Origin of the sequence: Methylovorus glucosotrophus (assembly GCF_009858335.1) — a bacterium.
GTDB lineage: Bacteria > Pseudomonadota > Gammaproteobacteria > Burkholderiales > Methylophilaceae > Methylovorus > Methylovorus glucosotrophus.
In genome coordinates this window covers 1,268,774-1,499,459 of sequence record NZ_VMSE01000001.1, presented here as the reverse complement: position 1 = coordinate 1,499,459, position 230,686 = coordinate 1,268,774, and the positions used below count along the sequence as shown (strand labels likewise).

The 230,686-nt window shown below is 54.7% G+C and carries 228 protein-coding genes and 4 tRNA genes (2 of these 232 cut by a window edge); 68 read left to right on the top strand and 164 right to left on the bottom strand.

Annotation, left to right across the window (positions count from 1 at the left end; genetic code table 11):
• From FNL37_RS07070 to FNL37_RS07045, 6 genes are all read right to left on the bottom strand, one after another.
• Positions 1-3, bottom strand: partial view of a KGG domain-containing protein gene (locus tag FNL37_RS07070; protein WP_013442205.1) — the 5' portion only. Its footprint begins 234 nt before the window's first position; only the first 3 of its 237 coding nucleotides appear in the window; the start codon lies at positions 1-3; the stop codon falls past the left edge of the window.
• A gap of 155 nt (positions 4-158) precedes the next feature.
• Entirely contained in the window at positions 159-821 is a 663-nt protein-coding gene (locus FNL37_RS07065; protein WP_013442206.1) for a DUF1345 domain-containing protein, read from the bottom strand.
• Between the two features lie 146 nt (positions 822-967).
• The gene (locus tag FNL37_RS07060) at positions 968-1,573 is read right to left on the bottom strand and encodes a YceI family protein (protein WP_159355633.1); all 606 of its coding nucleotides are present in this window, start codon (positions 1,571-1,573) and stop codon (positions 968-970) included.
• 55 nt (positions 1,574-1,628) lie between these two features.
• The gene (locus FNL37_RS07055) at positions 1,629-2,576 is read right to left on the bottom strand and encodes a M14 family metallopeptidase (protein WP_159355632.1); all 948 of its coding nucleotides are present in this window, start codon (positions 2,574-2,576) and stop codon (positions 1,629-1,631) included.
• An 18-nt stretch (positions 2,577-2,594) separates the two neighbouring features.
• A complete protein-coding gene (locus tag FNL37_RS07050) occupies positions 2,595-4,799 on the bottom strand; it encodes a heavy metal translocating P-type ATPase (RefSeq protein ID WP_159355631.1) in 2,205 nt (734 codons plus the stop codon).
• Positions 4,800-5,027: 228 nt separating this feature from the next.
• Complete coding sequence (locus tag FNL37_RS07045; protein ID WP_013442210.1) at positions 5,028-5,231, bottom strand: cold-shock protein; 204 nt, start codon at positions 5,229-5,231, stop codon at positions 5,028-5,030.
• 286 nt (positions 5,232-5,517) lie between these two features.
• On the opposite strand from FNL37_RS07045, the gene FNL37_RS07040 reads away from it, so the two are divergent.
• Both FNL37_RS07040 and FNL37_RS07035 read left to right on the top strand, forming a co-directional pair.
• Positions 5,518-5,712 carry a CsbD family protein gene (locus FNL37_RS07040; RefSeq protein WP_013442211.1) on the top strand — a complete coding sequence of 65 codons (195 nt, stop codon included), beginning with the start codon at positions 5,518-5,520 and terminating at the stop codon, positions 5,710-5,712.
• A gap of 33 nt (positions 5,713-5,745) precedes the next feature.
• The gene (locus tag FNL37_RS07035; protein ID WP_049757284.1) at positions 5,746-6,294 is read left to right on the top strand and encodes a hypothetical protein; all 549 of its coding nucleotides are present in this window, start codon (positions 5,746-5,748) and stop codon (positions 6,292-6,294) included.
• An 81-nt stretch (positions 6,295-6,375) separates the two neighbouring features.
• Here FNL37_RS07035 and FNL37_RS07030 read toward each other — a convergent pair whose 3' ends face one another.
• A complete protein-coding gene (locus FNL37_RS07030) occupies positions 6,376-7,422 on the bottom strand; it encodes a helix-turn-helix transcriptional regulator (protein WP_159355630.1) in 1,047 nt (348 codons plus the stop codon).
• 220 nt (positions 7,423-7,642) lie between these two features.
• On the opposite strand from FNL37_RS07030, the gene FNL37_RS07025 reads away from it, so the two are divergent.
• Both FNL37_RS07025 and FNL37_RS07020 read left to right on the top strand, forming a co-directional pair.
• Positions 7,643-7,870 (top strand): hypothetical protein, encoded by a 228-nt coding sequence (locus tag FNL37_RS07025; RefSeq protein WP_013442214.1) that lies wholly within the window; start codon positions 7,643-7,645, stop codon positions 7,868-7,870.
• Complete coding sequence (locus FNL37_RS07020; RefSeq protein ID WP_159355629.1) at positions 7,867-9,420, top strand: sodium:solute symporter family protein; 1,554 nt, start codon at positions 7,867-7,869, stop codon at positions 9,418-9,420. Before FNL37_RS07025 ends, FNL37_RS07020 begins: the two co-directional genes overlap by 4 nt.
• Before the next feature lie 46 nt (positions 9,421-9,466).
• Here the strand turns inward: FNL37_RS07020 and FNL37_RS07015 are convergent, their stop codons facing one another.
• The 7 genes from FNL37_RS07015 to FNL37_RS06985 form a co-directional block, all read right to left on the bottom strand.
• The gene (locus FNL37_RS07015; protein WP_159355628.1) at positions 9,467-10,129 is read right to left on the bottom strand and encodes a hypothetical protein; all 663 of its coding nucleotides are present in this window, start codon (positions 10,127-10,129) and stop codon (positions 9,467-9,469) included.
• A gap of 238 nt (positions 10,130-10,367) precedes the next feature.
• Positions 10,368-10,805, bottom strand: coding sequence for a hypothetical protein (locus FNL37_RS07010; protein ID WP_148211159.1), 438 nt, complete (start codon positions 10,803-10,805; stop codon positions 10,368-10,370).
• Positions 10,806-11,022: 217 nt separating this feature from the next.
• Entirely contained in the window at positions 11,023-11,676 is a 654-nt protein-coding gene (locus tag FNL37_RS07005; RefSeq protein ID WP_159355627.1) for a hypothetical protein, read from the bottom strand.
• A 1-nt stretch (position 11,677) separates the two neighbouring features.
• Complete coding sequence (locus tag FNL37_RS07000; protein WP_015830074.1) at positions 11,678-14,038, bottom strand: M23 family metallopeptidase; 2,361 nt, start codon at positions 14,036-14,038, stop codon at positions 11,678-11,680.
• Between the two features lie 15 nt (positions 14,039-14,053).
• Positions 14,054-16,711: a type VI secretion system Vgr family protein gene (locus tag FNL37_RS06995; protein WP_159355626.1), complete on the bottom strand. Its 2,658-nt coding sequence runs from the start codon at positions 16,709-16,711 to the stop codon at positions 14,054-14,056.
• A gap of 106 nt (positions 16,712-16,817) precedes the next feature.
• On the bottom strand, positions 16,818-17,435 hold the full coding sequence (locus FNL37_RS06990; protein ID WP_159355625.1) for a response regulator transcription factor: 618 nt from the start codon (positions 17,433-17,435) through the stop codon (positions 16,818-16,820).
• 142 nt (positions 17,436-17,577) lie between these two features.
• Positions 17,578-18,321 (bottom strand): ferredoxin--NADP reductase, encoded by a 744-nt coding sequence (locus FNL37_RS06985; protein WP_159355624.1) that lies wholly within the window; start codon positions 18,319-18,321, stop codon positions 17,578-17,580.
• Between the two features lie 147 nt (positions 18,322-18,468).
• Here FNL37_RS06985 and FNL37_RS06980 point away from each other — a divergent pair, with 147 nt between their 5' ends.
• Complete coding sequence (locus FNL37_RS06980; protein ID WP_015830078.1) at positions 18,469-18,891, top strand: hypothetical protein; 423 nt, start codon at positions 18,469-18,471, stop codon at positions 18,889-18,891.
• 52 nt (positions 18,892-18,943) lie between these two features.
• Here the strand turns inward: FNL37_RS06980 and FNL37_RS06975 are convergent, their stop codons facing one another.
• The 7 genes from FNL37_RS06975 to FNL37_RS06945 all read right to left on the bottom strand — a co-directional run bounded on the left by FNL37_RS06975 (position 18,944) and on the right by FNL37_RS06945 (position 26,150).
• Positions 18,944-19,081 carry a DUF2474 domain-containing protein gene (locus FNL37_RS06975; RefSeq protein WP_013442223.1) on the bottom strand — a complete coding sequence of 46 codons (138 nt, stop codon included), beginning with the start codon at positions 19,079-19,081 and terminating at the stop codon, positions 18,944-18,946.
• Positions 19,081-20,085: a cytochrome d ubiquinol oxidase subunit II gene (gene cydB / locus FNL37_RS06970; RefSeq protein ID WP_015830079.1), complete on the bottom strand. Its 1,005-nt coding sequence runs from the start codon at positions 20,083-20,085 to the stop codon at positions 19,081-19,083. The genes FNL37_RS06975 and cydB overlap by 1 nt, the downstream gene beginning before the upstream one ends.
• Positions 20,086-20,087: 2 nt before the next feature.
• Positions 20,088-21,506: a cytochrome ubiquinol oxidase subunit I gene (locus FNL37_RS06965; protein ID WP_159355623.1), complete on the bottom strand. Its 1,419-nt coding sequence runs from the start codon at positions 21,504-21,506 to the stop codon at positions 20,088-20,090.
• Positions 21,507-21,800: 294 nt separating this feature from the next.
• Positions 21,801-23,996, bottom strand: coding sequence for a xanthine dehydrogenase family protein molybdopterin-binding subunit (locus FNL37_RS06960; protein WP_159355622.1), 2,196 nt, complete (start codon positions 23,994-23,996; stop codon positions 21,801-21,803).
• Position 23,997: 1 nt separating this feature from the next.
• On the bottom strand, positions 23,998-24,468 hold the full coding sequence (locus FNL37_RS06955) for a (2Fe-2S)-binding protein (protein ID WP_159355621.1): 471 nt from the start codon (positions 24,466-24,468) through the stop codon (positions 23,998-24,000).
• A gap of 70 nt (positions 24,469-24,538) precedes the next feature.
• Positions 24,539-25,168 carry a nucleotidyltransferase family protein gene (locus tag FNL37_RS06950; protein WP_159355620.1) on the bottom strand — a complete coding sequence of 210 codons (630 nt, stop codon included), beginning with the start codon at positions 25,166-25,168 and terminating at the stop codon, positions 24,539-24,541.
• Positions 25,161-26,150, bottom strand: coding sequence for an XdhC family protein (locus tag FNL37_RS06945; RefSeq protein WP_159355619.1), 990 nt, complete (start codon positions 26,148-26,150; stop codon positions 25,161-25,163). Before FNL37_RS06945 ends, FNL37_RS06950 begins: the two co-directional genes overlap by 8 nt.
• A 164-nt stretch (positions 26,151-26,314) precedes the next feature.
• On the opposite strand from FNL37_RS06945, the gene FNL37_RS06940 reads away from it, so the two are divergent.
• Positions 26,315-27,232, top strand: a complete 918-nt coding sequence (locus tag FNL37_RS06940) for a LysR family transcriptional regulator (RefSeq protein WP_159355618.1) — start codon at positions 26,315-26,317, stop codon at positions 27,230-27,232.
• 62 nt (positions 27,233-27,294) lie between these two features.
• Here the strand turns inward: FNL37_RS06940 and FNL37_RS06935 are convergent, their stop codons facing one another.
• The 16 genes from FNL37_RS06935 to FNL37_RS06860 all read right to left on the bottom strand — a co-directional run bounded on the left by FNL37_RS06935 (position 27,295) and on the right by FNL37_RS06860 (position 39,696).
• Positions 27,295-27,708, bottom strand: a complete 414-nt coding sequence (locus FNL37_RS06935; RefSeq protein ID WP_013442231.1) for a hypothetical protein — start codon at positions 27,706-27,708, stop codon at positions 27,295-27,297.
• Between the two features lie 80 nt (positions 27,709-27,788).
• On the bottom strand, positions 27,789-28,553 hold the full coding sequence (locus FNL37_RS06930) for an MBL fold metallo-hydrolase (RefSeq protein WP_013442232.1): 765 nt from the start codon (positions 28,551-28,553) through the stop codon (positions 27,789-27,791).
• Entirely contained in the window at positions 28,544-29,320 is a 777-nt protein-coding gene (locus FNL37_RS06925) for a TatD family hydrolase (RefSeq protein ID WP_159355617.1), read from the bottom strand. The genes FNL37_RS06930 and FNL37_RS06925 overlap by 10 nt, the downstream gene beginning before the upstream one ends.
• Before the next feature lie 120 nt (positions 29,321-29,440).
• Positions 29,441-29,821 (bottom strand): PilZ domain-containing protein, encoded by a 381-nt coding sequence (locus FNL37_RS06920; RefSeq protein ID WP_159355616.1) that lies wholly within the window; start codon positions 29,819-29,821, stop codon positions 29,441-29,443.
• Positions 29,818-30,840, bottom strand: a complete 1,023-nt coding sequence (gene holB, locus FNL37_RS06915) for a DNA polymerase III subunit delta' (protein ID WP_159355615.1) — start codon at positions 30,838-30,840, stop codon at positions 29,818-29,820. The genes FNL37_RS06920 and holB overlap by 4 nt, the downstream gene beginning before the upstream one ends.
• Complete coding sequence (gene tmk, locus FNL37_RS06910) at positions 30,837-31,442, bottom strand: dTMP kinase (protein WP_211371946.1); 606 nt, start codon at positions 31,440-31,442, stop codon at positions 30,837-30,839. The genes holB and tmk overlap by 4 nt, the downstream gene beginning before the upstream one ends.
• Complete coding sequence (gene mltG, locus FNL37_RS06905; RefSeq protein WP_159355614.1) at positions 31,432-32,436, bottom strand: endolytic transglycosylase MltG; 1,005 nt, start codon at positions 32,434-32,436, stop codon at positions 31,432-31,434. The genes tmk and mltG overlap by 11 nt, the downstream gene beginning before the upstream one ends.
• A complete protein-coding gene (gene pabC / locus FNL37_RS06900; RefSeq protein ID WP_159355613.1) occupies positions 32,423-33,256 on the bottom strand; it encodes an aminodeoxychorismate lyase in 834 nt (277 codons plus the stop codon). The genes mltG and pabC overlap by 14 nt, the downstream gene beginning before the upstream one ends.
• Before the next feature lie 321 nt (positions 33,257-33,577).
• Entirely contained in the window at positions 33,578-34,810 is a 1,233-nt protein-coding gene (gene fabF, locus FNL37_RS06895) for a beta-ketoacyl-ACP synthase II (RefSeq protein ID WP_159356169.1), read from the bottom strand.
• Positions 34,811-34,860: 50 nt separating this feature from the next.
• A complete protein-coding gene (acpP, locus tag FNL37_RS06890; RefSeq protein WP_013442241.1) occupies positions 34,861-35,097 on the bottom strand; it encodes an acyl carrier protein in 237 nt (78 codons plus the stop codon).
• Positions 35,098-35,199: 102 nt separating this feature from the next.
• The gene (gene fabG, locus FNL37_RS06885) at positions 35,200-35,940 is read right to left on the bottom strand and encodes a 3-oxoacyl-ACP reductase FabG (RefSeq protein WP_159355612.1); all 741 of its coding nucleotides are present in this window, start codon (positions 35,938-35,940) and stop codon (positions 35,200-35,202) included.
• A gap of 18 nt (positions 35,941-35,958) precedes the next feature.
• The gene (fabD, locus tag FNL37_RS06880; RefSeq protein ID WP_159355611.1) at positions 35,959-36,888 is read right to left on the bottom strand and encodes an ACP S-malonyltransferase; all 930 of its coding nucleotides are present in this window, start codon (positions 36,886-36,888) and stop codon (positions 35,959-35,961) included.
• Positions 36,889-36,910: 22 nt separating this feature from the next.
• Positions 36,911-37,864 (bottom strand): beta-ketoacyl-ACP synthase III, encoded by a 954-nt coding sequence (locus FNL37_RS06875; RefSeq protein WP_159355610.1) that lies wholly within the window; start codon positions 37,862-37,864, stop codon positions 36,911-36,913.
• On the bottom strand, positions 37,861-38,919 hold the full coding sequence (gene plsX, locus FNL37_RS06870) for a phosphate acyltransferase PlsX (protein ID WP_013442245.1): 1,059 nt from the start codon (positions 38,917-38,919) through the stop codon (positions 37,861-37,863). The genes FNL37_RS06875 and plsX overlap by 4 nt, the downstream gene beginning before the upstream one ends.
• A 73-nt stretch (positions 38,920-38,992) precedes the next feature.
• Complete coding sequence (gene rpmF / locus FNL37_RS06865; protein WP_015830096.1) at positions 38,993-39,172, bottom strand: 50S ribosomal protein L32; 180 nt, start codon at positions 39,170-39,172, stop codon at positions 38,993-38,995.
• A 20-nt stretch (positions 39,173-39,192) separates the two neighbouring features.
• A complete protein-coding gene (locus tag FNL37_RS06860; RefSeq protein WP_013442246.1) occupies positions 39,193-39,696 on the bottom strand; it encodes a YceD family protein in 504 nt (167 codons plus the stop codon).
• Between the two features lie 54 nt (positions 39,697-39,750).
• Between FNL37_RS06860 and FNL37_RS06855 the strand changes: the two genes are divergently transcribed.
• The 5 genes from FNL37_RS06855 (at position 39,751) to FNL37_RS06835 (ending at position 45,932) form a co-directional block, all read left to right on the top strand.
• Positions 39,751-41,169 carry an acetyl-CoA carboxylase biotin carboxylase subunit gene (locus tag FNL37_RS06855; protein ID WP_015830097.1) on the top strand — a complete coding sequence of 473 codons (1,419 nt, stop codon included), beginning with the start codon at positions 39,751-39,753 and terminating at the stop codon, positions 41,167-41,169.
• A 39-nt stretch (positions 41,170-41,208) separates the two neighbouring features.
• On the top strand, positions 41,209-43,059 hold the full coding sequence (oadA, locus tag FNL37_RS06850) for a sodium-extruding oxaloacetate decarboxylase subunit alpha (RefSeq protein ID WP_159355609.1): 1,851 nt from the start codon (positions 41,209-41,211) through the stop codon (positions 43,057-43,059).
• 68 nt (positions 43,060-43,127) lie between these two features.
• Positions 43,128-43,709 carry a Maf family nucleotide pyrophosphatase gene (locus tag FNL37_RS06845; RefSeq protein WP_159355608.1) on the top strand — a complete coding sequence of 194 codons (582 nt, stop codon included), beginning with the start codon at positions 43,128-43,130 and terminating at the stop codon, positions 43,707-43,709.
• 26 nt (positions 43,710-43,735) lie between these two features.
• The gene (locus FNL37_RS06840; RefSeq protein WP_159355607.1) at positions 43,736-45,172 is read left to right on the top strand and encodes a DUF4139 domain-containing protein; all 1,437 of its coding nucleotides are present in this window, start codon (positions 43,736-43,738) and stop codon (positions 45,170-45,172) included.
• Positions 45,173-45,176: 4 nt separating this feature from the next.
• Positions 45,177-45,932 carry an SAM-dependent methyltransferase gene (locus tag FNL37_RS06835; RefSeq protein WP_159355606.1) on the top strand — a complete coding sequence of 252 codons (756 nt, stop codon included), beginning with the start codon at positions 45,177-45,179 and terminating at the stop codon, positions 45,930-45,932.
• Here the strand turns inward: FNL37_RS06835 and rnhB are convergent.
• From rnhB to rpsB, 15 genes are all read right to left on the bottom strand, one after another.
• Positions 45,929-46,495 (bottom strand): ribonuclease HII, encoded by a 567-nt coding sequence (rnhB, locus tag FNL37_RS06830; protein WP_159355605.1) that lies wholly within the window; start codon positions 46,493-46,495, stop codon positions 45,929-45,931. The genes FNL37_RS06835 and rnhB overlap by 4 nt on opposite strands.
• Positions 46,492-47,628, bottom strand: a complete 1,137-nt coding sequence (gene lpxB / locus FNL37_RS06825; protein ID WP_015830103.1) for a lipid-A-disaccharide synthase — start codon at positions 47,626-47,628, stop codon at positions 46,492-46,494. Before lpxB ends, rnhB begins: the two co-directional genes overlap by 4 nt.
• A gap of 14 nt (positions 47,629-47,642) precedes the next feature.
• On the bottom strand, positions 47,643-48,428 hold the full coding sequence (gene lpxA / locus FNL37_RS06820) for an acyl-ACP--UDP-N-acetylglucosamine O-acyltransferase (protein WP_159355604.1): 786 nt from the start codon (positions 48,426-48,428) through the stop codon (positions 47,643-47,645).
• A 5-nt stretch (positions 48,429-48,433) separates the two neighbouring features.
• Positions 48,434-48,895, bottom strand: coding sequence for a 3-hydroxyacyl-ACP dehydratase FabZ (fabZ, locus tag FNL37_RS06815; RefSeq protein WP_013442255.1), 462 nt, complete (start codon positions 48,893-48,895; stop codon positions 48,434-48,436).
• 9 nt (positions 48,896-48,904) lie between these two features.
• Positions 48,905-49,960: a UDP-3-O-(3-hydroxymyristoyl)glucosamine N-acyltransferase gene (gene lpxD, locus FNL37_RS06810; RefSeq protein WP_159355603.1), complete on the bottom strand. Its 1,056-nt coding sequence runs from the start codon at positions 49,958-49,960 to the stop codon at positions 48,905-48,907.
• 29 nt (positions 49,961-49,989) lie between these two features.
• Positions 49,990-50,493, bottom strand: a complete 504-nt coding sequence (locus tag FNL37_RS06805) for an OmpH/Skp family outer membrane protein (protein ID WP_015830106.1) — start codon at positions 50,491-50,493, stop codon at positions 49,990-49,992.
• Positions 50,494-50,532: 39 nt separating this feature from the next.
• Positions 50,533-52,881, bottom strand: coding sequence for an outer membrane protein assembly factor BamA (gene bamA / locus FNL37_RS06800; protein WP_159355602.1), 2,349 nt, complete (start codon positions 52,879-52,881; stop codon positions 50,533-50,535).
• Between the two features lie 5 nt (positions 52,882-52,886).
• Positions 52,887-54,239, bottom strand: coding sequence for an RIP metalloprotease RseP (rseP, locus tag FNL37_RS06795; protein WP_159355601.1), 1,353 nt, complete (start codon positions 54,237-54,239; stop codon positions 52,887-52,889).
• The gene (gene ispC / locus FNL37_RS06790; protein WP_159355600.1) at positions 54,236-55,429 is read right to left on the bottom strand and encodes a 1-deoxy-D-xylulose-5-phosphate reductoisomerase; all 1,194 of its coding nucleotides are present in this window, start codon (positions 55,427-55,429) and stop codon (positions 54,236-54,238) included. Before ispC ends, rseP begins: the two co-directional genes overlap by 4 nt.
• A 15-nt stretch (positions 55,430-55,444) precedes the next feature.
• Entirely contained in the window at positions 55,445-56,284 is an 840-nt protein-coding gene (locus FNL37_RS06785) for a phosphatidate cytidylyltransferase (RefSeq protein WP_159355599.1), read from the bottom strand.
• Positions 56,285-56,287: 3 nt separating this feature from the next.
• Positions 56,288-57,037 (bottom strand): undecaprenyl pyrophosphate synthase, encoded by a 750-nt coding sequence (locus FNL37_RS06780; RefSeq protein ID WP_013442262.1) that lies wholly within the window; start codon positions 57,035-57,037, stop codon positions 56,288-56,290.
• Between the two features lie 39 nt (positions 57,038-57,076).
• Complete coding sequence (gene frr / locus FNL37_RS06775; RefSeq protein ID WP_013442263.1) at positions 57,077-57,634, bottom strand: ribosome recycling factor; 558 nt, start codon at positions 57,632-57,634, stop codon at positions 57,077-57,079.
• A 27-nt stretch (positions 57,635-57,661) separates the two neighbouring features.
• Positions 57,662-58,378: a UMP kinase gene (gene pyrH / locus FNL37_RS06770; protein WP_013442264.1), complete on the bottom strand. Its 717-nt coding sequence runs from the start codon at positions 58,376-58,378 to the stop codon at positions 57,662-57,664.
• Between the two features lie 127 nt (positions 58,379-58,505).
• Positions 58,506-59,381, bottom strand: coding sequence for a translation elongation factor Ts (gene tsf / locus FNL37_RS06765; RefSeq protein WP_013442265.1), 876 nt, complete (start codon positions 59,379-59,381; stop codon positions 58,506-58,508).
• An 87-nt stretch (positions 59,382-59,468) separates the two neighbouring features.
• Positions 59,469-60,218 (bottom strand): 30S ribosomal protein S2, encoded by a 750-nt coding sequence (rpsB, locus tag FNL37_RS06760; protein WP_015830110.1) that lies wholly within the window; start codon positions 60,216-60,218, stop codon positions 59,469-59,471.
• A 222-nt stretch (positions 60,219-60,440) separates the two neighbouring features.
• Here rpsB and map point away from each other — a divergent pair, with 222 nt between their 5' ends.
• From map to dinB, 3 genes are read left to right on the top strand one after another with little or no spacing between them, the layout of a single operon-like run.
• Positions 60,441-61,244 (top strand): type I methionyl aminopeptidase, encoded by an 804-nt coding sequence (gene map / locus FNL37_RS06755; RefSeq protein WP_280526110.1) that lies wholly within the window; start codon positions 60,441-60,443, stop codon positions 61,242-61,244.
• Positions 61,245-61,249: 5 nt separating this feature from the next.
• Positions 61,250-63,838, top strand: a complete 2,589-nt coding sequence (locus FNL37_RS06750) for a [protein-PII] uridylyltransferase (protein WP_159355598.1) — start codon at positions 61,250-61,252, stop codon at positions 63,836-63,838.
• Positions 63,839-63,855: 17 nt separating this feature from the next.
• Positions 63,856-65,031, top strand: a complete 1,176-nt coding sequence (dinB, locus tag FNL37_RS06745) for a DNA polymerase IV (RefSeq protein WP_159355597.1) — start codon at positions 63,856-63,858, stop codon at positions 65,029-65,031.
• Between the two features lie 29 nt (positions 65,032-65,060).
• On the opposite strand, the gene FNL37_RS06740 is transcribed toward dinB, so the two are convergent.
• The 5 genes from FNL37_RS06740 to FNL37_RS06720 all read right to left on the bottom strand — a co-directional run bounded on the left by FNL37_RS06740 (position 65,061) and on the right by FNL37_RS06720 (position 67,792).
• A complete protein-coding gene (locus FNL37_RS06740) occupies positions 65,061-65,849 on the bottom strand; it encodes an SDR family NAD(P)-dependent oxidoreductase (protein ID WP_159355596.1) in 789 nt (262 codons plus the stop codon).
• 176 nt (positions 65,850-66,025) lie between these two features.
• On the bottom strand, positions 66,026-66,301 hold the full coding sequence (locus tag FNL37_RS06735; protein WP_013442271.1) for a cupin domain-containing protein: 276 nt from the start codon (positions 66,299-66,301) through the stop codon (positions 66,026-66,028).
• 62 nt (positions 66,302-66,363) lie between these two features.
• Positions 66,364-66,453 (bottom strand) — tRNA-Ser (locus tag FNL37_RS06730).
• 69 nt (positions 66,454-66,522) lie between these two features.
• Positions 66,523-67,056, bottom strand: coding sequence for a peptide deformylase (gene def / locus FNL37_RS06725; protein ID WP_015830115.1), 534 nt, complete (start codon positions 67,054-67,056; stop codon positions 66,523-66,525).
• Entirely contained in the window at positions 67,046-67,792 is a 747-nt protein-coding gene (locus FNL37_RS06720; RefSeq protein ID WP_013442273.1) for an S-methyl-5'-thioinosine phosphorylase, read from the bottom strand. Before FNL37_RS06720 ends, def begins: the two co-directional genes overlap by 11 nt.
• A gap of 131 nt (positions 67,793-67,923) precedes the next feature.
• On the opposite strand from FNL37_RS06720, the gene hpnC reads away from it, so the two are divergent.
• From hpnC to FNL37_RS06695, 5 genes are read left to right on the top strand one after another with little or no spacing between them, the layout of a single operon-like run.
• Positions 67,924-68,775 (top strand): squalene synthase HpnC, encoded by an 852-nt coding sequence (hpnC, locus tag FNL37_RS06715; RefSeq protein ID WP_013442274.1) that lies wholly within the window; start codon positions 67,924-67,926, stop codon positions 68,773-68,775.
• Between the two features lie 16 nt (positions 68,776-68,791).
• Entirely contained in the window at positions 68,792-69,628 is an 837-nt protein-coding gene (hpnD, locus tag FNL37_RS06710) for a presqualene diphosphate synthase HpnD (RefSeq protein WP_159355595.1), read from the top strand.
• A 46-nt stretch (positions 69,629-69,674) separates the two neighbouring features.
• Complete coding sequence (hpnE, locus tag FNL37_RS06705; protein ID WP_159355594.1) at positions 69,675-71,024, top strand: hydroxysqualene dehydroxylase HpnE; 1,350 nt, start codon at positions 69,675-69,677, stop codon at positions 71,022-71,024.
• Positions 71,021-71,416 carry a phage holin family protein gene (locus FNL37_RS06700; RefSeq protein ID WP_015830119.1) on the top strand — a complete coding sequence of 132 codons (396 nt, stop codon included), beginning with the start codon at positions 71,021-71,023 and terminating at the stop codon, positions 71,414-71,416. The genes hpnE and FNL37_RS06700 overlap by 4 nt, the downstream gene beginning before the upstream one ends.
• 11 nt (positions 71,417-71,427) lie before the next feature.
• Complete coding sequence (locus tag FNL37_RS06695) at positions 71,428-72,174, top strand: YciK family oxidoreductase (protein WP_159355593.1); 747 nt, start codon at positions 71,428-71,430, stop codon at positions 72,172-72,174.
• 34 nt (positions 72,175-72,208) lie between these two features.
• Here the strand turns inward: FNL37_RS06695 and FNL37_RS06690 are convergent, their stop codons facing one another.
• A complete protein-coding gene (locus FNL37_RS06690) occupies positions 72,209-72,451 on the bottom strand; it encodes a hypothetical protein (protein WP_013442279.1) in 243 nt (80 codons plus the stop codon).
• A 182-nt stretch (positions 72,452-72,633) separates the two neighbouring features.
• Between FNL37_RS06690 and FNL37_RS06685 the strand changes: the two genes are divergently transcribed.
• Positions 72,634-73,263: a DUF2238 domain-containing protein gene (locus tag FNL37_RS06685; protein WP_159355592.1), complete on the top strand. Its 630-nt coding sequence runs from the start codon at positions 72,634-72,636 to the stop codon at positions 73,261-73,263.
• A 28-nt stretch (positions 73,264-73,291) separates the two neighbouring features.
• Here FNL37_RS06685 and FNL37_RS06680 read toward each other — a convergent pair whose 3' ends face one another.
• The 10 genes from FNL37_RS06680 to ppc form a co-directional block, all read right to left on the bottom strand.
• Positions 73,292-73,936 carry an HAD family hydrolase gene (locus FNL37_RS06680; protein WP_159355591.1) on the bottom strand — a complete coding sequence of 215 codons (645 nt, stop codon included), beginning with the start codon at positions 73,934-73,936 and terminating at the stop codon, positions 73,292-73,294.
• 20 nt (positions 73,937-73,956) lie between these two features.
• Entirely contained in the window at positions 73,957-75,315 is a 1,359-nt protein-coding gene (radA, locus tag FNL37_RS06675) for a DNA repair protein RadA (RefSeq protein WP_041362159.1), read from the bottom strand.
• Complete coding sequence (gene alr, locus FNL37_RS06670) at positions 75,308-76,378, bottom strand: alanine racemase (protein ID WP_159355590.1); 1,071 nt, start codon at positions 76,376-76,378, stop codon at positions 75,308-75,310. The genes radA and alr overlap by 8 nt, the downstream gene beginning before the upstream one ends.
• Positions 76,379-76,390: 12 nt before the next feature.
• Positions 76,391-77,773 (bottom strand): replicative DNA helicase, encoded by a 1,383-nt coding sequence (dnaB, locus tag FNL37_RS06665; RefSeq protein ID WP_013442284.1) that lies wholly within the window; start codon positions 77,771-77,773, stop codon positions 76,391-76,393.
• A 52-nt stretch (positions 77,774-77,825) separates the two neighbouring features.
• Positions 77,826-78,995 carry a cystathionine beta-lyase gene (locus FNL37_RS06660; RefSeq protein ID WP_159355589.1) on the bottom strand — a complete coding sequence of 390 codons (1,170 nt, stop codon included), beginning with the start codon at positions 78,993-78,995 and terminating at the stop codon, positions 77,826-77,828.
• Positions 78,996-79,110: 115 nt separating this feature from the next.
• Positions 79,111-79,560, bottom strand: coding sequence for a 50S ribosomal protein L9 (rplI, locus tag FNL37_RS06655; protein ID WP_013442286.1), 450 nt, complete (start codon positions 79,558-79,560; stop codon positions 79,111-79,113).
• 11 nt (positions 79,561-79,571) lie between these two features.
• Positions 79,572-79,799, bottom strand: coding sequence for a 30S ribosomal protein S18 (gene rpsR, locus FNL37_RS06650; RefSeq protein ID WP_013442287.1), 228 nt, complete (start codon positions 79,797-79,799; stop codon positions 79,572-79,574).
• Positions 79,800-79,818: 19 nt separating this feature from the next.
• Positions 79,819-80,130: a primosomal replication protein N gene (gene priB, locus FNL37_RS06645; protein WP_159355588.1), complete on the bottom strand. Its 312-nt coding sequence runs from the start codon at positions 80,128-80,130 to the stop codon at positions 79,819-79,821.
• Positions 80,131-80,508, bottom strand: coding sequence for a 30S ribosomal protein S6 (gene rpsF / locus FNL37_RS06640; RefSeq protein WP_013442289.1), 378 nt, complete (start codon positions 80,506-80,508; stop codon positions 80,131-80,133).
• A 139-nt stretch (positions 80,509-80,647) separates the two neighbouring features.
• The gene (gene ppc / locus FNL37_RS06635) at positions 80,648-83,449 is read right to left on the bottom strand and encodes a phosphoenolpyruvate carboxylase (RefSeq protein ID WP_159356168.1); all 2,802 of its coding nucleotides are present in this window, start codon (positions 83,447-83,449) and stop codon (positions 80,648-80,650) included.
• Positions 83,450-83,591: 142 nt separating this feature from the next.
• Here ppc and FNL37_RS06630 point away from each other — a divergent pair, with 142 nt between their 5' ends.
• Together FNL37_RS06630 and glgA are read left to right on the top strand one after the other, a co-directional pair.
• A complete protein-coding gene (locus tag FNL37_RS06630; protein ID WP_159355587.1) occupies positions 83,592-84,848 on the top strand; it encodes a putative Na+/H+ antiporter in 1,257 nt (418 codons plus the stop codon).
• 141 nt (positions 84,849-84,989) lie between these two features.
• The gene (glgA, locus tag FNL37_RS06625) at positions 84,990-86,471 is read left to right on the top strand and encodes a glycogen synthase GlgA (protein ID WP_159355586.1); all 1,482 of its coding nucleotides are present in this window, start codon (positions 84,990-84,992) and stop codon (positions 86,469-86,471) included.
• 244 nt (positions 86,472-86,715) lie between these two features.
• Here glgA and orn read toward each other — a convergent pair whose 3' ends face one another.
• On the bottom strand, positions 86,716-87,264 hold the full coding sequence (gene orn, locus FNL37_RS06620) for an oligoribonuclease (protein ID WP_013442294.1): 549 nt from the start codon (positions 87,262-87,264) through the stop codon (positions 86,716-86,718).
• 108 nt (positions 87,265-87,372) lie between these two features.
• Here orn and FNL37_RS06615 point away from each other — a divergent pair, with 108 nt between their 5' ends.
• The 5 genes from FNL37_RS06615 (at position 87,373) to queD (ending at position 91,449) form a co-directional block, all read left to right on the top strand.
• Positions 87,373-88,617 carry a M48 family metallopeptidase gene (locus FNL37_RS06615; protein WP_159355585.1) on the top strand — a complete coding sequence of 415 codons (1,245 nt, stop codon included), beginning with the start codon at positions 87,373-87,375 and terminating at the stop codon, positions 88,615-88,617.
• A 16-nt stretch (positions 88,618-88,633) separates the two neighbouring features.
• Positions 88,634-88,942, top strand: a complete 309-nt coding sequence (locus FNL37_RS06610; protein WP_159355584.1) for a cytochrome c — start codon at positions 88,634-88,636, stop codon at positions 88,940-88,942.
• A 48-nt stretch (positions 88,943-88,990) separates the two neighbouring features.
• Positions 88,991-89,869, top strand: coding sequence for a ribosome small subunit-dependent GTPase A (rsgA, locus tag FNL37_RS06605; RefSeq protein ID WP_244948221.1), 879 nt, complete (start codon positions 88,991-88,993; stop codon positions 89,867-89,869).
• Positions 89,870-89,995: 126 nt separating this feature from the next.
• Positions 89,996-90,913, top strand: a complete 918-nt coding sequence (locus FNL37_RS06600) for a histone deacetylase family protein (protein ID WP_159355583.1) — start codon at positions 89,996-89,998, stop codon at positions 90,911-90,913.
• A 95-nt stretch (positions 90,914-91,008) separates the two neighbouring features.
• Positions 91,009-91,449: a 6-carboxytetrahydropterin synthase QueD gene (gene queD, locus FNL37_RS06595; protein WP_013442299.1), complete on the top strand. Its 441-nt coding sequence runs from the start codon at positions 91,009-91,011 to the stop codon at positions 91,447-91,449.
• A gap of 52 nt (positions 91,450-91,501) precedes the next feature.
• Here the strand turns inward: queD and rfbD are convergent, their stop codons facing one another.
• Genes rfbD through FNL37_RS06560 form a run of 7 tightly spaced genes read right to left on the bottom strand, consistent with a single transcriptional unit; the run spans position 91,502 to position 96,829 of the window.
• On the bottom strand, positions 91,502-92,407 hold the full coding sequence (gene rfbD / locus FNL37_RS06590) for a dTDP-4-dehydrorhamnose reductase (RefSeq protein ID WP_159355582.1): 906 nt from the start codon (positions 92,405-92,407) through the stop codon (positions 91,502-91,504).
• A gap of 21 nt (positions 92,408-92,428) precedes the next feature.
• Entirely contained in the window at positions 92,429-92,974 is a 546-nt protein-coding gene (gene rfbC, locus FNL37_RS06585) for a dTDP-4-dehydrorhamnose 3,5-epimerase (RefSeq protein WP_015830136.1), read from the bottom strand.
• Positions 92,974-93,852, bottom strand: coding sequence for a glucose-1-phosphate thymidylyltransferase RfbA (rfbA, locus tag FNL37_RS06580; RefSeq protein ID WP_015830137.1), 879 nt, complete (start codon positions 93,850-93,852; stop codon positions 92,974-92,976). The genes rfbC and rfbA overlap by 1 nt, the downstream gene beginning before the upstream one ends.
• On the bottom strand, positions 93,849-94,925 hold the full coding sequence (gene rfbB / locus FNL37_RS06575; RefSeq protein ID WP_015830138.1) for a dTDP-glucose 4,6-dehydratase: 1,077 nt from the start codon (positions 94,923-94,925) through the stop codon (positions 93,849-93,851). Before rfbB ends, rfbA begins: the two co-directional genes overlap by 4 nt.
• Positions 94,926-94,941: 16 nt before the next feature.
• Positions 94,942-95,646, bottom strand: a complete 705-nt coding sequence (gene dnaQ, locus FNL37_RS06570) for a DNA polymerase III subunit epsilon (RefSeq protein ID WP_015830139.1) — start codon at positions 95,644-95,646, stop codon at positions 94,942-94,944.
• The gene (gene rnhA, locus FNL37_RS06565; RefSeq protein WP_015830140.1) at positions 95,643-96,107 is read right to left on the bottom strand and encodes a ribonuclease HI; all 465 of its coding nucleotides are present in this window, start codon (positions 96,105-96,107) and stop codon (positions 95,643-95,645) included. The genes dnaQ and rnhA overlap by 4 nt, the downstream gene beginning before the upstream one ends.
• Before the next feature lie 2 nt (positions 96,108-96,109).
• Entirely contained in the window at positions 96,110-96,829 is a 720-nt protein-coding gene (locus FNL37_RS06560) for a class I SAM-dependent methyltransferase (protein WP_015830141.1), read from the bottom strand.
• A gap of 28 nt (positions 96,830-96,857) precedes the next feature.
• Here FNL37_RS06560 and gloB point away from each other — a divergent pair, with 28 nt between their 5' ends.
• From gloB to FNL37_RS06530, 6 genes are all read left to right on the top strand, one after another.
• Positions 96,858-97,610, top strand: a complete 753-nt coding sequence (gene gloB / locus FNL37_RS06555) for a hydroxyacylglutathione hydrolase (protein ID WP_015830142.1) — start codon at positions 96,858-96,860, stop codon at positions 97,608-97,610.
• Positions 97,611-97,628: 18 nt separating this feature from the next.
• Positions 97,629-99,392: a lytic transglycosylase gene (locus FNL37_RS06550; protein WP_015830143.1), complete on the top strand. Its 1,764-nt coding sequence runs from the start codon at positions 97,629-97,631 to the stop codon at positions 99,390-99,392.
• Positions 99,393-99,453: 61 nt separating this feature from the next.
• Positions 99,454-101,079, top strand: coding sequence for a peptide-binding protein (locus FNL37_RS06545; protein ID WP_041370038.1), 1,626 nt, complete (start codon positions 99,454-99,456; stop codon positions 101,077-101,079).
• A gap of 9 nt (positions 101,080-101,088) precedes the next feature.
• Positions 101,089-102,105 (top strand): ABC transporter permease, encoded by a 1,017-nt coding sequence (locus tag FNL37_RS06540; protein ID WP_015830145.1) that lies wholly within the window; start codon positions 101,089-101,091, stop codon positions 102,103-102,105.
• Positions 102,106-102,107: 2 nt separating this feature from the next.
• Positions 102,108-102,944, top strand: coding sequence for an ABC transporter permease (locus FNL37_RS06535; protein WP_013442311.1), 837 nt, complete (start codon positions 102,108-102,110; stop codon positions 102,942-102,944).
• Between the two features lie 104 nt (positions 102,945-103,048).
• Positions 103,049-103,834 carry an enoyl-ACP reductase FabI gene (locus tag FNL37_RS06530; protein WP_013442312.1) on the top strand — a complete coding sequence of 262 codons (786 nt, stop codon included), beginning with the start codon at positions 103,049-103,051 and terminating at the stop codon, positions 103,832-103,834.
• Between the two features lie 168 nt (positions 103,835-104,002).
• Here FNL37_RS06530 and FNL37_RS06525 read toward each other — a convergent pair whose 3' ends face one another.
• From FNL37_RS06525 to FNL37_RS06485, 9 genes are all read right to left on the bottom strand, one after another.
• Positions 104,003-105,901: a SurA N-terminal domain-containing protein gene (locus FNL37_RS06525; RefSeq protein WP_159355581.1), complete on the bottom strand. Its 1,899-nt coding sequence runs from the start codon at positions 105,899-105,901 to the stop codon at positions 104,003-104,005.
• A 210-nt stretch (positions 105,902-106,111) separates the two neighbouring features.
• A tRNA-Asp gene (locus FNL37_RS06520) sits at positions 106,112-106,188 on the bottom strand.
• A gap of 56 nt (positions 106,189-106,244) precedes the next feature.
• Positions 106,245-106,320: transfer RNA gene (locus FNL37_RS06515), tRNA-Val, on the bottom strand.
• Positions 106,321-106,343: 23 nt separating this feature from the next.
• Positions 106,344-106,616: an HU family DNA-binding protein gene (locus tag FNL37_RS06510; protein ID WP_013442314.1), complete on the bottom strand. Its 273-nt coding sequence runs from the start codon at positions 106,614-106,616 to the stop codon at positions 106,344-106,346.
• A 103-nt stretch (positions 106,617-106,719) separates the two neighbouring features.
• A complete protein-coding gene (gene lon / locus FNL37_RS06505; RefSeq protein WP_013442315.1) occupies positions 106,720-109,155 on the bottom strand; it encodes an endopeptidase La in 2,436 nt (811 codons plus the stop codon).
• A gap of 169 nt (positions 109,156-109,324) precedes the next feature.
• The gene (gene clpX, locus FNL37_RS06500; RefSeq protein WP_015830147.1) at positions 109,325-110,596 is read right to left on the bottom strand and encodes an ATP-dependent Clp protease ATP-binding subunit ClpX; all 1,272 of its coding nucleotides are present in this window, start codon (positions 110,594-110,596) and stop codon (positions 109,325-109,327) included.
• Positions 110,597-110,630: 34 nt separating this feature from the next.
• The gene (gene clpP / locus FNL37_RS06495) at positions 110,631-111,257 is read right to left on the bottom strand and encodes an ATP-dependent Clp endopeptidase proteolytic subunit ClpP (RefSeq protein WP_013442317.1); all 627 of its coding nucleotides are present in this window, start codon (positions 111,255-111,257) and stop codon (positions 110,631-110,633) included.
• Entirely contained in the window at positions 111,257-112,558 is a 1,302-nt protein-coding gene (gene tig, locus FNL37_RS06490; protein ID WP_013442318.1) for a trigger factor, read from the bottom strand. The genes clpP and tig overlap by 1 nt, the downstream gene beginning before the upstream one ends.
• Positions 112,559-112,589: 31 nt before the next feature.
• A tRNA-Leu gene (locus FNL37_RS06485) sits at positions 112,590-112,674 on the bottom strand.
• Positions 112,675-112,969: 295 nt separating this feature from the next.
• On the opposite strand from FNL37_RS06485, the gene FNL37_RS06480 reads away from it, so the two are divergent.
• The 5 genes from FNL37_RS06480 to FNL37_RS06460 all read left to right on the top strand — a co-directional run bounded on the left by FNL37_RS06480 (position 112,970) and on the right by FNL37_RS06460 (position 120,536).
• Complete coding sequence (locus FNL37_RS06480; RefSeq protein WP_015830169.1) at positions 112,970-113,218, top strand: hypothetical protein; 249 nt, start codon at positions 112,970-112,972, stop codon at positions 113,216-113,218.
• 122 nt (positions 113,219-113,340) lie between these two features.
• Positions 113,341-114,732 carry a TolC family protein gene (locus FNL37_RS06475; protein ID WP_244948220.1) on the top strand — a complete coding sequence of 464 codons (1,392 nt, stop codon included), beginning with the start codon at positions 113,341-113,343 and terminating at the stop codon, positions 114,730-114,732.
• A gap of 18 nt (positions 114,733-114,750) precedes the next feature.
• A complete protein-coding gene (locus tag FNL37_RS06470) occupies positions 114,751-115,809 on the top strand; it encodes an efflux RND transporter periplasmic adaptor subunit (RefSeq protein ID WP_159355579.1) in 1,059 nt (352 codons plus the stop codon).
• 82 nt (positions 115,810-115,891) lie between these two features.
• Complete coding sequence (locus FNL37_RS06465) at positions 115,892-119,011, top strand: efflux RND transporter permease subunit (protein ID WP_159355578.1); 3,120 nt, start codon at positions 115,892-115,894, stop codon at positions 119,009-119,011.
• 28 nt (positions 119,012-119,039) lie between these two features.
• Complete coding sequence (locus FNL37_RS06460; protein WP_159355576.1) at positions 119,040-120,536, top strand: diguanylate cyclase domain-containing protein; 1,497 nt, start codon at positions 119,040-119,042, stop codon at positions 120,534-120,536.
• A gap of 3 nt (positions 120,537-120,539) precedes the next feature.
• Here FNL37_RS06460 and FNL37_RS06455 read toward each other — a convergent pair whose 3' ends face one another.
• The 5 genes from FNL37_RS06455 to FNL37_RS06435 are packed head-to-tail and all read right to left on the bottom strand — an operon-like array spanning position 120,540 to position 124,934.
• On the bottom strand, positions 120,540-120,935 hold the full coding sequence (locus tag FNL37_RS06455) for a 4a-hydroxytetrahydrobiopterin dehydratase (protein WP_013442330.1): 396 nt from the start codon (positions 120,933-120,935) through the stop codon (positions 120,540-120,542).
• Between the two features lie 51 nt (positions 120,936-120,986).
• On the bottom strand, positions 120,987-121,613 hold the full coding sequence (locus FNL37_RS06450; protein ID WP_015830174.1) for an amino acid kinase family protein: 627 nt from the start codon (positions 121,611-121,613) through the stop codon (positions 120,987-120,989).
• A gap of 1 nt (position 121,614) precedes the next feature.
• Positions 121,615-122,985 (bottom strand): aminodeoxychorismate synthase component I, encoded by a 1,371-nt coding sequence (gene pabB / locus FNL37_RS06445; protein ID WP_159355575.1) that lies wholly within the window; start codon positions 122,983-122,985, stop codon positions 121,615-121,617.
• Positions 122,978-124,036, bottom strand: coding sequence for a hydantoinase/oxoprolinase family protein (locus FNL37_RS06440; protein WP_159355574.1), 1,059 nt, complete (start codon positions 124,034-124,036; stop codon positions 122,978-122,980). The genes pabB and FNL37_RS06440 overlap by 8 nt, the downstream gene beginning before the upstream one ends.
• Entirely contained in the window at positions 124,029-124,934 is a 906-nt protein-coding gene (locus FNL37_RS06435; protein ID WP_244948219.1) for an ATP-grasp domain-containing protein, read from the bottom strand. Before FNL37_RS06435 ends, FNL37_RS06440 begins: the two co-directional genes overlap by 8 nt.
• A gap of 102 nt (positions 124,935-125,036) precedes the next feature.
• Here FNL37_RS06435 and FNL37_RS06430 point away from each other — a divergent pair, with 102 nt between their 5' ends.
• Positions 125,037-125,735, top strand: coding sequence for a HisA/HisF-related TIM barrel protein (locus tag FNL37_RS06430; protein ID WP_159355572.1), 699 nt, complete (start codon positions 125,037-125,039; stop codon positions 125,733-125,735).
• A gap of 71 nt (positions 125,736-125,806) precedes the next feature.
• On the opposite strand, the gene fae (FNL37_RS06425) is transcribed toward FNL37_RS06430, so the two are convergent.
• The 11 genes from fae (FNL37_RS06425) to FNL37_RS06375 all read right to left on the bottom strand — a co-directional run bounded on the left by fae (FNL37_RS06425) (position 125,807) and on the right by FNL37_RS06375 (position 136,027).
• On the bottom strand, positions 125,807-126,388 hold the full coding sequence (fae, locus tag FNL37_RS06425; RefSeq protein WP_013442336.1) for a formaldehyde-activating enzyme: 582 nt from the start codon (positions 126,386-126,388) through the stop codon (positions 125,807-125,809).
• Positions 126,389-126,488: 100 nt separating this feature from the next.
• A complete protein-coding gene (gene fae, locus FNL37_RS06420) occupies positions 126,489-127,025 on the bottom strand; it encodes a formaldehyde-activating enzyme (RefSeq protein WP_015830180.1) in 537 nt (178 codons plus the stop codon).
• Between the two features lie 264 nt (positions 127,026-127,289).
• Positions 127,290-127,826 carry a 6-phospho-3-hexuloisomerase gene (gene hxlB / locus FNL37_RS06415; protein WP_013442338.1) on the bottom strand — a complete coding sequence of 179 codons (537 nt, stop codon included), beginning with the start codon at positions 127,824-127,826 and terminating at the stop codon, positions 127,290-127,292.
• A 121-nt stretch (positions 127,827-127,947) separates the two neighbouring features.
• Entirely contained in the window at positions 127,948-128,577 is a 630-nt protein-coding gene (gene hxlA / locus FNL37_RS06410) for a 3-hexulose-6-phosphate synthase (protein ID WP_013442339.1), read from the bottom strand.
• Positions 128,578-128,758: 181 nt separating this feature from the next.
• Entirely contained in the window at positions 128,759-129,712 is a 954-nt protein-coding gene (gene tal / locus FNL37_RS06405; protein WP_013442340.1) for a transaldolase, read from the bottom strand.
• A gap of 354 nt (positions 129,713-130,066) precedes the next feature.
• The gene (locus FNL37_RS06400) at positions 130,067-130,909 is read right to left on the bottom strand and encodes a triphosphoribosyl-dephospho-CoA synthase (protein WP_159355571.1); all 843 of its coding nucleotides are present in this window, start codon (positions 130,907-130,909) and stop codon (positions 130,067-130,069) included.
• Positions 130,910-131,830, bottom strand: a complete 921-nt coding sequence (locus FNL37_RS06395) for an ATP-grasp domain-containing protein (protein ID WP_159355570.1) — start codon at positions 131,828-131,830, stop codon at positions 130,910-130,912. It abuts the gene before it with no gap.
• A gap of 21 nt (positions 131,831-131,851) precedes the next feature.
• Positions 131,852-132,835 carry a methenyltetrahydromethanopterin cyclohydrolase gene (gene mch / locus FNL37_RS06390; RefSeq protein ID WP_013442343.1) on the bottom strand — a complete coding sequence of 328 codons (984 nt, stop codon included), beginning with the start codon at positions 132,833-132,835 and terminating at the stop codon, positions 131,852-131,854.
• Entirely contained in the window at positions 132,798-133,964 is a 1,167-nt protein-coding gene (locus FNL37_RS06385; protein ID WP_159355568.1) for an ATP-grasp domain-containing protein, read from the bottom strand. The genes mch and FNL37_RS06385 overlap by 38 nt, the downstream gene beginning before the upstream one ends.
• A 27-nt stretch (positions 133,965-133,991) precedes the next feature.
• Entirely contained in the window at positions 133,992-134,903 is a 912-nt protein-coding gene (locus FNL37_RS06380; RefSeq protein ID WP_193373532.1) for an NAD(P)-dependent methylenetetrahydromethanopterin dehydrogenase, read from the bottom strand.
• A gap of 113 nt (positions 134,904-135,016) precedes the next feature.
• Positions 135,017-136,027: a beta-ribofuranosylaminobenzene 5'-phosphate synthase family protein gene (locus tag FNL37_RS06375; protein WP_159355567.1), complete on the bottom strand. Its 1,011-nt coding sequence runs from the start codon at positions 136,025-136,027 to the stop codon at positions 135,017-135,019.
• A 353-nt stretch (positions 136,028-136,380) separates the two neighbouring features.
• Between FNL37_RS06375 and FNL37_RS06370 the strand changes: the two genes are divergently transcribed.
• From FNL37_RS06370 to FNL37_RS06350, 5 genes are all read left to right on the top strand, one after another.
• Positions 136,381-137,679, top strand: coding sequence for a formylmethanofuran dehydrogenase subunit B (locus FNL37_RS06370; protein ID WP_159355566.1), 1,299 nt, complete (start codon positions 136,381-136,383; stop codon positions 137,677-137,679).
• Positions 137,680-137,705: 26 nt separating this feature from the next.
• Positions 137,706-139,385, top strand: a complete 1,680-nt coding sequence (locus FNL37_RS06365) for a formylmethanofuran dehydrogenase subunit A (RefSeq protein WP_013442348.1) — start codon at positions 137,706-137,708, stop codon at positions 139,383-139,385.
• Positions 139,382-140,290 (top strand): formylmethanofuran--tetrahydromethanopterin N-formyltransferase, encoded by a 909-nt coding sequence (gene fhcD, locus FNL37_RS06360; RefSeq protein ID WP_013442349.1) that lies wholly within the window; start codon positions 139,382-139,384, stop codon positions 140,288-140,290. The genes FNL37_RS06365 and fhcD overlap by 4 nt, the downstream gene beginning before the upstream one ends.
• Positions 140,287-141,093, top strand: a complete 807-nt coding sequence (locus tag FNL37_RS06355) for a formylmethanofuran dehydrogenase subunit C (protein WP_159355564.1) — start codon at positions 140,287-140,289, stop codon at positions 141,091-141,093. Before fhcD ends, FNL37_RS06355 begins: the two co-directional genes overlap by 4 nt.
• 145 nt (positions 141,094-141,238) lie before the next feature.
• Entirely contained in the window at positions 141,239-141,907 is a 669-nt protein-coding gene (locus tag FNL37_RS06350; RefSeq protein ID WP_159355562.1) for a YiaD family glycine zipper/OmpA-like lipoprotein, read from the top strand.
• Between the two features lie 78 nt (positions 141,908-141,985).
• Here the strand turns inward: FNL37_RS06350 and FNL37_RS06345 are convergent, their stop codons facing one another.
• The gene (locus FNL37_RS06345; protein WP_159355560.1) at positions 141,986-142,552 is read right to left on the bottom strand and encodes an IMPACT family protein; all 567 of its coding nucleotides are present in this window, start codon (positions 142,550-142,552) and stop codon (positions 141,986-141,988) included.
• A 103-nt stretch (positions 142,553-142,655) separates the two neighbouring features.
• Here FNL37_RS06345 and FNL37_RS06340 point away from each other — a divergent pair, with 103 nt between their 5' ends.
• Positions 142,656-143,276: a DUF4124 domain-containing protein gene (locus tag FNL37_RS06340; protein ID WP_159355559.1), complete on the top strand. Its 621-nt coding sequence runs from the start codon at positions 142,656-142,658 to the stop codon at positions 143,274-143,276.
• Positions 143,277-143,301: 25 nt separating this feature from the next.
• Here the strand turns inward: FNL37_RS06340 and FNL37_RS06335 are convergent, their stop codons facing one another.
• From FNL37_RS06335 to FNL37_RS06325, 3 genes are read right to left on the bottom strand one after another with little or no spacing between them, the layout of a single operon-like run.
• Positions 143,302-144,798 (bottom strand): helicase HerA-like domain-containing protein, encoded by a 1,497-nt coding sequence (locus FNL37_RS06335; RefSeq protein WP_159355557.1) that lies wholly within the window; start codon positions 144,796-144,798, stop codon positions 143,302-143,304.
• An 11-nt stretch (positions 144,799-144,809) separates the two neighbouring features.
• Entirely contained in the window at positions 144,810-145,358 is a 549-nt protein-coding gene (locus FNL37_RS06330) for a DUF302 domain-containing protein (RefSeq protein ID WP_159355555.1), read from the bottom strand.
• Positions 145,324-146,259 carry a CysB family HTH-type transcriptional regulator gene (locus FNL37_RS06325; RefSeq protein ID WP_159355553.1) on the bottom strand — a complete coding sequence of 312 codons (936 nt, stop codon included), beginning with the start codon at positions 146,257-146,259 and terminating at the stop codon, positions 145,324-145,326. The genes FNL37_RS06330 and FNL37_RS06325 overlap by 35 nt, the downstream gene beginning before the upstream one ends.
• 147 nt (positions 146,260-146,406) lie before the next feature.
• Between FNL37_RS06325 and FNL37_RS06320 the strand changes: the two genes are divergently transcribed.
• From FNL37_RS06320 to recQ, 8 genes are all read left to right on the top strand, one after another.
• On the top strand, positions 146,407-147,201 hold the full coding sequence (locus FNL37_RS06320) for a sulfite exporter TauE/SafE family protein (RefSeq protein ID WP_159355552.1): 795 nt from the start codon (positions 146,407-146,409) through the stop codon (positions 147,199-147,201).
• Between the two features lie 16 nt (positions 147,202-147,217).
• Positions 147,218-148,888, top strand: a complete 1,671-nt coding sequence (locus tag FNL37_RS06315; RefSeq protein ID WP_159355550.1) for a nitrite/sulfite reductase — start codon at positions 147,218-147,220, stop codon at positions 148,886-148,888.
• Entirely contained in the window at positions 148,881-149,501 is a 621-nt protein-coding gene (locus FNL37_RS06310) for a DUF934 domain-containing protein (RefSeq protein ID WP_015830197.1), read from the top strand. Before FNL37_RS06315 ends, FNL37_RS06310 begins: the two co-directional genes overlap by 8 nt.
• On the top strand, positions 149,498-150,268 hold the full coding sequence (locus tag FNL37_RS06305) for a phosphoadenylyl-sulfate reductase (protein WP_015830198.1): 771 nt from the start codon (positions 149,498-149,500) through the stop codon (positions 150,266-150,268). The genes FNL37_RS06310 and FNL37_RS06305 overlap by 4 nt, the downstream gene beginning before the upstream one ends.
• A 17-nt stretch (positions 150,269-150,285) precedes the next feature.
• The gene (gene cysD / locus FNL37_RS06300) at positions 150,286-151,221 is read left to right on the top strand and encodes a sulfate adenylyltransferase subunit CysD (RefSeq protein ID WP_159355548.1); all 936 of its coding nucleotides are present in this window, start codon (positions 150,286-150,288) and stop codon (positions 151,219-151,221) included.
• A 72-nt stretch (positions 151,222-151,293) separates the two neighbouring features.
• Positions 151,294-152,592 carry a sulfate adenylyltransferase subunit CysN gene (gene cysN, locus FNL37_RS06295; protein WP_013442363.1) on the top strand — a complete coding sequence of 433 codons (1,299 nt, stop codon included), beginning with the start codon at positions 151,294-151,296 and terminating at the stop codon, positions 152,590-152,592.
• Between the two features lie 111 nt (positions 152,593-152,703).
• A complete protein-coding gene (gene fdxA / locus FNL37_RS06290; RefSeq protein WP_013442364.1) occupies positions 152,704-153,027 on the top strand; it encodes a ferredoxin FdxA in 324 nt (107 codons plus the stop codon).
• A 175-nt stretch (positions 153,028-153,202) separates the two neighbouring features.
• A complete protein-coding gene (gene recQ / locus FNL37_RS06285; RefSeq protein ID WP_159355546.1) occupies positions 153,203-155,032 on the top strand; it encodes a DNA helicase RecQ in 1,830 nt (609 codons plus the stop codon).
• Positions 155,033-155,109: 77 nt separating this feature from the next.
• Here the strand turns inward: recQ and FNL37_RS06280 are convergent, their stop codons facing one another.
• The 12 genes from FNL37_RS06280 to gyrA form a co-directional block, all read right to left on the bottom strand.
• On the bottom strand, positions 155,110-156,315 hold the full coding sequence (locus FNL37_RS06280) for a multidrug effflux MFS transporter (RefSeq protein ID WP_041370431.1): 1,206 nt from the start codon (positions 156,313-156,315) through the stop codon (positions 155,110-155,112).
• A 135-nt stretch (positions 156,316-156,450) separates the two neighbouring features.
• Entirely contained in the window at positions 156,451-157,638 is a 1,188-nt protein-coding gene (gene pqqE, locus FNL37_RS06275) for a pyrroloquinoline quinone biosynthesis protein PqqE (RefSeq protein WP_015830203.1), read from the bottom strand.
• Positions 157,639-157,686: 48 nt separating this feature from the next.
• Positions 157,687-157,971: a pyrroloquinoline quinone biosynthesis peptide chaperone PqqD gene (pqqD, locus tag FNL37_RS06270; RefSeq protein ID WP_015830204.1), complete on the bottom strand. Its 285-nt coding sequence runs from the start codon at positions 157,969-157,971 to the stop codon at positions 157,687-157,689.
• Positions 157,946-158,677 carry a pyrroloquinoline-quinone synthase PqqC gene (gene pqqC / locus FNL37_RS06265; protein WP_013442369.1) on the bottom strand — a complete coding sequence of 244 codons (732 nt, stop codon included), beginning with the start codon at positions 158,675-158,677 and terminating at the stop codon, positions 157,946-157,948. The genes pqqD and pqqC overlap by 26 nt, the downstream gene beginning before the upstream one ends.
• Positions 158,678-158,717: 40 nt before the next feature.
• Positions 158,718-159,635: a pyrroloquinoline quinone biosynthesis protein PqqB gene (gene pqqB / locus FNL37_RS06260; RefSeq protein ID WP_015830205.1), complete on the bottom strand. Its 918-nt coding sequence runs from the start codon at positions 159,633-159,635 to the stop codon at positions 158,718-158,720.
• Between the two features lie 162 nt (positions 159,636-159,797).
• Positions 159,798-159,869, bottom strand: coding sequence for a pyrroloquinoline quinone precursor peptide PqqA (gene pqqA / locus FNL37_RS06255; protein WP_013440845.1), 72 nt, complete (start codon positions 159,867-159,869; stop codon positions 159,798-159,800).
• Between the two features lie 186 nt (positions 159,870-160,055).
• Complete coding sequence (gene aroF / locus FNL37_RS06250) at positions 160,056-161,075, bottom strand: 3-deoxy-7-phosphoheptulonate synthase (protein ID WP_015830206.1); 1,020 nt, start codon at positions 161,073-161,075, stop codon at positions 160,056-160,058.
• 32 nt (positions 161,076-161,107) lie between these two features.
• Entirely contained in the window at positions 161,108-162,202 is a 1,095-nt protein-coding gene (gene hisC, locus FNL37_RS06245) for a histidinol-phosphate transaminase (protein WP_041370053.1), read from the bottom strand.
• Between the two features lie 86 nt (positions 162,203-162,288).
• Positions 162,289-163,356, bottom strand: a complete 1,068-nt coding sequence (locus FNL37_RS06240; protein ID WP_148211163.1) for a GGDEF domain-containing protein — start codon at positions 163,354-163,356, stop codon at positions 162,289-162,291.
• Between the two features lie 131 nt (positions 163,357-163,487).
• The gene (gene pheA, locus FNL37_RS06235) at positions 163,488-164,564 is read right to left on the bottom strand and encodes a prephenate dehydratase (RefSeq protein WP_015830209.1); all 1,077 of its coding nucleotides are present in this window, start codon (positions 164,562-164,564) and stop codon (positions 163,488-163,490) included.
• Between the two features lie 9 nt (positions 164,565-164,573).
• Positions 164,574-165,656, bottom strand: a complete 1,083-nt coding sequence (gene serC, locus FNL37_RS06230) for a 3-phosphoserine/phosphohydroxythreonine transaminase (protein ID WP_159355545.1) — start codon at positions 165,654-165,656, stop codon at positions 164,574-164,576.
• Positions 165,657-165,677: 21 nt separating this feature from the next.
• Positions 165,678-168,224, bottom strand: a complete 2,547-nt coding sequence (gene gyrA / locus FNL37_RS06225) for a DNA gyrase subunit A (protein ID WP_013442377.1) — start codon at positions 168,222-168,224, stop codon at positions 165,678-165,680.
• A gap of 199 nt (positions 168,225-168,423) precedes the next feature.
• Here gyrA and FNL37_RS06220 point away from each other — a divergent pair, with 199 nt between their 5' ends.
• Positions 168,424-169,026 (top strand): peroxiredoxin, encoded by a 603-nt coding sequence (locus FNL37_RS06220; RefSeq protein ID WP_013442378.1) that lies wholly within the window; start codon positions 168,424-168,426, stop codon positions 169,024-169,026.
• A 104-nt stretch (positions 169,027-169,130) separates the two neighbouring features.
• Here the strand turns inward: FNL37_RS06220 and FNL37_RS06215 are convergent, their stop codons facing one another.
• From FNL37_RS06215 to FNL37_RS13980, 27 genes are all read right to left on the bottom strand, one after another.
• Positions 169,131-169,352 carry a hypothetical protein gene (locus FNL37_RS06215; protein ID WP_015830210.1) on the bottom strand — a complete coding sequence of 74 codons (222 nt, stop codon included), beginning with the start codon at positions 169,350-169,352 and terminating at the stop codon, positions 169,131-169,133.
• Between the two features lie 40 nt (positions 169,353-169,392).
• Complete coding sequence (locus FNL37_RS06210) at positions 169,393-169,677, bottom strand: sll1863 family stress response protein (RefSeq protein ID WP_015830211.1); 285 nt, start codon at positions 169,675-169,677, stop codon at positions 169,393-169,395.
• Positions 169,678-169,783: 106 nt separating this feature from the next.
• Positions 169,784-170,953 (bottom strand): O-succinylhomoserine sulfhydrylase, encoded by a 1,170-nt coding sequence (locus tag FNL37_RS06205; RefSeq protein ID WP_159355544.1) that lies wholly within the window; start codon positions 170,951-170,953, stop codon positions 169,784-169,786.
• 211 nt (positions 170,954-171,164) lie between these two features.
• Positions 171,165-172,703, bottom strand: coding sequence for an amidophosphoribosyltransferase (purF, locus tag FNL37_RS06200; RefSeq protein ID WP_013442382.1), 1,539 nt, complete (start codon positions 172,701-172,703; stop codon positions 171,165-171,167).
• A gap of 70 nt (positions 172,704-172,773) precedes the next feature.
• Positions 172,774-173,265 carry a CvpA family protein gene (locus FNL37_RS06195; protein WP_013442383.1) on the bottom strand — a complete coding sequence of 164 codons (492 nt, stop codon included), beginning with the start codon at positions 173,263-173,265 and terminating at the stop codon, positions 172,774-172,776.
• A gap of 13 nt (positions 173,266-173,278) precedes the next feature.
• Positions 173,279-174,022, bottom strand: a complete 744-nt coding sequence (locus FNL37_RS06190; RefSeq protein WP_159355542.1) for an SPOR domain-containing protein — start codon at positions 174,020-174,022, stop codon at positions 173,279-173,281.
• A 12-nt stretch (positions 174,023-174,034) separates the two neighbouring features.
• Positions 174,035-175,327, bottom strand: a complete 1,293-nt coding sequence (gene folC, locus FNL37_RS06185) for a bifunctional tetrahydrofolate synthase/dihydrofolate synthase (RefSeq protein WP_159355540.1) — start codon at positions 175,325-175,327, stop codon at positions 174,035-174,037.
• A 12-nt stretch (positions 175,328-175,339) separates the two neighbouring features.
• Positions 175,340-176,206: an acetyl-CoA carboxylase, carboxyltransferase subunit beta gene (gene accD / locus FNL37_RS06180; protein WP_013442386.1), complete on the bottom strand. Its 867-nt coding sequence runs from the start codon at positions 176,204-176,206 to the stop codon at positions 175,340-175,342.
• 12 nt (positions 176,207-176,218) lie between these two features.
• Positions 176,219-177,019, bottom strand: coding sequence for a tryptophan synthase subunit alpha (trpA, locus tag FNL37_RS06175; RefSeq protein ID WP_013442387.1), 801 nt, complete (start codon positions 177,017-177,019; stop codon positions 176,219-176,221).
• 25 nt (positions 177,020-177,044) lie between these two features.
• Positions 177,045-178,247, bottom strand: a complete 1,203-nt coding sequence (gene trpB / locus FNL37_RS06170) for a tryptophan synthase subunit beta (RefSeq protein ID WP_013442388.1) — start codon at positions 178,245-178,247, stop codon at positions 177,045-177,047.
• Complete coding sequence (locus tag FNL37_RS06165) at positions 178,234-178,857, bottom strand: phosphoribosylanthranilate isomerase (RefSeq protein WP_159355539.1); 624 nt, start codon at positions 178,855-178,857, stop codon at positions 178,234-178,236. The genes trpB and FNL37_RS06165 overlap by 14 nt, the downstream gene beginning before the upstream one ends.
• A gap of 93 nt (positions 178,858-178,950) precedes the next feature.
• A complete protein-coding gene (truA, locus tag FNL37_RS06160) occupies positions 178,951-179,736 on the bottom strand; it encodes a tRNA pseudouridine(38-40) synthase TruA (RefSeq protein ID WP_159355538.1) in 786 nt (261 codons plus the stop codon).
• Positions 179,737-179,848: 112 nt separating this feature from the next.
• Positions 179,849-183,049 (bottom strand): motility hub landmark protein FimV, encoded by a 3,201-nt coding sequence (locus FNL37_RS06155; protein ID WP_483403613.1) that lies wholly within the window; start codon positions 183,047-183,049, stop codon positions 179,849-179,851.
• 144 nt (positions 183,050-183,193) lie between these two features.
• The gene (gene asd / locus FNL37_RS06150; protein ID WP_159355537.1) at positions 183,194-184,306 is read right to left on the bottom strand and encodes an aspartate-semialdehyde dehydrogenase; all 1,113 of its coding nucleotides are present in this window, start codon (positions 184,304-184,306) and stop codon (positions 183,194-183,196) included.
• A gap of 60 nt (positions 184,307-184,366) precedes the next feature.
• The gene (leuB, locus tag FNL37_RS06145; RefSeq protein WP_159355536.1) at positions 184,367-185,422 is read right to left on the bottom strand and encodes a 3-isopropylmalate dehydrogenase; all 1,056 of its coding nucleotides are present in this window, start codon (positions 185,420-185,422) and stop codon (positions 184,367-184,369) included.
• A 35-nt stretch (positions 185,423-185,457) separates the two neighbouring features.
• A complete protein-coding gene (gene leuD, locus FNL37_RS06140; protein ID WP_159355535.1) occupies positions 185,458-186,096 on the bottom strand; it encodes a 3-isopropylmalate dehydratase small subunit in 639 nt (212 codons plus the stop codon).
• Positions 186,096-186,218: an entericidin A/B family lipoprotein gene (locus FNL37_RS06135; RefSeq protein WP_013442395.1), complete on the bottom strand. Its 123-nt coding sequence runs from the start codon at positions 186,216-186,218 to the stop codon at positions 186,096-186,098. Before FNL37_RS06135 ends, leuD begins: the two co-directional genes overlap by 1 nt.
• Before the next feature lie 94 nt (positions 186,219-186,312).
• Positions 186,313-187,713 carry a 3-isopropylmalate dehydratase large subunit gene (leuC, locus tag FNL37_RS06130; protein ID WP_013442396.1) on the bottom strand — a complete coding sequence of 467 codons (1,401 nt, stop codon included), beginning with the start codon at positions 187,711-187,713 and terminating at the stop codon, positions 186,313-186,315.
• Positions 187,714-187,808: 95 nt separating this feature from the next.
• On the bottom strand, positions 187,809-188,303 hold the full coding sequence (locus FNL37_RS06125) for a YajQ family cyclic di-GMP-binding protein (protein WP_159355534.1): 495 nt from the start codon (positions 188,301-188,303) through the stop codon (positions 187,809-187,811).
• A gap of 18 nt (positions 188,304-188,321) precedes the next feature.
• Positions 188,322-188,789: a DinB family protein gene (locus FNL37_RS06120; RefSeq protein WP_244948217.1), complete on the bottom strand. Its 468-nt coding sequence runs from the start codon at positions 188,787-188,789 to the stop codon at positions 188,322-188,324.
• A gap of 30 nt (positions 188,790-188,819) precedes the next feature.
• Positions 188,820-189,131, bottom strand: a complete 312-nt coding sequence (ppnP, locus tag FNL37_RS06115; protein WP_013442399.1) for a pyrimidine/purine nucleoside phosphorylase — start codon at positions 189,129-189,131, stop codon at positions 188,820-188,822.
• Between the two features lie 13 nt (positions 189,132-189,144).
• Positions 189,145-190,368 carry an argininosuccinate synthase gene (locus FNL37_RS06110; RefSeq protein WP_159355532.1) on the bottom strand — a complete coding sequence of 408 codons (1,224 nt, stop codon included), beginning with the start codon at positions 190,366-190,368 and terminating at the stop codon, positions 189,145-189,147.
• Positions 190,369-190,413: 45 nt separating this feature from the next.
• Entirely contained in the window at positions 190,414-190,722 is a 309-nt protein-coding gene (locus tag FNL37_RS06105; RefSeq protein ID WP_015830227.1) for a hypothetical protein, read from the bottom strand.
• Between the two features lie 12 nt (positions 190,723-190,734).
• Positions 190,735-191,652 (bottom strand): ornithine carbamoyltransferase, encoded by a 918-nt coding sequence (argF, locus tag FNL37_RS06100; protein WP_013442402.1) that lies wholly within the window; start codon positions 191,650-191,652, stop codon positions 190,735-190,737.
• An 18-nt stretch (positions 191,653-191,670) separates the two neighbouring features.
• A complete protein-coding gene (locus FNL37_RS06095; RefSeq protein WP_159355531.1) occupies positions 191,671-192,852 on the bottom strand; it encodes an aspartate aminotransferase family protein in 1,182 nt (393 codons plus the stop codon).
• Positions 192,853-192,918: 66 nt separating this feature from the next.
• On the bottom strand, positions 192,919-193,410 hold the full coding sequence (locus tag FNL37_RS06090; RefSeq protein ID WP_041362185.1) for a urate hydroxylase PuuD: 492 nt from the start codon (positions 193,408-193,410) through the stop codon (positions 192,919-192,921).
• A gap of 2 nt (positions 193,411-193,412) precedes the next feature.
• Complete coding sequence (locus tag FNL37_RS13980; protein WP_244948216.1) at positions 193,413-193,730, bottom strand: hypothetical protein; 318 nt, start codon at positions 193,728-193,730, stop codon at positions 193,413-193,415.
• A gap of 41 nt (positions 193,731-193,771) precedes the next feature.
• Here FNL37_RS13980 and FNL37_RS06080 point away from each other — a divergent pair, with 41 nt between their 5' ends.
• The 3 genes from FNL37_RS06080 to FNL37_RS06070 all read left to right on the top strand — a co-directional run bounded on the left by FNL37_RS06080 (position 193,772) and on the right by FNL37_RS06070 (position 196,507).
• Positions 193,772-194,875, top strand: coding sequence for an aromatic ring-hydroxylating oxygenase subunit alpha (locus tag FNL37_RS06080; RefSeq protein WP_159355530.1), 1,104 nt, complete (start codon positions 193,772-193,774; stop codon positions 194,873-194,875).
• Positions 194,872-195,753 carry a DMT family transporter gene (locus tag FNL37_RS06075; protein ID WP_159355529.1) on the top strand — a complete coding sequence of 294 codons (882 nt, stop codon included), beginning with the start codon at positions 194,872-194,874 and terminating at the stop codon, positions 195,751-195,753. The genes FNL37_RS06080 and FNL37_RS06075 overlap by 4 nt, the downstream gene beginning before the upstream one ends.
• A gap of 76 nt (positions 195,754-195,829) precedes the next feature.
• Positions 195,830-196,507: a hypothetical protein gene (locus FNL37_RS06070; RefSeq protein WP_159355528.1), complete on the top strand. Its 678-nt coding sequence runs from the start codon at positions 195,830-195,832 to the stop codon at positions 196,505-196,507.
• Between the two features lie 4 nt (positions 196,508-196,511).
• Here the strand turns inward: FNL37_RS06070 and FNL37_RS06065 are convergent, their stop codons facing one another.
• The 5 genes from FNL37_RS06065 to FNL37_RS06045 all read right to left on the bottom strand — a co-directional run bounded on the left by FNL37_RS06065 (position 196,512) and on the right by FNL37_RS06045 (position 200,553).
• Positions 196,512-197,153, bottom strand: a complete 642-nt coding sequence (locus tag FNL37_RS06065) for a response regulator (protein WP_015830233.1) — start codon at positions 197,151-197,153, stop codon at positions 196,512-196,514.
• Positions 197,150-198,868 carry a PAS domain S-box protein gene (locus tag FNL37_RS06060; protein ID WP_159355527.1) on the bottom strand — a complete coding sequence of 573 codons (1,719 nt, stop codon included), beginning with the start codon at positions 198,866-198,868 and terminating at the stop codon, positions 197,150-197,152. The genes FNL37_RS06065 and FNL37_RS06060 overlap by 4 nt, the downstream gene beginning before the upstream one ends.
• Positions 198,869-199,339: 471 nt before the next feature.
• Entirely contained in the window at positions 199,340-199,609 is a 270-nt protein-coding gene (locus FNL37_RS06055) for a hypothetical protein (RefSeq protein ID WP_159355526.1), read from the bottom strand.
• Positions 199,610-199,985: 376 nt separating this feature from the next.
• Entirely contained in the window at positions 199,986-200,282 is a 297-nt protein-coding gene (locus tag FNL37_RS06050) for a hypothetical protein (RefSeq protein WP_013442413.1), read from the bottom strand.
• A gap of 61 nt (positions 200,283-200,343) precedes the next feature.
• Positions 200,344-200,553, bottom strand: coding sequence for a hypothetical protein (locus FNL37_RS06045; protein ID WP_013442414.1), 210 nt, complete (start codon positions 200,551-200,553; stop codon positions 200,344-200,346).
• Between the two features lie 601 nt (positions 200,554-201,154).
• Here FNL37_RS06045 and FNL37_RS14075 point away from each other — a divergent pair.
• The 4 genes from FNL37_RS14075 to FNL37_RS06025 all read left to right on the top strand — a co-directional run bounded on the left by FNL37_RS14075 (position 201,155) and on the right by FNL37_RS06025 (position 206,084).
• Entirely contained in the window at positions 201,155-204,190 is a 3,036-nt protein-coding gene (locus tag FNL37_RS14075; RefSeq protein ID WP_159355525.1) for a methyl-accepting chemotaxis protein, read from the top strand.
• A gap of 52 nt (positions 204,191-204,242) precedes the next feature.
• Entirely contained in the window at positions 204,243-204,695 is a 453-nt protein-coding gene (locus tag FNL37_RS06035; RefSeq protein ID WP_159355524.1) for a hypothetical protein, read from the top strand.
• A 45-nt stretch (positions 204,696-204,740) separates the two neighbouring features.
• Positions 204,741-205,250 (top strand): HPP family protein, encoded by a 510-nt coding sequence (locus FNL37_RS06030; RefSeq protein WP_159355522.1) that lies wholly within the window; start codon positions 204,741-204,743, stop codon positions 205,248-205,250.
• Between the two features lie 87 nt (positions 205,251-205,337).
• On the top strand, positions 205,338-206,084 hold the full coding sequence (locus tag FNL37_RS06025) for a TerC family protein (RefSeq protein WP_015830239.1): 747 nt from the start codon (positions 205,338-205,340) through the stop codon (positions 206,082-206,084).
• A 64-nt stretch (positions 206,085-206,148) separates the two neighbouring features.
• Here FNL37_RS06025 and glnE read toward each other — a convergent pair whose 3' ends face one another.
• Positions 206,149-208,884 carry a bifunctional [glutamate--ammonia ligase]-adenylyl-L-tyrosine phosphorylase/[glutamate--ammonia-ligase] adenylyltransferase gene (glnE, locus tag FNL37_RS06020; RefSeq protein WP_159355520.1) on the bottom strand — a complete coding sequence of 912 codons (2,736 nt, stop codon included), beginning with the start codon at positions 208,882-208,884 and terminating at the stop codon, positions 206,149-206,151.
• A 174-nt stretch (positions 208,885-209,058) separates the two neighbouring features.
• On the opposite strand from glnE, the gene acs reads away from it, so the two are divergent.
• Positions 209,059-211,020, top strand: coding sequence for an acetate--CoA ligase (gene acs, locus FNL37_RS06015; protein ID WP_159355518.1), 1,962 nt, complete (start codon positions 209,059-209,061; stop codon positions 211,018-211,020).
• A 128-nt stretch (positions 211,021-211,148) separates the two neighbouring features.
• Here acs and FNL37_RS06010 read toward each other — a convergent pair whose 3' ends face one another.
• The 6 genes from FNL37_RS06010 to FNL37_RS05985 all read right to left on the bottom strand — a co-directional run bounded on the left by FNL37_RS06010 (position 211,149) and on the right by FNL37_RS05985 (position 217,508).
• Entirely contained in the window at positions 211,149-212,360 is a 1,212-nt protein-coding gene (locus tag FNL37_RS06010; RefSeq protein WP_159355516.1) for a PepSY-associated TM helix domain-containing protein, read from the bottom strand.
• Positions 212,360-214,846 carry a TonB-dependent siderophore receptor gene (locus FNL37_RS06005; protein ID WP_159355515.1) on the bottom strand — a complete coding sequence of 829 codons (2,487 nt, stop codon included), beginning with the start codon at positions 214,844-214,846 and terminating at the stop codon, positions 212,360-212,362. Before FNL37_RS06005 ends, FNL37_RS06010 begins: the two co-directional genes overlap by 1 nt.
• A 102-nt stretch (positions 214,847-214,948) precedes the next feature.
• Entirely contained in the window at positions 214,949-215,950 is a 1,002-nt protein-coding gene (locus FNL37_RS06000) for a FecR domain-containing protein (RefSeq protein ID WP_159355513.1), read from the bottom strand.
• The gene (locus tag FNL37_RS05995) at positions 215,950-216,456 is read right to left on the bottom strand and encodes a sigma-70 family RNA polymerase sigma factor (RefSeq protein ID WP_159355511.1); all 507 of its coding nucleotides are present in this window, start codon (positions 216,454-216,456) and stop codon (positions 215,950-215,952) included. The genes FNL37_RS06000 and FNL37_RS05995 overlap by 1 nt, the downstream gene beginning before the upstream one ends.
• A gap of 262 nt (positions 216,457-216,718) precedes the next feature.
• Positions 216,719-217,147: a protein tyrosine phosphatase family protein gene (locus tag FNL37_RS05990; protein WP_159355509.1), complete on the bottom strand. Its 429-nt coding sequence runs from the start codon at positions 217,145-217,147 to the stop codon at positions 216,719-216,721.
• 46 nt (positions 217,148-217,193) lie between these two features.
• Positions 217,194-217,508 carry an ArsR/SmtB family transcription factor gene (locus FNL37_RS05985; protein WP_159355507.1) on the bottom strand — a complete coding sequence of 105 codons (315 nt, stop codon included), beginning with the start codon at positions 217,506-217,508 and terminating at the stop codon, positions 217,194-217,196.
• Between the two features lie 103 nt (positions 217,509-217,611).
• Between FNL37_RS05985 and FNL37_RS05980 the strand changes: the two genes are divergently transcribed.
• The 3 genes from FNL37_RS05980 (at position 217,612) to FNL37_RS05970 (ending at position 220,744) form a co-directional block, all read left to right on the top strand.
• On the top strand, positions 217,612-218,307 hold the full coding sequence (locus tag FNL37_RS05980; RefSeq protein ID WP_159355505.1) for an MBL fold metallo-hydrolase: 696 nt from the start codon (positions 217,612-217,614) through the stop codon (positions 218,305-218,307).
• Between the two features lie 52 nt (positions 218,308-218,359).
• Positions 218,360-219,928 carry a peptide chain release factor 3 gene (locus tag FNL37_RS05975; RefSeq protein WP_159355503.1) on the top strand — a complete coding sequence of 523 codons (1,569 nt, stop codon included), beginning with the start codon at positions 218,360-218,362 and terminating at the stop codon, positions 219,926-219,928.
• Between the two features lie 90 nt (positions 219,929-220,018).
• Positions 220,019-220,744 (top strand): Crp/Fnr family transcriptional regulator, encoded by a 726-nt coding sequence (locus FNL37_RS05970; RefSeq protein ID WP_159355501.1) that lies wholly within the window; start codon positions 220,019-220,021, stop codon positions 220,742-220,744.
• A 49-nt stretch (positions 220,745-220,793) separates the two neighbouring features.
• On the opposite strand, the gene FNL37_RS05965 is transcribed toward FNL37_RS05970, so the two are convergent.
• The 5 genes from FNL37_RS05965 to FNL37_RS05945 form a co-directional block, all read right to left on the bottom strand.
• A complete protein-coding gene (locus tag FNL37_RS05965; protein ID WP_159355500.1) occupies positions 220,794-221,474 on the bottom strand; it encodes a hypothetical protein in 681 nt (226 codons plus the stop codon).
• A 29-nt stretch (positions 221,475-221,503) separates the two neighbouring features.
• On the bottom strand, positions 221,504-221,866 hold the full coding sequence (locus FNL37_RS05960; protein ID WP_015830250.1) for a response regulator: 363 nt from the start codon (positions 221,864-221,866) through the stop codon (positions 221,504-221,506).
• 72 nt (positions 221,867-221,938) lie between these two features.
• A complete protein-coding gene (locus tag FNL37_RS05955) occupies positions 221,939-224,131 on the bottom strand; it encodes an ATP-binding protein (RefSeq protein WP_159355498.1) in 2,193 nt (730 codons plus the stop codon).
• Positions 224,121-224,702: a biliverdin-producing heme oxygenase gene (locus FNL37_RS05950; RefSeq protein WP_159355496.1), complete on the bottom strand. Its 582-nt coding sequence runs from the start codon at positions 224,700-224,702 to the stop codon at positions 224,121-224,123. Before FNL37_RS05950 ends, FNL37_RS05955 begins: the two co-directional genes overlap by 11 nt.
• A gap of 184 nt (positions 224,703-224,886) precedes the next feature.
• Positions 224,887-225,660, bottom strand: a complete 774-nt coding sequence (locus FNL37_RS05945) for an alpha/beta hydrolase (protein ID WP_244948215.1) — start codon at positions 225,658-225,660, stop codon at positions 224,887-224,889.
• Positions 225,661-225,751: 91 nt separating this feature from the next.
• Here FNL37_RS05945 and FNL37_RS13895 point away from each other — a divergent pair, with 91 nt between their 5' ends.
• Entirely contained in the window at positions 225,752-225,910 is a 159-nt protein-coding gene (locus FNL37_RS13895; protein WP_170291270.1) for a hypothetical protein, read from the top strand.
• Between the two features lie 46 nt (positions 225,911-225,956).
• The gene (locus FNL37_RS14070; RefSeq protein WP_280526109.1) at positions 225,957-226,088 is read left to right on the top strand and encodes a hypothetical protein; all 132 of its coding nucleotides are present in this window, start codon (positions 225,957-225,959) and stop codon (positions 226,086-226,088) included.
• Here FNL37_RS14070 and FNL37_RS05940 read toward each other — a convergent pair.
• From FNL37_RS05940 to FNL37_RS05930, 3 genes are all read right to left on the bottom strand, one after another.
• Positions 226,072-226,488 carry a hypothetical protein gene (locus tag FNL37_RS05940; RefSeq protein WP_159355493.1) on the bottom strand — a complete coding sequence of 139 codons (417 nt, stop codon included), beginning with the start codon at positions 226,486-226,488 and terminating at the stop codon, positions 226,072-226,074. The two genes, FNL37_RS14070 and FNL37_RS05940, sit on opposite strands and share 17 nt — an antisense overlap.
• Positions 226,489-226,742: 254 nt before the next feature.
• Positions 226,743-226,886 (bottom strand): DUF3096 domain-containing protein, encoded by a 144-nt coding sequence (locus FNL37_RS14065; protein WP_013442439.1) that lies wholly within the window; start codon positions 226,884-226,886, stop codon positions 226,743-226,745.
• Between the two features lie 46 nt (positions 226,887-226,932).
• Positions 226,933-228,270, bottom strand: coding sequence for a PQQ-dependent sugar dehydrogenase (locus FNL37_RS05930; protein WP_159355491.1), 1,338 nt, complete (start codon positions 228,268-228,270; stop codon positions 226,933-226,935).
• A 491-nt stretch (positions 228,271-228,761) separates the two neighbouring features.
• Between FNL37_RS05930 and FNL37_RS05925 the strand changes: the two genes are divergently transcribed.
• Positions 228,762-230,686, top strand: partial view of a bifunctional diguanylate cyclase/phosphodiesterase gene (locus tag FNL37_RS05925; RefSeq protein WP_244948214.1) — the 5' portion only. 697 nt of this gene lie beyond the right edge of the window; the window shows 1,925 of its 2,622 coding nt (coding positions 1-1,925); it begins with the start codon at positions 228,762-228,764; its stop codon lies beyond the right edge, outside the window.

Below are 230,686 nucleotides of genomic sequence, written 5' to 3'. Positions count from 1 at the left end.
CATGATGTGTCTCCTTTAAGCGATGATTGAAAAACACTCTTCAACAAGAGCGTTCGTTCAGCTTAGGGAGTCAGGCGGGATACCGGCATAAGCGCATGTCCGAATCGGGGGTCAGACATTGTAAATAGGCTTGCGCCGCGCTACGCCAGCGCCAATCGTTAATTCCCGCCTATCATGCTTCCGGCGAGGTTGATCAGCAGGCCGATAAACGCCACATTGAAAATGAAACTGAGGATGGACTGAGCAGTAACGGCCTTGCGTGTGCTGGTGTTCATCACGGCCACATCCGAGGTCTGCGCCGCCACGGCAATTGTGCTGGCGAAATAAAGAAAATCCCAGTAACTCAGCTCCACGGCATCGTCGGGGAATTTCAGCGGGCGATGCTTTTTGTCAGAAAGATAATACGAGTGGGCGTAATGGAGGGTGAATACCATGCCAACCAGCAGCCAGGAGCCGAAAATGGTAATCGCCGTGAGCGCATAATGCAGCACGCGCGCCGCACGGGTCACATCTTCCAGCGATGCCAGCTCAAAGCCTATCGCCACCAGGCTGAGTATGGAGCCCAGACAGAGCACGGCCAGCACGGCCATGGCGCCTTTGTCTTCCTGTTCGGCAATCCGGCGGATGTCGGCATGGCTGGTGTGAGATATGAGCCAGATGATGAGGATAAGGTAAAACCACACCACGCCATTCCATGTGACCAGCAGGCGCGTGACCAGATCCCAGTCATAAGGCAGCAACAGCCCCATGGCAAGGCCGGCGATGAGCGCCATCAACAGGCGGGGACGACGTTTTAACGGTTCAGGTATCACCATGCTCATGGAAGCTCGCTCGTGAAGTTGCGATCAGAGGGGCCGGTGCGCCTAATCCATATCGGCAGAGTCACACTAGGTCAATGACGGCTCATCGGTTTGCACGCATGCAAACTTACTGCCTTATTCACCGCACCGGCAGGGCATTCTACTCGTTATTGCCGATCAAACACCAGATTGAGGGTAACGGGCACCGCGGTGCTGATCGCAGGCAGCTGAGCGACTTCGCGCAGCTTTTCGATGCCGGCCACCAGCTCAAAATTCGCCGCGTCCACAATCACCGGCTGAATGGTACTGATCAGCAGCTTGTTGTTGCTCAGGCTGGTGACGCGCACCTTGCTATTGAGCTCCACGTTCTTGCCATGCAAATCGAGTGTAAATTTCAGGCTCTCAATGCGGCTGGTGCCTGCGGGCAGGCTGCTGTAATCATTGGCGGGCGTTTTGCCGCTGACCGAGGCGCTGGGGAACATGGCGGTATCAAACAGCATGTTGCGCATGCGTTCATCCCGCACGGCGATGCCGGTATCCACACTGGCGAGCTTGATGCTTAGGCTAAAGGCACCGGCATCGCTGATGCTGCCGCTCAGCTCCTTGAAGTGGTGGATTTCGGCGATGCTGTTCTTTTTGATGGAAACGAAACTGAGGTCCGAGGCCTGTGGGTTGAGTATCCAATCCGCCTGCGCTGGAAGTGAAAATGCGGCAAGGGAAAACAAGGCAAGGGGTAAAAGCGCAGACCTAAAGCGGGTGTGAACAACTGACATGAAAGGCTCCGATCACCAGATAAATAGGGTAATGCTTGCGATCGGATACCGTGCTTCAGATACGCTTCACCGCCTTGGCCAGATAAAACCACTCTTGCCCGCTAGCCGCATCAGGATTGGGGAACAGGATATAGCCCCCCTCCTCTGCATACACGTCTTCGCCACTGCCGCGCGTACCAATCAGCTCGCCCGCCTGCACAGCATCAAAGCTGCGCCAGACCTTGACGAAAGTATCCTGATCACTGGCACGATCTACGACCTCGTAAATGCGCAATGATTCCGCCTGGGCTACGGCAGCCGGTGCTGCTTCCCCCGATATTCCCAGATAAGCGAGCGTATTGAGAATCGCGCGGTAGGCTACCTCCGGCGCGGCGGGGTCGTCATGCTGCCCGCATTCCAGGGTCAGGCCGTAGCCGCCCACCGTGCGCATGTATTCCGTGGTGCCTACCCCATAGCGCAAATCACTCTCGGCGGCCGGGGTGGCTTCCGGGTTCATGGCCTGCCGCCGTGCAACACCACGCGCATAGGTATCCAGCCAGCCATCGACAAAACGCTGCACGCCCAGATGCCGGGCCAGGCCTTCTTCTTTTGCTGCATGGGAGAAAGGCTCGAGCGGGCCGTTGTTATCCAGCGGGCCAATCAGCGCAAATGGCTCGCCATCAGTATGAAACGAATGCAGGTCGAGCAACACCTCATGCTGGGCGAGCAAGGGGCACAGCCAGTTGGCGATGTGGTCTTCAAACTCCACCGGCTGGGCATTCGGGAATAAATTGCGATTGAGATTGCGGTCACCACTGCGGCGGTGATGCTGGTATGCCAGAGGATTGGTGATCGGCACAAAGGTTACGGAGCCACGCAGTATGGAAATACTGCCCGCTGCGATTTCATCCAGCACGCGCAGAATCGCCTGCGTGCCGCAGGTTTCATTGCCATGCACTGCGCCCAGCACAATCAGCCGGGGGCCGTCTGCCGGTGCTTTAAAAGTTTGCGAATGAAAATACATGCCCGAAGCTTCCAATGGTTAATGGTCTGGCGTTGTTGGTGGCCGCCAGCGGCGCAACAACAAGGCATTGCTGACAACGCTCACCGAGCTGAATGCCATGGCAGCCCCTGCTATCACCGGGTTCAGCAGGCCAAAAGCTGCCAGCGGAATGCCTATCACGTTATAGATAAATGCCCAGAACAGGTTTTGCCTGATTTTGCCATAGGTGCGGCGCGAAATGTCGATGGTATCGGCCACCAGCGCGGGATCCGAGCGCATCAAGGTCACGCCTGCCGCATGCATGGCGACATCGGTGCCGGTGGACATGGCAAAACTGATATCCGCCGCTGCCAGCGCAGGCGCATCGTTGATGCCATCGCCCACCATGGCTACTACGGCATGGCGTTTTTTAAGGTCCGCAATGCAGGCCGCCTTGGTCTCCGGCGTCTGCTCGGCCAATACGGTTTGAATGCCCACGCGGTCGGCCACGTAATGGGCGCTGCGCGGGTTATCACCGGTGAGCATCACACTGGCGACATTCAGGCGGTGCAGGCTGGCAATGGCCTGGGCGCTGATAGCCTTGATCTGGTCACCAAACGCGACCAGCCCGAGCAATACCACCCGCCCCACATTGCCGGTTGCCAGCCACGATACAGTATGACCTTGCGCCTGCAAGGCATCCGCAGCCGCCTGCAATGGCGCGAGATCCACACCCAGTGCCTGCATCCAGCGGCCATGGCCGAGATACACCGTGCGGCCTTCCACTTCACCCTGCAAGCCCTGGCCGACTTTTTCCTGAAGTTGCGTGACCATTGGCAGGGTAATCTGCTGTTCCTCAGCCGCCGTCAGCAAAGCCACCCCGAGCGGATGCCGGCTCCCCTGCTCCAGGCTGGCGGCCAGCCTGACCAGCGCTTGCGTGTGCTGAGGGTCGTCACCATCGACCGCCCTGGCTGCCATCAAGCGCGGCTTGCCTTCGGTCAGGGTGCCGGTTTTATCAAACACCACAGCATTGATCTGATGTGCAAGCTCCAGCACCTGGGCATCCTTGATCAGAATGCCATGTTTGGCGGCAATGCCCGTCCCCACCATGATGGTGGTAGGCGTCGCCAGGCCAAGCGCACATGGGCAGGCAATCACCAGCACCGCCACGGCATTGAGAATAGCCTGCTCGCCACTCGCGCCTGCCAGCAGCCAGCCGAGCAAGGTAACAAGCGCGATCACCAGCACCACGGGCACAAATACGGCGCTGACCTTGTCCACCAGGCGTTGAATATCAGGTTTGGCAACTTGGGCATCTTCCACCAGCCGGATAATCCGCGCCAGGGTGGATTCGGCGCCTATGGCTGTAGTTTTAACGCACAGCAGGCCATCCAGGTTATAAGCGCCACCGGTCACATGGTCGCCCACCCGCTTGTGCAAGGGCATGCTCTCCCCGGTGATCAGGGCTTCATCCACTTGGCCCTCGCCTTCCTGCACCACGCCATCCACCGCAATGCGTTCACCTGGCCGCACAATCACCAAGTCACCCAGGCGAACCTGCGCCAGTGGCAAGCTGAGCTCTTTGCCATCACGCCGCACAATGGCGGTATCCGGACGCAAGGCCTGCAAGGCTCGTATGGCTTCAGTGGTCTGGCGCTTGGCGCGGCTTTCCAGCCATTTGCCAAGCAATACCAGCGTGATCACCGCGCTGGCGGCTTCAAAATAAAGATGCTCATGCCCCATCAGCAGCATATAGACCGACAAGCCATAGGCTGCGGTGGTGCCCAGTGCCACCAGCAGATCCATATTGCCGCTGCGATGCAGCACTGCCTGCCATGCCGAACGGTAGAACGATGCTCCCAGCCAGAGCTGCACCGGCGTGGCGAGCAGCCATTGCAGCCAGCCCGGGAGATTGAAATGAATGCCGACCACCATCAGCAACATGGGCAGTATCAAAGGCACGGTAAACGCGGCGGCCGTGGCGACTTTCCAGCCGCTATGGATTTCTGGCGGCGCAGAAAAGGCTGTTTCGGCTTTAAGTGGCGTGGCTGCATAGCCCGCCTTGCTGACCGCTTGCACCACGCGCTCAGCACTGGCCGGGGAGGAAAATTGGATATGGGCACGCTCTGTTGCCAGGTTCACACTGGCCGCGCTCACGCCCTCCACTTTCAGAATGGCTTTTTCCACACGCGCGACGCATGAGGCGCAGGTCATGCCACTGATGGCAACATCAAGCTCGGTTAAAGGGGTATTCGCTTCCGACATGGTACTTTCCAAACAAAGGGAGACGGCGTGACGCCTGCCTTAAGGATACACCCAGGCATCGCCGCTGACGACTTTTGCCGCCGTGCGTTTGGGAATGATGAGAGATTGCCGGGATTGGATGACGAGGAAAAGAGAATGGTCACCTCAGCCATGCATGACGTGCATATGCGATGTGGAGGCCTATAAATGCAAAACGGCCCCTGAGGGCCGTTTCTCAATTCAGGGCTATTACGCCTTCTGAATGTTCGATGCCTGCTTGCCCTTAGGACCAGTCGTGATGTCGAAACTCACGCGCTCGTTTTCCTTCAGACTCTTGAAGCCATTGCTGGCAATGGCCGAGAAGTGCGCAAACAAGTCTTCGCCTCCATCGTCCGGGGTAATAAAGCCAAAACCTTTTGCATCGTTAAACCACTTCACGGTACCTGTTGCCATTTGCTGTCTCCTGCACTTGATAAAAACATCGCCAAACGATGACGATGGGATGAAATAAAACGTACTACACCGCCAGTGTAGGCCATATTGCCCCTTCTGCCATACAGATTTTTCTGAATCGCCTGTAGGAGAAATCTTTCAAAGGGGGCTTTTTTTCGCTGACAGCCCATTCTGACGGCACTTTCAGCCATTTGACGACAGCCTGCGCCAGCCCTGCTAGCTACTATGGCCCGGTGATCAGTTGATCCAAAACAGCAAAAAAATCAAATAAACGAAAGGAAGCACCATGAATTGGGACCAAATCGAAGGTAACTGGAAACAACTGACCGGCAAAGTCCGTCAGCAATGGGGAAAACTGACCGATGATCATCTAGAGGAGATCAAAGGCAACAAGGACATGCTCGCAGGCAAGCTACAGGAACTCTATGGCATCTCGAAAGAAGAAGCCGAAGCCCAGATCGAAAAGTTTCGCAACAACTAACGATTGCGTTACCCCCTTAATCACTGGAGCAACATGATGAATATCGCACATAAAATGGCATTGGGTGGCCTGCTGGCCATGCTGATGAGTAGCCAAGCCTGGTCACAAGTCATCACCAAGGCTGAATATGAAGATGGCAAGAATCGCGTAAACGCCGTTTACGACCAGGAGAAAAAAGCCTGTGGCAAGCTTTCAGGCAACCAGGAAGATGTTTGCAAGGCCGAAGCAAAAGCCAAGCGTGAAGCTGGCCTGGCTGATCTCGATGCCAACCTGAAAGGCACACTCGATGCCCGTATCTCGGCAGAAGAAGAAAAGGTCAAAGGCACCTATGAAGTAGCCAAGGAAAGATGCGACGATTACAACGGCGATGCCAAGGACCTGTGCCTGACCAAAGCCAAGGCAGATCGCAGCACCGGCATGGCCAATGTAGATGCAACGCGCAAGACGCTGGAAGCCCGTCAGGAAGCCGCAGAAAAGAAAATGGAATCTGACTACGAAGTGGCCCTGAAAAAATGCGATAGCTACGCAGGCGATGTGAAGTCCAGCTGCAAGGACAAAGCCAAAGCGGATTACCGTCAGTAAGCTTCAGCCTTCTCAAGCTTTTTATAGTTAAAAAAACCGGCATTTGCCGGTTTTTTTATGCGCTATTTAATTGCGCAATCCCTACCCATTTCCCAAGTAATCCATATCAAGCCCATAGCTGTACGCGCCCTTCATCGCTATTGGGACTTCAAGTTCCAGTTCATGCCTGGTCACCAACCTGACCAGCTCAGCCTTATCGTTGATGGCAAGCTTGGCGTAGATACCCCGCAAATAATGGCGCACGGTGGCAGGAGACAAGCCGGTCTCAACCGCAATCTCCTTATATGAATGCGCTTGTGCAAAGCCACGTGCCACCTCGCGCTCGCGCCTGGTCAGTTTATCCAGCGGCGATGGTCGCCCGATATCCAGCCGTGTCAACCCGCCAGCCTGGTGCTGGTTTACGTAAATGCCGACGGGTAGCTGAATGGACGATGCCCGCTTGCCAGCCAGCATATCCACCAGAGCATGGGGCAAGCGGCCGCCACGCCAGGCAGGCCATGCCTGGCTCACAAACTCGGCAAAGGCACTGTCGGCATAAACAATGCTGCCGCGGCGATCAACATAGGCACTCGCCTTATCCTGCCATTTGTTCGGCAGGCGCGTGCGCTCGATATCTGCCAGCAGATTGGTGCGCCAGCAGGAATACAAATGCGGCGTGAGCCACTGTTTGAGCCGGATATCGCCAGCCTCAAAGGCGTGGGCGTGACTCCCGGAACGAAACAGTGAAATAAACAGAAAGGAGGTGCAGTCTGGCAGGAATACCGAAGTACACAAAGCTTGACTGAGATCATGCCCGGTATTGAGATCGGCGAGCCCAGGGGTTGAGTGCAGAGCCTGCCGGTTGAAATGCACCGTGGTTCGGGGCTGAATATGGACATCGTGTGCGAGCGCATCGTCATTCTTGACCGCATTCCAGTGCTCCTCGAACGCCAAGGGTAGCTCATAGCGGTAGGAGCTAAGCAAATCGAACCCGGCCTTGCCAGGCGACATGATGCCCCACCAGGCCCGATCAAACCCGATCACGCGCTCCAGATGCTTGAGCGCTTCTTGCTGAAAGACACGCGGACTCGCGGTCACGGCCGTCTGATACAAATCCGTCAACAGCGCATTGCCAGGTGTGAAATCCATTTTCAAACACTCCCCTTCTGCAGGTGGTGAAAGCCTTCTCTTCTCGCAGATCATCCTTTAATCCACGCCCTTAATCAATTATGTGGACCTGCGGGCGAAGCGGCACCTGCCCCCCCTGCATTTGCAGGATGTTCACGTAGCATCCTCACCGCCATACTCCTGTCTGGAGTTGACTTTAGTCATCCTCAAACGCGCAGGCAACTGATAAAAGGGAGAAAAAATGCCGACCAAAAAATCCATGCAAGTTTATGTGGTCAGGACCTGGTTCCTGCTGAATGTATTCGTGGCGCTCTACCCGCCCTTATACTGGGCAGCCAGCGAGCATCGCGAACTGATCCTGGGTCTGCCTGCGACCTTTGTCTACTTCACCGCCGTCAGCCTCTCCATTACCCTGAGTATCCTCTATGCCTTCTGGCAGGATGCCGCAAACGGAGAGCTGACATCATGATCATAACGTTCGGGATGATGCTGGTGTTCTTTGCAGGCCTGATTGTCATACTTCAGCGCATCAGGCTGGACGATAGCTCGTTTTCCAACTACGCCGTTGGCGACCGATCGTTTGGCGCACGTTATCAGGCTATGTCGTTTCTCAATACCTGGTACCCGGGCGCCATGTTCACGGCCTTCGGCGGCATGGCAGCAGCGAGCGGCATTATTTCATTCTACGTGCTGAGCTATAGCCTTTTGACGGTGATGCTGATGTACATGATGGCCAAGCCAGTATGGATGTGGGGCAAAGCCTTTGACCTGAAGACGCAGCCTGATCTTTTTTCCTTGCGTTACAACTCGCGCCACATCCGCACCATTGCCGCTGTCATTGGCATCATCTCAGGCATTCCGTGGCTGATTCTCGGCATGCAGGCACTGGGTGAAATGTTCCACTTCCTCTCTTTGGGCACGTTGACGTTTTCGCAGGCCGTGATATTGGGGGTGGTTGTAATCGCCTTCCGGCAGATATGGACTGTGCGTATTGGCATGCGTGGCGTCGTGATTTCCGATTTCTACCAAGGCATGGTGGCTTACCTGATAGGCACCGCCATGCTGATCGGGCTAATCGCCTGGCTGATCATGGCCAAAGGCATCCATTTCTCTAGCCTCGATGCAGCCCGATTCACGCTCCCTGGCCCCGGCTCTCAAGAAGGCCCGTTGTTTCTGTTCAGCCTGGTATTGACTGGCGCCCTGGGCGGATGGTGCTGGCCCTATATTTTTGTACGTTTGTTTACCGCTAACGGGGTGGCCAGCCTGAAAAAATCGGCGGCGCTGGCGATCCCTCTATCCTTCATTTTTTGTCTTGCCTTGCTGATTTTTGGCATGCTGGCTGGCATGCTGCCTTCTGCCAGCGGCCACCCAGATGATGTCTGGTTCATCGCATCGCAAGATGCTGGTGGATTAATACTGCTGGGTTTGGCAGGCACGGTCCTCCTGGCCGCCTCCATGGGCCATATTGATGGCAACATTCAGGCCACGGGCGCACAGATCGCAAACGATCTGCTGGGCAATTACTTCACACTAAGCACCCGGCAACTGATTGTCACCTCCAAGACTGGCATGCTGCTCCTCACCCTGCTGGCATCCTGGCTTTCATGCATGGCACTGCCCGCCCTATTCTCGCTCGCCGTTCTGGCTTACCAAGGGATTATCCAGCTAGCAGTCCCGCAATTCCTGGGAATATTCTGGAAACGCGGCAACAAATATGGCGCCATGGCCAGTATGTCCATCGGTTTTGCCGTAGCTGTCACGCTGGAGCTGATGTATCACGGCAAACTCCCTTGGGCATACGGCCTGACGTCCGGCGCGGTCGCGCTTATCGTGAATGTCATGGTCTATGTGGTAATGGCCTACCTTATTCCACAAAGCCCCAACGAAAAAAACCGTATCGCAGCCCTATTCCAGATGGTTGCCGGGCATAACACCATGCAAAACCCGCATGACCATGCAGAAAAAACTAGCCCAGGTCCGCTCAATGATTCACTAACTGGGGGTGAAACGCGTAACTGAAGAGGAAGATGCCTGCAGCGATGAGGTTGATGCATATTTTAATTTCTCATTGTTTAACTGGCTCAACGGCTGGCACATCGGGTAAAAACTCAATGGTGCGAAGGATTTCAATAGCATGCTGCGTAAGATCGCCCTGCGGCTCATTCACGTATGCCACCTTGCCATTCCCACACAACGCTTTTGAATCATGAAAAATACAAAAACTCATGGAACGCTGACGATATTGTTCATCGCCGATTAAATAGACATAGGTATCAGCCCACCCATGGCCATTCACGGCTTTAATATCGTAAACCTGCGTAGTTTCTATAATTTCCTCGGCTTTGTTACGCTCATAGGCTTCTGTGGAGGTGGTCAGATAGCTGCGCATGTAGTCAGGGTCTTTTCCCCACGTGTTCGTGGTGGAGTTAAGAACTCCAGAAGGTTGCATGAGATTGGGGTCGTTCTTATTCATGCACTCAAGAGAAAAATACATCCGCCCCATGTTCGACTTCCAGCTGGCAGGCAGGGGGTTAACTTCCATTCCTCCTTCTTGGGAATCAGGGTCTCCTCCATTACCAATACCACCATGGCGCGTGTGAGGTAGCGTTACTGCAATATTGCAGCCTTTGCCAAATACGACACTCACTCGCTCATTGGTCGGCGCTGCGAATGCAGCTTGATGTCCCAAGGCAAAAATAAGAGTAGAACAAACGATTAGTGATCGCATGAGTTAAGGTCTCCTTGGCGTATAGCCTTCAGGATATTCAATGCTTAGCTTGCCCTCAGCATTCGGAAGTCGCATTTCGGTGAGTACGGCAAGTGCTACGCCATAGGCGGAGCAGCGGGAGTCGAAGCCATTCATTCGGGAGTAATCGGTGCGGGTGGCAATTGCTGGCAGGTTAACTTTTGCGCATGCCCGCCAGAGGGCTTGGCTGCGGTAGCAAATGTATTTTTAAGGTGAAAAATTATTCAGGATATCTACGATAGGATTTCCCAAAAAAATCCGGACAATCTTCAAAGTCGGAGGGTTCTGCTTCATATCCTTTTTTTTCCAAGAATGACCCATCTGTTAAATTTACTAATAGTTCCTCCATTCCAGATTCTATGTAAACAATAGGTTTATTTTTGAGATAGAAAACATCAAATACACCTCCCATAATGCCTATTTCTTTTTTGATCGAAGGTTGATTTATTTTCAGTATGGTAACGTTTGAACTTTGAGGGCTAGCCGGATTAAATAATTTTGGCCTTCCCCAAATTACCATGTTTTTTTTATCACAGTCTATGTTGTATCCATCAATACTATGATCCACCTTAACCGTGTATATTTTTTTTATATAATTTATTTCAATTTTATAATTTGATAATATTTTTATTGATATATTACTAGCATAATCGGCCATGCAATTTGTCGTTAAAAACAAACTTATAAGGTAAATATTAATATACTTATACATTTACTTTACCCATCAAGTTATTTGATGACATCCAGTATCATGGAGTGCTCCAGCATCACCATGCTCTTGTCCGTCCACAATCAGCCGCATCGGGTATTCCACCATTTTCATGGTGATCGCATACCCGCCAGCGCTTGAGCTGAAAACTTGACGGCTCAAGGCTTCACTGGCCCACGGCTGGCACATCGGGTAAAAACTCAATGGTGCGGATGATCTCCAGCGCACGCTTGGTGAGGTCGCTTTTGGGATCAATCAAATACCCTGTAACCCCGTCCCCACATAAAGCTTTGGGTGGACGGACCAAACAAAACATTAAGGAGTGACGACGTCCATTTTCTTCCCCGGTAATATCTTTTTGGGTCATGACCCAACCTTTTGAATTAACAGCATTCACCTCAAAAGCGTCTCTGGCATTGATGTCGGCAAGTTCAAACTCTCGATCGTATTTGTCTGGTAACTGCTTAGCTTTGGCTATCCACTCACTCATATCCTTTACCCAATGATCAGAAACCGGGTCATACTTAATCGGTACTCTTGGGCCAGATACGTCTGGATCGTTAACATCTAGGCACCGCAGAGAAAAATACATTTCCCCCATGTTCGACTTCCAGCTGGCAGGCAGTGGCTCAACACGAAACCCACCTAGACGCTGTTGCAGCAACCCTCCCATACGGCTTCGCTCACCTTTAGGGAGAGTTGCCGCAATATGGCAGCCCTCTCCCAGGTTGGTCTCAACTCGAATAGTAGGGATGTAGTCGTTTGCTATTGCAGGAAACGAAACACTCAGCAAAGTGAGCAAATAAAGAAGTTTTTTCAAGTTAAGGTCTCCTTGGCTTATAGCCTTCAGGGTATTCAATGCTTAGCTTGCCCTCAGAATCCGGGAGTCTCATTTCGCTGAGCACAGCAAGAGCCACGCCATAAGCGGAACAACGGGAATCGAAGCCATTCATTCCAGAGTAGTCAGAATGGTTCCTTACCGCAGGACGGTTAACGGATGCAGACACCTGCCAGAAGCTGTTGCTTCGGTAATAAAGATGCCTGCCAGTGGGGTTGCCTTTCAGGTCGGTGGTATTCACGACGATGCGTTCCAGTATGTGAGGAGCATCGGCATATTCTTGAAGCTGATTTTTAACGGCATACCAACCAGCGCTGTCAGAGGGTGCGTTCATAGAGTCCAGTCTGGAATTATCGGGTGAGCCCAAGAGATCATCCCGCCAGTCTTTCATCTGCTGAGGAATTTCCGGGAAATTCTCATCTTTCAGCAGTTTGAGCGCTTGCTTCTCCTTGTGCTTGTACATGTCATTAAAGGCTGCCTGTAGCCTTGTCCCCAGCGCCGCATCCACCTTGCGCCCGCGGAAGCGCCAGTAATCAAAATAGTTGGCCGGGTTCGTTAACTGCAAAAAGCCGCGCCCATGCCAGGGGGTGTAATACTTGTTGGAGGCACCTATCTCAGAAAACGAGTTAAGCCATGAGGTCTCCTGTACCGCATTGCCAAAGAAAGCCGCCATTCTTAGTGGGCTATTCAGACCGTATTTGCGCAGGGTGCGGTTGAGTGGGATACGATGGGCGAGCGAAGTAGTCCTGCCTGTGGAAACCTTATCCCAACCAGCAACCCCCTCCCAAAGCAGTCGGTTCTGAACTATCCCATTCGCATCCGTCACCGTGCCAGAGCGTATGGCATGGCTGGGCAACAGCTGCTTGAATTCTTCCACCCCCAGCCACATGCATTTGCGCATGTGCTGGATAAAGGCGATGGGATGGAAATGCCATTGGGCATGTTTATACGCCTCGGGCAAATCGGTGCGGGTCAAGGCCTTGATATGCGCCTCAAGTGCCTCCCAGCTCTTGTCGGTTTTATCGTTTCTGTAATGCGGCAAATCCTTGATATGGCCGTAGCGGGCTTCGAAAGTACCCTGGTCAAACTCGCTGGGGAACTTGCAGATCAGGTGCTTGAGTTTGTCGGCCAGGCTGTCTGAAGGGGTGAGTATCGGGCTTGCCAGCTTGCGCAAGCCTTCGTCGGTGCGCTCTAGTGCCCGCTTGCGGTCTTCCATGCGGACATGCTGGCGGGCAAAGAGCTCGCGCAGGGTCTTGCTATCGCAGCGCTGGTCCAGGGGATTGTCGTCATCCTGTATGCATTGCCAGCCCATGATGGCGGGGAAATCGGCATCGCTAAACTGAAACGTACCCGGCGCATTCAGATTCGCCCACAACAGCCCCTGCGACGTATGAATGCAGCGCCAGTGCTCTGCCCCCGCTGGCAGCGGGTCTGACCCCAGCACCCGCCCAAAGCGCAGCAACTCATACCAGCCACTGGGGCTGCTTTGCGCCTGCTGGCTTTCGGCAAGGCTCTTATGCCGCTTGTCGGCTTCCTTATGCAGCGCATACTCGCCCCGGCGCTCCGCCACCTTGGTGCCAATCACCTCCCCGGCATGCTCGCCTGTGGCGTGGTATGTGGTGAGGTGGGCATCGCCTTCGTAATCCAGCTTCACCCACAGCGGTGCGGGTAGCGTGGCCCCGCTGGGGGTCGCCATATGGGTCGTGGGCTGGCGTGCATGCACCGGTGTGCCTGCAGGCAAATACACATAAGTGCTGCCAAACACCACATCGGTGCGCCCACTCCGGGTGGGCGCCTGACCCAGGGCAGGCAGCGCATCCGGCGCTTGCCCCAGCAGCGTCGTCAGGTTGGCCTCATCCATGCAGATTTCAACATGCACATGCGCCAGCTGGCTGTATATCTGCCCGGCTTCGCCCAGCTTGTCCTTGCGGTAGACGCGCTGCCCCTGCTTTACCGCCAGTGACTTCAGATGCATATACACGCTGTAAAAGGTAAAGCTCACGGGGGTATCACCATTCGCCCCGATCTCGGCCATGTGCTCCAGTATCACCATGCCCTTGTCTGTCCACTCGGCATGCCCCTCGCAGTAAGCCGCGTAGTTTTGTGGGTGGTCGGGGTTGTCACTGGGGCTGGGATCCGGCTCTACGGTGTAGATCACCTTGCCATCGGCAATCGCGCGCAGTGGCGCATAGCCTTTGTCGCCATCCACAGGTGCGTTCAGGTGGATGCCATTGTGCCACTCCATGAAACTGTTAACAGGATAGTGTCCGCCAAAGGCATAGCGGATGGTCTCGCTATGGTCGGCATGCGTGGAATCGATGATGAATGGGTAGCTGATCAGCATGAAATGACTCTAGGGTTATTTTGAAAAAGACCTGCTTGCGTTAGGCGTACCGGTGAGTATCGGGGGCATCACCACCGGCAATGTTTTGGGGCCATCCATCCCATGCTGGTTGGCATGGACTTTCCAGATACCTGCTGTGCCGCTCTCAATGCCGCTGGCGCTCCAGCGGGTGTAGCTGCCGCCCGCGTTCACCACAATTTCCTGTTTGGCGGTGAAGGTGATGTTTTCTGCGGTGTGGCGAATGTCCAGATTGGCGACCATGTCGATGCTGTGTTTGAGGGCTTGGATATCGATGCTCTCTTGTGCCGAAATGAGCTTGATGCCCGCCTTGTACGCAAACAGCCGTATCGCCTCACGCACACTGGCGATGAGGCTGCGATTGGCACTCAAGCTGACATGGCTGCCCGTGGCAATGGCATGGTCTTCGCCACTGTGCTGATGGGTACTGCCGGGGGTGGTGCTGGCAATGCCAGCGGGGCTTGCCATGACCAGATGCGGTTGCTGCAGTTCGGGGAAGGCGGTGTCGTTGGAGTTTGTATTGCTGCTGTTGTTGCCGGTAATACCGTCATTCTGCCCCTGCAGCCGTTCGCTCACCCTGGGCTGGTCGTCGTTGTCCTGTGCCTGGTGCTGGCTGGCGAGCTGACCCAGGTCGGCATGCTGGGCTTGTGCCTGTGCTAATCTTGCCGTGGTCTCGCTGAGGTCGGTGAGGTGGTTCTGCGCTTCTCGTCTCGCTTCGGTGGTGAGGATAAGGCCTTGTCTGGCGCGGATCGCCCCATGCCCATCGGTGCGGAGTTCCAGGCCTTCACCCCGGTAATCCAGCCGTCCGGCATTGCCGTCTATACGGGTGATATGCCCCAGGCTTAAGGAAGAGCTGTCATGGTCGCTCTTGAGCTGTAGCTGGATCTTGCCATCGGTGTCATCGAGGATGAGGTGATTGCTGCGGCCGGCAGCGCCATTGCCTCCACCGGGGATGAGCTCACGGGAGCGGATACCGCTCAAGGCCTGCTGGGCCGGGAGCTGCCAGGGCGGCAGGTTGAGCTGGTTGTAGAGACGGCCAGTACAGATGGGCAGGTCAGGATCCCCACCGAGGAAATCAATCAGCACTTCTTCGCCTATGCGTGGCAGGTGCATGGCCCCCAGCTGGTTGCCTGCCCAGGCTTGCGATACCCGTACCCAGCAACTGCTGTGCTGGTTCTTCAGCCCATAGCGGTCCCAGGGGAACTGCACCTTGATGCGGCCATACTGGTCGGTGTAGAGATTGCTCTCGGCGGTGTCGCCGGTGGGGCCGGTGACGAGGGCGGTCTCCGGGCCATGGGTACGTGGCTTGTGGCCGGGCGCATGCGGCAGCAGCACATCGGGGCGCAGCACTTCGCGGGTGGGCTGGCCGCTGAAGTGGGTCTCCATGCGCCAGGTGCCGGTGAGGTCGCCTGTCAGCGCGCCACTGATGCTATCGACGATGGCGGCACGCACCGTTGAAGCTGAAGAGGACACGGTCTCTTCGCTTACATTCTCAATCAGCAAGGTGGTGCTGAGGATGAGGTACTCCTGATTGGCCTTTGCTCTGGGATGTTCCTTGAGGGTAAAGGTATGGCCAGGCACCACACCCCGGATATGGCCTTCGCCTGCCACCCGGTGACCGGGCTGGCGCAGGGCTTCCATGCGCAGCCGGGCCAAGAGCTCACCTTGCGGCTCGGTCTGGTTGGCTTCGCGGTCCATGCCGGCATTGGGCTGGCTGTAGTCACTGCCATGGTCGGTGCGCCATTGGTAGACCTCGCTCTCGCCATGGGCGGTGTTGCGCGGCTGGGCGTTGCGGGCGGCGAGCTCGGCCCGGGGGCGGGTGTAGTCGTAATCGCGGCTGGCATAGACGCCTGAGGTCAGTTGCTCGGCATCGCTGAAGTGGTGCAGGTACTCTGCATCGGTCTTATGGTCTGGTGGGTAATAGGCAATGGTGTGATAGCCACTGGCCGGGTCATCGGGCTGGAATGGCGTATAGGCGCCATTGTGATCGGCCAGTACCAGGGTATGGCGCCCGTCGTCATGGCGGAAATGAAAGCTGATGCCCCACTCCCGCCACAACCGGGTGAGGAAGGCAAAGTCGGATTCGTTGTATTGCACGCTGTAATCCCGGGCGGGATAGGTCTCGATCAGCCGCTTCTCCAGCGCATAGGGGTAGTCCGCCAGTACGGCTTCGGTGATCTCGACCACGGTCTGGTCCTGGAACACCTTGCAGTCGGTGGTGAGGGTGGCGAGGTGGAGCCAGGGGCGTAGCGTGATGACATAGAGCGCATGGCGGCTGTCTTCCGCCACATGGCGTATGTCGGTAATGAGTCCACTGACATACCGTGTGCCTGCCCCCTGATTCGCCATGCCGAGATCGCCCAGCGCACCGGGCAGGAACTGGCCGTGGCCTTCGAGGCTGATGCCGCAGGTCAATACTTGACCCATCAGCGGACCGAAGTCGAGATCACTGCCGACTTCCCCCAGACGGCTACGTACCGTGAGCTGGTAGTCAAACAGGGTGTTGATACCCTCTCCCCCGGCAAGACGGACAGGCTCCAGCCCATCGGGCAGGATCTGATGCAGCGCGGGACATTGCAGGGTAAGCAGGCGACGGGAGGATAACAGCGAGGGCAGCATGACAGGGAATCCGTGGCTAAAGGCGGGTTCGATCATGCACAGGATTGCGAAATCAGGAAATTGCCCTTAAGGGCGAACCACGGTCAGTGGCGCATCAAAAAAAAAGATTATGTGCGTAAAAACATAACCTTGAAGGTGAGTATCAGGTATTTAGAAGGCGATGACGAAAGGCATAGCTGATCAGTTCGGCATTATTACTGCAGTGCATCTTGCGCAGAATCTTGCAGCGAAAAACGCTGACCGAGCTGGCGCTGATCAGGAGTTCACGCGCGACGGAGGGTATGGATTTGCCCGAGGTGAGTTTGAAGAACACCTGTAGCTCACGCGCGGAGAGATCGATGTGGGGCAGATGGACGGCGTCTGGGGTATTGCGCCCCGAAGGTTGTGCGGCAGGTTTGCTGGAGAGGAGCGCAGAAGCGGCCTGCAAGATGGCATGTTTGCTGGCATCGCGGGGGATGTAGGCGCGACACCCCAAGCGCACATAGTGATTGCGCAATGTGGCATCCTCCGGGCCGCCTACGATCAGGCATGGCAAATCAGGGAAGTCGTGCATGAGGTCGCACAGGGTTTCCAGGCCGTTCTTGGCCGGGTCGGAGATATCAATCAGCAACAAGTCTGGGGGAATGACAGCATGCGCGGCGGCTACTGCGCTAGTGGCAGATTCAGTGACTCTGAATTCACCTGTGGCTTCTAGCAGTTGTCTCAGGGCGTATCGGCTGACGCGATATCCATTCACCAACATGACATTGTGTATGCGCATTGAGGCTCCTTTTGCCGCATTTGCGAGGGGATGCATTCAATACCAGCATACGCCGCGAGCTCGGCTGTGGCTGTAGGCGTAATGCCATTCTGTTGTAGGAAATGGCCTTCGGATTGCTGTGACGGCGGATGGCCGCGAGCGATTACCAGTAGGTCTCGGTGGTGATGTGGCCGGGTTCGCGCCTTCTATGCTTCTTGAGTCCACGCGTGGCGAGCAGGCTTTGCATGTCTTCCACCATTTGCGGATTGCCACACAGGATGACTTGGCTATGTTCGGGGCTTAGCGTGGTTTGGGCATGCTGTTCCAGACGGCCATCTTGCAGCGCCTGCTGGATGCGGCATGGCAAGCCGATGTCGGAGGCTTCCCGCGTTACCAGGGGCACAAAATGCAAACGGCCCGGATGCGCAGCCATGAGCGCCTGTATGCGCTCCAGATAGGCGAGATCGTGCTGATAGCGCACCGAGTACACCAGCACGGCATGCTCGTATTGCTGCCACAAACGTTCCGTGCCGAGCATGGAAAGAAACGGCCCTATGCCGGTGCCACTCGCGATCAGCCACAGATCGCGGGCGGCGGGAATCTCATCCAGCGTCATGAAGCCATGGGCGGTGGGCGACAGCTGAACAACATCGCCGGGTTTCAATGGCACCAGATGCGGACTGAGCTTGCCCTCTGGCACTTCAATATAAAAAATCTCTAGCGGCCGCTGCTGCGGTGGGTTCACCAGCGAATAAGGATGCGCCACTACTTGGCCCTCTATTTCCAGCCCCAGTTTCACAAACTGCCCGGCGGCAAAAGGTGCCAGATCAGCCTCAATATAGAGCGTATGCAGATAGGCATTCCAGTGTTTATGCTCCACTACCCTGCCTTGTATCCATGTCGCCATTGCTAATCCTTAAATGAAAATGGTGATGCAGAGATGCGCAACACCTTCAATTATTCCTACTTTTCTTACGGACTATTCCCTATAAAAAACAATGCATAATCGATGCATTCTGACACTTCACCTTACGATAAGGAAAGGAGTTACATCATGCCTAGAGGCGCATCTCCCAAGCGGGAACACGAGTTTGAAAAGCTCAAGCACCAGTTTCAGCATGATCATCGCTACCCCGGGCGCGAAGAGGAAGTGGCAGCCCGCATTGTGAATAAACAGCGTAGCGAGGCAGGCGAAACCAAATCTTCCAGCGGCAAATCCGCCAAGCCAGCAGGTTCCAGTCGCGCTTCTATGCGCAAAACTTCGCGCACCAGCGTAGCCTCCCGCAAATCAGCCAATGTCCATACGGGTAACCCGCGACTGTCGGTCAAAGAATATGCTGGGCTTACCATCCCGGAAGTGACCTCGCGACTGGCTACGCTGAGCTTGTCGCAAATTCGTCGCTTGCGCGATTATGAGCTGGCCCACAAGCACCGCAAAGGCATGCTGGAAAAGCTTAACCGCAAGCTGGTGCATTAACGCGCACGTCGGGCAACTGCTCAGACGCTAATCCGGCAGGTGCCCGACTCTATTAGGTGGTCAGCCCCACTGCCCGCATGATGAGGCGCAGCAGCAGGCTGACCGCGCCCAATGCCAGCACACTGCCCAGCCAGATCAAAAACAGCCAGCCCAGGCGCTGTCCCCAGCGTTTTTCAGATTTATCCGCCATTAATGGTAGCCCTCCCCGGCTTGCACCTTGCCACGGAATACGTAATAGCCCCACGCGGTATAGATCAGGATGATAGGGATAATGATCACCGCGCCTACCAAAGCAAAGCCCTGGCTCTGGGGTGGTGCCGAGGCCGCCTGAATGCTGATGTCAGGCGGTACGATATTCGGCCACACGCTGATGCCCAGTCCTACGTATCCCAGAAACACCAACCCCAGCGTAAAGACAAAAGGCCATACCTCGGCCTTGCGCGCCAACGCTCTTTGCAGCTGATAGAAACAGAACAGCACCAGCAGCGGGATCGGCAGCAACATCCACATATCAGGCCCGAACCAGCGGGAGGCGATGCGGCTATCGATAAATGGTGTCCACAGGCTGATGACGGCAATAATCGCCAGCAACACCAGGCCGAGCACACGCGACAGCCGATAACACGTCGCCTGCAGCTCGCCTGAGGTTTTCATGACCAGCCAGGTGCTGCCCAGCAAGGCATAGGTCGCCAGCAGGCCAACACCGGTAAACAGCGAAAATGGCGTCAGCCAATCCAGTGCACCCCCTGTATAAACGCCATTTACCGCAGGAATACCACGGATATAGGCACCCAGAGTCACGCCCTGGAAAAAGGTCGCGGCCATGGAACCGCCTATAAAGGCCTTATCCCAGAAATGGCGCTCGTGATCGCGCGCCTTGAAGCGAAACTCGAAGGCCACGCCCCGGAAAATCAGCGCCATCAGCATGAAGATCAGCGGCAGATACAAGGCGCTGAGGATGATGGAATAGGCTTGCGGAAATGCCGCCAGCAAGCCTGCGCCGCCCAGTACCAGCCAGGTTTCATTGCCATCCCACACCGGTGCTACCGTATTCATCATCACATCGCGGTCATGCCGGTCGCTGAAAAAGGGATAGAGAATGCCGATGCCAAGATCGAATCCATCCATGATGATGTACATCATGATGCCGAACAGGATAATGCCGGCCCAGATCAGGGGTAGATTGGCTTCCATGACTAGCGTCCTCCTTCGGTTGAGCCGGGCTTGTCGGCACTGAACTCCGGTGCCAGGGTAAAGACATGGTCTTCTTCCAGGTCTGGCGTGCTGGCTGGGGTTTCGTCAGGCTGCGGCGCAACGCGCATGAGTCTCAGCAGATAAGCCACACCGGCGCCAAATACCAGCAGGTAGATCAGCACAAACAGCACCAGCGTGAGTCCGACTTCTGCGGCACTATGCGGCGTGACGGCATCCGCCGTGCGCAGCATGCCATACACCACCCAGGGCTGGCGGCCTATCTCGGTGGTATACCAGCCTGCGAGGATAGCCAGCACCCCGGCAGGCCCCATACAGAGGGCAAAGCGCAGAAAGGGCCTGGTGTCGTACAAACGACCGCGCCAGCGCAGCCAGGCAGAAATGACACCGAGCAAAATCATCAGCATGCCCAGCCCCACCATGATGCGGAACGACCAGAACACAATGGTGGCATTGGGGCGGTCTTCCGGTGCAAACTCTTTCAGCGCGGGAATGGGTGCATCCCAGGAGTGGCGCAGGATAAGACTGCCAAGGTGCGGGATTTCCAAGGCAAAATGGGTTTTTTCAGCAGCCATGTCGGGCCAGCCAAACAGGATAAGCGGCGTGGCTTCGCCGGGCTGGTTTTCCCAGTGGCCTTCAATCGCCGCGATTTTGGCGGGCTGATGTTCCAGCGTATTCAGACCATGGAAGTCGCCAATGACCGCTTGCACCGGGGCCACCAGCAAGGCCATCCACATGCCCATGGAAAACATGGTGCGCACTGCCTTGGTGGTGGTACCGCGCAGTAAATGCCAGGCACCGACAGCCGCGACCAGCAAGGCAGTTGCCAGATAGGCGGCCACTACCATGTGCATCAAACGATAAGGAAACGAGGGATTGAACACGATCTGCCACCAGTCCACCGGGATCAATCGCCCATCCACCAGGGCAACCCCCTGTGGCGTATGCATCCAGCTATTGGAGGCGAGAATCCAGGTGGCGGAAATCAGCGTGCCGACCGCCACCATGAGCGTGGAGACAAAATGCAGGCCGGGCCCGACTTTGTTCCAGCCAAACAGCATGACGCCGAGGAAACCTGCTTCAAGAAAGAACGCCGTCAGCACCTCATACGCCAGCAAGGGGCCGGTGACACTGCCGGCATAATTGGAAAACCCTGACCAGTTGGTACCAAACTGATAAGCCATGACCAGCCCCGACACCACGCCCATGCCAAAGGTAAGCGCAAAAATGCGCGACCAGTAGCGGTAGAGTTCGAGGTAATGGGCCTGTTTGGTTTTGAGCCACAAGCCCTCCAGTACCGCCAGGTAGCTCGCCATGCCGATGGTGATGGCGGGAAACACGATGTGGAACGAGATGGTGAACCCGAATTGTATGCGGGCAAGATCCAACGCTAAAACTGACATGATGCATCCTCAGGTTTTCTGGCTGTCTGGGCATATGACCCTGCTAACACCAGATAAATTTCCAATTAAATCCTAAGGATAAGCATGGCACTATGCAATGCACAGTCAGGCGCTATTTGATCGGTACAGTGTGATGCCGAAAAGGCGCCTGTTGGCATGCCCTGCCCTGACTTGGTCGCATGAAAAAGGCCGACCCGGTTAAGGTCGGCCTCTTCAACAAACATACACCAGAGCCTTGTGAGTCAGGCTACCTCATCTGCGATGAGAGCCAGCGCCTCAGGCTTACCTGCGGGCTCAGGTAGTCGTGAGCGCCTTGGCAATCGGCAGCTTGCGCACGCGCTTGCCAGTGGCGGCAAACACGGCATTGGCCACCGCAGGCATCACGGCAGACGTGCCTGGCTCACCGATACCCCCCGGGTTTTCCTGGCTGGGCACGAGATGCACCTCGACCACGGGTGCTTCATTCATGCGCATCATGCGGTAGTTATGGAAGTTGCTTTCCTGCACACGGCCCTGCTCAAAGTTGATTTCACCCCACAGCGCACCGGTAATGCCAAACATGATGCCGCCTTCCATCTGGGCTCGCACGGTGTCAGGGTTCACGGTGTAGCCGCAGTCCACCACGCAGACCACTTTCTTCACGCGTACCTGCTGATCCGCATCAACTTCCACTTCCACCACCTGGGCAATGTAGGTGCCAAAGGCAAACAGCACCGAGACGCCTTTGCCAGCCTTGCCCTTGGCAGGCGCTGCCAGTGGCGTAGACCAGTTGGCTTTTTCTGCCGCCAGCTCAAGCACCGCCTTGGCGCGCGGGGCGTTTTTCAGCAAGGCGAGGCGATACTCCACGGGATCCTTGCCTGCCTTGGCGGCCAGCTCGTCAATAAAGCTCTCCACCACAAAAATGTTATGGGTGGGGCCGACGCCGCGCCAGAAAGCGGTGGGCAATGGCGGCTCGTGACGCACGTAATCGACATAGACATTCGGCACGGCATATTGCAGATCGGTCGCGCCTTCAACCGCATCCGGGTCTACGCCATCCTTCACTGCGGCCGGGAAGAAGCGCGCCATGATGGATGAGCCGGTGATGTGGTGCTGCCAGGCTTGCGGATTGCCATGCTCATCGATGGCGGCCGAGATATGGTCGTAGTAATACGGACGGTACATATCGTGCTGTATATCTTCTTCACGGGTCCATACCACTTTGACCGGGAAGTTAACCTGCTTGGCGATGGATACCGCTTGTGCCACCGAGTCGACTTCCAGACGACGGCCAAAGCCGCCACCCAGCAGATGGTTATGAATGCGCACCTTGTCTTGCGCCAGGCCAGTCAACTGCGCAGCCACCATCTGTGCGACCACGGGCACTTGTGTGCCGACCCAGATATCGCAGCCATCGTCCTGAACGTGCACGGTGCAATTGATGGGTTCCATGGTGGCATGGGCAAGGAATGGCAGTTCATAAACCGCTTCCAGCTTCTTGTCGGCAGAGGCAATCACGCCAGGCGCATTGCCCGTGTTCTTGGCCACGGCGCCTTTGGCTTCGGATGCCTTGGCAATGTCTTCGCGCAAACTGGCGCTCGAAAAACCGGCATGTTCGCCCTCATCCCAGGTGATTTTCAGCGCAGCCAGGCTCTGCTTGGCGGCCCACATGTGGTCGGCAATCACGGCCACGGCATTGTCCAGCTTGATCACCTGCTGAAAGCCCTGAATCTTTTTGGCTTCGCTGTCATCGACGGACACCAGCTTGCCGCCAAATACCGGGCTGGCACTGACGGTAGCGATTTTCATGTCCGGCACTTTGACATCAATGCCAAACTCGGCGGTGCCATTCACTTTGGACGGCGCATCCAGCCGGTGCACCGGCTTGCCGATGATCTTGAAATCCTTGGGATCCTTGAGCGTCACAGCGCTAGGTGCAGGCAGGCGTGAGGCCTTCTCCACCAGATCGCCATACGGCACGCGACGCCCGGTTGGCTGATGGACGACTTCGCCGTTTTCAGCGTAGCAGGTCTCGGGGCGCACTTTCCATTCATCGGCAGCGACTTGTATCAACATCATGCGCGCACGGGCGCCAGCTTCACGCAGGGGCTTCCAGGCACCGCGCACGGAGGTGGAGCCCCCGGTAATCTGCGCGCCCAGCAAGGCATCGCCATAGGCTTTGTCATCCGGCGGTGCGTGTTGCAGCTTGACCTTGCTGACGTCGACTTCAAGCTCTTCGGCAATCAGCATGGGCATGGAGGTATACGTCCCCTGCCCCATTTCTACCTTGTGCGCGACGATGGTCACCACGCCATCCTGGTCAATATGGATAAAGGCGTTGGGCGTGAATTCCTGCTTGCCGCCAATGCCCAGCTTGCTGCAGGCGGTACCCAGCAGGCTGAATTCCAGCAACAGGCCTATGCCCAGACCGGATGAAAGTTTAAGAAAGTCGCGGCGGCTGACGTCCCCGCGTGCGGTATCGGCTGTTTGTGTTTCGGGCAGCATATGCATATCAGGCCTCCTTGGCGGCAGGCTGACCAGCAGCCAGCTTGATGGCGGAACGAATGCGCGCATAGGTGGCGCAGCGGCAGATATTGCCGGACATGGCATTGTCGATGTCCTGATCCGATGGCGTCGCATTTTCCTTTAGCAAGGCAACGGCGGACATGATCTGGCCGGACTGGCAGTAGCCGCATTGCACCACTTCCTGTTCAATCCAGGCGTCCTGCACGCGCTTGCCGAGTTCGCTGGCGCCTATGCCTTCAATCGTGGTGATTTCCTTGCCATTGGCAGCGGATACCGGTGTGACGCAGGACCGTATCGGCTTGCCATCCAGATGCACGGTGCAGGCGCCGCAAAGCGACATGCCACACCCGAACTTGGTGCCAGTGAGGCCGACTACATCGCGTAAGGCCCATAGTATGGGGGTGTCATCGGTCACATCCAGATCGTGCTGGTCGCCGTTTACATTCAAGGTGATCATAGTTACCTCATCTTGTTAAAGTTAAAAATAAAAGCAAAAAAATTCAGGGTAATCTGTATTGCTGGAAAAACTAGGGCGCGGCAAACGCCGACTCGCGCCGCTGCCAATCCGCCACGGTATCAATATCAAACAGCACGCCGGCGTCGTCGACATCCAGCGTCACCAATTGGTCCATATGATCCTGCACAATCTGCCTTGCCCCCTGGTCGCCCTGGCATGCCATCAGGGGCTGGCGAAACTGGGCATTGAATCCGACCGGGTGCCCGCGCTTGCCTGCATGAACAGGTGCTATCAGGGCATGGCCGCTTGCAAGCTTTTCCGCAAGTGATTGCAGTGTGCTCGCATGGATATCCGGCATATCGCCCAGCCCAATAAGCCAGGCATCGGCCTGGGCGGTTTGCGCCACGCCAAAGGCCAGGCTGTGCCCCATGCCCGATGCTGACTGATCGCATGCCAGCCAGTGAATGCGATCGGCGGCATCCAGCTCTTGCTCTACCTGCGCCCGTAGCGCCTTGTGCTCAGGCGGCACTACCACCCACACATCGGGAAAACTCGTCAGCCATGGCTGCAATGCTTGTGAAAGCACACAGATGGCACCTCTATCCCCTGTCAGTGGCTGCATCAGCTTGGGTCCGCCAAAGCGGGAAGAACTGCCGGCGGCCAGCACAATCGGGCTGATGTCATGCTTGTTGTCAGGCATGCCGCTTGAGTTCGGCCGGTTGAAACGAGGCAGCATTGAATTGGGGATGATTGCGTATGGACACCAGGTGGGCCACGATCGCCACGGCGATCTCCGGCGGAGTGCGGCTACCAATGCTGAGGCCTACCGGGCCATGCAGACGATCAATTTCTTCAGGGGCAAGATCAAACAAAGCCAGCCGCTCACGGCGTTGCTGATTGGTGCGATGTGACCCCAGCGCCCCCACGTAAAATGCGGGGGATTTCAATGCTTCAAGCAAGGCCATGTCATCCAGCTTGGGATCGTGGGTCAGTGCAATCACCGCGGTGCGGCTATCCACTTGCTGCGTCAAAATGGCGTCGTCCGGCATATCGCCAATGATGTGGGTGCCCGGCACCGACCACGTCTGTCTGAATTCTTCGCGAGGATCACACACGATCACTTCGTAATCCAGCGCTTGGGCCATTTGGGCGAGATAGACCGAAGTTTGCCCGGCGCCAATGATCAGCATGCGCCAGCGCGGGCCGTGTATCGTGGTCAAGTGGGTTGTGCTGAGCGTGAGCCTGCTGTCCGGGGCGGCATTGCTTACCACCACGTTCAGGCTATCCAGTTCGAGGGTACGAGAAACCAGGCGATGCTCAGCCACAAGAGACTGTACTTGCTGCAACCAGCGATCATCGCGCATGCGCTCGACCAGCAATTTGAGAACGCCACCGCATGGCAAGCCAAAGCGACGGGCTTCTTCCGTGGTGACGCCGTAGGTAAGCACTTCGGCCCTGTGCTGGGGCAGTTGGCCAAGGCGCGCTTTATCGGCGAGATCGTCTTCGATGCAGCCGCCAGAAACCGAGCCCACCATCAGGCCATCTGCACGTAATACCAGCATGGCCCCTACAGGCCTTGGGCTGGAACCAAAGGTTTCAACCACCGTCATGAGCCACAATGGCTGCTTTTGTCGCGCCCATTCAAGGGCCGTGGTGAATACTGAAAAATCGACGCTATCCATGGCGCTCCCCGCTAATGGCATAGGTGTGAAGACAAGGTGTACAACAAACTTGCGTGTAAGAATTTCATTATGCCCGCTTAGGACTTCATGATAAATGACATAGTCATGATTTTAGAATTCCATATTGTGGAATAATACACAGCATTACAAACAGGAATGCATGCATGTCGAACAAACTGGAAATGATGCGGGTATTTTGCGCAGCTGCAGATGCCAGCAGTTTCAAAGAGGCTGCCCTCAGACTGGGTATTTCGCCGCAAGCCGTGACGCGCGCGATCAAGGATCTGGAATATGCACTGGGTGAGCTGTTGTTTCATCGCAATACACGGCAAATCCGCATCACTGAGTTTGGTCGCGGCTTTGCACTTGAAGCCAGAAAAGCCCTAGCGGATGTCGATAATCTCTTCACCCCCGGTGCGGGCAGCAAGCCTAGCGAATTCGGTGGCCTGGTCCGTATCACGGTGCCCATGGGCATAGGCCGCACTTTCCTGCTGCCCCTGTTGCGCGACCTCTCCTCCTCTTATCCCGGCATTCAGTTTGATATTCGCCTTTCGGACAATATTGCGGATGTGATTGATGAGCAGATCGACATTGGCATACGAGTGGGCGCCACCCTGAAAGACAACGGCTTCATAGCGAAGGCGGCAAGCCGGGTGGCTTTCTGGAATGTGGCATCCCCAGCCTTGATCAAGCGCACAGGCAAACCATTAACGCCGCAGGATTTGCTGCATCTGCCGACCACGGGGCTGATCGCCCCCAGCAGTGGCAGAGCCTGGCCATGGATGTTTGCGCGCGGCCAGCAGTTACAGATCAATAACCAGGTGTTATTGACCAATGACTCGCAGCTGGAAATACAAGCGGTGCTGGATGGCATAGGCATCGGGCAGATTGGGAGCTGCATGGCGATACCCCACATACGCGAGGGGCGGCTGGTCCCGCTGCTGGAGGATTACACCGCGGAGCCCTGGACCCTGTATGTTTATCGCCCCCAGCGCGGCCCGGTCGCACCCCGCGTGCGCATTGTGTTTGATTATCTGGCAGAAGAACTGGCCAAGGAATCGGTGATGCCCACCATGCTGTAATGCCGTCTTAGGCGCAATAAAAAAGGCTGCACCTGGCAGCCTTTTTGTTGAGCATGCAACAATCAACGATTGTTGAAGAACGCAATGTTCATGCAACGATCATTCACAAAAGTAAGCTCGGTCACCTTGTAGGTCTTTTTAGGGGAATACTCGACCAGATTGTTGTAGTACCACATTTCCACATTCACCGGCTTGGAGGTATCAAGCTTCTTGCCGACCACGCCAGCGGCATTGGATGGCATAACGGATTGTTCTTTTTTCACAGGCTTGCCCAGGCGCTCGGTCACGACCTGGCGCGACTTGCCGCTGAATGCACGCAAGAAATCGGTTTCTGAATAATTGCCTTTTTTTGCAGCTGTGGTTTTGGCAGGAGCGGTGTCGGCAGCCAGGGCAGGCAAGGCAGCCACGGCAAACACAGCCGCCAGCAGCACAGAGGCAGAAAAAGTCTTGGTCAATTGCATGGTATTCAGTTGCATAGTGAGTTCCGATACACGTTTGAGGGGGCGATTATCGCACTTTTAGGCAGTACATGCAGCAGGATAGTTTCACTACCTGCTCATTCAAAATGCAATTGCAAACCGTCATAACCCACATGCACATTGGGTGGCAGCAAGGCACTGACCGCCGCATACTCCATCTCGTGGGTCATGTGGATGAGATAGGTGTCGGCCGCGGCAATCATGGCAGCATATTCCAGGCTTTGCTCCAGGTTGATATGCGTGTAATGCGGCTTGTAGCGCAGGCAATCCAGCAGCAGCACATCCAGACCTTGAAGCAGGGGAAGCGAAGCCTCGGGGATTTCGGACACATCGGTCAGATAAGCCAGGTTTCCGATGCGGAAGCCCAGAATATCGCTGTAGCCATGCTTGACGGGAATCGGAGTCACGGTCTGGCCGAATAGCTCAAACGGCGCTTTTACCTCGTTGAGCCCCAGCACGGGCAAATCCCAGAAATCACTCGGCTCGCGGATGGTATAGCCAAATTTGTCGGCTATATGCGCCAGGGCATCGGCCTTGCCGTAGAGCGGAATCTGTTTTCGTTGTATCTGGCAGAAGGCACGCAGATCATCAATGCCATGCAGATGATCGGCATGGGTATGGGTATAAAGCACGGCGTCCACGCGATTAAGGCCTTCACGTAGCGCCTGAAAACGCAGGTCCGGCCCCGTATCAATCAACACCACTTCGCCATTGGGAAAGGTGATGGCCGAGGAACAGCGGGTACGTTTGTTGCGCGCGTCGCTCGAGCGGCAGGTTGCACACTGGCAGCCCACGACCGGCGTGCCCGCGCTGGAGCCCACGCCCAGCATGGTCAATTGCATGGACGTGCCTGCCTGAACAATGTGAAGAAATTACGGGTAGTAGCTTCGGACAACGCTTCCAGCGAGATGCCACGCAACCGTGCCACCTCTTCCGCCACATGCTTCACATAGGCAGGCTGATTGGTTTTGCCACGAAACGGGATAGGTGCGAGGTAAGGCGAGTCGGTCTCGACCAGCACGCGATCGAGCGGGATCTGCCGCGCGACTTCTTTCAGCGCGCCAGCATTCTTGAAGGTCACGATGCCGGAGAACGAAATATAAAAGCCCAGCGCCATGGCCTGCTCAGCCACTTCCAGGCTTTCTGTAAAGCAGTGCATGACGCCGCCAATGCGCTCAGCGCCCTCCTCCCGCATGATGCGTATGGTGTCTTCAGCCGCAGACCGCGTATGAATGATCAAGGGCCGGTCAGCCGCGATGGCCGCGCGGATATGGGTGCGGAAGCGTTCCCGCTGCCACTCCAGATCGCCAGTGAGGCGAAAGTAATCCAGCCCGGTCTCGCCGATGGCAATCACCTTGGGATGCTGCGCCAGCTTGACCAGATCGTCTGCAGTGAAAAAGGGCTCGTCTTCATAGTCCGGATGCACCCCCACCGATGCAAAAATGTTGTCATGGGCTTCGGCGACAGCCAGCACGGCGGGAAAGTCTTTTAAGGTAACGGAAACGCACAAGGCATGGCCAACCGCATTTTCAGCCATGGCCGCACGTAATGCAGGCATATTGCTGGCAAGGTCAGGAAAATTGATATGGCAGTGGGAATCGACAAGCATGGAGAATATTCACAATAACGGCAACAAACCGGGTTAACGACAATACGCAGGACAACGACGACATAAATCTAAGTGCAAGTGAAACAATACACTGGGATGTCCAATGCTAGCGAGCTATAGCTACATGGTGTATGTGGGGCGCGGAGACTTCGTGGCACCGCCCAACAAGGCTTCAATCTTGTTCTTGACCTCAATGCCGCCATCTTTTTCGCTGAAGCGCACCCCGATACCTTGGGGACGGCTACCTTGCGTCACAGGCGTTATCCATACCACATGGCCCACGACTTTCAGCTTGACAGGATCATCCAGCAGGCTCAGCAACATGAAAACCTCATCGCCGATGCGATAAGGTTTGTTGGTAGGGATAAACAGGCCTCCCCCTTTGATGAAGGGCATGTAGGAGGCGTAAAGCGCTGCCTTTTCCTTGATGGCCAATGACAATACCCCAGGCTTGGCTGGGGAGCTGATCAAGGGGTCATTAGGAAGCGCGCTGGTACTCATGTTCTGGTTTTGGCGGAAAATAACTGCACATACTGCAACATCAGGCTTTCCAGTTGCAGCTCATTGTTCAATGGATGCGTCGCACTGCGGTAGGCATCGTCAAGTTTACGCTGTAATTCAAGCATTTGAGCCAAGTCTACGCTTTTGGCCAAGGCTTGCAAAGCGGCATTATGCAGGATGTGGTAACGCGCCTGTACAGCAAAGCGGCAGGCAAGCAGATCATAAAGCCATTTTTGCAATACCCGCATGGCTTCCGCCATTCCCAGGGCATTCAGCATTGTCGCCAGCGAATAAGCATCGGCACCAGCTCCACGAGCCAGTTGCGCCAGTATCAGCTCCAGCGGCTTGCTGCCCTCCGCCTGATCGCGCGCAGCCATAGGCGAGCCGCCGGCGTAAGCCAGCCTGACCTCCGCTTGATCTACCCCCTGCTCGTTGAGCCAGCTCAAGGCGCCCTGCATATCGGGCACTGGCATATCCACCTTGCGGCAACGGCTGGTAATGGTCGGCAGCAAGCGTTGCGGTTGATGGGCCACCAACAGGAACACCACGCCTGGTGGCGGCTCTTCCAGCATTTTCAGCAAGGCATTGGCTGAGGCCACATTCAGGCCTTCTGCCGGACATATCAGCGCGATGCGCACGCCATCGTTGTGATGGCTGGACAACTCCAGGAACCCACCCAACTCACGCACCTGGGCGACGGATATCTGTGTTTTTTTGGTAGTGGTCTTGGCGGGCGCTGGCGCATCTTCATCAGCTTGATCCTGCTCGGGGGCCAGCAAGCGAAAATCAGGATGACTGCCCTGGGCAAACCACCCGCAACTGGCACAAACCCCACAGGCATGCCCATCGGCTTGTGGCTGCTGACACAGCAGGGCTTTGCTCAGCGCTTGCGCGAACTGCAGCTTGCCTATGCCGGCCGGTCCGCGTAGCAACATGGCATGCGGCAGGGTTTTCCGCTGCGCGATCAAGCCCGCCCATACGGCGTGTTGCCAGGGAAAAATCATCAGCTCCTGGCTCATAAGGCACTCAGGGCAGCACGCACAGCCAGTTTGACCTGCTCCAGCGGCTGGTTGGAATCAATAATGCGAAAGCGCTCAGGAAACTGCTGTGCCCGGTCCAGATAGGCACGGCGAATACGCCGGAAAAAATCTGCGGATTCGCGCTCAAACTTATCCGGGGTGCGAGCCGCTGCCAGCCTTTGCACACTGACTTCCACTGGCACATCAAACAGCAAGGTCAAATCCGGCTGCAGCCCTTGCTGCACCCATTGCTCCAGTTGGGCAATGCGCTCCGCGGCCAGCCCTCTGCCACCATGCTGATAAGCAAACGAGGCATCGGTAAAACGGTCCGACAGCACATAAACGCCGCGCTCCAGCGCGGGCAGGATCAAAGCAGAAAGATGCTCTTGCCGGGCAGCGAACATCAGCAGGCTTTCCGTTTCAGCCGCCATCGGGGTATGCAATAGCACTTCGCGCAGCTGCTCCCCCAGTGCCGTTCCTCCCGGCTCGCGCGTGGATATCACCTCTACGCCACGCGTCTGCAATTGCGCCAGAATGTCCGGTATATGCGTGCTTTTGCCCGCACCATCCATGCCTTCGAGAGTAATGAATTTACCGCGCACGATTGGGCCTCAATTGATACTGCACCACCGCCCGGTTATGTTCTGCCAACGTGGATGAAAATTCATGGCTGCCATCGCCCTTGCCCACGAAATACAGCGCCTTGGTTTTCATGGGGTGCAGCGCGGCTTCAATGGCGCCCAGGCCAGGCATGGCAATCGGCGTGGGGGGCAAGCCGGCACGTGTATAGGTGTTGTATGGCGTATCCAGCAGCAAGTCTTTTTTACGCAGATTGCCGTCAAACCGTTCGCCAACTCCGTAAATCACAGTAGGGTCGGTTTGCAGGCGCATGCCCAGACGCAGGCGGTTGAGAAAAACGCCCGCAATTTGCGGCCGCTCAACGGCACGGCCGGTTTCTTTCTCAATGATGGAGGCCATGATCAAGGCCTGATATGGCGTGGCATAAGGCAAGCCCGCGTCTCTGCCAGCCCAGGCCGTGGAGAGCTTTTGCTGCATGGTGGTGTAAGCCCGCTTGAGGATATCTTTATCACTGGATTGCGGCGTGAAGTAATAGGTGTCGGGGAAGAATAAGCCCTCGGCAATTTCTTCGGTGGCCCCTACCTCGGCCAATATCTGCTGATCGGTATATGCCATGGTCATGTGGCGTACTGACTCATGCGCATTCAGCGCGGCCCGCATTTGCTGAAAGGTCCACCCTTCAATAAAGGTAATGCTGGCTTGCGTGGTATTGCCATTGGTCAAGGTAATCAGCAACTGATAAGGCGTGGTACCCGCCGCAATCTGATAATTGCCAGCCTTGATGTCACCCGCCTTGCCAAACAGACGCACCAGCACTTCAAAGCTCCAGCGCTCCGGCAGCACGCCCTGCTGCACCAGTTGCAGCCCGACGCTACGCAAGCTGCTGCCCGCTTTGAGGGAGACGTCTTCCGTGGTGGCACGCGCCGCCAATGGCGTCGTACTGTAGAAATATAGCCATGCACCTGCTACCACCAGCGCCATGCATGCCAGTAACAGTAAAGATCTAATCAATTTCATGTTGTTCCTGCAATAAATACCTTAACTGTTCCGCCAGTTGCTGAGGTTGCCAGGTTTTTCCGTTGAAGCGGGTTGCCTGCCATGCACCAAACAGGCTGTTGCAAATGATGATCTCGTCCGCTTGCATCATTTGATCCAGCGAAATATCCGCCACGCCTGCTTGCAGCCCCAGCGATGGCGCCAATTGCAGAATGCGATCACGCGTGACACCCGCCACCCCGCAGCGCCTGAGATCCGGCGTCAACAAGCGGAAACCAAACCGTAGCAGAATATTCGACATGGTGCCTTCGATCACAAACCCTTGTTGATCCAGCACTACACCGTCAAAAATATCCGGGTCTTGCCACTCCATACGGGCCAGTACATTTTCCAGCCGGTTGAGATGCTTTATACCCGCCAGCCTGGGCTGATGAGCCAGCCTGAGATTGCACAGTGTCAGTTGCACCCCGGCTTCCGCATAATGCTGCGGGTAATCCGGCATGGCAGTTCGCATGACAATGCGGGTGGATTGCATCTCGGCACTGATGGCATAGCCGCGCCCTCCTGCCCCGCGACTGATGATGATTTTCGCAACCCCACTCGCATGATCGGTATAGAGCTGCTGAATATCATTTAACAGATCACTGGCTGGTGGGCAGGATAAGTTTAACCGTGAACAGTCTTCACTCAGCTTGCGGTAATGCAAAGCCCATACCTGAGGGTTGCCAAGAATAACGGGCAAGGTTCGAAATACGCCATCGCCATAGGCCAAGCCGCGGTCTGCAGGCGATATCAATGCATCGGGCCGACCATTTACCAATGTCGGCAAGGGATACGTCATCGGGCGCTCATGTGCTCGTTAAAAACACCGTTATCCTAAAGCATGTTGACGTCATTACAAAGGAGTCTTGCATCCACAAAAGCTGTGGATAGATTTGTGGAAGATTGCAGGATAATGCCGCTAAGTATCGCTGGGCATTAGATTTTTTGATTTTGACTCAAAAAGAGCTAAAAATAATTAGCTTATTAAAATCAACAACTTGAAAAATTAAAGCAATCTCGAGTGTGGCCTTCTGTCACAGCACCGTCAAATGCGACAAAACTGTGCATAACCATCAAGGCCATGCACAGTTTTGAGCATAAGACAAGCCTGATCGGCAGATCAGATTTTGGCGAACACCAGGGAACCGTTGGTACCACCAAAGCCGAAGTTGTTTTTCAGCGCCACATCAATCTTCAGATCACGCGCCTCATTGGCGCAATAATCCAGATCACACTCAGGATCCTGATTGAAAATGTTGATGGTGGGAGGCGATACCTGATGATGAATGGAAAGAACCGTAAATACCGACTCCAGACCACCCGCACCACCCAGCAAGTGACCCGTCATCGACTTGGTGGAGTTCACCACCAGATTCTTTGCATGGTCACCAAATGCCGCCTTGATCGCATTGGTTTCATTGGTATCACCCAGCGGAGTGGAAGTGCCGTGTGCATTGATGAACTGCAGCTGATCCGGATTTACGCCAGCGTTATTCAATGCATTACGCATAGAACGACGTGGACCATCCATATTAGGCGCGGTCATGTGATAAGCATCGGCGCTCATTCCGTAGCCTACCAACTCGGCATAGATCTTGGCGCCACGTTTCTTGGCAGATTCGTACTCTTCCAGCACCATGACACCAGCGCCTTCACCAATCACGAAGCCATCACGATCACGATCCCATGGGCGGCTAGCCGTCGCAGGGTCATCATTGCGCGTGGACAATGCACGGGCAGCGGCAAAACCACCCACGCCCAGTTGCGTGATGGCCGCTTCTGCGCCACCGGCAATCATGACATCCGCATCGCCGTATTCGATCATGCGGGCAGCATCACCGATAGAGTGCGTGCCTGTGGTACAGGCGGTGACAATCGCCACGTTCGGGCCCTTAAAGCCGTACATAATGGAAAGATTGCCGGAAATCATGTTGATAATGGTGCCGGGAATAAAGAACGGCGAAATTTTTCTTGGACCGGATGTGTGAAACGTCTCATCCGTCTCTTCAATAAGCTGCAAGCCGCCGATACCGGAACCGATGGAAACGCCGATACGCTCGGCATTTTCCTCAGTCACTTCAATACCCGAATCACGCACCGCCTCAATACCTGCTGCCATGCCGTACTGGATAAAGGTATCCATACGACGCGCTTCTTTGGCAGGCAAGAACTGGGAGACGTCGAAACCCTTCACTTCGCCCGCAATTTGCGAGGCGAAGGGACTAGGATCGAACTTGGTGATTCTGGTGATGCCGGATTTCCCGGCCAGTAGATCAGACCAGGACGCCTGAACACCGACACCAACCGGTGATACGACGCCCAGGCCAGTCACGACAACTCTGCGCTTCTGCAGATTGTGCTTGGACAAAAGCAACTCCAGAATTTAAGAATGGATGGGGGAAATTACTTGAGGTTGGCGCTGACGTAGTCAATCGCTTGCTGAACGGTTGTGATCTTCTCTGCTTCTTCATCAGGAATTTCACAATCAAATTCTTCTTCAAGTGCCATCACGAGTTCAACGGTGTCGAGCGAATCAGCACCCAGGTCATCTACAAAGGAAGACTCATTCTTTACATCAGCTTCATTTGCACCCAATTGCTCAGAAACGATCTTTTTAACGCGTTGTTCGATGTCAGACATCTAAATACCCCTTTCAAGTTTATGTTGCTTACAAAAGCTCGGGCTATTCTAGCAAAAGTCCCGAGGAATTCAAAAAACTGCTTGATACTAAAAACCTGGCGATCACGCCATGTACATGCCGCCATTTACGTGCAAGGTTTCGCCCGTAATATAAGCCGCTGATGGAGAAGCTAAAAACACGACGGCCGCTGCAATATCATCCACATGACCCAGCTTGCCCAGGGGAATCCTGCCAAGCAGATCATCCCGCACTTTTTCGGGGAGTTCACGTGTCATGTCGGTATCAATGAAGCCTGGAGCCACACAATTGACGGTAACACCACGACTGCCGAGCTCGGCAGCCAGTGACTTGGTAAAACCACTGACGCCAGCTTTGGCGGCGGCATAGTTTGCCTGGCCGGCATTGCCGGTGTGTCCCACGATAGATGAAATACTGATAATGCGGCCTTGACGAGCCTTCATCATGGGGCGCATTACCGCTTGCGAGAGGCGATATACCGAAGAAAGATTGGTGGAGATGACAGCGTCCCAGTCATCTTCCTTCATGCGCATCAACAAGGTATCGCGGGTAATGCCTGCGTTATTCACAAGAATGCCAATATCGCCATAAGTCTTGGCAATCTGGTCAATCACGGCATCAATCTGCTCGGTGTTATTGACATCCAGTGCCAACCCCTGCCCTTTAATACCAGCCGCTTGCAGTGCCTTGGTGATTTGCTCAGCGCCGGCTTCACTGGTAGCGGTGCCGATAACAACCGCTCCATTGCGGCCTAATGCCTGGGCAATGGCTGCACCGATACCACGGCTAGCGCCAGTGACCAGCGCGATTTGATTCTGAAGCATCTGCGACTCCTGAATAAATTATGATTTGAATTGAGATTGAGCTTCGTCAATCGCAGCCTGGCTGATCAATGCAACACATGCCAACTCAGGAACAATGCGCTTGGCGAGCCCCGCCAGCACCTTGCCTGGCCCACACTCGGCACTTTGTGCAATGCCTTGCTGGCTGATCTTCTGGACAGTTTCTACCCAGCGAACCGGGCTGTATAGCTGACGAACAAGGGCGTCCTTGATTTTCGCTGCATCATCATGCGACTCAACATCTGCATTGTGAATCACAGGAATACGGGATGGGCTGATGGTGACATCTTGCAGGTAATTCTTCAGCTCAGCGGCGGCGGGCTGCATCAGGGCGCAATGAGATGGCACACTGACCGGCAGCAGAATGGCGCGTTTGGCACCCTTGCCTTTGGCTGCTTCCATCGCGCGCTCCACGGCCTCCCGATGGCCTGCGATTACCACCTGACCTGGGGAGTTAAGATTAACCGCTTCAACAACCTGGCCTTGAGCCGCTTCAGCACAAGCCGCACGCACGTCTTCATCGCTTAGGCCCAATACGGCGGCCATGGCACCTACGCCTTCGGCAACTGCTTTTTGCATCACCTCTGCGCGGTAGCGTACCAATGGCAATGCCGCATCAAAGCTGAGTGCACCTGCAGCCACCAGAGCTGTATATTCGCCGAGACTATGCCCTGCCATGATGGCAGGCGCTTCGCCATGCTGAGCCTGCCAGGCACGCCATGTCGCGACCCCGGCCGTCAGCATCAAGGGTTGCGTATGGGCTGTCTGGTTCAGCAAGTCATTTGGCTCGGTCGCCATTTTCCAGAAATCCTCACCGAGAATATCGGAAGCTTCGACAAAGGTATCGCGGATCACAGGCAGACCATCAAAGCCCTGCATCATGCCGACGGATTGAGAGCCCTGTCCGGGGAAGAAAAATGCAAATGTCATGTCAATCTCTATGAGTTGTCTTTTAGAACTTCACTAGTACCGAGCCCCAGGTGAATCCACCACCAAAGGCTTCCATCAGGAGGGTTTCGCCGCGCTTGATACGGCCATCGCGCACAGCAACATCCAGCGCCAGCGGAATAGAAGCTGCCGATGTATTGCCATGGCGATCCACGGTAACAACGACTTTTTCCATGCCCATGCCAAGTTTCTTGGCGGTGGACTGGAGAATACGGATATTTGCTTGATGAGGCACTAGCCAATCCACATCGGACTTTTGCAGGCCATTGGCTTCCAATGTTTCATCCACGATAGCGTCGAGCGTATTGACCGCCACCTTGAAAACAGCGTTGCCTTCCATATGGATAGTCTTGCTGCCTTCTTTTTGGGAAACACCGGTCGGCACATTGAGCAATCGGGCATATTGGCCATCCGCATGCAAATGCGTGGACAAAATACCCATCTCTTCAGAAGCACGCAGAATAACGGCGCCCGCGCCATCACCCCACAAAATGCAGTTGCTGCGATCAGTCCAGTCGGTAATACGCGACATGGTTTCTGCACCAATCACCAATGCGGTTTTTGCGGCACCGGACTTGATGAAGTTATCTGCAGTCGCCAAGGCATACACAAACCCGCTACAAACGGCTTGAATATCAAATGCCGGACAAGGACCGAGCCCAAGGCGAGCCTGCACCAGACAGGCTGTGCTCGGGAACACACGATCCGGTGTGGTGGTTGCCACAATCACCAGATCGATTTCTTCATGGGTAATACCGGCAGCTTCGATGGCACGCAATGCGGCTTCGTAAGCCAGGTCACTGGTAAACTGGCCTTCAGCAGCAATGTGGCGCTCGCGAATGCCAGTGCGAGTCACGATCCACTCATCACTGGTGTCGACCATGCGTTCAAGTTCTGCATTGGTCAGTATGCGCTCGGGCAGATAACTGCCAGTTCCGGCGATACGGGAATATGTCATGCTAATTCTTTCGTAGTCTCAGCGGGTAGCTGCGACGCTGGTGCTGGCTTGATATGTTCTATTTCCAGCTGTTCTGTAATGCGCTTCAATACGCCACTACGGGATTCTTCACTTGCCACATTGATGGCATGCAGAAAGGCAAACGTGTCCGCACCACCGTGGCTCTTCACCACAATGCCGCGCAGGCCCAGGAAACTGGCGCCATTATAGCGACGATGATCCAGCCGCTTGCGGAATGCCTTCAGAACCGGCATGGCAGCCAGGGCCATGATCTTGGTCAGCCAGTTGCGCTTGAATTCCTGCCCAAGAAAACTACCCATCATCTGAGCCAGGCCTTCCGAGGTTTTCAGGGCAACGTTGCCGACAAAGCCATCACACACCACCAGATCTGTCGTGCCCTTGTAGATGTCATTGCCTTCAATGTTGCCGTAAAAATTCAAATGACTCGCCCGCAGCAACTCTCCAGCCTGTTTGACCACTTCATTGCCCTTGATATCCTCGGAGCCGATATTTAGCAGGCCCACCGTGGGTCTTTCCTTGTGCTCGACACATGACACCAGCATGGCACCCATAATAGCAAACTGCAGCAGATGCTCTGGCGTGCAGTCAGCGTTGGCGCCAAGATCCAGCATATAGGTAAGGCCCTTGCGACTCGGCAAGGTGGCAGCAATGGCTGGGCGATCGATACCCGGCAAGGTTTTCAGCACAAAACGGGCGGTCGCCATTAGCGCTCCCGTATTGCCAGCGCTAACGCAGGCGTGGGCTTCTCCACTCTTGACCAGATTGATGGCAACACGCATTGAAGAATCTTTTTTATTCTTCAGCGCGCTTTGCGGGGATTCGTCCATGGTGACGACCTCGCTTGCATGATGAATGCGCAAGCGGGGGCCGACCTTTGCATGATGCGCAGCCAGCTCAGCCTCGATAACCTCGGCTAATCCAACCAGAACGATATTGATTTCAGCATCCTGCTTTAACGCTTGCAGCGCAGCAGGAACGGTGACATGAGGGCCGTGGTCGCCGCCCATGGCATCCACAGCAACTGTGATATCCATGTACTAATTGGCTTTTATATAAAAACAAAGCGCCGATTCTTTATCAGAACCGGCGCATCTGTTTGATACTAACTTACTCGCCCTTGGCAGGCAGAACCTTACGACCACGGTAGTAACCGCTAGGGCTTACGTGGTGACGCAGGTGAGTTTCACCTGTGGTTGGCTCAACAGCCAATGGTGGGTTAGTCAGAAAATCGTGCGAACGGTGCATGCCGCGCTTCGATGGGGACTTCTTGTTTTGTTGAACTGCCATGATCTACTCCTGTTAACTAATTAATCCCGGTGCTTTCCGGACTTCAAACCCTGCAACACCGCAAATGGATTAGGTTTTCCCAGCTCAAGACGATCACCCTTTACGGCACAATCCTCTTGTTCGTGCTTGGGTGCCAGCGGCATCGCCAGCAACACCTCATCCTCTATCAATTCCGACACTTGCATATGCGTTTCAGCAACCAGGTAATCCCTGTCATCGAGATCCTCTTCTTCTGACGGAATAGCATCCTCATCGGGCACCAGGTAATACAATGTCGAAATGTCGATGTTGTATGACATGGCTTCCAGACAACGCTGACATGTTAAACCCAGATCCCCGGACACCTTTAATTGCAGTGTTGGTTTGCCGTCGTTAACATTCCCCAGCAAGCGCCAATTCAGCGCGCCATCGGCTGATGCATAGGCATCCTGAAGGCGCGGAAATTGCGAAACCGGAATTGTACCATGAATTTCAAGCGCTTTTCGCGCAAACTCAATGCTATTGATGATGTTCTGTGCAGCCATAGGGGCGCATGATATAATTTGCATGTTTCTGTGTCAAAAAATCAGGTCTCAAGCGTGATCAAAAAAATACTTATAGCTAATCGCGGTGAAATTGCTGTCCGCATCGTTCGCGCATGTTCAGAAATGGGAATCAAGTCAGTCGCCATCTACTCTGATGCCGACCGCCACGCATTACATGTAAAGAAAGCCGACGAAGCCTATAACATTGGCTCAGACCCTGTGGTGGGTTATTTGAATGCACATAATATCGTCAACCTGGCCGTGGCTTCAGGTTGCGACGCCCTGCATCCCGGCTACGGCTTTTTGTCCGAAAATCCCGAATTAGCCGAAATATGTGCCCGCCGAGGCATCAAATTCATTGGTCCGGATGCAAAGGTCATTCGCCAGATGGGAGACAAGATTCAGGCACGTAATGCCATGATCAAGGCCGGCATTCCCTGTGTGCCTGGCAGTAACGGCAACCTGGCCGATCTCGAGGAAGCTCGCACCCTTGCCCGCAAAATCGGCTACCCCGTCATGCTGAAAGCCACCAACGGTGGCGGCGGACGTGGCATTCGCCGCTGTAATGATGAAAAAGAATTGCTCAGCAACTACGACCGCGTGATCTCGGAAGCCAGCAAAGCGTTTGGCAAACCCGAAGTATTCCTCGAAAAGTGCGTGGTTAATCCCAAACATATTGAAGTACAGATCATGGCAGATAGCCATGGCAACGTGATTCACCTGTTCGAACGCGACTGTTCCATTCAGCGCCGCAACCAGAAACTGATTGAAATTGCCCCCTCGCCGCAATTAAGCAATGCGCAACGCGAATACATTGGCAAATTGGCAGTCAAGGCTGCCAAGGCCGTGGGCTACAAGAATGCTGGCACCGTGGAGTTTTTGCTGGACTCGGATAACAGCTTTTATTTCATGGAAATGAACACCCGCCTGCAGGTAGAGCACACGGTTACCGAAACCATCACTGGTATTGATATCGTGCAGGAACAGATTCGCATTGCCGATGGTCTTAAACTTCAATACAAGCAAGAAGATGTGCACTACCGCGGGTTTGCCATGGAGTTTCGCATCAACGCTGAAGATCCGAAGAAGGACTTTTTGCCAAGCTTTGGCAAAATCACGCGTTACTATGCCCCGGGCGGCCCAGGTGTCCGTATGGATGCGGCAATGTACAGTGGTTACGTCATTCCGCCTTATTACGACTCCATGTGCGCCAAGTTAACGGTGTGGGCACTCAACTGGGAAAGCGTGATCGAGCGTGGTCGCCGGTCGCTGAACGACATGGTGGTTTACGGCGTGAAGACCACGATTCCTTACTATCAGGAAATTCTTAATCATCCTGATTTTCGCAGTGGCAAGTTTGATACCAGCTTTGTTGAATCCCATCCGGAGCTGATCAATTATGAAACCAAACTACCGCGCGAATTGATCGCCGCCGCCATCTCAGCCGCCATAGCAGCGCACGAAGGCATCTAAATAGAACCCGTATTAATAGTGAAGCGATAAGTTAAGAATATGGCAAAAGTATATGTTACTGATGTAGTTTTACGCGATGGCCACCAGTCATTGATCGCAACGCGCATGCGCACTGAAGACATGCTGCCCATCTGCCCACAGCTTGATGCCATTGGTTACTGGTCATTGGAGGCCTGGGGTGGCGCGACATTTGATGCTTGCGTACGTTATCTGAAGGAAGACCCTTGGGAGCGTCTGAAGAGTTTGCGCAAGGCCTTGCCATCGACGCCCATCCAAATGCTGCTGCGCGGCCAGAATCTGCTTGGCTACCGTCATTATTCCGACGATGTGGTACGCGCATTCGTGCAAAAGTCCGCCGATAATGGCGTGGATGTTTTCCGCATATTTGATGCGATGAATGATCTGCGCAATCTGCGCACCTCTATCGAAGCCGTGAAAAAAGTCGGCAAGCACGCCGAAGGTACTATCAGCTACACCACCAGTCCCGTGCATGGCATTCCTTATTTTGTCGAGCTGGCCAAAGAGTTGGCCTCCTTCGGCTGTGACACCATCGCCATCAAGGACATGGCCAGTCTGCTGACGCCTGAAATCACCGGCGAGCTGGTCAAGGAATTGCGTGCAGCCACCAATTTGCCTATTCACCTGCATGCCCACGCCACTTCCGGTCTGGCCAGCATGTCCATCCTGCGTGCAGTGGATAACGGCGTCGCGATTGTGGACGGTGCCATTTCCTCCTTTGCGGAAGGCGCAAGCCTGCCGACCACCGAAAGTATTGTGGCTGCATTGCAAGGTACCGAGTACGACACCGGCCTTGATCTGGGCAAGCTGCAAGAAATTGCCGCCTACTTCCGTGAAGTTCGCAAGAAGTACTGGCAGTTTGAAAGCGCCTTCACTGGTGTTGATACCCGCGTACTGGTGAATCAGGTGCCAGGCGGCATGATTTCGAATTTGTCCAACCAGCTGAAAGAGCAAGGCGCTCTGGACCGCATGGATGAAGTACTGGCAGAAATTCCACGTGTGCGTGAGGATTTGGGCTTCCCTCCGTTGGTTACGCCTACCTCGCAAATCGTGGGAACCCAGGCCGTACTGAATGTGATGACCGGCGCCCGTTACAAATCCATCACCAACGAGGTGAAAAACTACCTGCTGGGGCAGTATGGCAAGGCACCAAGCACCGTCAATACCGATGTGAAACACCTTGCTGTAGGTGATGCCGTGGTCGTTACCTGCCGCCCAGCAGATCTGCTGGATGCAGAAATGGATAAACTGCGCGCAGAATCCGAAGGATTGGCAAAGACAGAGGAAGATGTGCTGACCTACGCCATGTTCCCTGACTTGGCAAAAACCTTCCTGCAGGAACGTAATGCAGGCACACTGAAACCAGAAGCGCTACTGACCAAAGAAGCAGCTTCCACCTCCGCCGCTCGCTATGCCCCGCATGAATTCAATGTCACGCTGCATGGTGAAACCTTCCATATCAAACTCACTGGCAGTGGTCATGCGGGTGAAGATCAGCGCCCATTCTATGTGTCCGTGGATGGGGTGGCTGAGGAAGTGGTTGTAGAAACCCTCAGTGAAATTGAAGTCAGCGATGGCAACACGAATGGCAATGGCCGTAAAAAAGCATCCAGCAATGCCAGCAACAGCACAGGCCGCCCTCGCCCATCCCATGTCGGTTGTGTGACCACCGCCATGCCGGGAACCATTGTGGAAGTGAAGGTTAAAGCGGGCGACCAGGTAAATGCCGGCGATGCCGTGTTGGTGATTGAGGCGATGAAAATGGAAAATGAAATCCAGGCGCCAAAATCAGGCATCGTCGTTGCCGTTCATGTCGTCAAGGGTGATAGCGTGACTCCGGATGAGTCTCTGCTGGAAATCCAGCCCGCGTAACCGCAGCGTCATCCCTAACAAGCCGGCAGTTTTCATATCTGTCGGCTTTTTTATTGGTAAAAGAACTTATGTCTGTCGAACTGATTCTTGCCTCCTCATCCCCATTCCGCCGCGACTTGCTGACCAGGCTGGATATCCCATTCATCTGCTGCTCACCTGATATTGATGAATCACCTTTAGCCAATGAAAAGCCAGAAGACACTGCTTTGCGGCTCAGCCAGGAAAAAGCGCGCAAAGTCGCCGCGCAATACCCACATGCCCTGATCATTGGCTGCGACCAGGTGGCGACGCTGGATGGCCAGCAAATTGGCAAACCGGGTACGCACGCAAAGGCAGTAAGGCAATTGCAAAGCATGCGGGGACGCGAGGTCACCTTCCATAGCGCGCTATGTCTATACAATGCCGCCACTGGCACCATACAGGCGGATGTTGTGCCTTACGTGGTCGAATTCAGAATGCTGAGTGATGCCCAGATTGAAAACTATCTGCATAAAGAGCAGCCATACAACTGTGCGGGCAGCGCAAAATCGGAAGGGCTTGGAATTGCGCTCATTGCACGCATGGAGGGCACAGACCCGAATGCCCTGATCGGGTTACCATTGATCCGCCTCATCACTATGCTGCAAAACGAAGGCTTAACCATTATCTAAGCGGGCAACGCCCCAAGGAGATTTTCATGCAAAACCGTGTTCTCGCTCTATGTCTGAGCAGTCTGTTTGCCAGCCAGGTACTGGCCGCTGATACAGAAGAAATACTGAGTACATTGCAGGATCAAACCCAGGTAGCCGTCACCATTTATAACGAGGACCTTGCCCTCATCAAAGACCAGCGAAAAACCAGACTGCCTGCGGGTAACAGTGTATTGACCCTGCGCGATGTCAGCGCCCAATTGCGCCCTGAGACTGCACTGTTACGCAGCCTGAGCACACCCAATACGCTGAACGTCGTTGAGCAGAATTTCGACTTTGATTTGCTGACGCCGGAAAAGCTGCTGGAAAAATATGTAGGCAAGACAGTCCAGCTCGTTCGGACCAACCCTGCCACGGGCGTTGAGACCAGCGAGCAAGCGCAGGTGCTGTCGGCGAATAATGGTGCCGTGCTCAAAATTGGCAACCGCATTGAAACCGGCATTGCAGGCCGCATTGTCTACCCGGATGTCCCTGCTAATCTGCGCGACCGCCCCACCCTGCTTACCCATCTCAGCAACAAGCAGGCTGGCGACCAAACTGTTGAGCTCAGCTACCTGACCGGTGGCCTATCCTGGAAAGCTGACTATGTTGCCGAACTGAATGCGGCTGAAGACAAGCTGGACTTGTCAGCCTGGATCACGCTCAACAATACCAGCGGCGCTACGTATCGCAATGCCAAATTGCAACTTGTAGCCGGCGATGTGCATCGCGCACCACAAGCCAGGCCCATGCTCATGAAGATGGCACGATCGGAAATGGCGATGGATGCCGCCGCTCCGGTCAGTGAAGAATCCCTGCTGGAGTATCACCTCTACAGCCTGGATCGCCCCACTACCCTGGCTGAAAACCAATCCAAACAAGTTGCCCTGCTCAGCGCAAGCCAAGTGCCTGTTCGAAAAGAGCTTTTACTGAAAGGCGCGGATTATTACTATGGTTCCAGCGTGGATGAAATCGGCCAGAAACTCAAAGTCGGGGTCTTTATCGAGTTTGATAACAAGGAAGCAGACCGCCTTGGCATGCCTTTGCCTAAAGGCACCCTGCGCGTGTACAAAAAAGATCGCCAGGGCAATGCTCAGTTTGTAGGTGAGGACAATATTGACCATACCGCACGCAATGAAACAATCAGGCTGAAGCTGGGCGATGCCTTCGACATCAATGCCGACAAGAAGCAAGCCGACTTCAAGCAATTACCTAATCCAGCCAAAGGGAGCAGGGCCACAGAAAGCGCTTACGAAATTGTGCTGCGCAATGCGAAAAAAGAAACTGTCACGGTCATTGTGCAAGAACCAATACCCGGCGATTGGAAAATCCTGAAGGAAAGTCAGCCAGGTAACAAGCTGAACAGCCATCTGTACGCTTGGAAAGTCCAGATCCCAGCCGAAGGCCAAGCCGTACTCACTTATCGCACGCAGGTTAGATATTGATCTCATGAGCACGACCTCCTCCTCCACAGTCACATCATCGCCCTTGGGCACGCTTTATCTATTGCCTGTCACACTGGGAGATGATCGACTGGATAATGCGCTGCCCGTTGATGTATTGAAACTCGCCAGAACGCTGGACACTTTTGTGGTGGAGAACGAAAAAACGGCGCGGCGCTTTTTATCCCTGATCAAAACAGATAAGCCGGTACGTGAACTGACCCTGTTGCCGCTCAATGAGCATACCGAAGAAAAAGCATTGCCTGAGCTGCTCAAACCTCTGCTGCAAGGTCGTAACGTAGGGATTATGTCGGAAGCAGGTTGCCCGGGCATTGCAGACCCGGGCGCCAGACTGGTGGAACTCGCGCACCGCAAAGGCATCAAGGTGGTGCCCTTGGTCGGCCCTTCGTCCATATTATTGAGCCTGATGGCCTCAGGGCTTGATGGGCAGCGATTCAGCTTTCATGGGTATCTGCCCAGCGACAAGGCTGCACGGATTCAACGCTTGAAAGAATTGGAGCGGGAATCGCAAAAGTGGCAACAGACTCAGCTATTCATCGAAACGCCATACCGTAACCAACATATGCTGGAGGATATTCTGGCCCAGTGCCAGGGGACGACGAGGCTTTGTGTGGCCACCAATATCAGCCTGAGCACGGAGCGCATCGTGACTAAAACAATCTCCGAATGGAAGCGGCAAGACCTGCCGGATATCCACCGTCAACCCACCGTATTTCTGTTATTGACAGCTGGCGGACGCTAGAGCAGTTTTTTGACAGGCGCATAACTGCGCCGGTGCACAGGCGAGACGCCATGCTCAATCAGCATGGCCATGTGGAATGCGGTGGGATAGCCTTTGTGTTTGGCAAATCCATAATGAGGATATTGCTGGTCAAGCGCGTACAGCTCTTTGTCGCGTGCAGTTTTCGCCAGAATAGAGGCCGCAGAAATCGCCTCGACTTTGCTGTCGCCATCGACAATCGCTTCTGCCACCATGGAAACCTGCGGGCAGTGCAAGCCATCTACCAGTAGCTTATGCGGCTGAATGCCGAGTTGTTCGACCGCCCTGCGCATTGCCAGCAGACTGGCTTGCAGGATATTGATGCTATCGATTTCTTCCACCGTGCTGTGGGCAATGGCCCAGGCAAGCGCATGCTGCTTGATTTCCAGGGTCAGCGCATCCCGTTTTTTTTCGGAAAGTTTTTTGGAGTCAGCCAACCCTGGAATAGGCCTGGCAGGATTCAGAATTACGGCAGCTGCGTAAACGGCCCCAGCCAAAGGCCCCCGCCCGGCTTCATCCACCCCGCAAATGATGAGTTCACTCATGGCAAGCAAGCCAGAATGGCACTTGCAGCTTTTTCCTCAGTATTTTGCCGCAGAAGATGATGAATGCGCGTGAATTCAGCTTTGATTTCTTCCATCTGGGTTTTGTCGTTCACCATCTTAAGCGTGGCTTCAGACAACTTTTCTGGTGTCGCATTGTGCTGCAGCAACTCGGGAACCACAAAGCGCCCGGCCAAGACATTGGGCAGTCCCACATAAGGGAGATAGAGCATGCGTTTCAATATTTGCCAGCTCAGCCAAGGCATACGATAGGTGATCACCATGGGGCGCTTCAGCAAGGCCGCCTCCAGTGTGGCGGTGCCCGATGCCACAATGACGGCATCCGCAGCTTCCATCGCCATATGGGCATGCCCAAATAAAATATTGATCGGCAGTTCTTCCGCCTTCTCATCGTAGATGGCCTGCTCAAAAATCCTGCGGGTTTCACGCGTAATCAGGGGAACAACAAACTGGATACCGGGCTGATGCTCCAACATTTTTCGGGCGGTTTGCACATAGAGCGCCGCCAATTGGCGCACTTCACTTTGGCGGCTACCCGGCAACATGGCGATGACAACCTGCCCTGCCTTGAGCTTGAGATTCTGACGTGCCTGTACCTGATCCGGCTCAATAGGCAGGATATCTGCCAATGGGTGTCCCACATAACTGACCGGCACCCCGGCCTCTTTGTATAAGTCAGGTTCAAAGGGGAATAGCGCCAGCATATGGGAAACCGCACGCTTGATTTTTGACATCTTGCCACGGCGCCAGGCCCAGATGGAGGGACTCACATAATGAACAGTGGGAATGCCGCGGCGCTTGAGTTTGCGTTCCAGGCCAAAGTTAAAGTCAGGCGCATCAATCCCGATGAAAAGCTCGGGGCGAGCCTCGATAAGATCACGGGCAAGCTGGCGGCGCAACCTTAACAAACCAGGCAGATGACGCAAGACCTCCAGATAACCGCGAATGGACAAGCGCTCCATGGGGAAAAGTGTGCGTGCCCCTTCGGCCTGCATCTTAGGGCCTGCAATGCCGACAAACTGCAGATCCGGCCTATGCTTTTTCAAGGCTCGGATCAAATGACTGCCAAGAAGATCACCGGACGACTCTCCGGCAACAATGCCGATAATGGGCATGCTACAGGTCTTTCTTAACGGACAATGCCGCGGGTGGAAATATTCAAAAAGTCTAACAAGATACCCAGCTCCTGGCACTCCGCGAGTTGCAAGGCCAGTTGCTCTTTGGCTTCTTCCAGGGTCAAGCCCTGACGGTAAAGCGTCTTGTATGCGCGCTTGATACGGGTGATGCTATCCGCGCTGAAACCACGTCGCTTGAGCCCTTCGGCATTAATGCCATGCGGCTTGGCGTCATATCCCGCGGCCGTTACATAAGGAGGAATATCCTTGAAAACAACGGTGCCAACGGCGGTCATGACATGCGAGCCGATTTTGCAGAATTGATGCACCAGGGTAAAGCCCCCCAGAATAGCATGGTCGTACATATCGACATGTCCGGCCAGCGAGGAGTTGTTTGCCAGAATGGTGTGATTGCCTACCTGACAATCATGGGCAATATGGACATACGCCATGATCCAGTTATCGTTTCCGATACGGGTCACGCCCTTATCCTGAACCGTACCGCGGTTCAGGGTGCAGAACTCGCGAATGGTGTTGTTATCGCCGATTTCGAGCCGTGTAGGTTCGTCACGGTATTTTTTATCCTGTGGCGCCTCACCTAGCGAGGAAAAATGGAACAGGTGATTGTTCTTGCCTATGGTCGTAGGGCCTGCAATCACCACATTATTGCCTACGCGCGTTCCTGGCCCGATCTGCACATCCGGACCTATGCTGGTATAAGCGCCAACTTCAACAGTGCTATCAAGCCCCGCTCGCGGATCAATGATCGCTGTCGGGTGGATTTTAACCTGGGACGTCATAATGGCTACTCAATTGCCTTCAATATGCACATCATTTCGGCTTCTGCCACGACCACATCATCAACCAAGGCCTGACCTTTGTATTTCCAGATACCACGAAGGATACGATCTATGCTGACCTTGAGAATAAGCTGGTCACCTGGCGATACCGGCTTTTTGAACCGCGCGCTATCAATGCCGGCAAAGTAATACACCGACTCATCATTGGGCTTGGTGTCCATCGTCTTGAACGACAGGATGGCAGCCGCCTGAGCCATGGCTTCCACAATCAGAACGCCAGGCATGACAGGATGATAAGGAAAATGGCCAGGGAAAAAAGGCTCGTTCATGCTGACGTTTTTGACAGCCACGATTTCCTTGCCAAGTTCCAGGGATAAGACCTTGTCGACCAGCAAGAAAGGGTAACGGTGCGGCAGGTGCTCTAATATTTCATGGATATCCATGCTGGTAACAGCCTGATCATTCATGGCATTTCCTCAATTTCTATTTGTTATGTCCAGCTGCGCCCTGATCTGCGCCAACTCATTTTCCAACTGCTTTACCCGCTCGGACATATCGCCGAGACGACGTATATTTGCCGCCGTCTTGAGCCAATCGCCATGTGTCTGGAACGGCATCAGCGCTGTGTAAGTATCCGTTTTCAGCAATGATCGCGTAATCATGCTGCCCGGCGAAATCGTCACTCCATCTGCAATCTCCAGATGCCCCAGTATCATGGCAGCACCCCCTATCCGGCAATGCTTGCCAACGATTGCGCTACCGGCAATGCCAACGCATCCCGCAATCACGGTATGGGCACCTATCCGGCAGTTGTGCCCGATCTGAATCAGGTTATCAAGCTTCACGCCCTGTTCAATAATCGTATCGTCCAAGGCACCTCTGTCTACCGAGGTATTGACGCCAATTTCCACGTCATCCTCGATGATGACTCTGCCAACCTGAGGGATTTTAACCCAGCGCCCCTGATCATTGGCGTAACCAAAACCATCCGCGCCTATCACCACGCCTGCCGCCATGACACAACGCTCACCGACCTGGCAATCTGCATAGATCGTGACATGAGACTGCAGCACTGTCTGGCTGCCGATATGCACATTGCGCCCAACCACACAGCCTGGGCCAATCACCACGCCTTCACCCAACTCCACCCCAGGCGCTATCACAGCATAATCCATGACAGTACATGAGGCAGGTACGACAGCATCCGGAGCCACACTGGCATTCGGGCTAATGCCTGGCACATACTCGACACGCGGATTCAGCAGATCTGAAACACGTGCGAAATAGGCATAAGGATTATCGGTCACGATGCGCGGCAGCGTCGTCAATGCACGATGCTGTTCACTGATGATAATCGCACTCGCTGCCGTATCGGCAAGCTGAGTACGATACTTGGAATCAGTTATGAAGCTGATATGCCCAGCTTGGGCATTGGCCAGTGAGGCGACACGGCTAATGACAATATCACCATCACCGACCAGCTCGCCTCCCAGCCTGGATACGATCTCCGTTAAGGAGTATTGCGCTTTCATCAGGCCAGGATCGCTTTCTAATACCAGAATTACTTCTTGCCCAGAGCCTTCAGTACCTTGTCGGTAATATCAATTTTCTTGCTTGCGTACGCTACACCACCGTAAACAACCAGATCATAACCTTCAGCTTCGGATACCGAAGTAACGGCTTTGTTGATGCGGTCTTGCAAAGCACCCAGCTCTTCGTTTTTGCGCATGTTCACATCTTCACGCAATTCGCGCTGTTTACGCTGAAACTCGATCTTCAGGTTGGATGCATCACGCTCTTTATTACGACGGTCAGTTTCTGACAAGGTGAGGCTGTCTTTGTCCAGCGAGGTTTCGATATCTTTGATCTGCTTTTGAAGACGGTCCAACTCTTGGGTACGAGGGCTGAATTCCTTCTCGAGCTTTTTACCGCTCTCCGCCGTTTGTGGCGCCTCTTGCAGAATCTTGTCCACTTGTACGTAACCCACCTTGAGCTCTGCTGCAGACACGTTCAGTGTAAAAGCAGCAAATGCTGTCAAGACCAGGCTTTTCAATAATTTACTCAATTCATTCTCCAATATTTAAAACTTAATCATACAAACAGCTTAGAACTGCGAACCCATCTGGAATTGCAGGATCTGCGTCTTATCGTCGTTATACAAGGTTTTGCCATCGGTTTGCACAGCATCCTTTTGTGCGTTCAGGGCCTTGGCCAATACGAGCTTGATAGGCCCGAATGGCGAATACCAGCTCACGCCAATACCTGCTGAGTAGCGCAGATCGCCAAGATCCATACGCTCATCCGATGTATACACGTTACCCGCATCGATAAATGTACTCAGGCGCAATTGTTTGGAATCCTTCATGCCAGGAATGGGGAAGTACAACTCCGCATTACCCAGCAGACGCTTGGTACCGCCAATAGCATACCCGCGTTCATTCACCGTGTCATAGAGACGAGGACCAATCGAGCTGGTTTGATAACCGCGCACCGAGTTTACACCACCGATGTAGAAGTTCTTGAAGAACGGAAAGTCCTTGTCGCCATAAGTGTCACCATACCCTGCTTCGCCATTCAGCATGAAGGTGATATTGGGCGTAATGTCCTTGTACCAGGAATGCTTGTATTCCACCTTGTAGTACTGCAAGTCCAGGCCAGGCAGACCAATTTCAGTGCTCAAACGCTGGTAAACACCCTTGTTGGGGAACAACACATTGTCCCGGGTATCATGTGCCCAGCCCAGATTGAGCAAGACGCTGGTGTTATCGCACCCATTGGCGTTAGCGTCACCGCAATAGCGACGATACTGTATGGGGCTACTGGAAGTCAGATCAACCTGGGTAAAGTCAAAAGTCAGACCTGCACTCACCGAATCACGTTCATTCAGCGGCATGCCAAAGCTTACGCCGGTACCGTAAGAAGATGTTTTGTAACTACCTGTACTTAGATACGAAGTATCAATATCGCGGCGATACGCATTGAAGGTACGGCTTACGCCATCCGGCGTGAAGTAAGGATCGGTGTAGCTCAAGGAGTAGATAGTGTTTACCTTACCGGTATTCACCTGCGCAGACACCCGATTACCCGTACCCAGGAAGTTGTTCTGGTTCACCGTAACACCGAATACCACACCTTCAGCACTGGACAAGCCGGCGCCAAACATTACGCTACCGGTCGATTTTTCGGTGACGTTGATGTTCAGGTCTACCTGATCATTTGTGCCCGGTACCGCAGGGGTTTCCACGTTCACATCCGAGAAGAACTGCAAACGCTCCAGACGCTGCTTGGAACGATTAATCTTGTCAGCGCCATACCATGCGGATTCCATCTGGCGCATTTCACGACGTAATACCTCATCGCGGGTGCGTGTATTACCGGTCAGGTTGATACGACGGACATATACACGGCGACCTGGGTCGATGAAAAAGGTAAAGGCAACAGTATGCTTGTCTTTATCAACATCAGGCACAGCATTGACGTTAGCAAATGCGTAACCGTCGTTACCAAGCCGGTCGCCAATGGCCTTGCTGGATTCTGTAATTTTCTGGCGATTGAAGTATTCACCTGTTTGCAGGCTGATCAGCTTGCGCGCCTCTTCTTCCGCCAGCAGCATTTCGCCAGCCAGCTTGATATCGGTAACGGTGTATTTCTCACCTTCACTGATATTGATGGTGATGTAAATATCACGTTTGTCTGGGGTAATCGAGACCTGGGTGGACTCAATATTGAACTCCAGAAAACCTTGATTCATGTAAAAAGACCGCAAGGTCTCCAGATCAGCGGTCAATTTTTGCTTGGAGTACTGATCATTCTTGTTCCACCAGGTCATCCAGCCTGGCGTGGTCAATGAAATGGTTTCCAGCAGGGTTTTGCTATCAAAAGCCTGATTGCCCACAATATTGATGCTGCGAATCTTGGAGATGGCACCTTCTTCAATATTGAACTGTACTGCTACGCGGTTACGTTCCAGAGGGGTGACAACGGCTTTCACGGTAGCGCCATACTTACCCTGGGAAAGATACTGGCGTTTGATTTCCTGTTCGGCGCGGTCCAGCATGGATCGGTCAAAAATCAAGCCTTCAGCCAGACCGATCTGCTTCAGGCCTTCTTTCATTTTGTCACTGGGGAAGGATTTATTGCCGCTGAAATTCAGCTGGGCAATCGCAGCGCGCTCCTGAACGACAACAACCAGCACATCCTGATCCGCCTCAATACGCACATCCTTGAAGAACCCAGTGCCATAAAGCGCTTTAATTGCCTGAGTCGCCTTGTCATCATCCATGGTCTCACCGACCTTGACAGGCAGGTAGTTGAATACGGTACCGGCTTCGGTACGCTGTATCCCATCTACTCGAATATCCTTCACTACGAATGGCTCAAGTGCCATTGCTGATGTTGCATACATACCCAATACCACAAACGGTATATGCTTAAGCTTGATGCTTAAATTCATTCAGATCAGCCTGTTATCAATCGATTTATATCGTTATAAAAAGCGCATGCCATCAACAATCCAAGCAGCGCCAGTCCAATACGTTGACCAATTTCCATGACGCGCTCGGAAACCGGGCTACCCTTGAAAACCTCAACAATATAATACAACAAATGCCCCCCATCCAACACAGGGATAGGCAGCAGATTTAGCACGCCAAGGCTAATACTGACGAGTGCCAGAAAGCCCAGGAAAGCTTCCCAGCCAATCTTCGCACTCTGACCGGCATAACTGGCAATGGTCACTGGCCCACTCATGCCACGCCACGACACATCCCCAGTCAGCATGCCTCCCAGCATTTGAAGACTGAAAACCGAGGTTTCCCATGTCTTGGTAACTGCCTTGGCAGCTGCCACGCCTGGTGAGTAGCTCACCGTCGTCATGATTTTATCCAGCTCGCTCTGGTTTGCCTTGTAAGCGGCGCCAATTCGGCCTATGTCCTTGCCATTTTCTCGAACACTATCGGGAATAACCTGCAAATCTACCGTTTGAGCATCACGCGCGACGGTGACTTTCAATGGCGTATGTGGATGAAGCCGTATGGTATCCACCACCTGATCCCAAGCTGTAATGGCAACGCCATCAATTGCGCGTATGTTGTCTCCCGCACGCAAACCAGCCTTTTCGGCTGCGCTTCCCGCCACGACCTCCCCCACCACAGGTGGCATGCTTGGGCGATAAGGCACGAGGCCCAATTTTGGCAGGAAGTCTCCCTCAAAATCATCTTTGTCCAACACAGATAAATTCAATTGATGATGCAGGGAAACGTCGTTCAGCCGCCCCTCTACCGAGACCGGGGAATCACCAAGCGCCTGACGCATCAGTATCCAGCGTACGTCTTGCCAGCTGGCCACAGTCTCGCCAGAGATATCGGTAATCAGCTCGCCGGATTTCATTTGCGCAATGGCTGCTGGTGTTTCTGATGGAATATCCCCTAACAGTGGCTTGATACCCATGACACCATGCATGAACAGCACCCAGTAAAGCAGGATGGCGAGTAACAGGTTCGCCATCGGCCCAGCCAGCACGATGAGCATACGCTTCCATACGGCTTGCCGATTAAAGGCGCGATGCAGCTCATGCTCGGCAACCGGGGCTTCGCGCTCATCCAGCATTTTCACGTAGCCGCCCAAGGGGAAAGCCGCCAGAACGAACTCGGTATTGTCCTTGCCGATATTTCTGGTCAGCAATGGCGTTCCAAAGCCCAGTGAAAATCGCAAGACCTTGACGCCACACCAGCGCGCGACCTGAAAATGTCCATACTCATGAATCGTAATCAGGATGCCAAGGGTAACAACAAACGCGATGACGGTAATCATGCTGATTGCACCATCCATTCCTGAGCGAGCTGACGCGCGGCCTGGTCAGCTGCAATCAGGTTGGGAATGTCAGTAACGGGTTCTATGCTGGATAGCGAGAGCACGCGCTCGATGAGGGCGGGGATATCCATGAACCCTATGCGAGATTGCAGAAACGCCTCAACAGCGACTTCATTAGCTGCATTGAGAATCGCAGGTGCTGTTCCACCGCGCTTCAGCACATCAAAAGCCAGGCGCAAACATGGGAAACGGCCAGTGTCAGGACGTTCGAAATTCAATGTCGCAATCTTGAACAAGTCGAGCGAGCCCACGCCGCTGTCTATGCGCTCAGGATAAGCCAGGGCATAAGCGATGGGTGTGCGCATGTCGGGGTTCCCCAATTGCGCCAGCACCGAGCCATCCACATATTCCACCATGGAATGAATGACGCTTTGTGGATGCACCACTACCTCAATCTGCTCAGGCGTTGCATCAAAAAGCCATTTCGCTTCAATCACTTCCAAACCCTTGTTCATCAAGGTGGCTGAATCGATAGTGATCTTGGGGCCCATGACCCAATTGGGGTGATTGAGTGCCTGCTGCGAAGTCACTTGCAGCAATTGCTCCCGACTGGCATTGCGGAATGGACCGCCGGATGCGGTCAGCAATATTTTGCGTACACCGCCGCTGTGAAGGTCAGGGTATTTTCTGGAAGGCATAACCTGAAAGATGGCGTTATGTTCGCTATCGATAGGCAGCAAGGTCGCACCACTCTCCTCCACCGCTTGCATGAACAAGCTGCCGGCCATTACCAGCGTTTCCTTGTTGGCCAGCATGATGCGCTTGCCAGCACGAGCAGCAGCCATGGCGGGTCTGAGACCGGCTGCCCCCACAATAGCGGCCATGACAGCATCCACCTCAGGAGCAGAAGCGACTTGTTCCAGGGCATCCATGCCAAACAGAACTTCCGTTTCAATACCCGCCTGGACGAGCATCTGCCGCAGGCGATCTGCCGCGGCCTCCTGCAGCAGCACGGCATATCGCGGATGATATTGCTTGCATAGATCAAACAAGGCCTCGGCGCGACCATTGGCCGTTAATGCATAAGCGCGGTATTTGTCAGGGTGCCGGGCAATCACATCCAGCGTATTGAGACCGATGGTGCCAGTGGCACCGAGGATGGTAATGTTTTGTGGTGATGACTGTAACAAATTTCGCCCCCAGGGCTATTGGGAAACACTTGCCCATAAAGGATAGGCGTAGTGGTAATACAACGGGAAATAAATAAAGAACGCTGCCAGCGGCAAGCTTGAGGTCAGGCCATCGATGCGATCAAGCACACCACCATGCCCAGGTAACAAGCGACCGCTGTCCTTTACTTCGGCATGCCGCTTCACCAGCGACTCCAGAAGATCTCCCATGATACTCAGCACGGTAATCCCCCAAAGCCCAAGGATAATCCAGGGGGTGATTCCCAATGTGCTACAAAGGATGAGCCCATATACGCTGACGGCCAGCCAAGCGCCCAGCACGCCCTCCCAGGTTTTTCCCGGGCTGATTTTCGGTGCAAGCTTGTGGCGGCCAAAACGCTTGCCCGCGAAATAAGCCGCACTATCGGCAATCCATACCGCAACCATCAAGGCAAGCAACAGCCCTGGCTGGATGCGGTGCAAACTGACGAAGGCGAGCCAGGTCGGGATAAGGATTACCCATCCGATAACGGCTACCCCCACCTGGTTTCGAATACGAAAACGTCCGGATAACCAGATGGGCACAAAAAAGGTCCAAAAAATGGCAGAGGCCAGCAAGCCCCAGAACAGAAGATGCTGCTGAATGAACACATACGATGTGTCAGTGACGGCAACCGCGAGCAGACCAATGGCAAATGTCACTGCCGGATATAGCCATTGTCCCCCGCCCAGTCGATTCATGCTCGCCCATTCCCATGCACCGATGGTAATGATGACTAGCATGAGCAAAGCCCAGTACACCTCGGGAAGATAGAACAGCGCAGCCAGAAAAAGTGGTATCAGTACCAGGGATGTAAGAACGCGCGCTTTTAGCATGACTTATTGTTGTAACTGTTCGCTGGTGCGGCCAAAACGACGCTCACGCTGACGATAAGATGCAATGGAAAGTTCGAAAGCAGCCGAGTCAAAATCCGGCCATAAGGTGTCCGTAAAATAGAGCTCGCTGTATGCCAGTTGCCACAGCAGGAAGTTACTGATGCGCTGCTCGCCGCCCGTGCGGATGAATAAATCCGGTTCCGGGGCATAATGCATGGAAAGATAAGGCGCCAGATGCTCTTCATTGTAATTGCCAGCAAGCTCAGGGTGCTCGGCCTGCAAACGGTTCACCGCCTGCAATATATCCCAACGCCCGCCGTAATTCGCAGCAATGGTCAGCGTAAGACCGGTATTATCCCGCGTCAGCGCTTCCGCACGAGCAATCTGCTCGCGCAAGGACTCATCAAACCGGGAATGATCACCAATCATGACCAGGCGAATGTTATTTTTATGAAGCTTGGAAACCTCTTGCTGCAGGGCTTCCATGAAAAGCCCCATCAGGAAGGAGACTTCTTCCTGTGGACGGCGCCAGTTTTCACTGCTGAAAGCAAACAGCGTCAGGTATTCAACGCCGATGCTCGCACACTGCTTGACGATGTCGCGCACCACTTCGACGCCACGTTTGTGGCCCGCGACCCGCGGCAGGAATCGCTTTTTGGCCCAGCGCCCATTGCCATCCATGATGACGGCAATATGGCGCGGCACCTCAGCGGTGGCGGGAATGGATTGCGTGGAGCTGAAAAAAAGCGCCAATCAAGACTCCGTTTCTAAAGGCAAATCAAACAAGGCAGTTTACACCGCCATAAGGTCGGCTTCTTTGACTTGCAGAAGCTTGTCAACCTCAGCCACAAAACGGTCCGTCAGCTTTTGCACCTCGTCTTGCATGCGGCGCTCGTCATCCTCACTGATTTCTTTGTCTTTGGTCAGTTTTTTCAGCTGATCATTGGCATCACGGCGCACATTGCGGATAGCCACCTTGGCATTTTCACCTTCGGTACGCACGACCTTGATCAGGTCGCGACGGCGTTCTTCCGTCAACATGGGCATAGGCACACGAATCACGTCACCATTGGTTGCCGGATTAAGGCCCAGATCACCATCACGGATGGCTTTCTCGATCTTGGCCACCATGTTCTTTTCGTAAGGCTGCACGTTGATGGTACGCGCATCGCCCAGGGTAACGTTCGCTACCTGATTCACTGCGACCATGGAGCCATAGTATTCCACCATGACATGATCCAGCAGGCCGGTATGTGCACGGCCCGTACGCACTTTACCGAGGTCACTCTTCAGCGACTCCAGGGATTTCTGCATCTTTTGTTCTGCGTTTTTCTTTACTTCGTTGAGCATCACTCTCTCCTAAACCTGGCGCATGCCTTAAGGCAATACGCGCGTACCTTCATCTTCGCCCATGACTACACGCTTAAGGGCGCCCTGCTTGAATATACTGAATACGGAAATAGGTAATTTCTGATCGCGACACAGCGTCAGTGCCGTCGCATCCATGACCTTGAGGTTCTTGATGATGGCTTCATCAAAGGTCAGTGTTTTGTAACGCATGGCATCGGGATTGGTCTTGGGATCATCGGTATAAACCCCATCGACCTTGGTGGCTTTCAGCACGATCTCTGCATTCATCTCCATACCGCGTAACGCTGCTGCAGTATCTGTTGTGAAAAAAGGATTACCGGTACCGGCACCAAAGATCACCACGCGCCCTTCTTCCAGATAACGAATCGCCTTGCCACGAATATAAGGCTCGGCAACCTGCTCGATATTGAGAGCAGACTGCACGCGGCTCACCAGCCCAATGTGACGCATGGCGTCCTGCAAGGCCAATGCATTCATCACCGTTGCCATCATGCCCATATAGTCAGCCGTCGCTCTATCCATGCCTTCAGCCGCAGGCGCAACTCCACGAAAGATGTTGCCGCCACCGATGACCACGGCCACCTGCACGCCCATATCCACCACTTCCTTGATTTCATTCACAATTCGGGAAATGGTCGCACGATTAATCCCGTAACTGTCATCACCCATGAGGGCTTCACCGGATAATTTAAGCAGGATGCGTTTAAAGGCGGGGGATGTCATGGGGCTCCTATCTGAATTGTGCAAAACGACAATGCGTTATTAAATCACATTATCGTTTTGCAGCGAGTACATCATTACAGCCGCAGGGGTGAAGCCCCCGCGGTTTTACTACCAGAGAAACTGCAGCCTAGATCTTGGCTGCAGCAGCGACTTCAGCAGCGAAGTCGGTAACAACCTTCTCAATGCCCTCACCCACGACGTACATGGTGAAAGAGGCAACAGAGGCGTTTTTGGATTTGAGCAATTGCTCGATGGACTGCTTGTCATCCTTGACGAAAGGCTGGCTCAGCAGCGTCACTTCCTTCAGGAACTTCTGCACGGTACCTTCTGCAATCTTTTCCAGCATGGCGTCTGGCTTGCCTGCTTCCTTGGCCTTCTCAATCGCCACGCGGCGCTCGGCTTCGATCAGGGCTGCATCCACGCCGCTGGCATCCAGCGACTTGGGCTTGGCAGCGGCAATGTGCATGGCAATGTCCTTGCCCAGCGCTTCGTCACCGCCCACCAGATCAACCACAACACCGATCTTGCTGCCGTGAACATAGCTGTACAGCTTGCCTTGTGCATCTGCACGCAGGAAGCGACGTGGAGTGATGTTTTCACCAATCTTGCCAACCAGCACAGTGCGGTTTTCTTCAACGGTAGCGGAACCCATCTTCAGGCCTGCAACGTCAGCGATATCGGCTGGCTTGTTGCTGGCAATCACAGCAGCCAGTTCGTTAACGAAGTTCACGAAATCCTGGTTCTTGGCACAGAAGTCAGTTTCAGAGTTCACTTCTACCATGGCGCCAGTCTTGCCATCAGCACTGATGCTGATGCCAACGGTACCTTCAGCAGCAACACGGCCAGCAGCCTTGCTTGCCTTGTTACCGAAACGTACACGCAGAATTTCTTCTGCACGGGTCATGTCGCCTTCGGCTTCTGTCAGTGCTTTTTTGCAATCCATCATGGGCGCATCAGTGCGCTCACGCAATTCCTTTACCATGCCTGCGGTAATTTCAGCCATTATTTGCTCCTTCAATGATGATTTCGGCCAGACTAGGCCATATAACAGGTATAAAAAAGGGGGCTTTCGCCCCCTTTTATCAGGGTCTTACTCTGCCGCGGTTTCTTCAACCTCGACGAATTCTTCTTCGCTAGCAGACTTCACGATTTCCGTGATGGCTTGGCTGCGGCCTTCAAGTACTGCATCAGCAATACCGCGGGCATACAGACGAATCGCACGGCTGGAGTCATCGTTACCAGGAATAACATAAGCAACGCCATCTGGAGAGTTGTTGGTATCAACAACACCGATAACAGGAATGCCCAGCTTGGCAGCTTCAGTAACAGCGCCGCTTTCGTGACCTACGTCCACGATGAAAATCGCGTCTGGCAGGCCACCCATTTCCTTGATACCACCGATAGAGCGTTGCAGCTTTTCAACTTCACGCTTGTAGCCCAGGGCTTCTTTCTTGCCGAACTTGTCCAGGCTGCCATCTTGCAGCATGGTTTCGTAGTCGTTCAGGCGCTTGATGGATTGCTTGACGGTCTTGAAGTTGGTCAGCATGCCACCCAGCCAGCGGTGGTTAACGTAAGCGCAGTTAGCGCGCTCAGCTTCTTCCTTCATGATGTCGCGTGCTTGACGCTTGGTGCCAACAAACAGGATACGGCCCTTGTTAGCAGCCAGTTGACGCACATACTTCAGTGCATCTTCGAACAATGGCAGGGTTTTTTCCAGGTTGACGATATGAATCTTGTTGCGGTCACCGAAGATGAACGGTGCCATCTTGGGGTTCCAGTAGCGGGTTTGATGGCCGAAGTGAACTCCGGCTTCCAGCATTTGACGCATAGTTACGGACATAAAAGTCTCCAGTAAGGGTTAATTGCTTCCACACGCCCAACCAACATCCGTATGAACGGACACCCTGTACGGGGCATGTGTGCAGATTTTGCATGCGAATAATAAAGATCAAGCGCATGCTGGTTAAGGCCGCCAACAGCCAATTAAGCTGCTAAACGGGTGCAATATGTTAACATAAGCGACTGTCTGAACTCAAGGAAAAACAAGCTTCGGCTTAATGTAGTGAATATGGCAATTACCATCAAGAATGACCTCGATATTGAGAAAATGCGCATCGCGGGCCGCCTTGCCTCCGAAGTGCTTGATTTTATCACGCCTTATGTCCAGGCCGGCGTCACCACCGAGCATCTCGACAAACTGTGCCATGACTACATGGTCAATGAACAAAAAACCATCCCGGCGCCTCTTAATTACGCGCCGCATGGTCACACGCCCTACCCCAAGTCCATCTGCACCTCCATCAACCACCAGATCTGCCATGGCGTACCTGGCCCCAAGGTGTTGAAAAACGGCGATATCGTGAATCTGGATATCACAGTGATCAAGGATGGTTACCATGGCGATACCAGCCGCATGTTCATGGTGGGCGAGCCCTCCATTCAGGCCAAGCGCCTGTGCGACATTACCTATGAGTGCATGTGGCTGGGCATACAACAGGTAAAACCAGGTGCGACGCTGGGCGATATCGGCCATGCCATTCAGGTGTATGCAGAAAAAAGTGGCTATAGCGTGGTGCGTGAATTCTGCGGACACGGCATAGGCAAGAAATTCCACGAAGATCCACAGGTGCTTCATTACGGCAAGCCTGGCGCTGGCGTCAAGCTGCAAAAAGGCATGATCTTCACCATTGAGCCCATGATCAATGCTGGCAAGCGCGACATCAAGCAACTGGGAGATGGCTGGACCATCGTGACCAAAGATCACAGCCTGTCGGCCCAATGGGAGCACACGGTGCTGGTGACGGATACCGGTTACGAGGTTCTCACCGTTTCCGCTGGCTCGCCCGCCATTCCCAGCTTCATCTAACCAGTATGCCTCAAGCGTTGCCGGATACTCCTCACGCCAGCCTGGCGAAAGACTGGCGCCAGCAACTGCATGCGCGCCAACAAGCCTTGCAAGAGGCTTTTGAGCAATCCGGCAATACCACCGCCCTGTTAAAAGGGCATTCCAAATTTGTGGATCAGCTCCTGCAGGCGCTTTGGCAGGACGCTGGCTTGAATCAGGATGTCTGCCTGATCGCCGTCGGCGGTTATGGGCGCGGCGAGCTGTTTCCACACTCCGATGTCGATTTGCTGATTCTGCTGCCTGACAATTACGACTCGGCACTGGATCGCCAGATTGAAGCGCTGGTAGGCACTTTCTGGGATATTGGCCTGGCTGTGGGTCACAGCGTACGGACCCTCAGCGAATGTGCAGACGAAGCATCCAAGGATATAACGGTACAGACCAATCTTCTGGAATCGCGCTGGTTGGCCGGGCACAAGCAGCTTTATGCCCAATTTCAGGCCGCATTCGCAGCCAACATGAATACGCAGGCGTTTTTTGAAGCCAAGATGCTGGAGCAACGCCAGCGCCATGCCAAGTTCAACCATACGCCGTATAACCTTGAACCGAATATCAAGGAAAGTCCGGGCGGATTACGCGATTTGCAAACCATACTCTGGATTACACGCAGCCTGAGTCTGGGCAGCGCCTGGAGCACCCTGGCCAAGCACGGCCTGATCAGCCAGCAGGAGGCACGCCAGATTCGCCGCCATGAGCAATACCTGCAGATGCTGCGTATCCGCTTGCATTACCTTGCCAAGCGCCGTGAAGACCGCTTGATCTTTGACTTCCAGAACGATCTGGCCAAGCAGCTCAATCACGTCACCAGCCGAAGCAAACGCGCCAGCGAGCAGCTGATGCACAACTACTACCGCAGCGCCAAATTCATTCATTTGATGAATGAGATCCTGCTGCAACTGCTACGCGAAAAAATCTACCCGAATGCCGCCCCTGCAGTGCAGATCAATGATCACTTCGAGGCCAGAAATAACCTGCTGGATGCGCGTTACAGCGCTCTTTTGCAAAAAAACCCGACCACCATTCTGGAAAGTTTTTTACTGCTGGAGCAGCATCCCGAATTAACCGGCATGAGCCCCACGCTGCTTCGCACGCTGTATCGGGTTAAAAAGCTGGTAAATCGTGACTTCCGGCAAAACCCGGTCAACAAACAGCTGTTTCTGGATATCCTGAAACAGCCAGACGGCGTCACGCATGCCCTGCGCCGCATGAATCGCTACGGCATTCTGGGCAACTACATTCCCGCCTTCGGCCGCATCGTCGGGCAGATGCAGCATGACCTGTTCCATGTGTACACGGTAGATGAGCATATTCTGAATGTGCTGCGCAATCTGCGTCGCTTTGCCCTGCCCGAGCTGGCGCATGAGTTTCCGCTGTGCAGTCAGCTCTTCATGCAGTTTGACAAGCCTTACCTGCTTTATCTGGGCGCCTTGTTCCATGACATTGCCAAAGGCCGTGGCGGCGACCACTCAACACTGGGCGCCGTCGATGCCAAACGTTTCTGCAAGGCGCATGGACTCAATCGCGAAGACAGTGAGCTGGTGGCATGGCTGGTCGAGGCGCATCTCATCATGTCCAGCACCGCCCAAAAGGCAGACCTCAGCGATCCCTTGGTCATCGAAAATTTCGCGCGCCAGATGGGCAGCGAGCGTCGCTTGACCGCACTTTACCTGCTGACCGTGGCCGATATCCGCGGCACCAGCCCGGCGGTATGGAACGCCTGGAAAGCCAAGCTGCTGGAAAACCTGTTTACCGCCGCCCAGCGCCTGATGCGTGACGCCAGCGCCAATGCAGACTGCAATATCGAGATCAAACTGCGCCAGCAACAGGCAGAAGAAACACTCAGCTATTACGGCATAAAAAAGCCTAGCTATCAGCCGCTGTGGGAGCAACTGGGCTCCAGCTATTTCCTCAAGCACACTAGCCAGGAGATTGCGTGGCACAGCCGCTTGCTGCTGCCGCATCTCAATACCGAAAAACCGATCGTTCGTGCCCGTCTGAGCCCGGCAGGCGATGGCATTCAGACCATGATATACATGCGTGACCGTGACGACCTGTTTGCCCGCATTTGCAGCTTTTTCGATCGCATGAGTTACAACATTCAGGAAGCCCGTATCCATACCACTCGCCATGGTTATGCGCTGGATAGCTTTCTGGTGGCCGACCAGAGCAGCAAGTCGGTGGTATACCGCGACCTGCTTAATTTCATTGAATACGAGCTCACGCAAAAGCTCATGCCAGAACAACCGCTGGAAACACCGTTGCAAGGCCGCCTCAACCGGCAGGTCAAGCATATGCCGATCAGCGCCACCATCCACCTGCAGCGCGAGGGCCAATCCAACTATCATCTGCTGGATATTGTGGCGGGCGACAGGCCAGGCTTGCTGTCACAGCTGGCGCACACCTTTCTGGCCCATGGCATCCACCTGCACACGGCCAAGATCAACACACTGGGCAATCGGGCGGAAGACACCTTTCTCATCTCAGGCAAGTCTGGCCAGGCATTGACGGATAGCGCCCTGCAAAAGCTCAAAGAAGACCTTAGCCGTCAGCTATAACAGGGCATTTCTGCTCCGTGTCTATCGCCACAAGTCCATCGCCTCCCAACCCTCCCAGACGCATTGCCCATCTGGATATGGACATGTTTTTTGCCGGGGTGGAGTTGCTGCATTATCCCCAGTTAAAAGGACTACCGGTGGTGGTTGGTGGCCGTTCGATTGATACGCCACGGCAACTGGCCGATGGGCGCTGGCAATTCGCCCGCCTCGGCGATTATGCCGGTCGAGGCGTGGTGACCACGTCTACCTACGAAGCCCGCGCGCTCGGCGTTTTTTCAGCCATGGGATTAATGAAGGCGGCGGCCAAGGCGCCAGATGCGATTATTCTCCCTGCCAATTTTGATGCCTACCGCCATTACTCCAGGCTATTTAAACAAGCCGTGCGGGATATTGCGCCGCATGTGGAAGATCGGGGCATAGACGAGATTTATATCGACCTCAGTGAGCATACCGAGCCCAGTCAGGCGCTTGCCCAGCGTTTGAAAGATGCTGTTTACAGCACTACGGGGCTCACTTGCTCCATCTGCATCGCCCCCAACAAACTGCTGGCCAAGATAGGCTCGGAACTGGATAAACCGGATGGCCTGACTCTGCTGGACGAAAGCTCGCTGCAATCGCGCATCTGGCCACTATCCGTCAGCAAAATCAACGGCATAGGACCAAAAGCAGTCGCAAAGCTTGCTACGATAAACATCCATACCATTGCCGAGCTGGCTCAAGCCGACGTGGGGCTTCTGCAGTCGACCTTTGGCCGCAGCTATGCCGCCTGGCTGCTGAATGTGGCGAATGGACAAGACCATCGCCCGGTTACCACCTATTCCGAACCCAAATCAATAAGCCGGGAAACGACTTTCGAGCGCGATTTGCATGTCAGGCACGACCGTGCCCGCCTTGGGGAAATATTCACCAGCCTGTGCGAGCGCGTCGCCCAGGATTTGAAAGCCAAGCGCTATATGGCAGGCACGGTAGGCATCAAACTGCGCTATCAGGACTTCACCAGCGTCACGCGAGACCTGACGCTACCCTCCCCGATCAGCGATGCGGTAGCCATACGCAAAGCCGCCGGGGAATGCCTCAAACGGGCACCACTGACCAAGAAGATACGTCTGCTAGGCGTAAAACTCAGCCAGCTGATGCCGATGGAAGACAGCGAAAATCCCGCACAGAAACAAGCGCCGCTGCCTTTTGAGTAGCAAAAGACCGGGATATTTCTAAATCAGCCTTAGAATGCCGTTCTCACCAGGCCACCCTCTGCGCGAATATTGGAGCCATTGATCACCGCAGCACGCGGGCTGCATACAAAGGCCACCACACTGCCGACCTCCGCGGGGTTGATCAGGCGTGAAATCAATGAGGTCGGGCGATTCTCTGCCATGAACTTCTTTTCGGCTTCCGCCAGCGATAAGCCTGGATATACATCCAGTATGAATTTCTCCACGCTTTCGGTACGAGTGGGGCCCGGCAATACCGCATTCACAGTCACCGCCGTATTTTTGGTGAGCTCCGCCAGAGAACGGGAGATACCCAGCTGCATGGTTTTCGTCGCACTGTAATGCGCCATCTCAGGTGCAGGCGAAACACCCGACTCGCTGGAGATAAACACAATGCGCCCTTCATTGCGCTGCAGCATGCCAGCGAGATAATGCCGCGCCAGACGTACGCCGCTCATGATATTTACCTCGAATAGGCGCTGCCAATCAGCATCGCTTTCCTCAAAAAATCCTACCGCCTCATAAATTCCCAGGTTGTTTACCAGAATATCCACGGCAGGAAACTGCTCAATGGTGGCTTCACACCCCGCCTGGGTACCATTGTCGCTGACCAGGGCGTGCAGCTTTGCTGCAGGATGCGAACGGTGAATCTCGGCGATTGCCTTCTCCACCACCGCCGCGCTACGGCCGTTAATGATAACGCTGGCGCCTTCTGCCGCCAGACTGCGCGCAATTTCCAGACCGATGCCACCAGACGATGCCGTTACCAGGGCAAGTTTGTTATCCAGTTCGAGTTGCATGAGAGTTACTCCCTTGGTGTAAAGATGCCATTGTGACCTGAAGTGAAGCGCAGGATTGCATGTTTTGAAGGGAAGGATTGTCAGCCAAAGCTGGACAATAGAGTAAAAAATGGCAGGAATAGGCAAGAAAAAACCCGCTTGCGCGGGTTTTGGTATGACAGGCAAAACAGCCGGAATTAACCGTGCTTGTAGTGCTTGCGCAGTGGCTTAACCACTTCCCAGTTAGTGTCCAGACCAGCTGGGAACACAACCAGGTCACCAGGAACGATACGGACTGGCTCGCCACCCTTAGGAGTAACGATGATTTCGCCTTCCAGTACGTAAGCGGTTTCCTTGATGCCGAAATCCAGTGGGAACTTGGAAACTTCCTTTTCCCAGATAGACCAGCTGGAAACGCCCAGTTGCTTCAGTTTTTCTTCGCTTGGGTTGTGCTCAACAATGATTTGGCTCATGTCTAAATCCTTAATTAAATGAATGGCATCGGTATGAATCTAACACCGCTGACGGGTATTCTTGGCGGAAGAGGTGAGATTCGAACTCACGGTGGGCGTGAACCCACGACAGTTTTCAAGACTGTTGCATTAAACCGCTCTGCCACTCTTCCGGAAACGCTTGCTTCACGCTGCGCATGACCAACCGCGCTGCAAACAATCGCAAAATTATACCAGCGTATTCAGTCATCCGCCAGATCGGCATTCGGAAACAACACATCCTGGAAGCCGAAATTCGCCAGATCGCGTATGCGCATCGGGTAAAGAATGCCATCCAGATGGTCGCACTCATGCTGTACCACGCGAGCATGAAAACCGCTCACCAGGCGGTCTATCGGGTTGCCATACTGGTCAAAGCCGGTGTAATGCAGGCGCACATAACGTGGCACGATGCCGCGCATGCCTGGCACGGAAAGGCAACCTTCCCAGCCATCTTCCTGATCATCATTCACCGGCTGCAGGGTTGGATTGACCAGGACGGTATAAGGCACTTGCTCGGCATCCGGATAGCGGGGATTCTTACCTACCCCGAAGATCACCACACGCAGGCTGACCCCTATCTGGGGCGCCGCAATACCTGCCCCATTCATATGGGCCATGGTGTCTTCCATATCCTTAATCAAGGCGTGCAGCTCGGGAGTATCAAACGCCGTCACCGGCGCAGCCTTTTGCAGAAGTAGCGGATCACCCATCCGCAATACAGGCCTAATCGGCATGATTCATCACCACCTGTTCTATCAAGTTACGTACTCGCTCCATGGTTTGGTCCAGCACGGCACCTATCTCTTCGTAACGAATGCCATGCGCACTGCTGCCGCGCCCGGCGGCATGGTTCACCACCGGACAAATGGCGGCGTAGCTGATTTCCAGCTCACGCGCCAGCACGGCCTCGGGCATACCTGTCATTCCGACCATGGTGGCGCCGTCGCGTTCCAGCTTGTTGATCTCCGCTGCCGTTTCCAGCCGCGGCCCCTGCATGGCGGCATAGACGCCGCCATCAATCAGCGGTTCGCCAGACTGGCGCGAGGCCTGCAGGCAAAGGCCGCGTAGGCGCGGACAATACGGCTCGGTAAAGTCGATGTGAATCACCGGCTTGTCCACATCATCGTAGTAGGTGTTTTTGCGGCCATGGGTGTAATCAATAATCTGGTCCGGCAAGGCAATGGTGCCCGGCCCCAGATCGGCATGAATACCGCCAACCGTGGCAACAGCAACGATGTCACGCACGCCCTCTGAATGCAGGGCCCACAGATTGGCCCGGTAATTGACGCCATGCGGGGGTATGGTATGCCCGCTGCCATGGCGCGCCAGGAACACCACCGACTTGCCGCCCAGTTCACCAAAGGTTAATGGCCCCGAGGGCTCGCCATAGGGCGTGCGTATAAGCTGCCGCCTTGTGATCTTGAGGTTGGCCAACTGCGTAAGCCCGGTACCGCCTATGATTCCCAGCATTAAAAAATTCCTAGCGTTCGGTTGTCAAAAAGTATCCGCGATTGTAACGCAAAGCGGCCACGGTAAATTCTGCAGATGCGCCCTCTCCGCAAGCTTTAAGCACGGCATTTTGTGGCATACTTCACCCAGCCATGAATACATTCCAAGCCGTTACTGCCGAAAGCCTGGCCCACGCCAGTGCGCATTACGAAAACTTCCCTGTTGCCTCCGTGCTGCTGCCCATGCGCCTTAGACGCCCTATCGGCGTGATTTATTCCTTTGCGCGGCAAGCCGATGACTTTGCAGATGAAGGCGATCATACCCCCGAGCAACGTCTGGCGCTGCTGGATGGGTTCAAGCAGGAGCTGGACCTGATAGCGCAGGGCAACACGCCCAACACCGCATTTTTTGTCACGCTGGCCGACACCATCAAACGCCATGCCCTGCCCCTGCAGCCTTTTTACGATCTGCTGGATGCCTTCAGTCAGGATGTGGTGAAAAGCCGCTACGAAAACTTTGGCGAAGTCATGGATTACTGTCGACGCTCTGCCAACCCGGTTGGGCGCTTGCTGTTGCATCTCTACCAGGCGGCCACACCACGCAATATCGGGCTTTCCGATGCCATTTGCTCCTCGCTGCAACTCATCAATTTTTTGCAGGATGTGGAGATTGATTACAAGAAAGACCGCATTTACTTCCCCCTCGACGAAATGCGCAAATATCGCATTGAAGAAAAGCAGATTGCCAATGCTGACAGCAGCGGCACCTGGGGGCTGTTCATGGAATTCCAGATCAACCGCGCCCGGCGGCTGCTGCAATCGGGCGCGCCGCTCGGCAAGGCACTATCCGGCCGCACTGGCCTGGAAATGCGCACCATCATTGCCGGTGGCGAGCGCATCCTGCAAAAGCTGCATAAATCACGCGGTGACATGTTCACCCAGCGGCCTGTGCTCAAGCCCCATGACTGGGCGCTGATGCTGTACAAGGCCGTACGCGCCAAATAATCACCCGGAGCATCCCTTGTCCCCACAAGAATATTGCGAAAACAAAGCCGCTGCCAGCGGCTCCAGTTTTTACGCCAGCTTTCGCTTCCTGCCCAAGCCGCAGCGCGATGCCATTACCGCGCTGTATGCCTTCTGTCGTGAAGTCGATGACATTGCCGACGAATGTACCGACATCGGCATTGCCCGCACCAAGCTAGCCTGGTGGCGCGAGGAGATTCATGGCCTGTATGCAGGCAATCCGCAACATCCAGTCAGCAAGGCATTGCAAGGCCCGATCAGTACCTACCGGCTGCAAGAGCAACACTTTATTGAGATCATCGCTGGCATGGAGATGGATTGCGAGCAGAATCGCTATGCCAATTTTGCCGCGCTTGAGCTCTATTGCTATCGGGTTGCCAGCGTGGTTGGCCTGTTGTCTGCTGCCATTTTTGGCTACCGCAACCCGGCCACCGAGCAATATGCGCTGGATCTTGGCATGGCATTTCAGCTGACCAATATCATTCGTGATGTGGGGGAAGACGCGCGACGCGACCGCATTTACCTGCCGCAGGACGAACTGGCCCAATTCGGCGTCAGCGAAATCGATATCCTGCATGGGCATGAAACCCCCAAAGTACGGGAATTGCTGGATTTTCAGATTGCCCGTGCCGAGCGTTATTACGACAAAGCCCTGGGCGAGCTGCCACAGGAAGACCGCAAAACCCAGCGCACCGGCCTCATGATGTCAGCCATTTACCGCACGCTGCTGCGCGAAATAAAAGCCGACGGCGCCGAAAAAGTGCTGAATTCACGTACTTCACTCGGTAGTTTGCGCAAAATGTGGCTGGCATTCAGCACCTGGCTGCGCAACTAAAGCATCAGCGCCATGCACTTCCCTCCTCTGCACACCCTGTAACACCGTGTCGACCTCATCATCCTCTCTGGCAAATGCGCATGTCGGCATCATAGGCGCTGGATGTGCCGGCTTGGCCGCTGGCGCCAGCCTGGCCAGACAAGGCGTCAAGGTCACTGTGCTGGAATCCGCCCCCCAAGCTGGAGGGCGTGCGCGCAGCCTGAACTGGAAAGGTGCCCGGCTCGATAATGGCCAACATATCCTGCTGGGCGCCTATGAGCAAACGCTGGCGCTGCTTTCGCAAGCAGGTGTGGATGAAGCACAGGCGCTGATGCGCTTGCCGCTGGATTTGCGGCTTGCAGAAGGATTTGAACTGCAGGCAGCAGATGCCTGGCCAGCACCGCTGCATTTGCTGCTGGGTTTATTGCGCGCCAAAGGATTGAGCTGGAGCGAGCGATTTTCCGCCATCCGCTTCATGACCTGGCTGCAACTGCGCAGATTCAAGCTGGCACGTGACATTTCCGTGCTGACCTTGCTCCATGAACGCAAGCAGACATCGACATTGATCCGCTGCCTGTGGGAGCCCCTGTGTCTCGGTGCGCTCAACACGCCGATTGATCAGGCGAGCGCACAAGTATTCGTCAATGTTCTGCGAGACAGCTTTGCCCGCGACAAGCACGATAGCCACCTGCTACTCCCCAGGCAGGATTTGTCGACGCTGCTGATCGCACCGCTGATAGAGGATATCCAGCAGCACGGAGGAGATGTGCAGCTGCGCACCGGGGTGCAGAAGATAGAAGTCGAAGGGGATGGTTACCGGCTCCATACCGAAGATCAGAATAGCGCGCTATATACACATGTCGTCCTGGCCTGCCAGCCTTTTCGAGCGACACCTCTGCTGGCGGACCTGCCCGGCACCGAGGCGTTGCAACAGTCACTGACCAGCCTGCAATATCAACCTATCTACACGGTTTACTTCCAGTTTGATGCCAGCGTAGCACTGGACTTTCCCATGCTGGGCCTCAATGCAGGCATCAGCCAATGGGTGTTTGACCGCGGTCAACTGGATGGGCAGCAAGGCCTGATTGCCGTTGTCATCAGTGCCGAGGGCGCGCATCAGTCCTTGCGACAGGATGCCTTGGCCGAAATCGTACTCGCTGAACTGCGCGACCACTACCCTGCACTCCGGGCGCCCATCCACTGGTACAAAGTCATCGCCGAAAAACGCGCCACGTTCAGTTGCACAGTCGGGCTGGTTCGCCCAAGCCACCATACTGGCCTGCCCAAGCTATACCTGGCGGGCGATTATGTGGCGGGAGATTATCCCGCCACTATTGAAGGCGCCATCCGCAGCGGCGTACAATGCGCCCAGCACATCACACTATCCCTCACCTCTCACACAGAAAGCCATCGATGAACGCTGATCTCTCGAACTTCCTCCTCCATTGGGCCATCATGAGCCTGTCTCTGTGGGTGGCCAGCTACCTGTTCAGCGGCATCAAGTTCAGCGGCGTGCCATCTCTGCTGGTGTCGGCACTCGTCCTGGGGTTTGCCAATGCGGTCATACGCCCTATTCTGTTTTTCCTGACCTTGCCGATCACGCTGGTCACGCTGGGCTTCTTTGTGCTGGTGATCAATGCCCTCATGATCATGCTGGTGGCCAAGCTGGTGAAAGGCTTTCAGCTTTCCGGTTTCTGGACGGCGTTTTTCGCCAGTATTTTCATTGCCATCTTTACCCTGATCATTGAATGGATGCTGCCTAGCCAGGGCGCCATCATCATTCAAAACGCCAATACTATCTCTATCTAGATTGAAGCTTCATGCATAACTACCAAGCCCCTGCCCAACTGTTAGCAGACCACGTCATCCTTGTCACTGGCGCAGGCCAGGGCATAGGGCGGGAAGCCGCCCTGGCCTTTGCGCGTCATGGTGCCACTGTCATTTTGTGTGGTCGCACGCTGAAAAAGCTGGAAGCGGTTTATGACGCCATTGAAGCCGCGGGCTATCCGCAGGCAGTGATTTTTCCTCTGGACCTGAGTAAAACCGATGAGCCATCCTTTGCGGCAATGGCAGAAGGCATTTATCAGCAATTGGGCCGCCTGGATGGCATTCTGCACAATGCCGCGCATTACGATAATCTGAGTCCGCTGGAGATTCAGACCATGGAACAGTTTGAAAGCATGTTCAAGGTGAATGTGACTGCGCCCTTTGCCTTGACCAAAGCATGCTTGCCATTGCTGAAGCGTGGTACTGACACCTCGGTTATTTTCACCTCTTCCACTGCCGGACATCAGGCCGGCGCCTACTGGGGCAGCCATGGCATCAGCAAGCAAGCCGTTGAGCATCTGGCAAAAACCTGGGCGCTGGAGCTGGAAAATACACCGAATGTGCGTCTGAATGCCGTGATACCCGGCCCCGTGCAATCGCCTCAGCGCAAGAAAAGCCATCCTGGAGAAGTGCATGACTCCTTGCCGACAGCCGAGAGCCTGATGTCGGTATATCTCTATTTGATGGGGAAAGACAGCGCTGGCGTCAGCGGCCAGATAGTTGAGGCGCAGACCGCGTAAAGCGCCTTGGGCGCATAGTCAGCCCTGCAAGGGGTCAAATACTGGGCGCCGGATAATCGCTGGCGCGGATGGGAGGCGGCAAGCGCATGATCTTGTCGATCACCAGCCGTGCCATGGCCCAGGCTTTATCTTCCAGCATCATCTCTTTTTCCAGATCCGAGAATGGCAGGTAGCGGTTGCCGTGCGTCAGCGAAAACCGTTTGGATTCCTCGACATTCAGATAGGCCAACATCACATCCTGCACACGTTCGTCACGACTTTTGTAAAGCGATGGCATTGCGCTCCCATTAAGTGATTCAAATGAAAAGGCCAGCTTGAGAAAGGCCGCTTGTCAGCGGCCTTGTGTGAATATACCGCAAGCGACCTGATGTGGGTAGTCCATGCGCCAACGCACAAAGCTGGATTGTCGGCAGGGGCCAGGCTGGCTATGATTCATCACCTGTTCACTGAAAACTTGCCATGCCATCCACCAGACTCCCGCTTACCGTTGCCTTTCTCGTGCTGCTGAGCCTCCTGCTTTCCGGCATCGCCCCTTATGATCGTGCCACCTGGCTCATGGAAACACTGCCCGTCATGATTGCCCTGCCCTTGCTGATCAAGACATATCGTCAATTCCGGCTGACGGACATGCTGTATGTGTTGATAGGCCTGCACGCGCTGGTGCTCATCGTCGGCGGCGCTTATACCTATGCCCGCGTACCTGTCGGCTTTGACGTGCAGAATTGGTTCGGGCTTGATCGCAACCCTTACGACAAACTGGGTCACATGATGCAAGGCTTTGTGCCTGCCCTGATCGCCCGCGAGATATTGCTGCGCATGCGCTATCTCACCAGCCGCCGCATGACAGCCTTTCTGTGCGTAGCGATTGCGCTCGCCATCAGCGCGGTTTATGAGCTGATTGAATGGGGCGCTGCTGTTGCCATGGGGCAAGGCGCGGATGAGTTTCTGGGCACGCAAGGCGATGTGTGGGACACACAATCCGATATGTTGTGCGCCATGATAGGCGCCATCTTGGCACTACTGGGCTTGTCCAGATACCATGACCGGCAGATGCAGTCGCTGGAAATCCATCGCCGCGACGAGCTTTGACAGACTGACTGAGTGAGCTGAAACCAGCTTATTGCTTGATAATGGCTTCTGCCAGCGCCTGAGGCTGGTCAAAGCTTAGCCAATGTGCCTGCATATCCCCCGACGCCGGGTCCAGATAGCCCCAGGTGACCATGACAAAAGCCAGTTGATTGGCCTCTGCCGCCATGCCATCCTCCAGGCGATCACCGATATACATGGTCTCGGTTTTATTCATGCCATGGGCCGCGACAATATTTCCAACCATCGTCGCCTTGTTGGGGACGGCAGGATGAAAGTAATCGAGCGCATATACTTCCTGAAAATACCCCCCCCAGCCGAGATGGTCGAGAATGCGGCGGGTCGGGTAAATACGCTTGTTGGTACCAATATAGAGCTTGTGATCACGGGCAAGTAGCGCCAGCATGGGTTCAATGTCGGGGAACACGGTGGTCAGCTTATAGCCTTCACTGTCGTAATGCTGTTTGAAAGCCTGCGCCAGTGCTGCCAGTGTATCGGCATCATCATGCCCTGCCATCAGCGACAGAGTTTGCATCAAGGGAGGGCCAATCAATTCCGGCGTTAATGGTCGGGCTGGCGTGATGCCATGTTGGCGAAAAGCTTCCTCGTAACTTTCAAGTATGCTGCCCGAGGAATCGATCAATGTCCCATCAAGATCAAAAATTATATTTTTCATAAAGTTACATTGATTTTTGATTATAGTTCTTTAATTTTCTGCAAGGCTTGATCCAGGCGTTCGACAGCGATAACCGTCAAATCCGGAATGGCTTGCTTGGGGGCATTTGCCTTGGGCACGATGGCATGGGTAAAGCCCAGCTTGGCAGCTTCCTTCAGGCGCTCCTGACCACGCTGTACCGGTCTCACTTCTCCCGCCAGCCCAACCTCACCAAATACAATCAGTTTGTTATGCAGTGGCTTGTTTTTCAAAGAAGATACTATCGCCAGCAATACCGCAAGATCGACTGCAGGCTCGCTGATCCGCACGCCACCCACCGCATTGATAAACACATCCTGGTCAAAGCATGCGACACCCGCATGGCGATGCAATACGGCCAGCAACATGGCCAGCCGGTTCTGCTCAAGGCCCACGCAAAGGCGCTTGGGGTTGGGCGCATGCGCCTCATCGACCAGGGCCTGTATCTCGACCAGCAAAGGCCGTGAGCCTTCCTGGGTAACCGTAATACAAGAGCCCGCCACTTGCTCGGCATGATGGGAAAGAAACAGCGCCGATGGATTGCTAACTTCGCGCAAGCCCTTCTCTGTCATGGCAAACACACCCAGCTCATTGACCGCACCAAAACGGTTTTTGAACGCGCGAATCAGGCGGAAACTGGAGTTGGGGTCGCCCTCGAAATACAGCACGGTATCGACAATATGCTCCAGCACGCGTGGCCCGGCGAGCGAGCCTTCCTTGGTGACATGGCCCACCAGGATCACCGTGATCCCCAGTTGTTTGGCAGCACGTGTTAACTGGGCTGAGCATTCACGCACCTGTGCCACCGAGCCAGGGGCCGACTGCAAAGCCTCGGAGTATATGGTCTGGATGGAGTCAATGACGGCAATATCCGGCTTGTGCGTCTGCAGGGTCGCCAGAATTTTTTCCAGCTGAATTTCGGCAAGAAGATCAATCGGGCCAGCATCCAGCCCCAGTCGGCGGGCACGCATGGCAATCTGCTGCGCAGACTCCTCACCGCTCACGTAGATGGCTTTACGCAGATGGCCAACGTGGCACAGTGTCTGCAACAGCAAGGTGGACTTGCCTATGCCGGGGTCGCCCCCGATCAGCACGACCCCGCCTGCCACCAGGCCGCCGCCCAGCACGCGATCAAATTCGCCGATGCCAGAAGGCTGGCGCGGCACCTCGGCCGCCTCCACTTCGGCCAGCTTTTGCAAGCCAGCCGTCTGCGCCAATGCTGCATAGCGGTTGGCCGTCGGCGCTTCCGCTATGCTCTCGACCAGCGTGTTCCATGCCATGCAACTGGGGCACTGTCCTTGCCATTTAGGTGAAGATGCCCCGCACTCGGTGCAGGTGTAAACGGTTTTTGCCTTAGCCATGCACAACCTTGAAATTAACCCGCGAAGTCACCGCACAAAGGAGCTCGTAGCCCACCGTTCCGCAAGCCTCCGCGACGGCATCCACGGGGATGGTGGCGCCCCATAGTTCGACCGGACTGCCGATGTCAGCTGCTGGAATATCCGTGATATCGACAAACAGCATATCCATGGAAACGCGCCCCAGGGTCTTGCTCACCTGCCCGGCCACGGCAATGGGCGTGCCGCCAGGCGCATGGCGTGGATAACCATCGGCGTAGCCACAAGCCACTATCCCAACTCTGGTTTCGCGCTCGGCCACAAACGTGGCGCCGTAGCCCAGGCTCTCCCCGGGGGGCAAGGTCTGCACGGCAATCAGCTCCGATTGCAGATGCATCACCGCCTGCAGTCCAAAATGGGCGGCCGTGACCGATTGCACCGGTGTTGCGCCATACAGCATGATGCCAGGGCGCACCCAGTCGGCATGACTTTCAGGATGGCGCAAAATGGCAGCCGAGTTGGCAAGGGATTTCGGATACTGCATGCCGGCAGCGCCCGCTTCAAATCGCTGCAGGGCCGTGGCAATGCCTGGCGCTTCATCGGCCGTGGCAAAATGGGTCATCAGGGTAATGCTGCTCACCTGGGGGCAAGCGGCCAAGCGTGCAACGGCAGATGCAAATGCCTGAGGCACAAAACCCAGGCGATTCATGCCGGTATTCATTTTGACAAACACGGCGATGGGTACTGGCAAGCTTGCCTGCTCCAGCATGGCAATCTGGTGTTCAGCATGCACGACGATGGACACTCCGGCGTCGGCAGCCGCATTCAACTCCGCAGACTCAAACACGCCTTCAAGCAGCAACAGGGTTTGTCGATAACCCGCCGCCCGCAGCTCCAGTGCCTCTTGCAAACGGAGGACAGCAAATCCATCGGCCTCAGCCAGGCCACGCGCCACATTCAGCAGGCCATGGCCATAGCCATTCGCTTTGACGACCGCCATGGTGCGCGCATGCGGCGCATAGTCACGAACGCGGCGCAGGTTGTGCTGCAAGGCAGCAAGATGAATAGTGGCGGTAATGGGACGCATGGAGAAAGGAAATTAATATTCGTCCTGGAAGGAACTGCCAGAGACGTGATTCTCGAATCGCGTGAATTGGCCCATGAAGGTAAGACGTACCCGGCCAATCGGGCCGTTACGCTGCTTGGCGATAATGATTTCCGCCGTGCCCTTGTCCTGTGAGTCAGGGTTGTAGACTTCATCACGGTAGATAAACAGAATCAAGTCGGCATCCTGCTCGATAGCGCCGGATTCACGCAAGTCGGACATGACTGGACGTTTATCAGTGCGCTGCTCCAGGCCGCGGTTAAGCTGGGACAATGCCACTACCGGCACATCAAGCTCCTTCGCCAAGGCCTTGAGTGAGCGGGAGATTTCGGAGATTTCCGTAGCGCGGTTTTCACTCTGCCGACCAGCCGCACCCGTCATCAGCTGCAAATAGTCGACCACGATCAAGCCCAGCTTGCCGGTCTGGCGATGCAAACGGCGCGCACGCGCACGCACTTCAAAGGAGCTCAAGCCCGCACCTTCGTCAATGAATACCGGAGCGTCATTCAACTTGCCCAGCGCGGTGGTGAGGCGCACCCAGTCCTCGTCTTCCAGATTACCATTACGCATGCGGTGCTGATCCAGGCGCCCTACCGAACCGATCATACGAGCAGCGAGCTGTGTCGCCGCCATTTCCATCGAAAATACGGCGACAGGCAGTTTGGTTTCCAGCGCCACATTCTCGGCAATATTCAGCGAGAACGCTGTTTTACCCATGGATGGGCGGCCTGCGACAATAATCAGATCGCCAGGCTGGAAGCCAGAGGTTCGCTCATCCAGATCGCTGAATCCGGTGGGCACGCCCGTGACGCCGCCCTGGTTCTCGCGCTGGTAGAGGTAATCAATACGGTCTGCCACTTTGGGCAGAATGGTCTTCATGTCCAGAAAGCCTTGCGAGGTTTTGCGTCCACCTTCTGCGATCTGGAATATTTTGGCCTCGGCTTCATCAAGCAGTTGCTGGGCATCGCGCCCCTGCGGATTATAAGCACTCTCGGCAATGCCGGACCCCACTTCCACCAGCTTGCGCATGACGGCACGCTCATGCACGATTTCTGCATAGCGGCGGATGTTGGCGGCGGTAGGCGTGTTTTGCGCTAGCGCCCCCAGATAAGCGATACCGCCCACGCCGGACAGCTCGGCAGAATTCTCCAGCGACTCGGCGACGGTAACGATATCGGCAGGCTTGTTACGCTCGATGAGGCGTGCGATGTGCTCAAAAATGAGCCTGTGGTCGTGACGATAAAAATCGGCAGGTCCGAGCAGGTCAGCAATGCGGTCAATCGCCTCGTTCTCAAGCAGCAGGCCGCCAAGCACAGACTGCTCGGCTTCTACCGAATGCGGGGGTAATTTCAGGGATTCAAGGATATCGTCAGCCATGCCGCATTATAACAAGCGCGGCCATGGCAACGAGTGGAAAATCGTGCTTATGTTACAGATTGATCGTCTGCGCCAATGCCTGCTCAACATCGGCAATGAGGTCATCCACATCTTCAAGCCCGACATAAAAGCGCACCAGGCCGCCGCTATGCGGATACCGGTCACGCACATCATAAGGGATCGCCAGACTCACCGCCCCGCCCCAGCTGTAGCCAATATGGAATAGCGCCAGGGCTTCAACAAAACGATCAATGCAGGCCTGCGCAATATCGGGCTCGAACAAGACAGAAAACAGACTGGCAGCGGCAGTGAAGTCACGCTGCCAGATGGCATGCCCAGGACAACTGGGCAAGGCCGGGTGCAAGACACGCGCAATACCCGGTTGCGATGACAGCCATTCAGCGAGCTTGCGGGCCGCGATATCCTGCGCCAGATAGCGCAGGCGATAATGGGGCAGACTGCGCAACACCAGCTGGCAATCCTCTGGGCTCACCCCCAGCCCCAGCTGCATATGGGTTTTCAGCAATTGCTCATGCAGCGCATCGTCGTCGGTACTGACGCTGCCCATCATCACATCACTGCCGCCGGACTGGTATTTGGTCAGCGCCTGCATGGCTATATCGGCGCCCAGGGCAAACACATTCTGGGCTATGCCGGCAGACCACGTAGCATCGGCTGCCACGAGAACGCCTCGTGCGTGAGCAAGCTCAGCCAATTGCCTCAGATCAGCCACTTCCATGGTCACCGACCCTGGCGTTTCCACCCAGAGCAGGCGTGTGTTGGCAGTAAAAGGCACAGCCTCTGGTTGCAAGGGATCATAAAAATCGACCTCAATGCCAAAACGCACCGCCAGCATGCGCGCCAGGTCGACCCCTGGCTGATAGGCATTGCGCGGCAACAGCACGCGCTCGCCACTTTTCAGCAATGCCAGAAAAATCAGGCTGACAGCAGCCAAACCGGAAGGCAGCAGCAATGCATGCTGCACGCCATCAATCAAAGCAAGTTTATTCTCCAGCCGCCGCGTCGTAGGCGTACCAAGCAAGCCATAGCTGTATTGGGTTTTGCTGCGCCAATCCCGCTCGCGCATGCTTTTGACATCCGGAAAGACCACGGTAGACGCTCGTTCCATACTACCGACCAGGCTGGAAAACACCGCTCCGCGGGTGCCGGCCAAGTCCTCAGGCTGCACTAATTCCGTCCAGCGGGAATGCTTTTTTGTCATTCAGACACTCATGATTAAAGACGCTAAGCGGGCAAGTTTACCCCAATCATTTTGATCAGCCATAAAAAAAGGCCGCCCGCAGGCAGCCTTTTTCATTCAGTGCGATGACGAGAAATTAAGCTTCGCCAGTCACTGACACGGTGATTTCAACAACCACATCGTGGTGCAGCGCGATGCTGACAGAGTGATCACCGATGGTCTTCAGAGGACCGTTAGGCATACGTACTTCAGCCTTGGCCACTTGCACACCCTTGGCAGTCAGCGCTTCAGCGATGTCGCCATTGGTAACGGAACCAAACAGACGGCCATCAACGCCAGCCTTCTGGCTCACAGCCAATACGTACTCAACCAGTGCTTCAGCACGTTTCTGAGCAGCAACCAGCAGTTCAGCCTGTTGCTTTTCCAGTTCAGCGCGGCGAGCAGCGAATTCAGCCTTGTTGGCTTCAGTAGCGCGCTTTGCCTTGCCTTGAGGAATCAGGAAGTTACGGCCGTAACCGTCTTTTACCTTAACGATGTCACCGAGGTTACCCAGGTTAACGACTTTTTCCAACAGAATAACTTGCATGACGTATCCCCTTAGTGCTTATCGGTGTATGGCAGCAGCGCCAGGAAACGGGCGCGCTTGACGGCGGTGGTCAGCTGACGCTGATAACGGGCCTTGGTGCCGGTAATGCGTGCAGGGATGATCTTGCCGTTTTCGTTGATGAAATCTTTCAGCAGATCTACATCCTTGTAGTCTACTTCTTTAATGCCCTCTGCCGAGAAACGGCAGTAGCGGCGGCGTTTGAACATATCACGTGCCATGATGAACCTCTTTCTAAATTCAGATTATCTCTAATGTAGTAATGTGCAATACCAGTTGCGTGCTTTTCATGCTGCGCTTGGCGAGGAATCCGGCCGCACGGGCCCTGGTTCCTTCCTTGAGGTGCTTGTGCTGCTCTGCGATGGAGCCCATCGCAATTACCGGCACTGCACACTCGACTCTGCGCTGCATGCCTGCCTCGGTTTTTTCCGAGATATGCTGCAGGGTAAAACTCAACAACGGTATTCCTGCTGGCGTGTAACGAAGTTCTGCAATCTGCACCACTTCGCCCGCGATGACTAACTGATTAGCCTCCAGCGTGGTAGAACTCAATTAAGCAGCAGCTTCCTCAGCAGGAGCGGCTTCATCCTTGCCCAGCAATGACTTGGATTTTTCTTCCTTCATCATGGGGGATGGAGCAACAACAGCTTCTTTGGTCGCAATGGTCAGATGACGCAGAACGGCGTCATTGAACTTGAATGCATGCTCAAGCTCTTCCAGCACGGTTTGATTGCATTCGATATTCATCAGCACGTAGTGTGCCTTGTGAATTTTCTGGATAGGGTAAGCCAGTTGACGACGGCCCCAGTCTTCCAGACGGTGGATAGCGCCGCCGTTGGAAGTTACCAGGGTACGGTAACGCTCGATCATGGCTGGCACTTGTTCGCTCTGGTCCGGATGGACGATGAACACTACTTCATAATGTCGCATAAACACTCCTTTTGGGTTAGCAGCCTCCCGTTTGCGACAACGGTAAGGCAAGGTGGAAAGCCCGCGATTATAGCGGGTATCCATCCCCAAGACAATGTTTTTGCGGCTTTATTACTCGGAGTGAGGTATCACCACGGCATTATCCGGTATTGCGCAGCCCGGCGGCAATGCCATTGATAGTGAGATGTATCGCCAGCTTGACCCGATCATTGGTCGCGCCCTGGCGGTACTGCCGGATCAGCTCAACCTGCAGGTGATTGAGCGGATCCAGGTACGGCAGGCGATTCTGAATGGAATTGGCCAGCGCCGGATTGCTGCTCAGGCGCTCCGTGCTGTTCAGCAGCAGATTAAGCGCTTCTGTCGTCAGCTGATATTCATGCTCAATGGCGGCAAAAATGCCTTCACGCAGCTTCTTGTCCGGCACCAGCATGGAGTAACGCTGCGCCACGGCAAGATCGGTCTTGGCCAGTACCATGTCCACATTGGAAATCAGGCTGCGGAACAGTGGCCATTGTTCCAGCATGTCATGCAGTGTTTTGAGACGTGTCGGCTGCAATTTATCTTCAATGAACAAATACTCATGAATGGCGCTGCCTACGCCAAACCAGCCTGGCAGCAGCAAACGGCATTGCCCCCAGGAAAATCCCCAGGGGATGGCGCGCAGATCTTCAATGCGCTGGGTAGCCTTGCGCGAGGCAGGACGGCTGCCGATATTCAGTTCGGCGATTTCCGAGATAGGCGTGGCATTAAAGAAATACTCGGCAAACCCGGCTGTTTCATACACCAGGGTACGGTATGCGGTCATGGCCGTGGCTGACAACTCCTCCATGATGATCTCGAAGGAGCGCCGCTTTTTTGCCAGCAAAGGGTCAGGTGGAAACAGCGAACCATCAATAGTGGCCGCCACCAGCGTTTCCAGATGCTGGCGGCCGACCCGGGGCTCGGAGTATTTGTTGGCGATGATTTCGCCCTGCTCGGTCAGGCGTATCTGACCATCGACCGTGCCTTGTGGCTGCGCCATGATGGCCTGATAGGTCGGGCCGCCGCCACGCCCCACCGTGCCGCCACGACCGTGGAATAGCCGCAGGCGGATATTGGCCTGGCGGAATAACTCCACCAGCGAAATTTCGGCCTTGTACAGCTCCCAGTTGGAGGTAATGAAGCCCCCGTCCTTATTACTGTCCGAATAGCCCAGCATGATTTCCTGCTCATTGCCCTGATACCGCAGCAGATGGCGGATACCCAGCAGGCTCAGCCATTGCCCCATGATCATGGGCGCATGCCGCAAGTCGGCAATGGTTTCAAACAGCGGGACGATATTTAGGTCCATCTGTACCTTGGCCGAGCCCCATACCCCGCGCAACATGCCGGTTTCTTTCTGCAGCAGAGCTACTTCGAGCAGGTCAGACAAGGTCTCGGTATGGGAAATGATGTACTGGCGTATGGCGCGCTTGCCGTATCCAGCGCGTATGCCGCGGGCTTTTTGCAGCACCTCCATTTCAGACTGCACCAGCTCCGAATACTGCTGAAACGGCGAAAACAGCAAGCGTGGCTGCTTGAGCTCTTCCAGCAGCACTTCCACTTTTTCATCCTCATCCAGCGTGGCGTAGTTGAAGTCCTGCCCAGCCTTGAGAAAAAGCTCCTTGATCACCAACTCATGTACATCAGAGCTTTGCCGCAAATCCACTGTAGCCAGATGAAACCCGAAAGTCTCAATGGCCTTGATCAGCTTGCCTAGCCGTGGGTAGATCAGCGCCTCGCCCTGCTGGCTTTGCAGCGACTCTGCAATCACATTCATATCGGCCAACAGAGCCTCGGCACTGGTATATGGGATGGCGCTGATCTCGCGCCGCACATCGCCACGCTCGTTCACCAGCAGCTTGGCCGTTTGGGCCAGGCGGGCGTGTATGCCATTGAGCGCCAGTCGATAGGTTTCATCCTGCCTGTGCAGGGATTGCTCTCCGGATGCCTCCGCCAATTTGCCCAGCGCCGGCGTCACACCCACCAGGCGCGTGGACAGTGAAAGCTCCGAGCGCAAGGCCTCCACCTGTTCCAGATAATAGGCAAATGCCGTAGCCGACTGCTGAATAATGGCCTGCTCCAGCGTAGCGCCATTGACGAAGGGATTGCCATCGCGATCGCCGCCTATCCAGCTGCCCATCTGCAAAAACGATGGCAGCTTGTATTCCGGACTCAGCTTATCGGCAAACACATGGCGCAGGTCGTTTTCAAAATCCTGCATCAGCTCGGGAATCACCTGCAGGAAGGTCATGCGGTAATAGCTCAGCGCATTTTCGATTTCATTGGCCACCGTGAGCTTGCTGAAGCGCAGGATACGGGTCTGCCACAAGGTCGTAATCGCGCCCACGATCATGCGCTCGTTGCGCTCGGCTTCGCGGATGGACACCACATTGCTCTTTTCAACCAGCAACAGGGAAAGCGCCCGCTCGGTATCGAGGATGCTTTTGCGCTGCACCTCAGTTGGGTGTGCGGTTAACACAGGCGAAATCAGTGCATTGGCAAAAAAGTCGCCAATTTCTGCAGCGTCCAGATCACTGGCCGCCAACTTCTGTAGTGAATGCGTCAGCATGCCGGGCACGGCCTGATCTTCCACCAGACGACTTTGCTGATGCGCATGCAGATCTTCGGCGATATTGACCAGATGCTTGAAGTAACTGAAAGCCCGTATGACGGGTATCGCCTGCTCTACTGTCAGTGTTTTGAGCAGCTTTTCCAGGCTCTTGGCTGCCTTGGTATTGCCATGCCGATGAAAGTTGACCGCCGCTGTTCGTATTGCCTCAATGCGGTCGAACGTCTCTTCGCCCTCTTTGCTCTTAATCACCTCACCCAGCACTCGGCCGAGGTAGCGTATGTTTTCGCGCAACAGCTTTTCGTTATGGCTATAAATCCGGCTTGTCATTCCATGCTCCCCAATAACCATCAACACTTTATTCATGCCTTTTTGTAGCTTACCCTGATGAAGCAATAAACGATCCAAATCAGCCAGCGCGAGCAGTCTCGTCTAATTGCAACAGAATTCCCTCTATAATAAAACCACGCCCACCTGTAACGGAGATCCCCGTTTGAGCCCGACTTCTATTCAAATCACCGCCGCCATCATTTTTGGCATTGCCCTGCTTCACACCTTTAGCGCCAAATTCTTTGAGAGTCTGGCCCATCGCAACCCGCGACATGCCGGGTTACTGCATTTATTGGGCGAAGTAGAGGTCGTCTTCGGTTTCTGGGCTTTTATATTGATTGGATTGATGGCAGTGATGACAGGCGGCGAGCAAGCCATTGAGTACGCCGAATCCCGGCATTACACCGAGCCACTGTTTGTTTTTGTCGTCATGGTGGTGGCGGCATCCAAACCTATCTTGCAAGCCGTACAGCAAATCATTGCCGTGATCGCGCGGCTATTGCCCATCAATACTGCCGTGGCCCAGGCCTGGCTTTGCCTGGCCGTTGTGCCGCTGGTGGGTTCATTCATCACCGAGCCTGCCGCCATGACACTGGCAGCACTGATGCTGGCACCGCAGGTGTTTCGCCATGGCATCCCCGAGTGGTTGAAATATGCCGCCCTGGGTGTGCTGTTCGTGAATATCTCGATTGGCGGCACGCTGACATCGTTTGCTGCCCCGCCGGTGCTGATGGTCGCCGCCACCTGGCAGTGGGATAGCGCTTTCATGCTGGCCCATTTTGGGTGGAAAGCAGCCATAGCCGTGCTATTCAATGCCACCATCATCACCATCATGCTGCGCAAGCACCTCCGCCAGGCACCTGCCGGAAAAACCAGCCCAGGCCAGAAAACGCCATTGCTGGTATCGGGCATCCACTTCCTGTTTCTGGCGGGCGTGGTCATGTTCGCACATCACCCGGTCATTTTCATGGGCCTGTTCCTGCTGTTCCTGGGCTTTACCCAGGCCTATGAACGCTATCAAAACCCGTTGATCCTGAAAGAAGGCCTGCTGGTCGGCTTTTTCCTGGCGGGCCTGGTCGTGCTGGGCGGCATGCAGCAATGGTGGTTGCAACCTATCGTGGCAAGCCTTGAGCCTGTCGCGCTGTTCTTTGGCGCCGTAGCATTGACGGCCGTCACCGATAACGCCGCCCTCACTTATCTGGGATCTCTGATCATGGGCATTTCAGACGAATCAAAATACATGCTGGTCGCCGGGGCTGTTGCGGGTGGCGGGCTCACCGTGATTGCCAATGCCCCCAACCCGGCGGGCGTCGCCTTGCTGAAAAATGGCTTTCAGGATGCCTCAATAGGCGCAGGGCAATTATTACTCGGCGCCTTGCCCCCTACCCTGGTGGCGATTGTGTGCTTCTTCATGCTCTAAACGAGTGCAAAACGGCCATGATCGGTGCGTTTTTTTGGCCATTGCTGCCCAGCTTGCCCTATGGCGGACGGGTCAGTATGATGATTTGCCACTCCCCGGTTGGTCAGGAAAACGGCTGTTGGCATCCCTGTATTGATTACAATGAAAGTCGCTCGATTGCGTATTCTTTTTGTTAGCTCAGAAGCTCATCCCCTCATCAAAACTGGTGGTCTGGCCGATGTCAGCGGCTCTCTCCCTGCGGCATTGCGGGACCAGGGCGAAGATGTCCGGTTACTGATTCCTGGCTACCCGTCGGTCATGAAAAAACTGCAGGACCAGGCGAAAGTACTGGAACTGCAAGACCTGCCATACGTCGGCCGTGCCAGCCTGGTGCTGGGGAAAATGCCCGACACCGGCGTTGAGGTGCTCGCCATTGACTGTCCCAGCTTGTATCAACGCGCAGGCAACCCCTATCTGGATACCACAGGACGCGACTGGGAAGATAATCCGGTGCGTTTCGGCGTACTGTCCATGATCGCAGCGCGGCTCGGCTGTAGCGACAGCCCCCTGCAAGACTGGATTCCCGACATCGTGCAATGCAACGACTGGCAAACCGGCTTAACTCCCGCTTACATGCAATTTCATATCCGTTACCAGCCCGATGTGCGCCGGGCACGCTGCGTATTCGGCATCCACAATCTGGCCTTTCAAGGCTGCTTTGGTCAGGAATGGGTAGCACGACTAGGCTTGCCAGCGGACAGTTATCAGATGCAGGGGCTGGAATATTACGGGCAGATGTCTTTCCTCAAAGCGGGTGTGTTCTACGCCGATGCGCTGGTGACAGTGAGCCCGACTTACGCCCGGGAAATCCAGACGCCGGAATTCGGCTTCGGCATGCAGGGCTTGCTGGCAGAGCGTGGCAGCGAAATACGCGGAATACTGAATGGCATTGATGTCGACGAATGGAACCCGGCTGCCGACGTCCATCTGGCCCAAGCCTATAATGAAAACACGCTGCCAAAGAAACAGGCGGTCAAGCTGGCGTTGCAACAGCAGCAAGGCCTGCAACCAGCAGCCCAGCGACCATTGCTTGGGGTGGTCAGCCGCCTCACCCATCAAAAAGGGCTGGACATGCTGCTCCCGATTGCGGATGCGCTGATTACGGAGCAGCAATGCCAGCTGGTGCTGCTGGGCGGCGGAGAGGCTGCACTGGAGCAAGGTTTTCGTGCGCTTGCGCAGCGTCACCCAGGCTCGGTCAGCGTGAGCATTGGGTATAACGAAGCCCTGTCGCACCAGATCATGGCAGGCGCGGATATTTTCGTCATGCCATCGCGCTTTGAGCCATGTGGCCTGAATCAGATGTATGGCATGCGCTATGGCACCCCGCCAGTGGTCAATCGTACCGGTGGCCTGGCCGACTCCATCATCGATACCGCCCCAGCGAGCCTGCAAGCGCAAACCGCGACCGGCTTTGTGATGGATGCTGCCGACACCACGGAGCTTTACAACACGCTGCGACGCTCGATCAACTACTTTCATGACCAGGCCACCTGGCAGAAAATTCAACAGAACGGCATGCGCAGGGAGCTAGGCTGGAAGCAAAGCGCGAAAGAATATATTAATGTCTATCAGAGCATTAGATAACACTGCTGACCTAATACCTTAAAATGAAAAAGCCTGATCAACTGCATCAGGCTTTTTCATTTGGATGTCATATTAATTACTTATAGTACAGCTGAGCTTCAGTTTCAAAAGCCCACTCAAATGTTAACCACCGATGGCATGCAACATGCTTGGTGTTGAGTGAGCTTCTTCCAAAGCTTGACTTCTCCTCACTTAAAGGGTGCCTCCGGGCACCCTATTTTTTTGCTGTTAAGCTTGATAACGATCAATCCAGCTTGAGGAAATGCTCGCGGTAGTATTTCAACTCTTCAATCGATTCATAGATATCCGCCAGCGCCTCGTGCTTGCTGGCCTTCTTGAAACCGCCGTGAATACTGGGTTTCCAGCGACGTGCCAATTCCTTGAACACGCTCACATCCAGATTGCGGTAGTGAAAATAGGATTCCAGCTCCGGCATATAACGCGCCATGAATCGTCTATCCTGACAGATGGAGTTGCCACACATAGGCGACTTTCCTGCAGGCACAAACTGTTTCAAAAACTCAATCATCTGTTGGGAAGCAGACACTTCATCCAGCGTCGATGCCTTGACCTTGTCAATCAGACCCGATTTTCCGTGCGTGCCCTTGTTCCAGGCGTCCATGCCATCCAGCACGGCATCGGACTGGTGCACGACCAGCACGGGCGATTCCCCGAGTATATTCAAATCGGCGTCGGTAACGACGGCCGCCAGCTCGAGAATGCGGTCGCTATCCGGCAGCAGGCCGCTCATTTCCATATCCAGCCAGATGAGGTTATTTTGATCTTGTGACATAATGATTTCCATTAAAATAGGCTAATGCAGCGCGCTTTGGTGAACCTTCGCCGTAACGATGCTTCATACGGCAGTACCTTATAAGTTTAACTGAAAAACCCCGACATTATGGCCTCGACACTTACTCTCCTCTTCACCGCCCTGTTGATTCTGACCACTGCCATCAAGCTCTGGCTGGGTCGACGGCATATACGTCACATCGTGGCGCATCGCATTGCCGTGCCTGCAGCCTTCAGCCAAACCATCAGTATTGAAGCGCACCAGAAGGCCGCCGACTACTCCGCGGCCAAAACCCGGCTGATGCTGAGCGAAAGCGTGGCACAGGCCATCTTGCTCGCTGCGTTAACCTTGGGTGGTGGCCTGGAACTGATAGACAGCCTGTGGCGCGATGCCTTGGCCAATCATGAAATTCTACGCGGCGCTGCTGTCATTTTGTCTGCCATGATCGTCAGCAGCCTGGTAGAGTTGCCATTTGATTATTACAAGGCTTTTGTCGTCGATCAGCGCTTTGGCTTCAACAAAATGACCCCTGCCATGTTTTTTACCGACATGGTCAAGCATGCGTTCGTGGGCTTGCTGCTCGGTGCCCCGTTGCTGTTTGCCGCCCTCTGGCTGATGCAGGGTGCTGGGGATTACTGGTGGCTTTACCTGTGGATCGTCTGGAGTGTCTTCAATCTGGTGATGCTGGCGGTATACCCAACCTTTATCGCGCCCTTGTTTAACAAGTTCACACCCCTGGCTGATGCTTCACTGAAGTCACGCATTGAAACCCTGCTGACCAAATGTGGCTTCAAGTCGCAAGGCCTGTTCGTGATGGATGGCTCTACACGCAGCAGCCATGGCAATGCCTATTTCACCGGCTTTGGCTCCAGCAAGCGCGTGGTGTTTTTTGACACCCTGCTCGACCGGCTGGATGAAGACGAGATCGAAGCCGTGCTGGCGCACGAGCTTGGCCACTTCAAGCATCATCATGTGATCAAGCGTATTGCGCTCATGTTCTTCGTGACCTTTGTCGGCCTCGCCCTGCTGGGATGGCTCAAGCAACAGGCATGGTTCTATACCGGCCTGGGCGTAAGCGAGACCAGCGATTACATGGCCTTGCTACTGTTCCTGCTGGTAAGCCCGGTGTTCCTGTTCCTGCTGCGGCCGCTGATGGCCAGCTACTCACGTAAAAATGAGTTTGAAGCGGATGATTATGCAGCCAAGCATGCCGATGCACGCCACCTGATCGAAGCCCTGGTCAAGCTGTATCGAGACAACGCTTCTACCCTGACGCCTGATCCTTTGCACTCGGCGTTTTATGACTCACACCCACCGGCCAGCATCCGTATTGCCAAGCTGGCGGTGAAATAAGATCGGAGAGCTCGTCATGCGCACATCGTTCCTGCTTTTGCTCCTCAGCCTGACAATGAACGCGCATGCCGAGCCTTTTGCCGAAGGCGATGCTGCCATCGGCAAAACCATGGTGGAGAAAAACTGCATACAGTGCCATGCGAGCAAATACGGTGGCGATGGCTCTGCCATCTATACCCGTGAACATCGCCTGGTGAAAACCTCCCGTGGCTTACTGGCGCAGATCCGCAATTGCAACACCATGCTAGGCATGAAATGGTTTGAGGATGAAGAGCTGCATGTGGCCCGCTACCTGAATCAGACCTACTATAAATTCGATAAATAACCCGCGGGACAGGTATCATGCCTGATCACCACTGACAGAAATGTGCCTTTGAAAAATCAGGAACTGCAACACGGCCTCGTCATTGCCGCCTATGGCAAGCGCTATGGCGTGGAGTTAGACGATGGTCGCGAAATCAGCTGCGTCACCCGCGGCAAAAAAACCGACCTGGCCTGTGGTGACCGCGTCAATATCAAGCTCACCGACACGGCCGAGGGCGTGATCGAAAGCAATCATCCTCGCACCAGCCTGCTCTATCGCAGCAATGCCTTCCGCAGCAAACTGCTGGCCGCCAATGTCACCCAGATTATTATCGTGCTGGCTACCACGCCCAGCTTTTACGAAGAGTTACTCAACCGTTGCCTGCTGGCAGCGGAAGCCGCGGGCATTGAAGTTGTAATTGTGCTCAACAAATGCGACCTGGGTGACAAGCAGGAAGCCATGGCCAAGCTGCAGCGCTATGAGGCCTTGGGTTATCGCGTAGTGCATATGTCCGCACATGAGGATATCAGCCCCTTGCGACCTTTATTGCAAGGTCACACCAGCGTACTGGTCGGCCAATCCGGCATGGGGAAATCAACTATCGTCAACGCCCTGCTGCCAGGCCAGCAGGTGCGCACGCAGGAAGTCTCGCAAGTGCTGGATAGTGGCAAACACACGACTACCGCTGCCCATCTTTACCATCTGGATGCCGATAGCCATTTGATCGACTCCCCCGGCCTGCAGGAATTTGGCCTGCACCATCTCGATATTGAAGCCCTGGAGCGGGCATTCATTGAATTCCGGCCCTATCTCGGCAAATGCCGGTTCAATAATTGCCGCCACCTGCAGGAACCAGATTGCGCGCTGAGAGAGGCGGCAGAGCGGCATGAAATTCATCCCGAGCGCCTGCAGTATTACCAATCCATGGCCCAGGAGCTGTTGCGCTAACAGTTTTTCTGGCGGGCTGCTGAGATGGACAGACAACAGCAAGCTGAGTAACGGGTGGGAACAGCAATCCCCCTCACCTATCCCAGCCGATGACAACTCTTACTCATTCAGACTGGAGTCGTGCTTATGACCACTGCCATGATCAGCCATCCGGACAGCCTGTTGCATGTGATGGATGGCAAACACCCGGAATCCCCCGCCCGCATCACGGCCATCCATGAAGCACTCGCGGCCAGCGGTCTGATCAAGCAACTCAGCTTGTATGAGGCCCCTGCCGCCACGGATACGCAACTGGCCCGCGTCCATAGCGCGGGTTATATTGCCCGCATACGCCAGCTTTCACCCCCAGCCGGATTGGTGCGGCTGGATGCCGACACGGCCATGGGGCCGATGACCCTGTCAGCCTGCCTGCACGCCAGTGGAGCCGCGATACTTGGAGTAGACCTGGTCATGTCAGGCAAAGCGCAGCGCGCCTTCTGCTGCACCCGTCCGCCTGGACATCACGCCGGGCGCAGCAATGCCGCAGGCTTTTGCATCTTCAACCATGTGGCCGTCGCCACGGCGCATGCCCTGAGTCAGCACAAGCTGGACCGTGTGGCTATCCTGGATTTCGATGTCCACCATGGTGATGGCACCGAAGACATTTTTCGCGACAATGCGCATGTCATACTGTGCTCCACGTTTCAGCATCCCTTTTACCCGCATCGCGGCGCTGATACGCGCAGCGCCAACATGATCAATGTCCCGCTGCCTGCCGGCACCAGCGGTCCAGCCTTCCGGGAAGTCGTGGAAAGGGAAATTGCGCCGGCGCTTGCCCGTTTCAAACCACAATTAATCATGATCTCCGCCGGATTTGATGCGCATCGGGATGACCCGCTGGCGGGATTGAAACTGGAGGCCGAGGATTACAGCTGGATAACGGCCTTTGCCAGAAAGATAGCCGATCAGCATGCGCAAGGGCGTATCGTCTCGGTGCTGGAAGGTGGCTATGCGCTGCCCGCGCTAGCAGAGAGCGCCGTCGCGCATGTGCGAGGCCTGCTCTGAATAGGGGCAAGATATTCTGGCAAACGCCCTGTTTTGCATAGAAATTCGCGTCGGGGTGGAGACAGCCGCCTCGCGACACCTGCTATAATCCCGCCATGCAAATTACTACCCGCCTTGAATTCGATGCCGGTCATCGCATCCCCTGCCACAAAAGCCAATGCCGCAATCTGCACGGCCATCGTTACGCCATGGAAATTACCCTGTCGGGCGACATCATCCAGCAGGATGGCAGCTCCGATAACGGCATGGTGATGGACTTCTCCGACGTTAAAGCCATTGCACGCGAGAGTGTGGTGGACGTATGGGATCATGCGTTTCTGGTCTACAAGGGCGATGCGGATGTGCTGAACTTCCTCAACAGCCTGCCCAATCATAAAACGGTGGTGATGGAGAGCGTGCCAACTGCCGAAAACATGGCGGCAGAAGCGTTTCGTATCCTGAATAGCCGTTATCAGGATGTATATGGCAATCATCTGAAGCTGGAACGCGTACGTCTGTATGAAACGCCAAACAGCTGGGCTGATGCGCTCGCCTGAGCGTTATCAGTTTCCCGCCCTTCGGTAACGTTCTCGCAGACTTACCCGGGCTTTACCCTAACAGCGCAGGTGTTTCCATCACCTGCACCAAAGCCTGACCCCAATCCTGTAGCCTGAGACTCCAATCCTGCTCCAGCAAATCACCATCCAGCCGTGAATTGGCTGGCCGGGCTGCCGGGGTCGGATATTCGGCCGTCGTGATCGCCCTTACTGCCTCCGAAGACACGCGCAATGGCGGCAAGTCGCGCTCGGCCTGCAGTCCTTCATACGCTTGCAGGATGGCGACAGCAAAGCCATACCAGCTGGTGTATCCGCTGTTGGTGAGGTGATAAATACCACTGAGCTCTGGTTGCCAGGATTTCAACAGGGTAAGCGTTGCGCTAGCGATATCGTGACTGCTGGTGGGTGCACCAAATTGATCTGCGACAATGCCCAGACTATCGCGCTCGCGGGCGAGCCGCAGGATGGTATGCAGGAAATTCTTGCCATAAGCGCCATATACCCAGCTGGTCCGCAAGATGAGATGCTGCGGACCAGCCTGTTGCACGGCCTTTTCCCCTGCCAGCTTGCTGGCACCATAGACGCCAAGAGGGTTGGTCATGTCGGTTTCGCGATAGGGCTTGCTGGCGCGGCCATCAAACACATAATCCGTTGAGTAATGCACCATGCGCGCGCCCAGCTCTGCCGCCTCTTCCGCCAGGATGCGCGGCGCTTCAGCATTAATCGCATACGCCAGATCGGGTTCGGTTTCGGCCTTGTCCACTGCGGTATAGGCAGCGGGATTCACAATCACATCGGGGCGCAATGTGCGCACAGTTTTACGGATGGCGGCCGCGTCAGATAAATTGAGCGCAGCGCGATCCAGCGCCGTGACCGTGCCCCAGGTAGCCAGCATGGGCAACAATGCATGACCAACCTGACCATGCACACCGGTGAGTAAGATACGGGGAGAAGTCAATGGGAGCGATTCAGGGGAAAGTTAATCGAAACAAGGCGCTAACAGGAAATCCAGTCCACGGCTGTCTTTGGCAGAAAGCGCAGGCGGTGCGGTCAGTTGCCAGTCAATGTTCAGCGTGGGGTCATCCCAACGTATGCAGCACTCATGCTCGGGGGCATAAAAATCGGTGGTTTTGTACAAAAACTCGGCAAACTCGGATAACACGACAAATCCATGGGCAAAGCCTTCTGGCACCCACATCTGCCGGCGGTTTTCTGCCGAGAGGATCGCACTGGTCCAGCGCCCAAAGCTGGGGGAGCTTTTGCGCATATCCACGGCCACATCCAGCACTTCGCCCGCCACCACCCGCACCAGCTTACCCTGGGGCTGCCGAATCTGATAATGCAGTCCGCGCAATACGCCCTTGGCAGAAGCAGAATGATTATCCTGCACAAAATTGGGGCTGAGACCCGTCAGGGCTTGAAATGTATTCTGGTTGTAGCTCTCGAAAAAGAATCCCCGGGCATCGCCAAACACTTTGGGTTCAAAAATCAGCACATCTGGCAAACCTGTTGCAACGACTTGCATCAAAACACCCTTTCTTTCAGCATGCGCGTCAGATATTGGCCGTAGCCATTCTTGCTGTACAAAGCGGCAATCTCTTCCACCTTGGTGGCATCAATATAGCCCATGCGGTAGGCAATTTCTTCCGGGCAGGCCACTTTGAGGCCTTGCCGCTTTTCAATGGTTTCTATAAACAACGAGGCCTCCAGCAAGGACTCGTGCGTGCCGGTATCCAGCCAGGCATGACCACGCCCCATCACTTCCACCTTGAGCTGGCCCGTAGCCAGGTAATGATTGTTGATGTCGGTAATTTCCAGCTCACCGCGTGGCGATGGCTTGAGCGATGCCGCGATATCGCTCACCTGGTTATCGTAGAAATACAACCCGGTGACTGCGTAACGGGATTTTGGCGTAGCTGGTTTTTCCTCCAGACTCACCGCCTGGCCTTGCTCATTGAATTCCACCACGCCATAGCGCTCAGGATCATTCACCGGATAAGCAAATACCGTGGCACCACTGGTACGATGGGCGGCGGCATGCAGGTCGCTGCCCAGATCATGCCCGTAAAAAATATTGTCACCCAGGACCAGCGTGCTGGGTGCATTGCCCAGGAACTCGCGGCCAATCAGAAACGCCTGGGCCAGCCCGTCAGGCGATGCCTGAACGGCATATTGAATATGAATGCCCCACTGGCTGCCATCCCCCAGCAATTGCTCAAAACGCGGCGTATCCTGCGGCGTGGAAATCAGCAGGATATCGCGGATGCCAGACAGCATCAGCGTCGACAGCGGGTAGTACACCATGGGCTTGTCGTAAACCGGCAGCAGCTGTTTGGAGACGGCCTGCGTCACCGGGTAAAGCCGCGTGCCGGAACCTCCGGCGAGGATAATGCCTTTTCTCATGCTGCGCTCTCCGCATAATGCTGATCCAGCCAGCGGCGATATTCGCCAGAGTTAACGTTCTCAACCCAATCCTGATGCTCCAGATACCAGGCCACGGTTTTGCGGATGCCGGTTTCAAAACTTTCCTGCGGTTTCCAGCCCAGCTCGCTGTATAGCTTGCTGGCATCAATGGCATAGCGGCGATCATGGCCTGGCCGGTCTTTGACGAACGTGATCTGCTCCCGGTAACTCTGCCCATCCTTACGAGGCTGCAAGCTGTCGAGGATGTCACACAGCAATTGCACCACATCCAGATTGGCCTTTTCATTCCAGCCACCAACGTTATAGGTTTCCCCCACCCGTCCGGCTTCCAGCACGCGGCGAATGGCACTGCAATGGTCTTTCACATAGAGCCAGTCACGAATCTGCTGACCGTCGCCATAGATAGGCAATGGCTTGCCCGCCAGGGCATTCAGCAGGCACAGCGGGATGAGTTTTTCAGGAAAATGATACGGGCCGTAATTGTTGGAGCAATTGGTAGTTAAGGTAGGCAGGCCGTATGTGTGTTGATATGCGCGGACCAGATGGTCGGAAGCCGCCTTGGATGCCGAGTAAGGGCTATTCGGCGCATAAGGCTTAGTCTCGGTAAAGGCCGGATCATGCGCCGCCAGCGTGCCATAAACTTCATCGGTGGATACATGCAGAAAGCGGAATGCACCCTGCTCACTAGTATCCAGGCTGCTCCAGTAGTGGCGAGCCTCCTCCAGCAGGTGAAAAGTACCGACGACATTGGTCTGAATAAAGTCTTCCGGCCCATGAATGGAGCGGTCGACATGGCTTTCCGCAGCAAAATTAAGAATGGCGCGGGGTTTGTGCTCAGCGAGAAGCTTGGCTACCAGTGCCCGGTCTCCGATATCACCATGCACGAAGACATGATCTGGATGCTGTGCTACATCCTGCAGATTTTGCAGATTGCCTGCATAGGTAAGTTTGTCCAGATTGACAACGCGTCCCAGACCAGCCGCCAGCCAGTCCAGCACAAAATTGGCGCCTATGAAACCCGCGCCACCTGTTACCAGAATCGTATTGTTCAAGATTAATTGCTTTCGATTATTCGGTTTGCTGCAACTCTTGCCAGACACATGCCCCGCCCTTGGCGAGACCTTGCAGGTATTGCTGGTGGGCCGCAGTTTCGGTCTCATCCGCCAACACCACTTTTTGCGAGATGGCCTGTATCTGTAGGGCATCATTATCATCGTTATGCACCGGGGTATCCAGCATGTCGATGATCAGACTCTCCTGACCACGCGTCATCGCCAGATACACATCCGCGAGCAGCTCGGCATCGAGCAAGGCGCCGTGCAAGGTGCGCTTGGAATTATCAATACCAAAATGGCGGCACAAGGCATCCAGGTTGTTACGCTGCCCTGGACGCATTTCCTTGGCCATCTTCAGCGTGTCGATAATGCCACTGGCAACGGACTCGATGCCGGGCTTTTCAATGCGGCCCAATTCGGCGTTCAGAAAGCCGACATCAAACGGGGCGTTATGAATAATCAGCTCGGAATCCTGCACAAAATCCAGAAACTCGCCGACGACATCGGCAAAGCGTGGCTTGTCCTGTAAAAACTCCAGGGTAATGCCGTGGACTTCCTGCGCCCCGGCATCTATCTCGCGGTCGGGATTAAGGTAGACATGGTAATGCTGGCTGGTAATGCGGCGATTGATGACCTCCACCGCCGCAATTTCAATAATGCGATGGCCTTGTGCGGGATAAAGGCCGGTAGTTTCCGTATCCAGAAATATCTGTCTCATGCGCGTTCTTTCGCCTCCAAGGCTTGCAGCACCCCCTGATTCGCCAGGGCATCGGCACGCTCATTGCCCGCGTTACCTGCGTGCCCTTTCACCCACAGCCATTCAATATTGTGCGGCTGCACGGTTTGATCCAATTCGCGCCAGAGGTCTTCGTTCTTGACGGGCTTCTTGTCGCTGGTACGCCAGTTGCGCGCTTTCCAGCCGGTCATCCATTCGGTAATGCCTTTTTGAACATACACGGAATCGGTGTAGATTTTGACTTGGCAAGGCCGCTTCAATGCCTGCAATGCACGAATGACAGCAGTCAGCTCCATGCGATTATTCGTGGTGAGCAATTCTCCGCCACACATTTCTTTCTCATGACCGCCCATGGCCAGCCATGCGCCCCAACCGCCGGGGCCGGGGTTCCCTTTGCATGCGCCATCGGCGTAGATGACGACGCAACCTTCTTCAACTGCCATAATTATTTGTCTCGATTTCGTTTGATTTTCTGGCTGGGCGATGCAACCAGCCGTGGCTTGATTCTGGCAGCATTCCAGTTGGGACGGATCACCCGCATGCCCAGCACGCGTTTGCGGGCCACCACAAAATACACGCCGCCGCGCATCGGCCACCAACGCCCACCTGCCTGATCCAGAAAACGGCTGCGCTCCAGCCAGCGTGCGCTGACCCAGGGTGGCGCATAGCAGGTCATGCCGGTGCTGATTATCTCAAAACCCAGCAAGGCTAGCCAATCCTTAATGCGTAACAAAGGTAAAAAGTTGCCATGCCAGGGGTACCCTTGCCGCTTGCCTAGCATACGCTTCACGCCCCAGCTGCTGAGCGGGTTGAAGCCACTGATCATGAGGTGCCCTTCTGCCACCAGTACCCGCTCGGCTTCGCGCAGGGTCTGGTGCGGATCCTCACTGAAATCCAGAGTGTGGGGCATGAGCAATAAATCGATGGTATTCGCAGAAAAAGGCAGCTGGGTGGAATCACTAAGCACTTCGCCGCGCTCCTGATCCGTGTGAAACATGAATGGCATGCGGCATTGTTGCAGTAAATTGGCTTGCGGCAGGCCAATTTGCAGGGCATTGAAGCCGAACACATCGGCCACGGCCTGGTCGAACAGACATTGCTCGCGTTCCAGCAGATAGGCACCAATAGGCTTTGCCAGCCATGACTGCTGATCGTCTATTGACATTTATTCCTCAACATCGAAGTATCCCATCATGTATGACATTATTCCCATTCAGGCATTTTCAGATAACTACATCTGGATGCTACACGCCCATGGCCAGGCGGCAGTGGTTGATCCAGGCGATGCAGAACCCGTATTGCAGCAACTCGCCGCATCCGGGCTTCAACTCCAGACCATCCTCATCACTCACCATCACAACGACCATATCGGCGGCGTGGAAAGACTGCAACACGAAACCGGGGCTCGGGTATATGCCCCGGCACGCGAAAACTATGCCTTCACACATCAACCGGTGCATGAGGGCGACCAGATAGAGCTCGACTTCCTGCCCTTGTCGCTGACCGTGCTCGAAGTCCCTGGCCATACGCTCGGACATGTGGCCTATTATGGCGCAAAGCTTCTATTCTGTGGCGATACCCTGTTCAGTGCAGGCTGTGGCCGCCTGTTTGAGGGAACGCCTGCCCAGATGCTGGATTCACTCAACAAGCTGGCCGCGCTGCCAGCGGAAACTGCCGTCTATTGCACGCATGAATACACCGAACACAATTTGAAATTCGCCCGACAGCTGGACCCCACCAACACCGCCCTGCTGGCAAGACAGGCGCAAGTCGCGCAGTTGAGACAGCAAGGTCTGCCCAGCTTGCCCAGCACACTTGCCATCGAGCGCGAGAGCAATCCTTTCCTGCGCTGTGCAAGCCCAGCCATCCAGCAAGCTTCCGGCATACATGAAGCGAATCCGCTCGTTGTTTTTACCGCCATCCGCGAAATGAGAAATCATTTTTAATCATTAACATAATTGAACATGTTAAAGCTGAACTTTGCCTTGACTTTGAAGGCGGGCATTGGCTACTATTGCATGAATTTCAGCTATTTAAGACATCGCCTCATGACTATGCAACGCATACTGAAGCTGGTTATCCTGGCATTTCCGTTTTCCTTCCCCGTCTATGCAGACCGCAACCTTGCTGGTGATGACATCATCGTTCTCAGCGAACCCATACGCGACAGTAGCATTGACCCCTCGATCCAGTTTTCCTCACGCTTGCAGAACGATCCGGTATTGAACTACGTACCAGAGCTGGCAAGCAGCCAGCCGGGCCATTCCGCCGCCGAACTGGCGCAAGTTTCGACCGATAATCTGTGGCAACGCATACGCAATGGCTATGGCATGCCAGAGGTAGACTCCCCCTACACCGCGACCCATGAAGCCTGGTATGCCGCCCGTCCTGACTATGTAAGACGCATGGTAGAGCGCAGCCAGCGCTATCTGTATCACGTAGTGGTCGAGGTTGAAAAACGCGGCATGCCTACGGAAATTGCACTGTTGCCCATGGTAGAGAGTGCGTTCAATCCACAGGCATATTCCAAAAGCCATGCCTCGGGCATCTGGCAATTCATTCCGTCCACGGGCAAGAATTTTGGGCTCAAGCAGGACTGGTGGGTGGATAGTCGCCGCGATGTGACGGCAGCCACTGATGCCGCATTGACCTACCTGCAGAAGCTGCATCTGATGTTTGGCACCTGGGATCTCGCGCTCGCGGCCTACAATGCGGGCGAAGGCACTGTCAGCCGAGCGATTGCGCGCAACCGACAGCAAGGCCTGCCCACCGATTACAACAGCCTGCCCCTTCCTCCCGAAACCCGAAATTACGTTCCCAAGCTGCAAGCGGTCAAAAACATCATGACCAATCCTGAACTCTACGGCTTGAACATCCAGACCATCCCCAACCGGCCATATTTCACCAAAGTCACCGCGCCGCAACAGATTGATGCCCACCTGGCCGCCAAGCTGGCCGAAATTTCGTTTGAAGAGTTTTCGTCGCTCAATCCCGAGTACAACCGGCCGGTACTGACTGCGAGCGGTAGCGCGCATGAAATCCTGTTGCCGATAGGCACCGCAGAAACTTTCAAGGCCAATCTGGAGGCTTACGACAAGCCATTGGTCAGCTGGCAGACCTACCATGCCAAACGAGGCGAGCGCATGGCAAACATTGCCCGCAAATTTGGAATTCCACTTGCCGAACTACGCAACGTGAATGATCTGCCATCGCGTGATAACCTGATCATGGCAAGGCCCCTGCTTGTACCCATGGACAGTGACAGCAAAACCGACGCCAACATCGTGATGGCCGAGCATGTGAATATCGCCGAGCCTGCTGCTGCAGTGGAAAGCACCCGCATTATTCGCTATAAGGTAACCGGCAAAGACACGCTGCTCAGCATTGCAAAACGCTACAAATTATCCACGCAGCAGTTGATGGCACAAAATCAGTTAAAGTCCTCTAAACTGAAACCCGGCCAGATACTGAACGTCGCTTCCGCCCCTGCCTCCATCAGCAAAGCCGTTGTCGCAAGCTCCGCAAACCGCAAGGCTGAAGTGAGCAAGGCCAAGCTGGTGGCCAGCAAAAAGAAGCAGCGCTACATCGTACAGCGTGGCGATACGCTGGAGAGCATCGCCAGAAAATTCGATGTCGCCCGGGATGAGTTGCAGCGCTGGAACAAGATAAGCGGTTCACGTATTGTGCCTGGCGCGATACTCACCGTTGCCAAGCCAGATCAAGCTTGATCCCTTTGTAATTCCCTTGTTAATGGAAAGGCCGCTTTTGCTTAAACACCTGTCCTTGCGCATGGGCATTCTGGTATCCATCGGCCTGCTGATGACCGCGTGCGGCAAAGTGCCTGGCGGCAATGCCGCTGACTTTGACCAATCCTATCCTCCCAGCTCTGGCGGCACGCTGATTGATGCCACCGCAGGCGAACCCAGTGGGCTTATTCCCATGATTGCAGGTGAAGCGGCGGCTTCAGCCGTCGCCAGCAATATCTTCAACAGCCTGCTTAAGTACGATAAAAATCTCGAACTGCAAGGCGAGCTGGCGCAAAACTGGAGCGTATCGCCTGATCAGAAAACCATCACCTTCAAGCTCAAGCCTGGGCTCAAATGGGCCGATGGCAAGCCATTGACCAGCGCAGATGTCCTGTTTACATGGAAGCTGGTGACGGATGACAATACGCGTACGCCCTATGGCTCGGATTACAAGCTGGTGATACGCGCCGAAACGCCGGACGCGGCAACCTTCAGAGTGAGCTACGCCAATCCTTATGCGCCCGCGCTGGATTCCTGGGCTGGCTTGCAGATACTGCCGGAACATCTGCTCAAGGGGCAGGATATCAATACCACCTCATTCCGCTTCAAGCCGGTGGGCAGTCATTACTACAAGCTGGAAGAATGGAAGCCGGGCGAACGTATTTCACTGGTGCGCAATCCCAACTCCACGCAGGGGCCTCCGCGCATTGATCGTCTGGTATCGCGCTTTATTCCAGACCCTGCTGCGCAGTTTCTGGAGTTGCTGGCGGACAATATTGACTCGATGACGCTGAACCCGATTCAGTACTCACGCATCGTGCCTTCGCGTGAGGATCTGAAGCAAAAGCTTGCGCTCTACAAAGAGCTCGGCAACAACTACACTTATCTGGGCTTTAACCTCAAGCACAAGCCGTTTGATGACATCCGCGTCAGGCAGGCCATCAATTACGCTATCGACAAACAGGAACTGATTGATGGCGTATTGTTAGGCATGGGTGAACCCGTGTCCTCCCCCTACAAACCTGGCACGCGCTGGACCAATCCCGACCTGTCGCCTTACCCTTACGACCCCAACAAGGCCATTGCGCTCATGAAAGCGGCGGGCTACACCGGGCGCGACAAAGAAGGCTATCTGTTGCGAGATGGCAAACGTCTGAGCTTTGATATTCTGACCAATCAGAACAAGCAACGCGAAATGAGTGCGGTGCTGGTGCAGCGCCGCCTGAAAGAAATTGGCATAGACGCCAATATCCGCGTCATGGAATGGGCAAGCTTCATTGGCCGCTTCATCAAGACTGGAGATTTTGATGTGGTATTGCTGGGCTGGGGCCTTTCCCTGGACCCTGACCAATACAGCATCTGGCATTCCTCGCAGCAGGCGCCCGGACAATTCAACTTCATCGGCTATAACAACCCGCGTGTGGACAAACTGCTGGAGCAAGGCAGGCTGGAGCTTAATCCGGACAAGCGCATGAAAATCTACCATGAGTTTGCCAGCATCCTGCTCGCCGATAGCCCCATCGTTTACCTGTATGCAGGCTACGGCTTGCCCGCGATCCACAAGCGCGTCAAAGGCATCGATAATCCTGCCCCGCCCGCTGGCATTGGTTATAACTCCTATGACTGGTACATACCTCCGCCATTGCGGCGCAATGAAATCAGCCAATAAGGTGCATGCATGATCCGCTATCTCTTGAAACGCTTGTTCTGGATGGTGCCGCTACTGGTCGGTATCAGCCTGATTTCCTTTTTGATCATGCATCTGGCGCCAGGCGACATCACCAATTCGGAAGCCAGTTTCAACCCCAAGGCCAGTGAAGAGTCTCGGCAAAAGTTGCGCGAGCTATACAATCTGGATAAACCCGTCATCGTGCAATATGGGCTTTGGCTGAAACGCATGGTCAAGCTGGATTTTGGCACTTCCTTCGCCTCACACCAGAAGCCGGTATTCTGGGAAACCAAAGATGCCGAGGGGAATGTCATCAAGGGCATGATCCAGGAAGCACTGCCGATTACCTTATTGATTAATGTATTGAGCCTAGGCCTGATTATTTTTGCGGCGGTGCCTTTGGGGGTGGTTTCGGCCATTACCCAGAATCGACCACCAGATCGTGCCATTACCCTGTTTGTGTTTATCGGTTTTGCCATTCCCGGCTTCTGGCTGGCGCTGATGTTGATGTACTGGACGGGCGTAGTGCATGATTGGCTGCCTATCTCCGGCATACATAGCCTTAATCACGACAAGATGAGCGCCTGGGGCCAATTGTGGGATACGCTGACCCACCTGGCGCTCCCTGTATTTATTTCAGGCCTGAGCGGGCTGGCAGGCATTTCACTGTTTATCCGTAATGGCATGCTGGATGTGCTGCATCAGGATTACATCACCACCGCACGCGCAAAAGGGCTCGCTGAAAACACCGTGGTGTATCGCCATGCCCTGCGCAACGCCATGCTGCCATTGATCACGATTCTGGGCCTGGCGATTCCCGGGCTGATAGGCGGCTCCGTCATTGCCGAATCCATTTTCGCCATTCCCGGAATGGGCAAGCTGTTTTACGATGCCGTTCTCATGCGTGACTTTCCGGTCATTATGGGCATCCTGACAATAGGGTCCGCATTGACGCTATTGGGTAATCTGATCGCAGATCTCGCCTATGCCTGGGCGGATCCTCGCGTGCGACGGGGAGTCATGTAACCATGCCTAACAAATGGCGCCAGGCCTTGCGCAATCCATTGGCTTTAAGTGGCTTCATCATCATTTTCGGTATTCTGCTGTTGGCGATACTGGCGCCTTTCATCGCGCCATACGACCCCAACGCCATCGACGTCAAAGCAATTCTCCTCGGGCCTTCCCTGCAACATCCCATGGGGACAGATGGTCTCGGCCGCGATGTGTTCTCGCGCATGTTGTTCGGCGCTCGCATTTCCCTGCTGGTGGGCATCGTGGCTGTCGGCATTGCCACCAGTATCGGTATAGTACTGGGCGCCATCTCAGGGTATTACCGTGGCTGGGTCGACGTAGTCATCATGCGCCTGGTCGATGTCATGCTGTCGATTCCGACGTTTTTCCTCATTCTGGCCGTCATAGCCTTTTTGACCCCCTCCATCTGGAACATCATGATCGTCATCGGGCTTACCTCCTGGATGGGGGTTACCCGTCTGGTACGCGCAGAATTTCTCAGTTTGCGGGGGCGTGAATTTGTGATGGCCTCGGAAACCTTGGGCGCACGCGACTTCCGTATGATCTTTATCCATATGCTGCCCAATAGTCTGACGCCCATCATGGTGAGCTTCGTACTGGGCGTTGCCAGTGCAGTTCTGGTGGAATCCGGGCTGAGCTTTCTCGGGCTCGGTGTGCAAGCACCACAAGCCTCATGGGGCAATATCCTCACCGATGGCAAGGAGTACATCCAATTCGCCTGGTGGCTTTCGCTGTTTCCCGGCGTTGCCATCCTGCTCACCGTGTTAGGGTATAATCTGCTCGGCGAAGGCCTGCGCGACGTGCTGGACCCTCGCACAAACAATACTCGATAAAAAATCTGATCCGCATGGTGGCGGCTTATCCCCGGGATACCCGACACCGCTTGGCATGATGCCTGCCGCGATCAGTCCATTCAGTTTATTTCTAAGGATGACACATGGGATTTCTAGCCGGAAAACGTGCTTTGATCGTTGGCTTACTCAGCAATCGCTCCATTGCTTATGGCATTGCTGAAGCGATGAAACGGGAAGGTGCTGAACTTGCCTTCACTTATCAGACCGAAAAATTCGAAGAGCGCGTTGGCAAGCTGGCCGCCGACTTTGATTCAAAGATCGTGCTGCCCTGTGATGTAGCGGATGATGCCCAGATTGACGCCTTGTTCCCCGCGCTGGCCAAACACTGGGATGGCGTGGACATCATCGTCCACTCCGTTGCCTTTGTACCAAAAGTTGCACTGGATGGCGACTACCTGGAATCGGTCACCCGCGAATACTTCCGCATTGCGCACGACATCAGCTCCTACAGCTTTGCCGCACTGGCCAAGGCTGCCATGCCCATGATGGAAGGTCGCAATGCCAGCCTGCTGACCATCAGCTATCTGGGCGCTGAGCGCACCCTGCCCAACTACAACGTCATGGGCGTAGCGAAAGCCAGCCTGGAAGCCAATGTACGCTATATGGCTCAGAGCCTGGGGCCTAAAGGCATACGCGTTAATGCAGTGTCTGCCGGCCCCATCAAAACGCTGGCAGCATCTGGTATTGCCGGCTTTGACAAAATGATGGGCTTTAACGAGAAGCACGCCCCTCTGCGCCGCAATGTCACCATTGAAGAAGTCGGCAATGCATCCGCATTCCTGTGCAGCGACCTGGCTTCCGGCATTACCGGCGAGATCACTTACGTCGATGGCGGCATGAATATTACAGCCGCCGGCACCATGGACTAAGTCCTTGTAGGCTTCGTAGTGCAGTATCTGCAATAAAAAACGCCCGGATTACCGGGCGTTTTTTTCGTCCATGCATGAGCGCTTCATGCTTGGCTCTGAAATCGATGGCCAACAAAAAAGGCGGGTTACCCCGCCTTTTTTTGTTATGCCTGATACGACAACAGTACCTTACTGGTCGCCAGTTCCGCTACTCAGCAACAACCGGCTATTCACCGTAATCTTGCTCTTGTCTTTCAGAGATTTCACATAAGCAGCAACATACTCCGAAGCCAGGGCCGCTTGCAACTCACGGGCGGATGCCTTATCGGCATCCTCATTCGCTGGAGGAGTGTTCACGCCATTCACCTTGATCAGCAGGTAGCCCTTGTTGCTATCGGCCACGCCAGCATAGGCAGGCAGCTTGCTCACATCAATCTTGAACGCATTGTTCATGGCGACATCCGTCAGACCTTGTGCGTTGCTACGGTCAATCGTGACAGGTGGAATCCAGTCCAGCTGTGGTGATTTACCCTGACGCAGATCTGCCAGCGCAGCTTCGCCCTTTTTAATCGCCAGCTTCGCAGCCAGCTCTGCTTTCAGCACACCCTCAATACCCGCCTTCACTTCTTCATAAGAACGGGGAGCCGCGGGCTTGTAATCAACAACACGAGCCGAAATCAGGTTATTGGGAGACACTTCCACTGCTTCGGTATTGCGCTTGTCTTTCAATACCTCTTCTGCGAATACCATATTCATTAGCTTGTCGCTCTTGAAGTACTTGGCACCATCTGCATGGCTGATCCAGTCGGTATGTTGCACTTGCAAACCAAACGCGTCGGCCACGGGTTTCAAGCTAGTTGACTGTTCATAGACCATGTTATTGAAGCTCTCGGCTTGCTCTGCAAACAGCGCAATTGCCTTCTGATAAAGCAGCTCAGCCTTGATTTGCGGCTTGGCAGCATCGAAGCCTTGCGATTGACCAGTAATTTCGGTCAGCTTGATGATGTGATAACCAAATTCGGATTCCACCAGGTTGCTGATCTCACCAGGCTTCATTGAGAATACAGCATCTTCAAATGGCTTCACCATCATGCCACGACCAAAACTTCCCAAATCCCCACCCTTTTCGGCAGAGCCTGGATCCTTGGAGTACTTCTTGGCAAGATCGGCAAACTGATCAGGATGTTGACGCACTTGTGCCAATACTTCCTCAGCCTGCTTTTTCGCCTGCTGCTTGGCTTCAGTGGTCGCACTCACGCCGAAACTGATCAGAATGTGGCTGGCACGACGCTGTTCGTTACCCTGAAATTTGGCAGCGTTTTCGTCGTAGTATTTTTTGACTTCCTCATCCGATACTTGCACTTTCGGAATAAGGTTATTGGATGAAAACAGGACAAACTCAAGCTTGACCTGCTCAGGCACCTTGAACTTGTCTTTGTGCTGATCATAGTAGGCTTTGATCTGGGCTTCATCGACCTTCACCTGGTCAAGAAAATCGGCTGTCTTTATTTCAGCAATTGTTACTTCGCGTTGCTGGTGTTCCGTAGCCAGGGTTTGCTTGCTGATGGGTTCCGGCAGGTAGGCCAGGGCAGCCAGGCCCTCTCTCGCTTGCTGGACAAGCAGATCGGTACGCATGGTGGATTCGAATTGAGAAGGTGTCAGCCGGTTGCTGGTCAGCAAACGGTCATAGGTTTCCTGTGAAAACTTGCCGTTTTCCTGAAACTCGGGAAGGGTAATAATGTGGTCACTCAGGGCAGCGTCGCCAATAGCAAAATGGCTCTTGGTTACGGCATTATTCAGCAGACGATTGATAATCAGACGGTCAAGTATGGATTGCTTGACGTCAGGCTGTTCCAGTACGGATGGATCGGTTTTGCCCTCTGCTTGCAATTGATTACGCAAGCGCTGCATCGAGTTATTGTATTCCTGCACGGAAATCGACTCGCCATCTACCTTGGCAATCGACACACTGGATCCCGCATCTCTAAGATAGGTATCAATACCAACAATGGCAAACGGGATGGTAACTGCAGCGAGGATAAGTTTAGCAAGCCAACTTTTAGAACGCTCACGAATTGCTTCCAACATAACGATACGCCTTATTCTTCAATGACCTTAAACAGCCGCAAGACCTGGGTCTCTCAGCCAATAACTTAATCGGAGAATATACCATACTCGGCATGGCAATGGCGGCTGATGCCACCATAGAAACGCTAGATTAGGAGGGAGTAAATGAAAAAATACGGTGAGCTAAAACAGAGAAGCCCGCGTTTATAAAAACGCGGGCTTTGGATTCTCTGGCGGAGTGGACGGGGCTCGAACCCGCGACCCCCGGCGTGACAGGCCGGTATTCTAACCAACTGAACTACCACTCCTAAAACTTGCGCAGGAGCATGCCTGTGAGCTTGCTATCGCGATGCTGATGATTATATGGTGGGTGCTGACGGGGTCGAACCGCCGACATTCGCCTTGTAAGGGCGACGCTCTACCAACTGAGCTAAGCACCCATTTTGCTCATCAGCAAAGAACGCTAGTTTACAGCATCCTTAAGGGCTTTGCCAGCTCTAAATTTGGGGGAATTGGCAGCCTTGATCTTGATGGTGGTACCGGTACGAGGGTTGCGGCCATTGCGTGCCGCGCGTTTACCTACATAGAAACTACCGAAGCCGATCAGGGTCACGATGTCCCCTTTTTTCAATGCCTTGGTAACAGCAGCAGTAGTTGCATCCAACGAACGACCTGCCGCAGCTTTGGAGATGCCTGCAGCCTTAGCGATTTCATCAATCAGTTCAGACTTGTTCACGTATAACCCCTTTCGACGATTATTGAATACAGGACCGAATCCCCCTGTGAAATGCTTTATAACAAGCCGTAAAAGCTTGTGTCAAGCTTTTACGGCAATTGCCTTAGTGGGTTGTGATTGCAGAAACATCCTTGGCAGGCAACTCACCCTTGGTATCAGGCAGGGCCTCAGGCTCTTCCTTGGGTTGAGGTACACGTTCGAGCGCTAGTTCAAGCACTTGCTCAATCCATTTGACCGGATGAATTTCAAGGCAACTCTTGATGTTTTCAGGTATTTCCACCAGATCTTTCACATTCTGATCGGGGATCAACACTGTCTTAATGCCACCACGATGCGCTGCCAGCAGCTTTTCCTTCAGGCCACCAATCGGCAACACCTCGCCACGCAGGGTAATTTCACCCGTCATGGCAACATCAGCACGCACCGGAATGCCCGCCAGTATGGAAACCAGCGCGGTGGTGATGGCAATACCCGCACTTGGGCCATCCTTGGGGGTTGCACCCTCAGGCAAGTGAATATGGATGTCGTTCTTTTCGTAGAAGTCTTCCGATATTCCCAATTGCTTGGCGCGGCTACGCACCACACTCATGGCCGCCTGAATCGATTCCTGCATCACCTCGCCCAGCTTACCGGTAGTGGTAACTTTACCCTTGCCTGGCAACAGGACAGACTCAATGGTCAGCAATTCGCCGCCCACCTCGGTCCAGGCCAGACCTGTTACCTGCCCTACCTGGTTTTCCTTGGCCGCTACACCATAGTCATAGCGCTGAACCCCAAGGTACTTGTCGAGGTTTTTAGTGCTGACCACAATCTTGCGCGGTGTTTTGAGCTTGCGCGACTTGGCGGTCAATAACTCCTTCACTACCTTGCGGCAGATTTTGGAGATTTCCCTATCCAGACTACGCACGCCCGCCTCACGGGTGTAATAGCGCACGACATCGCGAATCACAGCCTCAGGCACACTGATTTCACTGTCTTGCAAGCCATGGGTCTTGATCTGCTTGGGCAGCAGATAACGCATCGCGATGTTGACTTTCTCATCTTCGGTATAGCCAGCCAGACGAATGACTTCCATGCGGTCCAGCAAGGGCGCAGGAATATTGAGCGAGTTGGCCGTAGCGACAAACATCACATCCGACAGGTCATATTCGACCTCGACATAGTGATCCACAAAGGTATGGTTCTGCTCAGGATCCAATACTTCCAGCAAGGCTGAGGATGGGTCTCCGCGGAAATCCTGGCCCATCTTGTCCACTTCATCCAGCAGGAACAAAGGATTTTTGACGCCGACCTTCGCCATGCTCTGCAAAACCTTGCCAGGCATAGAGCCGATATAGGTGCGACGATGGCCACGAATCTCGGATTCATCACGTACACCGCCCAGTGCCATACGCACAAATTTGCGGTTCACTGCCTTGGCAATGCTTTGGCCTAGCGAAGTTTTACCCACACCAGGAGGCCCTACCAGGCAAAGAATAGGCGCCTTGAGCTTATCCACGCGCTGTTGCACCGCAAGATACTCAACAATCCGCTCTTTAACCTTATCCAAGCCATAATGATCCGCATCCAGAATATCTTCTGCGGTACCAAGATTCTGGCTGATCTTGGTTTTCTTCTTCCATGGCAGATTCACCAGGGTTTCGATGTAGTTGCGGACCACAGTCGCCTCTGCCGACATAGGCGACATCATCTTGAGCTTCTTCAGCTCAGCGTTGGCTTTAGCGGTGGCTTCCTTGGTCATTTTGGCCGCTTTGATGCGCAGCTCGAGCTCATCGAGCTCAACGCTCTCATCCTGCTCGCCCAGCTCTTTCTGGATAGCCTTCACCTGCTCATTCAGATAGTACTCACGCTGGCTCTTTTCCATCTGGCGTTTCACGCGGCCACGAATACGCTTCTCGACCTGCAGAATGTCAATTTCAGACTCAAGCAGGCTCAGCAAATGCTCCAGACGTGCAGATACGCTGAACATTTCGAGAATGCGCTGCTTTTCCTCAAGCTTGAGGGTGAGATGGGCGGTAATGGTATCTGCCAGACGACCTGCATCGTCAATGGTTGCCAGTGAAGTCAGAATCTCAGGAGGAATCTTCTTGTTCAGTTTTACGTACTGATCAAACTGGGTAAACACAGTCCGCATCAAAGCCTGGGTTTCGCTGTCATCTTCGGCGTCATTTTCAATGCGCACAGCCTTGGCCGCAAAGCAATCCTGCGTTTCCACAAACTCGGTAACGCGGGCGCGATCAACGCCTTCAACCAGCACCTTGACGGTGCCGTCAGGCAGCTTAAGCATTTGCAGAACCGTAGCAATGGTGCCCACCTCATACAGATCAGCCGCATCTGGCTCGTCTTTGTTGGGGGATTTCTGGGCAACCAGCAAAATTTCTTTGTTATTTTCGGAAGCGAGTTCAAGCGCTCTGACGGACTTGGCCCGACCGACAAACAGGGGGATAACCAGATGAGGATAGACCACCACATCGCGCAGCGGCAGAAGCGGCATCAAACCGGAATCAGCGGAGAAAACTGGCAATTCTTGATCAGTCATTGAGGAAACCTTCAGTGTTGGCCGCGCACAGCAACATACCGTGCGCGTATGTTAGTCAATTGGGGGCGAACACCGGCGCTTCAAGAGCCAGTACGAAAAAAGCATGATGCGAAAGAACGTGAGGTGCGGGAGCAGACAATCGCCTGGCTCCCGCCACCATACCGGCCAGTTAGCTGGCGGATTCTGCAGTCCGAGCTTCCTCGGAGTAAATCATGATGGGAGGATTATTGCCTCGAACGACACCTTCATCGACAACCACTTTGGTGAGGTTGGAAATGGAAGGCAGGTCAAACATGATCTCAAGCAAAGCGTGCTCCATGATGGAGCGCAGGCCACGAGCGCCTGTTTTGCGTTCCAATGCTTTCTTGGAGATCAGGCGCAGAGCAGATTCACGGAACTCGAGTTCCACGCCTTCCATCTTGAACAGCTTGGCATATTGCTTGGTCAGAGCATTCTTGGGCTCAACCAGAATCTTCATCAAGGCGTCTTCGTCCAGCGATTCCAGAGTGGCAATGGCGGGCAAACGGCCAACAAACTCAGGAATCAGACCAAACTTGATCAGATCTTCCGGCTCAACTTCACGCAATACTTCGCCGACTTCGCGCAGATCATCCTTGCTCTTCACTTCAGCGCCGAAACCAATGCCACCCTTTTCCGAGCGACGGCGAATGATCTTGTCCAGACCATCAAATGCGCCACCGCAAATGAACAGGATGTTGGTGGTATCCAGCTGCACAAACTCCTGATTGGGATGCTTGCGACCACCTTGTGGAGGAACTGAAGCGACCGTACCTTCGATCAGTTTGAGCAGGGCTTGTTGCACGCCCTCGCCCGATACATCACGGGTGATGGAAGGATTGTCGGATTTACGGGAAATCTTGTCGATTTCATCGATATATACGATACCGCGCTGGGCTTTTTCGATGTCGTAGTCGCATTTTTGCAAAAGTTTTTGCATGATGTTTTCAACATCTTCACCCACATAGCCCGCTTCGGTCAGCGTGGTCGCATCGGCCATGACAAACGGCACATCCAGAAGACGTGCGAGAGTTTGAGCCAGCAAGGTTTTACCCGAGCCTGTTGGGCCAATGACCAGAATGTTACTCTTGGCAATCTCAACCTCATCCTTGTCTTTCGTCGCAGACTGGTCCAGACGCTTGTAGTGGTTGTATACCGCTACTGCCAGGTTTTTCTTGGCTTGGGTTTGACCGATAACATACTGGTCAAGGATATTGCAGATTTCTTTGGGAGTAGGCAGGTCGCCATTAGGCTTCAGGCTGCTATCGCCCTGCACTTCTTCACGAATGATGTCATTGCAAAGATCCACGCACTCATCGCAGATGAATACGGATGGACCGGCAATCAGCTTTCTGACTTCGTGCTGGCTTTTACCGCAGAACGAGCAATATAGTAACTTTTCGCCTTCGGCTTCTTTAGTCATGAAACTATCCTAATCTGAAACGCACGACACCATCTTAAGCGGCATCAGTACGACTTGCAATCACCTTGTCGACCAAGCCGTAGTTGACGGACTGTTGCGCGCTCATAAAATTATCACGATCCGTATCGCGCTCGATAACATCGACTGGCTGACCAGTGTGGCTGGCAAGAATCAGGTTGAGCTTTTCACGCAGGTAGAGAATCTCTTTGGCGTGAATTTCGATATCGGAGGCTTGGCCCTGGAAACCGCCCAGAGGCTGGTGAATCATCACGCGCGAGTTGGGCAGGCAAAAACGCTTGTCTTTCGCGCCTGCCGTCAGCAACAAGGCACCCATGCTGGCAGCCTGACCGATACAAAGCGTACTTACATCCGGCTTGATGAACTGCATGGTGTCGTAAATGGCCATGCCTGCCGTGACTGAGCCGCCAGGGGAATTGATGTAGAGCGAGATATCCTTGTCTGGATTTTCCGCTTCCAGAAACAGCAATTGCGCGACCACCAGGTTGGCAGTCATGTCATTCACCGGCCCTACCAGAAAAATCACACGCTCGCGCAACAAGCGGGAGTAGATGTCGTATGCACGCTCACCACGCCCACTTTGCTCGATCACCATGGGGATATACCCCAGGCCTTGCGGTTCCCACTGACTTTGCATGCTCATTAAGCATTCCCCATCAAATCGTCAAATTTAACCTTCTTGTCGCTTACTTTGGCAGACTGCAATACCCAGTTAACCACGTTTTCTTCGGTAGCCAAAGAAGCTGGCTCATCCAGACGCTTGGGATCATCGTAGTACCAACGAACGACATCTTCAGGACGCTCAAAGCTCTGCGCAAACTGATCCACCATGGCACGCACTTGCTCGGCATTGGCCTGCAATGAATTCTTGTTAACCAGTTCTGACAGGATAAGACGCAGACTGGCGTTACGCTTGGCTTGCTCTTCAAACATGGCAGGATCAAGGGTAACCGTGCTTACATCCACACCACGCTGTTGCAGATTGTTCTGGGTAGCCTGCATCACGCGATTGGTTTCTGCTTCAATAATCGCTTTCGGCAATTCAAGCGCTACATTCTCAATCAGCGCCTGGAATACTTGCTCTTTCACCTTGGCACGCACGCGCTTGGCAACTTCCTGCTCCAGGCTTTGCTTGATTTCAGCCTTCATCTTTTCAACATCGCCATCTTCCACACCCAGACCACGGGCGAAGTCAGCATCCAGTTCAGGCAGCTTGGCTTGTTGAACAGTATTGAACGTCACTTCATAAGTGACCGTCTTGCCAGCCAATTGTTCCGGCTTGTGGTCTGCTGGATAGGAAATATCAAATGTTTTCTGGCTGCCCACCTTGTTACCGATCAGTTGATCGTCGAACTCAGCCACGCGGCCACCTTCACCCAGGATCAGGTCCAGGCCCTGCTCAGAAGTACGCTCGACCTCATTGCCATCAATCAGGGCACGCAGCGCGATATTCACTTTATCGCCCTTTTTGGAAGCACGTTTCACTGGCTCGTAAGTGGCGCGCTGTTTCAGCAGAACATCCGTAGTTTTTTTGACATCGGCTTCGCCGATTTCAAGAACAGGACGTTCGATTTTGACCTTGCTCAAGTCACCAATTTCAAATTCAGGGAACACTTCAAAGGTGGCCACATACTCAAAATGCTCACCACCTTCGGATTGCTTGGGCTCAATATTTGGGTAGCCGGCAACACGCAGCTTGTTCTCTTGAACAGCCTCGGTAAATGTGCGCTCAACGGCACCCGAAAACACCTCATCACGCACCTGGGCACCGTATTGCTGATAAACCAGCTTCATTGGCACCTTGCCTGGGCGGAAACCTGGCAGCTTGGCGGTTCTGGCCAAACGATTGATCCGCTGAGTCACTTCTTCCTCGATAGGCTTCAGTGGCACCGAAACGGTAATGCGGCGCTCGAGATTGCTGATGGTTTCAACGGTTGCTGCCATGCTGTATTCCTTAAAAACTAAAGAAGTTGTCTGGTGCGAAAGGAGAGACTCGAACTCTCACGCCTTGCGGCGCTGGAACCTAAATCCAGTGCGTCTACCAATTCCGCCACTTTCGCCATGATTTGGGCCGATTGCAGCATCCGGCGCTTTGCCGGAGGGGTGGCTTTGCAGCACCCGCAATCAAAATTTCAGTGTTTAACCCCGCATGGGGAATAAACCATTTTTATAAAAGAGTGCCATTGTAGCTCACTCCTGCCGCGCAGAAAACAACATCGTGCAGTATCAGCAGGCCTTGCATTGACAGCATGCAGCACAAATAGCATGATGCAGAGGCGTTCTGATTGTTCTGCCCTTCGGGTCAGGGCTGGATCGCATACTATTACCACGGTTACTTAGGATTCAAACAACACCATGCACAGCACTATTAATCAAGACGAAATCAACATGTTGCGCTCGGAGCTCGAGCTGCTGATGCGCGAGCGTCATGCATTGCTCAAGGTCGCCGGTGCCGCAGCAGGGCTGATCGCGGAACTTGACAGCCATGATCTGCCGCAAAATACGGTGGAAGCCGCTGAGTTGCTTGCAACCAGCATCAACAGCCTCAACGAAGAAACCCTGCAAGACGCGCTCGCCTCCGTTCACGCCGCCATCGTCGAATAACGACGGAATACCCCACTCGCAAATTGCCCAGTTCTGCCTTGCCATGTAATATCCTGCGAGGTGGAGAGGGCAATGCATTGATTAAAATAAAAACAACCAAAGCCGCAACATGCGTTACTTTATTGGCCGGATTATGGCTGATTCCCGGATGCGGCTTTCAAACATATAACGCAAAACCACTGGACGCGCGCGTCAGTGCCCAGCGCTACTTTGCCCATCAGCCTGACAGCCCTGAGTTCAGACAGTTTCTGCTCGACAGCGGATACCCCGAAACGCAGATTCCTGTTGCCGCATGGGGCATGCGTGAACTCACCCTCAGCGCACTTTTTTATCACCCTGACCTGGATCTCGCGCGGGCGCAATGGCGTGCAGCCCAGAGTGCCGAGCTAACCGCAGCCCAGCGGCCCATTCCTGGCCTCAATCTTGATAGCGAAAAACATAGTGACCACGCCGGCGGAATTTCGCCGTGGACATATGGTTTGAGCATCGACATTCCCATCGAGACAGGTGGCAAACGCCAGGCAAGGATTGACCGGGCAGAAAGTCTATCCGCAGCGGCGCGTATAGAGATTGCGCAAACAGCGTGGCAAGTACGAAGCCGCGTACATCAAAGCTGGCTTGATTTCCGCTATCACTCGCAGTTGCTTGCCTTGCTGCAACAAGAGCTGAAACTGCGCGATGAAACCACCGCCATGCTGGAAAAACGGCTGCAATCAGGCATGGCCTCGTCTATTGAAGTCGCCAATTTCCGCGTGTTACGCCAGAAAACCCAGCAAGCCATCGAATCTGAAAAAGGCCGCCTTGCCGAATTGCAAGCCGTGCTTGCGAGCAACAGCGCCCTTCCCCTCACGACGTTCAAGCAACTCACCTTGCAGCCGGCAGCTTTTGATCAGGCATCTCCACTTCCCCCTGAAACACTCACCAGCCTGCGGGATGCCGCCATGCTGAACCGGCTGGATTTGCGCGCCGCGCTGGCACGATATGATGCCGCCGAAGCCAAGCTGAAACTGGAAATTGCCCGCCAATACCCTGACCTGACACTGACACCGGGCTATAGCTATGACCAGGGCGACAAGATCTGGTCACTGGGTATCTCGGCGCTGATGACCATGATTAACAAAAACCGCGGATTGATTGCCGAGGCAACAGCCCTGCGCGATGTTGAGGGCGCACAATTCCAGGTATTGCAGGCCAGCATCATCGCTGAGCTGGAGCGCGCCGAAGCCGCCTATGCAGCGACATGGCAGGAACTGGCACGGGCCCGCGAGTTCGTCACGACAGCGCAAGCGCTGACACGCCAGATACAAAGGCAATTCGCCGATGGATATGCCGACCGGCTCAGCTTGCGCACCACCGAGCTGGAAGCCTTGCTTGCCAGCCAGCATTTGCTGGATGTGCAATACAAGCTATACCAGGCCCTGGCAGCCCTTGAGCAGGTGGCACAACGACCACTGCTTGATGAAAACAACATGCCCGAAAATCTTAATCCGCTGCTCGCGCAGCCCAATTCCTGATGCAAGCTGGAGTTATGCATGAATCGTAAAATCATCACCATCATCAGCCTGCAGGCCATTCTGATCATCACCATGTTCTGGGTGATTGTGTTCTACGGCAAGGATGAATACGAGGCATACACGCGGGAGCAGGAAGAGGAAATCGAAAACCCCAGCCGCGTCACCACCGAGCATGGTGCCACCATCGTTACCCTCAATGCCGAAGCCCGCCAGCAGAGTGACATTCAACTGGGCAAGGCACGACCTGCCCAGCAATCAGCCCGCCTGCCTGCGCTGGGTACCGTGCTGGCGATCGATGGACTGATTGAACTGCGCACCCGCTACATGGCATCGCGTGCCGACGCCCAGCAAACCCAGGCATCGCTGCAAAATACCCGACAGGAATACGAGCGGCTGCAGCAACTCAACCAGGATGACCAGAACGTCTCCATACGCGCTGTCATGGCGGCAGAAGCGCTATATAAAACCGACCTGGCCAAACTGCAGGCGGCCAATACTGCATCACGCAATGCAGAGGATGCGCTGCGCCAGCAATGGGGAGCCACCCTGGCAACAGAGGCTACCAAAGACCGTAGCGCGCTGCTGGATGCCTTGTTGAGTTACCGCGAGGTGCTGATACGCATCACCCTGCCTTTTGATGCGCCTGAGCCTTCAGCCGGAAGCCATCTCAGCCTGACGCCCACCGGCAGCAGCGGGCAAGCTGTGCAAGCCAGCTTTGTTTCCATTGCCCCGGTTAGCGATGCCGGCCTGGCAGGCAAAACCTATTTCTACCGGGCCAGTGCTTCGGCCTTGCGATCCGGCATGCGCGTGAGCGCCAGCCTGACGACCAGCCAGGCCCATAGCGGCATGCTGATACCCGCCAGTGCCGTGGTTTGGTATGGCGGCAAGCCTTGGGTTTACATACAAACAGCGCCGGACAAATTCAAGCGCTTGTCAATTGAAGGCGCCGCTGAGGCAGAAAATGGCTGGTTTGTCGCCGGCGTACTGCAGCAGGACAGCGTAATTGTGGTGAGTGGCGTGCAGCTTTTATTGTCAGAAGAGTTGCGCTATCAGATCAAAAACGAGAACGAGGACTAAGCATCTTGAACCTCGCCGCCGTTAAGCCTGATTTATCTGGCTCACCCTTCGTTGGCCCCACCCTCATGAAGGGGATGCTGCCATGATGTCCGCGCTCGTCCGTTTCTCCATCCGCTTTCATGGCGTCATCATAGGCCTTGCCAGCCTGATGGTGATCTATGGCCTGTATAGCCTGTCGCGCAGCAATCTGGATGTATTCCCCGAGTTTTCGCCCACTCAACTGGTGATTCAGACCGAGTCGCCAGGCATGTCGGCCAAACTGGTGGAGTACCTGGTCACCCAGCCACTGGAAAACACCATCGCCGGGACAGTAGGCGTTGACAAGATACGCTCGCAATCCATCCCCGGCCTGTCAGTGGTGACGGTGCTGTTCAAACCCGGCACGGATGTCTATCGCAATCGCCAGGTAGTCGCCGAGCGTCTGAGCACGCTGACCAGCCAGCTGCCGCATGGCGTCGTGCCTAACATCACCCCGCTCACCTCTTCGGCCAGCACGGTGCTCGGCATAGGCGTGACCTCAGACAAACGCACATTGACCGAACTGCGCACCCTGGTGGACTGGACCATTCGTCCGCATCTGATGGCGGTGCCTGGCGTGGCCGATGTGAATGTGTTCGGTGGCAAAGTGCGGCAATTGCAGATCCAGGTGGATCCGCAACAGCTCATCCGCTACAACATCGGCCTGCAGCAAGTGATGGAAGCCGCGAGCAAAGCCACCGGCGTGCGCGGTGCTGGCTACATCGAAAACAAAAACCAGCGCATCATCATCAATAGCGAGGGGCAATCTTACACGCCAGAACAGCTGGCTCAGGTCACCCTGCTGCATCGCGAAGGCCAGACCATACGCCTGGGTGACATCGGCAAGGTGGTGGAGGGAGAGGCACCTTCCATCAGCGCGGCGCAGATCAATGGGCAGACCGGCATTTACCTCTCCGTACAAGGCCAACTGGGTGCCAACACTTATGCGGTCAGCCGTGCGCTGGAAAAAGCCATCGCCCAGCTCGAACCCAGCATGAACCATGAGCAGGTCACGCTGCATCCCGCCCTGTTCCGACCAGCCAACTTTATTGAAACGGCCATCCACGGGGTGCAGAGCGATATCCTGATTGGCTCGCTGCTGGTCATTACAGTGCTGTTCCTGTTTCTGTTCAATGCGCGCACCGCCTTTATTTCGGCTACCGCCATCCCGCTTTCACTGCTGACGGCCGTGGTCGTACTGCAGTTTTTTGATATCGGGCTCAACATCATGGTCCTGGGTGGGCTGGCCATTGCGCTGGGCGAAGTCGTCGACGATGCCATTATCGACACGGAAAACATTTTCCGCCGCCTGCGCGAAAACCGTCTGCTGGCGCAACCTCGTGCCATCCATCGCGTGGTATTCCAGGCATCCATGGAAGTCCGCAGCTCGGTGGTGTATGCCACGTTTATCGTCGCCCTGGTGTTCATGCCGCTACTCACGCTCAGCGGCGTGGCAGGCAAGCTGTTTGCTCCGCTAGGCCTGGCTTACATCAGCGCCATCCTGGCCTCGCTGGCCGTTGCCCTGACACTGACCCCCGCCCTCTGCTACATGCTGCTGGGCAAGGCCAGGCTGGAAACAGAAGACTCGCCGATGATCCGCTTTATCAAGCGACATTATGTGCGCTTGCTGTATCGCATCGAGGCGCATTTCAAACTGGTCTTGCTCATCACGCTCAGTGCCATTGCGCTGGGCCTGGGTATATTGCCCTTGTTCAAGAGTCAGTTCATTCCCAATCTGCATGAAGGCCACTACATCATGCACATGACGGCTGTGCCCGGCACCTCCGAGCAGGAGTCCTTGCGCATAGGAAAAAAAGTCGCTGAGACCATCAGCAGCATCAAAGGCGTGCGCTCAGTGGCGCAGTGGGTGGGGCGTGCGCCAAATGCGGCAGACACCTTTGGCACACACTACAGTGAGTTCGAAATTGAGATCGGCACCGTCTCCGGAGAAGAGCAAAACCGCATTCTGGAAGATATACGCGAAAAGATTTCCGGATATGACGACGATGGCCCGACCCCTCCGGGTTTTGTGGGGGTGAACTTTGCCATCAATACCTTTCTGACCGAGCGCATTGAAGAAACTATCTCAGGCTACGCAGCCGCTCAGGTAATCAACGTGTATGGACGTGATCTTGATGCTCTGGACCGCGATGCCCAGGCCATTGCCACCGTGGTATCGCAGATATCCGGCGCAACCGATGTGCTGGTGCAGGCGCCGCCAAGCACTCCACAGCTCAGCATCCGCTTGCGGCCACAGAGCATGCTGCAATGGGGACTATCGCCTACAGATGTGCTGGACACCATCCGTCTTGCCTATGAGAGCCTGCCCATCTCGCAGGTGTATCAGGCAAACCGCGTGGTCGGGGTCAGTATTGTGCTCGAGCCTGAAAGCCGTCAGCGCATCCAGCAAATCGGCAACCTGCCGCTGATCAATAACGAGGGTCGCCTGCTGTATCTGCGCGATATCGCCGATATTACTCAGGAAAACGGGCGCTCCAAAATATTGCACGCCGATGCCAAGCGCATCCAGACCGTGACTGCCAATGTGACGGGACGCGACATTGAAAGCTTCAGCGAAGAAGTCAAAACCCGCATACGGGATGAAGTCGAACTATCGCCCGGTAACTACCTCGCGTTTTCTGGCGAGGCGGAAGCCCAGGCACAGTCCCGTGAAGATTTGATGGTGCACTCCTTGCTGGCAGTCGTCGGTATTTTCCTGATGCTCTACATTGCCTTTGGCCAGCTGCGCAATCTGCTGCTGACCTTTGCCAACCTGCCGTTTGCCCTGATTGGGGGCGTGATTGCCGTGATACTCACTGGCGGCTGGATCTCGCTAGGCTCACTGGTTGGGTTTGTTACCCTGTTCGGCATTACCTTGCGCAATGCCATTATGCTGGTCTCGCACTACCAGCATCTGGTCGACAAAGAGAACATGGTATGGGGCCTGGAAACCGCCATTCGCGGAGCATCCGAACGCTTGCCATCCATCCTGATGACCGCACTGGTGACCGCATTGGGGCTATTGCCGCTGGCAGCCGGTAGCGGCCAGCCCGGACGCGAAATCGAGGGCCCGATGGCGACTATTATTGTGGGTGGCCTGGTCACCTCCACCCTGCTCAACCTGCTGATCTTGCCCACCATCATGCTGCATTTTGGCCGCTTCAAAAAAACCAGCATGGCATAGGAGCAAATATTGCTTGATAAAACGACGTATGGAATTTCTCCCTAAAAAAAACCAGGCGCGGTTTCGCGCCGTCAGCATTGCCATTTCAGCCTTTTTCCTGCTGGACCTGGCCTTGCTCGGCACTACCTTCCTGCTGTCAGACCAGGTCAAGGAAAACGCCATTGTCATCAACCTTGCCGGGCGCCAGCGCATGCTATCGCAGCGCATGGTCAAATGCCTGTTGCAACTGGAACGTGCGCCTTCGGATGAAACCGTCAAACAGGCCAGCCTGCAGGAGCTGGAACTCACCTACCATTTGTTTGATACCACACTGCGCAGCTTTACCGACGGCGGCACGACCACAGGAACCGAAGGCCTGCCGCAAAAAGTAAGCAAGGTAACCCAGCCCAAGGCACGTCTGTTGCTGACGCAGGCGGAGACCCTGTGGTCACCCTACAGGTCGGCGATAGAAAATCTGCTGGCTGACCAGACCATGGATAACGCCAAGCTCAATACTGCCGTTAGCCTGGCCCTGCAACAAAATCAGGAATTGCTCCGATTGATGAATCAATTGACAGGCAGCCTGGAAGCCAATGCCGTCAACAAAACCAAGGAAGTGCACTTCCTGCAGACGCTCATGCTCAGCATGGCGCTACTCAGCTTTTTATTGGTAATGCTATTGATGAAGAGTGAACTGAAGCGTGCCAACAAGCAGCGGGAAACCCTGGACAAGATTATCGACACCATCAATGCCGGCATCCTGATTCTGGATGAGCATGACAAGGTGCATGCTGCCAACCAGCCCGCAGCGCAGCTTTTTGGCTATGACGACAAGCAAGCCATGCTGGGCCTGCGCAAGGCGCACCTGCTGTTCGAGTGGGATAAGCAGCTACTGGGCAGGCGGCAGGATAGCGCCACCTTTTATGCGGCCATGCAGGAGTCCGACTTTCCTCTTGAAGAAAGCCCGCTGAAGGTCGTGACCATCTCGGATATCAGCCAGCAACGCTCGGTGGAAGCATCTCTCAACAAGCTGGCTTACTATGACGCGCTCACGGGCTTGCCCAACCGCCTGCTGTTTGAAGACCGCTTGCATCAAGGCATGTTTGCCTGCAAGCGCCAGGGCAGCAAACTGGCGGTGCTGTTTGTGGATCTCGACAAGTTCAAAGAGGTTAATGACAGCTTTGGCCATCACATTGGCGATCTGCTGCTGAAGGAGATTGCCAGACGCCTGCGCAGTCAGCTGCGGGAGGAAGATACCGTATCGCGACTTGGCGGGGACGAATTTGTGATTCTGCTGAACTCCATCAGCTGCGTTGAAGACAGCGAGAGGGTCGTGCGCAACCTGCTGGCGGCGTTACGAGCCCCATTTACCACCGAATCCGTGACCCTCTATCAGGAAGCCAGCATCGGTATCTGCATTTATCCCGACCATGCGCAGGATGAAGCCACCATTGTTAACAAGGCTGACCAGGCGATGTATATCGCCAAGCGCGACAGTCAGCGGCACTATGCTTTCTTTTCAGAAATCGACGCCGCTGACGCCTGAGATTTAATCGTATTTGATGTACTTGAAGCGTGGGTCGTCGTTCGGCGTGCCTTCCAGCGCCCCGCCCTCCTTGCCCGGCTGCCACTGAATCACGGATTCGATTTTGGCGGCCAGCGTCCAGTCCTTGTCGGTGATGCCTTTGGCACTGTGGGTGCAAAGCTTGACGATGACAAAGGCATAGGACACCGTCAAATCAGGGTGATGCCAGGCGGCCTCCGCCAAATGGCCCACGGTATTCACTACCATCAGAGTCGCTTTCCAGCCGCTGGTCTTGTATTTGCGGCGAATCCAGCCATCCTCGTAAAACCAGTGCGGAAACTCGGCCGCAATTTTTGCCTGGATTTCAGATTCGCTGTACACGCGATCCTGGGTATTAGGTGTATCCACGAGATCACTCATGATTGAATCTCCTTGTCGATGAAAAATGCGGCCACTGCACCGCGGGCGGATTTAATTCCAGGCGCAGCGCACAGCCACGGCGCCCTGCTGCAATTGCTGCAAGGAATCACCCTGCTGCAACACATGGGAATCCTGCTTGTGGACGACCCAGGTCTTGAATGCTTGCCCGACGACATAATCGCCCAGATGTGTGTCGACCAGGCCATCCTTCACCAGGCGCTCCAGTGAGACTTCGCTGGCCTCTGGACGGTCCGACTTCACCAGCAACAGGTGCTCGGCACCAAGCCGACTGGCAAGCCAGGCAGCAAGGCTATCAGACGTCACATCCCAATTGGTGGGAATCGTCTCGTCTGCGCACACCATGCGCGACGGCAGCCACACCAGGGCACGATGCTGCCAGCCACGCTCGGCTATCTCCAGCTCGCTGCTGGCAGTCACCAGTGCCGGATTAAGCCCGGTGAGCAGGATGCCATACTGATCCATAGCCATTACCGCCATCTGATGGGCGACGGGGTCGGGAATGCCGGTTTTGGTCTGGGCACTGCGCACGGCATCGGCAAACACTCCGCCGCCGGGCACGATAATGAACTTGCCATCGCTGTGCTGCGCAATCATCTCCAGCCATTGCGGCAGCTCAGGGGAGCCCAGCAGGCTACCGCCCAGTTTAATCACCCACATATCACCCTGCTTTCTGAAAATGTGCGACCAGTTGCAACATGGAAGACGCCTTGTCCCAGGTTTCGCGGTACTCTTTTTCCATCACGGAGTCGGCGACGATACCGCCCCCGGCCCAAAAGCGCAGACTGTTATCAGAGAAAACCGCGGTACGGATGGCGATATTGGTATCCATATTGCCATCAAAGCCCATGTAGCCGATGGCGCCGCAATAAACGCCGCGGCGATGCGGTTCCAGCTCTTCGATAATTTCCATGGAGCGCAACTTGGGGGCTCCGGTAATGGAACCGCCGGGAAAACTCCCGCGCAAGAGATCCACCGCTGTGGTGCCCGGCGAAAGCTCACCGCTGACCGTGCTCACCAGATGATGCACATTGGAAAAGCTTTCCAGCGCAAACAGTTTGTCTGCCCGCACCGAGCCCACGGCGCAGCTCTTGCCTATGTCGTTGCGCAAGAGATCGACAATCATCAGATTCTCGGCCCTATCCTTGAGACTCTGCTGCAAGTCATATGCATTGCTGGCATCCTGCTCTGGGTCTTCCGCTCTGGGCCGGGTGCCCTTGATGGGGCGTGTTTCCACATGCCCATCTTTCACCTGCAGAAAACGCTCAGGCGAGCCAGACAGAATCTGCACCTGCGGAAAATTCAAATACGCCATGAACGGTGCCGGACTATGCGTGCGCAGGTAACGATAGGCTTGCCAGGCATCACCCTTTGCTTGCACCGAAAAGCGCTGCGCAAGGTTGACCTGGTAACAATCGCCTTCATGGATATAGCGTTTGATACGATGAAAAGCCTGCGCATAAGCCGCTTCATCCAGATTGGATTGCAGCGCGCTGCTGACCTCGAACGTACCCGCGGTATCAGGTAATGGGGCTTCGAAGAGTCGACAGAGTTCAGCCCAGGTCTGTTCGGTGGAGGGGTGACGCTGATGCGAAACCAGCCAGGCCGCCTGCTCGCGGTGATCCACCACCACCGCCCAGTCATAAATGCCCAATTGCAATTGCGGGATATGCTCGGCATCCTGCGCGAGCTCCGGCAGCGTCTCAAGAGTGCGCCCCAGGTCATAGCCAAAATAGCCAATGGCCCCGCCTTCAAAGGGCAGTTGCCCCGGAGGCGTGGCGGAAGCAGCCAATATCTGATTGATCAGGGCAAAGGCATCCTCATGATGATCATGGCTACCTGCATCATCCGAAATCGTCGTCACGCCATCTGTCGTCGTTATACGGATATAGGGCCGCGCTGCCAGGATGTCGTAACGGCCATAAGCACTCCCCGGCTTGCCGCTGTCCAGAAACACCGCCCACGGCTCATGCGCAATCCGCGCAAACAGCACCGCGCTATCGGGCGCATAAGGAATGGCGTGCTTAAGCATGCTGTACCGCCAGGTAAGCTACCGCATACGCGGGCAGACAAATGGCCGCCCAGCGCTGTACATCTTCATCCACCGCTTGTATCAGGGTCTGCACTTCAATGTATTTCCTGTGTAATTGTGCCGCCAGCTCAGCAACCAGAAAACGTCCGGCGCCCGCGCCCACCATCGCGCCAAAGCCGGTTTGTGGATGCAGGGATGCGCTGCGCAAGAGCGCTTCGCGCAAGGTATCCAGCTGGGCATGCTTGAAGGCATGCGCCAGCAACAGCCAGGCCTCGGCTTCAGCATCGCCCAGATCGTGGCCTATCATGCGTGCCAGCCTGCGGGCGCTGTCTGCCGGGGTTTTACCTGCACCATCCGCAGTGGCCGCCATGTCATGGGCCTCGTCCAGATCCCCTGTAAGACGGTAAACATCCGCCGTGGTTGCAAAATGTTCGGCGGCAAGCGCGTAATACTCGCCGCCGAAGCTGATGCGAGGCGTCACGGCCATGAGCGGCGTGCGCACCACGCCCGTATAAACCAGCTCACCCGCCCGCATGCGGGCAGCATCGCTGTAGCCGCGCGGTGCCGGTTTTGAGGAAACCAGCGAGACAATATCGGCCGTCGTGCTGCCAATGTCTACAAACACCCCATGCTCAACCTGGCGTGCCACAAAATCGGCACTGGCCAGCCAGTTGGCAGAGGCAACGTCATTGGCGTAAAAAGACACATCGGCCAGGGCAATAAATCCCTGGCGACCCGCGTAAAAGCTGAGCTTGCCTATCAATTGCTGACTTAAGACATCGGCGATTTGCATGACACCGCTCAGCCGGTCAGGAAAAATATCAGCGAGCTCGCCGGTCATGGTGACCACATGCTGCTGCGGATAAGCCGGTAGCTGGTCCAGCACCTGGTGCACGGCGGCGGACAATCTGTCCAGACCCTGCCAAATGGGGCATGCCACCTGCACCACGCGCAGCGCGACCCCATCCGCATTCAGCAGGGCTGCCTTGAGATGGGCACCACCCACATCCCACCCCAGCGTAAGGGGGCGATCTGCCATCAGATTAGACATGAGTAGAGACTTCCACGAGATGACGGTTGATCGGAGGTAAACTAAAGTCAGGATTATAGAACAAGTCCATGATCAGGCGCGCCGGATTAAGGCCTGTGGCGGCTTGCAGCCCCACGTACGAGGTCGTCAATCGCGGATTCACTTCCAGTATGTGCAAAGCCCCCGTGGCAGTCACGATCACGTCCACTCCCACATAGCCTGCAAGGTCTGGCATGGCCTGGGCAACCCCTTGTGCCAGCTCAGCAAAGGCTTGCCAATGGGCAGCCATGCCATTCAGCACGCTGCCCGCATAGGAAAAGCCTGCGTAAGCGCCCTGCTGTTTCAAGCTGATCTCTTGGCGATTGCAGCTCAACAACCAGGCTCGCCCATGCAGACAAAGCATGGAAAGACTTGCGGCCTCCCCTTGCACATAGGCTTGAACGGTATGGGAGGCATGGTCTTTTATCCAGTCGGCGTAAGATGGCCAATCCTCAAAATAATAAGTCTCTTCCGCGCCGGCCCCATCGTCCGGCTTTGTCACTAGCGGAATAAAGCGCTCAGCTGTCAGTATTTCCTTGTTCAGCGTGGACACCACGGTCAATCCCGCATCACTCAAGAGACGCAGGGTGGCGGACTTGCTGCTAGCGATTTGAATGGCGCTGCCGGGATTGCCCAACACTCGCTTGCCCAGCTTTTCCGCCATCAGGGTCAAGCGTAACAATATGCCTTCCGTTTCCGGCGCGATCAACCAGACCGCGTCGACCCCTTGCATGGCGACTTCCCATACATTCCAGGGGTCATCATTCACCCACAGCACTTCAACTTCCGCATACGGACAAGGAACACGGGTATCACAGGTGAGCACAATCTGCAGGTCAGCCAACGCAAGCAAATCAGCCAGCAAGGCGTCCCGCATCATTGTGCCTTCCTTAGCCAGCGACTGCGGCAAAGGCGCACGGTATAATCCGCCGCCAGTGATATATTCACATACCAGTATCTTCAAACAGCGCGCCTCACCAACATGAACATCATCCCCGTTATTGATCTTCTTGAGCACCACGTCGTGCACGCAAAGCGTGGGGAGCGGCAACATTACCGCCCCATTGAGTCCGGCCTGTGCGACAGCAGCGAGCCGCTTGCCATTACCCGGGCACTGCTTGAATTATATCCGTTTGATACGCTGTACATTGCCGATTTGAATGCGATTCAGGGCAAGCCCGCGCATGTGGATGAGATCGCACTTATCCGCCAGCATTATCCTCAATTGCGCATCTGGCTGGATGCTGGCTTCAAAAACACTCGCGATCTTCTGCCGTGGTCTGGACTTGAAGTGACCCCTGTCATCGGCAGTGAAAGCTTGCCGGATATTGGCGCCTATCAAGAATTGATAAGCGAAGGCGTTGCCCATGTGTTGTCGCTGGATTTTCGGGGGGATCGCTATCAGGGGCCGGAAGCATTGCTTGATAATCCCCGGCTTTGGCCGCAGCAAGTGATTGGCATGACACTTGCCCATGTTGGCAGCAATCAAGGGCCGGACCATGCTCGGTTGCAACAGCTCATAAGCATGGCGCAGCATGGCAAACTCTATGGCGCTGGCGGGGTCAGGGACATTAACGATTTACAGCGACTGCGCGAACAAGGCATCGCAGGTGCTCTGGTGGCAAGCGCCCTGCACTCAGGACAAATCAGCAGCCAGGATATTGCACGCATCAGCGTGTAGCTAAACCATCAGGAAATCTGCATTTGTCAGATCTGGCTGAACCCTCCCGAACAGGATTATTCAGCTAAGTATTATTTGGCCTGAAATGGATGCCTGGATGCCTGGTAGTTTTTCAGCAGATAATCCACGCTGGGCTCACGCTTGATGGCCCCTTCCAGAGCCAATTTGGTAGCACGGTAATTCCATTCCTGGATTTTCCGGTCATCGTCTGCTTTGGCATCAATAAAGACACCCACGCAAATAAAGAGATTGTCCGCTTCATTTTCCGGGATAGTCCCTTCTGCGACGCAGTCCATCACCGCCATCGCCACTCCGCGTTGTGCGGGGCCAAACATTTGAACAGCCTGTTTGCCATTCTTGATCGTCACCTTGTTATACATCACGGTAGCTGGTTGCGTGCGGACATTGGGCGCAACCACGGCCAGCAAGCCATTGATGCCACGTCGCTGGGTTGTCAGCGTACGTGTGAATGCGCGCTCGGCGGCACTGCCTCGCGGCCCGATGATCAGCTCAATATGAGACACATTTTTGAGATCCATGTCTTCAATGACAAGAGCCTCGCCTACCAGCACGCGATCAATCACATGCGCAGATGACGCCTTGCCCTCGGGCTTCGTTGAAAACAATGTAAATAGACGATCCAGTATGGACATGATTAATCCTCTGTTTTTACTGGCAAAGAGAAGGCACAGAAGCTACAAGAGCAACTGTGCCTTAATGAAAAACGCCCCATTGTGTGGGGCGCTTTTGGACTTACTTAGCTTGGAAAGGATGGGCAGAAGCTTTGTAGTTCTTCAGCACATCAGCAACCTTAGGCTCGCGAGCGACAGCGCTCTTGATAGCTTGCTTGGTAGCTTGGTAGTTCCACTCTTGGATACGCTCATCGATATCAGCCTTGTGATCGATGAATACGCCAACGCAGATGAACACATCATCAGCTTCGTCTTGAGGAATGGTGCCGTCAGCAACGCAGTCCATCACAGCCATGGAAACGCCGCGTTGAGCTGGGCCAAACATTTGAACAGCTTGCTTGCCGTTCTTGATGGTCACTTTGTTGAACATCACGGTAGCTGGCTTGGTCATCATGTTAGGAGCCACAACAGCCAGCAAACCATTTACACCTTCTTTTTGGTCGGTCAGGGTACGGCAGAAAGCGTCTTCTGCAGCGCTACCACGTGGCCCGATGATCAAGTCGATGTGGGCAACATTCAAGAGGTCGAGTCCGCTACCGTCAGGACGGTTGTCAATCACAAGAGCTTCACCCACTAGAACACGATCAATAACAGCCATTTCATTCTCCAAATAAAAGTTTCCGCAGAAACAAAAATAGCATCGCTTGGTTAGCGGTGCCATACCTAGCCTACCGTCTGTTTAACGTCAAGCCATCAAAATTTTGCGCTAATTATACACAAAAGCGCGGCCGGATGCAGGCTAATTGAAGGCTTCCCACATATTCATCGCCACCATAAAAAAACCGCAGTTGCCTTTGTTAACGGCACACTGCGGTTTTTCTTTATCTCCGGCATGAAAAATACATGCCGAAGGCCTTCACGATTACTCCAGGTTAGCGTGGATAGCGCGCATACCTTCTTCTGTCAGGCCCTTGGCATGGATCAGCTCAGAGATAACGCCTTCCAGGAAAATCAGAGTGGACAGCTCGAACTGGGAGCCCATCGGCATACCCTTGGTCAGTGGGAAACTGTCATCCTGACCAATCTGGATAACCAGATCAGCGGCATCGGCCATAGGCGATGTTTTCTTCATGGAGATAACAACCAGCTTGGCACCCAGCGACTTGGCTTTCTTCACGAAAGGCAACAGAGTTTCAGTGCCACCAGAGCCCGAAACCAGAATCAGAAGATCGCCAGACTTGATGGCGGGGGTAACAACCTCACCCACCATGCTGACATTGTAGCCAGCGTGCACAAGGCGCATCGCGAAGAAACGCGAAACCAGCAAAGAGCGGCCAGCGCCACCGATAAATGTACGGCCAGCAGCTTCAACCAGCTTCAAGAGTTCAGCACCCTTGGTCTTGTCGGTCACATTGAGAATGCCGGACAGCTTGTCCAGAATAAATTGTTGATGATCCATTTGAATGTCCTTAATGACGGTAAGCGTTGATGTTCAAAAAAAATCCCGACACATTGCTGAGTCGGGATTTTTCATCACTACATTAAATTCCTAGATGGGTTTAATCCCTGGAATTTGATGCTTAGTGAGCCAGCGAAGTGATTTCAGCAGCAGAAGCAGCAGGATCAGCAGCACCGTAGATAGCAGCGCCAGCAACGATGATGGTAGCACCAGCGTCTTTAACTTGCTTAACGGTTGCAGCCTTAACGCCACCAGCAACAGAGATCTTAACGCCCAGGTTCAGACCAGCTACCAGAGCCAGGTCAGCAAATGGGGTTTGACCAGCAGCTTGTTGGTCCAGACCAGTGTGTACGCCGATGATGTGCGCGCCCAGCTTAGCAGCTTCTTGAGTACGAGCAGCTTTGTCAGCAACGTTGATCAGGTCGATTTGAGCTTCTTTGCCGTACTTGTTAGCAGCGTCAATTACACCCTTGATGGTGCCCAGGTCAGCAGTACCCAGAACGGTGCAGATGTCAGCGCCAGCCTTGTAGAAAGGCTCAGCTTCGTAGAAGCCAGCGTCCATGGTCTTCAGGTCAACCAGGATCTTGTTGTTTGGGAACTTGGCGCGCAGAGTTTCCAGCAGCTTGATACCGTTGTGCTTGATGCATGGGGTACCGATTTCCAGGATGTCCACGTGTGGAGCAACAGTGGTAGCCAGAGCTACGGTTGCGTCAAAATCCAGTGAGTCTAATGCCATTTGAGTTAATGCCACGATGTACTTCCTCCAGTTGGTTTAAAAAATTAAGTGCTTAGTTTTTAGAAAAACTATCTTAAGTTGGAATCAAAGTTGATGTCAACGTTAAGCTAGGTAAATCCAATAGCACTTATGTACTACTTGAATAAAGTGAATAGCGCTAATAAATTGATTATTAGCGCTATTCAAGTCAGCAATATTACAGCTTTTCAGCCAGTGCCTTTTCCAGCTTGTTTTGGTCTACCACGAAACCACGGATACCTTCAGCCAGCTTTTCAGTGGCCATAGGATCTTCGTTCAGAGCAAAACGGAACTCTTCTTCGGTCATCTTGGCTGGTGGGGTGGACTTGGCACCGGTGTCGCTCAGAACGCGAGTCAGGGTACCTTCAGTCGCTGCCAGATCTTGCAGCAGGTTAGGCGAAACGGTCAAACGGTCGCAACCAGCCAGCGCAATCAGCTCGCCAGTGTTACGGAACGAAGCGCCCATCACAACGGTTTTGTAACCATGTTCTTTGTAGTAAGCGTAGATCGCACGTACGGACACAACGCCTGGGTCAGTTTCCTGAGTGTATTCAGTGCCTGGGTTCTTGGCTTTGTACCAGTCAAGGATACGGCCAACGAATGGAGAAATCAGGAATACGCCAGCTTCTGCGCAGGCACGGGCTTGACCGAAACCGAACAGCAGGGTCAGGTTACAGTTGATGCCTTCTTTTTCCAGGATTTCACCAGCCTTGATACCTTCCCAGGTAGATGCCAGCTTGATCAGAACGCGATCCTTGCCTACACCAGCTTCTTCATACAGCTTCATCAGCTTGCGGCCCTTGGCCACCATCTTGTCGATGTTGAAGGACAGGCGTGCATCCACTTCAGTGGAGATACGGCCAGGAACAACCTTGGAAATTTCAATACCGATCAGCACAGCCAGTTTGTCGGCTGCGTTTTCAATTTGTGCTTCCTTGCTGCCACCTTGTGCTTTTGCGTAAGCAATTGCATCGTCAATCAGGTGGGCGTATTGAGGCAAAGTACTTGCCTTGAGCAGCAGGGATGGGTTGGTCGTGGCATCAACAGGCTTAACACTCTTGATCGCTTCAACGTCGCCGGTGTCAGCAACGATAGTGGTCATCTCTTTCAACTGCTCTAACAAATTAGCCATACTGCTCCTCCTTTAAATGAATTCAATAATGCAAACCAAACAATACAACTTAACAATTCGCGCCCTGTACGCCAGCTGTGCTGGCATGTATCAGGAACATCAGAAAAATATAATGCCACCGGCGATAATTGCCGCGGCATTGAGTTCAGTGGCTATTCAGGTGCAGAAACGACGGGGTTTGTCGTGTCCGTCGGTATTCGAGAGTGAATACAGGGCTTGTAGCCCATGGCACGGACATGCCTGACACAGCACGAGCCAGCGAAACAAGCATCCAGCCGACCCATGCGTTAATTACCCAAGTATAACCGAATTCTGGCAATTACTACATATAAGTTCTGCTCCCCAGAGCCAGGCTCAAGACGTGAATAATGCAGCTGCCAGCACGGTAGCCACGGTAAGGTCGGCGGTGGTTCCCGGATTGAGTTTTGCCGTTTTCAATTCCTGATCAAAGGTCATGAGGGAACGCTGGCAGGTTTTGGGGTTATCGCTCGCCATCAGGTTTTGCTCATGCACCAGCGCTTGCTGCATGACGCGCTCGGCGGCGGCCAAGCCATACTTTCTTGCAATGTGACTATCAGGATAACGGGAGAGAAATCCCAGGTAAACGGCGCTTACCGCCCAGGCCTCCCGTTGCCATCGCGCCATGGCCGTATGGTAACGGCCAAGCCCGAACTGCACTATTTCCTGATATCCATTGGCATATTGGCGCGCCACCAGATCGTAAGATTGCGCCTGCTCCATGGCCTGTAGCAATGTCACGGCTGGTGCTTCGTGTACATCATGCTGGTCGCTGCTCCCCAACCCTGCTGGCGACGCCTGCAAGATGGCCGCATAGGCAAGCCTGGCATCGTCAACGGTCAAGCTCTGCAAGGTATGACTCAAGGCATGCGCGCTCAAAGGCAGACCCGCTTCCAACGAGGCTTGAATCATGGGCGCAGCAAGAAGAATAATGCCAAGATTGGTATTGCAGTTAACGGCGGACCAGGTGGCTTGAATCGCCTGCTGTATGCGTTGCCCCACGGTCAGTCCAGGCTCGCACAAGGGCTGGGCGGAGGCCTCAGCGCTGGCAATGAAGTCCTGCACGACCATGCCATGTCCATCCGCAAAAATATGTACATTGCCTGGCTTCAGCGCGCTTAACTCCGCCAGGCAGGCCTCTTTATACAGGCCTGCCAACTCACTCGCTGAGATAGTCATTCAGGAACTTGCCAGATTCAATTGAGGCTCGGTTGCCAGCTTTGCCAACAGATCATCCACCAATGCTTCGGCCACATTCAATTCGACCACCCCTTGCAAGCCTTTCCAGGCCGGGATGCTGTTCACTTCCAGTACGAACAGCTTGCCATGACGATCACGGATAATATCGACCCCACAGTAATCAATATCGACTGCGCGGGCTGCAGCCTCAGCAAGTTCGGCGATTTCGCCAGTATGCGGCAGCACTTCACAGCGGCCGCCCTGGGCCACATTATTTACCCAGCTGGCGCCATGCCGCACCATCGCCCCGATGGCCTTGCCATTGATGACAAATACACGGTGATCGTGCCAGCGCCCTTCCCCGCTATCAATGTAGCGTTGCAAATAATAAAGACCGTCGACGTGTTCATCCATAGGTACCGGGAGCGCCGAGCCGGGGACCAGTTTGCGCACCCCCATGCCCTGGGAGCCAAACAGTGGCTTGATCACCAGATGATGACCTGCCGCAAGCTCACGGTTGATGATGTCATGCGCCTGCGCCCGAGACTCGCACACCCAGGTCGCCGGGGTGGCCACCTGATGCCGGTGTAGCAGAAAACTGGTCATGGCTTTGTCTACCGTGCGCTCGACAGCACGACCATCGTTGTAGACGCGCACACCTAGCATTTGCAAGGCATGCAACACATCCAGCCGCACGATAACCTGCTGCAGCGTACCACCTGGCACGCCACGCACAAATGCACAGTCGGGCAAGCGATCAAAGCCTGGAATCACCACGCCGGCATGCCCCGGGGTGATATCCAGACGGCAATCTTTCAATGAAACAAACACGGCCTCCAGACCGCGCGCAGCAAACGCTTCACGCAAGCGTTTGCCATGCCAGCCCGGATCATCGGTAAATACCGGGATGCGCGGATTCAAAAGTAACACCCGTCAATACGATTAAGCAGGATAGCCGAATGACTGATCGAGCAAGGCTTGATCCAGTTTGCCACCGACAAAGCTCTTGCCGGAATCGACGGCGGTTACCGTCACAGCGGCCGGGCTGAACAGCATAGGATCGATCTTGTAGAAGTCCATGTTCACGCTCTTGAACACCTCGGCAAACGGACGGCCGTAATCGCGTGAAGAACTGCTTGGCAGATCTTGTGCCAGCTTGGCTGCAGCTTCATCGCTGCCCTTGACGAAGATATGCGCATGGCCGCCAAACAGGATGGCATCGTTGGTGCGGCCCATGCCGATGAGGAAATCAGGTGCTGGTGGCGGCACTGGCGCACTCGCCATGCCATCCACCACGTGATCCAGTGGGAAATGCAGCGTATGAATCTTGTGCATGGCGACTTCCAGCACGCGGGCAACGATTTGCACGGTACCGGCCAGACTGCGGGTAGGCGTCAGGATAAAGGTCAGCTTGTCTGCGGCCACCCCGGTATCGCGGGCAACCTTTTCAATCACTTCTGTTGGTGGGGCCTTGTCGCTCTCCAACACCAGGCATGCGGAATCAAACTTGTCCTGATAGCCAAGCTCTTTGTAAAGCTCTTCACGGCCGGCCAATGCACGGCCTGGGCCGGAACCGAGTGAGAAGAACTTTTCGTGGGAGAGGCTCCAGCCTGCGTACTGGCTACCCAGGCAGGACAGGATGGGGTTGTTGGAATGCACGGACAGCATCCATGGCCAATGGGCAAACGTGGCTGAGTTGTGCAGGCTGACGTGGCCCAGGCCGCCCATACAGATTTCGGCAATCAGGCGACCAGCTTCCAAACCACCTGGCGACTTGATGCCAGCATCGACAATGGTTGCGCCTGTCGCATGCTTCTCAACGCCGACACGCAGCGCATCGGCGTTATCCAGAATGTATTGCACCAGAGGCGCGGTGAGTTTGTTAACGCTAGGCCAACGACTGACATCCAAAGCTGCTTGACTCATGTGATTCTCCTGATGGTTCGATATTATTTAATGCTTCATTCAATGCTTGCGCGCGCTGGCGCGCCAGGTGTTCTGCTTCCCGGTCATTCCCTGCTGTTGCCACGATGGTACAGAGCGGCATGTGCTGCTGAATGCGCGTGCCCACTGGCGGCTGGTCAACCACCCACGAAGGCCATGCAAAGCCAGCCGGCACCTCAACGTCAATGGGGGAATAACATACCAGATTCGCCCTCACCTGTCCCACCCCAGATGGCGCCGCAGCAGGAATATTCACTTGCGGCTCCCCCAGGCATGTCGCCACATGCGCTCGCAACCACTGGGCCTGATGCTCATATAGCGCCAGACTCGCGCTTAAGCGCGGGTTTATTTCCAGCACAAAAATCGCATCCTCCACCATGATCGCATCCAGGCTATTGAGCCCTCGCAAGCCATAATGGCTGGTCAATCTACTCGCCGCCTGTACAAGCGCATCCTGCACACCGGATGCCAGTGCCAAGGGCCCGACCAGCCCGGCATAGCGGTACGGCAAGTTGCCATGCGGACACACCAGTTGGCGCTGAAAACCGACTATATGTACTTTGTCATCATGCGCCAGAAAGAGCAGCGAGACTGGCTGACCCGCGATCTTGCGTTGAAAATAGACATCCGCTTCAGGTTCAGGCATGCCAGCAGCGACAGGCATGACATGCATGCCACCTGCGTGCCCTGCGCGCTTGCATAACCATGCATCCAGCGGCTCATCGATAAGTGACTCAAGCGCAAACCGGGTATCAGGAACAGGGATATCGAGGGCAAGACAGCTGGCGTAAAAATCCCGGGGAGACTTGCAGCGTGAAATAGTGGATGAGGTATTCCCCAGTATGGTGATATGCGGGGAAAGCAGGTCGAGCAAGGATGGGTTGGTTTCAAAGCCACTGCCGTACAACAGATACGGAACCTGATACAAAGACAGCGCCGGGATCAAGGTATGGCGTATCGCATCCTCGGTAAACCCACCATCGCGATAAGGCAACACCAGCAAGGCGGCACTGGCTGCTCGCGTGTCCTCATCACCAAAAACATCGGCAGCGAGTACGTGATACCCCGCTGCCGATGCTGCTGCGACATAAGGGCGGGCAATCGCCGCCACTATGGCAATCTGGTGTTTCAGAGCTACCTATACGAGATCTTTACGCGCCAGTTCAAAGGCGGTAATGAAATCGATGTACACATGGCTCTGACCTTCCAGCATTTTCTTGAACAGACGTTGCTGGGTTTGGTATTTGATATTACCGATCGCCAAGGCGCCGATACCGTAGATTTCAGTACCTTCGATCAGCACACCGTCGGCCATCACGCCCACGCCTTCAGCACCGGTAGGTGGAACGGCGTTCACGTCAGCCACAACCTTCAGCGTCTTGGAAGTCTTCATCTGCTCAATGGTCAGCACGCGCACGCCAGCAGCGGCACAGCACAGGGCAACATCGCTGGTAGCCAGAATCTTGGTCTTCAGCTCATCGGTGCTGCCATCCACGCACTGGATATTGGTACCGTAACGCTTGTTATAGGCTTCGGCTTTTTCCACTACATCGGACAGCGCGCGGTGAGCGACCATTTCAACAGTTGCACCGTACTTGGATGCAATCACGGCGGTACAACCACCCACTGGGCCGGTTGCGCCGAAAATGCTGACCTTGCGGCCTTGCAGCGTACCGCCGTAATACTTGGTCAGCAGCTGCTCAACGCGTGCCATCATGGCAGCGGAGGTCGTAAATGCGCCGGAAGGATCGGCAAATACGGAAATTTCGAATGGTGGCACCATGGACTTCTTGGCTGTTTCCAGCATATCCATGGCCAGGTCAACATCACGGCCACCGATCAGCATGCCGGTGCGCCATACGCCACGAGGGCCACGCGAGAAAATGGCATCCTGCACGAGGCCGGTCACTTCACTCAGTTGTACATTGGTATATTGCGCGATGGCATCGTAACCAGCGTCATACGCCATATTGACGTCAAACGGGCTGGCATTTTTAGCTGGTGTAATAAAATGTAATACGTACGGCTTTTCCACTTTGGTCCCTTCCATGTCGCTTGCCCTCGCAAAGGTGGTTCTGTTTTTAAATTTCAGGCTGTTTCCAGCCCGCTCACTGCATAACTACTTGAAACTGCACTACTCGCATAAAAATTCATTAATTGTTTTTAGGCCAGGAGTTCCTGAACTACGCTAATTTCAGCGCCAGCATTGCCGCCCTTGCACAGCAGGAATTCAATGCCTTGCTCATCAGTATATCTGGATTGTAACGCTTCCAGCATACGCTCCGCATCTTCAACATCGGCAAAAACTGCAAAACCTGTAGGCCCCCAGGAACTTTGTCCCAGGCATGGCACACCCTGCCCCGCCAGAAAATCCAGTATTTCCGCCACTCTGGGGCTGGCATAACGGCCACCCTGGGCTGGCGCAAAATGATCCCCGGTACGCTCCTGCAGCTCACGTATGGCGCGGCCAAAGGCGGACAAATCATGCTCGGCCAGCGCTGGCAAGGCCTGCATCAGCACGTAGCGGCAAAGTTCGGCCGCACTCTGCGCCGGAAATTGAGGCAGCTCGCGGAATGCGTCGACTTCCTGGCTGCCATGCACACCGGTACGCCCATGGTCAAATATCAACAGAAGGCGCCATTGATCAGGAAAGTCCGCATGGGCAATCACCGGTGGCACATCGGTCTCGCTGCTACGGCCACCATCCACGATCACGCCGCCTGTGGCAAATGTACCAAGACCGATACCCGAGCGGGCCCCACGCGCCGTGAGGATAGCAATATCGCGCAAACTGAGATTGAGGCCATACAGTCGGCTAATGGCAGTACCTACTGCCAGAGACATCTGGGTCCCGGACCCCAGCCCGGCATGTTCGGGAATAGCTTCAGAAAGCACGATGCGCACACCGGCCTGTAGATTGAGGGCATCGGCGATACGCTGTGCGGTTTTCAATGCCCGCTTGGCACCGGGCCCCTCTGCTGTGATGGTGGCAGCGGGATACGCCGTCAGCGCTGTGCATGGTTTATCCAGCGAGACGCCCAGACTGCCAAAGCGACGACCCAGGTCCCCATTCAGATCAAAAAACCCCATGTGCAATCTGGCAGAGGTTTTTACATGCACACTGGCAAGGCCAGAGGGCGTGTTGAGTGAGGGATGGGTGTAACCGCTAGACATCGTTGATCGCTTGTTGGGGGCTGCAAAAGCGGCTTATTGTAGCCCAGCATGGCCGTTTTTTATATCCCGAAAAAGACAATCTCTACCACCCTGCGAGACCACATGATGGTGTAGATGAGAATTAATCCCGATCAGGCAGCCAAAGCACGCGCAATCCCATGCAAACTCAATCTTGACGCTGGCTTTTGTTAAGCTGCATAATCCTTGCAGTTAGCAGGGTCAAGGCCGCTTAAGGCCGTGATTCAGCCGAGATTCAATAGATGCGCAGCCGTTACTCCCGAGCGCACACTAAAAAATAACAGGGAAATCATCATTAGGGCACTCCGGTACCCGCTTACACGATAAGGTTTCGCATGGAGCATCTCTCTCAAGCAATCGATCTATCCAGCCCCGGTACCATTGAAGCCGTCACCTGTCCCGCCTGCGGCCTGCTCTGCGACGATCTCAGCGTGGAACGACATGCAGATGGTGCACTGAAAGTCATCAAAAACCCATGTGCCAAGGGCGTCAAGTTCTTCCAGTACACCCCAAAAACAACCCAGCCCCGCATTGCAGGCAAGCCCAGCGACCTGCAAGCCGCCATTGCCAAAGCCACCGAAATCCTGGGCGGAGCCAAGCATCCATTGCTGAGCGGTCTGGGCACGGACATTCAAGGCATGCGTGCCGTGATGAATCTGGCCGAGAAATCAGGCGCGACCATAGACCATATGAATGGCAAAAGCTCGATGCGCAATCTGCTGGTGATGCAGAACTCGGGCTGGCAGATCACCACACTGACCGAAGTGAAAAACCGGGTAGACCTGCTGCTCGTGGTCGGCACCGATATCGTCAGCTATTTCTCGCGATTTTTTGAACGCAACATCTGGAATCCGGAAACCATGTTTGGCCAGGACACCTCCAGCCGCGAAGTGGTTTATCTCGGTGGTCGCGACCTCGATACCAGCCATGGCGTATCGCCCAAAGGCGTACAGCCCACGGTACTGCCCTGTGATGTAGCGCAATTGCCCGAAGTGCTGGGCGTGTTGCGCGCCATTCTGCTGGGCAAAAAAGTCATCGCCACCGAAGTGGCCGGCATACAGGTAAGTGATCTTGCCAAACTGGCCGAGCGCTTGCAGGCCGCCAAATACAGCGTGGTCGCCTGGACCGCCAGCGCCCTCGACTTTCCGCATGCCGAACTGGCTATCCAGAACATCGTCGGCATAGTCGACAAACTGAATGCCACGACCCGCTCTTCCGGTCTTCCACTGAGTGGCAGCGAAGGCGATGTCGGCGCATACAACACCAGTTCCTGGATCAGCGGCTACCCATTCCGCATGTCCTACCGCAATGACTACCCGGATTACGAACCGCATCACTATGCTACTGACCGCCTGCTGGCTGAAGGTCAGGTAGATGCCATGGTATGGATCAGCAGCTTCAATCCGGCACGCCTGCCACCTGCAAGCAAGATTCCCAATATCGTGATCGGCCATCCCAATCTGGAGCTTGAAACCGAGCCGGATGTCTTTATCCCGGTCGCGGTACCCGGCATTGAAACCAAAGGCGTTCAATTCCGCAGCGACAGCTCGGTGGCACTGCCACTCAAACAATTGCGTGCGACCGACCTGCCCACCCTGGGCGACGTTCTCTCCGCTATCGAAGCCGGCCTCTAGGCCGCATCTGACTTAAGGAATACGCTATGTTGATTAAACTTACCGGAGGCACGGTCTACGACCCCGCACATCAGATTGATGGCAAGGTCATGGACATTTATGTGCGTGACGGCCGCATTGTGGAACGCCCAAGAGATGGCGAACCCGTGAGTCAGGAATACGATTTGCGCGGCAAGGTGGTCATGGCAGGCGCCATTGACATGCATACGCACATCGGCGGCGGCAAGGTGAATATCGCCCGCACCATGTTGCCCGAAGATCACCGTATTGACCCCACCGTGCATACCGAATTCTGCCGTTCAGGCTGTGGCCATGCGGCACCTTCCACCCTGACCACCGGCTATCGTTATGCCGAAATGGGCTACACCGCCGGTTTCGAGCCCGCCCTGTTACCCGTCAATGCACGTCAGTCCCACCTTGAAATGTGCGACACGCCCATCATCGACAAGGGCGGCTACGCCATGATAGGCAGCGATGACTTCTTCCTGCGCATGCTGGCGGCCAAACAGGACCAGAATGCCATCAACGATTACGTGGCGTGGATCATGCACGCCAGCCAGGCGATTGGCATCAAGGTCGTGAATCCCGGCGGCATCAGCGCCTTCAAGTTCAATCAGCGTGCGCTGGATCTGGATGAGCAACATGCCCACTATCAGATCTCCCCGCGTGAAGTGCTCAAGGCCCTGAGCCGCGCCGTGCATGAGCTTGGCGTGCCTCATCCATTGCATGTGCATGGCAACAACCTGGGCGTACCTGGCAACGTCGAAACCACGCTCAAGACCATGGGCGCTGTGGAAGGCTTCCCAGTGCACCTTACACACATCCAGTTCCACAGCTACGGCACCGAAGGCGATCGCAAGTTTTCGTCCGGCGCGGCCGCGATTGCTGAAGCACTGAACAAACACAAGAACGTCTCTGCTGACGTCGGCCAGATTCTGTTTGGCCAGACCGTCACCGCCTCTGGCGACAATATGCGCCAGTTTGCAAATGCCAGCCATGCCAGCCCCAAGAAGTCGGTGATCATGGACATTGAGTGCGATGCAGGCTGCGGTGTGGTGCCATTCAAATACAAGGATCAGAATTTCGTGAATGCCCTGCAATGGGCAATCGGCCTAGAAATCTTCCTGCTGACCGAAGATCCATGGCGCATTTTCCTGACGACCGACCACCCGAATGGCGCGCCGTTTACCAGCTATCCACACTTGATCAAGCTGCTGATGGACAAGAGCTTCCGCAATGACATGTTCACCAAGCTGAACCTGGATGCGCAAGCCATGAGCACCTTGAACAGCATTGAGCGCGAATACAGCCTGTATGAAATCGCCATCATGACCCGTGCCGGCGCTGCGCGCCTGGTCGGCCTGCATGATCGCGGCCATCTGGGCGTGGGTGCCGGTGCCGACATTACCGTCTACACCGACAACCCCGACCGCGAGGCCATGTTTGCCAAGCCAGACTATGTGTTCAAGGATGGCGAACTGGTGGTGCGCAATGGTGAAGTGGTCAAGGTCACCTGGGGCAGCACGCACACAGTGAAGCCGGAATTTGATCGTGCCGGTATCGAAAAAGACCTGAAAAAGTATTTCGACACTTACCACACCATGAATATGGAACACTTCAAAGTGTCGGCCGATGAAATCAGCGAAGGCGGCCATAGCCGCGTCATCGTTCAGGAATGCAAGGGCAGACGGGAGAAAACTGCATGATTATCAATGGAGTATCGATAGACGATACCTTCGCCGAAGCCTTCGGTATGCGCGGCACTCGCGTCATCATCACCGCCCAGAATCTGAAATGGGCATACAACGCCGCACAAGCCATGACCGGTTTTGCCACCTCGGTGATTGCCTGTGGCGTGGAAGCCGGCATTGAGCGCGAGCTCACGCCGGAAGAAACGCCGGATGGCCGCCCAGGCGTCTCCGTCCTGATGTTTGCCATGGGGAGCGCTGTGCTGATGAAGCAGCTGGAAACCCGCATGGGGCAATGTGTACTGACCTGCCCCACGGCGGCGGCATTCTCCGGCCTGGAAGGCGGCGACCGCATCAACCTCGGCAAAAACCTGCGCTTCTTTGGCGATGGATTCCAGACCTCCAAGGTCTTTGGCGGCAAACGCTACTGGCGCGTGCCAGTGATGGATGGTGAATTCATGACCGAAGAAACCACCGGCATGGTACGTGCCGTGGGCGGTGGCAACTTCCTGATTCTGGCCGAATCGCAACCACAGGCCCTGGCTGCCTGCGAAGCGGCGATTGAAGCCATGAAAAAAATCCCGAACGTCATCATGCCTTTCCCTGGTGGCGTGGTGCGCTCGGGCTCCAAGGTCGGTTCCAAGTACAAGACACTGATTGCCTCCACCAACGACGCTTTCTGCCCGACGCTGAAAGGCATTACCAAGACCGAGCTTTCACCGGAAATTGAGTCAGTAATGGAAATCGTGATTGACGGCCTGACCGCCGACGACATCAACAAGGCTATGAAGGTAGGGATCGCCGCAGCCTGTGAGCTGGGTGCCGCCAATGGCATCAAGCGCATTTCTGCCGGTAATTACGGTGGCAAGCTGGGGCCATTCCTCTTCAAACTACGCGAAATCATGAGCGGAGACTACGCATGAGCGCTCTTACCTTTACCCTGAAAACAGCCCCGCGGCAACGCGTCGACCTGAGCGCGCTGACGCCGGATGCGCTGGCTGACAAATCGCTGGCTGACATCGCCGCGATCGAACTGCCCAGCGGCCATGAGCAACCCCGTGTTGACGCCCTGTTTGATATTTCCGGTGACGATGCCACCGATATCGTCATTAAAAATGCCACCGACCGCCTGGATTACATCGGGCATGGCATGCGTAGCGGTCGCATTACCGTGCACGGCAATGTCGGCTCCTATCTGGCGTTCAAGCTACGCAAGGGCGAGATCGTCTTGCATGGCAATGCGGGCGACTTTGCTGCCAGCGGCATGGCGGGTGGCTTGTTGCATGTGCATGGCAATGTTGGCGATTTCCTGGCCTCGGCCATTATCGGCGAGCGCCGTGGCATGAAAGGCGGCACCGTCATCATTACCGGCAATGCGGGTGAGCGCGCAGGCGACCAGATGCGCCGCGGCCTGGTGCTGATCGAAGGCAATGTCGGCAGCTACTGCGCCTCGCGCATGATCGCGGGCACCATCGGCGTCATGGGCACCACTGGCGAGTATCTGGCTTATGGCATGCGTCGCGGCACGGTGCTGCTCAACAATGCGCCCAAACTGCATGCCACGATTCAGGATTGCGGTTCGCATACCCTGCCCTTCCTGAGCCTGATGTTCAAATCCTTCCGTGACCTGCCCACCAAGTTCGCCGCCGTGAATCGCAACCGTGTGCAACGTTACGCGGGCGATATTGCCAATGACGGCAAAGGTGAGATCCTCGTCTTCAAATAACACTGACAGACCCTAAAACCCGACACAGCTTGCTGATGTCGGGTTTTTTATTGCCGGCACCCGCTTTTAATTTATCCACTCCGGTAGAACTTCGCTCAAGCTCATCTGCCCAATACATATCCATAACCCGAGAAAGAACAACACCATGAAGTCTCCCCTGATTACTTCCTCCCTATTGCTGGCATTAACGATGTCCGGCTGTGCCAACATGACCGAAACCCAGAAAGGCACAGCAAAAGGCGCAGGCATAGGAGCCGGAGTCGGGGCGGTGGTGGGTGCACTGGCAGGCGGTAGCAAAGGTGCAGCCATTGGTGCGGCTGTAGGCGCAGGTGCAGGTGCGATTGGCGGCAATGTCTGGTCACGCCGCATGGAAGAGCAGAAACAACAGATGGAGCAAGCCACAGCTGGGACGGGCGTGCAAGTCAGCCAGACCGCGGATAATCGCCTGAAGCTGGATATCCCAAGCGATATTTCATTTGATAGTGGCAAGTCGGATATCAAGCCCAACTTCCGTCCAGTGCTGGATAGTTTTGCCCAGAGTCTGGTCGCCAACCCTGCTACCAAGGTGACGATTGTCGGCCATACCGACAATACAGGCACGGATGCGGTGAATAACCCTCTGTCTCTCAACCGCGCTAACCATGCACGCGATTACCTGGTGACGCGTGGCGTGGCCTCCAGCCGCTTCACCACAGAAGGCCGTGGTTCACATGAGCCGCTGGTAGAAAACAACAGTGATGCCAATCGCGCCAAGAATCGCCGTGTAGAAATTTTTGTTGCCGAGCCGCAAGCCGCCGCAGCGACCCCACAATAACTCAGCAATCCCGCATTGCCAGGCGGTCAATACCCCTGGCAATGTCTTGTCGCAGCATAATCTCTTTTCGCTGCACAATCAGGGCGTGCCGTAACGCCCGATCAGCCACTCCTCTTCCGACAATGGCAGCGAAATCTCAAGCTGCACATATTCACCAAACTGTTTGTCCCGCACCTCGCCATGCCGTTGCTGCAACTCCCGTACAAACTGATCCAGCTTGTTGTAACTGAGCTGCAGGCGATACTGCCGCATTTCGACATAGGGCCCGGTACGGGCGGCTTCCAGCGCCATCTTGGCGGTGCCGCCATAAGCACGGGCCAAGCCGCCAGTCCCCAGATTGATACCACCGTAATACCGAATCACGCCCACACAGACATTGATGAGATCGCGCCCTTCGAGAAACTGCAGAATAGGCTTGCCCGCCGTGCCCGAAGGCTCACCGGCATCGCTGAAGCGCTGGACAATACCTTGCTCGGTTTTCAGGCGAAAGGCATACGCCAGATGGGAGGCGCCCTGATGCTGCGATGCCAGTTTGCGCAACGCAGCCGCAACGGCGCGCTCGTTTTCGCAATAATCGACTGCCGCAATGAAGCGCGATTTATTAATGGTCTGCTCGGCGTGGGCCGATGTTAAAATTCTTTGCAAATCAAAATGCCTGATCTAAAAATGAAGTGGCAGTGGCTGCCTGCGGGCGAATTATCGCACTCTGCGGCGGTCATAACAAAACCAAATGGGAAGAATCGTATTGATGAAAAATGCCGCATGCTTATTCAGCCTGGCTCTGCTGGCGCTAGCGACGCCAGCCATGGCGCAGGTTTATAAATGCGAAAGCAGTCAGGGCGTGGTGTATTCGGATACCCCCTGCGCTTCCAAAGCCGGGCAAACCAAGCTGGATATTCAGGCTGACCCGGCGCCTGCGCAAGAAGGTGCTGCCAGTACCGACAAGAATCGCTATGTGCAGCAACTGGACGATGCGGTAAAGGCAGCGCTGGCGGCTAACGATATCGCCAAGGCCGAACGTCTGGCGATTACGGCAGAGCAACGTGAACTGATCCGCCAAGCCAAATTGCGCAACACCGATAGCGGCAAGGCCCAAGTGGCTGACAAAAGCACATCCAGCGAATGTATCGCCGCACGCAAAAGCCTGCAGGCGGCTTATGAAGCAAGCGATAGCGCGGCAGGAGACCCGGAAGTGCTGGATAAACAGATCAGCGCGGTACAAGCCGCATGCGGCAGTTCAGATGTAGACCCCACTTATACGCAGCGCACACGCAATTTATACAGGCCGGGCTTCGGCTTCCCCTACACGCAGGGGAATACGCAACCTGGAGGCGCAACTGTCAGCCCTATGGGCGGCCGCGCAAACTAAGCCAACCAGCCCGGTTGCATCTGGCTTATTTGCGTTTATTGCCCAGCAATGAGCCCAGCACCCCGCGGATAATCTGACGGCCCAGCTCGGCGCCTATGGTGCGGGCTGCGGTTTTAGTGACGGTTTCCAAGATACCGTCAGGCTGCCGCCCGGATGGTTTCTTGCCAGACGCGGGTGCATCTCCACCAAACAAAGTGCCCCAGTCAAAACCACCACTATCCGCCTCCTTGGGTGTTTCTTCAGAGGCTGCGGCCCTGCCCTTCAAGACTTCATATGCAGATAGCCGGTCTACGCTTTTTTCGTAGTGTCCATACAAGACCGAGGCCTTGATAATGGCGTCGCGCTCGGCATCGGTAGCAGGCCCAATGCGACTGCCGGGCGGGCAAATAAAAGCGCGCTCCACAGGCGCCGGACTACCCTTTTCATCCAGCAGGGAAACCAGAGCTTCGCCCACGCCCAGTTCGGTAATCACGCGGGAAACATCCACGCCGGGGTTAGCGCGGAATGTTTCAGCGGCGGCCTTGACCGCTTTTTGATCACGCGGTGTAAAGGCGCGCAAGGCATGCTGCACGCGGTTACCCAGTTGCCCCAGCACCACATCCGGGATGTCCAGCGGGTTCTGGCTGACAAAATATACGCCCACGCCTTTGGAACGTATCAGTCGCACGACCTGCTCGATCTTGTACATCAGCGCACTGGGCGCTTCATTGAATAGCAAATGTGCTTCATCAAAGAAAAACACCAGCTTGGGCTTATCCAGGTCGCCCACTTCCGGCAGCTTTTCAAACAGCTCGGACAGCAGCCACAGCAGCAAGGTGGCATAAACACGCGGCGAGTTGTAGAGGGTGTCGGCAGCCAGGATATTGATGACTCCGCGCCCTTGGGCATCCGTCTGCATGAAATCATCGAGATTAAGCGCAGGCTCCCCGAACAGTTGATCTGCGCCTTCGTGCTCAAGCTGCAACAGCGCACGCTGAATGGCACCCACACTGGCAGTAGAGATATTGCCATATTGCGCGGTGTATTCAGCGGCATGCTCCGAGGTGTGCTGGATCATGGCACGCAGGTCTTTCAGATCCAGCAACAGCCAGCCTTGGTCGTCGGCAATCTTGAAGATGGCAGTCAATACGCCACTTTGCACTTCATTGAGGTTCATCATGCGCGACAGCAGCAAAGGCCCCATCTCGGCAACGGTGGTACGTATCGGGTGGCCCTTGGTGCCAAATACATCCCAGAACGTTACCGGGCATGCTTCCAGGGCAAAGTTCTCCAGGCCAAGCTGCTCAACACGCGCTTGCACTTTCGGGTTATTTCCGCCGGCATAGGCCATGCCCGAGAGGTCACCCTTCACATCCGCCATGAATACGGGCACACCCAGCCGCGAAAAGCCTTCCGCCAGGCTCTGTAAGGTCACGGTTTTACCTGTCCCAGTGGCTCCGGCAATCAAGCCATGGCGGTTTGCCATGCGCGGCAGCAGGTAAATAAACTCTTCGCTTTTCGCTATCAGCATCGATGTGCTCATGAATTCCTCGTTCAAATATCACCCTTGCGGGCTTTATCAATGATTTTTATCAGGGTGGCTTCCAGTTCGCGTGCAGCATGTTGGGCACGCGGGGTCGGATTCTTGATGTTTTTCAAATCGAAGGTCGGCCGGTCAAGGCCCAGAAACAGCTTTCCGGCTTTTTCATACAGGGCAATACGGCAAGGGGCGAATACAACAAACTCAGGATGATCCAGCATGATCTCGGCGCCCAGGCCAAGATTGCAGAATGCACGCACTTCCAGCACCCCATGCGGATCCTGACCGCGTTTCTTCATGTGCTCACCAATAGGAAAATTGGCGGGATTCACAAAGTTCTCGCCTTCCGACACCACCTTGAGACTGGTCACCACATCGTCATAGCTGACGCCGGGCTCAACGGGGACTTCATAAATCGCATTATCGGGATCCACAGGCGGCATGGCGCTGGCAGCGTTTGCCAGCGCGTTGCTCCATAGCAATCCCAACAGCGCAGCCTGCAGAATCAGGCGCAGACCATTCACGACACTAGGTCGCAGGATTGGCAGACTGAATGGCTGCATTGACGGTTTTTTTGTCCAGATGTGGCGCCAGCAATTGGATAAAGCCATATATATAGCCTCGCAGGAAAGTATCGCGTCTAAAGCCAAGGTAGGTAGTACTGACGGGAAATAAATGGCTGGCATCCAGCATCGCCAAACCACTATCGCGGTCCTTGTCGTACGCCATGCTCGCCATCAGGCCTATGCCCATGCCCAGCCCCACATAGGTTTTGATCACATCGGCATCAATCGCGGTCAGCACGACATTCGGTGTCAGGTTTTCTTTCTCGAAGACATGGCTGACCACCGAGCCGCCGGTCACACCAAAATCGTAGGTGATCAGCGGATACTGGGCGATTTTCTTGAGGGTAAGCGGTGTATCCGAGAGCAGAGGATGTCCATGAGGGACGACAACGCAACGGTTCCATTGGTAGCAAGGCAGGGCCACCAGTTTTTCTTCCTTGCTGATTGCTTCGGTGGCAATCCCGATATCCGCCTCGCCACTGGCTACCTGCTCGGCCACCTGGGAGGGATTGCCCTGATGAATGGTGAGTTTCACGTCGGGATATTGCTCGGTAAAGGCTTTTACCGCTACCGGCAGACGATAGCGCGCCTGCGTGTGCGTCGTGGCAATCACCAACGTACCGGCCTGCTTCTGGGTGAAGTCCTCGCCTACGCGCTTGATGTTGTTCATCTCGCGCATGACGCGGTCGGCCAAGTCCAGTATAATCTTGCCCGGTTCAGTCACGCCGACCAAGCGCTTGCCATTACGCAGAAATATCTGCAGCTGGAGCTCTTCTTCCAGCAGTTGAATTTGCTTGCTGACACCTGGCTGTGAAGTGTGCAAGGTTTCTGCCGCCTGGGATATGTTCATCCCCTGCTTGGCAACCTCATGTACATAGCGCAATTGATGAAGCTTCATGACGTATCCTGCTCCAGCCTTATAACCAAATCAGATATTCATAGAATAACATATTATGAATAGGCACTCGGTTTACTGGTAAAATAAAAAGCTTTTCCGAAAAAACCGCTTTTTTAAAAACCCTTTACAAAATAACGAATTGACTCTATGGACTTTGGTTATATCGCTTCAGGATTTGCCGTAGGTTTGCTGGTAGGTATTACTGGCGTAGGTGGCGGCTCCCTGATGACACCACTGCTGGTTTTTTTGTTTGGCTTTAAACCTGCAGTCGCCGTGGGTACGGATTTGTTATTTGCAGCGATCACCAAAACCGGTGGTGTATGGGTACATCATGGCACACATAAATCAGTCGACTGGAAAGTGGTGAGCTGGCTATCCATGGGCAGCCTGCCTTTTGCGGTAGGCACCATTTATGTGATCAAGCATCTAATGTCGATAGGCAAGGAAACTACCGGGCTAATCACATACTCGCTCGGCATTGCCCTGATATTGACAGCGTGTGCGCTGCTGATCAGAAGCGTGTTGATGCGCCAGCATACCCGTGAGATTGAAGATGTCGTCGTCAGTACTGGCAGGTTCCAGCAAATGCAGATTCCGGCGACCATCCTGACAGGCGCCATTCTGGGGGTACTGGTGACGCTGTCATCGGTCGGCGCTGGCGCCCTGGGCACCATCGCCATCTTGTTCCTGTTCCCCAAGATGAGCACGCTCAAGGTGGTGGGAACAGACCTGGCACATGCCATTCCGCTGACCGCCGTTGCCGGCATCGGCCATTGGACCTTGGGCCATGTAGATTTCACCCTGCTGGGCAGCCTCTTGATTGGCTCGCTCCCGGGGATATGGATAGGCAGCCACGTCAGCGCGCGTATCCCGGAAAAAGTATTACGCCCAGTATTGGCAACGCTGTTGCTGATTATCGGTTTAAAATTTGTTTTAGCATAAAGGCAAGCCGTATCACATGTATAAATACGACGAAATTGACCAAGCCATCGTAGACGAACGTGTTGCGCAGTATCGCGACCAGACGCGCCGCTACTTAGCCGGTGAACTCACTGATGAAGAGTTTCGTCCGCTACGCCTGCAGAATGGCCTCTACATTCAGCGCCACGCACCCATGCTGCGTATTGCCGTGCCTTACGGCATGCTTTCCTCACGCCAACTGCACAAGCTGGCCGATATCGCAGCGCGCTACGACCGTGGCTATGGCCACTTCAGCACCCGCCAGAACCTGCAACTGAACTGGCCCAAGCTGGAAGACGTGCCGGACATCCTGGCCGAACTGGCGACCGTACAGATGCATGCGATTCAAACCTCCGGCAATTGCATCCGCAATATCACCACCGATCAGTTCGCTGGCATTGCCCCCGATGAAATCATCGATCCACGTGCCGTGGCGGAAATCATGCGCCAATGGAGCACGTTCCACCCCGAATTCGCCCTCTTGCCACGCAAGTTCAAGATTGCAGTATCCGGCACCAAGCAGGATCGCGCGATCGTGCAGGCGCACGATATCGGCCTCGAGTTCTATCGCGACAGCGAAAACAAGATGGCGATCAAGGTTTGGGTCGGTGGCGGCCTGGGCCGTACCCCTATTCTGGGTTCGGTGATCCGTGAGCATCTGGAATGGCAACATGTGTTGACCTATTGCGAAGCCATCATCCGCGTCTACAACCTGCATGGCCGTCGCGATAACGCCTACAAGGCGCGCATCAAGATTCTGGTGAAGGCACTGGGCATTGATGAGTTCCGCAAGCAGGTAGAGGCCGAATGGGCCTACCTGAAAGACAGCCCCAACACCATTACCGAAGCCGAATTGCAGCGTGTGGCACAGTATTTCACCAAGATGCCATACGACACACTGCCTGCGCATGATGCTTCGTTTGATAGCGCGATTGCCAGCAACCCGGCTTTTGCTGCCTGGGTGAAGCGGAGCGTGCACGGGCATCAGCAAGCAGGCTACCGTGCGGTAACGCTTTCGCTGAAACCGCATGGCCGCGCGCCAGGCGATGCCACGTCCGAGCAGATGCATGTAGTGGCCGATCTCGCTGAGAAATACAGTTTTGGTGAATTGCGTGTATCGCATGAGCAAAACCTGATTCTGGCTGACGTCAAGCTGTCCGACTTGTTCAGCATCTGGGAGCAAGCCCGCGCAGCTGGCCTTGCCACGCCTAACATCGGCCTGCTGACCGATATCATTTGCTGCCCAGGCGGCGATTTTTGCTCGCTGGCCAATGCCAAGAGCATTCCGATTGCAGAAGCCATTCAGCAGCAGTTTGATAATCTGGATTATCTGCACGATATCGGCGATATCGAGCTCAATATCTCGGGATGCATGAACGCATGCGGTCACCACCATATCGGCCACATCGGCATTCTGGGCGTAGATAAGGATGGCTCCGAATGGTACCAAGTCACCATTGGTGGCAAGCAAGGCAATGACGCCAGCATTGGCACCGTGATTGGGCCATCATTTGCAGCCGAAGAGATGCCTGGCGTCGTACAGCGCCTGATTGACGTCTATCTGCAAGAGCGTATAGAAGAAGAACGCTTTATCGATACCGTGCGCCGTATCGGCGTGGCACCGTTCAAAGCCCATGTTTATGCCAAGAAGGAGGCCGCTCATGTCTAATCTCATCCTCGGCACCTCCATCGTTGAAGACGAATGGAATCTGGTCAAACTGCCCGTGCTGGGCGAAGAAACCGTACGCAAGCAGGCAGGCAAAGTCGTGCTGTTCAAGCTGACTGGCGAAAAAACCTACAGCGAAGAGCAGATTGCCGCCACCGTCATCCCTGCCACCGGCAAGATACTGGTTCCGCTCTCCTTGTGGATCGCCCGCCGTGGCGAGCTGGAATCACGCCTGGCCGCAGGTGAGCTGGCCATCTGGCTGGATACGCACGAAGTGCTGGCAGACCTGGTCAGCGCATTTGACGATATCAACCAGTTGCCGCTGATTGCCGTGCATGTCGAGCGTTTTGCCGATGGCCGCATTTTCTCCATTGGCAATCTGCTGCGCACCCGTCATGGTTACAAAAACACCCTGCGCGCATTTGGCGATGTGCTGCGCGACCAGCTGTTCTTCCTCAAGCGTTGTGGTTTTGACAGCTACCTGATTCGTGCTGACCGTTCGGCAGAAGATGCCCTAGCCAGCCTGAAAGACTTCAGCCAGCCTTACCAGGGCGCCGTGGACGACAAGCAGCCGGTATGGCGTCGCGTTAGTCGGCAACCGGCTTCGCAGCCATGAGCGGCGGTGAGTTTTCCGTGCTGCGCGTCGCGGCCAGCAACCCCGCCACTCGCCCTGCATTGACCGATGAGCTGACTGCCACAGTAGCTGCCAAGCGTGCCGCACTGCTTGGCCAACTGCAGCAGATCGTGGCCGAGTTTGGTGACCAGCACGAAGTCACGTTTGCCAACAGCATGGGCGCCGAAGACATGGTGTTGACCGACATCATTCTGCGCGAGCATTTGCCTATCGAGATTTTCTCGCTGGATACCGGCCGCCTGCCGGTTGAAACCTATGACCTGATTGCCGAAGTGGAAAGCACTTACGCCACCCGGCTCAGGATCCTGTTTCCGCGTTTTGAAACCGTAGAGCGTTACGTGCAAACCAATGGCATGAATGCCTTTTACGAATCCATCGAGCTGCGCAAAGCCTGCTGCCATATGCGCAAAGTGGAGCCGCTGGGCCGCGCGCTGCAAGGCAAAAAAGCATGGATCACCGGCATGCGTGCGCAGCAATCCGCCACCCGCACCGATCTGCCAATGCGTGAATTTGATGCCGGCAACAAGCTGGAAAAATTCAATCCGCTGACCGACTGGACCGAAAAAGAAGTGTGGGCCTATATCCGCCTGCATGAGGTGCCTTATAACAAGCTGCATGACCAGTTTTATCCCAGCATCGGTTGCGCGCCCTGCACGCGCTCGGTTGCCCTGGGTGAAGATGTCCGCGCTGGCCGCTGGTGGTGGGAAGACCCGACCTCCAAGGAATGCGGCCTGCACGTCAAGAAATAATTCTTACTGAAACTACTATGTCAAACTTGAACAAGAAAACCCTGAGTCATCTGGACTGGCTGGAATCCGAAGCCATTCATATCCTGCGCGAAGTTGCCGGGCAATGCTCCAACCCGGTGCTGTTGTTCTCCGGCGGCAAGGATTCGCTGTGCATTTTGCGCCTGGCCGAAAAAGCCTTCCGCCCAGGTCGCTTCCCTTTCCCGCTCATGCATATTGATACTGGCCACAATTACCCGGAAGTCATCAATTTCCGTGACCAGCGCGCTGCCGAACTGGGCGAACGCCTGATCGTCCGCTCGGTGGAAGACTCCATGAAGCGCGGCACCGTGGTGCTGAAATCGGAAGATGAATCCCGCAACAAGCATCAATCGGTGACGCTGCTGGAAGCCATCGAAGAGTTCGGGTTTGATTGCTGCATCGGCGGCGCCCGTCGCGACGAGGAAAAAGCGCGTGCCAAGGAACGCATCATGAGTTTCCGTGATGAGTTCGGCCAATGGGACCCCAAAAACCAGCGTCCCGAATTGTGGAATCTGTACAACGCCCGCAGTCACAAGGGTGAAAACATCCGCGCCTTCCCCATTTCAAACTGGACCGAAATGGACGTTTGGCAATACATCGAACGCGAGCAACTGCAGCTGCCCAGCATCTACTTTGCGCATCAGCGTGACGTGGTCATGCGCAATGGCTCCATTTTCCCGGTCAATGTGCCATTGACCACGGGCGACGTCATCAACCAGCCCAAGGCTGGCGAAGAAGTGATCAACATGCAGGTGCGTTTCAGAACCGTGGGCGACATTACCTGCACGGCCCCCGTGATCAGTGATGCTGACGACGTTTCCAAGATTGTGCTGGAAACCGCCACCACCACGATCACCGAGCGCGGCGCCACCCGCCTGGATGACCAGACATCGGATGCCTCGATGGAGCAGCGCAAAAAGGAAGGTTACTTCTAGGCTGGCGGTAATAGCCTGCGCTATTCCCAAGAGACTGCCCCGATATGGGCTGGTTAGCGGATCACTGAATTAATGACGGTAGACATCATGACAACACCACAACATAACGACTCCTTGCTGCGCTTCATGACATGCGGCAGTGTAGATGACGGCAAAAGCACCCTCATTGGACGCCTGCTGTTCGACACCAAAACCATCCTGGCCGACACGCTGACCCAGATGGAAAAAACCTCGAAGAAACGTGGCATGGGCGCGGTTGACCTTTCGCTGCTGACCGACGGCCTGCAAGCTGAGCGCGAGCAAGGCATTACCATTGACGTGGCCTACCGCTACTTCAGCACCGGCACCCGTAAATACATCATTGCCGATGCCCCCGGTCATGAACAGTACACCCGCAATATGGTGACCGCTGCTTCTACCGCCAATCTTGCCATCATCCTGATCGATGCCCGCAAAGGCGTGCTGACGCAAACCCGTCGCCACTCTTACCTGGCCCATCTGGTCGGCATTCCGCACATCGTGGTCGCGGTGAACAAAATGGATCTGGTGGATTATGATCAGGCCGTGTTTGACCGTATCCGCGCCGATTATCTGGCATTTGCCGAGCAGATCGGCCTGCAACGCGCCGGGCACGACATCACCTTCATCCCACTTTCTGCGCTCAATGGCGACATGATTGTGGACCGTGGCGAAGGTCTGGACTGGTATACCGGCCCTACCCTGATCGACTTGCTCGAATCCGTGCCTGCTGCGCATTCGGAACAATCAGAAGATTTCCGCTTCCCTGTGCAGTTTGTCTGCCGCCCACATGCTTCTGATGATCCGGAACTGCATGACTTCCGCGGCTTCATGGGCAAAGTTGAATCCGGTGAAATTGCCGTAGGCGATGCCGTCACCGCCCTGCCTTCCGGTCAGACGTCTACAGTAAAAGCGATTCAGCTGGGTGTAGAGCAGCTGCCAACCGCCATTACAGAGCAATCCGTGACCCTGCTGCTGGAAGATGAAATTGATATTTCCCGCGGTGACATGATCGTAAAAACTGGCGCAGCACCTGAGCCGGTCAAGCAGATTGACGCCTTTGTCTGCTGGCTGTCGGAAACCCCGCTCTCGGCTGCCCGCACCTATATCATTCGCCACACCACGCGCGAATCCAAGGCCAAGGTCGGCGAGATCGCCTACAAGGTGGATGTGAACACTCTGGAAGAGTTGCCAACCCAGGGGCTGGCCATGAACGATATCGCACGCATCAGCTTCCGCCTGGCACAGCCACTGATGGTGGATCCCTATAGCCGCAATCGCGCTACCGGGGCCTTTATCGTGATTGATGAGTCGACCAATAACACGGTCGGCGCCGGCATGATCACCGGCTAGCTTATCGATTCACTGGAATTGCCTTATCAGCATTATCAATAAAAATAACGTTTTATATCGACTATAATGGCGTCTGTCTAAAAGCGCCGGGATTTTGAGAGGATTGTTTGAATGGCTTATGTTGTCACTGAAAATTGTATTCAATGCAAATACACCGACTGCGTGGATGTTTGCCCGGTCGATTGCTTTGTAGAAGGCCCCAACTTTCTGGCAATCAACCCTGACGAATGCATTGATTGCACCCTGTGTGTTGCCGAGTGTCCTGCTGAAGCAATTTACGCAGAAGATGATGTGCCTGCTGACCAGCAGGAATTCATTGCCCTGAATGCACGTCTGTCTGCTATCTGGCCCACCATTACCGGCCGCAAGGATCCACTGCCTGACGCTGACAGCAATAACGGCAAAGCTGGCAAGCGCGATCTGCTGGTCGAATAGTTTTAGCCCGGATGTCCCAGGCCTTGCCCGTCATGGCCAAAAAAAGCCAAGCCCCTGTTGGGGCTTTTGCTTTTGGCAGAAGACCTTGGGCAAGAGTGAGCGTGTCAGCGCTGCATAAGCCCTCACCGCTTACCCGCTTGCGCATGACGCCCGCCACATCACAGATAGCGCCCACATGAGCCATCAAAACGCCCAAGAGGTACTGGAAAGCATCTTCGGCTACAACCAGTTCCGAGGCCCCCAGCAAGACGTCGTTGAACATCTGGCACAAGGTGGCGATGCGCTGGTATTGATGCCCACAGGTGGCGGCAAGTCGCTGTGTTATCAGATTCCAGCGCTACTGCGCCCAGGCCTGGCGATTGTCGTCTCGCCCCTGATCGCCCTCATGCAGAATCAGGTCGAGGCATTGCAGCAACTTGGCGTGGAGGCCGCTTTCCTCAACTCCAGCCTGCAGGCGGATGAAGCCTATCAATTGCAGCAACGCATCCTTTCCGGTGACATCAAGATTCTGTACGTAGCGCCGGAGCGCCTGATGCTGGGCAGCTTTCTGTCATTACTCGACGAAGTGCAGGCGCACATCGGCCTTGCGCTGTTTGCCATTGATGAAGCGCATTGCGTATCGCAATGGGGGCATGATTTCCGTCCGGAATACCGTCAGCTCACGATATTGCATGAGCGATTCCCCGATGTGCCACGGGTAGCGCTCACCGCCACAGCGGACGCCCCTACCCGCGCCGAAATCATCGAGCGGCTTAACCTCGAGCATGCCCGCCAGTTCATCTCCAGCTTTGACCGGCCGAATATTCGCTATCGCATCGTGCTGAAAAACAATGCGCGCCAGCAGCTGGAGCAATTCCTTGAAACCGAGCACCCCAACGACGCTGGCATTGTCTACTGCCTGTCGCGGCGCAAGGTGGATGAAACCGCCGCCTGGCTGCAAAGCCGCGGCTGGAATGCCCTGCCTTACCATGCTGGACTCGATGCCGCGACGCGAGAAAAGCATCAACGCCAGTTCCTGCGCGAAGAAGGCATCATCATGGTGGCGACCATCGCCTTTGGCATGGGCATAGACAAACCCAATGTGCGCTTCGTGGCGCATCTGGACCTGCCGAAAAGCATGGAAAGCTATTATCAGGAAACCGGCCGCGCCGGGCGCGATGGCCTGCAAGCCAATGCCTGGATGGCCTATGGACTGGGCGATGTGGTTTCCATGCGGCAGATGCTGGACTCGGGCGATGCGCCGGAAGAGCGCAAGCGCGTCGAACGGCAGAAACTGGATGCCCTGCTCGGCTTTTGCGAAGCCACCGGCTGTCGCCACCAGGGCATATTGCGCTACTTTGGCGAAGCGCACCCTGGCGATTGCGCCCAGTGCGACAATTGCCTGACACCGCCGGATACCTGGAATGCCACCGAAGCTGCGCGCATGGCGCTTTCCTGCGTGTATCGCACCGGACAGCGCTTTGGCACGGGGCATCTGATTGATATCCTGATCGGCAAAGTAACGCCGCAAGTGGAGAAGTTCAACCATCAGCAAGTCAGCACCTTTGGCATAGGCAAGCAATACAGCGTGGCGCAATGGAGCAGCGTATTCCGGCAGCTGGCCGCCAGCGGTTTGCTTGAAGTCGATATCGCGGCCTATGGTGGCTTGCGCCTGACCGAGGCAGCGCGACCCGTATTGCGCGGTGAGTGCGAAGTATGGCAACGTCAGGACCCGACGCCTGCAGGCAACCGCATGAGCAAGGCCGAGCGCAGCTCACGCGCCAAAGAAGCCTTTGCGGGTGCGCAGGATGATCCCTTATGGCAAGCGCTGCGCGCCAAGCGCATGGAACTCGCCAAGGAGCAAGGCGTACCACCTTATGTCATTTTCCATGACAGCACCTTGCTGGAAATCCTTAACCGCAAACCGCAGAGCCTGACCGAACTGGGCCAGATAGGCGGCGTGGGACAAGCCAAGCTGGCACGCTACGGGGATGATTTCCTGAAAGTGCTGGAAGACCACGCCTGACTATCTTTTCGCGCCTGTTCTCAAGTGCGATGCAAGCCGCTAAATCAAGCGGGATTAACAAACACTCAGGACGGAAGCTACTTGTCCTGGCTTGCAGGCTTGATTGGCTGCCACACTAGGCTGGCGCGCGTAGCCAGAAACCCGAGCAAAAGATACCCCGCCATACCCAAGGCCAATCCCGCAGGATGATGCCACAGCAAGGGAATCAGCAAGCCAGCAGAGACGGTTGCCAGCACCATCTGCATGAATGCCTGGCCAGACGAAGCGGTGCCGCGCAGTTTTGGCATGCGGTCCAAGGCGGCAATCGACAGGTTGGGCAGCACCAGCGCTGAGCCTATGTTGTAGAGCACGATGGGAGCAATGTTCCATAAGGGCTGCGGTGGCAGCAACCAGCACACCAGCAGATTCAATATGGCGGCCATCGCCATCCAGCCATAGCCCAGACGAATGATGCGGTGCGCACTGTAACGACCAGCGCTGTGGCGGGCCAGATAAGAACCCAGCATCATGCCGCAAACCGTTGGGATGAACATCCAGCCAAACTGCTGCGGACCCAGGCCAAGGTGCTCAACCAGAAATACCGGTGCCGCCAGCACATACACAAAAAACCCCGCAAAATTGGCGCCCACGGCGACGACCAGTTTCAGATATTCCCTGTCGCCAAAAACCTGGGCATAGCCCTGCCAAACTGCCCGCGCAGAGAGTGGCCGGCGCTTTTCGGGCGGCATGGTTTCCGGTAGCCAGCGTTGTACGCACAGCATGGCGAGCCCCGCATACAAAGCCAGAAACACAAAAATGGCCTGCCAATGAATGCCCAGCAGCCAGCCGCCCATGATGGGCGCTATCGCAGGTGCCAGGCCAAACATCATCTGCAATTGCGCCATCACCCGCTGCGCCATCACGCCTTCAAACAGATCGCGCACCATGGCGCGTGCCACCACATTGCCCGCGCCTGCGGATAGCCCTTGTATCACCCGGAAGAACCACAGGGTTTCCACGTTAGTGGCAAACGCACAGCCGATGGATGCCAGCGTGAAGATGCCCAGCCCGATATAAATCGTCCGCAAGCGGCCAATCGCATCTGATATCGCGCCATGCCAGAGCGTCATCAAGGCATACGGCAACAAATAGGCCGTCAGACTCTGCTGGATGGCCAGATTGTCGGTATGAAAATCCTGCGCCAGCGTATGAAATGCCGGCAGGTAGGTATCAATGGTGAATGGCGCCAGCGCAGCCAGGCCAGCCAGCAGGAAAGACAAGGTAAGAGCGGAGGCTTTATGCATGTGGGTCATTATAGGAGGTGTATGGCATCAATGAGGCACAAAAAATGGCGCACAAAAAAGCGCGTTGGGGAGCAACGCGCTTTTCTGACTGACTATGCTGCCCCGGGTGATGATCAACCGCTCATCGCCATGGTGTTATGGCAAGGCATGAAACTCCTTGACCAGTTCGGGGGCTTCGCCAGCGGCAATACGCCGCGAGTTTTTATCATTGCGGAAGACTATCGGCTGCGCCTGCAATTGCGGGTTCTTGGCATCCTCAATCGCCTTTTCAATCAGATGGTGATTGGGCGATAGCGTACATACCGGGTCAGCGCTCTCTGCATCGCCTGACAGCAGGAAGGCCTGACAGCGACAGCCGCCCAGATCCTTCTCTTTTTCCGGGCAACTGCGGCATGGCTCTTTCATCCAGTCATCGCCACGGTATTTATTAAATGCCGGCGACTCTTTCCATGCCCATTCCAGGCCATGTTCGCGCACATTGGGGAATGCCATGCCGGGCAATACGCGGGCCGAATGGCAAGGCAGCACATCGCCATTGGCAGTTACGATCATGAATACCTCGCCCCAGCCATTCATGCATTTCTTGGGGCGATCCGAGAAGTAATCCGGCACCACGAAGAAAATCTTCATCTTGTTGCCGACCTTCTGGCGGAACTCATTGGTGATCATCTCGGCATGATCAATCTGTTCCTTGGTTGGCATCAGCTGGCTGCGGTTGATCAGCGACCAGCCATAGTACTGCGTATTGGCCAGCTCGACATAATCCGCGCCCAGCGCTTCAGCCATCTCCAGAATCTCTTTGATGTGCCCGATGTTGTAGCGATGGATCACCACATTCAGCACCATGGGGTAGCCATGGCCCTTGATCATGGCCGCCACCTTTTTCTTCAGCTCAAAGGTTTTGGTATTGGTGATGAAGTTGTTGATCTCTTCGGTGATGTCATGCATGGAGAGCTGGATATGGTCCAGCCCGCCCTCTTTGAATTCCTGTATGCGTTTTTCCGTAAGGCCCACGCCTGAGGTGATCAGGTTGCTGTAATAGCCCAGCTGGCGCGCCTCGCGCACAATGTCTTCAATATCATCGCGCAACAGCGGCTCCCCACCAGAGATACCCAGTTGCAGCGCCCCCATTTTGCGGGCATCGCGCAGCGCCTGTATCCACTGTTCGGTGGTCAGCTCATTCTGGGTATGCTTGTCGTAGTCGGTCGGGTTATAGCAAAACGCGCAATGCAGCGGGCAGCGATAAGTGACTTCAGCCAGCAGCCACAGGGGCTGGGTATTGGTTTTGGATGCGGCGACGCCGTTATTGCCTGTAGTAGTCATGATAACGCTCCTTGCAACCTTAGTTTTGCAACCTTGAGTTTTTAAACATTAGTTGCGTTTTTCCAGCCAGGCTTTTTCAAGCGCCAGCTGGAGCATGGCGAGAATGTCAGATTCAATATCCGGTGCATCCGGGAAGGCTTGCTGCAGTTCGGCAACAATATCACTCACCGTTTTATTACCATCCACCCGTTTGATCACCTCACCGGCCCCGCCGTTAAGCTTGATCATGCCTTCGGGGAACAACAGCACATAGCATTGCTGCGCCTCTTCCCACTGAAAGCGATAGTGGCGGGCCAGACTGAAAATATCAGCGGGGTTGACGGAGGTAGTCACGATCTTCAACCTTAATATCGGTAGAGGCCAGCATGATGGCGTCAGCAATGACCCACAGCACGTCCAACTTGAATTGGAGAATATCCAGCGCCTTTTCCTGCATTTCGCGGCTCTGGCTGAAGTAGTCCAGCGTCACCGCCAAGCCCTGCTCCACATCGCGGCGGGCTTCGGTCAGACGCTTCTTGAAATAGATCAGGCCTTCTTCTTTAACCCATGGATACATGCTGGGCCAGGAACTGATGCGCTGCTGGTGAATGTGTGGCGCAAACAGCTCGGTCAGCGATGAACACACCGACTCCTGCCATGGGCGCTGACGGGCAAAGTTGATATAGGCATCCACGGCAAAACGCACGCCAGGGCTCACCAGGCGAAGTGAAGTCACATCCTCGCGCGTCAGGCCAACGGCTTCGCCCAGCTTGATCCAGGCTTCAATACCGCCTTCGGCAGTGCCATCACCATCGTGATCGATAATGCGCTGTATCCAGCCTTTGCGGATTTCCTTGTCCGGGCAGTTGGACATGATGGCCGCGTCTTTTTGCGGAATACCAATCTGGTAATAAAAGCGGTTGGCTACCCAGCATTGCAGTTGCTCGCGGGTGAGCTTGCCCTCATACATCATCACGTGGAAGGGATGGTAGATATGATAACCCTTGCCCTTCTCACGCAGCTTTTCCTCAAACTCCTCACGACTCCATGGTGCACTCATGATGATCTCCGTCTATCTTGGTATTTTTATAGCCTGGTTTTTATAAAACGATATCCATACCGTCGTAGGCAACTTCAATGCCGTGACGTTCCAGCTCGGCCCGCTCGGCGGAGTCTTCACGCAGAATGGGGTTGGTGTTGTTGATATGAATCAGCACCTTGCGCGCTTTCTTGTAGGGTGACAAGGCCTCCATCATGCCGCCCTCGCCTGACTGTGGCAGGTGGCCAATGCTGCGGGCTGTCTTGGTCATCAGGCCCATGTCTATCATTTCGGTGTTGGTCCAGAATGTGCCATCCACCATGATGCAGTCGGCCTGTTCCAGCAACGGTGGCAGGTGCGGCTCAATCTCGCCCAGACCGGGGGAATACCAGCACTTCTTGCCGGTTTTGGTATCTTCAATCAGCACGCCTATGGTGTCACCAGGGTGTGGGTCGTTGCGATGTGGTGAATACGGTGGCGCCGCGCTTTTGAGAGCGACGGCCGTAAAGCGCAGGTTGGCAGCGCCGGGGATTTCAAAGGTCGTTTGGCCATCCACTGCGATGGGGTGATGATTGACGCCGCAGTAATGTCCCAGGATATTCAGCAAGGGATTACCCGTGGTCAGATCCTGATACACCATGTCGGTACACCAGATTTCACGCTTCACCTGGCCCTCGCGCAACATCAGCAAGCCCGTGGTGTGGTCAATCTGGGCGTCGATCAGCACAATACCGACAATGCCGCTGTCGCGAATCGCGCGGGCAGGCTGTAAAGGCGGGAATTCCTGGATTTGCTGCAGAATATCGGGGGAGGTATTGAACAATACCCAGTTGATGCCATCGCCACTCACGCAGATGGAAGATTGGGTACGACGTTTGGCTTTGATCGTGCCTTTGCGCAAACCATCACAATTGGGACAATTGCAGTTCCACTGCGGAAAGCCGCCGCCAGCGCCAGCGCCTAGTACATGTATTTGCATGCTTGTTCTTCTCTCTCAAAACTGGATTCGGGGTCTTTATTTTAATGTCCAGATCCCCGTTGGATGATGCCTGAATACTCTCACAAGACAGCACTCAGGCATCATTCAGTACAAGACGGGCCGGAAACCCGGCCCGTCTTGCGTAACCTGCAAGCAATCAAATTAACGATTGCAAACGTACATGGTTACTTCAAAGCCGAAACGCATTTCAGTAGCTTCTGGTTTGGTCCACATGTTGATTCTCCTTAATTATGGGTTGAAACACTGGCATCAACAGCTTGTTGCTTTGCTTGCGTTGATGTGTAGCCATTGTGCATCCCCTTCATTCAGGGCAACAGGGCAAAAACAACCAAAGCGGGCTCATGATAATCATGAAGTCTGGTACCGAAAATGCGCGCAACGCGACTATTCATGCGGTATTCAGGCGATGCTGCGTCCCAGAATTCCGGCAATGCCCCGCAACTCGCCCATCAGCGTTTGCAACTCTTGCGGGTTCAGCGCCTGATCAGCATCGCACCAGGCATCACAGGGGCTGGGGTGCATCTCGACCAGCAAGCCATCGGCCCCTGCCGCCACGGCTGCCCGCGACAATGCTGGCACCATCCACGCTTTGCCGCCGGCATGAGAGGGGTCCACAATCACCGGTAAATGGGTTTCCTTTTTAAGCACGGGAATCGCCGTCACATCCAGCACATTGCGGTAGGCCGTTTCAAACGTGCGTATGCCGCGCTCGCAGAAAATAATATTGTGATTGCCACCGGCGGCAATATATTCAGCCGCCATTAGCCATTCGCTGATAGTAGCCGACATGCCACGCTTGAGGATGACAGGCACGTTAATGCGCCCCACCTCTTTCAGCAGATCAAAATTCTGCATGTTACGGGTGCCAATCTGAATCACATCCACGCCATAGTCCATGAACATGGGCAATTGCCGCACATCCATAAGCTCGGTCACGATAGGCAGATTCTCGGCATCGGCGGCCTGACGAAACATCTCCAGCCCCTCCACCCCGGTGCCCTGAAAGGTATAGGGGCTGGTACGGGGTTTGAATGCGCCGCCGCGCATCAGCCTGACGCCCGCCGCCTTCACAGCGCTGGCAGATGCCGCCATCTGTTCAGGCGTTTCCACCGAGCAAGGCCCGGCGATCACCTGCACTTGCGGCCCACCCAGCGGAATGCCGCGGATATTAATGACGGTATCCTCAGGATGCCATTCGCGCGCGACGATTTTATAAGGCTTGAGAATGTGCAGCGCCTGCTCAACGCCGGCCATGGTCTCGAACATGACTTGGTCAAGCTTGCGCTCATCGCCAATCGCACCGATCACGGTACGCTCGGTGCCGCGGGATACATTGACGCCGAGGCCCTGCTCTTCAATGCGGGCCACAATGGCGGCCACATCGCGATCAGTCGCCTCCCGGTGCATGACGATAATCATCGCGCTTTCCTCATGACATCACTCCCTGGCGATCAGCCACGGCAGATTGATTCCAGCACTTGCAGGAAGCGGGCATTCTCGTCAAACAGACCAATACTGACGCGCAGGTAATCCGGCATTTCGTAAGCAGCAATCGGGCGCAAGATCACCCCTTGCTGCAATAGCTGCTGATAAACCTTGCCCGCTTCGGCGATCTTGAAGCTGACAAAGTTGCCATGCGATGGAATGTATTCCAGCCCCAAGGCATGCAAGCCCTGCGTGATTTGCGCCATACCGGCCTGATTGAGGGCAAAGCTGCGCAGGACAAATTCTTCATCGTCCAGCGCGGCCACGGCAGCTGCCTGAGCAATGCTATTGACGTTAAATGGCTGGCGCACACGGTTCATCATGTCCGCCACATCCGGCGATGCCATGCCAAAGCCGATGCGCAAACCTGCGAGGCCATAGGCTTTGGAAAAAGTGCGCGAAATAATCAGGTTTTCAAATTCACCAAGCCAGTTTATGGCCTCTGACTTGTGCTCAAGTGCCAGATATTCGTCGTAGGCTTCATCCAGCACCACCAGTACCTCGCGTGGCAAACTGGCGATAAAGTCATGCAGCGCCTGCTTGCCCAACAATGTGCCGGTCGGGTTATTCGGATTGGCAATAAACACGATACGGGTACGCGGCGTCACCGCTGCCCGCATGGCCGTCAGGTCGTGGCCGAAATTTACCGCAGGTACCGCGACGCCTTTTGCACCGACCGCTTGTGTCACCAGGGCATACACAGCAAACGCATGCTGCGAATACACGGCCTCTGTTCCTGCATGCAGGAATGCACGGGCAGCCAGTTCCAGAATGTCGTTAGAGCCATTGCCGAAAACCAGTTGGTCGGGTTTAACGCCAAATTTGCTGCAAACCGCATCGCGCAGCGCAAAGCTATTGCCATCGGGATAGCGCGCGATGTCATGCAAGGCCTCTTCCATCGCCATCTGGGCCTTGGGGCCGACGCCGAGCGGGTTTTCATTGGAGGCGAGCTTGATGATATTTTCAGGCTGCAGGCCCATTTCTCGCGCCAGGTCACTGATGGGTTTGCCCGGCTGGTATGGGGCAATGGAGCGGATATAAGGTGGTGCGAGATCGCACATTCTAGTCACGATAAACCTCTTGCTTGTCAGATCAAAAAATAAAAAAGCGGCCAGGCCGCTGCTTGCGTGCTGTTTGCAGCTTCATGTTAATCGATGGCGGCCACGGCAATACCATCCTTGCTCATGCGCTTGACATGATACATGGCCTGATCCGCGCGGCGCACCACATCAATCGCCGTGGCGTGCGGATATGGAAACATGCAGATACCAATACTGGCAGACACCGAATTGCTATTGAAGGCGTTGATGGAGGTGAGCGGTATGCGCAGCTGCTGCAAAAGCTTGTGGGCAAAGGCCTCGGCCTCCTCCTGCGTCTGGATATCCTTGGCGAGCACAAAAAACTCGTCACCACCCAATCGTGCCAGCGTATCGGCCTCCCGCATGACATTCTTGAAGCGGGAAGACACCTCTTTCAGCACCATGTCACCTACGGCATGCCCATAGGTATCGTTAATCGGTTTGAATTTATCCAGATCAATAAACAAGCCGGCACACACCTGGCTATTACGAGCAGCATAGTGGATGGCCTGCTCAATGCGATCATGCAACAGTTCACGATTGGGCAAGCCCGTCAGTCTGTCGTGCAGTGCACGCTCCTGTTGCAGGTAACGCTCGTTATCCAGCTCTTTTTCGCGCAGAAACAGCTGGCGGCTTTGCTTTTCATTCATGTAGCTGGCAAAGGCACCAATGATATTGGCCGAGATGATGAAAAAATCATAGCTGGTCATATCCAGGCTGGGCATGTCACGCAAGCCCCAGAACAGCATATTGAAAATCAGCAACAACAGCACCGAAACCCCGGTGGCGTAGACAAAACGCAAGCCGGAGAATGTGTGGCACCAGAAGGTGATGATGATCAGGCCAGCGTAATAGAAGTTAATGGCGTTGGGCGGCAGGTAGCTCATCTTGGCAAACAGGCCGATGCCCGCGAACAGCCCGGTGATACCGATTAACTGCTGGTGATAACGGGTGAATTTTTTGGTAAAGCTGATGGCAAACACGGCAAAGCCGATCATGAGCACCATGGTGCGCACATACCAGACCTTGATCACAGCCTCTGGCGTGACAAACAGCACATCCAGAAAGCCATACAGCCCATACATGACGGCGCCCAGCAACAAACCCATGCGTGCCTGGCTTTTGACCGAGGGCATGAGGTAATGCAGATATAGCGTTTCAAGCCGTTTGTTGATGAAACTAAGGGACCACGGGTGCAGGCTTGCAGATCGCAAAATGTCTCGACTGATAAGCATAGGCCTCGAATCGTGTTGGGTGGATGATTACATCATATAACTGCAACGGGATAAGAACCTAACACCTTGAGCATGGATGCCCGTTTTTTAAGCTCTTCCAAGGCTTGTGACACTGATGCATCGAGATGGTGCCCTTCAACATCGACAAAAAACACATACTCCCACATGCCGATTTTCGAAGGGCGGGACTCAAACTTGGTCATGCTGACCTGGTACTCGGCGAGCGGCGCCAGCAGGGAAACCACCGCACCTGGCACATTCTTGGCGGCGATCACGAGTGAGGTCTTGTCCTGACCGGACGGGGCGACATCGTGGTTGGCAAGAATAAGAAAACGCGTGGTGTTGCGCGGATCATCCTCAATGCTGGCAGCAAGCACCTGCAAATCAAACAGCTCGGCAGCGCGCTTGCTGGCAATCGCCGCTACGCCCTGGCCGTCGGGTGCCTGTTTGGCGAGGCTGGCTGCCTCGGCATTGCTGACCACGGCCTGACGCTCTGCATGCGGCAAATAGCGATTCAGCCACTCATGGCATTGCCCCAGCGATTGCGCGTGGGAATACACGACCTTGATATCGTTGAGGTCAGCCGCCGTTGACAGCAGATTGTGGTGTACAGGCAGTTCGATCTCACCGCAAATATGCAGGCTGGTCGCCATCAGCAAATCCAGAGTGCGCCCTACTGCGCCTTCGGTCGAGTTTTCTACCGGCACCACACCATAATCAGCGGCCCCAGACTCCACCATGCGGAAGACTTCATCAATGGAGACACACTCCATGGGCGAGGTCAGCCCGCCAAACTGCTTGTTGGCAGCTTCTTCACTGAAGGTGCCTACCGGCCCGAGAAAAGCGACGGTCAGCTCTTTTTCCAGCGCACGGCAATTGGACATGACGCCACGGAAAATGGCGGTAACGGCCTCAGCAGATAGTGGCCCCTGGTTGGCATCCAGTAGACGGCGCAGCACCTGCGCCTCACGTTCTGGACGATAGATGGGGCCACCGTTTTTCAGGGTGCCGATTTCACGTGCCAGACGCGCGCGGGCATTGACCAGCTCCAGCAACTGGAGATCAATGGCATCAATCTGGTCACGACATTGTTTGAGTTGGTCGCTCATGAATATTTCCTAGCCTTGCGCACGCTCAAATTCTTGCATAAAACTCACCAATGCCTGCACGCCTTCGATGGGCATAGCGTTGTATATCGACGCCCGCATGCCACCAACCAGCTTGTGGCCCTTCAGCTGTAACAGGCCGCGCTGCTGCGCCTGCTTGAGAAATTCCGCATCCAGGGCAGTGTTGCGCAGAGTGAATGGCACGTTCATGCGCGAGCGGTTGTCAGGCGCAATCGGTGAAACATAAAGGCTGGAACTGGCGATGTAATCGTACAGCATGGCAGCCTTGCGAATATTGAGCTGTTCCATGGCCGCCAGGCCACCATTGGCTTTCAGCCATTTGAACACCAGACCCGCTATGTAAATGCCATAGGTAGGTGGCGTGTTGTACATGGAGTCATTATCGGCGTGAATCTTGTAGTCCAACATCGTTGGCGTGCCAGGCAAGGTCTCGCCAATCAGGTCTTCGCGGACGATGACAATGGTTAATCCGGCAGGTCCGATGTTTTTTTGTGCGCCCGCATAGATCAGGCCATAGCGGCTGACATCAATCGGGCGGGAAAGAATATGCGACGACATATCGCAAACGAGAGGGACATCTCCGGTCTCGGGAGTCCAGAATATTTCAACGCCGCCAATGGTTTCATTGGAGGTGTAATGCACATAAGCCGCATCCGGATCCAGCTTCCACGCACTCTGCTCGGGGGCATAGGTGTAATTATGGTCAGCCGAAGAAGCCGCCACATTGACCTCGCAATACTTGCGAGCTTCTGCAATGGCTTTTTGCGACCAGATGCCAGTGTCGATGTAATCTGCCGCTTTCTTGTTTCTCAACAGATTGAGCGGGATCATGGTGAACTGCGCATGCGCCCCGCCCTGCAAAAACAGCACCTTGTAATTGGCAGGGATGGCCAGCAATTCCCGTAAATCTGCTTCCGCTTCCGCCGCGATGGACATGAATTCCTTGCCGCGGTGCGACATTTCCATGACGGACATGCCGGAACCGTGCCAGTCCAGCATTTCAGCTGCGGCCTGCTGCAGCACTTCCTTGGGCAATACCGCAGGCCCTGCCGAAAAATTATAGATCTGCGTCATTCCCTGCCCCCAACTTTTTAGTTATTCATCGGCATCATCAGTCTCGACCACTTTTTCGAGGCCAGACAGTTTTTCATTTTCACCCAGATTGATCAGGGTGACGCCTTGGGTGGCACGGCCCAGCTCACGGATTTCCTTGACGCGGGTACGGATCAGCACACCACCAGTGGTGATGAGCATGATTTCATCTTCATCACTTACCAGACGCGCAGCGACTACGCTGCCATTGCGCTCGCTGGTAGCAATGGCCTTGACACCCTGCGTGCCGCGACCAGAGTGACGGAAGTCGGACAGCACAGTACGTTTGCCGTAACCGTTTTCAGTGGCGACCAGTACCGTTTGCTTGTCATCCTCGGCAATCAGCAGCGAGATCACGCGCTGCTTGGCCATCAGCTTCATGCCGCGCACGCCACGCGTGTTGCGGCCCATGGCGCGTACATCCTCTTCGTCGAACCATACCGCCTTGCCGCCATTGGATACCAGCACGATGTCGTTGGCACCATTGGTCACCTCAGCGCCAATCAGGTAGTCACCGTCATCCAGGTTGATGGCGATAATGCCAGCGCGACGCGGGTTGGAGAACTCGACCAGTGCGGTCTTTTTCACAGTACCCTGGGCCGTTGCCATGAAGATAAAGTGATTTTCGTCGAACTCTTTCACGGGCAGGATGGCATTGATCTTCTCGCCATCTTCCAGTGGGAACAGGTTAACGATAGGCTTGCCACGGCTGATGCGGCTGCCTTGAGGCACTTCGTAAACCTTGAGCCAGTAAACGCGACCACGGCTGGAGAAGCACAGAATGTAATCGTGAGTATTGGCCACGAACATCTTGTCGATGAAATCGTCTTCCTTGGTAGCGGTGGCCTGCTTGCCACGACCACCACGGCGCTGGGCACGATACTCATCCAGCGGTTGCGACTTCACATAACCTGTATGCGACAGTGTCACCACCACATCCTGCGGGGTGATCAGGTCTTCCAGCGATAAATCCTGTGCGTTGTGCACAATCTCGCTGCGGCGCTCATCGCCGAACTGCTGGCGGATAGCGGCCAGTTCATCCACGATCATTTGCGTCACACGCTCGGGCTTGGCCAGGATATCGAGCAAGTCAGCGATGACATCCATCACCTCCTTGTATTCATTGACGATCTTGTCCTGCTCCAGACCAGTCAGGCGTTGCAGACGCATCTGCAGGATTTCCTGGGCTTGGACATCCGACAAGCGATAGCCATTCGGTGTCATGCCAAAGTCGACCGACAAGCCATCAGGGCGCGAAGCTTCCATGGCGGCACGCTTCAGCATCTCCTCCACCACAGGCGAAACCCAGGTGCGAGCCATCAGTGACTTCTTGGCTTCTGGCGGCGTAGGCGCAGCCTTGATCAAGGCAATCATTTCATCCACGTTGGCCAGTGCGACGGCAAGGCCTTCCAGCACATGGCCGCGCTCGCGTGCCTTGCGCAGTTCGTAAACGGTACGGCGGGTAATGACCTCGCGACGATGGCGCAAGAAGGCTTCCAGCATCTGCTTCAGATTCAGCAGGCGTGGCTGACCATCCAGCAATGCCACCATATTCATGCCGAAGGTGTCTTGCAGTTGGGTCTGCTTGTACAGATTGTTCAGGATAACTTCCGGAACCTCGCCGCGCTTGAGCTCGATTACCACGCGCATGCCGGACTTGTCAGACTCGTCACGCAGATCGGAAATGCCTTCAATCTTCTTGTCGTTGACCAGCTCGGCAATTTTTTCGATCAGGGTCTTTTTATTGACCTGGTAAGGCAGTTCATCAATGATCAGCGCCTGACGGTTGCCCTTTTCCATGTCTTCCACATGGGTGCGGCCGCGCATGACCACACGGCCACGGCCTGTACGGTAGCCTTCCTTGACACCCAGCGTGCCGTAGATAATGCCTGCGGTAGGAAAATCCGGCGCGGGGATGATGTCAATCAGCTCATCCACCGTGGTTTCTGGATTTTTCAGCAAGACCAGACAGGCATCGACCACTTCATTGAGGTTATGCGGCGGAATATTGGTTGCCATACCCACGGCAATACCGGAGCTGCCATTGATCAGCAGATTCGGAATACGCGCTGGCATGATGAGCGGTTCGTGCTCAGAGCCATCGTAGTTGGGGCCAAAGTCGACGGTTTCCTTGTCGATATCGGCAAGCAGTTCATGCGCAATCTTCGCCATCCGGATTTCGGTGTACCGCATGGCCGCGGCATTATCGCCATCCACCGAACCAAAGTTACCCTGACCATCGACCAGCATGTAGCGCAAGGAGAAATCCTGGGCCATACGCACGATAGTGTCGTACACGGCAGTATCCCCGTGAGGGTGGTATTTACCGATGACGTCGCCGACGATACGGGCAGACTTTTTATAAGGACGATTCCAGTCGTTACTCAGCTCGTGCATGGCAAAAAGCACACGACGGTGCACGGGCTTCAGGCCATCACGAACGTCTGGTAGTGCACGTCCCACGATCACGCTCATGGCGTAATCGAGGTAGGAACGGCGCATCTCGTCTTCGAGGCTGATAGGGAGGGTTTCTTTTGCGAACTGATCCATGTGGGCTATCGGCGTAAAGTGGCTGTAAAGACCCCGATTTTAACACGATAAGCCACGCAGGGCATGCCTCTTTAAGCCGCGTCCATCACAGCATCCGGCCATTGCTGCAGAAGGTGATGGCGCTATCCAATTCTTCATTTGCGGTGTAGTCTGGCACGCTGTTAGAATTTTTTATTTACTCATCAAAAAGGAGATCAATATGGCCGTACTTGTTGGCAAACCCGCCCCCGATTTTACTGCTGCTGCCGTGCTCGGTGACAATACGATCAAAGAAGACTTCAATCTGGCAAGCTACATCAAGGGCAAGGCCGCGGTCATCTTCTTCTGGCCTCTGGACTTCACCTTTGTTTGCCCTTCCGAACTGATTGCGTTTGATCACCGTCTGGATGAATTCAAGAAACGTGGTATTGAAGTGATCGGTGTTTCCATCGACTCTCACTTCACCCATCTGGCATGGAAAAATACCCCAGTGGAAAAAGGCGGCATTGGCAAGGTTGGCTACCCCATGGTCGCGGATATCAAGCATGAAATCGCCAAGGCTTACGACGTAGAGGCTGACGGTGGCGTGGCTTACCGCGGCACCTTCCTCATCAACAAGCAAGGTATTGTAGTGAATCAGGTAGTGAACGACCTGCCTCTGGGCCGTGATATTGATGAAACACTGCGCATTGCCGATGCGCTGCAATTCTTTGAAGAGCATGGCGAAGTCTGCCCTGCCGGCTGGAAAAAAGGCAAGGCAGGCATGGACGCTTCTCCTGAAGGCGTCGCCAAATATCTGGCCGATAACGCCGCTTCGCTCTAAAGCACGGCAACACTATCGGGCAGATACTCTGCCCGCCATAAAAGCAAAAAGGGGCAACCGCCCCTTTTTGCTTTTCACATCCTGAAGATACAGAACCCTGCAGCTTATTTGCCGCGACCACCTACCGCAATCACCACGACGCCAGCCACTATCGCCACAATACCCAGCACATTCGGGATGGGGATATTCTTTTCAGTTTCAGCCGTGGCCTTCACGGGGCCAATCTGCATCACGGTCTCCTCGGACGAGTAGCTGATGTTTTTATACACCAGCGCCGCTACACCCAAGGCAATCAATATCAGACCAACTACGACAGAGGATTTCATGTGGATTCCTTTCTTCTAGTTAAACGTGGAATGACTTGCCTCAAAACTTCTTGCGCGCTTCTTCAAAGGCTTTGCGTATGTTTTCCCATGCCGCATCGCCACCCTTCTTCAGCTCCTGCCAAGCTTCGCCTGCGGACTCCTTGACCTCGCCAACGCGGATCTTGGCTTCCTCACGCTTTGCCTTCAAGGCCTCGATCTGCTGCTCATATTTGATCCGCAATTCCGCTTCAGCCTTGCGGGCCTTAGCTTCCAGCACATCAATATCGGCTGACCACTCATCCAGTTGCAGCTTCAGCTTTTCCAAATATTCGTCTTTCAAACTCATGCTAATGACTCCCATATTGTTATTGGATACCAACCTACGACTGTGTGACTAACGGCAATTAAAAAAGTGCTGGGCCAATATGGCTATCTGCCAATATTCACGCCGACTAGCGCGTTAGCAATAGAAGATCTGCCTTCAAGTCCTCAATGTGTTCCAGACCTACGGCAATGCGTACCAGTCCATCGCCAATGCCTGCGGCAGCGCGCGCTTCCGGACTCACGCGACTGTGTGTCGTGGTCGCAGGATGCGTAATCGTGCTTTTTGCATCCCCCAGGTTGGCCGTAATGGAAATTAGGCGGGTAGCATCAATCAAGCCCCAGGCGGCATCCTTGCCACCTTTGAGTTCAAATGACACGATAGCACCACCACCGCTTTGCTGGCGCATGGCCAGCGCATGCTGCGGATGCGACGGCAGACCAGGGTAGTACACCCGGGCAACCGCCGGTTGCTGCTCCAGCCAGGTGGCGAGGGCCAGGGCATTTTGCACGTGGGCGGCCATGCGCACATGCAGCGTCTCCAGGCCTTTCAGAAATACCCAGGCATTAAATGCACTCATGGTCGGACCGGCGGTACGCAGGAAGCCATATACCGGCTCCAGCACATCACGGCGCCCCAACACAGCACCGCCCAAGCAACGCCCCTGCCCGTCTATGTATTTGGTAGCAGAGTGAATCACGATATCAGCCCCAAGCGCCAAAGGCTTCTGCAAGGCAGGCGTGCAGAAACAATTGTCCACGGCCAGCAAGGCTCCGGCTTCATGGGCGATCCCGGCCAGCAGAGTAATGTCGCACACTTCCGTCAGTGGGTTAGACGGCGTTTCCACAAAAAACAATTTGGTGTTTGGCTTGACGGCAGCACGCCATTCATCCGGCTCGGTCAGCGAAACGAAGGTAGTCTCCAGCCCCCAGCGTTTGAGGATATTGCTGAACAATTGCACCGAAGTACCAAAAATGCTGCGCGATGCTACGACATGATCGCCCGCCGAGCATAAGCCCATCACGGTTGCCAGAATAGCGGCCATGCCAGACGAGGTAGCTACGCATAACTCCGCGCCTTCCAGCGCTGCCAGCTTGTTCTGAAACATGGTGACGGTGGGGTTGGTAAACCGCGAATAGATATTGCCTGGCTCTTGCCCACCAAAGCGTGCAGCCGCCTGGGCTGCATTTTCAAAAACAAAGCTGGAAGTAAGAAATATAGCCTCGGAGTTCTCACCAAATTCCGTGTGCTCGCTGCCTGCACGCACCCCCAAGGTTTCTGCATGCCAATCTTGTGTCATTGTTATTTCCTTTCTACGCCAAGAACAAACCAGCGCCGAGCATAAAAAAACCCGTGATAGCTGGCGCTAAAACGGGTTTATGCACTCGCTTTAGCTGAATTTATAAGGCGCCCGCAAGCTGAGTTAAATGAATTAAGCTCAAATCGGCGCAAGTTCATGATATGCCTGCAAGCGGTAGTGGTCAAGGCCAACACCGCTGTCAGGTTCATGTCTATACAGCTTCCTCGTATTCCTTGATAGTCACCAGATTGAGGTCCAACTGGGTGCTGGAGTTAGCAGGCTTCTTGTGACCCAGCTTATCGCCACGCGCACTTTCAACGTTATTGAGGTACGTTTCGTCGATATCGCCAGTGACATAATTCCCATCAAAACAGGAGCAATCAAACATCTTGATGTCCGGATTGCTTAATTGGACGGCTTCAATCAGCGCATCCAGATCCTGATAAATCAAGGCATCCGCACCAATTTCTTCGCAGATCTGCTGATCGGTACGGCCAGTGGCTAGCAATTCATCGCGGGTCGGCATATCAATGCCATAGACGTTAGGGAAACGTACAGGTGGTGCAGCAGAGGCAAAATACACTTTATTGGCACCTGCATCGCGGGCCATCTGCACGATCTGCTTGGAGGTGGTGCCACGCACAATGGAGTCATCCACAAGCAATACATTCTTGCCCTTGAACTCCATGCCGATCGGATTCAGCTTCTGGCGTACGGATTTTTTGCGCAATGCCTGACCTGGCATGATAAAGGTACGGCCAATATAGCGATTCTTGATAAAGCCTTCTCTGTAGGTGAGATTCAAGGCATTCGCCAATTGCAGGGCACTGGGCCGACTGGTATCGGGGATAGGAATTACCACGTCAATATGCAGATCACCCCACTCCTTGGCGATTTTCTTGGCAAGGCTAACGCCCATATGCAGACGAGTCTGGTAGACAGATACCTTGTCGATAACAGAGTCAGGACGTGCCAGATACACATATTCAAAAATACAAGGGGAGAGTTTGGGCTTTTCAGCACATTGGCGGGAGAAGAAATTGCCATCCATATCAATGAAAATAGCCTCGCCCGGCTCAACATCGCGTACCAGTTTGAAACCCAGCACATCCAGCGCCACACTTTCAGAAGCGACGATGTATTCAACGCCCTTCTCTGTTTCGGACTTGCCGATGACCAGAGGCCGAATCCCATTGGGATCACGGAAAGCCAGCAGGCCAAAGTTGGCCACCATTGCCACGACGGCATACGCACCTAGGCAACGCTTGTGCACGCCAGCGACCGCTTCAAAGATCATGTCACTGTTCAGCACTGCGCTATGCGCGGTGTGCTCAATTTCATGAGCGAGCACGTTCAGCAGCACTTCGGAATCGGAACTCGTGTTGATGTGGCGCAGATCCTGACGGAACATTTCTTCCTTCAGCTGCGTGGAGTTGGTCAGGTTACCGTTGTGACCCAGCACGATGCCAAAAGGAGAGTTCACATAGAAAGGCTGGGCTTCGGCGGCTGATGAAGAACCCGCCGTGGGGTAGCGCACATGGGCGATACCGGCATTGCCTTGCAGGCTGCGCATGTGGCGCGTCTGGAAAACATCCTGCACCAGGCCGTTATTCTTGTGCATGTAGAACGTATTGCCATCGCAAGTGACAATACCCGCCGCATCCTGCCCGCGGTGTTGCAGAACCAGCAATCCGTCGTAAAGCAACTGATTGACCGGGTTTTTACCGACAACGCCTATGATTCCACACATGGAGTGAGCACCTTAAAAAAACGAGAATTCCGATGAAGCGCGTACGACTGTGTATACCGCAAATGGTTCTTCAATCGTACTTGACATGCTTAGTAATATCTTGCGGAAGCCATGGCAACAAGCTGACCACCATGGCTTCCAATGGCGCACTGAACATCGCATTGCGCCACCTTTCATCCTTGGGCACGCTGGTCAGGCCGGCCAGAAAAACCAGCACGAGCAATATCAGCACACCACGTAACAAACCAAATACCGCGCCAAGTGCGCGATCCAGCCACCCGAGGCCGACTGTCTTGAATAATTGCCCCAGCACAATAGCCAGCAGGCTGCATAACAGCAAGGTAGCTAAAAACAATATGAGGAACGCTGCCAGAAAACGCAAGGCCTCTGACGGAATTGCCTCAGGTAATAAGGGTGCCAGCTCCATGGTGTAAAGCTTGGCAACGAAAAAAGCAGCTACCCAACCAGCCAGGGCCAGAACTTCCCGTACAAAACCGCGCATGACGCTCAATAATACCGAAAGCCCCAGTATGCCGAGCACGGCATAGTCAAATACTGTCATAAGGGATAACCCCTCACTTGCTGGTGACCACCATGCCGGTCAACCCTGCACCCTTGATCTTGTCCAGCGCCTGCTCGGCTTGTGGACGAGTGGAATATAGCTGGCTGCGCAACCGGATTTTAGGGCCTTTAGGGGTATCCAGCTTTTCAGTATTGGATTTAATGCCCAGGCCTGCCAGCTTCTGTTGCAGCTGCTTCACGTTATCGGGATCGGAGAACACACCGACTTGCACCAGAAAGCCTGCGACTTTTTCAGAGGAATCTTTTCTCGCAACCTCTGCGGCAACGGGTTTGCTTTCTGCAGGCTTGGTTTCAGCAGGTTTGACGGCTTCGGAAGGTTTTGCCACTGCAGTCGAAGGCGCTGTTTTAACAGGAGATGGAGTAGCCGCAGGCTTGGCTGCTGCAGGCTTGGCTGGGGCAACAGGCTCGGCACGCGACTCAATAGGTGGGGACAGCGGTGCAATTTCGCCCGTTGATTCAGGTTCAGTAACGGGTTGATCTTCTGGAATGGCAGAGCCGGATTGCTCGGTAGTCGCCGTGGCTTCGGGCTTGACCGGAACAATCTTGGAGTTAAATTCGCTATCCTGGCTAGGAATGGAAATGGCAATTTCTTGTTGTGGAGCCTTGCTGGCACGATCATCAAGCAGCATGGGCAAGACCGTTACCATCAGCAATACGAGCGCAACTGCACCAACCAGCCGTCTACGAGCACGCTTCTTGAATTGAATTTCCTGCTCGTTCAAATTATCAGAGGCCATGGGTAAAACATCCTAGTGGTTATCAGGTGACGCGGGTAAAAGCTGCATGACATCAGCCACGGTGAAAAATGATCCGAATACAATAATTCTATCATTTTCGCCTGCATCTATACAGGCTTGCCTGTAGGCTTCTGCCACCGTTCGGTATACATGCACAGGAACGTCGGGGTCAATTTCGGTCACGGCTTCTTGCAGTTGAATGGCTTTGGCACCCCGAATCTGAGGAATATCTGCCAGATACCAGGCATGCACCGTGGCGTGTACGGCCGCTACTACACCGGGGATATCCTTATCCGCCAGCATGGCAAAAACCGCCAGGGTTCGACCGGCATTCGCCTGTGCATTCAGGTTGGAGGCCAGCGCAGTAGCCGCATGAGGGTTATGCGCCACATCGAGAATGACACTGGGTGCAGACTGTCGCACGTCAAAGCGCCCAGCGAGATTCACATGCTGCAAGCCGGCGTGAATTGCCTCAGCATTCACCGGCAGTTTGTCATGCAGCGATTGAATCGCCGTCAATACAGCGGAAGCATTGGAAAGCTGAAAATCCCCTGCCAATGCTGGCAAAGGCAAGTCATGCAAGGTGAAATCCGCCCACTGGTAATGCCAGCGCCCAGATTGCACCTGGTAGTGAAAATCACGATGAATACAGAGCAGTTCAGCCTGGATGGTCTCGGCGTGTTTCAGCAAGGTTGCTGGCGGAGATGCATCTGCACAAATGGCGGCACGGCCAGCACGATAGACGCCAGCTTTCTCGAAACCGATGCTTTCCCGGTTATCGCCGAGATAATCCATATGATCCAGATCAATACTGGTAACGATGGCAACATCGGCATCGACAACATTCACGGCATCAAGCCGTCCGCCCAGACCAACTTCAAGAATCACGACATCCAGTGCATGCTGACAAAAACAGCACAAGGCGGCCAGGGTACCAAACTCGAAGTACGTCAATGCCGTGTCGCCACGAGCCTCTTCAACGCGGGCAAATGCAGCACAAAGATCCGCATCCGCAGCCTCACGGCCCATGATGCGAACCCGCTCGTTGTACCGCAGAATGTGGGGGGATGTATAACAGCCTACGCGATAGCCTGCCTGCAGATAGACCTGCTCCAGCATGGCGCAGGTGGATCCTTTGCCATTGGTGCCGGCGACAGTAATGACCACGAAATCAAGGGGCAGATCAAGGCGCTGCCTCACCGCCTGCACACGCTCCAGGCCCATGGCAATGGACTTGGGATGTAACGCTTCAATGTATTGCAGCCAGCCCTGCAACGAGTCAGGCGGCGTTGAAAGATCAGTCACAATACGATGGAATCAGGCAACAGCAGGTAATTTGGTCATGCTACTGATCAGGTTGGCCAGCTTGTCACGCATTTCACGGCGGTCAACAATGATATCCACCGCGCCATGTTCCAGCAGGAATTCCGCCCGCTGGAAACCTTCAGGCAGGGTTTCGCGAACGGTTTGTTCGATCACGCGTGGACCGGCAAAGCCAATCAGCGCCTGCGGTTCGGCCACAATCACATCGCCCAGCATGGCAAAACTGGCAGAAACGCCACCCATGGTTGGATCCGTCAACACTGAAATATAAGGCAAACCGGCGCGGCCAAGCGCAGTTAAGGCAGCGCTGGTTTTCGCCATTTGCATCAGTGAAAACAGGCCTTCTTGCATACGGGCGCCGCCACTGGCGGAAATGCATACGAACGCCGAGCGACGCTCAATGGCAGCGTTGACGCCGCGCACAAAGCGCTCACCCACCACCGAACCCATGGAACCACCCATGAACTTGAACTCAAACGCAGCGGCTACCACAGGAACAGCCTTGATGCTGCCTTGCAACACGATCAGGGAATCGGTTTCACCCACATCTGCCTGGGATGACTTGATGCGGTCAGCATAGCGTTTGCTATCCTTGAACTTCAGCGGGTCTACAGGCTGCACTTCGGCGCCGATTTCGGAGCGCCCCTCCTCGTCCAGCAGCATGGCCAAACGGGCACGCGCTGAAATACGGTTGTGATAGCCGCACTTGGGACAAACTTCAGCATTCTTTTCGAGATCCGTCCGATACAGCACGGATTCACACGAAGGGCATTTGCTCCAGAGACCTTCTGGTACGGTTTTTTTATTAATGCCCGTCGGGCGATTGATCTTGGGAGGAAGTAGTTTTTGTAACCAGCTCATGGCATGTCCTTTTTAAGCAGCGTCAACCGCGATGCGCAATTCTTTCATCAGCGCAGCCACGTTATCAACGAGATTTTGATCATTGGATTGTTCCACAGCCTGCACCATACGGCTGCCCACCACCACAGCATCACCAATCGCAGCCACAGCCGTTGCTGTCGCCGCATCACGCACACCAAAACCTACGCCTACAGGCAAATCCGTCAGGGTTCGAATTTCAGCTACTTTTTGCGCCACCTCTTCAATATCGAGGTTTTTAGCACCCGTCACCCCCTTGAGGGAGACATAGTAAACGAAGCCGCTGGCCTGGTTCACAATCACCTCTACACGAGCAGGCTCGGTGGTCGGTGATAACAGAAAAATGGGGTCAATGCCGCGTGCCTGCAACAGGGCGGTGAATTCCTTGCATTCCTCAGGCGGATAATCCACCGTCAGTACACCATCCACACCGGCGGCTTTGGCTCGGTCAGAAAACTTCTCCTGCCCCATTGCTTCAACCGGATTAGCGTAACCCATCAGTATGATAGGCGTCACATTATCCTGCTGACGGAATTCACGCACGATGTCGAGCACGCGGCTGAGGCCAACGTGATGGACCAAGGCGCGCTCGCTGGCGCGCTGAATAACGGGACCATCTGCCATGGGATCTGAAAAAGGCACGCCGAGCTCAATCATATCGGCACCGTTTGCCACCATGGCATGTAACAGCTTTACGGTTTGGTCAGGATGAGGGTCACCAGCGGTAATGTAAGGGATCAGAGCTTTCTTTCCCTGCTGTTTGAGCTGATCGAACGTGGTTTTTATGCGAGACATGAATGGGATCTTAAATACTGGATGATTAAAGGGTAATGCCAGACAAACCGGCCACCGTGTTGATATCTTTATCGCCACGACCGGAGAGGTTCACCAGAATGACCTGGTCGGGAGACATGGTCGCCGCCATCTTTTCTGCATACGCCAACGCATGGCTGGATTCCAGTGCAGGAATAATACCTTCGGTGCGGCACAGACTATGGAAAGCCGCCATGGCTTCATCATCGGTAATGGCCACGTATTCAGCACGCTTGCTGTCTTTCAGCCATGCATGCTCAGGCCCCACTCCTGGATAATCCAGGCCAGCAGAGATCGAATGCGTTTCGATGATTTGACCGTCTTCGTCCTGCATCAGATAAGTACGGTTGCCATGCAATACGCCGACTGAGCTATTGGCTGTCAGTGGCGCGGCGTGTTTGCCTGTTGCCAGACCCAGGCCCGCTGCCTCAACGCCGATCAGGCGCACATTTTCTTCGTTGATATAGGGGTAGAAAATACCCATGGCATTGGAACCGCCGCCCACACAGGCCACGACCGCATCTGGCTGACGCCCGATCATTTCCTGCATTTGCTGCTTGGCTTCTACACCAATCACCGCCTGAAAATCCCGTACCATCATGGGATAAGGGTGCGGGCCAGCCACGGTACCAATAATGTAAAAGGTGTTGGAGATGTTGGTTACCCAGTCGCGCATGGCTTCATTCAGCGCATCCTTGAGGGTTTTTGAACCACTTTCCACCGGCACGACGGTCGCGCCCAACAGCTTCATGCGATAGACATTGGGAGCCTGGCGCTTCACATCCTCAGAACCCATGTACACGACACACTCCAGCCCCATACGAGCTGCAATGGTAGCCGTCGCAACGCCATGCTGCCCTGCCCCCGTTTCAGCGATTACGCGTGGCTTGCCCATGCGTTTTGCCAGGAGTGCTTGCCCCACGGTGTTATTCACCTTATGGGCGCCAGTGTGGTTCAGATCTTCCCGCTTGAGATAAATGCGAGCACCGCCAACGCGTTCAGACCAGCGCTTGGCGTAGTAGATAGGGCTTGGACGGCCTACAAAATACTTCAGATCATGTGCAAATTCGGCCAGAAATTCAGGGTCATGGCGAAAGCGCTCATACATGACACGCAATTCTTCCAGGGCTTCCACCAGAGTTTCTGCGACAAAAATCCCGCCGTACGGACCAAAATGGCCTCTGTCGTCAGGCATATCATAAAGCTGCATCTGTAACTCCTCGCATGAATGCGGCAATTTTGCCGGCATCCTTAATTCCTTTTTGGGACTCGACACCACCACTCACATCAACGGCATATGGTCGAACCTGTTTTATCGCTTCTGCCACATTGTCCGCATTCAGCCCACCTGCCAGCACAATGGGCATAGGCAAGTCTGCGGGAATAAGCGACCAGTCAAAACGCTGGCCCGTTCCACCCGCTACGCCTTCAACATGGGCGTCCAACAGCAGCGCGCTGGCCCGTGGATAATCGAGGGCGTATTGTAGCAAATTTGTGTCCGGCCTGACGCGTATTGCCTTCATATAAGGCCGAGCATAACGCTGGCATTCTTCAGGAGACTCATCGCCGTGAAATTGCAACATATCCAGGCGTACTTCCTTTAGCACTTGTTCAATGAATGAGGGCTCGGCATCGACAAACAAACCTACCACCGCAATAAATGGAGGCAAGCTACGAATAGCGGCTTGTGCCTGGGCAATGCTGACATGTCTGGGGCTAGCCTCAACAAACACCAGTCCAACCGCATCAGCGCCATGCCGCACTGCTGTGAGGGCATCTTCCTCTCTGGTAATGCCGCATATTTTGACTCTGGTACGCAAGATGAGATTCTTTGATGAAAGCAGAATTGATTGAGACCGCTAGGTTAACTGAAACGTTGTCGCATGTCACATTGCGGCAATATGAAAAGAGCCTCAGACCAACGACAAATGCACATAGCGGCGGGTATCGGGCAGCCCCCATCTCGATTCGTAGCCTACTCCACTCAAATACAAGCCATCCGGGGAGAATGTTGGAGGAGCAAGACGACGGTCATGACTCTGCAGGAGTTGCTGGATGAACGCAGGTGGCTGACTCCCCTTGCCTACATATACCAGCGCGCCCACCATGTTACGCACCTGATGATGCAAAAATGCATTGCCGCTAAACTCAAACAGAATAGCCTGCCCTGCACGACGCACCTCCGCCTGCTGTAATGTCCGTATGGGAGATTTGGCCTGACATTCAGCAGCACGGAAAGCGCTGAAATCATGTTCACCAATCAAATGCGCAGCAGCCTCCGCCATGGCGTCTACATCCAGAGGCTGATGAAACCAGCCAACTTTGCCAGCAAGGATGGCTGGTGCTACCGCCTGGTCAAACAAAATATATTGGTAATACCGTTGGCGGGCTGAAAATCGGGCATGAAACTCATCGTCCACCTGCTGCGCCCATAACACTTTGACACTGGAGGGAAGGCCTGCGTTTACTCCACGAACCCAGGCATTCAGCGGTCGCTCGGTTGTTGTTTCAAAATGCACCACTTGGGCCAGGGCATGGACCCCAGTATCGGTTCGCCCGGCCGCAATCACCCGCACCGGATGGCAAGCCATGCGGGCCAGCTCGCGTTCCAGTGCATCCTGTACTCCGTAGCCCCCCGGCTGACTTTGCCAGCCGCAAAAATGGGCACCGTCGTACTCTAGCCCAAGGGCAACTCTCATTTAAACCTCACCATTCACAATATCCCGTGTCAGCTTCCCATCGTATAAGAAAAAAGCCGGATCAAATCATCCGGCTTTTTATCACAACTACACAACTAAATGCAGATATCAGCTAAGCACCCAGACTATTGATAATGGCCTGTGCTCGGGCCCGCTGTTGTGGGCCGCCCTCGCTAAGCACTTCCTCAAGCAGCTCCTTGGCACCTTCATTATCGCCCATATCCATATAGGCGGTGACCAGATCCAACTTGGTATCTACTTCAGCAGATTCAGCCGCAATGGCCGCAGGTGGCTCATCGGAAGCATTGGCGCCATTAAGATCCAGACTGATATCTGAAAAATCCACCTCTGCCGGCGCAATGGATTCCGTGGAATTTGTATTCAGATCAGGCAACGCGACATCCTCTTCCGCGTCAGCCAGGTTATCCAGATTAAAGTCGAGATCGACATCACTGGATGGCGACTCGAACACAATCTCTTCCACCGGATCCTCATTGAAGGCATCAGGCAGAGCGCCTGCAGATGCGGTGGCAGAGTCAGACACTTTTTTATCCTGCTCGCTTTCAGGCGTATCAAAGTCCAGACTGATGTCAGGAACAAATGGTTTGGGCTGCGGCAATGAATCATCACTGACAGGTGGGGAAGGTACATCGGCTTCCACAGCGGCATCGCTATTTTGGAATGCAACGCCCTGCTCATCCGCCTCTGAGCTCTGCAGCTGTTCTTCGTCGAACGCAGGCGAAGATGACACAAGATCAGGGAAGTCACTGTTACCCGCATCCGATCCTGGCAAATCGAAATCAAACGTAGTCGGAAGCGTATCGTTTGCATTCTCAGAGGATGATGCATCCTCCTCTGGCAAACCAGGCAGTGTATTGCCGAACTCGCCTATGTCCATCTGTATGGTGTTTGCCGCTGGGGATTCTGGCAAGTTGAGCTGGAAATCAAGATCGTTGGAATCGGAGGACTGGTTATCAGACTCAAGCTGTGTGTTCACATCCTCATCGACTGAGTATGGCTCAGGCAGATCATCCATAATGGTGGGCGCCATCATGGAGGCCGCTGCCGAAGATGACGCTATCTCGTTGTTTCTTGTGTCTTGATCATCATTCTCGTCGGCGCCAGAATTAACATTGAATCCGACGAAATCCAGCGTATTAGCATCCTCCACCGAGGCAGCCTCATTGGCAGGCTTATCTTCGCCGAGGCCAAAGTCCAGATCAGAAGAGGCGTCATCTGCAGACTCAGCGTCAGAGACAGCCCTGTCATCCAGATTATCATCCAGAGAAAAGTCCATGCCACTGGCAATATCAGGTTTAGCCGTCGAAGGCACGTCATCCAAGCCCAAATCATCATCCAGACCCAGGCCTTCGTCACCGCCTTGATAGATGGGATTTTGGCTATCCAACTTGCGTCCCAGCTCCGCCACTTTGCGCCACTGCGGGTCACTTGCTCCTATCGTGGCATAAATTTCACCTGCCAGGGTTTCAAATGCAGCGGTGTCCTTGCGAGCGGCATACATCTCCAATAGCTTGTGATGCAATTCGTAACGCTTAGGGTCCTTGGCAATCGCATCACGCAGAATCTCTTCGGCTTGCGCATCGCGTCCATATGCCATGTAAACCTCGGCTTCGGCAATTGGATCGACATCATGCGTATCGATCATGCCACCACCCGTTTGCGAAAAGTCTGTCAGGAATGAGGTATCCCCGGAGTCCACCTTGTTGCTCAGGGTGCTGCCAAAAACGGTATTTGCCTTCAAGCCTCCGGAGGTGAGGATCGCTTTCTCGAACGTATCCAAATTGCGTTTACGCTTGTTACGCAGATATAACCAGCCACCGAGCAGGGCGAGTAATGCAGCACCTGCACCCCCCCATAGGATCAGCTTTTCATTCTCCACACCCGCAATCAACTCAGTATCCGGCACTGGCGCAGGAGTCACACTTGGTTTGGGGTTTACCGCAGGAGAAGTTGCTTCCTCTTCCTTTTTAACCACACCACTATCAGGCTTCACTGCGGGAACAGCTTGAGCAGGCTTTTCAGGCGTAACAGGCTCTGCTTTTTGCTCGCCATTTTTAGCGCTATGCAGCTGATTAGCTGCATTATCTTTCAGTTCAGCCATGGCTTGATTTTTGATTTCAAGCAACTTTTGCATATCACGCACTTGCTTCTCAAGAGCAGCAGCGCGATCGCTCGCCTCTTGCAAGGCTTTTTCTTTTGCTATCGCCTCTTCCTGCAAGGCATTAAGCTTTTCTTGACCAGAACGGGAAGCGGCACTATCAGGGGCCTCGCCTTTGGACAATCGAACAACATCGCGTGACCCAGACTGCGACTGAGCTGCCTTGTCCTGCGCTGCCGAAGTCAGCTTGCCACTGGCGGACTGGCTGCCCTCACCTTCGCGACCCGCACTTGCCGTAGCAACAGACTCGCCAAGACGTTTGCGGTAGGCATTCCAATCAGCCGCCTGCAGCTGGATTTCCTGACGCGCTTCGGCATTACTGATGCCTTGCACCTCTTGCGTAGGTGGAATGCGCAATATCTGCCCCACCTTGAGGCGATTCATGTTGTTATCGTCAAACGCATGCTTGTTTGCGCGATAGATACCTACCAGCATCTGATCCAGGCTGACGCCTTCTACATCAGCATTCCGCGCGATAGCGCTGAGGGTATCGCCACGACTGGTCGTATGTGTCTTGTCAGCGCTTTCACTTTCCACGGGCACTGGCTTTTCAGCAGGCGCTGCGGGTTTGCGATTATTGCGTTTGGCTGTCTTTGCAGGGGGGGCGCTAGCGCTGTCTGCACTTGGACGCACAGGACCTGCAGCCACCGCGGACGGGGCAGTAGCCGATGGAACTGGATTGCTTGCTGGTGCTGCAGCCTGGGGCAGGTTGCTATTGGGATTAGGCGTGGCATAGCCAGGTGGATCCAGCAACATGGTGTACTCACGCACCAGACGGCCCGTCGCCCACTCAACCTGGATCAACATATCGACAAACGGATCAGTAATCGGCTGATTACTGCTTAATCTTAGAACAGCAGTGCCGTTGGCTTTCCTGCTGACATTGATCTTGATGGCATTTTGAATAGGAGTGCGCTCTACACCTTGTACAGCGTAAGCAGCTTCTGGAGCGATGGCAGCGGAGAGAGACTCGAGTTCATCCTGGGTGGTTCCAAGCAACTCGATTTCGGCACTTAACGGTTCTCCAAGACCTGATGCGACCGTCAATCTTCCCAGCCCGGCAGCATCAGCAGTCCATGGAATTATCGCCAGGAAAACCGCGAGCGAAATCCGTTTTAGTTTAGACTTATGCACTATTCCACCCTTATTGCAGTATTAGATTGTAAGCTAACATCAATCATTTAGAGTTGCAAGCTGACAGCTCACATCACATTTACATGCTATTTATTACTGCCAAAAATGGTCCATTCTGCTGACGAAAGCAGAGCGCTTAAACCCTTAATGTTTAACCAGAATTCGCAGCATCCGACGCAAAGGCTCAGCAGCGCCCCACAATAGCTGATCGCCTACGGTAAATGCAGACAAATACTCATTGCCCATGCTCATCTTGCGCAATCGTCCGACGGGGGTTTTCAAGGTCCCGGTAATGGCAGCCGGAGTCAATTGCCGAATAGTGATATCACGCTCATTAGGTATGACGCTTGCCCAGGGGTTTGCGCCGTCAAGCAGTCCGATGATGTCATCCAGTGGCACATCCTTTTTGAGCTTGATGGTCAGCGCCTGGGAGTGACAGCGCATAGCGCCGATTCGCACGCACAGGCCATCGATAGGCACCGGGGTTGCTTCCCGTCCTAGTATCTTGTTGGTTTCAGCCTGCCCCTTCCACTCCTCCTTGCTCTGGCCGTTGCCCAGATCCTTGTCGATCCAGGGAATCAGGCTGCCAGCAAGCGGCACGCCGAAATGATCGGTAGGGAAACGCTCGTCGCGCAGAATACCGGCAACTTCACGATCGATATCCAGAATAGCCGAAGCCGGATTATTCAAGAGGTCACTGGCCACACGATGTGCCTCCCCCATCTGCTTTAGCAATTCACGCATATTCTGCGCGCCTGCACCACTCGCTGCCTGATAGGTCATGGAGGTAGCCCATTCCACCAGATTTTCACGGAACAAGCCGTTCAGCGCCATCAGCATCAGAGAAACCGTGCAGTTACCACCAATCCAGTTCTTGCCGCCACTCACCAAGGCATTCTTGATCACATCAAGATTGACTGGGTCGAGCACAATCACGGCATCCTGCTCCATGCGCAGGGTAGATGCCGCGTCGATCCAGTGTCCACTCCAGCCGTCGGCACGCAGTTTCGGAAAAATCTCGGTTGTGTAATCGCCACCCTGACAGGAAACGATCACATCCATGGCCTTTAACTGATCCACGGCGCGGGCATCCTTCAAGGGCGGCACATCCTTGCCAATGTCCGGGCCCTGCCCTCCCGTTTGGGAAGTGGTAAAAAATACGGGCTCGATATGGTCAAAGTCGCGCTCTTCACGCATACGTTGCATCAGCACGGAACCCACCATGCCACGCCAACCGACAAATCCTACTCTTAACATGTGCATTTCCTTTAGCGAAAAAACCGGTTTATTGACCGTCAATTTCCGCTTTTGATCTAGTTACAAGGCGGCTACCACAGCATCGCCCATGGCAGCACAGCCAACCTTACGGCATCCATCCGTGTAGATATCCGCTGTACGATAACCTTCAGCCAGCGCTTTTTTAACGGCTTTCTCGATACGCGTAGCATTGGCTTCATCATTGAAGCTATAACGCAGCATCATGGCAGCCGACAAAATCGTCGCCAGAGGGTTGGCAATATCCTTACCGGCAATATCAGGCGCAGAGCCATGGCTTGGCTCATACATACCCTTGTTGTTCTGATCCAGCGAGGCGGATGGCAACATGCCAATGGAGCCGGTCAGCATGGATGCCTCATCAGAGAGAATGTCACCAAAAATATTCCCCGTGACCATCACATCAAACTGCTTGGGCGCACGGATCAGCTGCATGGCAGCATTATCGACATACATATGGCTAAGCTCGACCTCGGGGTACTCCTTCGCCACTTCGATCATGACCTGACGCCACAACTCTGTCGTCTCAAGCACATTGGCCTTATCCACAGAGCACACCTTTTTGTTGCGCTTCATGGCGATACCAAAGGCAACGTGGGCAATACGGCGAATTTCGGATTCGCTGTAGCGCATGGTATTGATGCCTTCACGCTCGCCGTTTTCCAGTGTGGAAATGCCACGTGGCTGACCAAAGTAAATATCACCCGTCAATTCACGCACGATCATGATATCCAGCCCGGCCACGACTTCAGGCTTCAATGTAGAAGCCGAGGCCAGCTCGGGATACAACAAGGCCGGACGCAGATTGGCAAACAGGTTCAGTTCCTTGCGGATACGCAACAGGCCGCGCTCAGGACGCAGATGACGCTCCAGTTTGTCGTATTTCCAGTCACCTACAGCGCCAAGCAATACGGCATCCGAGGACTTTGCCAGCGCCAATGTAGCTTCTGGCAATGGATCACCAGCTGCCTCGTAGCCAGCGCCACCGATAGGCGCTTCCTGCATTTCAATGCCAATATTCAAGGCATTCAATACCTTGACCGCTTGCGCCACAATTTCGGGACCGATGCCGTCACCCGGCAAAACTGCTATTTTCATATACCGCGATTTCCTGAAGATTCTTGAATGAGAAGTTAGTTAAACAGCCAAGGTTGCGCTGCTTTATGCTTGGTTTCAAACGTCTTGATATCGTCCACATGCTGCAAGGTGAGGCCAATATCATCTAGGCCATTGAGCAGACAATGCTTGCGGAATGCATCCACCTCAAACGCATAGGATTTGCCATCCGGCGTATTCACCGTCTGGGTCGCAAGATCCACGGTGAGTTTGTAGCCTTGATTAGCTTCCACCGCCTGAAACAGGCTGTCCACCACATCCGCGCTCAGAATGATGGGCAAGATGCCATTCTTGAAGCAGTTGTTGAAGAAAATATCCGCATAGCTAGGCGCAATAATCGCGCGGAAACCATAATCCAGCAGGGCCCAAGGAGCATGCTCCCGGCTGGAGCCGCAACCGAAATTCTCGCGGGTCAGCAGGATACTCGCGCCTTGATAGCGAGGCTGGTTCAGCACGAAGTCAGGATTGATCTGACGTTTGCTGTTGTCCATGCCGGGCTCGCCATGATCCAGGTAGCGCCACTCGTCAAACGCGTTGGGGCCAAACCCTGAACGTTTGATGGATTTCAGAAATTGCTTGGGAATGATGGCATCGGTATCGACGTTCGCGCGATCCAACGGTGCCACAACTCCATTCAATTGGGTAAATGCCTGCATTACTTGCTCGTTTTCTGGATGGCTTCGCCAGCCTTTTCAATATCTTTTCCCATGCCTTCAACAGTATTACAGGCTGTGAGGCTCAACAGTGCCAACATGACCATGCATGTCATCCATTTCATCTCTGTTCCCCTATGCTCTCAATTACACTCAGTGAAAACGCAGGCCAAGCCTGCTGACTCTTAGGTGCATGCATGGCATGCGACAGGCGTTGCTTTACAGCATCGTCCTGACATCAACAAAATGCCCTGCCACAGCGGCAGCGGCCGCCATTTCAGGACTTACCAGATGCGTGCGCCCACCCTGACCCTGCCGACCTTCAAAATTGCGGTTGGAGGTAGAGGCGCAACGCTCACCGGGTTCCAGACGATCCGCATTCATGGCGAGGCACATGGAGCACCCTGGCTCGCGCCACTCAAAACCGGCATCCAGGAAAATGCGGTCCAGCCCCTCCTGCTCAGCCTGCGCCTTTACCAGGCCAGAGCCTGGCACCACCATGGCAAGCTTCACATTAGAGGCCACACGCTTGCCCTTGGCGATCATGGCCGCAGCGCGCAAATCCTCAATACGGGAATTGGTGCAGGAGCCGATGAATACCTTGTCGATATTGATCGCTTCGATAGGCGTATTCGCCTCCAGCCCCATGTATTGCAGAGCGCGCTCAATCCCGCCACGCTTGGTAGGATCAGACTCCTGCTCGGGATCCGGCACGCGGCCATTGATGGCGGTAACCATTTCTGGCGAGGTACCCCAGGTCACTTGTGGTTGAATATCCTCGGCCTTGAGCTCGACCACGGCATCAAATTTGGCACCCTCATCGCTATGCAAGGTTTTCCAATAAGCCACGGCAGCATCCCACTGCGCTTCGGTAGGCGCATAAGGACGGCCCTTAAGGTAGTTGATGGTAATGTCATCCACCGCCACCATGCCGGCCCGGGCACCCGCCTCGATGGCCATATTGCACAGGGTCATGCGCCCTTCCATACTGAGCGAGCGAATGGCAGAGCCAGCAAATTCAATGGCGTAACCCGTACCGCCAGCGGTACCAATACGACCGATCACGGCCAGCGCCACGTCTTTGGCGGTTACACCACGACCAAGCTCGCCTTCGACCAGAATCTGCATGGCCTTGGATTTTTTCTGCACCAGGCATTGCGTTGCCATGACGTGCTCGACTTCAGAAGTACCGATACCATGCGCCAAGGCGCCGAATGCGCCATGGGTGCTTGTGTGGGAATCGCCGCAGACAACCGTCATGCCAGGCAAGGTAGCACCCTGCTCAGGCCCGATGACGTGCACGATCCCCTGACGCTTGTCATTCATCTTGAATTCCGTCACGCCGAAATCGACACAGTTCTGGTCCAGTGTTTCTACCTGCAAACGTGAGATCGGGTCAGCGATACCATGCGAGCGATCGGTCGTCGGCACATTGTGATCAGGCACTGCCAGCACGGAATTGATACGCCAAAGCTTGCGGCCGGCGATTTTCAGGCCTTCAAAGGCTTGAGGGCTGGTTACTTCATGCACCAGATGACGGTCGATATAGAGCAATGCGGTGCCGTTTTCCTCGCGCACCACATGGGAATCGAACAATTTATCGTAAAGCGTTTTTGCCATTTCTTATGCTTTCCATTTGCTAAACCGGGCAACTGCCAACGGTTGGCTATCTTATATTCCTGTATCCGCTATTCCTGTATCCGCAAATCGCGGCATTAATCCCTGAAGTTGCCGAATTGCAGAGGAAAATCGGTGACCGATTTTTTGACAAAGGCAATCGCATCCTGCAGCACGTCACGCTTGGCGCCGGTAACGCGTACCGTATCGCCCTGGATGCTGGCCTGCACTTTCAGGCCGCTGTCCTTCAGCAACTTGACGATTTTCTTGGCCAGCTCGGTATCAATACCCGCCTTGATTTTCAGCACCTGCTTGACCTTGTTGCCCGACACTTTCTGCACATCCTGATGATCCAGACGCTTGGCACTGTCTGCTTCCTTCTTTTCCATGGCTGGCAGCAAGATATCCTTGATCTGATCCAGCTGAAAATCGGAGTCACCATGCAGGGTGATCAGATAGTCTTTTTCATTCAGCTCAACCGCTGCGCTGGTACCCTTGAAGTCATAGCGGTTGGTGATCTGGCGGCCTGCCACATCAATGGCATTTTTCAAGGCGACCATATCAACTTCAGAAGAAATATCAAATGTAGGCATGATGTGTGTTCCTGTTGTTTACTGTGTTTCCGTCATATCCATAAAAGCCAGATCCGTTACGCCTGGATCGATTCCAAACTGCATGAGCAAGGTTGTAGCCTGACCGCGATGGTGAGTCTGATGATTGAAAAAGTGCGATACCGTGATCCATGCGGGGCGACTGAAGGTCTGCTGATAAATACCGCTATCCCAACGCAACTCTTCCTGCAGCCAGTTATTGCTGACGCTTGTCGCCCAGGCCAGAATGGCATTATCCAGCACCAGCCGACGTTCACTTAAGGCAGCAAAGTTGTCGGCCTTATCGCTGTAGCGCTGTACGTTCGCCTCAAACCTGGCCAGCCAGATATCATCAGCCCATACCAAATGAGCCAACGTGCCATGCAGGGACTTGAAAAAGGCCCCTTTATCCAGCTGCCGCTGCTCTTCGTTAAGACTCGCAGCAGCCGCATACAGTTTCCCATTCATCCAGCGGTTATAGCGCGCCATCAAGCGCACATAATCGCGATCTATCATGGCTTACTCAAAATGGCAGACGTAATCCAGCGTTTCAATCGTTTCAATATCAAAGCTTGAATTGCCCGGTACGGTGAATTTTTCACCGGCCTGATAGGTATTCCAGGCTTCTTCGCCTTTCAGGCGCACTTTGCAAACACCCGCGTTAATTTCCATCAGCTCTGGCGAGCCGGTATTGAATGTCAGCGTGCTGGGGAAAATCACGCCAACGGTACAACGCGTACCGTTTGGAAACATCACGGTATGGCTGACACACTTGCCATCAAAATACACGTTGGCTTTTTTCTTGACGCTTACATTATCGAACTGGGCCATGAGACTCTCCTGTTTACTTTTTCTTGTTGTGTAAATTGGCAGCAATACGCATGCGCAATGCATTCAGCTTGATGAAACCACCGGCATCCTTCTGGTCGTAGGCGCCCGCATCATCTTCAAAGGTAGCGATGGTGGAATCAAACAGTGAATCCGTCTTGCTGTCACGGCCGACCACAATCACGTTGCCCTTGTAAAGCTTGAGGCGCACCCAGCCATTCACATTCAGCTGTGTATGATCAATCAGGGTCTGCAAGGCGATGCGCTCAGGGCTCCACCAGTAACCGTTATAAATCAGGCTGGCGTAACGCGGCATGAGGTCGTCCTTCAAATGCGCAACTTCACGATCCAGCGTAATGGATTCAATCGCACGGTGCGCCTTCAGCATGATGGTGCCGCCTGGCGTTTCATAACAGCCGCGCGACTTCATGCCGACATAGCGGTTTTCCACCAGGTCCAGACGGCCAATGCCGTGCTTGCCACCAAGTCGATTGAGCTCAGCCAGCACTTCATGCGCCTTGAGGCGTTTGCCATTCAGCGCCACGATATCGCCGCGCTCATACTCCACATCCAGATATTCGGCAGCATCCGGCGCTTTTTCCGGGCTAACTGTCCAGCGCCACATGTCTTCCTCTGCCTCAGCAGCCGGGTTTTCCAGATGGCGACCTTCGTAAGAGATATGCAAGAGATTGGCATCCATGGAATATGGACTACCGCCCTGCTTGTGCTTCATTTCTACCGGGATACCATGCTGCTCGGCATAGGCCAGCAGCTTTTCGCGGGACAGCAAATCCCACTCGCGCCATGGCGCGATAACCTTGACACCAGGCTTGAGCGCATAGGCACCCAACTCAAAACGCACCTGGTCATTGCCCTTGCCGGTAGCGCCATGCGAAATGGCATCTGCACCGGTTTCATTGGCAATGTCGATAAGACGCTTGGCAATCAATGGACGCGCGATGGAGGTGCCGAGCAGATATTCGCCTTCATATACAGTATTGGCGCGGAACATGGGGAATACGAAATCGCGCACGAACTCTTCGCGCAGGTCATCAATATAAATTTCCTTGACGCCGAATTTCTTGGCTTTTTCGCGTGCTGGCTCCAGCTCTTCGCCTTGGCCCAAGTCAGCAGTAAACGTCACCACTTCACATTGGTAGGTATCCTGCAGCCATTTAAGGATGACGGAGGTGTCTAATCCGCCCGAGTAGGCCAACACTACTTTTTTCACATCGCTCATTACTTTTTCCTGTTATCTTTTAAACGCTTATATTCAAATCTTAAACTAATCAGTGAACAGCTCAAACGCCACCAGAAAGCTGACAAACACCATCAGCGCCATCCCCAGCAGAAACAGCCGATCGGCATAGCGCTCGATACGCTGCAGATGATCTTTGTGCCGAATGGACCAATAAGAGAGCATCGTGCTCGCCATGAAGGCCAGGCTATCCACCGCCAACAGCTTGTCCGCCCAACTGGATATCGCCTTGTCTGGTGCGAGCTGAATGACCGAGATAACGGTGACACAGACCCCCACCATGGTGGAGGCAACCGGCAGGATATGGCGGGAAAGCTCAACAGGCTTCTTATCCATACTGATTTAAAATCAGGCCACCTTGCCCAGCAGCAGATATTCCATCAGCGCCTTTTGCACATGCAGGCGGTTCTCCGCTTCATCCCAAACCACCGAATGCGGACCATCAATCACCTCTGCTGCTACTTCTTCGCCACGATGCGCCGGTAAACAATGCATAAACAAGGCATCCGACTTGGCCACACGCATCATGTCCGCATCCACCTGCCAATCAGCAAAATCGCGCATCCGCTCTTCGTTTTCGGCCTCAAAGCCCATGGATGTCCAGACATCGGTCGTGACCAGATCAGCTCCCCGTGCAGCTTCCATCGGGTCGGTAAATTCCTCGTAATGCTCATGCCCATACAGGCCAGCACGCTCAGGCTCGACTTCGTAACCCGGTGGCGTAGAGACATGCACATTGAAATCCAGCACCTCTGCAGCTTGCAGCCAGGTATTGCAGACATTGTTGGAATCACCTATCCAAGCCACGGTCTTGCCCTGGATAGGCCCACGATGCTCAATAAAGGTAAAAATATCGGCCAGTATCTGGCATGGGTGATATTCATTGGTCAGGCCATTGATCACCGGCACGCGCGAATTAGCTGCAAAACGCTCGATGATCTCCTGCTCAAAGGTGCGGATCATCACAATATCGCTCATGCGCGAAATGACCTGCGCCGCATCTTCCACTGGCTCACCGCGCCCCAGCTGGGAATCACGGGTGTTCAGGTAGATAGCCGAACCACCAAGTTGCTGCATGCCAGCCTCAAACGACAGACGTGTACGTGTACTGGCTTTCTCGAAGATCATGACCAGGGTACGGTCAGTCAGCGGCCAGTATTGCTGATAAGCCTTGAACTGCTGCTTGATCCAGCGCGTACGTTCAAAGATATGATCCAACTCTTCCCGGTTCAAGTCCTTGAATTGTAAAAAGTGTTTGATAGCCATAAGTTTACTTCTTTTATTTTATTGACCTAAAAAGGCCTTGATCAGACCTGAGAGCTGGCTGACCAGTTGTTGGGCTTCGTCCTGATTGATGACCAGTGGCGGCAACAAGCGCACGACCTTTTCCGCGGTGACATTGATCAGCAGACGTTGCTCCAGAGCCTGCTTGACCAGCTCGCCGCACGGACGATCAAGCTCGATACCAATCATCAGACCTGCATTGCGTATGGTGCTTACCCCCTTCACGCCAGCAAACTCGGCGCGGAAAGCATCGCAAATCCAGTTGCCTATTTCTTCAGCGTGGGCGCACAAACCATCTTGCTCAATGATGTTGAGCGTTGCCAGACCCGCGGCCGTTGCCAATGGATTGCCGCCAAAGGTGGAACCGTGCTTGCCGTAGGTAAATACTTCGGACGCCGCCCCGCGGGCCACACATGCACCGATCGGCACGCCAGACCCCAAGCCCTTGGCCAGCGTCATGACATCGGGCTTGATATCAGTATGCTGAAATGCAAACCAGGTGCCCGTGCGGCCTATGCCGCTCTGCACTTCATCCAGCATCAGCAACCAGCCGTATTGATCACAGAGCGCGCGCAAGCCCTCAAGATAGGCCTTGCCATCGCGCGGTACGTTAATGCCGCCTTCGCCCTGCACAGGCTCTACCAGGATTGCCACCACATTGGGGTTATGCTCTGCCACTTGGCGTACGGCATCGAGATCGTCAAACGGCACACGCACAAAGCCACTCACCAGCGGCTCAAAGCCTGCCTGGGTTTTGCGGTTGCCGGTTGCAGACAGGGTCGCCAGTGTACGGCCATGAAATGCCCTATCCATGACGATGATTTCTGGGTTTTCAATGCCATTGTTGTGGCCATGCAGACGCGCCAGCTTGATGGCGGCTTCGTTGGCCTCGCAACCGGAATTGCAAAAGAAAACACGATCCATGCCAGCAATTTCGCAGACTTTATCTGCCAGAGCGGCCTGCTCGGCAATTTGATAAATATTGGAAACATGAATCAGCTTGCCCGCCTGCTCGCTAATGGCGGCTACCAGGCGGGGATGCGCGTGCCCGAGACCATTCACGGCCACGCCAGCCAGAGCGTCAAGATAGCGGTTACCCTGCGCATCGTATAACCAGACGCCCTCCCCCTTCACAAAGGTGACAGGTTGCCTGGCATAGGTATTCATCAAATGTTGAGACATTGTTTAACTCTATCTATAAAAAAACAAACGGCGGCCTATGCCGCCGTTTGCAGCAATATAAAAATCCTAAAGCCCGAAAATAGCCCGGTGCGTCAGTCCATTCGTCATGAAAAAAATCATGGGGACAGACAGCATAGTGTTGGTTCGTGACGCTAAAAAGGCAACGCGCCGTGCGCGGGCCTTGGCAGCATCATCTGCCGGGGCTAGTCCCAGAATTTTTTTCTGGTTAGGCCAGATCAGCACCCAGACATTAAACAGCATGATCGTGCCCAGCCACGCCCCGACACCGATAGCCGCATAGTCAGCCTGCAGTGTAAACGCTGGAACAAACGCCTTGCCCAGCAGTGCCGCACCCGCAACCCACGTGACGACGGCCGCCCATCGAAACCAGAGCAGCGCTCGAGGCGCCACATGCTTGCTGATACCGGCTGCGGTGCCATCGGCCGTGGCGTCTTTCAACGCAGGCACCTGCACAAAATTAAAGTAGTAAAGCAGGCCGACCCACGTAATGCCTGCCCATACATGTATCCAGCGTGCGAACCCTGGCATCAAATCCATGATCACACCCCGGCCAATATGAAGTTTTTAAGAAAAACATACAGCACCAGCGTCAGGATCACGCCTGAAATCAGGGTGCCGGAAATCGAATCCAGGGGATTTTTCATTGGCCGTTTCTCTGTAAAAAATCGTTGCACATCAAGAGTGTTGAGGTTAGCGCAAAACAGCCGATTAAGCAACATTTGACGCCTCATCCGAGCCTTTGCACCAGCATTTTTATCATAGAAAAATCCCCTCTCCCAATCTGCCCCGCAAGTAAAATTCTGCTTGAAAAAATATCCCATTCGGGCAAAATCCCAAGTCCGCCGTTTTATCTGCATTTCGCATTCAATCAGTCACTTCCAACCACTGCTCGCAACCTATGGCTTCCCTTGTCTCCGTCAATTTGCCCCGGCCAACTGTTTCCCAGCTGCCGATTGCCTGGTATACCGACCCCGAGATTTACAAGCTTGAACAGAAAGTGCTGTTTGCACATGCGCCCCAATACGTAGGGCACGAGCTCATGGCGCCACACCCTGGCGACTATCACACCCTGGACTGGATGCAGGAAGGCCGCGCGCTGGTACACAATCAGAATGGCATTGAACTGATCAGCAACGTCTGCCGCCACCGGCAGGCCATCATGCTGAATGGCCGTGGCAACACGCAGCACATTGTCTGCCCATTGCACCGCTGGACTTATAACCTCAAAGGCGAGCTGCTGGGCGCACCGCATTTTCCTGATAACCCGTGTTTGCACCTGAACAAGACCCCACTTCAGCAATGGCAAGGTCTGCTGTTTGACAGCCCACGGGATATAGCCCGCGACCTGCGCCAATTGGGCTGCAAGCAGGATTTTGATTTTACGAGTTACATGCTGGACCGCGTGATGGTGGAAGAATATGCCTTCAACTGGAAAACCTTTATCGAGGTTTATCTGGAGGACTACCATGTCGGGCCGCTCCACCCCGGGCTGGACAAGTTTGTGGACTGTGAACAGCTGAACTGGGAGTTTGGCGACTGGTACAGCGTACAAACCGTAGGCGTAAAGCATTCGCTGCAAAAATCCGGCTCCCCCACCTATCAGCGCTGGCAGCAACAGGTATTGCAGTATGGCGAACAATCCGCACCCAAGTATGGCGCCATCTGGATGGTGTATTACCCCTTCCTGATGATCGAGTGGTACCCGAATGTGCTCGTCGTGTCGCACCTCATTCCTCGCGGGGTGGATGCATGCACCAATGTGGTGGAATTTTACTACCCGGAAGATATTGCCTTGTTTGAGCGCGAATACGTGGAAGCCCAGCAGGCGGCCTACAATGAGACCGCGATTGAGGACAAGGAAATCTGCCAACGCATGCACGACGGTCGCCGCGCCCTGTTTGCTCAGGGCCTGGATGAACATGGCCCTTATCAACACCCCATGGAAACCGGGCTTGAGCACTTCCACCTGTGGATGCGCAAACAGTTAGACCCTCATCTGTGAATCTTTTCCGCCTGATCAGGCAATGGCGGCTGGGTAGCCTGTGGATGCTGGTGGCAGCGTTCTTCTTTGCCATCATGGGGGTGCTGGTCAAGCTTGGTGCGCAAAAATTCAGTAGCGCCGAACTCGTGTTCTACCGCTCGTTCTTCGGCCTGGTGTTTATTTACGGCCTGACGCGCATACGCAAGCAATCCCTCGCCACCCCCTTGCTCAGCAAACACATGTGGCGTGCGGTACTGGGGTTTATCTCCCTGCTGCTGTTTTTCTACGCCATCAGTGAACTCCCCCTGGCAACCGCCATCACCCTGAATTACACCTCGCCGCTTTTCATGGCAGCGCTTGCCCCGTTTTATCTAGGAGAAAAATTCCGCAAAACCCTGTTCGTCGCAATAGCGCTCGGGTTTGTTGGGGTCACCTTATTGCTCAAGCCCAGCCTGCATGTGGATGAGCTGATTGCGGGTGCATTGGGCCTGCTGTCAGGCGCATTGGCGGGGATTGTGTATATCCACGTAACCCAGTTGGGCCGCGCCGGCGAACCCGACTGGCGTACTGTGTTCTATTTCACGCTGGTGTGCACACTGGGTGGTGGCATATGGATGCTGGTCCACGACTTTCATCGCGTTGAGTGGGATGATCTGTTACTCCTGATCGGGCTAGGAGTGTCGGCCACCATTGCCCAGCTTGCCCTGACGCGGGCTTATCGCACGGGCAATCCCCTGGTCGTCGGCAGCCTGGCTTACAGCACGGTTGTCCTCGCCAGCGTGTTTGGCATCGTGATCTGGGGGGAGATGCTTTCGCTGGATCGCTGGTTCGCCGTGGCCATCATCGTGCTGAGTGGCGTGATAAGCGTCACATCACGCAAACCTCAAAATAAGGCGTAAAAGCGCGTTTACTCAAGCTAGACAAGCACTTAAAGAACGATTAGTCTTCACACCACACCCCACGCTGGATTTCAGAATGTTGGCAGCAAATCGTGAACACATAGGTCGTTTTGCAGGCAAGCTTATTGCGCCCTGCCTTGCCCTGTGGCTCACAGGCTGCATGGGCGGGCCCATTGCCCAGCAAATAGCCCAGTCAGTGGCCATGCGCAGCCTGGACAAGACCACCTCAGATGCATACGACAACTACTTGCTGAAACAGGATGAAGCCAGCCGCAGCCTGCCTCTCAAAGACACCGAGCCAGACCCATACTGGGCAAGTTTTGTTACCTCCGGCTTTTCCACGGTGGAAACCGTAAAAGAACCTTTGCCGGATTACCGGCAAGCCTCAACCAATACACCATCCGTGCCAGACCAGGCGATGGCAAATGGCGCGACAGCGGCTGAAGTTAACAGCAAAACGCAGGCAGCGCTGGTGCAAAGCAAACTGGTGCGCGTGGAGTTATGGAATCTGCTGATAGGCGATGAAAAGCGCTCCATTCTGGAAAAAGCCCGCCTTATGGGAGCTGCAGGGCTTCCACCAACAACCGAATGGCCGCGTTGGCAACTGGCGACTGGCGCGCCTGTAGGGGATAACCATCAGCCCATTACTTTCCTCATTCCTCCCGATTTCGGACGCATGAAGAGCGGCGATTATGCCGTGGTAGAAGTCGCTGGTGCGGGTGAGCTGAATGTCGCCCGCTACCCAGGACATTAAACGCTCAGGGATCAATCAGGCCTGAGCGCATGGCAATCAGCGCAATCTCGGCCGAGTTATTGGCGTTCAGCTTTTGCTTGATATTGTAGAGGTGCGTGCCTACTGTGCGTGGCGACAGGCTTAGTGTTTCGGCAATATCATTCGTGGTCTTTCCTTTAGCCAGCGCGATAAACACCTCGAACTCACGGTCCGAAAGCACGTCCACCGGATTTGCCTCGCCGGATAGTTGCTGAATGGCCATCTGCTGGGCGACGGTCGCTTCCAGATAACGTTTATTGCCCGCCACCGTGCGTATGGCCTTGATCAATTCCTCAGCAGCACTGCGCTTGGTGAGATAGCCCATGGCGCCTGCATTCAGCACGCGCTTGGGATGCACTGAATCCTCATGGGCAGACAACACCAGCACCTTGGCCGAACTATCCTTGGCCATGATGCGCTCAATCGCCTCGAGCCCGCCAATACCGGGCATCGTAATATCCATGACGACCACATCCGGATGATGTTCCATGTAAAGCTTGATGCCCTGCTCGCCATTTTCAGCTTCGGCAATCACTTTGATATCCGAAGCCGACTCCAGCAACATCTTGAAACCCATGCGCACCACGGCATGGTCGTCAACCAGCATGACCTTGATGGGCTCGCTCATGCGGCACCTCGCGCGGGAATAGTCACCATGATCTGGGTCCCTTGTTCCATCAGCGAGTCAACATTAAAGGTTCCATGCAGCGCCTGCACGCGCTCACGCATGCCCAGCAAGCCAAAATGCTTGGATTGATCCACATTACATATATTCATGCCCACACCATTATCCTGTATGGAAAGCTGCAATGCGCCTTCCGTTGTTTTTATCAAGCGTATATTAATCTGGGTTGCCTGCGCATGCCGCAACGCATTGGTGACTGACTCCTGCACAATACGGAAAAGATTAATATTCAGCGTTTCCCCTAAGTCATCCAACGGCCCGGATAAGTTCAACGTAAAGCGTACATCCGGATGCTGCCCCTGCCAATTGGTAATCGCATCGCGCAGGGTTTCCGACAAGCCCAGATTATCCAGTGAGCCGGGGCGCAACTGGCGAATAATATTGTGCATGCCATCGTAGATATGATTGGCGGCGGCCACTATCGTTTGCGCGTTAGCCGCAATATCGGGCATGGCTTCCGTGGTTTTGTTGGAAATGCCCACGGCAAAGGTTTTGATCGCAGTGACATATTGCCCCAGCTCATCATGCAGCTCACGCGCCAGACTGCGGCGCTCATCTTCAATGTGATGCTGAATCAGCTGTGTCAGCTGACGATTCTCCTCCAGCCGCAGCGCAGCCTCTTCCGCCTGCTTGCGTTCGGTAATATCGCGCATGCTGCATATTTCACCTATCACCTCACCCGAATGCGGATCCACCAAGGGCGCTGCCGTTAAGGAAATATCTCGCAACTTGCCATCGCGTGCCACGCGTTGCGTATCGTGGTTCTCCACTTTCTGCATTTGCTTGATGGCGGCAAAATTGGACTCCAGTTCGGCCTCATAGCCAGGCGGGATAAGAATCGCGGCCGACTTGCCGATGATATCCTCAGGTGCATAGCCGAACATGCGCTGTGCCGCCGCATTCCAGAATGAAATGTTGCCATCCAGATCATGGATCATGATGGCATCGGCCGTCTGTTTAACGATCAGGGCCAGACGGCGGCTTTCATCGGTGCGCGCCAGCAGCGACTCGCCCATCTGGTTAAAGTTATGGGCAATCTTGGAAAACTCCGGCAGCTTGAATTCGGGCAAGCGCACCGTCAAATCCCCCTGCTCCATCTGGTTGATTGCTTTGAGCATGGGCTCTACCGGCCTCAGCCACCGCCCCAGCATCCAGTACACCATGGCATTCAGGACCACAAAAAAACCAAGATTGATCCAGAACAGATTGCTCAACCGGCTCCATGCTTCACGAATAGCGCCACCGGGGTTAGACACGACGACCAGCATGCCAAAGCGGATGCGGCGCATCACGACTTCCTGCTCAGGCTCGATCAGCTTGACGAACCAACGTGGTGGATTTTCATCCGCCCGGTATTTGGAGGGAGGTGACTTGAACAGCAAATTGCCGTGCAGGTCATAAAGAATGATTTCATTGCTGCGCACGTGGCCGAGGGACAGCAAAAAGCGATGCATGACCTCATGCGTATAGCCCCACTCAGGATTTTGATACGAACTAAGAATCACCGTATCCAGCAATTGCACGGTCACGCGCGTAGCGGCCTCGACGCCCTCTTGAGTAGATGCCTTCATGCCGCGGATGATGACAAACCCGACCACGCTCATGAACACCAGCAATAGCAGGGTAATCAGCAGGTTCAATCGAAATCGTAGACTCATAAATTATCCATGCCGGGTTGCGCGCACGAAGACGCACGTTGTTTTTTTAATCATAAGGACATAAATCATGCCACAGACCTCGCCCGTTGGGGATGATGCATACTCGCTGCGCGTGAGCCATGACTAATCGCCGAAAAGCCTTATTGGGCTAGGACTCTATTTAACCCCAGATCAACGCCATGTTGATCATGGAATCAAGATCGGATGGATGTATAAGAATGAAATGGAGAAGTAAAAGAGGAGCAGATATGAGAAGTCTGGTTTGCGAAAGTGGCCAGACATCAATGTGTACCAACTACGTTTGAGACCAGTTAAAACGGAAAGCTGATACTGAGGGCAACAGAAGTTGAGGCGAGAAATCTTCAATTCGATGCTTATTCACCATGAAATCTCCCGCCTCGGATGCAAGCTCGATACCATCATGCCCAATTGCGATTCAAGCATGATGAAGGCATCGCTGAATGCAATAAATTAGGATTGAACCGAATTACGGGAACGACGACCGCCTTCAATAACCAGGCCGGTACGTTTGGCTTTAGCGATCAAAATAAGAATATCTGCCACTTTCACCTTGTTTGCTTTAGCTGCAAAATCGACTGCATCGGCAACTGCACTTAAGCCTTCGCTGCTCATGCTCAGCTCTGGCTTTTCCTTCCTGGGTGCTGCATTTTTAAGTTTGTTAAGTTTTTCTTCAAGATCTTTAATCATCTCTTCTTTAGTTCGGCGTTTGTAGTTGGCCATCAAATTCTCCTTAGATTATAGGGTAGGTAAGAAACTGGAACTTCTGATGATGTGGATTCTTTTACAAAGAACAGGTTCCATCAAGAAAGCAATAATGATCTTTCTTTCTTTTTTAATCAAGCCAGAATAAGTTTTAACTGACGAAAAACCAATATTTGAATGTGGTTTCTTTACCAGATCAGCCGTATGAAGATGAGATAAATGCTGTGAAAAATGGATGAAGATTATTGCATGCTGTTAACAATCTCATTCGAAAGGTCACTAGTTTTATAGTGCATTCAAAAACACGCGAGCATGATAAGACCTGGTTACCAAGCTCATTCCCATGTCGGCCACCTTATTGGGCAACAGGCACCGCACTGGGATATAGAGGATCTCACTCGCCGTACAAATATTTCGATTCTTCGCCCATGATCTGGGCAATTTCATTATGCGTATCGTCTATTGTTTTCATCAATACATCATTGATTTTAAAGTACTCATTGATTTGATTGAGGTACTGCCTCAATTTTGATGAGCTATAGCCCTGGGACTCAACGCGATCAATGATCTGGATTGCCTCGGAATAATAGAAAGGAAAAAGCTCGCGTTCGCGTGGGTTAAATTTGCACTCGTCAATACAGCAGACAAGCTCCGCCAAATGATCAAAAAGTCTGAAATTATCGTAGTCCAATTATTAACTCCTGCGAAATACCACGATTTATAACAAAGAGTAAATTCAAACCAGCACCCGCTTAATTCTTTCTGGCTGACTCTTTGCGATCAATGGATGCAGTTTTACTTGTTGATAGGAAACACTGCGCTTTCATGACTCCGGTACTGGAGATTTTATCTGCCAGCGAGGTGCATATCGCCTCTGACTCAAGGCCATCAATCACCATAGGCTCGGTTAAATGTGCATTTACACTGCCAACCAGGTAGACCAACACCACATAAAGATTCATTACTTCCCCCTTTTGATTGAAATATTGCATTCCAAGCAACGGCAATCAGGTTGTTTACGCGATTCATTACTGGAGAATGAGCAAATAGTTCGATTTATTCATCCCAGAACCATCAACAATGGCTTATTTACGTAATGGCCTTATTGCGGTGTATCTCAATATAAAACGCGCTGCTTATTGAAGAGTTTTAGCGGTTTAAAACAAAGCGCCGCCATGAAACTGAAACTTGTGAACAGATAGTAGTAGATTGATCAGGCAGGAGTAATTACCCCTAGGGGCAGCCATTTCTGGCTTAAAACGCGGCAATTCAGGCTTGTTTCAACACGTCATGATGGCGCATCTGCGAGGATGTCTTTACCCGCCTGAAAATCCATAGCACCACTCAAGCGCGGCAGTGTCCGGCTGGCTATTCAATAAAACTTTACATCCAGCCTCAACTTTTACGCCAAGTCGTCGTAATAAAACTAATTGTTTTATTTAATCACCAGGCCTTTGGGGTAAGTCATCCATGGCAGTTCATGCGCGGGCTTTCCTTTGCCAATGCGCGATTTAGCACCGAATTCCACTATGTTTTTTTAAAAGGTTTTTTTGAAGAGGCTCTATGAAATCCGCCCTGTCTGACATGAGCATACGTTTAAAAATCGCCTTGATTGTGACGGTGGTGGCGATGATCGGCTTTACCGTCACCATTGCCACCATCATCAACCAATCCATTGAAGTAGAAAAGAAAACAGCCCTGAAGCTGGTCGATGAATCCGCCCTGGTTGGCCGGGAACAGGCGCAGGAAATACTGGATAGAGCCGTGGTAACGGCCAGGGCAAACGCCAGAACCATGCTGGCCATGAAAGCTACCCATCAGGAGAGTCGCGCGGCGATAGATAACCTGCTGGCGAATTCGCTCAGACAGAACCCTGACCTCGTTGGCGCATGGACGTTATGGGAACCCAATGCCTTTGATGGCAAGGACAAGGATTTCGTCAACGCGGCCGGGCACGACGCCACCGGCCGCTATATCCCCTACTGGAACAGCGGAAGTGGTTCCGTCATTCTTGAGGCCCTGGTGGATTACAACACGGCAGGGGCAGGCGATTACTATCTGCTCGCCAAAAACTCTGGCAAGGAAACACTGCTGGAGCCTTATATGTACAAGATTGCGGGCAAAGATACGCTGATTACCACCATCAGCATCCCCATTCAACACAACGGAGGTTTTGTGGGGGTGACGGGGTTTGACATTCCGCTTTCCGGCATGCAGGCGATTGTCGGTGCCATCAAGCCATATGCAGGCAGCTATGCCGAGCTGATTACCTACGGTGGCAATTATGTCGCCAGTGCCAGCCCGGAGAACATTGGCAAACCGATGGACAAGCAAGGGGATGCCAAAGCCATCCTGCAAAAAATTCAGGCAGGAACAGCGTTTAGCCATATCGATCAGGATGCCTCGGGCACACTGGTATACCGCACCTACGCCCCCATCAAGGTTGGCAATAGTGTCACGCCCTGGGCACTGGTGCTGACCGTTCCCATGGATGTAGTCATGGCGCAGATCTACACTATCCGCAACATTGCGATCGTGGTGGGCATCGTCTCGGTGATCGTGCTGGTCGGCATCCTGTATTTCTTTCTCAATCGCATGGTCATCAGCCCGCTGCAGGAGAGCGTCGGCACTATCAAACGTCTGTCCAAGGGCGATTTGTCAGCCAAGATCACGGTAAAGGGCAGTGATGAAATGGCGGCACTCAATGGTTCCATGGCGCAGCTGGGCGGCAATATTCAGACACTGATTTCGCAGATGACCGTCATGAGCGAGGCGCACGACCGCGGAGAGACCGATGCGCGGGTCACCGAAAGCAATTTTGAAGGGGCATTCCGCGATCTGGCACACGGCGTCAACAGCATGGTGCATGGCCATATCGAACTCAACAACAAAGCCATGCAGGTAGTGAAAGCCTTTGGCGAAGGCAATTTTGAGGCGCCCCTGGAGCGCTTTCCCGGCAAAAAGGCCGAGATCAATCACACCATTGAACAAGTACGCAGCAACCTGAAGAGCCTGATTGCGGATGCAGACATGCTGGCGCAGGCCGCCATTGCGGGCAATCTTTCCACGCGCGCCGACGCCAGCCGTCACCAGGGCGATTTCCGCAAGATTGTCGAGGGCGTCAATAACACGCTGGATGCCGTCATCGGCCCCTTGAATGTCGCTGCGCATTACGTAGACGCCATTTCCAAAGGCAACATCCCGGCCAAGATCACCGATGACTACAGTGGCGACTTCAACACTCTTAAAAACAACCTCAACCAGTGTATAGACGCCATCAATGCCATGGTGGCAGATACCGCCATGCTGGCAGAGGCTGGTGCCCAGGGCCTGCTGTCAACCCGTGCGGATGCCAGCCGTCACCAGGGGGATTTCCGCAAGATTGTCGAAGGCGTCAATAACACGCTGGATACGGTGATCGGTCCGCTGAATGTAGCCGCCGATTGCGTCAAACGTATCTCGCAAGGGCATATCCCGCCTGCCATTACTGAAGAGTATCAAGGTGACTTCAACACCATACGCCAGAACCTGAACACCTGTATCAGCGCCATCAATGCGCTGGTGCAGGATGCCGGCATGCTGGCCGATGCCGCCCGCGATGGGCGGGTATATGTGCGGGCCGATGCCACAAACCATCAGGGCGATTTCCGCAAGATCGTCGAGGGCGTGAACGAAACGCTGGAAATGATCGCCACACCTATCGTCACGGTTAAAGAAGCAGCAGAGACCATCAATACCGCCGCCAATGAAATCTCCAAAGGCAATATCGATCTGTCGCAGCGCACCGAGGAGCAAGCCTCATCGCTGGAAGAAACGGCTTCCAGCATGGAGCAGCTCGCCTCCACCGTGAAGCAGAATGCGGAAAATGCCAAGCAGGCCAACCAGCTTGCCATCACCGCCACCAGCATTGCCGAGCGTGGCGGCGAAGTTGTTTCGGATGTCGTGAATACCATGGCCGCCATCAACGAAAGCTCGCACAAGATCGAGGACATCATCTCCGTCATTGATGGCATTGCCTTCCAGACCAATATCCTGGCCTTGAATGCCGCCGTCGAAGCCGCCAGGGCTGGTGAACAGGGCCGCGGCTTTGCCGTGGTCGCCGGTGAAGTGCGCAATCTGGCGCAACGCTCGGCCGTGGCCGCCAAGGAGATCAAGGAGTTGATCGCAGATTCCGTGGGCAAAACCACCGAAGGTACGCGTCAGGTAGAAAACGCGGGCAAGACCATGGAAGAAATCGTCAATTCGGTCAAACGCGTTTCCAATATTGTGGGCGAAATCACCGCAGCCTCCATCGAGCAAAGCTCGGGCATCGATCAGGTCAACAAAGCGGTCACGCAAATGGACGAAGTCACCCAGCAAAATGCCGCTCTGGTGGAAGAAGCCGCTGCCGCTGCCGAGTCGCTCATGGAGCAAGCCAATAATCTGGTGGAATCCATACGTCAGTTCAAAACCTCCGAAAACGATACCGGCCGCGCCAGCGCAGCGCCCGCCCGTCTGCCCAGCCCCAAGCCTTTCAGGGCAGAGAGTGGCGGACGATCTGCGGCTCCCTTGCGCGTTGCCGTCAAAGCCCCTGACGAAGGCGACTGGGAAGAGTTTTAACCCTTGTACAAGACCTCCCGCGTGGAGGTCTTGTTATTTGGGGAGGAGCGATATGCGCCGAATCGGGTATGCTGCACACATTCCCGATGGAGAAGGCTACATCATGTCACTCAAGCACAGCCTGGACGCGCTGCAATCGCTACTGGCAAGCCAGTTACCCTGCCCTGTCATCAGTGGCCGCCCCGAGCAGAGCCTCGGGCTTTATCTGTTTCCATGGCACATCCATCAACCGACACAATTACGTGCGATCGGCGCATCCGAGTCGCCCCACAGGCCGTGCAGTTTGAGTGTGGTGTTATTGCCCAAGGCAGATTCGGTAGTGACATCGCTAGACTTGCTGGATCAGGCCATGGCGACGATTCAAGCCCAACCGGTACAGAGCACGGTGGATGGTAACGTGCACATCCTCCTGGATACGTGGTCAGCGGAAACCATGATGCAATTCTTTACCGCAGCGGGATTACCCCTGCAATGCGCCCTCGCCTGCGAGTTGCGCCTCAGTTGAGTTTTTACACCAAGCAATTTTTACAACAAGCAAAAGGGAGACGTCATGCAACACTGGTTCAGCAAACTCAAGGGCGACCATGCCGCCCTGCCACCTCGTGCACCCGGCAAGGCGATTGCGCTGGCCTGGCTGGGCGGTTGCCTTGCCATTGGCGTCATTGCCGCGCTGGCGGAGCACTGGTCACTGGCTCTGGTACTAGGCTCCTTTGGTGCGAGTTGCGTACTGGTGTTTGGCTATCCGGATGTGCCGTTTTCCCAGCCCCGCAACATCATTCTGGGGCACGGTCTCAGCACCGCCACCGGCCTGCTGTTTCTGACACTGTTTGGTCCCCACTGGTGGGCCATGGCACTGGCGGCAGGTACCGCCATCGCCTTGATGATGTTCACGCGAACTGTTCACCCTCCCGCAGGCTCCAATCCGGTAATTGTGTTTTTGCTGCAGCCGGGCTGGGGATTTCTGTTGCTGCCCACGCTGACGGGCGCCTTGATACTGACGCTGGTGGCCTTGCTGTACAACAATGCAACGCGCGCGGGGAATTACCCCAAATACTGGTAAGCCTGCCTGTAGCAGGTAGAGCAGTGCTTGCGTTCGAAACTGACGACTGATTGATTAACCAAACCACGTAAAAAGACGGAGAACCGCATGTTTGAATGGCTGGCAAGCCCGGAAGCCTGGATCGCCCTGGGCACCCTGACCGCACTGGAAATTGTGCTCGGCATCGACAATATCATCTTCATTTCCATCCTGGTCGGGCGCCTACCTGCCCATCAGCGCGCGCTGGCACGCAAGCTCGGGCTCAGTCTGGCGATGATCACCCGGCTGGCCCTGCTGTTTTCCATCTCCTGGGTCATGGGCCTCACTGAACCGTGGTTCACGGTGCTCTCGCAACCAGTATCCGGCCGCGACATTATTTTGATTGGCGGCGGTTTGTTTCTGCTGGCAAAAGCCACGCATGAAATTCATAACAGCCTGGAGGGAGAGGCAGAGGAAAGCAGCGGCATGGCGGTGGCCAAAGCCTCGTTTGGCATGAGCCTGGTGCAGATTGCCCTGCTTGATGTGGTGTTTTCGCTGGACTCCGTCATCACCGCCGTTGGGCTGGCTGATCACGTGTCCATCATGGCGATTGCCATCATTCTGGCGGTTGGCGTCATGCTGTTTGCCGCCAAGCCTATTGGCGATTTTGTTGATAATCACCCCACCATCAAGATACTCGCCCTGTCTTTCCTGATACTGGTGGGGATGACGCTGGTGGCTGAAGGGCTGGAGTTCCATGTGCCCAAGGGTTATATCTACTTCGCCATGGCCTTCTCGGTAGTGGTCGAGATGATCAATATCCGCATGCGCAAAAAGTCCGACACCGTGCGCAAGCTGAATAAAAGCCAGCCCTGATACCTAAGCTCAGGCTGCTCTGCCCAGCCTGCATGGTGGGCAGAGCTGATTGACAAGCAGAACCCTAGTCCTTGAATACCTGCTGCCAGAGGCTGTGCACCGCCTCGGCATCGGCAGCAACCGCCGATAAAGGCACACGTGATTTGGTCTGCTCCTGCAGGCGGCTGGCATGTTGCAGGCTGCGATAACGCCGATATGCTTCAGCGGCCGCCATCGCCAGCGTGGCATCAATCAGGCCCAGATTCCCCAACTTGCCCAGCAGGCTGATATTGCCTAGGTTTTCGGTGAGCTCAGGATGCTCGGCAGCATGCGCCAGTACCAGATACTGCACCATGAATTCCACATCAATAATGCCGCCCTCACTTTGCTTGAGGTCAAATTCTGTTGCGGGCACGCTATGGCTCTCGCGCATGCGGCGACGCATATTCAGCACCTCCTCGCGCAGCTTTGCCACATCACGCGGCTGGCGTATCACCTCTTCGCGTATGCGGCTGAATGCCGCCCCTATCGCCTCATCGCCGGCACTGAAGCGAGCGCGGGTCAATGCCTGATGCTCCCATACCCAGGCTTTATTGCGCTGGTAATCTTCAAACGCCTCCAGTGAGCTGACCAGCAAACCACTGGCGCCATCCGGCCGCAGCTGCAAGTCGGTTTCGTAGAGCAAGCCCGCTGAAGTCAGGCTATTGAGCCAGGTATTGATGCGCTGCCCAAAACGGGCATAGGTATCGCGCGCTTCGGGCGCATCATCGTCATACAGAAAAATGATATCCAGATCCGAAGCATAGCCCAGCTCGCGCCCGCCCAGCTTGCCATAGCCGATGATGGCAAATTTTGGGGTTTCCCGATGCTTGCCACGCAAGGTGGGCCAGATGGTATCCATCGTGGCCTGCAATACCAGATTCGCCAGCGCGCTAAGGTAATCCGACAAGGTTTGCAGTGGCAGCTCACCGGCAATATCCTGCGCGGCAAAGCGGAAAACGGCAGCATGCTTGAAATGGCGCATGGTATCCATCTGCCGCTCAACATCGCCCTCCACCTCGGCCAGTCGGCGCTGCAGGTCCTGGCGCATGGCATCAAAATCCGGCTCGGCATACAGGCTGCGCGTATCCAGCAATTCATCCAGCAAAATGGGATGCTGGGTCAGATATTGCGCCAACCATGGGCTGGCGGCCACCAGCTTGACCAACAAGCTCAGCACGGCCGGGTACTCGGCCAGCAGCGCGAGATAACTGGCGCGACGGCAGATGCTTTCCAGCAGATCCAATGCCCGCGTCAGGGTCACCTGGGGGCGCTCTTCCTGGGCGGAGAGTTGAATCACCGTAGGCATCAGAATATCCAGGCGCTGACGGCTCAGCTCGGGCAGATTGCGATAACGGCTACCCGTGTGCAAGGCATTCAGGCGACGCAGGGTATCTTCCGCATCGTCATAGCCGGCGTCGCGCAAGCGACGCACCGCTTCGCCCTCCTGCACCGCCCCCTGCCAGATGTCATTGATCGGCTTCAGGGTTTGCAGATTGTTATCCTGGCGCCCCACGGCCACATCGCTAAACACCTCGCTAAAATGCACTTCGATCAGGCTGCGATGGGTTTCCAGCGCCTTGCGCAGCAGATCCCAATGCGCAAAGTGCATGCTGGTGGCAATGCGTTGCTGGGCTTCCGGCGTGGTGGGCAGCTCCTGGGTCTGGGCATCTTCCACATATTGCAACCTGTGCTCCAGATCGCGCAAAAAAACATAGGCTTCGCGCAGCTCGCGCACGGTACGCTCGGGCAGAATCTGCTTTTCCTGCAAGCGCTGCAGCACCGCCAGCGTCGGGCGTATCTGCAGGCTGGTATCGCGCCCGCCACGTATCAGCTGAAATACCTGGGCGATAAATTCAATCTCGCGGATACCGCCACGCCCCAGCTTGATGTTGTCGTGCATGTCGCGCCGATTCACATCGCGCTGTATCTGCACCTTGAGATCACGCATGGAGGCAAACGCGCCATAGTCCAGGTATTTGCGGTAGACAAAGGGCCGCAGCAAATCGGCCAGCACCTGCTCCGGCCCGGCAATCACCCGGCCCTTGATCCAGGCATAGCGCTCCCATTCACGCCCCTGATTCTGGTAATACTCCTCCAGAAAATTCAGACTGCAGGCCAGCGGCCCTTCCGAGCCATAGGGCCGCAAGCGCATATCCACGCGGAAGACAAAGCCATCTTCGGTGACGTCATCAATCGCGGCAATCAGCTTTTTGCCCAGGCGCGCAAAGAATTCATTGTTGCTGAGGGACTTTTCCCCATTGGTTTCGCCATCCTGCTCAAAGGCAAAAATCAGGTCGATGTCCGATGACACATTCAGCTCATAACCACCCAGCTTGCCCATGCCCACCACAATCAGCGACTGCTTGTCACCGCGCTCGCCTATGGGTTCACCGTACTGGGCTTCCAGCCAGGGCGTGAGATGCTGCAAGGCAAAGCGCACCGCCACCTCCGCCAGTGCACTCATGGTCTGCATCACTTCATCGAGATCGGCAAGATCATTCAGATCCCGCGCAATCACCCGCAACATCACCCGCTGGCGCAGGCCGCGCAGGGCATGCTTGAGACTGGTCTCATCCGTCACCGTGCATTTCGAAAGATAGAGCCGCATGTAATCCGCGCGCCATGGCAGCATGATTTCCGCATCCAGCTCCTGCAAGAGCTCAGGGTATCGGGTCAGCAGACGCTGGCAAAACGGGCTGCAGCGCACGGTATGGCGCACCCATTGTGTGGTCTGGCGGCCATCATGTTCATCAGAGAGAATTTGCGAGAGTGTTTGCATCAAAAATCAGCTTGGCTGGTGGTATTATGTGGAAGATTTTTTTCGTTACCTTTTGTAACAGTTGAAGAATAACCCAAAAACAGGCCGGGCTGGGGCTGACGACCATCAGGTCTAGCCACCCTCATCACCAGGCCGCTGATAACACAACGATAAGTGCTTGCTGGAGATCTCTGAATGTCATCGATTGAAACCGTTCTGACCGAAACCCGCGTTTTCCCCCCACAGGAGGCCTTCAAGCAGGCAGCCACCATTTCAGGTCTGGAACAATACACCGCGCTTTGCCAGCAGGCCGAGCAGGATTACCCCGGCTTCTGGGCTGCGCTCGCGCAAAAGGAGCTGGATTGGCACAAGCCATTCACCGCCGTGCTGGATGAAGCCAATGCGCCTTTCTACCGCTGGTTTCACGATGGCGAACTGAATGCCTCCTACAACTGCCTGGACCGTCATCTTTCCACCCGCGGCGACAAAGCTGCCCTGATTTTTGAAGCCGACGACGGCACGGTCACCACCGTCACCTATCGCCAGTTGCACCAGCGTGTTTGCCGCTTTGCCAATGCCCTGAAAAAACAAGGGATAGGCAAAGGTGATCGCGTGATCATCTATCTGCCCATGAGTGTGGAAGCCATTGTCGCCATGCAAGCCTGTGCCCGTATCGGCGCCATTCACTCCGTGGTGTTTGGCGGCTTCTCCTCCAAGAGCCTGCACGAGCGTATCACCGATGTCGGCGCCAAGCTGGTGATCACCTCCGATGGCCAGATGCGTGGCGGCCGCGCCATGCCGCTGAAACCGGCCGTGGATGAAGCCTTGAGCTTTGGCGGTTGCGAAGCCGTGACCAGCGTGATTGTGTACAAGCGCACTGGCGGCGATGTCACCTGGAATGCGCGTGACTTGTGGTGGCATGATCTGGAAAGCGCAGAATCCGATTACTGCGAGCCAACCTGGGTCAATGCCGAGCATCCACTGTTCATTCTCTACACCTCAGGCTCCACCGGCAAACCCAAGGGCGTGCAGCACTCCACTGGCGGCTATCTGCTGGGTGCGGTCATGAGCATGAAATGGGTATTCGACCATAAAGCCACGGATATTTTCTGGTGCACGGCCGATGTGGGCTGGATTACCGGCCATAGCTATGTCGCCTATGGCCCGCTGGCGCTGGGCAGCACGCAAGTCGTGTTTGAAGGCGTGCCGACTTACCCCGATGCTGGCCGCTTCTGGCAGATGATCGAAAAGCACAAGGTCAGCGTGTTTTACACCGCGCCCACGGCGATTCGTTCGCTGATCAAGCTGGGCGGCGATTTACCGAATAATTACGATCTTTCCAGCCTGCGCCTGTTGGGCACAGTGGGCGAGCCCATCAACCCTGAAGCCTGGATGTGGTATCACAAAACCGTGGGCCGCGAGCGCTGCCCGATTGTGGATACCTGGTGGCAAACCGAAACCGGCGCACACATGATTGCCCCGCTGCCTGGCGCCATCAATGCCAAGCCCGGCTCCTGCACGCGGCCTCTGCCCGGCATCATGATGGATATCGTCAATGAAGATGGCAGCCATATTGATGGCACTGGCGGTGGTCTGCTGGTAGTCAAGAAGCCATGGCCATCCATGATACGCACCATCTGGAACGACCCGGAGCGCTTCAAGAAATCGTATTTCCCCGAAGAGCTGAAAGGCGTTTACCTCGCCGGTGACTCAGCCCACCGTGACGATGATGGCTATTTCTGGATCATGGGGCGGATTGACGATGTGCTGAATGTCTCCGGTCACCGCCTTGGCACCATGGAAATTGAATCCGCGCTGGTAGCCCATCCGCTGGTAGCAGAGGCTGCCGTGGTCGGCAAGCCGCATGAGATCAAGGGCGAATCCATCGTCGCTTATGTGGTGCTGAAAGGCGCCCGTCCGGAAGGCGATGAGGCAAAACAGATTGTGGCGCAGCTGCGTGACTGGGTCGGCAAGGAAATCGGCCCCATCGCCAAGCCCGATGAAATCCGCTTTGGCGATAACCTGCCCAAGACGCGCTCCGGCAAGATCATGCGCCGCCTGCTGCGCTCGCTGGCCAAGGGCGAGGAAATCACCTCCGATATTTCCACGCTGGATAATCCCGCCATTCTGGAACAGCTGAAGCAGGCTGTTTCCTGATAAGTTGCCATCACAGGCTGACGTAAACGTCATGCATAAAAAAGCCGCAGCTATCTGCGGCTTTTTTATTGGCTTAATTGATTCGGGCTATGACCGATGCCGTCTTCTCATGCAATTGGCTGCTCATGCTATCTGGCAACGCGGCGCGATTGCTTGCCATAGCGTTTCCTCCACCAGATCAACACCCCGGTCACGGAGACCAGCACCAGCGCCAGGCCGCAGAAACTCACAAACACGCGGTAAGGCAGCCCAAACACCTGCCCCATGTGCAGTGCCCCCAGCCAGTTGCTGACAGTATTGCCGGCCTTGTCGCCCGTAGGCAGCCACCAGCCTTTGATCTCTCCCGTGGCAGCATCCATCAGTATCGCCGTGTTACCACGATCACTGCGCAGATCCGCATTGCTATGCACAAAATACGCATACAGCCCGCGCTGCCTGTCGAGCCGCAAGCGGTCTTCAAAATCCACCTTGAGCCCACGCTCAGCACTGAAACGCTGCATGGCTTGACGCGCCATGGCATGCGCCTGAGGCCAAGACATGGGCTCGCGAGTGAGAGGCTGCGCCAGTGGCGGAATGGAGCGCCATGAAAGATCAAAATCAAACATGGTTTTCATCACCGGCATATACACCTGCTCACGCAGATTGAACATGACACTGGACCAGGCAAACATCAGCAATACGATGCACAGCCACAAGCCAAACGCGCGATGCAGATCAAAGTTGATGCGGGTAGCACCGGCCTGCCACTTGATCAGCCATGCCGGTTTCCATCGACTAAGAAAGGACGATTTGGCCGCTTGTTGCCGACGCGGCAAGGTGAGATAAAAAGCGACCATGCTATCCAGCGTCCATAGCACGGCGATGATGCCAAAAATCAAGCGTCCGCTATTGCCCGGCAAGGCCAGCGAGTAATGCAATTTATAGAGAAAGCCCACCAGCGTTTCGCGCTGAAACAGGCTGTCGCCGCGCAGGCGCATCCCCAGCATGGCGCCGGTTTGCGGATGCAAGAACATCTCATCAGCCAGCAATGGTGCAGCTTTGCCATCGATAGATGGACCTGGGCTCAACCGGAACGCAGCGGATTCACCTGCTTCCACATGCAACAGCAATTCATCCACCAGCATGCCAGCAGGCGCCTGCCGCTGGGCAGCCTCGCGCAGCGCATAGGCATTCAGCGGCGCACGCCCCGCCTGCCATGCCGGGTGCAGCAAATGCGGATTCAGCCAGCCATCGACCTCCTCCTCAAACGCGATGATCGCCCCGGTAAACCCGGCCACCACCAGAAAAACCGCCATCGCCAGGCCTACCCAGCGATGCCAGATAACAAGATACGCGCGCATTACCAGCTATAGGTCAGCGTGCCCATCACATTACGGCGGTAGCCCCATTTGCAGCCATCGCCATAGTAGCCGCAGGTCGCCACATACTCCTTGTCGAACAGGTTGCTGGCATTGAGGGCAAACTTCCAGCCTTTCCATTGATCGCCAAGGCTGGCAAGGTCGTAACGCAAGGAGGCATCCACCAGCGTATAAGACGGCAACTTGTAGGTATTCTCATCGGTGCCGTACGTAGAGCCGATGTAGCGCAAACCGCCACCTACCGTTAAGCCCGCGAGGATAGACTCTGGCAACCTATAATTTGCCCACAATGCCGCGGCGTGTTTGGGAGCGCCGCTCGGTGTATTGCCCTTCACCCCATCATTACTTTTAGTGATTTCCAGCAGGGTATAGGTGTAGCTCGCCACCAGATCCAGGCCGTTATCCAGCTGCGATTTGGCTTCCGCTTCAAACCCACGCGACTGCACTTCGCCACGCTGAATCAGCTTGCTGCCTGCATCCAGCGGGTCATCTGTCGTGACGTTCTGGCGTGTCAGGTCAAAGACCGAAAACGTCAGCATGGTACGCTGCCCCGCGGGCTGGTAGCGTGCACCTAGCTCGTATTGCTTGCCGGTTTCAGGCTTGAAAGGCGTGTTGCCGCGCGCTTCAGAAGTCCGTCCGATGACGGGCAGGAATGATTCGGTATAGCTGGCATACGGTGCCCAACCATTGTCCGCCAGATAGACGACGCCGGTACGCCAGGTATTGGCGCTGTCATTCTGATGGTCAGAATTGCTGTCATCCAGATAATCGCGGGTAGAGGTTCTCGCCCAGTCGCGGCGGCCGCCCAGGGTCACTACCCACTTCTGGGCAATCTTGATTTGATCCTGCAAATAGAGGCCGGTCTGCCGCAAGCGCTGGGTGGTATCGCCAGTGACGGAATAGTTAGGCGTAGCCGTACCATACACCGGGTTGTAGAGATCCAGGCTGGAGACGGTGGCGAAGGTTTCATCTACGTGGCTTTTCATTTTTTGCGCGTCCAGGCCAATCAGCGCCGTGTGCTCAATGTCTTGCCCTTGGCCCCATTTCAGTTGCACATGGTTGTCGATGGCGAGATTATCCACATCATCCCAGCTACCACCGGAAAAGCGTCCCACAGTGCGCTGGTCGCTCTGCAGGCCGGTCATGTAGGTAGAGACCGTGGTGCTCTTCATGTTCTGGTAACGCAAGTTCTGACGGAACAGCACATTGTCGTTAAAAATATGCTCAAACTGGTAGCCCAGCGAGTATCGTTCCTGGTTGAATTTATCTATCCCTGGCTCGCCAACAAACCGGCTGGTGGATATCTTGCCGTAGGCGCTGCTGTAGAGCGTCCCTATGCGCGGCCAAGCTTGATAGCCTTGCCCGCGCTCGTTTTTCTGGTAATCGGCCAGCACAGTCAGTGTGGTGAAATCGCTGGGGCGCCAGGTAATGGCAGGGGCAATAAATACCCGGTCGTCCTTCACATAGTCAATCTGGGTATCACTATCACGTACCTGTGCAGTCAGGCGATAAGACAAGGTGCCATCGTCGGTTAGCAAGCCGCCAAAATCCCCCGCCAACTGTTTGCGGTCGTAACTTCCCAGTTGCACTTGCACCTCGTGCAATGGTTTATCAGTCGGCCGTTTGCTGACCAGATTGATCAGGCCACCTGGGCCGCCTTGTCCATACAGAATGGAAGACGGGCCACGCAGAATTTCCACCCGCTCCAGACCATAGGGCTCAATCACCGTGCCGCCCTGATTATTGAAGGCATAGGAGCGCAAGCCATCACGATATTGATCGCGGCCATTGGAATCAAAACCACGAATGGAGATGCTGTCCGCGCGGGGATCCGGGCCATTGGCCTCTGCCAGCACCCCGGCGGTATAACGCAATGCATCGCTGACAGACTGCACGCCCTGCATATCCATCTGCTCACGCGTGACAATCGCAATTGATTGCGGTGATTCGATCACCGCGGTATCGGTTTTGGTGGCGGTCAGGCTGCGCTTGGCAACATAGCCTTTGGCTGGCCCCGTGGGGCTCTCCTGCTCCGCCGCGGCACTGATACTCACCTCCGGCAGTTGCTCGGCCTTGGCAGAAGGTTGGAGCTGTGCTTCTGCCTTGCGCAGTGTATATCCGCCATCGCCCAGGGTCGCGGCTTCCAGCCCGGTATTAGCCAGCAAGGCGGCCAAACCGGCGTTTACCGTATAGCGACCTTGCAGACCTGCACTCTGGCGGCCTGCAGTCAAGGCGCCATCGACGGACAGCGCAATACCCGCCTCGGCGGCAAACTGGCTCAGCACCCGGCTAAGCGAGCCTGCCGGAATCTGATACTGGCGGGCATTGGATGCCTGCTGCTCTGCGGCCTGGGCAATATGACTCAGCGGCAGAGTGATGAGGCTTAACGGTAGCGCCAGCAATGTTAGCTGAACGGCATTGACGATGCGCTTCCTGGAAAAGCGCCCCTGTGTGTGACGATGTTGCATGAATTCCCCTTTAATGAAATTGATTCGGCAAAGCTTCATCTGTATTGCCAATCGAAATCAGAAAAGGGGAACCAGGCTGGCGAATTATTTTTGAGGCATGGCTCAACCCGACAATGACGCAGGCTCCAGCGTTACCCACCACGGCAACAGGCGATGCACACGCACAGGCAAGGTTTGCTCAAGCAGGTGTAGCGCCCGATCCGTATCCTGCAATGGGAACGCACCCACGATGCGCAAATGAGATAAGGCGGGATCGTAGCCCAGATGGCCACGGCGGTAGCGTTCAAGGCGGGAAACAAACTCCGGTAATGGCAGGTTGTCGGCCACCAGCATGCCATGCGTCCACGACTCCATGGCAGGGTCTGCTTCGTGGGCGGGCCGGATGGATATACCGTCAAAACTGCTCTGCTCGCCCGCCTGTACGATCAAGCCAGGCTGCCCGGCCTGCGGCAGGCGTATGGCAACAGCGCCCTCAAACACGGCCACATGCGAACGCTGGCCGTCATCCAGCACATTAAACCGGGTGCCGAGCGCCTGCAGCTCTCCATGCCGGGTGGAAATCAGGAAGGGACGGCCGGGCTGTATGGGGTCGGTGGCGGTCTGCACCCAGACCTCACCGGCGATCAATTCGATGCGACGTTCTTTGCTGCTGTAATGCATGTTGATGGCACTTGCGGTATTCATCCACAAGATGCTGCCATCCGCCAGTTGCATACGGCGGCGTTCGCCGATACGGGTGGTATGTTGTGCCATGAGGATTCCTGACCATTGCTGAACGGCTGGCTGCCGCGCGATACCCCAGCCGCCTGCGCTCAGCAGGCAGAGGGCCATGATGGATTTGACTGCGCGACGACGGCCCTGGCTTATGGTGCGCAAGGTCTGGCGCGCAGCGTCATCTTCCACGTGTTGAAATTTGCGCAGGACGCTTTCTACCTGCTGCCATGCCATGCGATGGGTGTTGTCTTGTTCCAGCCATGCCTGCCAGGCGGCACGTTGTTGTGCGTCAAACTCTCCCGCATGCAGCATGGCGAACCATTCTGCAGCCTGCTGCAGGGTGGCATACGAGGGGCTGATGCTGTCATGACGTTCCTGAAGCATGTCCATTAAAGTGGCTTGCCCAGCGTGAGGCATGCCAGCATGGCTTGTGCCATGTATTTTTTGATCATGCGTTCCGAAACCCCGAGTTCAATGGCGATATCGGCGTACTTCATGCCATCCATCTGCGACAGCAGAAAGGCCTGGCTGACTTTGGCGGGCAGACCGGCCAACATGCGCTCGATCTCGAACAAGGTTTCCAGCACCAGCAATCGCTGCTCCACCGAAGGCACCATGGACTCTGGCAACTGCATCAAGGCATCCAGGTAAGCCTGCTCGATCTCGCGACGCCGCCAGTGATTCACCACCAGGCCATGGGCAACCCGTGTCAGATAGGCGCGCGGCTCACGGATGGTCTGCTGCATGGGCGAAGACATGATGCGCACGAAAACGTCCTGCGCCAGGTCGGCAGCCTGATGGTTGCAGCCCAGCTTGCGACGCAACCAGCCCGAAAGCCAGCCGTGATGATCGTGATACAGGGTATGAACGGTGTCCGAAACAAAACCTGAAGACATGACAATAATGTATCAAATGAGAATTATTATCATATTAGAGTTAATAGTCGACAAAGTCAAAAACAGCGCCTGTGTTCAAGAGCAAAATACTGGCTAAGCTGTGTTACAGGCGACATTTACACCCTGGAAACCAGGCTTTACTGCACAAGCTGGGGCCACGCAATCACGTTAAAGCGCATGTTATAAGTGAAGGAACCGGATGAGAAAGCGGTGCAGAAACCACCCGGACGCAACCCGATGACTTGCTGCTTATCGGTCTTTATTACTTGTGCCAGAAACCCCTGATAAAGTCTGTGGCTTTGCTCCACAGGCTGGGCGTATTGGCGCCTGCATACTGTTTATCTTGCGGATATAGCATTTTTGCCCGCAGATACAGGGTACTGGCACGGTTGCCACTCCGGCAGAAACCCAATATGGGCCTCGGCGCATGGGCGATCAGATGTTTGTATTCCGCCACCTGCTGCGCCGTGATCTGATTGGGAATGACCGGAAATGCAATAAACTGCAAGCCAGCGGCCTCGGCAGCCGCCCGCAGCACGGGTGTTGTCGGCTGGCTGGCGCCACCCTCACCATCCGGTCGATTATTGATCAGGGTTTTATAACCGGCCGCCCCAATCTCAGGGATATCGTCCACCATTACCAGAGTGCAATGACTGAATGCGTCGTCTACTTTTACAGGATGAATCGCCATGATGCTTCCTCCTAAGTGTTAACAAACAGCCGGAAAAATAGTCCCCCTACCCTGCTGCTTCGCAGAATTGCTGATACAACACCTGCATGACCGCCAGCGCAGGGCCGGGCACAATCTGGTAGTAAATCTTCTTGCCATCGCGACGGGTAGTCACCAGCCCTTCTTCCCTTAATACGGTGAGTTGCTGCGAAAGCGTAGGCTGGCGAATGTCCAGCATACTCTCAAGCTCGCTGACGCACAGCTCCTGCTGAGTCAGCTGGCATAAAAGCATGAGGCGATCGGCATTCGCGAGTATGCGCATCAGGCGACTGGCCGCCTCCGCAGACTGATGCATGGCAGGAAGATCAATGGCAACGGACATGAAATACAGCTTCCAATCATAGGGTTAGTTGAATCTTCAATATTATATATTTTCATATAATATGTGTTAGTATTTTTTAAAGACACCTCATCAGGAGCAAGTGATGTTCCGCCAGTTATTCGAGCCCAACTCCTCTACCTATACCTATCTGATTACCGATGGCGATCAAGCCCTGCTGATCGACCCCGTCATTACCGAAATCGATATTTACCTCGCCCTGTTGGCAGAGCACCAGCTGGAACTGGCATGGACGCTGGAAACCCATGTGCATGCCGATCACATCACGGCAGGCGGTGAGTTGCGCCAACGCATAGGCTCGCGCAGCGCTGTCGGCGCCTTATGCGGTGCCAGCGCTGCAGACCGGCAACTGAAAGATGGCGACAGCGTCCAGCTTGGCAACGAGCAGCTTCAGGTGATTGCGACGCCCGGCCATACGCCCGGCAGCGTGTCTTTTCTGTGGAAAGATCGCGTATTTACTGGTGATTCACTGCTCATCAATGGGTGCGGACGCACCGACTTCCAGGGCGGCGATGCGGGCGTGCTTTACGACAGTATCAGCCAACGTCTTTTCACGCTGCCGGATGAAACCCTGGTCTACCCCGGGCATGATTATCAGGGGCGCCGCGTCAGCTGCATCGGGCAGGAAAAAACCATCAATCCGCGGTTGGCAGGCAAGTCTCGTGATGCTTTCATCGAGATCATGGCATCGCTCGATTTGCCCAAACCGCGCCTGATCGATATCGCGGTGCCGGCCAACCGGCGTTGCGGGGTCGATGAAGAAGTGGCACCGCAGGGCTGAGCAGCAAGACAGGGTATAATGGCGATCTTTCTTCACGCCTTTTGCCCTTGTCATGAGCCAGTCCGAGATTCAACGCCGCCGTACCTTTGCCATTATTTCCCACCCGGATGCGGGTAAAACCACCCTCACCGAAAAACTGCTGTGGTTCGGTGGCGCCATTCAGGTCGCCGGTGAAGTACGTGGGCGCAAAGCCGCACGCCATGCCACGTCTGACTGGATGGAACTGGAAAAGCAACGTGGCATCTCGGTCACGTCGTCGGTGATGCAGTTCCCTTACCGCGAACACATGATCAATCTGCTGGATACCCCCGGCCACGATGACTTTTCGGAAGATACCTATCGCACCCTTACCGCCGTCGACTCGGCCGTCATGGTGATCGACTCGGTAAACGGCGTGGAAGCGCAGACCATCAAGCTACTGAATGTATGCCGCATGCGCGATACGCCTATCCTCACCTTCATCAACAAGCTGGATCGCGAAAGCCGTGCGCCGATTGAGTTGCTGGACGAAATCGAGTCAACCCTGGGCATGCAATGCGCGCCCATGACCTGGCCTATCGGCATGGGCAAAAGCTTCCGTGGGGTGTATCACCTCTATAACGACAGCATTTCCTTCTTTGATCCGCACGCCGAAAAAGGCACCTCGGAAACCATCCAGGGGCTGGATAATCCGCGCCTGGACGAACTGATAGGCTCGCAGGCAGAAGAACTGCGCATTGATGTTGAGCTGGTGCGTGGCGCTTCCAGTACCTTTGATAAAGAAGCCTATCTCTCCGGCAAGCAAACCCCGGTGTTTTTTGGCTCGGCCATTAACAACTTTGGCGTGCAATCGCTGCTGGATGCCGTAGTTGAGCTGTCCCCCTCGCCCCTGCCCCGCAATACGGCCAGCCGTGAAGTGGCGCCCGGCGATGCCAAGTTCTCCGGCTTTGTGTTCAAGATACAAGCCAATATGGACCCCAAGCATCGCGACCGTATCGCCTTCTTGCGCGTATGTTCCGGCCGCTTTGAGCGCGGCATGAAAATCAAGCAGGTCGCCAGCGGCAAGATGCTGGCGGTGAATAATGCCATTACTTTCATGGCACAAGACCGCAACACCACGGACGAAGCCTGGGCAGGCGATATTATCGGCATTCCCAATCACGGCACGGTCAAGCTCGGCGATACCTTTACCGAGGGCGAAGACCTCAAGTTCACCGGCATCCCTTCGTTCGCGCCCGAGTTTTTCCGCCGTGCCCGACTGAAGAATCCGCTCAAGATGAAGCAACTGCAAAAAGGCCTGCAGCAGCTGGCGGAAGAAGGCGCCTCGCAATTGTTTCGCCCGCTGATGAGCAATGATCTGATTCTGGGCGCTGTTGGTACCTTGCAGTTTGATGTGGTTGCCCACCGCCTTGAGCATGAATACGGCGTGGATGTGGTATTTGAAAGTTACGACTGCTCTACCGCACGCTGGTTGCGCGGATCGGATGCCGATCTCAAGGCGATTGCCGACAAGTATGGCTTCAACGTTGCGCTGGATGGTGCCAACGAGTATGTTTACCTGGCGCCTAACCGCGTCAATCTGCAGATGGCACAAGAGCGTTACCCGGACATTCAATTTCTGGAAACCCGCGAAATTTTCTGATGTCAGAACGCTAGCTGAGCATTACCGTTTAAGCAGGACCATCGTTCAACTCTCGACTGATAATACGAGAGATCATCAGGGGGTAATACCATGTGTGCAGAAAAATGCCGATTGCGCGAACTGGATATTTTCAAACCCAACACCGCGCAAGAGTTGGAGTTCATGAAGAGCATCCGCTTGCGTAACGTCAAGTTCCCAGCGGGTAAAACCATCGTCAACGAGCGGGCATCGAGTGCCCAGCTCTACACCTTGCTTGAGGGCTGGGCTATCCGGCACAAAACCCTCAAGAATGGCCGTCGCCAGATACTCAACATCATGTTCCCGGGCGATCTGATTGGCCTGCAGCAAAACCTGCTGGACGAAAGCACCAGCAGTGTGGAAGCGATTACTGAAGTCGAATTATGCGAGCTGGATAAAAACAAGCTGTGGCTGCTCTACCAGTCGTTTCCATCCCTCGCCTATGACATCACCTGGATCTGTGCGCATGAAGAACAGATTGTGGATGACAATCTGCTGAATGTCGGGGCGCGTTCGGCCGTGGAAAAAATTGCCATGCTGATTCTGCATGTGTTCAAGCGTTATCGGGCGCTCTACCCCGAAGCGGGCAAAGTCATTCCGTTTCCACTGAACCAGCAGGATGTTGCCGATGCGCTGGGGCTTTCACTGGCGCATACCAACAAGTCATTGAAAAAACTGGAGAAGCTTGGCTTGCATAGAATTCAGGATGGCAAACTGACCATCATGAATGAAAAAGCGCTGGCTACCGTGGCGGATTACTTCGAATCACCGATCACGCCGAGACCGCTGATCTGCTGATGCAATACCTCCGGGGCCATGCCAGCGCCCCGGATCAAATGGCTTGAAACTAGGCTTTTTTCGTCAGCCAGGACATCTTGATGCTCTGCGCGCCGATATCAAACACGACATCGGCATCGTCCGCCAATAGCTGCAGGGCCGCACGGTCAATAATGGCATTCGGAGCATCCACTGGGCGCTGCGCGTTAACATCATAAAGGGGATGCGTGATCACAATCTCCAGGCGCCTGGGGTCCTGAAAATGGATATGCAGATCGATAGGCTGCTGGGCATGATCTTCGATGTAGCACAACAAGCCCAGCCATGCATACAAAAAGGGCGATTCGCGCACCAGGGCATAATCCACGCCGGTATCCTCTGGCAGCCGCTCAACCGAGATATTGCGCAGGGTCAGAAATCCTGACATGAGCTTGAGGCCTGACGCCACAATATCCTCAGGCAAGGCTTCATTGTCGCTGGATTCATCCCATATACTCAGGGCGCGAATGCCCAATACCGCTTCTTCCAGTTGCAGGTCTATCTTGTTCAGACGCTCCAGCGTCTTGCCTTTATTAAGCACATCTTTTTCAATATTGCGCCGCATGATGGAGTGATTCATGCGGCTGACAGAAATCGGCCCCAGCAGATTATGGCGCAGCACCGAAAATACCTTGAGGAATACATGATGCCGTATGCCAGCCAATTGCCAGTGGGTGTGCGACGATGCTGACTCTTGTATTGTTGTCGTCATTCTTAATCCCTTCGTCGTAAAGTCCGCGATTAAGCGGTACTGCTCAGAATGCGGTTCAGCACAGCGAGGTCTATTGGTTTTTCCAGGTAATGATCAAATACCTTGGTCGCCTCGACGGCTGCCGCATCTTTTGCTGAGTGTCCGCTGACGGCGATAAATCGCGTGTTTGGCCCCAGTCTTTTATCCTGCACTTGCTTCAACAACACCAGCCCATGCATATCTGGCAAATTCAGGTCCATGAATACCAGATCAAATGCCCCATCATTCAGTTTTTGCATGGCGGATTGCCCATTCACCACCCACTCCACTTCATGCCCTAATAGTTCCAGCAACTCTTTAAAGGTAGCCCCTGCTTCCGGGTAATCTTCCACAATCAGAATACTTTTTTTCATGACCCCTGCAGTTCTATTCTAACGGTTTGATTTTATATATATTTTACATTTATAAGTTTAATATTTTTGAATCTAATGCGAAATTCTTTGCGCGGCTTCATCCCCCAGAATCGTGCACGGCAAATGCACAATAAAACTCACATAGCCTTCTGCATGTTCATAGCGAATATCCCCCTGATGGGCCGCGATGATCTGGTGGGCAATATAGAGGCCCAGCCCCAGGCCAGACTTGTTACGCTCACTTACTCCCTGCCGGCGCTTGAAGGGGTCAAACAACACGCCTACCGTCTCGGCCGGGATTTCTGGGCCGGCATTTTTCACATGAAGGTTAACTTTCTCCGTATCGCGACTCAGCAAAACCCTCACCGGCTGGCCTGCCAGCCCATGGTGACGGGCATTACTGAGCAAGTTGGATAGCACCTGTGCAATACGGTCGGCATCCACCTGCGCTTCTATGTTGTCCGGGATATCGGCCTCTACCTGAATATCCGGATATGCGGTGACATGCTCAGCCAGCATGTCACGCACCAACAGCGATATATCGGTAGGCTGTATATCCAGCGGCAATCCAAGCCCGGCCTGCAAACGGCTCATGTCCAGCACCTGATGCACCAATCGCTTCATGCGCATGCTGGAATTCTTGATACGCTCGCCCAGCTTGTTCGAACTCGCCCCGTCCTGCATTTCCAGCATTTGCGCCGCCATGGTGATGGAGTTGAGCGGGTCACGCAGATCGTGTCCCAGCATGGCCATGAGCTGGATACGGTGACGCTCGTTGCGGGCATTATGGGCATTGCAGGTTTTCAATAAATCCATACGCAATTCCTGGGCCATGGCCACATCCAGCGGACTCCAGGCCTCAGATTGCCCTTGAACGGTCTCTTTCCACTCTGCAAAGGAGCCGCGCGGCGTCAACCTTGGTCCCAGGGGGCCTATCTTGTATTGCTTCTCCGGCTTGCCGCCCCAGCGTATGGTATGGATGAGTTCGCGCCGGATAAACAGCAGCCAGCTCTTGTGCACCTTATCGATCGAGATTGCCATGACACCGCAGATATCGCCCATGACCGAACGCAGATTGGCGGGGACATCTTCGACCTTGTGGGTGGCATATACATCGGGCAGCGACTGATTCAGCCAGAATAGCCAGGCCCGTATGAATGCCTCGGGGACGTCACCAGTGACGGCGCTTTTGCCATCGTAACTGATCACGGCTGCATCCGAGGGGATCAAGCCTGCCATGTCCCCGATCGCACTGCGGAGCTGGCTACCAAAATCTTCAGCGTCCATCAGTGCTGGCAACAGGGTCACACGCAATTCGGCGACCTGTTCACGACGGGTATGCGCTTCAACGGCTTGCAGGCGCTGTATTTCAGAAGAGAGTATGGTGCCCAGCATATGGCAGCTCATACGCACTTCACGGCTGATGCGATGGGGCTGCATGTGATGGCAGGCAATCATGCCCCACAGCTGCCCATCAATCACAATCGAAATGCTCATGGAGGCAGCAACCCCCATGTTCTGCAAATATTCAATATGGATAGGTGAGACGCTACGCAGCTGGCAAAAACTCATGTCCAGCGGCGGCATGCCGGGCCTCTGCAACAAGGTGACCGGCGGCTCATCCACGTCGGCAATCAGCCGCAGGGTATTCAGCAAATACAGACGCCTGGCCTGTTGCGGAATATCCGCCGCAGGATAGCGTCGACCACGCCAATCCTCCAGGCTTGAATGACGAGCCTCGGCGACAACTTCGCCACTGCCATCCTGGCGAAAGCGATAGGCCATGACCCGGTCAAACCCCGTCAACTCCCGGTAGTGGTCGGTGACGCGCTGCAAAAGAGTTTCAATATCGGTCTGGTCCCGCAGATCATTCAATAACTGCTGAAAATGCGTGGAAAAAAACACATGCTGATCAGAGCCAGCCAGAACCGGCTCAATTTCTGCCACCACCATATCGCCTGCTGCCACATGCAGCATCAGTTCAAATACCCCATGCGGCGTGTGTATATGGCATACCCGGGTGTTTTGCTGCGATACGAGATAGTCTGAAATCAATGAGGACGCGCCGGTGAGCTTTGACAGATGGTGCGCCTGCAAGGACTGCCCCAGCATCGGCACATCGCCCAGAAACTCTGCGGCATTCTCGCTGCAATATTGCAAGGTGCCGTCCAGATCAAACGCCAGCAAGGCGCCATAAGATTGAATGGCGCCCGCCAGATGAATGGGCTCCTGATCGCAATTCTGCAAATTGACACTAATTTGCATGGCTAGCCTGAACGAGAGCAGATGGGTGATAGATTTTCAAACACAAGGCAAAGGCATCGCGTGCGCCTTGTTCGGCGGCTGTCTCGCCCGCCTCATCCAGGCATTGATTATCCAGGGCATGGGCAAAGGTCTGCCATGGCGTGCGCCCATGGCTAAGTGCCAGCCTGAAGAAATGCGGTATGCGATCAGGGGCGATTTGCGCGATGCGTGGGTATAGCGCGATAGCGCCGAGCATGGAGCCTTCAATCACGTACTGCATGCCCCAGCGATAGCCTGTGAGCGACGCGGCAGATACTGGCAGGGCTGGCGACGGATCAACATGCATGTGCGCGGGAGCAGGCAGTTCCAGATCAACACAAAGCGAACGCAATCTGCGCAGGTTGGATTCGGCGACATGCGCAGGCAAGGAATCAGGCATGGCATGTATCTGGGGAAGCATTTGCAGCAGCCAGGCATGAAAAAGGCCGAGATGATCCAGCACATCAGCATAGGCAGCCTGTGGAGCCGATATGCGGAGGCGAGCATCCAACTCGCGATGCAAGGGCTGCGTGGCGGTACGCAAACGCTGCATCAGCTGAGAGACTCCATTCTTACTGCGGGCAGAGACCGTCAAGCATGTAGCCTTTCCTGTTTTTTGAATTGTTATTTTTTGGATAATTATAGGGAAAGTAGGAATTGTCCGATATGTCATTTGACATAGTGCATTCGGACTAACGATCAAGTGGGAATTCAATAAACACGCGGGTAACGGATGATCAGAAAGCGGTTTCCCGATCAATAAACTCCCCTATCGCTTGCACTACACGCCCGTCCCCCTGAAACGGTCGCGCCAGCCGCAGCGCCATGCCTATGTGCCCTTCGTTCTCAAAGTAGCACAACTCCACCCTGCCGCCTGCTTTCTGGATATGCTGGGCCAGGCTCTCACTATTACGTGGAAGTACGGTCTCATCCTTGCGCCCCACCAGCAACAGCACAGGCGGATTCGGTGGCTGCAGCACATTCACTGGCTGCGCCAGATATTGCAAGTGCTCCCCAGGAAAAACAGCCTTCAACCTGGCCGTCTGCAAGGGCAGAAAATCATAAGGGCCCGCCAGACCAATAATGCCTCGCAGATCCATAGGCGACATGGCCTGTGCCTGAAGATATGTGGGATCAAGCGCCAGCAAGGCGGCAATATGGGCCCCCGCAGAATGCCCGGCTACAAATATGCGCCCGGGGTCGCCACCATACTCCGCAATATGCCTATGCACCCACGCCACTGCCGCCGCCGCATCTTCGACGAATGCCGGAAAAACGACTTCAGGGTATTTCCGATAGTCCGGAATAACGACGCTATACCCTCGCGCCGTCAATGCTTCGGCAACAAAGCGATAGTCCTGCCGCCGCCCGGACTCCCAGCTGCCACCATAAAAAAACACCACTACCGCACGACTCTGGCCGTGAGCGGGAACATAGACATCGAGCGCATTGCCATGGCTCTGCTGATACACAATATCCGGCTGAAGACGGTAGCCGCTGGATGGAATCATGGCATTCATCCAGCGAACCGGCGAGCAGGCACTGCAAAGCAATGCAATAAAAGCAAACAAAGTGCGTTTGGTCATCGAGTGAGAGCAGGAAATGAAAAATGAAGAACTTGCCCTATATACGCAAAGCAAGCCAAAGCAGATTCAGAACGGTGTTGCCACAAAAAATTCAGGCAAAAAAATGGGCCTGCAGGTGCAGGCCCGAAATATTGTTGGGGGGGTATCCAACAACAGGGAAGAGACTCCATATTAGCGTCGCCCCCATTTATTGTTGTGTTGATAGTCACAGCAAAGCCAGAATGCGCGTAGCCCAGATCACATCGACGATAGATGGCCGTATTCAGACCATGATTCATGCAGGAATGACCGCCGGGAGCGGCATTGAAGACAAAGCGGTGAGTAAAGACCAAGGCGTCAAATGGTATCGCTGATGGCTTGCAACTGTTGAAAGCAGGTCATGATGGCGTCTATATTGCCCTTACTGTCACGCAAGGTTTCAAGATACCCCGGGGCTTCTGCCTGATCATTGAGGATATAGCCGACTTGCCAGAGCGGATTCAATCCATTCACCGCATCCGCTAGCTTGCCGTAATACAGAATCTCTTTATGCACGCCTTTTTGCAACGCATCCATCGTATGTTCGGCTTTCACGATGCTGAGGGGGCTACCGACCAGCAGGTGAATAAAATACTCACCGTCATATATCATGGTGCCGCGTATCTGTTGCTCAATAAAAAAACGTCGATAAGTACGAATTTCGTTGCCGATATGGGTCAGGTCTACATTTTTGGCTTCCACGATATAACAGTAAGCCAACAAAATTTCTTTCATGGGGAATCAAATCACTCAGTATTAACAACACTATCCCTGCAGGATTCATACCCGAGCCACAAGGATACAAAAGCACTCTCAAGTCATTGATTTAAATCAATCCTGATTTAAATCAACTGTATGCCGCTCATGACATATCGTCGCTAGTGTCGGTATTCCGTCAAATGGCTGAAAAAGCCGGCAGGCCAGCACCAAATAACAAACCCCCAGCGCATACGAGAGCTTATGCACTGGGGGTTCAGAAAAGACGATGACTAAAGCGGTGTACCCAACAAGCCGATCAATCCGATAATGATCAGATACAAAGCGACAATGTAGTTCAGCAGCCGTGGCATGACGAGAATCAGTATGCCGGCTATCAAAGAAACAATGGGCCCAAGGGTAAGGTGTAGATTCATCGCACGCTCCTGTCTAGGTGGATAATTGAACAACGGCAAAATGGGATCACGGTTGAGCATCCTGGGATGCCGTGACAAATTTGGGTGTCACGCGCCAGATGGTGTTGCCCACATCATCGGCCACCAGCAAAGCCCCATGCTGATCGAGCACCAGGCCTACGGGCCGCCCCTGTGCTTCTTCATTTGCGTTAAGAAAACCCGTCAACACATCCTGCGACGTGCCGGAAGGTTTGCCATCGGCAAAGGGCACAAAAATCACTTTATATCCGCTCTTGGGATTACGGTTCCAAGAGCCATGCTGGCCGATGAACATGCCCTCCGCATAGGCTGATGGCAAGGTATTACCCTTGGCAGCGAGCAAGCCCAGCGATGCGGTATGAGGACCCAGCGCATAATCCGGAACGATTGCTTTGCTGACTTTCTCGGCATCCTGAGGCTGCACGCGGGTATCCACATGTTGTCCGTAGTAGCTGTATGGCCAGCCATAAAAAGCGTTTTCCTTGACGGAGGTCAGATAGTCCGGCACCAAGTCGCTACCAATTTCATCGCGCTCGTTCACCACGGTCCATAAAACGCCCGTTTGGGGTTCCCACGCCATGCCATTCGGATTGCGCAAGCCGGATGCAAATATCCGGTACTGCCCGTTTTCCGGATTGACCTCGAGAATGGCGGCGCGATCTTTTTCGATATCCATGCCATTCTCCGCCACGTTGCTGTTAGAGCCCACGGTGACATACAACTTGCTGCCATCGGGACTGGCAATCACATTCTTGGTCCAGTGATGGTTGATGCCGGCAGGCAAATCCACCACCTTTTCACCTGCGGCTTCAATATGATCCGCTCCCGGCGTATAGGGGAACTTGACCAGTGCATCCGCATTTGCCACATAGAAAGTATTGCCGACCAGCGCCATGCCAAATGGGGAATGCAGGCCTTCGATAAACACCTTGCGATAATCCGCTACACCATCGCCATCGGTATCACGCAGCAAGGTAATCCGGTCAGGACTTTTAACCCCTGCGCCAGCCCGCTGCATGAACCAGCCAGCAATCCACCCCCGCAGGCTGAATGTTTGGTCGTCTTTTTGCGGGGCATTGCTTTCCGCCACCAGAAGATCGCCATTGGGCAAGGTATACATCCAGCGCGGATGATCCAGGCCGCTGGCAAACCGGCGCACTTCTAGCCCTTCTGCCGCGATTGGTTTGGCACTGCCATCCCAGCCGACAGCCTTGGCGACATTGACCGTGGGGAGCAAGGTGGATTTGGGAGCTGGCAAGGCAGGCTTTGCGCCCATGCCATCGGTGACGGGAAGGTTTGCTGTATCGCCGCATCCGGCAAGGGCTAAAGCAATCAGGCTAATGGGTAAAATCTTTGATGCTGACATTCAATCATTCCTTACGCTGCAAAATAAAACATGCTGTCAGTATATGCCCCGATGGCATTAGCGCCTGTCAGCGATGCCATGTGACACATGTAGGACCCTTCCTACACACGCAGGATATTCAGGCGTCGCTCAAACCTTATTCAAACAAACCATCTGTTAGCTATACCGACAGGTACGCTATTCCTCTGCTCTGAATATAGCGTTATATTGCCAGCATGATAATAAAAATGAGCACAGCTCAAGTTGCGCCTGAAGCCGCTGTTCCGCGCGATTGAAGCAAGTGCCCATATAACATCGACCAGCATTAAGACAAGAACAAACTTGCCGTTATAGCAATATACAAAGCTGGATACTAGGATGAGGGAAGATCACTTACTGGCATGGGCATACAAGCGTCAGACAGGTCATTGCTCCACAAAATTGGCAAAATAAAACCATGGGGAGGAGATGGGAAGCTCTGGCCATGGCTGATTTTGGTGATTTGCCTCAGCGTGACATATCAGCTTTGGCATCAGACCAGAGAACAGGAGTCTCTGAAACTCGAAGCTGAGTTTGGCCTGAAGTCGCAACTGGTTGTGAACGAACTCGAGCAGTATCTTGCGGTTCAGGATCGGATGCTGCGCGGGGTGCAAAGCCTGTTCAAAGCCTCCAACTCGGTCGAGGAAGAAGAGTTTCTCGCCTATACCGACAGCCTGAAAAATCTGGACAATCATCAAGGCCTGCTGTGTGTGGCCTTTGCAGGCCTGGAACCTCCCCTACCCCCATCGAAGCGCGTGGGCCAGCCCTTGGCAGAGACTTCAACGCTGGATATTGAGAAACGCCATATCCCCGTTGTCTACAGCCAGCCCTTCTCGGGCAGTGATGCGTGTATCCGGCAAGACATCAAGACCCCCACCAGCCGGTTTACTGCCTTCAAGCAAGCCATGCAAAATGCTGAAACGCATATCACCCCGCCCATCATGCGGCAAAATCGCGCTTCCAATATTGCGACGCTAGACATGATCCTGCCCGTGTATTCGAACAGGATTCAGGATCAATCGATCGCCCAACGTGAACATCATATTCAGGGCTGGGTATTTTCCAGCTTTGACATCGCGACGCTGATGGGAGAAATATTTCAGCAGGAGATTTCAGAGCTTGCCATCCATATCACGGATATTTCAGAGTCCCGGGCACTATCGGTCTACCAGACGCCAGGCGCAGATAAGGTCAAGAATCCTCGCTACGAATCCTCCAGATATCTGGAAATACATGGCCGCGTGTGGAGTGTGCATATTGCCTCCAAGCCCGCTTTCGAAGCAGCGCTGGATCGCCATCGCTCCAGCCTGATCGCCGGCGCGGGGCTCGCGGTCAGCGTGCTGCTTTATCTGCTCAGCCGGCTGTTTGCCTACCGTACACAGACGCTGAAAACCATGCGTGACATGCACAAGGATCTCATCTTGAGCGAACAGCGCTGGAAATTCGCCCTGGAAGGTTCCGGGGATGGCGTCTGGGATTGGGATATCGAAAAAAATGAGGTAATCCGCTCTTCACGCTGGAAGACCATGCTGGGCATGGAGGACTGGGAAATGGGCCCCGAACTGGAAGCATGGAAAGAGCGGATTCACCCGGAGGATGTCTCCAGAGTGCTGAGCGACCTGGAAAAGTACATGAACGGGGAAACCACGCAATACATCAATGAGCATCGCCTGCTTTGCAAGGATGGCAGCTGGAAATGGATACTGGCACGTGGCATGGTGGTCGATTGGGCGGCGGATGGACGGCCGTTGCGCATGGTGGGCACGCATACCGATATCAGTAAGCTCAAGGAATCGGAAAGCCTGGTGTGGAAACAAGCCAACTTCGACCAGCTGACCGAGCTTCCCAATCGTCGGATGTTTTATGACCGACTGGCGCAGGAGATCAAGAAATCCAACCGCCTTGCCCTGCCCCTCGCACTGCTGTTTCTGGATCTGGACCATTTCAAGGAAGTGAATGACACGCTTGGCCATGACAAAGGCGACCAGTTGCTGCAAGAAGCCGCCCGCCGCATTAATCATTGCGTGCGCGATACCGACACCGTAGCCAGGCTGGGCGGCGATGAATTCATCGTTATCCTGAGCGAGCTGGAAGACTTGAACAGCATAGACCGCATTGCCCAAGCCATCCTGTGCAAGCTCAGCGCATCTTTCAAACTGGGCGAAGATATTGCGTTTGTATCGGCCAGTATGGGTATTACACTCTACCCAACGGATGCCAACAGCATCGATAATCTGCTCAAAAACGTGGATCAGGCGATGTATTCAGCCAAAGCCAGCGGCAGGAATCGCATCAGCTACTTTACGCCCTCCATGCAGCAAGCTGCCCACCAGAAAATGCTGATTACCAATGATCTGCGACTGGCGCTGCAGGAACAGCAGCTGCAAGTGCATTACCA

Coding starts and splice junctions, on each gene's coding strand:
- FNL37_RS06660 (WP_159355589.1), bottom strand. CDS start 78,995: ATGACAAAAAAGCATTCCCGCTGGACGGAATTAGTGCAGCCTGAGGAC.
- FNL37_RS06380 (WP_193373532.1), bottom strand. CDS start 134,903: ATGGAAGGGACCAAAGTGGAAAAGCCGTACGTATTACATTTTATTACA.
- FNL37_RS06950 (WP_159355620.1), bottom strand. CDS start 25,168: ATGCCTGACAACAAGCATGACATCAGCCCGATTGTGCTGGCCGCCGGC.
- FNL37_RS07025 (WP_013442214.1), top strand. CDS start 7,643: ATGCCGACCAAAAAATCCATGCAAGTTTATGTGGTCAGGACCTGGTTC.
- FNL37_RS07065 (WP_013442206.1), bottom strand. CDS start 821: ATGAGCATGGTGATACCTGAACCGTTAAAACGTCGTCCCCGCCTGTTG.
- FNL37_RS06205 (WP_159355544.1), bottom strand. CDS start 170,953: ATGACACAAGATTGGCATGCAGAAACCTTGGGGGTGCGTGCAGGCAGC.
- pabB (WP_159355575.1), bottom strand. CDS start 122,985: ATGCTTAAGCACGCCATTCCTTATGCGCCCGATAGCGCGGTGCTGTTT.
- glgA (WP_159355586.1), top strand. CDS start 84,990: ATGAAAGTCGCTCGATTGCGTATTCTTTTTGTTAGCTCAGAAGCTCAT.
- FNL37_RS05955 (WP_159355498.1), bottom strand. CDS start 224,131: ATGCAAATTAGTGTCAATTTGCAGAATTGCGATCAGGAGCCCATTCAT.
- bamA (WP_159355602.1), bottom strand. CDS start 52,881: ATGAATTTAAGCATCAAGCTTAAGCATATACCGTTTGTGGTATTGGGT.
- FNL37_RS06215 (WP_015830210.1), bottom strand. CDS start 169,352: ATGAAATCCTCTGTCGTAGTTGGTCTGATATTGATTGCCTTGGGTGTA.
- FNL37_RS06920 (WP_159355616.1), bottom strand. CDS start 29,821: ATGAGTACCAGCGCGCTTCCTAATGACCCCTTGATCAGCTCCCCAGCC.
- FNL37_RS06320 (WP_159355552.1), top strand. CDS start 146,407: ATGGACTTTGGTTATATCGCTTCAGGATTTGCCGTAGGTTTGCTGGTA.
- FNL37_RS07030 (WP_159355630.1), bottom strand. CDS start 7,422: ATGGATTTCACACCTGGCAATGCGCTGTTGACGGATTTGTATCAGACG.
- tsf (WP_013442265.1), bottom strand. CDS start 59,381: ATGGCTGAAATTACCGCAGGCATGGTAAAGGAATTGCGTGAGCGCACT.
- FNL37_RS07015 (WP_159355628.1), bottom strand. CDS start 10,129: ATGCGATCACTAATCGTTTGTTCTACTCTTATTTTTGCCTTGGGACAT.
- FNL37_RS06700 (WP_015830119.1), top strand. CDS start 71,021: ATGAACGCTGATCTCTCGAACTTCCTCCTCCATTGGGCCATCATGAGC.
- pqqC (WP_013442369.1), bottom strand. CDS start 158,677: ATGAGTGCACCATGGAGTCGTGAGGAGTTTGAGGAAAAGCTGCGTGAG.
- FNL37_RS06615 (WP_159355585.1), top strand. CDS start 87,373: ATGGCCTCGACACTTACTCTCCTCTTCACCGCCCTGTTGATTCTGACC.
- FNL37_RS13895 (WP_170291270.1), top strand. CDS start 225,752: ATGAAAAATGAAGAACTTGCCCTATATACGCAAAGCAAGCCAAAGCAG.
- FNL37_RS06450 (WP_015830174.1), bottom strand. CDS start 121,613: ATGTGGGTGATTAAACTGGGCGGTAGCCTGCTGGGCTCCCCTGAGCTG.
- FNL37_RS06135 (WP_013442395.1), bottom strand. CDS start 186,218: ATGAAATGGATGACATGCATGGTCATGTTGGCACTGTTGAGCCTCACA.
- FNL37_RS06365 (WP_013442348.1), top strand. CDS start 137,706: ATGTTGATTAAACTTACCGGAGGCACGGTCTACGACCCCGCACATCAG.
- FNL37_RS05950 (WP_159355496.1), bottom strand. CDS start 224,702: ATGCAGCGTTTGCGTACCGCCACGCAGCCCTTGCATCGCGAGTTGGAT.
- rpsF (WP_013442289.1), bottom strand. CDS start 80,508: ATGCGACATTATGAAGTAGTGTTCATCGTCCATCCGGACCAGAGCGAA.
- FNL37_RS06065 (WP_015830233.1), bottom strand. CDS start 197,153: ATGAGCGAGCCCATCAAGGTCATGCTGGTTGACGACCATGCCGTGGTG.
- FNL37_RS06210 (WP_015830211.1), bottom strand. CDS start 169,677: ATGAGTTTGAAAGACGAATATTTGGAAAAGCTGAAGCTGCAACTGGAT.
- pabC (WP_159355613.1), bottom strand. CDS start 33,256: ATGACGTATCCCTTGCCGACATTGGTAAATGGTCGGCCCGATGCATTG.
- FNL37_RS06925 (WP_159355617.1), bottom strand. CDS start 29,320: ATGCTTGTCGATTCCCACTGCCATATCAATTTTCCTGACCTTGCCAGC.
- FNL37_RS14065 (WP_013442439.1), bottom strand. CDS start 226,886: ATGAATCTACACCTTACCCTTGGGCCCATTGTTTCTTTGATAGCCGGC.
- FNL37_RS07060 (WP_159355633.1), bottom strand. CDS start 1,573: ATGTCAGTTGTTCACACCCGCTTTAGGTCTGCGCTTTTACCCCTTGCC.
- FNL37_RS06940 (WP_159355618.1), top strand. CDS start 26,315: ATGTCGAACAAACTGGAAATGATGCGGGTATTTTGCGCAGCTGCAGAT.
- FNL37_RS14070 (WP_280526109.1), top strand. CDS start 225,957: ATGCGCGTAGCCCAGATCACATCGACGATAGATGGCCGTATTCAGACC.
- FNL37_RS05930 (WP_159355491.1), bottom strand. CDS start 228,270: ATGTCAGCATCAAAGATTTTACCCATTAGCCTGATTGCTTTAGCCCTT.
- FNL37_RS06375 (WP_159355567.1), bottom strand. CDS start 136,027: ATGTCTAGCGGTTACACCCATCCCTCACTCAACACGCCCTCTGGCCTT.
- FNL37_RS07045 (WP_013442210.1), bottom strand. CDS start 5,231: ATGGCAACAGGTACCGTGAAGTGGTTTAACGATGCAAAAGGTTTTGGC.
- FNL37_RS06695 (WP_159355593.1), top strand. CDS start 71,428: ATGCATAACTACCAAGCCCCTGCCCAACTGTTAGCAGACCACGTCATC.
- lon (WP_013442315.1), bottom strand. CDS start 109,155: ATGACTGATCAAGAATTGCCAGTTTTCTCCGCTGATTCCGGTTTGATG.
- FNL37_RS06120 (WP_244948217.1), bottom strand. CDS start 188,789: ATGGCGCGCTATAACCGCTGGATGAATGGGAAACTGTATGCGGCTGCT.
- FNL37_RS06330 (WP_159355555.1), bottom strand. CDS start 145,358: ATGCAGCCATTCAGTCTGCCAATCCTGCGACCTAGTGTCGTGAATGGT.
- FNL37_RS06340 (WP_159355559.1), top strand. CDS start 142,656: ATGAAAAATGCCGCATGCTTATTCAGCCTGGCTCTGCTGGCGCTAGCG.
- FNL37_RS06025 (WP_015830239.1), top strand. CDS start 205,338: ATGTTTGAATGGCTGGCAAGCCCGGAAGCCTGGATCGCCCTGGGCACC.
- FNL37_RS06685 (WP_159355592.1), top strand. CDS start 72,634: ATGCCATCCACCAGACTCCCGCTTACCGTTGCCTTTCTCGTGCTGCTG.
- FNL37_RS06335 (WP_159355557.1), bottom strand. CDS start 144,798: ATGAGCACATCGATGCTGATAGCGAAAAGCGAAGAGTTTATTTACCTG.
- fabD (WP_159355611.1), bottom strand. CDS start 36,888: ATGACATTTGCATTTTTCTTCCCCGGACAGGGCTCTCAATCCGTCGGC.
- FNL37_RS05990 (WP_159355509.1), bottom strand. CDS start 217,147: ATGGCGATTCATCCTGTAAAAGTAGACGACGCATTCAGTCATTGCACT.
- plsX (WP_013442245.1), bottom strand. CDS start 38,919: ATGGATATCACAGTTGCTGTGGATGCCATGGGCGGCGACCACGGCCCT.
- FNL37_RS06355 (WP_159355564.1), top strand. CDS start 140,287: ATGAGCGCTCTTACCTTTACCCTGAAAACAGCCCCGCGGCAACGCGTC.
- frr (WP_013442263.1), bottom strand. CDS start 57,634: ATGCTCAACGAAGTAAAGAAAAACGCAGAACAAAAGATGCAGAAATCC.
- FNL37_RS06090 (WP_041362185.1), bottom strand. CDS start 193,410: ATGGATTTGATGCCAGGGTTCGCACGCTGGATACATGTATGGGCAGGC.
- leuC (WP_013442396.1), bottom strand. CDS start 187,713: ATGGCAAAAACGCTTTACGATAAATTGTTCGATTCCCATGTGGTGCGC.
- FNL37_RS06875 (WP_159355610.1), bottom strand. CDS start 37,864: ATGACATATTCCCGTATCGCCGGAACTGGCAGTTATCTGCCCGAGCGC.
- cydB (WP_015830079.1), bottom strand. CDS start 20,085: ATGGAAGCCAATCTACCCCTGATCTGGGCCGGCATTATCCTGTTCGGC.
- FNL37_RS06310 (WP_015830197.1), top strand. CDS start 148,881: ATGTCTAATCTCATCCTCGGCACCTCCATCGTTGAAGACGAATGGAAT.
- FNL37_RS06220 (WP_013442378.1), top strand. CDS start 168,424: ATGGCCGTACTTGTTGGCAAACCCGCCCCCGATTTTACTGCTGCTGCC.
- FNL37_RS06350 (WP_159355562.1), top strand. CDS start 141,239: ATGAAGTCTCCCCTGATTACTTCCTCCCTATTGCTGGCATTAACGATG.
- trpA (WP_013442387.1), bottom strand. CDS start 177,019: ATGTCTCGCATAAAAACCACGTTCGATCAGCTCAAACAGCAGGGAAAG.
- alr (WP_159355590.1), bottom strand. CDS start 76,378: ATGCGTCCCATTACCGCCACTATTCATCTTGCTGCCTTGCAGCACAAC.
- FNL37_RS06005 (WP_159355515.1), bottom strand. CDS start 214,846: ATGCAACATCGTCACACACAGGGGCGCTTTTCCAGGAAGCGCATCGTC.
- FNL37_RS06045 (WP_013442414.1), bottom strand. CDS start 200,553: ATGAATCTTTATGTGGTGTTGGTCTACCTGGTTGGCAGTGTAAATGCA.
- leuB (WP_159355536.1), bottom strand. CDS start 185,422: ATGAAAATAGCAGTTTTGCCGGGTGACGGCATCGGTCCCGAAATTGTG.
- FNL37_RS06480 (WP_015830169.1), top strand. CDS start 112,970: ATGCACAGCACTATTAATCAAGACGAAATCAACATGTTGCGCTCGGAG.
- FNL37_RS05940 (WP_159355493.1), bottom strand. CDS start 226,488: ATGAAAGAAATTTTGTTGGCTTACTGTTATATCGTGGAAGCCAAAAAT.
- asd (WP_159355537.1), bottom strand. CDS start 184,306: ATGTTAAGAGTAGGATTTGTCGGTTGGCGTGGCATGGTGGGTTCCGTG.
- rnhA (WP_015830140.1), bottom strand. CDS start 96,107: ATGGCAGTTGAAGAAGGTTGCGTCGTCATCTACGCCGATGGCGCATGC.
- FNL37_RS07050 (WP_159355631.1), bottom strand. CDS start 4,799: ATGTCGGAAGCGAATACCCCTTTAACCGAGCTTGATGTTGCCATCAGT.
- FNL37_RS05975 (WP_159355503.1), top strand. CDS start 218,360: ATGAGCCAGTCCGAGATTCAACGCCGCCGTACCTTTGCCATTATTTCC.
- FNL37_RS06545 (WP_041370038.1), top strand. CDS start 99,454: ATGGGCATTCTGGTATCCATCGGCCTGCTGATGACCGCGTGCGGCAAA.
- FNL37_RS07055 (WP_159355632.1), bottom strand. CDS start 2,576: ATGTATTTTCATTCGCAAACTTTTAAAGCACCGGCAGACGGCCCCCGG.
- purF (WP_013442382.1), bottom strand. CDS start 172,703: ATGTGTGGAATCATAGGCGTTGTCGGTAAAAACCCGGTCAATCAGTTG.
- pqqE (WP_015830203.1), bottom strand. CDS start 157,638: ATGACTACTACAGGCAATAACGGCGTCGCCGCATCCAAAACCAATACC.
- FNL37_RS06280 (WP_041370431.1), bottom strand. CDS start 156,315: ATGCATAAAGCCTCCGCTCTTACCTTGTCTTTCCTGCTGGCTGGCCTG.
- FNL37_RS07035 (WP_049757284.1), top strand. CDS start 5,746: ATGATGAATATCGCACATAAAATGGCATTGGGTGGCCTGCTGGCCATG.
- FNL37_RS06690 (WP_013442279.1), bottom strand. CDS start 72,451: ATGCCATCGCTTTACAAAAGTCGTGACGAACGTGTGCAGGATGTGATG.
- FNL37_RS06110 (WP_159355532.1), bottom strand. CDS start 190,368: ATGAGCGATGTGAAAAAAGTAGTGTTGGCCTACTCGGGCGGATTAGAC.
- fdxA (WP_013442364.1), top strand. CDS start 152,704: ATGGCTTATGTTGTCACTGAAAATTGTATTCAATGCAAATACACCGAC.
- FNL37_RS14075 (WP_159355525.1), top strand. CDS start 201,155: ATGAAATCCGCCCTGTCTGACATGAGCATACGTTTAAAAATCGCCTTG.
- FNL37_RS06960 (WP_159355622.1), bottom strand. CDS start 23,996: ATGCATATGCTGCCCGAAACACAAACAGCCGATACCGCACGCGGGGAC.
- FNL37_RS06935 (WP_013442231.1), bottom strand. CDS start 27,708: ATGCAACTGAATACCATGCAATTGACCAAGACTTTTTCTGCCTCTGTG.
- rpsR (WP_013442287.1), bottom strand. CDS start 79,799: ATGGCACGTGATATGTTCAAACGCCGCCGCTACTGCCGTTTCTCGGCA.
- cysN (WP_013442363.1), top strand. CDS start 151,294: ATGACGGTAGACATCATGACAACACCACAACATAACGACTCCTTGCTG.
- FNL37_RS06430 (WP_159355572.1), top strand. CDS start 125,037: ATGAACATCATCCCCGTTATTGATCTTCTTGAGCACCACGTCGTGCAC.
- FNL37_RS06455 (WP_013442330.1), bottom strand. CDS start 120,935: ATGAGTGATCTCGTGGATACACCTAATACCCAGGATCGCGTGTACAGC.
- FNL37_RS06560 (WP_015830141.1), bottom strand. CDS start 96,829: ATGTCAATAGACGATCAGCAGTCATGGCTGGCAAAGCCTATTGGTGCC.
- rpmF (WP_015830096.1), bottom strand. CDS start 39,172: ATGGCAGTTCAACAAAACAAGAAGTCCCCATCGAAGCGCGGCATGCAC.
- FNL37_RS06535 (WP_013442311.1), top strand. CDS start 102,108: ATGCCTAACAAATGGCGCCAGGCCTTGCGCAATCCATTGGCTTTAAGT.
- FNL37_RS06750 (WP_159355598.1), top strand. CDS start 61,250: ATGCCTCAAGCGTTGCCGGATACTCCTCACGCCAGCCTGGCGAAAGAC.
- rnhB (WP_159355605.1), bottom strand. CDS start 46,495: ATGAGTGAACTCATCATTTGCGGGGTGGATGAAGCCGGGCGGGGGCCT.
- FNL37_RS05995 (WP_159355511.1), bottom strand. CDS start 216,456: ATGTCTTCAGGTTTTGTTTCGGACACCGTTCATACCCTGTATCACGAT.
- serC (WP_159355545.1), bottom strand. CDS start 165,656: ATGACGCAGATCTATAATTTTTCGGCAGGGCCTGCGGTATTGCCCAAG.
- FNL37_RS13980 (WP_244948216.1), bottom strand. CDS start 193,730: ATGCAGATAAAACGGCGGACTTGGGATTTTGCCCGAATGGGATATTTT.
- fabG (WP_159355612.1), bottom strand. CDS start 35,940: ATGCTTCAGAATCAAATCGCGCTGGTCACTGGCGCTAGCCGTGGTATC.
- leuD (WP_159355535.1), bottom strand. CDS start 186,096: ATGCAGGCATTTACCCAATTGAATGGAGTTGTGGCACCGTTGGATCGC.
- FNL37_RS06125 (WP_159355534.1), bottom strand. CDS start 188,303: ATGCCTACATTTGATATTTCTTCTGAAGTTGATATGGTCGCCTTGAAA.
- FNL37_RS06845 (WP_159355608.1), top strand. CDS start 43,128: ATGTCTGTCGAACTGATTCTTGCCTCCTCATCCCCATTCCGCCGCGAC.
- dnaQ (WP_015830139.1), bottom strand. CDS start 95,646: ATGAGACAGATATTTCTGGATACGGAAACTACCGGCCTTTATCCCGCA.
- FNL37_RS05965 (WP_159355500.1), bottom strand. CDS start 221,474: ATGACGACAACAATACAAGAGTCAGCATCGTCGCACACCCACTGGCAA.
- hpnC (WP_013442274.1), top strand. CDS start 67,924: ATGAATACATTCCAAGCCGTTACTGCCGAAAGCCTGGCCCACGCCAGT.
- FNL37_RS06540 (WP_015830145.1), top strand. CDS start 101,089: ATGATCCGCTATCTCTTGAAACGCTTGTTCTGGATGGTGCCGCTACTG.
- rfbC (WP_015830136.1), bottom strand. CDS start 92,974: ATGCAAGTCGTTGCAACAGGTTTGCCAGATGTGCTGATTTTTGAACCC.
- recQ (WP_159355546.1), top strand. CDS start 153,203: ATGAGCCATCAAAACGCCCAAGAGGTACTGGAAAGCATCTTCGGCTAC.
- clpP (WP_013442317.1), bottom strand. CDS start 111,257: ATGAGCATGCAAAGTCAGTGGGAACCGCAAGGCCTGGGGTATATCCCC.
- FNL37_RS06930 (WP_013442232.1), bottom strand. CDS start 28,553: ATGCAATTGACCATGCTGGGCGTGGGCTCCAGCGCGGGCACGCCGGTC.
- rseP (WP_159355601.1), bottom strand. CDS start 54,239: ATGATTACCGTCATCGCGTTTGTTGTTACCCTTGGCATCCTGATTACG.
- oadA (WP_159355609.1), top strand. CDS start 41,209: ATGGCAAAAGTATATGTTACTGATGTAGTTTTACGCGATGGCCACCAG.
- dnaB (WP_013442284.1), bottom strand. CDS start 77,773: ATGGCTGACGATATCCTTGAATCCCTGAAATTACCCCCGCATTCGGTA.
- lpxA (WP_159355604.1), bottom strand. CDS start 48,428: ATGACGTCCCAGGTTAAAATCCACCCGACAGCGATCATTGATCCGCGA.
- FNL37_RS06840 (WP_159355607.1), top strand. CDS start 43,736: ATGCAAAACCGTGTTCTCGCTCTATGTCTGAGCAGTCTGTTTGCCAGC.
- FNL37_RS06990 (WP_159355625.1), bottom strand. CDS start 17,435: ATGCGCATACACAATGTCATGTTGGTGAATGGATATCGCGTCAGCCGA.
- FNL37_RS06465 (WP_159355578.1), top strand. CDS start 115,892: ATGATGTCCGCGCTCGTCCGTTTCTCCATCCGCTTTCATGGCGTCATC.
- mch (WP_013442343.1), bottom strand. CDS start 132,835: ATGAGTCAAGCAGCTTTGGATGTCAGTCGTTGGCCTAGCGTTAACAAA.
- FNL37_RS06440 (WP_159355574.1), bottom strand. CDS start 124,036: ATGTCTAATCTGATGGCAGATCGCCCCCTTACGCTGGGGTGGGATGTG.
- ppc (WP_159356168.1), bottom strand. CDS start 83,449: ATGGTTATTGGGGAGCATGGAATGACAAGCCGGATTTATAGCCATAAC.
- pyrH (WP_013442264.1), bottom strand. CDS start 58,378: ATGACATCCCCCGCCTTTAAACGCATCCTGCTTAAATTATCCGGTGAA.
- FNL37_RS05945 (WP_244948215.1), bottom strand. CDS start 225,660: ATGATTCCATCCAGCGGCTACCGTCTTCAGCCGGATATTGTGTATCAG.
- FNL37_RS06195 (WP_013442383.1), bottom strand. CDS start 173,265: ATGACAGTATTTGACTATGCCGTGCTCGGCATACTGGGGCTTTCGGTA.
- fabZ (WP_013442255.1), bottom strand. CDS start 48,895: ATGAATGATCAGGCTGTTACCAGCATGGATATCCATGAAATATTAGAG.
- mltG (WP_159355614.1), bottom strand. CDS start 32,436: ATGAAATTGATTAGATCTTTACTGTTACTGGCATGCATGGCGCTGGTG.
- FNL37_RS06610 (WP_159355584.1), top strand. CDS start 88,634: ATGCGCACATCGTTCCTGCTTTTGCTCCTCAGCCTGACAATGAACGCG.
- FNL37_RS06525 (WP_159355581.1), bottom strand. CDS start 105,901: ATGTTGGAAGCAATTCGTGAGCGTTCTAAAAGTTGGCTTGCTAAACTT.
- FNL37_RS06400 (WP_159355571.1), bottom strand. CDS start 130,909: ATGACTATCTCAGCGAGTGAGTTGGCAGGCCTGTATAAAGAGGCCTGC.
- tal (WP_013442340.1), bottom strand. CDS start 129,712: ATGGCTAATTTGTTAGAGCAGTTGAAAGAGATGACCACTATCGTTGCT.
- FNL37_RS06055 (WP_159355526.1), bottom strand. CDS start 199,609: ATGGCCAACTACAAACGCCGAACTAAAGAAGAGATGATTAAAGATCTT.
- FNL37_RS07020 (WP_159355629.1), top strand. CDS start 7,867: ATGATCATAACGTTCGGGATGATGCTGGTGTTCTTTGCAGGCCTGATT.
- aroF (WP_015830206.1), bottom strand. CDS start 161,075: ATGATTATCGTCATGCACCGGGAGGCGACTGATCGCGATGTGGCCGCC.
- FNL37_RS06190 (WP_159355542.1), bottom strand. CDS start 174,022: ATGGCCTCTGATAATTTGAACGAGCAGGAAATTCAATTCAAGAAGCGT.
- FNL37_RS06080 (WP_159355530.1), top strand. CDS start 193,772: ATGGCTTCCCTTGTCTCCGTCAATTTGCCCCGGCCAACTGTTTCCCAG.
- FNL37_RS06435 (WP_244948219.1), bottom strand. CDS start 124,934: ATGATGCGGGACGCCTTGCTGGCTGATTTGCTTGCGTTGGCTGACCTG.
- FNL37_RS06035 (WP_159355524.1), top strand. CDS start 204,243: ATGCGCCGAATCGGGTATGCTGCACACATTCCCGATGGAGAAGGCTAC.
- FNL37_RS06095 (WP_159355531.1), bottom strand. CDS start 192,852: ATGTCTCAACATTTGATGAATACCTATGCCAGGCAACCTGTCACCTTT.
- orn (WP_013442294.1), bottom strand. CDS start 87,264: ATGTCACAAGATCAAAATAACCTCATCTGGCTGGATATGGAAATGAGC.
- FNL37_RS06995 (WP_159355626.1), bottom strand. CDS start 16,711: ATGATCGAACCCGCCTTTAGCCACGGATTCCCTGTCATGCTGCCCTCG.
- gyrA (WP_013442377.1), bottom strand. CDS start 168,224: ATGGATCAGTTCGCAAAAGAAACCCTCCCTATCAGCCTCGAAGACGAG.
- acs (WP_159355518.1), top strand. CDS start 209,059: ATGTCATCGATTGAAACCGTTCTGACCGAAACCCGCGTTTTCCCCCCA.
- FNL37_RS06315 (WP_159355550.1), top strand. CDS start 147,218: ATGTATAAATACGACGAAATTGACCAAGCCATCGTAGACGAACGTGTT.
- FNL37_RS06785 (WP_159355599.1), bottom strand. CDS start 56,284: ATGCTAAAAGCGCGCGTTCTTACATCCCTGGTACTGATACCACTTTTT.
- queD (WP_013442299.1), top strand. CDS start 91,009: ATGCAAATTACTACCCGCCTTGAATTCGATGCCGGTCATCGCATCCCC.
- FNL37_RS06980 (WP_015830078.1), top strand. CDS start 18,469: ATGCCTAGAGGCGCATCTCCCAAGCGGGAACACGAGTTTGAAAAGCTC.
- FNL37_RS06370 (WP_159355566.1), top strand. CDS start 136,381: ATGGAGCATCTCTCTCAAGCAATCGATCTATCCAGCCCCGGTACCATT.
- FNL37_RS06985 (WP_159355624.1), bottom strand. CDS start 18,321: ATGGCGACATGGATACAAGGCAGGGTAGTGGAGCATAAACACTGGAAT.
- rfbA (WP_015830137.1), bottom strand. CDS start 93,852: ATGAGAAAAGGCATTATCCTCGCCGGAGGTTCCGGCACGCGGCTTTAC.
- FNL37_RS05960 (WP_015830250.1), bottom strand. CDS start 221,866: ATGAAAAAAAGTATTCTGATTGTGGAAGATTACCCGGAAGCAGGGGCT.
- hxlB (WP_013442338.1), bottom strand. CDS start 127,826: ATGGATCATCAACAATTTATTCTGGACAAGCTGTCCGGCATTCTCAAT.
- lpxB (WP_015830103.1), bottom strand. CDS start 47,628: ATGCCCATTATCGGCATTGTTGCCGGAGAGTCGTCCGGTGATCTTCTT.
- FNL37_RS06945 (WP_159355619.1), bottom strand. CDS start 26,150: ATGGATAGCGTCGATTTTTCAGTATTCACCACGGCCCTTGAATGGGCG.
- FNL37_RS05980 (WP_159355505.1), top strand. CDS start 217,612: ATGTTCCGCCAGTTATTCGAGCCCAACTCCTCTACCTATACCTATCTG.
- gloB (WP_015830142.1), top strand. CDS start 96,858: ATGTATGACATTATTCCCATTCAGGCATTTTCAGATAACTACATCTGG.
- acpP (WP_013442241.1), bottom strand. CDS start 35,097: ATGTCTGACATCGAACAACGCGTTAAAAAGATCGTTTCTGAGCAATTG.
- FNL37_RS06735 (WP_013442271.1), bottom strand. CDS start 66,301: ATGAGCCAAATCATTGTTGAGCACAACCCAAGCGAAGAAAAACTGAAG.
- cysD (WP_159355548.1), top strand. CDS start 150,286: ATGTCAAACTTGAACAAGAAAACCCTGAGTCATCTGGACTGGCTGGAA.
- FNL37_RS06010 (WP_159355516.1), bottom strand. CDS start 212,360: ATGCGCGCGTATCTTGTTATCTGGCATCGCTGGGTAGGCCTGGCGATG.
- FNL37_RS06680 (WP_159355591.1), bottom strand. CDS start 73,936: ATGAAAAATATAATTTTTGATCTTGATGGGACATTGATCGATTCCTCG.
- argF (WP_013442402.1), bottom strand. CDS start 191,652: ATGGCTATCAAACACTTTTTACAATTCAAGGACTTGAACCGGGAAGAG.
- FNL37_RS06460 (WP_159355576.1), top strand. CDS start 119,040: ATGGAATTTCTCCCTAAAAAAAACCAGGCGCGGTTTCGCGCCGTCAGC.
- hisC (WP_041370053.1), bottom strand. CDS start 162,202: ATGTGCGATCTCGCACCACCTTATATCCGCTCCATTGCCCCATACCAG.
- FNL37_RS06030 (WP_159355522.1), top strand. CDS start 204,741: ATGCAACACTGGTTCAGCAAACTCAAGGGCGACCATGCCGCCCTGCCA.
- truA (WP_159355538.1), bottom strand. CDS start 179,736: ATGAGAGTTGCCCTTGGGCTAGAGTACGACGGTGCCCATTTTTGCGGC.
- FNL37_RS06305 (WP_015830198.1), top strand. CDS start 149,498: ATGAGCGGCGGTGAGTTTTCCGTGCTGCGCGTCGCGGCCAGCAACCCC.
- def (WP_015830115.1), bottom strand. CDS start 67,056: ATGCCGATTAGGCCTGTATTGCGGATGGGTGATCCGCTACTTCTGCAA.
- ppnP (WP_013442399.1), bottom strand. CDS start 189,131: ATGGCCCAGTTCGATAATGTAAGCGTCAAGAAAAAAGCCAACGTGTAT.
- fhcD (WP_013442349.1), top strand. CDS start 139,382: ATGATTATCAATGGAGTATCGATAGACGATACCTTCGCCGAAGCCTTC.
- radA (WP_041362159.1), bottom strand. CDS start 75,315: ATGGCTAAGGCAAAAACCGTTTACACCTGCACCGAGTGCGGGGCATCT.
- rplI (WP_013442286.1), bottom strand. CDS start 79,560: ATGCAAGTTATTCTGTTGGAAAAAGTCGTTAACCTGGGTAACCTCGGT.
- FNL37_RS06955 (WP_159355621.1), bottom strand. CDS start 24,468: ATGATCACCTTGAATGTAAACGGCGACCAGCACGATCTGGATGTGACC.
- FNL37_RS05970 (WP_159355501.1), top strand. CDS start 220,019: ATGTGTGCAGAAAAATGCCGATTGCGCGAACTGGATATTTTCAAACCC.
- accD (WP_013442386.1), bottom strand. CDS start 176,206: ATGAGCTGGTTACAAAAACTACTTCCTCCCAAGATCAATCGCCCGACG.
- holB (WP_159355615.1), bottom strand. CDS start 30,840: ATGAGCCAGGAGCTGATGATTTTTCCCTGGCAACACGCCGTATGGGCG.
- FNL37_RS06975 (WP_013442223.1), bottom strand. CDS start 19,081: ATGGCGGATAAATCTGAAAAACGCTGGGGACAGCGCCTGGGCTGGCTG.
- FNL37_RS06105 (WP_015830227.1), bottom strand. CDS start 190,722: ATGGATAAGAAGCCTGTTGAGCTTTCCCGCCATATCCTGCCGGTTGCC.
- fae (WP_013442336.1), bottom strand. CDS start 126,388: ATGTCCATACTGGATCGTCTATTTACATTGTTTTCAACGAAGCCCGAG.
- FNL37_RS06070 (WP_159355528.1), top strand. CDS start 195,830: ATGTTGGCAGCAAATCGTGAACACATAGGTCGTTTTGCAGGCAAGCTT.
- FNL37_RS06550 (WP_015830143.1), top strand. CDS start 97,629: ATGTTAAAGCTGAACTTTGCCTTGACTTTGAAGGCGGGCATTGGCTAC.
- FNL37_RS07040 (WP_013442211.1), top strand. CDS start 5,518: ATGAATTGGGACCAAATCGAAGGTAACTGGAAACAACTGACCGGCAAA.
- tig (WP_013442318.1), bottom strand. CDS start 112,558: ATGGCAGCAACCGTTGAAACCATCAGCAATCTCGAGCGCCGCATTACC.
- FNL37_RS06860 (WP_013442246.1), bottom strand. CDS start 39,696: ATGGCTGCACAGAACATCATCAATAGCATTGAGTTTGCGCGAAAAGCG.
- clpX (WP_015830147.1), bottom strand. CDS start 110,596: ATGACTAAAGAAGCCGAAGGCGAAAAGTTACTATATTGCTCGTTCTGC.
- FNL37_RS06240 (WP_148211163.1), bottom strand. CDS start 163,356: ATGCCCTCGGTCAAAAGCCAGGCACGCATGGGTTTGTTGCTGGGCGCC.
- lpxD (WP_159355603.1), bottom strand. CDS start 49,960: ATGAAAGCGCAATACTCCTTAACGGAGATCGTATCCAGGCTGGGAGGC.
- FNL37_RS06470 (WP_159355579.1), top strand. CDS start 114,751: ATGAATCGTAAAATCATCACCATCATCAGCCTGCAGGCCATTCTGATC.
- FNL37_RS05985 (WP_159355507.1), bottom strand. CDS start 217,508: ATGTCCGTTGCCATTGATCTTCCTGCCATGCATCAGTCTGCGGAGGCG.
- pheA (WP_015830209.1), bottom strand. CDS start 164,564: ATGAGCGACCAACTCAAACAATGTCGTGACCAGATTGATGCCATTGAT.
- fae (WP_015830180.1), bottom strand. CDS start 127,025: ATGGCTGTTATTGATCGTGTTCTAGTGGGTGAAGCTCTTGTGATTGAC.
- rpsB (WP_015830110.1), bottom strand. CDS start 60,218: ATGTCCGTAACTATGCGTCAAATGCTGGAAGCCGGAGTTCACTTCGGC.
- FNL37_RS06965 (WP_159355623.1), bottom strand. CDS start 21,506: ATGTCAGTTTTAGCGTTGGATCTTGCCCGCATACAATTCGGGTTCACC.
- FNL37_RS07000 (WP_015830074.1), bottom strand. CDS start 14,038: ATGCTGATCAGCTACCCATTCATCATCGATTCCACGCATGCCGACCAT.
- FNL37_RS06740 (WP_159355596.1), bottom strand. CDS start 65,849: ATGCAACTCGAACTGGATAACAAACTTGCCCTGGTAACGGCATCGTCT.
- FNL37_RS06060 (WP_159355527.1), bottom strand. CDS start 198,868: ATGAGTCTACGATTTCGATTGAACCTGCTGATTACCCTGCTATTGCTG.
- FNL37_RS06600 (WP_159355583.1), top strand. CDS start 89,996: ATGACCACTGCCATGATCAGCCATCCGGACAGCCTGTTGCATGTGATG.
- FNL37_RS06325 (WP_159355553.1), bottom strand. CDS start 146,259: ATGAAGCTTCATCAATTGCGCTATGTACATGAGGTTGCCAAGCAGGGG.
- FNL37_RS07010 (WP_148211159.1), bottom strand. CDS start 10,805: ATGGCCGATTATGCTAGTAATATATCAATAAAAATATTATCAAATTAT.
- FNL37_RS06720 (WP_013442273.1), bottom strand. CDS start 67,792: ATGCTGGGAATCATAGGCGGTACCGGGCTTACGCAGTTGGCCAACCTC.
- trpB (WP_013442388.1), bottom strand. CDS start 178,247: ATGCAGCTTTATGATATGCCTGACGACAGAGGCCATTTTGGTCCGTAC.
- FNL37_RS06530 (WP_013442312.1), top strand. CDS start 103,049: ATGGGATTTCTAGCCGGAAAACGTGCTTTGATCGTTGGCTTACTCAGC.
- pqqB (WP_015830205.1), bottom strand. CDS start 159,635: ATGCAAATACATGTACTAGGCGCTGGCGCTGGCGGCGGCTTTCCGCAG.
- FNL37_RS06835 (WP_159355606.1), top strand. CDS start 45,177: ATGAGCACGACCTCCTCCTCCACAGTCACATCATCGCCCTTGGGCACG.
- glnE (WP_159355520.1), bottom strand. CDS start 208,884: ATGCAAACACTCTCGCAAATTCTCTCTGATGAACATGATGGCCGCCAG.
- FNL37_RS06000 (WP_159355513.1), bottom strand. CDS start 215,950: ATGGACATGCTTCAGGAACGTCATGACAGCATCAGCCCCTCGTATGCC.